The sequence below is a fragment of the Mycobacterium sp. Aquia_213 genome, from assembly GCF_026625985.1.
In the GTDB taxonomy this organism is placed as follows: domain Bacteria; phylum Actinomycetota; class Actinomycetes; order Mycobacteriales; family Mycobacteriaceae; genus Mycobacterium.
Map to the genome: position 1 here is coordinate 4,638,872 of NZ_CP113116.1, position 230,686 is coordinate 4,869,557.

The 230,686-nt window shown below is 67.1% G+C and carries 203 protein-coding genes, 8 pseudogenes and 1 riboswitch (2 of these 212 cut by a window edge); of the genes and pseudogenes, 98 read left to right on the forward strand and 113 right to left on the reverse strand.

The window, feature by feature from the left end; translation table 11 throughout:
• Positions 1-160: the 3' portion of a PucR family transcriptional regulator gene (locus LMQ14_RS21470; RefSeq protein WP_267731568.1), read on the forward strand. 1,061 nt of this gene lie to the left of the window's left edge; only the last 160 of its 1,221 coding nucleotides appear in the window; the start codon falls outside the window, past its left edge; its stop codon occupies positions 158-160.
• Here LMQ14_RS21470 and LMQ14_RS21475 read toward each other — a convergent pair.
• On the reverse strand, positions 157-792 hold the full coding sequence (locus LMQ14_RS21475) for an HdeD family acid-resistance protein (protein ID WP_267731569.1): 636 nt from the start codon (positions 790-792) through the stop codon (positions 157-159). The genes LMQ14_RS21470 and LMQ14_RS21475 overlap by 4 nt on opposite strands.
• Before the next feature lie 265 nt (positions 793-1,057).
• Between LMQ14_RS21475 and LMQ14_RS21480 the strand changes: the two genes are divergently transcribed.
• Positions 1,058-1,234: a hypothetical protein gene (locus LMQ14_RS21480; RefSeq protein ID WP_267731570.1), complete on the forward strand. Its 177-nt coding sequence runs from the start codon at positions 1,058-1,060 to the stop codon at positions 1,232-1,234.
• A 22-nt stretch (positions 1,235-1,256) separates the two neighbouring features.
• Here the strand turns inward: LMQ14_RS21480 and LMQ14_RS21485 are convergent, their stop codons facing one another.
• A complete protein-coding gene (locus LMQ14_RS21485) occupies positions 1,257-2,534 on the reverse strand; it encodes a PucR family transcriptional regulator (RefSeq protein WP_267731571.1) in 1,278 nt (425 codons plus the stop codon).
• Between the two features lie 139 nt (positions 2,535-2,673).
• On the opposite strand from LMQ14_RS21485, the gene LMQ14_RS21490 reads away from it, so the two are divergent.
• Positions 2,674-4,479, forward strand: coding sequence for a DUF3556 domain-containing protein (locus LMQ14_RS21490; protein ID WP_267731572.1), 1,806 nt, complete (start codon positions 2,674-2,676; stop codon positions 4,477-4,479).
• A complete protein-coding gene (locus tag LMQ14_RS21495) occupies positions 4,476-5,897 on the forward strand; it encodes a phytoene desaturase family protein (protein WP_267731573.1) in 1,422 nt (473 codons plus the stop codon). Before LMQ14_RS21490 ends, LMQ14_RS21495 begins: the two co-directional genes overlap by 4 nt.
• Here the strand turns inward: LMQ14_RS21495 and LMQ14_RS21500 are convergent.
• From LMQ14_RS21500 to LMQ14_RS21515, 4 genes are read right to left on the reverse strand one after another with little or no spacing between them, the layout of a single operon-like run.
• The gene (locus LMQ14_RS21500) at positions 5,894-6,901 is read right to left on the reverse strand and encodes a zinc-dependent alcohol dehydrogenase (RefSeq protein ID WP_267731574.1); all 1,008 of its coding nucleotides are present in this window, start codon (positions 6,899-6,901) and stop codon (positions 5,894-5,896) included. The genes LMQ14_RS21495 and LMQ14_RS21500 overlap by 4 nt on opposite strands.
• Complete coding sequence (locus LMQ14_RS21505) at positions 6,898-8,082, reverse strand: sulfotransferase family protein (protein ID WP_267731575.1); 1,185 nt, start codon at positions 8,080-8,082, stop codon at positions 6,898-6,900. Before LMQ14_RS21505 ends, LMQ14_RS21500 begins: the two co-directional genes overlap by 4 nt.
• A 3-nt stretch (positions 8,083-8,085) precedes the next feature.
• Positions 8,086-8,835: an SDR family NAD(P)-dependent oxidoreductase gene (locus tag LMQ14_RS21510; RefSeq protein WP_267731576.1), complete on the reverse strand. Its 750-nt coding sequence runs from the start codon at positions 8,833-8,835 to the stop codon at positions 8,086-8,088.
• Positions 8,832-10,076: an alkyl sulfatase dimerization domain-containing protein gene (locus tag LMQ14_RS21515; protein WP_267731577.1), complete on the reverse strand. Its 1,245-nt coding sequence runs from the start codon at positions 10,074-10,076 to the stop codon at positions 8,832-8,834. The genes LMQ14_RS21510 and LMQ14_RS21515 overlap by 4 nt, the downstream gene beginning before the upstream one ends.
• 42 nt (positions 10,077-10,118) lie before the next feature.
• Here LMQ14_RS21515 and LMQ14_RS21520 point away from each other — a divergent pair, with 42 nt between their 5' ends.
• From LMQ14_RS21520 to LMQ14_RS21530, 3 genes are all read left to right on the forward strand, one after another.
• Complete coding sequence (locus LMQ14_RS21520) at positions 10,119-10,889, forward strand: SDR family NAD(P)-dependent oxidoreductase (protein ID WP_267731578.1); 771 nt, start codon at positions 10,119-10,121, stop codon at positions 10,887-10,889.
• Positions 10,890-10,892: 3 nt separating this feature from the next.
• On the forward strand, positions 10,893-11,510 hold the full coding sequence (locus tag LMQ14_RS21525) for a TetR/AcrR family transcriptional regulator (protein ID WP_267731579.1): 618 nt from the start codon (positions 10,893-10,895) through the stop codon (positions 11,508-11,510).
• 74 nt (positions 11,511-11,584) lie between these two features.
• Entirely contained in the window at positions 11,585-11,821 is a 237-nt protein-coding gene (locus tag LMQ14_RS21530) for a hypothetical protein (protein WP_324291073.1), read from the forward strand.
• Here the strand turns inward: LMQ14_RS21530 and LMQ14_RS21535 are convergent.
• Positions 11,818-12,684 (reverse strand): 3-hydroxyacyl-CoA dehydrogenase family protein, encoded by an 867-nt coding sequence (locus tag LMQ14_RS21535; protein WP_267731581.1) that lies wholly within the window; start codon positions 12,682-12,684, stop codon positions 11,818-11,820. The genes LMQ14_RS21530 and LMQ14_RS21535 overlap by 4 nt on opposite strands.
• A gap of 271 nt (positions 12,685-12,955) precedes the next feature.
• Between LMQ14_RS21535 and LMQ14_RS21540 the strand changes: the two genes are divergently transcribed.
• Positions 12,956-14,332, forward strand: coding sequence for an HNH endonuclease signature motif containing protein (locus LMQ14_RS21540; protein ID WP_267731583.1), 1,377 nt, complete (start codon positions 12,956-12,958; stop codon positions 14,330-14,332).
• 461 nt (positions 14,333-14,793) lie between these two features.
• Entirely contained in the window at positions 14,794-15,483 is a 690-nt protein-coding gene (locus LMQ14_RS21545; RefSeq protein ID WP_420714706.1) for an MspA family porin, read from the forward strand.
• Between the two features lie 26 nt (positions 15,484-15,509).
• Here LMQ14_RS21545 and LMQ14_RS21550 read toward each other — a convergent pair whose 3' ends face one another.
• A complete protein-coding gene (locus LMQ14_RS21550) occupies positions 15,510-16,274 on the reverse strand; it encodes an SOS response-associated peptidase (RefSeq protein WP_267731584.1) in 765 nt (254 codons plus the stop codon).
• 60 nt (positions 16,275-16,334) lie between these two features.
• Between LMQ14_RS21550 and aroA the strand changes: the two genes are divergently transcribed.
• Together aroA and rsgA are read left to right on the forward strand one after the other, a co-directional pair.
• Positions 16,335-17,627, forward strand: coding sequence for a 3-phosphoshikimate 1-carboxyvinyltransferase (gene aroA, locus LMQ14_RS21555; protein WP_267735627.1), 1,293 nt, complete (start codon positions 16,335-16,337; stop codon positions 17,625-17,627).
• Positions 17,624-18,616, forward strand: a complete 993-nt coding sequence (gene rsgA, locus LMQ14_RS21560; RefSeq protein WP_267731585.1) for a ribosome small subunit-dependent GTPase A — start codon at positions 17,624-17,626, stop codon at positions 18,614-18,616. The genes aroA and rsgA overlap by 4 nt, the downstream gene beginning before the upstream one ends.
• On the opposite strand, the gene LMQ14_RS21565 is transcribed toward rsgA, so the two are convergent.
• Positions 18,603-19,076: a winged helix-turn-helix transcriptional regulator gene (locus LMQ14_RS21565; protein ID WP_267731587.1), complete on the reverse strand. Its 474-nt coding sequence runs from the start codon at positions 19,074-19,076 to the stop codon at positions 18,603-18,605. The genes rsgA and LMQ14_RS21565 overlap by 14 nt on opposite strands.
• A gap of 88 nt (positions 19,077-19,164) precedes the next feature.
• On the opposite strand from LMQ14_RS21565, the gene LMQ14_RS21570 reads away from it, so the two are divergent.
• Both LMQ14_RS21570 and LMQ14_RS21575 read left to right on the forward strand, forming a co-directional pair.
• A complete protein-coding gene (locus LMQ14_RS21570) occupies positions 19,165-20,352 on the forward strand; it encodes a thiolase family protein (RefSeq protein ID WP_267731588.1) in 1,188 nt (395 codons plus the stop codon).
• 222 nt (positions 20,353-20,574) lie between these two features.
• Positions 20,575-21,687 (forward strand): annotated as a pseudogene (locus LMQ14_RS21575) (N-acetylmuramoyl-L-alanine amidase); the annotation flags it as partial.
• Positions 21,688-21,773: 86 nt separating this feature from the next.
• On the opposite strand, the gene LMQ14_RS21580 reads toward LMQ14_RS21575, so the two are convergent.
• The 8 genes from LMQ14_RS21580 to LMQ14_RS21615 all read right to left on the reverse strand — a co-directional run bounded on the left by LMQ14_RS21580 (position 21,774) and on the right by LMQ14_RS21615 (position 31,640).
• The gene (locus LMQ14_RS21580; RefSeq protein WP_267731589.1) at positions 21,774-22,310 is read right to left on the reverse strand and encodes a hypothetical protein; all 537 of its coding nucleotides are present in this window, start codon (positions 22,308-22,310) and stop codon (positions 21,774-21,776) included.
• A 38-nt stretch (positions 22,311-22,348) separates the two neighbouring features.
• Entirely contained in the window at positions 22,349-24,376 is a 2,028-nt protein-coding gene (locus LMQ14_RS21585) for a secretion protein EspK (protein WP_267731590.1), read from the reverse strand.
• Between the two features lie 54 nt (positions 24,377-24,430).
• Complete coding sequence (locus LMQ14_RS21590; RefSeq protein WP_267731591.1) at positions 24,431-25,939, reverse strand: PPE domain-containing protein; 1,509 nt, start codon at positions 25,937-25,939, stop codon at positions 24,431-24,433.
• Between the two features lie 250 nt (positions 25,940-26,189).
• Entirely contained in the window at positions 26,190-27,485 is a 1,296-nt protein-coding gene (locus LMQ14_RS21595) for a fatty acid desaturase family protein (RefSeq protein WP_267731592.1), read from the reverse strand.
• A gap of 91 nt (positions 27,486-27,576) precedes the next feature.
• Positions 27,577-28,728 (reverse strand): ferredoxin reductase, encoded by a 1,152-nt coding sequence (locus tag LMQ14_RS21600; RefSeq protein WP_267731593.1) that lies wholly within the window; start codon positions 28,726-28,728, stop codon positions 27,577-27,579.
• An 85-nt stretch (positions 28,729-28,813) separates the two neighbouring features.
• A complete protein-coding gene (locus tag LMQ14_RS21605; RefSeq protein WP_267731595.1) occupies positions 28,814-29,320 on the reverse strand; it encodes a DUF6912 family protein in 507 nt (168 codons plus the stop codon).
• A gap of 2 nt (positions 29,321-29,322) precedes the next feature.
• Positions 29,323-30,186 carry a polyphosphate kinase 2 gene (gene ppk2, locus LMQ14_RS21610; RefSeq protein ID WP_267731596.1) on the reverse strand — a complete coding sequence of 288 codons (864 nt, stop codon included), beginning with the start codon at positions 30,184-30,186 and terminating at the stop codon, positions 29,323-29,325.
• Positions 30,187-30,230: 44 nt separating this feature from the next.
• Positions 30,231-31,640: a WS/DGAT/MGAT family O-acyltransferase gene (locus LMQ14_RS21615; RefSeq protein WP_267731598.1), complete on the reverse strand. Its 1,410-nt coding sequence runs from the start codon at positions 31,638-31,640 to the stop codon at positions 30,231-30,233.
• A 191-nt stretch (positions 31,641-31,831) separates the two neighbouring features.
• Here LMQ14_RS21615 and LMQ14_RS21620 point away from each other — a divergent pair, with 191 nt between their 5' ends.
• Positions 31,832-32,380 carry an Rv3235 family protein gene (locus tag LMQ14_RS21620; protein ID WP_267731599.1) on the forward strand — a complete coding sequence of 183 codons (549 nt, stop codon included), beginning with the start codon at positions 31,832-31,834 and terminating at the stop codon, positions 32,378-32,380.
• Here the strand turns inward: LMQ14_RS21620 and LMQ14_RS21625 are convergent.
• Complete coding sequence (locus tag LMQ14_RS21625) at positions 32,377-33,534, reverse strand: cation:proton antiporter (RefSeq protein ID WP_267731600.1); 1,158 nt, start codon at positions 33,532-33,534, stop codon at positions 32,377-32,379. The two genes, LMQ14_RS21620 and LMQ14_RS21625, sit on opposite strands and share 4 nt — an antisense overlap.
• A gap of 4 nt (positions 33,535-33,538) precedes the next feature.
• Positions 33,539-34,021: a cation:proton antiporter regulatory subunit gene (locus tag LMQ14_RS21630; protein WP_267731601.1), complete on the reverse strand. Its 483-nt coding sequence runs from the start codon at positions 34,019-34,021 to the stop codon at positions 33,539-33,541.
• 95 nt (positions 34,022-34,116) lie between these two features.
• Between LMQ14_RS21630 and LMQ14_RS21635 the strand changes: the two genes are divergently transcribed.
• Complete coding sequence (locus LMQ14_RS21635; RefSeq protein ID WP_267731602.1) at positions 34,117-34,590, forward strand: SRPBCC family protein; 474 nt, start codon at positions 34,117-34,119, stop codon at positions 34,588-34,590.
• Here the strand turns inward: LMQ14_RS21635 and mddA are convergent.
• The 7 genes from mddA to LMQ14_RS21670 all read right to left on the reverse strand — a co-directional run bounded on the left by mddA (position 34,587) and on the right by LMQ14_RS21670 (position 42,899).
• Positions 34,587-35,342: a methanethiol S-methyltransferase gene (mddA, locus tag LMQ14_RS21640; RefSeq protein ID WP_267731603.1), complete on the reverse strand. Its 756-nt coding sequence runs from the start codon at positions 35,340-35,342 to the stop codon at positions 34,587-34,589. The two genes, LMQ14_RS21635 and mddA, sit on opposite strands and share 4 nt — an antisense overlap.
• Before the next feature lie 47 nt (positions 35,343-35,389).
• Positions 35,390-36,973 carry an HD domain-containing phosphohydrolase gene (locus LMQ14_RS21645; RefSeq protein ID WP_267731604.1) on the reverse strand — a complete coding sequence of 528 codons (1,584 nt, stop codon included), beginning with the start codon at positions 36,971-36,973 and terminating at the stop codon, positions 35,390-35,392.
• 31 nt (positions 36,974-37,004) lie between these two features.
• Positions 37,005-37,751, reverse strand: a complete 747-nt coding sequence (locus LMQ14_RS21650) for a hypothetical protein (RefSeq protein ID WP_267731605.1) — start codon at positions 37,749-37,751, stop codon at positions 37,005-37,007.
• A gap of 61 nt (positions 37,752-37,812) precedes the next feature.
• Entirely contained in the window at positions 37,813-40,662 is a 2,850-nt protein-coding gene (gene secA, locus LMQ14_RS21655) for a preprotein translocase subunit SecA (RefSeq protein WP_267731606.1), read from the reverse strand.
• A gap of 82 nt (positions 40,663-40,744) precedes the next feature.
• A complete protein-coding gene (hpf, locus tag LMQ14_RS21660; protein ID WP_267731607.1) occupies positions 40,745-41,434 on the reverse strand; it encodes a ribosome hibernation-promoting factor, HPF/YfiA family in 690 nt (229 codons plus the stop codon).
• 333 nt (positions 41,435-41,767) lie between these two features.
• On the reverse strand, positions 41,768-42,400 hold the full coding sequence (locus tag LMQ14_RS21665) for a ComF family protein (protein WP_267731608.1): 633 nt from the start codon (positions 42,398-42,400) through the stop codon (positions 41,768-41,770).
• Positions 42,401-42,449: 49 nt separating this feature from the next.
• Entirely contained in the window at positions 42,450-42,899 is a 450-nt protein-coding gene (locus LMQ14_RS21670; protein ID WP_267731610.1) for a MarR family winged helix-turn-helix transcriptional regulator, read from the reverse strand.
• 153 nt (positions 42,900-43,052) lie between these two features.
• Between LMQ14_RS21670 and LMQ14_RS21675 the strand changes: the two genes are divergently transcribed.
• Complete coding sequence (locus LMQ14_RS21675) at positions 43,053-43,883, forward strand: SDR family oxidoreductase (protein ID WP_267731611.1); 831 nt, start codon at positions 43,053-43,055, stop codon at positions 43,881-43,883.
• A 138-nt stretch (positions 43,884-44,021) separates the two neighbouring features.
• Here LMQ14_RS21675 and LMQ14_RS21680 read toward each other — a convergent pair whose 3' ends face one another.
• Genes LMQ14_RS21680 through LMQ14_RS21705 form a run of 6 tightly spaced genes read right to left on the reverse strand, consistent with a single transcriptional unit; the run spans position 44,022 to position 50,558 of the window.
• Complete coding sequence (locus LMQ14_RS21680) at positions 44,022-45,596, reverse strand: GMC family oxidoreductase (protein ID WP_267735628.1); 1,575 nt, start codon at positions 45,594-45,596, stop codon at positions 44,022-44,024.
• 58 nt (positions 45,597-45,654) lie between these two features.
• Positions 45,655-47,289 carry an FAD-binding protein gene (locus LMQ14_RS21685; RefSeq protein ID WP_267731612.1) on the reverse strand — a complete coding sequence of 545 codons (1,635 nt, stop codon included), beginning with the start codon at positions 47,287-47,289 and terminating at the stop codon, positions 45,655-45,657.
• A gap of 28 nt (positions 47,290-47,317) precedes the next feature.
• Positions 47,318-48,340, reverse strand: coding sequence for a nitronate monooxygenase (locus tag LMQ14_RS21690; protein ID WP_267731613.1), 1,023 nt, complete (start codon positions 48,338-48,340; stop codon positions 47,318-47,320).
• Positions 48,333-49,220, reverse strand: a complete 888-nt coding sequence (locus tag LMQ14_RS21695) for a Crp/Fnr family transcriptional regulator (RefSeq protein ID WP_267731615.1) — start codon at positions 49,218-49,220, stop codon at positions 48,333-48,335. Before LMQ14_RS21695 ends, LMQ14_RS21690 begins: the two co-directional genes overlap by 8 nt.
• Before the next feature lie 10 nt (positions 49,221-49,230).
• Positions 49,231-49,539 (reverse strand): hypothetical protein, encoded by a 309-nt coding sequence (locus tag LMQ14_RS21700; RefSeq protein WP_267731616.1) that lies wholly within the window; start codon positions 49,537-49,539, stop codon positions 49,231-49,233.
• Positions 49,536-50,558 (reverse strand): AraC family transcriptional regulator, encoded by a 1,023-nt coding sequence (locus LMQ14_RS21705; RefSeq protein ID WP_267731617.1) that lies wholly within the window; start codon positions 50,556-50,558, stop codon positions 49,536-49,538. Before LMQ14_RS21705 ends, LMQ14_RS21700 begins: the two co-directional genes overlap by 4 nt.
• A 179-nt stretch (positions 50,559-50,737) precedes the next feature.
• On the opposite strand from LMQ14_RS21705, the gene LMQ14_RS21710 reads away from it, so the two are divergent.
• Entirely contained in the window at positions 50,738-50,932 is a 195-nt protein-coding gene (locus LMQ14_RS21710; RefSeq protein ID WP_267731618.1) for a hypothetical protein, read from the forward strand.
• A 128-nt stretch (positions 50,933-51,060) separates the two neighbouring features.
• A complete protein-coding gene (locus LMQ14_RS21715; RefSeq protein WP_267731620.1) occupies positions 51,061-51,987 on the forward strand; it encodes a class I SAM-dependent methyltransferase in 927 nt (308 codons plus the stop codon).
• A 3-nt stretch (positions 51,988-51,990) separates the two neighbouring features.
• Here the strand turns inward: LMQ14_RS21715 and lpqB are convergent, their stop codons facing one another.
• The 10 genes from lpqB to LMQ14_RS21765 form a co-directional block, all read right to left on the reverse strand.
• A complete protein-coding gene (lpqB, locus tag LMQ14_RS21720; protein ID WP_267731621.1) occupies positions 51,991-53,745 on the reverse strand; it encodes an MtrAB system accessory lipoprotein LpqB in 1,755 nt (584 codons plus the stop codon).
• A complete protein-coding gene (gene mtrB / locus LMQ14_RS21725; protein WP_267731622.1) occupies positions 53,745-55,433 on the reverse strand; it encodes an MtrAB system histidine kinase MtrB in 1,689 nt (562 codons plus the stop codon). The genes lpqB and mtrB overlap by 1 nt, the downstream gene beginning before the upstream one ends.
• 49 nt (positions 55,434-55,482) lie before the next feature.
• Positions 55,483-56,169, reverse strand: a complete 687-nt coding sequence (mtrA, locus tag LMQ14_RS21730; protein ID WP_007168097.1) for a two-component system response regulator MtrA — start codon at positions 56,167-56,169, stop codon at positions 55,483-55,485.
• 102 nt (positions 56,170-56,271) lie between these two features.
• Positions 56,272-56,904, reverse strand: a complete 633-nt coding sequence (locus LMQ14_RS21735) for a dTMP kinase (RefSeq protein WP_267731640.1) — start codon at positions 56,902-56,904, stop codon at positions 56,272-56,274.
• Between the two features lie 31 nt (positions 56,905-56,935).
• Positions 56,936-58,396: an adenosylhomocysteinase gene (gene ahcY / locus LMQ14_RS21740; protein ID WP_267731641.1), complete on the reverse strand. Its 1,461-nt coding sequence runs from the start codon at positions 58,394-58,396 to the stop codon at positions 56,936-56,938.
• 126 nt (positions 58,397-58,522) lie between these two features.
• The gene (locus tag LMQ14_RS21745; RefSeq protein ID WP_267731642.1) at positions 58,523-59,170 is read right to left on the reverse strand and encodes a TetR/AcrR family transcriptional regulator; all 648 of its coding nucleotides are present in this window, start codon (positions 59,168-59,170) and stop codon (positions 58,523-58,525) included.
• Positions 59,171-59,197: 27 nt separating this feature from the next.
• The gene (locus LMQ14_RS21750) at positions 59,198-59,380 is read right to left on the reverse strand and encodes a rubredoxin (protein ID WP_085220026.1); all 183 of its coding nucleotides are present in this window, start codon (positions 59,378-59,380) and stop codon (positions 59,198-59,200) included.
• Positions 59,377-59,550 (reverse strand): rubredoxin, encoded by a 174-nt coding sequence (locus LMQ14_RS21755; protein WP_267731643.1) that lies wholly within the window; start codon positions 59,548-59,550, stop codon positions 59,377-59,379. Before LMQ14_RS21755 ends, LMQ14_RS21750 begins: the two co-directional genes overlap by 4 nt.
• The gene (locus tag LMQ14_RS21760) at positions 59,547-60,818 is read right to left on the reverse strand and encodes an alkane 1-monooxygenase (protein WP_267731644.1); all 1,272 of its coding nucleotides are present in this window, start codon (positions 60,816-60,818) and stop codon (positions 59,547-59,549) included. The genes LMQ14_RS21755 and LMQ14_RS21760 overlap by 4 nt, the downstream gene beginning before the upstream one ends.
• Positions 60,819-60,916: 98 nt before the next feature.
• A complete protein-coding gene (locus LMQ14_RS21765) occupies positions 60,917-62,392 on the reverse strand; it encodes an amino acid permease (protein ID WP_267731645.1) in 1,476 nt (491 codons plus the stop codon).
• Positions 62,393-62,456: 64 nt separating this feature from the next.
• On the opposite strand from LMQ14_RS21765, the gene LMQ14_RS21770 reads away from it, so the two are divergent.
• Complete coding sequence (locus LMQ14_RS21770) at positions 62,457-63,872, forward strand: FAD-dependent oxidoreductase (protein ID WP_267731646.1); 1,416 nt, start codon at positions 62,457-62,459, stop codon at positions 63,870-63,872.
• On the opposite strand, the gene manA is transcribed toward LMQ14_RS21770, so the two are convergent.
• From manA to LMQ14_RS21790, 4 genes are all read right to left on the reverse strand, one after another.
• Positions 63,850-65,076 (reverse strand): mannose-6-phosphate isomerase, class I, encoded by a 1,227-nt coding sequence (manA, locus tag LMQ14_RS21775; protein ID WP_267731647.1) that lies wholly within the window; start codon positions 65,074-65,076, stop codon positions 63,850-63,852. The genes LMQ14_RS21770 and manA overlap by 23 nt on opposite strands.
• 8 nt (positions 65,077-65,084) lie before the next feature.
• Complete coding sequence (locus LMQ14_RS21780) at positions 65,085-66,197, reverse strand: TobH protein (protein ID WP_267731648.1); 1,113 nt, start codon at positions 66,195-66,197, stop codon at positions 65,085-65,087.
• Positions 66,194-67,591: a phosphomannomutase/phosphoglucomutase gene (locus LMQ14_RS21785; protein ID WP_267731649.1), complete on the reverse strand. Its 1,398-nt coding sequence runs from the start codon at positions 67,589-67,591 to the stop codon at positions 66,194-66,196. Before LMQ14_RS21785 ends, LMQ14_RS21780 begins: the two co-directional genes overlap by 4 nt.
• 101 nt (positions 67,592-67,692) lie before the next feature.
• The gene (locus LMQ14_RS21790; RefSeq protein ID WP_267731650.1) at positions 67,693-68,175 is read right to left on the reverse strand and encodes a DUF3499 domain-containing protein; all 483 of its coding nucleotides are present in this window, start codon (positions 68,173-68,175) and stop codon (positions 67,693-67,695) included.
• Positions 68,176-68,348: 173 nt separating this feature from the next.
• Here LMQ14_RS21790 and LMQ14_RS21795 point away from each other — a divergent pair, with 173 nt between their 5' ends.
• On the forward strand, positions 68,349-68,771 hold the full coding sequence (locus LMQ14_RS21795) for a metallopeptidase family protein (protein WP_025737691.1): 423 nt from the start codon (positions 68,349-68,351) through the stop codon (positions 68,769-68,771).
• Between the two features lie 10 nt (positions 68,772-68,781).
• On the opposite strand, the gene LMQ14_RS21800 is transcribed toward LMQ14_RS21795, so the two are convergent.
• Complete coding sequence (locus tag LMQ14_RS21800; protein ID WP_324291074.1) at positions 68,782-69,153, reverse strand: WhiB family transcriptional regulator; 372 nt, start codon at positions 69,151-69,153, stop codon at positions 68,782-68,784.
• A gap of 320 nt (positions 69,154-69,473) precedes the next feature.
• Here LMQ14_RS21800 and cofD point away from each other — a divergent pair, with 320 nt between their 5' ends.
• From cofD to LMQ14_RS21820, 4 genes are read left to right on the forward strand one after another with little or no spacing between them, the layout of a single operon-like run.
• Positions 69,474-70,463: a 2-phospho-L-lactate transferase gene (gene cofD, locus LMQ14_RS21805; RefSeq protein WP_267731651.1), complete on the forward strand. Its 990-nt coding sequence runs from the start codon at positions 69,474-69,476 to the stop codon at positions 70,461-70,463.
• Positions 70,460-71,812, forward strand: a complete 1,353-nt coding sequence (locus LMQ14_RS21810; protein WP_267731652.1) for a coenzyme F420-0:L-glutamate ligase — start codon at positions 70,460-70,462, stop codon at positions 71,810-71,812. Before cofD ends, LMQ14_RS21810 begins: the two co-directional genes overlap by 4 nt.
• A gap of 10 nt (positions 71,813-71,822) precedes the next feature.
• Positions 71,823-73,412: a class I SAM-dependent methyltransferase gene (locus LMQ14_RS21815; RefSeq protein ID WP_267731653.1), complete on the forward strand. Its 1,590-nt coding sequence runs from the start codon at positions 71,823-71,825 to the stop codon at positions 73,410-73,412.
• Entirely contained in the window at positions 73,409-73,963 is a 555-nt protein-coding gene (locus LMQ14_RS21820) for an NUDIX hydrolase (protein ID WP_267731654.1), read from the forward strand. The genes LMQ14_RS21815 and LMQ14_RS21820 overlap by 4 nt, the downstream gene beginning before the upstream one ends.
• Here the strand turns inward: LMQ14_RS21820 and LMQ14_RS21825 are convergent.
• Genes LMQ14_RS21825 through rfbD form a run of 3 tightly spaced genes read right to left on the reverse strand, consistent with a single transcriptional unit; the run spans position 73,945 to position 76,832 of the window.
• The gene (locus tag LMQ14_RS21825) at positions 73,945-75,024 is read right to left on the reverse strand and encodes an NDP-sugar synthase (RefSeq protein WP_267731655.1); all 1,080 of its coding nucleotides are present in this window, start codon (positions 75,022-75,024) and stop codon (positions 73,945-73,947) included. The two genes, LMQ14_RS21820 and LMQ14_RS21825, sit on opposite strands and share 19 nt — an antisense overlap.
• A 1-nt stretch (position 75,025) precedes the next feature.
• A complete protein-coding gene (locus LMQ14_RS21830) occupies positions 75,026-75,922 on the reverse strand; it encodes a glycosyltransferase family 2 protein (protein ID WP_267731656.1) in 897 nt (298 codons plus the stop codon).
• Positions 75,915-76,832 carry a dTDP-4-dehydrorhamnose reductase gene (gene rfbD, locus LMQ14_RS21835; RefSeq protein ID WP_267731657.1) on the reverse strand — a complete coding sequence of 306 codons (918 nt, stop codon included), beginning with the start codon at positions 76,830-76,832 and terminating at the stop codon, positions 75,915-75,917. Before rfbD ends, LMQ14_RS21830 begins: the two co-directional genes overlap by 8 nt.
• Positions 76,833-76,906: 74 nt before the next feature.
• On the opposite strand from rfbD, the gene LMQ14_RS21840 reads away from it, so the two are divergent.
• The 4 genes from LMQ14_RS21840 to ctpC all read left to right on the forward strand — a co-directional run bounded on the left by LMQ14_RS21840 (position 76,907) and on the right by ctpC (position 81,714).
• Positions 76,907-78,373 (forward strand): LCP family protein, encoded by a 1,467-nt coding sequence (locus LMQ14_RS21840; RefSeq protein WP_420714553.1) that lies wholly within the window; start codon positions 76,907-76,909, stop codon positions 78,371-78,373.
• The gene (locus LMQ14_RS21845) at positions 78,361-79,077 is read left to right on the forward strand and encodes a TIGR03089 family protein (protein WP_267731659.1); all 717 of its coding nucleotides are present in this window, start codon (positions 78,361-78,363) and stop codon (positions 79,075-79,077) included. The genes LMQ14_RS21840 and LMQ14_RS21845 overlap by 13 nt, the downstream gene beginning before the upstream one ends.
• Before the next feature lie 150 nt (positions 79,078-79,227).
• Positions 79,228-79,509 (forward strand): DUF1490 family protein, encoded by a 282-nt coding sequence (locus LMQ14_RS21850; RefSeq protein WP_267731660.1) that lies wholly within the window; start codon positions 79,228-79,230, stop codon positions 79,507-79,509.
• A gap of 9 nt (positions 79,510-79,518) precedes the next feature.
• On the forward strand, positions 79,519-81,714 hold the full coding sequence (ctpC, locus tag LMQ14_RS21855) for a manganese-exporting P-type ATPase CtpC (RefSeq protein ID WP_267731661.1): 2,196 nt from the start codon (positions 79,519-79,521) through the stop codon (positions 81,712-81,714).
• Between the two features lie 10 nt (positions 81,715-81,724).
• Here ctpC and LMQ14_RS21860 read toward each other — a convergent pair whose 3' ends face one another.
• On the reverse strand, positions 81,725-83,272 hold the full coding sequence (locus tag LMQ14_RS21860) for a PPE family protein (RefSeq protein WP_420714554.1): 1,548 nt from the start codon (positions 83,270-83,272) through the stop codon (positions 81,725-81,727).
• Positions 83,273-83,423: 151 nt separating this feature from the next.
• On the opposite strand from LMQ14_RS21860, the gene LMQ14_RS21865 reads away from it, so the two are divergent.
• From LMQ14_RS21865 to LMQ14_RS21875, 3 genes are all read left to right on the forward strand, one after another.
• Complete coding sequence (locus LMQ14_RS21865; protein ID WP_267731663.1) at positions 83,424-84,338, forward strand: class I SAM-dependent methyltransferase; 915 nt, start codon at positions 83,424-83,426, stop codon at positions 84,336-84,338.
• Between the two features lie 15 nt (positions 84,339-84,353).
• Positions 84,354-85,541 (forward strand): CoA transferase, encoded by a 1,188-nt coding sequence (locus LMQ14_RS21870; protein WP_267731664.1) that lies wholly within the window; start codon positions 84,354-84,356, stop codon positions 85,539-85,541.
• Between the two features lie 314 nt (positions 85,542-85,855).
• Positions 85,856-88,105: a SulP family inorganic anion transporter gene (locus LMQ14_RS21875; RefSeq protein ID WP_267731665.1), complete on the forward strand. Its 2,250-nt coding sequence runs from the start codon at positions 85,856-85,858 to the stop codon at positions 88,103-88,105.
• Between the two features lie 13 nt (positions 88,106-88,118).
• On the opposite strand, the gene LMQ14_RS21880 is transcribed toward LMQ14_RS21875, so the two are convergent.
• The 6 genes from LMQ14_RS21880 to LMQ14_RS21905 all read right to left on the reverse strand — a co-directional run bounded on the left by LMQ14_RS21880 (position 88,119) and on the right by LMQ14_RS21905 (position 94,383).
• Positions 88,119-88,559, reverse strand: coding sequence for a response regulator (locus LMQ14_RS21880; RefSeq protein WP_267731666.1), 441 nt, complete (start codon positions 88,557-88,559; stop codon positions 88,119-88,121).
• A complete protein-coding gene (locus LMQ14_RS21885) occupies positions 88,556-90,139 on the reverse strand; it encodes a sensor histidine kinase (protein WP_420714707.1) in 1,584 nt (527 codons plus the stop codon). The genes LMQ14_RS21880 and LMQ14_RS21885 overlap by 4 nt, the downstream gene beginning before the upstream one ends.
• Positions 90,139-91,323 carry a PP2C family protein-serine/threonine phosphatase gene (locus tag LMQ14_RS21890; protein ID WP_267731667.1) on the reverse strand — a complete coding sequence of 395 codons (1,185 nt, stop codon included), beginning with the start codon at positions 91,321-91,323 and terminating at the stop codon, positions 90,139-90,141. The genes LMQ14_RS21885 and LMQ14_RS21890 overlap by 1 nt, the downstream gene beginning before the upstream one ends.
• Before the next feature lie 144 nt (positions 91,324-91,467).
• A complete protein-coding gene (locus LMQ14_RS21895; protein ID WP_267731668.1) occupies positions 91,468-92,637 on the reverse strand; it encodes an acyl-CoA dehydrogenase in 1,170 nt (389 codons plus the stop codon).
• 23 nt (positions 92,638-92,660) lie between these two features.
• A complete protein-coding gene (gene purE / locus LMQ14_RS21900; protein ID WP_267731669.1) occupies positions 92,661-93,176 on the reverse strand; it encodes a 5-(carboxyamino)imidazole ribonucleotide mutase in 516 nt (171 codons plus the stop codon).
• Complete coding sequence (locus LMQ14_RS21905; RefSeq protein ID WP_267731670.1) at positions 93,169-94,383, reverse strand: 5-(carboxyamino)imidazole ribonucleotide synthase; 1,215 nt, start codon at positions 94,381-94,383, stop codon at positions 93,169-93,171. Before LMQ14_RS21905 ends, purE begins: the two co-directional genes overlap by 8 nt.
• Before the next feature lie 110 nt (positions 94,384-94,493).
• Between LMQ14_RS21905 and LMQ14_RS21910 the strand changes: the two genes are divergently transcribed.
• On the forward strand, positions 94,494-95,153 hold the full coding sequence (locus LMQ14_RS21910) for a GtrA family protein (RefSeq protein WP_267731671.1): 660 nt from the start codon (positions 94,494-94,496) through the stop codon (positions 95,151-95,153).
• Here LMQ14_RS21910 and LMQ14_RS21915 read toward each other — a convergent pair.
• Genes LMQ14_RS21915 through LMQ14_RS21925 form a run of 3 tightly spaced genes read right to left on the reverse strand, consistent with a single transcriptional unit; the run spans position 95,108 to position 98,033 of the window.
• Positions 95,108-95,626 carry a PH domain-containing protein gene (locus LMQ14_RS21915; protein ID WP_267731672.1) on the reverse strand — a complete coding sequence of 173 codons (519 nt, stop codon included), beginning with the start codon at positions 95,624-95,626 and terminating at the stop codon, positions 95,108-95,110. The genes LMQ14_RS21910 and LMQ14_RS21915 overlap by 46 nt on opposite strands.
• A gap of 9 nt (positions 95,627-95,635) precedes the next feature.
• On the reverse strand, positions 95,636-96,451 hold the full coding sequence (locus tag LMQ14_RS21920; protein WP_267731673.1) for a biotin--[acetyl-CoA-carboxylase] ligase: 816 nt from the start codon (positions 96,449-96,451) through the stop codon (positions 95,636-95,638).
• A gap of 25 nt (positions 96,452-96,476) precedes the next feature.
• On the reverse strand, positions 96,477-98,033 hold the full coding sequence (locus tag LMQ14_RS21925; RefSeq protein WP_267731674.1) for an FAD-binding protein: 1,557 nt from the start codon (positions 98,031-98,033) through the stop codon (positions 96,477-96,479).
• Between the two features lie 39 nt (positions 98,034-98,072).
• On the opposite strand from LMQ14_RS21925, the gene LMQ14_RS21930 reads away from it, so the two are divergent.
• The 7 genes from LMQ14_RS21930 to LMQ14_RS21960 all read left to right on the forward strand — a co-directional run bounded on the left by LMQ14_RS21930 (position 98,073) and on the right by LMQ14_RS21960 (position 104,467).
• Complete coding sequence (locus LMQ14_RS21930) at positions 98,073-99,713, forward strand: acyl-CoA carboxylase subunit beta (protein WP_267731675.1); 1,641 nt, start codon at positions 98,073-98,075, stop codon at positions 99,711-99,713.
• Positions 99,710-99,952: an acyl-CoA carboxylase subunit epsilon gene (locus LMQ14_RS21935; protein ID WP_267731676.1), complete on the forward strand. Its 243-nt coding sequence runs from the start codon at positions 99,710-99,712 to the stop codon at positions 99,950-99,952. The genes LMQ14_RS21930 and LMQ14_RS21935 overlap by 4 nt, the downstream gene beginning before the upstream one ends.
• On the forward strand, positions 99,949-100,605 hold the full coding sequence (locus LMQ14_RS21940; RefSeq protein WP_267731677.1) for a Maf family protein: 657 nt from the start codon (positions 99,949-99,951) through the stop codon (positions 100,603-100,605). The genes LMQ14_RS21935 and LMQ14_RS21940 overlap by 4 nt, the downstream gene beginning before the upstream one ends.
• Before the next feature lie 10 nt (positions 100,606-100,615).
• Entirely contained in the window at positions 100,616-101,521 is a 906-nt protein-coding gene (locus LMQ14_RS21945; RefSeq protein ID WP_267731678.1) for a sulfurtransferase, read from the forward strand.
• On the forward strand, positions 101,518-101,940 hold the full coding sequence (locus LMQ14_RS21950) for a SufE family protein (protein ID WP_267731679.1): 423 nt from the start codon (positions 101,518-101,520) through the stop codon (positions 101,938-101,940). The genes LMQ14_RS21945 and LMQ14_RS21950 overlap by 4 nt, the downstream gene beginning before the upstream one ends.
• Before the next feature lie 131 nt (positions 101,941-102,071).
• A complete protein-coding gene (locus LMQ14_RS21955; RefSeq protein WP_267731680.1) occupies positions 102,072-103,868 on the forward strand; it encodes an acetyl-CoA carboxylase biotin carboxylase subunit in 1,797 nt (598 codons plus the stop codon).
• Between the two features lie 185 nt (positions 103,869-104,053).
• A complete protein-coding gene (locus LMQ14_RS21960) occupies positions 104,054-104,467 on the forward strand; it encodes an STAS domain-containing protein (RefSeq protein WP_267731681.1) in 414 nt (137 codons plus the stop codon).
• Here the strand turns inward: LMQ14_RS21960 and LMQ14_RS21965 are convergent.
• The 6 genes from LMQ14_RS21965 to LMQ14_RS21990 all read right to left on the reverse strand — a co-directional run bounded on the left by LMQ14_RS21965 (position 104,438) and on the right by LMQ14_RS21990 (position 108,622).
• The gene (locus tag LMQ14_RS21965) at positions 104,438-105,232 is read right to left on the reverse strand and encodes an RNA polymerase sigma factor SigF (RefSeq protein WP_267731682.1); all 795 of its coding nucleotides are present in this window, start codon (positions 105,230-105,232) and stop codon (positions 104,438-104,440) included. The two genes, LMQ14_RS21960 and LMQ14_RS21965, sit on opposite strands and share 30 nt — an antisense overlap.
• Positions 105,229-105,666, reverse strand: coding sequence for an ATP-binding protein (locus tag LMQ14_RS21970; RefSeq protein WP_267731683.1), 438 nt, complete (start codon positions 105,664-105,666; stop codon positions 105,229-105,231). The genes LMQ14_RS21965 and LMQ14_RS21970 overlap by 4 nt, the downstream gene beginning before the upstream one ends.
• Before the next feature lie 324 nt (positions 105,667-105,990).
• Positions 105,991-106,302 carry a protein UsfY gene (usfY, locus tag LMQ14_RS21975; protein WP_267731684.1) on the reverse strand — a complete coding sequence of 104 codons (312 nt, stop codon included), beginning with the start codon at positions 106,300-106,302 and terminating at the stop codon, positions 105,991-105,993.
• Between the two features lie 30 nt (positions 106,303-106,332).
• Positions 106,333-106,716, reverse strand: coding sequence for a hypothetical protein (locus LMQ14_RS21980; RefSeq protein WP_267731685.1), 384 nt, complete (start codon positions 106,714-106,716; stop codon positions 106,333-106,335).
• 62 nt (positions 106,717-106,778) lie between these two features.
• The gene (lat, locus tag LMQ14_RS21985) at positions 106,779-108,116 is read right to left on the reverse strand and encodes an L-lysine 6-transaminase (protein ID WP_267731686.1); all 1,338 of its coding nucleotides are present in this window, start codon (positions 108,114-108,116) and stop codon (positions 106,779-106,781) included.
• Between the two features lie 53 nt (positions 108,117-108,169).
• Positions 108,170-108,622, reverse strand: a complete 453-nt coding sequence (locus LMQ14_RS21990; protein WP_267731687.1) for an Lrp/AsnC family transcriptional regulator — start codon at positions 108,620-108,622, stop codon at positions 108,170-108,172.
• Between the two features lie 15 nt (positions 108,623-108,637).
• Here LMQ14_RS21990 and LMQ14_RS21995 point away from each other — a divergent pair, with 15 nt between their 5' ends.
• The 5 genes from LMQ14_RS21995 to nei2 are packed head-to-tail and all read left to right on the forward strand — an operon-like array spanning position 108,638 to position 117,470.
• Positions 108,638-109,873, forward strand: a complete 1,236-nt coding sequence (locus tag LMQ14_RS21995; protein WP_267731688.1) for a 2-oxoadipate dioxygenase/decarboxylase family protein — start codon at positions 108,638-108,640, stop codon at positions 109,871-109,873.
• Positions 109,870-111,393, forward strand: a complete 1,524-nt coding sequence (locus LMQ14_RS22000; RefSeq protein WP_420714555.1) for an aldehyde dehydrogenase family protein — start codon at positions 109,870-109,872, stop codon at positions 111,391-111,393. The genes LMQ14_RS21995 and LMQ14_RS22000 overlap by 4 nt, the downstream gene beginning before the upstream one ends.
• A 46-nt stretch (positions 111,394-111,439) precedes the next feature.
• Positions 111,440-112,111 carry a TetR/AcrR family transcriptional regulator gene (locus tag LMQ14_RS22005; RefSeq protein WP_267731689.1) on the forward strand — a complete coding sequence of 224 codons (672 nt, stop codon included), beginning with the start codon at positions 111,440-111,442 and terminating at the stop codon, positions 112,109-112,111.
• Between the two features lie 34 nt (positions 112,112-112,145).
• A complete protein-coding gene (locus LMQ14_RS22010) occupies positions 112,146-116,699 on the forward strand; it encodes an ATP-dependent helicase (protein WP_267731690.1) in 4,554 nt (1,517 codons plus the stop codon).
• A gap of 15 nt (positions 116,700-116,714) precedes the next feature.
• A complete protein-coding gene (gene nei2, locus LMQ14_RS22015) occupies positions 116,715-117,470 on the forward strand; it encodes an endonuclease VIII Nei2 (protein ID WP_267731691.1) in 756 nt (251 codons plus the stop codon).
• Here nei2 and LMQ14_RS22020 read toward each other — a convergent pair.
• On the reverse strand, positions 117,467-118,384 hold the full coding sequence (locus LMQ14_RS22020; RefSeq protein WP_267731692.1) for an alpha/beta hydrolase family esterase: 918 nt from the start codon (positions 118,382-118,384) through the stop codon (positions 117,467-117,469). The genes nei2 and LMQ14_RS22020 overlap by 4 nt on opposite strands.
• Positions 118,385-118,493: 109 nt before the next feature.
• On the opposite strand from LMQ14_RS22020, the gene LMQ14_RS22025 reads away from it, so the two are divergent.
• Positions 118,494-118,877, forward strand: coding sequence for a DUF732 domain-containing protein (locus LMQ14_RS22025; RefSeq protein ID WP_267731693.1), 384 nt, complete (start codon positions 118,494-118,496; stop codon positions 118,875-118,877).
• Between the two features lie 99 nt (positions 118,878-118,976).
• Positions 118,977-119,183 carry a hypothetical protein gene (locus LMQ14_RS22030; RefSeq protein ID WP_267731694.1) on the forward strand — a complete coding sequence of 69 codons (207 nt, stop codon included), beginning with the start codon at positions 118,977-118,979 and terminating at the stop codon, positions 119,181-119,183.
• Here the strand turns inward: LMQ14_RS22030 and LMQ14_RS22035 are convergent.
• The 4 genes from LMQ14_RS22035 to LMQ14_RS22050 are packed head-to-tail and all read right to left on the reverse strand — an operon-like array spanning position 119,180 to position 126,136.
• Positions 119,180-122,083 (reverse strand): arylsulfatase, encoded by a 2,904-nt coding sequence (locus LMQ14_RS22035; protein WP_267731695.1) that lies wholly within the window; start codon positions 122,081-122,083, stop codon positions 119,180-119,182. The genes LMQ14_RS22030 and LMQ14_RS22035 overlap by 4 nt on opposite strands.
• Positions 122,080-122,946 carry an RluA family pseudouridine synthase gene (locus tag LMQ14_RS22040; RefSeq protein WP_267731696.1) on the reverse strand — a complete coding sequence of 289 codons (867 nt, stop codon included), beginning with the start codon at positions 122,944-122,946 and terminating at the stop codon, positions 122,080-122,082. Before LMQ14_RS22040 ends, LMQ14_RS22035 begins: the two co-directional genes overlap by 4 nt.
• 7 nt (positions 122,947-122,953) lie before the next feature.
• On the reverse strand, positions 122,954-124,678 hold the full coding sequence (locus LMQ14_RS22045; RefSeq protein ID WP_267731697.1) for a glycerol-3-phosphate dehydrogenase/oxidase: 1,725 nt from the start codon (positions 124,676-124,678) through the stop codon (positions 122,954-122,956).
• A 27-nt stretch (positions 124,679-124,705) separates the two neighbouring features.
• On the reverse strand, positions 124,706-126,136 hold the full coding sequence (locus LMQ14_RS22050; protein WP_267731698.1) for an NAD(P)H-quinone dehydrogenase: 1,431 nt from the start codon (positions 126,134-126,136) through the stop codon (positions 124,706-124,708).
• Between the two features lie 76 nt (positions 126,137-126,212).
• Here LMQ14_RS22050 and LMQ14_RS22055 point away from each other — a divergent pair, with 76 nt between their 5' ends.
• Positions 126,213-126,698, forward strand: a complete 486-nt coding sequence (locus LMQ14_RS22055; protein ID WP_267731699.1) for a gamma-glutamylcyclotransferase — start codon at positions 126,213-126,215, stop codon at positions 126,696-126,698.
• Here the strand turns inward: LMQ14_RS22055 and LMQ14_RS22060 are convergent.
• Genes LMQ14_RS22060 through LMQ14_RS22070 form a run of 3 tightly spaced genes read right to left on the reverse strand, consistent with a single transcriptional unit; the run spans position 126,689 to position 129,695 of the window.
• Complete coding sequence (locus tag LMQ14_RS22060) at positions 126,689-127,861, reverse strand: amidohydrolase (protein WP_267731700.1); 1,173 nt, start codon at positions 127,859-127,861, stop codon at positions 126,689-126,691. The genes LMQ14_RS22055 and LMQ14_RS22060 overlap by 10 nt on opposite strands.
• Complete coding sequence (locus tag LMQ14_RS22065) at positions 127,858-129,042, reverse strand: M20 family metallopeptidase (protein WP_267731701.1); 1,185 nt, start codon at positions 129,040-129,042, stop codon at positions 127,858-127,860. The genes LMQ14_RS22060 and LMQ14_RS22065 overlap by 4 nt, the downstream gene beginning before the upstream one ends.
• A 50-nt stretch (positions 129,043-129,092) precedes the next feature.
• Positions 129,093-129,695 carry a cutinase family protein gene (locus LMQ14_RS22070; RefSeq protein ID WP_267735632.1) on the reverse strand — a complete coding sequence of 201 codons (603 nt, stop codon included), beginning with the start codon at positions 129,693-129,695 and terminating at the stop codon, positions 129,093-129,095.
• A 103-nt stretch (positions 129,696-129,798) separates the two neighbouring features.
• Here LMQ14_RS22070 and LMQ14_RS22075 point away from each other — a divergent pair, with 103 nt between their 5' ends.
• Both LMQ14_RS22075 and LMQ14_RS22080 read left to right on the forward strand, forming a co-directional pair.
• Positions 129,799-130,605 carry a purine-nucleoside phosphorylase gene (locus LMQ14_RS22075; protein ID WP_267731702.1) on the forward strand — a complete coding sequence of 269 codons (807 nt, stop codon included), beginning with the start codon at positions 129,799-129,801 and terminating at the stop codon, positions 130,603-130,605.
• Positions 130,560-132,095, forward strand: coding sequence for a phospho-sugar mutase (locus LMQ14_RS22080; RefSeq protein ID WP_420714708.1), 1,536 nt, complete (start codon positions 130,560-130,562; stop codon positions 132,093-132,095). Before LMQ14_RS22075 ends, LMQ14_RS22080 begins: the two co-directional genes overlap by 46 nt.
• A gap of 4 nt (positions 132,096-132,099) precedes the next feature.
• On the opposite strand, the pseudogene upp reads toward LMQ14_RS22080, so the two are convergent.
• Positions 132,100-132,720: pseudogene (upp, locus tag LMQ14_RS22085) on the reverse strand (uracil phosphoribosyltransferase); the annotation flags it as partial.
• Between the two features lie 145 nt (positions 132,721-132,865).
• On the opposite strand from upp, the gene LMQ14_RS22090 reads away from it, so the two are divergent.
• The 3 genes from LMQ14_RS22090 to LMQ14_RS22100 all read left to right on the forward strand — a co-directional run bounded on the left by LMQ14_RS22090 (position 132,866) and on the right by LMQ14_RS22100 (position 136,152).
• On the forward strand, positions 132,866-133,696 hold the full coding sequence (locus tag LMQ14_RS22090; RefSeq protein WP_420714709.1) for an alkaline phosphatase family protein: 831 nt from the start codon (positions 132,866-132,868) through the stop codon (positions 133,694-133,696).
• 58 nt (positions 133,697-133,754) lie between these two features.
• Positions 133,755-135,080 (forward strand): primosomal protein, encoded by a 1,326-nt coding sequence (locus tag LMQ14_RS22095; protein WP_267731705.1) that lies wholly within the window; start codon positions 133,755-133,757, stop codon positions 135,078-135,080.
• An 88-nt stretch (positions 135,081-135,168) separates the two neighbouring features.
• Positions 135,169-136,152, forward strand: coding sequence for a VWA domain-containing protein (locus LMQ14_RS22100; protein WP_267731706.1), 984 nt, complete (start codon positions 135,169-135,171; stop codon positions 136,150-136,152).
• A gap of 16 nt (positions 136,153-136,168) precedes the next feature.
• On the opposite strand, the gene LMQ14_RS22105 is transcribed toward LMQ14_RS22100, so the two are convergent.
• Positions 136,169-137,176 (reverse strand): VWA domain-containing protein, encoded by a 1,008-nt coding sequence (locus LMQ14_RS22105; RefSeq protein ID WP_267731707.1) that lies wholly within the window; start codon positions 137,174-137,176, stop codon positions 136,169-136,171.
• A 47-nt stretch (positions 137,177-137,223) separates the two neighbouring features.
• Complete coding sequence (locus LMQ14_RS22110; protein ID WP_267731708.1) at positions 137,224-138,228, reverse strand: cupin; 1,005 nt, start codon at positions 138,226-138,228, stop codon at positions 137,224-137,226.
• Positions 138,229-138,357: 129 nt separating this feature from the next.
• Here LMQ14_RS22110 and LMQ14_RS22115 point away from each other — a divergent pair, with 129 nt between their 5' ends.
• The 4 genes from LMQ14_RS22115 to LMQ14_RS22130 all read left to right on the forward strand — a co-directional run bounded on the left by LMQ14_RS22115 (position 138,358) and on the right by LMQ14_RS22130 (position 142,179).
• The gene (locus LMQ14_RS22115) at positions 138,358-139,035 is read left to right on the forward strand and encodes a GntR family transcriptional regulator (RefSeq protein ID WP_267731709.1); all 678 of its coding nucleotides are present in this window, start codon (positions 138,358-138,360) and stop codon (positions 139,033-139,035) included.
• Positions 139,036-139,189: 154 nt separating this feature from the next.
• Positions 139,190-140,443, forward strand: coding sequence for a PPE family protein (locus LMQ14_RS28185; RefSeq protein ID WP_324291075.1), 1,254 nt, complete (start codon positions 139,190-139,192; stop codon positions 140,441-140,443).
• A gap of 17 nt (positions 140,444-140,460) precedes the next feature.
• Complete coding sequence (locus LMQ14_RS22125; RefSeq protein WP_267731710.1) at positions 140,461-140,724, forward strand: CDGP domain-containing protein; 264 nt, start codon at positions 140,461-140,463, stop codon at positions 140,722-140,724.
• A 33-nt stretch (positions 140,725-140,757) separates the two neighbouring features.
• The gene (locus tag LMQ14_RS22130) at positions 140,758-142,179 is read left to right on the forward strand and encodes an HNH endonuclease signature motif containing protein (RefSeq protein ID WP_267735633.1); all 1,422 of its coding nucleotides are present in this window, start codon (positions 140,758-140,760) and stop codon (positions 142,177-142,179) included.
• On the opposite strand, the gene LMQ14_RS22135 is transcribed toward LMQ14_RS22130, so the two are convergent.
• The 3 genes from LMQ14_RS22135 to LMQ14_RS22145 are packed head-to-tail and all read right to left on the reverse strand — an operon-like array spanning position 142,176 to position 144,957.
• A complete protein-coding gene (locus LMQ14_RS22135) occupies positions 142,176-143,264 on the reverse strand; it encodes an adenosine deaminase (protein WP_267731711.1) in 1,089 nt (362 codons plus the stop codon). The genes LMQ14_RS22130 and LMQ14_RS22135 overlap by 4 nt on opposite strands.
• A complete protein-coding gene (locus LMQ14_RS22140) occupies positions 143,261-144,559 on the reverse strand; it encodes a thymidine phosphorylase (protein WP_267731712.1) in 1,299 nt (432 codons plus the stop codon). Before LMQ14_RS22140 ends, LMQ14_RS22135 begins: the two co-directional genes overlap by 4 nt.
• Complete coding sequence (locus LMQ14_RS22145; RefSeq protein WP_267731713.1) at positions 144,556-144,957, reverse strand: cytidine deaminase; 402 nt, start codon at positions 144,955-144,957, stop codon at positions 144,556-144,558. Before LMQ14_RS22145 ends, LMQ14_RS22140 begins: the two co-directional genes overlap by 4 nt.
• A 265-nt stretch (positions 144,958-145,222) precedes the next feature.
• On the opposite strand from LMQ14_RS22145, the gene sdhC reads away from it, so the two are divergent.
• The 4 genes from sdhC to LMQ14_RS22165 are packed head-to-tail and all read left to right on the forward strand — an operon-like array spanning position 145,223 to position 148,589.
• Positions 145,223-145,561, forward strand: a complete 339-nt coding sequence (gene sdhC / locus LMQ14_RS22150; protein ID WP_267735634.1) for a succinate dehydrogenase, cytochrome b556 subunit — start codon at positions 145,223-145,225, stop codon at positions 145,559-145,561.
• The gene (locus tag LMQ14_RS22155; protein WP_267731714.1) at positions 145,558-146,028 is read left to right on the forward strand and encodes a succinate dehydrogenase hydrophobic membrane anchor subunit; all 471 of its coding nucleotides are present in this window, start codon (positions 145,558-145,560) and stop codon (positions 146,026-146,028) included. The genes sdhC and LMQ14_RS22155 overlap by 4 nt, the downstream gene beginning before the upstream one ends.
• Positions 146,029-146,031: 3 nt before the next feature.
• On the forward strand, positions 146,032-147,786 hold the full coding sequence (gene sdhA / locus LMQ14_RS22160) for a succinate dehydrogenase flavoprotein subunit (RefSeq protein WP_267731715.1): 1,755 nt from the start codon (positions 146,032-146,034) through the stop codon (positions 147,784-147,786).
• On the forward strand, positions 147,786-148,589 hold the full coding sequence (locus tag LMQ14_RS22165; protein ID WP_267731716.1) for a succinate dehydrogenase iron-sulfur subunit: 804 nt from the start codon (positions 147,786-147,788) through the stop codon (positions 148,587-148,589). The genes sdhA and LMQ14_RS22165 overlap by 1 nt, the downstream gene beginning before the upstream one ends.
• Here LMQ14_RS22165 and LMQ14_RS22170 read toward each other — a convergent pair.
• Complete coding sequence (locus LMQ14_RS22170; protein WP_267731717.1) at positions 148,561-149,007, reverse strand: hypothetical protein; 447 nt, start codon at positions 149,005-149,007, stop codon at positions 148,561-148,563. The genes LMQ14_RS22165 and LMQ14_RS22170 overlap by 29 nt on opposite strands.
• A gap of 70 nt (positions 149,008-149,077) precedes the next feature.
• Here LMQ14_RS22170 and LMQ14_RS22175 point away from each other — a divergent pair.
• Positions 149,078-149,692 (forward strand): annotated as a pseudogene (locus LMQ14_RS22175) (carboxymuconolactone decarboxylase family protein); the annotation flags it as partial.
• On the opposite strand, the pseudogene LMQ14_RS22180 reads toward LMQ14_RS22175, so the two are convergent.
• Positions 149,649-150,585, reverse strand: a pseudogene (locus LMQ14_RS22180) (sigma-70 family RNA polymerase sigma factor). The pseudogenes LMQ14_RS22175 and LMQ14_RS22180 overlap by 44 nt on opposite strands.
• 114 nt (positions 150,586-150,699) lie before the next feature.
• Between LMQ14_RS22180 and LMQ14_RS22185 the strand changes: the two are divergent.
• Positions 150,700-151,533: a mycofactocin-coupled SDR family oxidoreductase gene (locus LMQ14_RS22185; protein WP_267731719.1), complete on the forward strand. Its 834-nt coding sequence runs from the start codon at positions 150,700-150,702 to the stop codon at positions 151,531-151,533.
• 32 nt (positions 151,534-151,565) lie between these two features.
• Positions 151,566-152,897 carry an aspartate aminotransferase family protein gene (locus LMQ14_RS22190; protein WP_267731720.1) on the forward strand — a complete coding sequence of 444 codons (1,332 nt, stop codon included), beginning with the start codon at positions 151,566-151,568 and terminating at the stop codon, positions 152,895-152,897.
• Here LMQ14_RS22190 and LMQ14_RS22195 read toward each other — a convergent pair.
• Entirely contained in the window at positions 152,872-153,168 is a 297-nt protein-coding gene (locus LMQ14_RS22195) for a hypothetical protein (protein WP_267731721.1), read from the reverse strand. The genes LMQ14_RS22190 and LMQ14_RS22195 overlap by 26 nt on opposite strands.
• A 170-nt stretch (positions 153,169-153,338) precedes the next feature.
• Here LMQ14_RS22195 and LMQ14_RS22200 point away from each other — a divergent pair, with 170 nt between their 5' ends.
• From LMQ14_RS22200 to LMQ14_RS22210, 3 genes are all read left to right on the forward strand, one after another.
• On the forward strand, positions 153,339-154,583 hold the full coding sequence (locus LMQ14_RS22200; RefSeq protein WP_267731722.1) for a D-alanyl-D-alanine carboxypeptidase family protein: 1,245 nt from the start codon (positions 153,339-153,341) through the stop codon (positions 154,581-154,583).
• A gap of 248 nt (positions 154,584-154,831) precedes the next feature.
• Positions 154,832-155,269: an MmpS family transport accessory protein gene (locus LMQ14_RS22205; protein WP_267731723.1), complete on the forward strand. Its 438-nt coding sequence runs from the start codon at positions 154,832-154,834 to the stop codon at positions 155,267-155,269.
• Positions 155,266-158,139 (forward strand): RND family transporter, encoded by a 2,874-nt coding sequence (locus LMQ14_RS22210; protein WP_267731724.1) that lies wholly within the window; start codon positions 155,266-155,268, stop codon positions 158,137-158,139. The genes LMQ14_RS22205 and LMQ14_RS22210 overlap by 4 nt, the downstream gene beginning before the upstream one ends.
• On the opposite strand, the gene LMQ14_RS22215 is transcribed toward LMQ14_RS22210, so the two are convergent.
• The gene (locus LMQ14_RS22215) at positions 158,136-159,440 is read right to left on the reverse strand and encodes an MFS transporter (RefSeq protein ID WP_267731725.1); all 1,305 of its coding nucleotides are present in this window, start codon (positions 159,438-159,440) and stop codon (positions 158,136-158,138) included. The two genes, LMQ14_RS22210 and LMQ14_RS22215, sit on opposite strands and share 4 nt — an antisense overlap.
• 139 nt (positions 159,441-159,579) lie before the next feature.
• On the opposite strand from LMQ14_RS22215, the gene LMQ14_RS22220 reads away from it, so the two are divergent.
• The 3 genes from LMQ14_RS22220 to nagA are packed head-to-tail and all read left to right on the forward strand — an operon-like array spanning position 159,580 to position 162,361.
• Positions 159,580-159,909 (forward strand): hypothetical protein, encoded by a 330-nt coding sequence (locus LMQ14_RS22220; RefSeq protein WP_267731726.1) that lies wholly within the window; start codon positions 159,580-159,582, stop codon positions 159,907-159,909.
• On the forward strand, positions 159,879-161,243 hold the full coding sequence (locus LMQ14_RS22225) for a sugar porter family MFS transporter (protein WP_420714710.1): 1,365 nt from the start codon (positions 159,879-159,881) through the stop codon (positions 161,241-161,243). Before LMQ14_RS22220 ends, LMQ14_RS22225 begins: the two co-directional genes overlap by 31 nt.
• Complete coding sequence (nagA, locus tag LMQ14_RS22230) at positions 161,234-162,361, forward strand: N-acetylglucosamine-6-phosphate deacetylase (RefSeq protein WP_267731728.1); 1,128 nt, start codon at positions 161,234-161,236, stop codon at positions 162,359-162,361. The genes LMQ14_RS22225 and nagA overlap by 10 nt, the downstream gene beginning before the upstream one ends.
• Here the strand turns inward: nagA and yhjD are convergent.
• Positions 162,358-163,386 carry an inner membrane protein YhjD gene (gene yhjD / locus LMQ14_RS22235; protein ID WP_267731729.1) on the reverse strand — a complete coding sequence of 343 codons (1,029 nt, stop codon included), beginning with the start codon at positions 163,384-163,386 and terminating at the stop codon, positions 162,358-162,360. The two genes, nagA and yhjD, sit on opposite strands and share 4 nt — an antisense overlap.
• Before the next feature lie 10 nt (positions 163,387-163,396).
• Entirely contained in the window at positions 163,397-164,416 is a 1,020-nt protein-coding gene (trpS, locus tag LMQ14_RS22240; protein WP_267731730.1) for a tryptophan--tRNA ligase, read from the reverse strand.
• A gap of 136 nt (positions 164,417-164,552) precedes the next feature.
• On the opposite strand from trpS, the gene LMQ14_RS22245 reads away from it, so the two are divergent.
• Complete coding sequence (locus LMQ14_RS22245) at positions 164,553-165,350, forward strand: alpha/beta fold hydrolase (RefSeq protein ID WP_267735635.1); 798 nt, start codon at positions 164,553-164,555, stop codon at positions 165,348-165,350.
• Between the two features lie 87 nt (positions 165,351-165,437).
• On the opposite strand, the gene LMQ14_RS22250 is transcribed toward LMQ14_RS22245, so the two are convergent.
• Together LMQ14_RS22250 and LMQ14_RS22255 are read right to left on the reverse strand one after the other, a co-directional pair.
• On the reverse strand, positions 165,438-166,667 hold the full coding sequence (locus tag LMQ14_RS22250) for an NADP-dependent isocitrate dehydrogenase (RefSeq protein ID WP_267731731.1): 1,230 nt from the start codon (positions 166,665-166,667) through the stop codon (positions 165,438-165,440).
• A 24-nt stretch (positions 166,668-166,691) separates the two neighbouring features.
• Positions 166,692-168,929 carry an NADP-dependent isocitrate dehydrogenase gene (locus tag LMQ14_RS22255; protein WP_267731732.1) on the reverse strand — a complete coding sequence of 746 codons (2,238 nt, stop codon included), beginning with the start codon at positions 168,927-168,929 and terminating at the stop codon, positions 166,692-166,694.
• Between the two features lie 127 nt (positions 168,930-169,056).
• A riboswitch (SAM riboswitch) is annotated at positions 169,057-169,176 on the forward strand.
• A gap of 40 nt (positions 169,177-169,216) precedes the next feature.
• Between LMQ14_RS22255 and LMQ14_RS22260 the strand changes: the two genes are divergently transcribed.
• From LMQ14_RS22260 to LMQ14_RS22275, 4 genes are all read left to right on the forward strand, one after another.
• Positions 169,217-170,551 (forward strand): bifunctional o-acetylhomoserine/o-acetylserine sulfhydrylase, encoded by a 1,335-nt coding sequence (locus LMQ14_RS22260; protein ID WP_267731733.1) that lies wholly within the window; start codon positions 169,217-169,219, stop codon positions 170,549-170,551.
• 10 nt (positions 170,552-170,561) lie between these two features.
• A complete protein-coding gene (gene metX, locus LMQ14_RS22265) occupies positions 170,562-171,701 on the forward strand; it encodes a homoserine O-acetyltransferase MetX (protein WP_267731734.1) in 1,140 nt (379 codons plus the stop codon).
• On the forward strand, positions 171,698-172,432 hold the full coding sequence (locus LMQ14_RS22270; protein ID WP_267731735.1) for a class I SAM-dependent methyltransferase: 735 nt from the start codon (positions 171,698-171,700) through the stop codon (positions 172,430-172,432). Before metX ends, LMQ14_RS22270 begins: the two co-directional genes overlap by 4 nt.
• An 87-nt stretch (positions 172,433-172,519) precedes the next feature.
• A complete protein-coding gene (locus tag LMQ14_RS22275; protein ID WP_267731736.1) occupies positions 172,520-173,173 on the forward strand; it encodes a hypothetical protein in 654 nt (217 codons plus the stop codon).
• 48 nt (positions 173,174-173,221) lie between these two features.
• Here the strand turns inward: LMQ14_RS22275 and LMQ14_RS22280 are convergent.
• Positions 173,222-174,154: pseudogene (locus LMQ14_RS22280) on the reverse strand (DNA-binding protein); the annotation flags it as partial.
• Here LMQ14_RS22280 and LMQ14_RS22285 point away from each other — a divergent pair.
• The 3 genes and pseudogenes from LMQ14_RS22285 to LMQ14_RS22295 form a co-directional block, all read left to right on the forward strand.
• Positions 174,152-174,367 (forward strand): annotated as a pseudogene (locus LMQ14_RS22285) (TrkA C-terminal domain-containing protein); the annotation flags it as partial. The pseudogenes LMQ14_RS22280 and LMQ14_RS22285 sit on opposite strands and share 3 nt — an antisense overlap.
• Before the next feature lie 119 nt (positions 174,368-174,486).
• Positions 174,487-175,791: a PPE family protein, SVP subgroup gene (locus LMQ14_RS22290; protein WP_267731737.1), complete on the forward strand. Its 1,305-nt coding sequence runs from the start codon at positions 174,487-174,489 to the stop codon at positions 175,789-175,791.
• Between the two features lie 121 nt (positions 175,792-175,912).
• A complete protein-coding gene (locus LMQ14_RS22295; protein WP_267731738.1) occupies positions 175,913-177,286 on the forward strand; it encodes an MFS transporter in 1,374 nt (457 codons plus the stop codon).
• On the opposite strand, the pseudogene LMQ14_RS22300 reads toward LMQ14_RS22295, so the two are convergent.
• Together LMQ14_RS22300 and LMQ14_RS22305 are read right to left on the reverse strand one after the other, a co-directional pair.
• A pseudogene (locus tag LMQ14_RS22300) lies at positions 177,228-178,625 on the reverse strand (HNH endonuclease signature motif containing protein). The gene LMQ14_RS22295 and the pseudogene LMQ14_RS22300 overlap by 59 nt on opposite strands.
• Positions 178,626-178,774: 149 nt before the next feature.
• Complete coding sequence (locus LMQ14_RS22305) at positions 178,775-180,217, reverse strand: FAD-dependent oxidoreductase (RefSeq protein ID WP_267731739.1); 1,443 nt, start codon at positions 180,215-180,217, stop codon at positions 178,775-178,777.
• A gap of 270 nt (positions 180,218-180,487) precedes the next feature.
• Between LMQ14_RS22305 and LMQ14_RS22310 the strand changes: the two genes are divergently transcribed.
• A complete protein-coding gene (locus LMQ14_RS22310) occupies positions 180,488-181,054 on the forward strand; it encodes a DUF732 domain-containing protein (RefSeq protein ID WP_267731740.1) in 567 nt (188 codons plus the stop codon).
• Here the strand turns inward: LMQ14_RS22310 and LMQ14_RS22315 are convergent.
• Both LMQ14_RS22315 and LMQ14_RS22320 read right to left on the reverse strand, forming a co-directional pair.
• A complete protein-coding gene (locus tag LMQ14_RS22315; RefSeq protein WP_267731741.1) occupies positions 181,051-181,335 on the reverse strand; it encodes a DUF3017 domain-containing protein in 285 nt (94 codons plus the stop codon). The genes LMQ14_RS22310 and LMQ14_RS22315 overlap by 4 nt on opposite strands.
• Positions 181,332-182,177, reverse strand: coding sequence for a bifunctional methylenetetrahydrofolate dehydrogenase/methenyltetrahydrofolate cyclohydrolase (locus LMQ14_RS22320; protein ID WP_267731742.1), 846 nt, complete (start codon positions 182,175-182,177; stop codon positions 181,332-181,334). Before LMQ14_RS22320 ends, LMQ14_RS22315 begins: the two co-directional genes overlap by 4 nt.
• Positions 182,178-182,216: 39 nt before the next feature.
• Between LMQ14_RS22320 and LMQ14_RS22325 the strand changes: the two genes are divergently transcribed.
• The 3 genes from LMQ14_RS22325 to LMQ14_RS22335 all read left to right on the forward strand — a co-directional run bounded on the left by LMQ14_RS22325 (position 182,217) and on the right by LMQ14_RS22335 (position 188,653).
• Positions 182,217-183,431 carry an NADH:flavin oxidoreductase gene (locus LMQ14_RS22325; protein WP_267731743.1) on the forward strand — a complete coding sequence of 405 codons (1,215 nt, stop codon included), beginning with the start codon at positions 182,217-182,219 and terminating at the stop codon, positions 183,429-183,431.
• Between the two features lie 76 nt (positions 183,432-183,507).
• The gene (locus tag LMQ14_RS22330) at positions 183,508-186,189 is read left to right on the forward strand and encodes an ATP-binding cassette domain-containing protein (protein ID WP_267731744.1); all 2,682 of its coding nucleotides are present in this window, start codon (positions 183,508-183,510) and stop codon (positions 186,187-186,189) included.
• Between the two features lie 4 nt (positions 186,190-186,193).
• Positions 186,194-188,653 (forward strand): ATP-binding cassette domain-containing protein, encoded by a 2,460-nt coding sequence (locus LMQ14_RS22335; RefSeq protein ID WP_267731745.1) that lies wholly within the window; start codon positions 186,194-186,196, stop codon positions 188,651-188,653.
• Here LMQ14_RS22335 and LMQ14_RS22340 read toward each other — a convergent pair.
• The 7 genes from LMQ14_RS22340 to LMQ14_RS22370 all read right to left on the reverse strand — a co-directional run bounded on the left by LMQ14_RS22340 (position 188,650) and on the right by LMQ14_RS22370 (position 194,600).
• On the reverse strand, positions 188,650-189,204 hold the full coding sequence (locus tag LMQ14_RS22340) for a pentapeptide repeat-containing protein (protein WP_267735636.1): 555 nt from the start codon (positions 189,202-189,204) through the stop codon (positions 188,650-188,652). The two genes, LMQ14_RS22335 and LMQ14_RS22340, sit on opposite strands and share 4 nt — an antisense overlap.
• Positions 189,205-189,212: 8 nt before the next feature.
• Positions 189,213-189,785, reverse strand: coding sequence for a GTP-binding protein (locus LMQ14_RS22345; RefSeq protein ID WP_267731746.1), 573 nt, complete (start codon positions 189,783-189,785; stop codon positions 189,213-189,215).
• Positions 189,766-190,140: a DUF742 domain-containing protein gene (locus LMQ14_RS22350; protein WP_267731747.1), complete on the reverse strand. Its 375-nt coding sequence runs from the start codon at positions 190,138-190,140 to the stop codon at positions 189,766-189,768. Before LMQ14_RS22350 ends, LMQ14_RS22345 begins: the two co-directional genes overlap by 20 nt.
• Before the next feature lie 6 nt (positions 190,141-190,146).
• Positions 190,147-190,548, reverse strand: coding sequence for a serine protease inhibitor (locus LMQ14_RS22355; protein ID WP_267731748.1), 402 nt, complete (start codon positions 190,546-190,548; stop codon positions 190,147-190,149).
• Entirely contained in the window at positions 190,545-193,313 is a 2,769-nt protein-coding gene (locus tag LMQ14_RS22360) for a sensor histidine kinase (protein WP_267731749.1), read from the reverse strand. Before LMQ14_RS22360 ends, LMQ14_RS22355 begins: the two co-directional genes overlap by 4 nt.
• A gap of 250 nt (positions 193,314-193,563) precedes the next feature.
• Positions 193,564-194,169, reverse strand: a complete 606-nt coding sequence (locus LMQ14_RS22365) for a class I SAM-dependent methyltransferase (protein WP_267731750.1) — start codon at positions 194,167-194,169, stop codon at positions 193,564-193,566.
• An 8-nt stretch (positions 194,170-194,177) separates the two neighbouring features.
• Positions 194,178-194,600 (reverse strand): nitroreductase family deazaflavin-dependent oxidoreductase, encoded by a 423-nt coding sequence (locus tag LMQ14_RS22370; RefSeq protein WP_267731751.1) that lies wholly within the window; start codon positions 194,598-194,600, stop codon positions 194,178-194,180.
• Between the two features lie 28 nt (positions 194,601-194,628).
• Between LMQ14_RS22370 and LMQ14_RS22375 the strand changes: the two genes are divergently transcribed.
• Together LMQ14_RS22375 and LMQ14_RS22380 are read left to right on the forward strand one after the other, a co-directional pair.
• The gene (locus LMQ14_RS22375) at positions 194,629-195,093 is read left to right on the forward strand and encodes a tRNA (cytidine(34)-2'-O)-methyltransferase (protein ID WP_267731752.1); all 465 of its coding nucleotides are present in this window, start codon (positions 194,629-194,631) and stop codon (positions 195,091-195,093) included.
• Between the two features lie 36 nt (positions 195,094-195,129).
• Positions 195,130-195,456, forward strand: coding sequence for a YciI family protein (locus tag LMQ14_RS22380; RefSeq protein WP_267731753.1), 327 nt, complete (start codon positions 195,130-195,132; stop codon positions 195,454-195,456).
• Here the strand turns inward: LMQ14_RS22380 and LMQ14_RS22385 are convergent, their stop codons facing one another.
• The 4 genes from LMQ14_RS22385 to LMQ14_RS22400 all read right to left on the reverse strand — a co-directional run bounded on the left by LMQ14_RS22385 (position 195,457) and on the right by LMQ14_RS22400 (position 200,770).
• The gene (locus LMQ14_RS22385) at positions 195,457-196,101 is read right to left on the reverse strand and encodes a nitroreductase family protein (protein WP_267731754.1); all 645 of its coding nucleotides are present in this window, start codon (positions 196,099-196,101) and stop codon (positions 195,457-195,459) included.
• Positions 196,098-196,943, reverse strand: coding sequence for an oxidoreductase (locus LMQ14_RS22390; protein ID WP_267731755.1), 846 nt, complete (start codon positions 196,941-196,943; stop codon positions 196,098-196,100). The genes LMQ14_RS22385 and LMQ14_RS22390 overlap by 4 nt, the downstream gene beginning before the upstream one ends.
• A gap of 25 nt (positions 196,944-196,968) precedes the next feature.
• Positions 196,969-197,316 carry a hypothetical protein gene (locus LMQ14_RS22395; protein WP_267731756.1) on the reverse strand — a complete coding sequence of 116 codons (348 nt, stop codon included), beginning with the start codon at positions 197,314-197,316 and terminating at the stop codon, positions 196,969-196,971.
• 130 nt (positions 197,317-197,446) lie between these two features.
• Entirely contained in the window at positions 197,447-200,770 is a 3,324-nt protein-coding gene (locus LMQ14_RS22400) for an error-prone DNA polymerase (protein WP_267731757.1), read from the reverse strand.
• Positions 200,771-200,933: 163 nt separating this feature from the next.
• Between LMQ14_RS22400 and LMQ14_RS22405 the strand changes: the two genes are divergently transcribed.
• Positions 200,934-202,307 (forward strand): wax ester/triacylglycerol synthase domain-containing protein, encoded by a 1,374-nt coding sequence (locus LMQ14_RS22405; protein WP_267735637.1) that lies wholly within the window; start codon positions 200,934-200,936, stop codon positions 202,305-202,307.
• Between the two features lie 40 nt (positions 202,308-202,347).
• Complete coding sequence (gene otsB, locus LMQ14_RS22410; RefSeq protein WP_267731758.1) at positions 202,348-203,412, forward strand: trehalose-phosphatase; 1,065 nt, start codon at positions 202,348-202,350, stop codon at positions 203,410-203,412.
• Between the two features lie 9 nt (positions 203,413-203,421).
• Here the strand turns inward: otsB and LMQ14_RS22415 are convergent, their stop codons facing one another.
• Both LMQ14_RS22415 and LMQ14_RS22420 read right to left on the reverse strand, forming a co-directional pair.
• Entirely contained in the window at positions 203,422-204,243 is an 822-nt protein-coding gene (locus LMQ14_RS22415) for a CDP-diacylglycerol diphosphatase (RefSeq protein WP_267731759.1), read from the reverse strand.
• 92 nt (positions 204,244-204,335) lie between these two features.
• Positions 204,336-205,208 (reverse strand): MaoC family dehydratase, encoded by an 873-nt coding sequence (locus LMQ14_RS22420; RefSeq protein ID WP_267731760.1) that lies wholly within the window; start codon positions 205,206-205,208, stop codon positions 204,336-204,338.
• Positions 205,209-205,303: 95 nt separating this feature from the next.
• Here LMQ14_RS22420 and LMQ14_RS22425 point away from each other — a divergent pair, with 95 nt between their 5' ends.
• From LMQ14_RS22425 to kasB, 4 genes are all read left to right on the forward strand, one after another.
• Positions 205,304-206,017: a histidine phosphatase family protein gene (locus LMQ14_RS22425; protein ID WP_267731761.1), complete on the forward strand. Its 714-nt coding sequence runs from the start codon at positions 205,304-205,306 to the stop codon at positions 206,015-206,017.
• Positions 206,018-206,036: 19 nt separating this feature from the next.
• On the forward strand, positions 206,037-208,061 hold the full coding sequence (locus LMQ14_RS22430; protein WP_267731762.1) for an SDR family oxidoreductase: 2,025 nt from the start codon (positions 206,037-206,039) through the stop codon (positions 208,059-208,061).
• Positions 208,058-209,086, forward strand: coding sequence for a nucleoside hydrolase (locus tag LMQ14_RS22435; RefSeq protein WP_267731763.1), 1,029 nt, complete (start codon positions 208,058-208,060; stop codon positions 209,084-209,086). The genes LMQ14_RS22430 and LMQ14_RS22435 overlap by 4 nt, the downstream gene beginning before the upstream one ends.
• 106 nt (positions 209,087-209,192) lie before the next feature.
• Positions 209,193-210,446: a 3-oxoacyl-ACP synthase KasB gene (gene kasB, locus LMQ14_RS22440; protein WP_267731764.1), complete on the forward strand. Its 1,254-nt coding sequence runs from the start codon at positions 209,193-209,195 to the stop codon at positions 210,444-210,446.
• Between the two features lie 7 nt (positions 210,447-210,453).
• Here kasB and LMQ14_RS22445 read toward each other — a convergent pair whose 3' ends face one another.
• A complete protein-coding gene (locus tag LMQ14_RS22445; RefSeq protein WP_267731765.1) occupies positions 210,454-212,016 on the reverse strand; it encodes a DNA polymerase Y family protein in 1,563 nt (520 codons plus the stop codon).
• 6 nt (positions 212,017-212,022) lie between these two features.
• Complete coding sequence (locus tag LMQ14_RS22450) at positions 212,023-212,706, reverse strand: hypothetical protein (RefSeq protein WP_267731766.1); 684 nt, start codon at positions 212,704-212,706, stop codon at positions 212,023-212,025.
• Between the two features lie 97 nt (positions 212,707-212,803).
• Here LMQ14_RS22450 and LMQ14_RS22455 point away from each other — a divergent pair, with 97 nt between their 5' ends.
• Entirely contained in the window at positions 212,804-213,412 is a 609-nt protein-coding gene (locus LMQ14_RS22455; protein WP_267731767.1) for a hypothetical protein, read from the forward strand.
• 6 nt (positions 213,413-213,418) lie between these two features.
• On the opposite strand, the gene guaA is transcribed toward LMQ14_RS22455, so the two are convergent.
• A complete protein-coding gene (gene guaA, locus LMQ14_RS22460; protein WP_267731768.1) occupies positions 213,419-215,014 on the reverse strand; it encodes a glutamine-hydrolyzing GMP synthase in 1,596 nt (531 codons plus the stop codon).
• Between the two features lie 45 nt (positions 215,015-215,059).
• A complete protein-coding gene (locus LMQ14_RS22465) occupies positions 215,060-215,635 on the reverse strand; it encodes a TetR/AcrR family transcriptional regulator (RefSeq protein WP_267731769.1) in 576 nt (191 codons plus the stop codon).
• Positions 215,636-215,708: 73 nt separating this feature from the next.
• On the opposite strand from LMQ14_RS22465, the gene LMQ14_RS22470 reads away from it, so the two are divergent.
• Positions 215,709-216,803, forward strand: a complete 1,095-nt coding sequence (locus LMQ14_RS22470) for a cytochrome P450 (RefSeq protein WP_267731770.1) — start codon at positions 215,709-215,711, stop codon at positions 216,801-216,803.
• Between the two features lie 19 nt (positions 216,804-216,822).
• Here LMQ14_RS22470 and LMQ14_RS22475 read toward each other — a convergent pair whose 3' ends face one another.
• On the reverse strand, positions 216,823-218,019 hold the full coding sequence (locus LMQ14_RS22475; RefSeq protein WP_267731771.1) for an acyl-CoA dehydrogenase family protein: 1,197 nt from the start codon (positions 218,017-218,019) through the stop codon (positions 216,823-216,825).
• A gap of 59 nt (positions 218,020-218,078) precedes the next feature.
• Here LMQ14_RS22475 and LMQ14_RS22480 point away from each other — a divergent pair, with 59 nt between their 5' ends.
• Entirely contained in the window at positions 218,079-218,732 is a 654-nt protein-coding gene (locus LMQ14_RS22480; RefSeq protein WP_267731772.1) for a TetR/AcrR family transcriptional regulator, read from the forward strand.
• Between the two features lie 3 nt (positions 218,733-218,735).
• Here LMQ14_RS22480 and LMQ14_RS22485 read toward each other — a convergent pair whose 3' ends face one another.
• The gene (locus LMQ14_RS22485) at positions 218,736-219,374 is read right to left on the reverse strand and encodes a winged helix-turn-helix transcriptional regulator (RefSeq protein ID WP_267731773.1); all 639 of its coding nucleotides are present in this window, start codon (positions 219,372-219,374) and stop codon (positions 218,736-218,738) included.
• Positions 219,375-219,453: 79 nt separating this feature from the next.
• On the opposite strand from LMQ14_RS22485, the gene LMQ14_RS22490 reads away from it, so the two are divergent.
• The 6 genes and pseudogenes from LMQ14_RS22490 to LMQ14_RS22515 all read left to right on the forward strand — a co-directional run bounded on the left by LMQ14_RS22490 (position 219,454) and on the right by LMQ14_RS22515 (position 226,928).
• On the forward strand, positions 219,454-220,977 hold the full coding sequence (locus LMQ14_RS22490; RefSeq protein WP_267731774.1) for an MFS transporter: 1,524 nt from the start codon (positions 219,454-219,456) through the stop codon (positions 220,975-220,977).
• Positions 220,974-222,044, forward strand: a complete 1,071-nt coding sequence (locus LMQ14_RS22495; protein ID WP_267731775.1) for an NmrA family NAD(P)-binding protein — start codon at positions 220,974-220,976, stop codon at positions 222,042-222,044. Before LMQ14_RS22490 ends, LMQ14_RS22495 begins: the two co-directional genes overlap by 4 nt.
• A complete protein-coding gene (locus tag LMQ14_RS22500; protein ID WP_267731776.1) occupies positions 222,041-222,856 on the forward strand; it encodes a class I SAM-dependent methyltransferase in 816 nt (271 codons plus the stop codon). The genes LMQ14_RS22495 and LMQ14_RS22500 overlap by 4 nt, the downstream gene beginning before the upstream one ends.
• A gap of 5 nt (positions 222,857-222,861) precedes the next feature.
• Entirely contained in the window at positions 222,862-223,749 is an 888-nt protein-coding gene (locus LMQ14_RS22505; RefSeq protein WP_267731777.1) for an alpha/beta fold hydrolase, read from the forward strand.
• Between the two features lie 20 nt (positions 223,750-223,769).
• A pseudogene (locus LMQ14_RS22510) lies at positions 223,770-224,556 on the forward strand (beta-phosphoglucomutase family hydrolase).
• Positions 224,553-226,928 (forward strand): glycoside hydrolase family 65 protein, encoded by a 2,376-nt coding sequence (locus LMQ14_RS22515; protein WP_267731778.1) that lies wholly within the window; start codon positions 224,553-224,555, stop codon positions 226,926-226,928. The pseudogene LMQ14_RS22510 and the gene LMQ14_RS22515 overlap by 4 nt, the downstream one beginning before the upstream one ends.
• Positions 226,929-226,944: 16 nt before the next feature.
• On the opposite strand, the gene LMQ14_RS22520 is transcribed toward LMQ14_RS22515, so the two are convergent.
• Positions 226,945-230,686: the 3' portion of a beta-ketoacyl synthase N-terminal-like domain-containing protein gene (locus LMQ14_RS22520; protein ID WP_420714711.1), read on the reverse strand. It continues 1,436 nt past the right edge of the window; only the last 3,742 of its 5,178 coding nucleotides appear in the window; its start codon lies off the right edge, out of view — the gene reads right to left on this strand; it ends in the stop codon at positions 226,945-226,947.

The window sequence follows — 230,686 nt, forward strand, 5'->3', positions numbered from 1 at the left end:
CGGTTCCGCGAACGACACCGCCGCCAAAATCTATTGCCACCCCAATACGGTGCGGCATCGGCTGCACCGTATTGAGGAGTTGACCGGCCGATCCCTTGCTCGGCCCAAGGATGTCGCCGAACTTTGCCTGGCTCTCGAGGTCGATGCGCGACTGCCCTAGGCGGCCTTCGCCCGGCTGCGCACCTGGAACGCACTGATCACGTCGACGATGCCGATGGCGATCAGCCAGCAGCCGGCGACCAGGGTCAGCACGGCGATCGAATGCAGCGGCGAGACGATCAGGACTGCGCCGCCGATCACGATGATCAATCCGGACAGCACCTGCCAGCCACGGCCGGGCATGTGGTCGAAGGACAGCGCCGCGGCGAGCAATGTCATCCCGCGGAACAGCCAGCTGATGCCGATCCAGATGGCCAAAAGCGTCACTGCCTCGAATTCTTCGCGGAAGCAGAAGAATCCCAGAATCAGCGACACGATGCCGGTGATGAACGTCAACACTCTCATCGCGGCGCCGGCGTGCGAGCCGAAAGCGGCGAACACGTAGCCGACTCCGGAAACAACGAGGTAGATGCCGAACAGGACACCTGCCACAAATAGCGTCTGCCCTGGCCAAGCCAGGACGATGACACCCAGCGCAACCGCCAGGATGCCGGTGAGGAGAAGCACCTGCCACGCACTGCGGGCAAGTGCTTGCAAAGGACCTTCGAAAACGGTGTCGTCGCGAATAGCCATCTCAATATCATTAGCCACAATTGATGAAAATAGAATGTCCGCGGCGACACAATTGCGCATCGCGCACAGGTATAACGAACAATGTGCGGCTCATGCCGCTGAGGTATGGTGCTCGGTCGCGCGGCCACGTCGCCCCGGCGCGAACCGATTTGTCGCCCGAAGACAAGGACACGTCGCAGGTTGGTCGGTTCAGCACATGAGCGCACTGCGGTGTCGTCGGTATGTTTTGCGATGAACCCGATGATTCGACCTAATCTGATCGAATCATCAAGTACCACAACATATTCCGACTGCACCGCGTTGCGGAGAAATCTTAGGTGAAACCATGTTGCTGCCCATCATCATCCTGCTGATCGTCCTGTCCCCCGTGCTCCTGCCGGCCGTCATTACCGCCGTCCATATGCTCACCGGCCCAGCGCAGACTTCCACCCAGGACCGCGTCGCGGCCAACTTCCCCCGGCGCACGGCAGCCAAGCGTCTGGTCACACCTGCCGCGGCGTGAGTTGTTGCTGGGCACAACCCCGCTATCCGGGCTGCAAAACGACGGAGCCGTACCAATGGCAGATCAGCAACGCGAGCTCGACATCGAGTCGATCGTTGTCGATCTCGCGACCACGCCGGGCAACGGCACGGCCCACGCGATACTTCACCGTGTTGAAGTGCAGGTTAAGCTCCTCGGCGGCGGTCTTGTAGCTGCAGCCGGAGCCCAGAAACACGCGCAACGTCTCCCGCAGTCGGGCATCGTTCTCCCCGTCAGCCGAGAGGTCACCGAGCACGTTGGTCACCCAGACCCGGGTATCGGCGATATCCCCGCCCAGCAATGCCGCAATGGACACCCCGGGATCGGTTGCCGCGATCACCGTGGGCTCCCGCTTCCCGACCATCGCAACACGGTAGGCACTTTCGGCCTCCCGGTGTGACTGCCGAAAACCCTCGACACCGGCGGCCATCGCCCCGATTGCCACGCTCGGAGAATCCGACCGCGTCTCGATGAACTGGCGGACCTTCGCAGGGGCATCGACCACCGCAGCACGGTACGGCAGCCAACCCCATCCGCAGGTCCGATCGGCGGCGACGAAGAGCGAGCCGGCGGCCGCACCGGCCGCCTCGCCCAGTTCGCGAAGAAGTCGTTGCAGCCCAGCAAGTTCGAGGCTTTCGGCGCTTGTCTCCGGATACCACATGACGAGCGCTAGGTGGTGCCACCGCAACGGATACCGGATCGACGTCGAGGCCTCGTCCACGTCGATGGCTTTGGTTGCCGCGAGAATTTCGCGTACCCGCAGCGCACGAAGACTGTTCTGGTTTTCCAGCCAGCGCTCGCGTTCGTCTTCGTAGGAGGCGACGACTTGTTGGGAAATCCAGTCGATGTACTCGAACAGGGTGGCGGTGATCGCCTCGATGACCGCATACCTCATCTGTTCTGAGATATCGAGTGCGCGCACTTCGTTGAAAACCAGCTCGTTCATCAACCGCTGGCCGAGCCGATAGGCGCGGACCAGCGCGTTGACGGGCACCCCGTGTTGCGCCAATCGCCGGGCGTATTCCAGTGCCGCGGTGGGCGCCTCGACCCGCTCGACAGCGATGTCATAGCGCAACGCGCGAAGAATGGTATCCACGTTTCCTTCGACGCTGGGTCCTAGCAGTTCCACGATCCGTTCATCACCGCGCAGCTCCGGGATCTGATCCTCGAGGGAGCGACGCATCACCGCCGACAGCTCTGCCAGCCGATTGTGCAATCTTTCGGCGGCCTCGGCGACGTGGCGGCTGACCTCGACGTCACTGTCGAACTGCGCTTTCACCACGCATCTGACGGTAGACCTCGTGTTGTCTTCCGGCGACAATTCCCGTTCGCAGATTCGTCGGCCGGCAACTGTTTCCCGACCCGCCCGATTTCTTACGGTGTGGCCATAGCAGAAACCCATCAGCAAAGGAGCTACTCCAATGGGGTTCACCAAGCCATATCTGCCCGACGTTGATCCGGATACCTTCCTGACGAAACCACTGATGGAACGAATGCGGATCCTCGCCGCCGATTGGGCCGAGAACGGCTTCGGCTCGCCGAAGATGATCCACACCATTTACATCGTGAAGCTGATCGTGTTCTTCGCGCTCGGCGGCATCACCGTCGCGACGGCGACGTCAGGCCTGCCCGCCTTCTGGCACGTCGCCGAATGGTGGAATCAGCCGATCGTCTATCAGAAGGTCATTCTGTGGACGGTGCTTCTCGAAACCATTGGCGTGGCCGGCTCGTGGGGTCCGTTGGCCGGCAAGGTCAAGCCGATGACCGGGGGCATCCTGTTCTGGGCGCGGCCGGGAACCATCCGGCTGCGTCCCTGGAAGTGGGTGCCGTTCACCGGCGGCGATCGGCGCACCTGGTTTGACGTCGTGGTCTATCTGGCGCTGCTGGCGAGCCTGGCCGTGCCGCTGCTGTCACCGGGCGTGCACAGCGATTCGCTCTCAAAGGCATTGCCGGACAACACATCCGGTCTGGTTAGCCCGGTCCTGCTGATCGCGCCGATCGCGCTGCTGGTGTTGATCGGCCTGCGGGACAAGACCATTTTCCTGGCCGCCCGAGGCGAGCAGTACTTGCCGGTCCTCGTCATCTTCACCGTGCTGCCGTTCGTCAACATGATCATCGCGCTGAAAATGGTCATCGTGGTGGTCTGGGTCGGCGCCGGCTTCTCGAAATTCGGCAAGCACTTCTCCAACGTCATTCCGCCGATGGTGAGCAACACGATATTCGCGCCTAAATGGGTCAAGCGGGCCCACTACCGCGAATTCCCGCGCGACGTGCGGCCCTCGCGACTGGCCGGCTTCATGGCACACGTCAACGGCACGACCGTCGAAATCCTGGCTCCGCTAGTGCTGTTCTTCTCCACCAACAAGTGGGTGACGCTGCTTGCGGTGGTCGTGATGGTCGGATTCCACCTGTTCATCATTTCGACCTTCCCACTCGCGGTGCCGCTGGAATGGAACGTCGTTTTCGCCTACACGACGATCTTCCTGTTCCTCGGGTTTCCCAACTGGAACCGATACGCCCCGTGGAACATGACGCCGGGTTGGCTAGCCCTCGTCGTCGCCGCCGCGCTGCTGTTCTACCCGGTGCTGGGCAATCTGCGGCCGGACAAGGTGTCGTTCCTGCCGTCGATGCGGCAGTACGCGGGCAACTGGGCTTCGGCGCTGTGGACGTTCGCGCCCGGTGCGGAGCAGAAGCTGAACAACGTCACCCGCTCGGCGTCCAATCAGCTCGACCAGTTCGTCGCGGCCGGCTATGAGCCGCAGTGGGCGGAGATCACCCTGCAGAAGACCACGGCGTGGCGCAGCATGCACAGCCAGGCTCGCGGCCTGTACTCGCTGCTACTGACCCACCTGCCCGACATCGACGGCCGCACGGTGCGCGAGGGCGAGTTCGTCTGCAACTCGCTGATCGGCTTCAACTTCGGCGACGGCCATCTGCACAACGCGGACATGATCGGGGCCGTGCAGCGCGAAGCCGCGTTCGAGCCGGGCGAGTGCGTCATCGCCTGGGTCGAGTCGGAGGCCTTCGGCAGCGGTGTGCAGCACTACCAGCTGATCGACGCCGCCCTCGGTGTGGTCGAGCGGGGCACCTGGAAAGTGGCCGACGCGGTCGCCGAACAGCCCTGGCTACCCAACGGGCCGATCCCGACTAACGTGGAATGGTCCCTAAGCGGCACCAAACCGGTCGTCCGGGACGACCAACAACACGGTCACGGAGCGCTGGCATGAGTACCGCAGTGGTGGTAGGTAGCGGGCCCAACGGGCTAGCCGCCGCCATCTCCCTGGCCGCCAAGGGCGTGCAAGTCACCGTGCTCGAAGCAGCCGACGAGGTCGGCGGCGGTACCCGCAGCAGCGAGGCCATCATTCCGGGCCTGCTGCACGACCATTGTTCGGCGATTCACCCGATGGCCGTCGGCTCGCAGTTCCTGAGTGAATTCAACCTGCAGCGGTACGGATTGTCGTGGCGCTGGCCGGAGATCGACTGCGTGCATCCGCTCGACGGCGGCAGCGCCGGCGTGCTGCACCGCTCGGTCGAGCAGACGGCGGCCGGCCTGGGTCGCGACGGGGGGCGCTGGCGGCTCGCGTTCGGTTATCCCGCCGACCATTTCGATGCGCTCAGCGACGACATCATGGGCCCCCTGCTACGGATCCCGCACCATCCGCTGATGCTGGCCCGCTTCGGTGCGCCCACGGTGCTTCCCGCATCGACGTTCGCGCGGGTGTTCCGCACCGACGAGGGCCGCGCGTTGTTCGGTGGTGTTGCGGCCCACGCCTTCCGGCCGCTGCACTACCCGATGACGTCCGCCATCGGGATGGGCATCATCGCGGCGGGGCATCGGCACGGCTGGGCGGTGGCCGAGGGTGGATCGCAGTCGATCGCCAACGCGATGGCCGCGCTGCTGAGCGACTTGGGCGGCAAGATCGAAACCGGCGTCCGGGTGCAGAACACGTCGCAACTGCCGACGGCCGACGTCACGATGTTCGATCTGGCGCCGAGCGCGGTCGCGGGTATCCTCGGAGACCGTCTCCCCCGCCGAATTTCAGCCGCCTTCACCAGGTTCCGGCGTGGCCCCGGCGCGTTCAAGGTCGACTTCGCCGTCGAGGGCGGCGTGCCCTGGACGAACCCGGACGCGCATCGAGCCGGCACGGTGCATCTGGCCGGCAGCTACGCGGAGCTCGCGGCGACCGAGCGGGACATCCACGCCGGGCGGATGCCCGAGCGGCCGTTCGTGCTGATCGGTCAGCAGTACCTCGCCGATCCGCAACGGTCGGTGGGCAATACCCATCCGGTGTGGAGCTACGCGCACGTCCCCAACGGCTACACCGGCGATGCCACCGAGGCGATCATCACGCAGATCGAGCGGTTCGCACCCGGCTTCACCGAGCGCATCGTCGGCCACACCGTTCGCTCGACGACGGAGATGGCCACCTACAACGCCAACTACGCCGGCGGCGACATCATGACCGGCTCAAAGGACATTCGCCAGCTCACCTTTGGACCACGAATCACGCTGTCGCCCTACACTATTGGCGTGCCCGGCATGTACATCTGCTCGGCGGCCACCCCGCCCGGGCCCGGCGCGCACGGCATGTGTGGCGCCAACGCCGCCAAACTCGCGCTGGACTACCTGACCGGACGGGTCTAGAAGGTCACCACCACCTTGTCGGCCGCGCCGGGCGTGCTGGCGAGTTCGAGCGCCGCACCGACGCTGCCGAACGGGATGGTGTGACTGACGATCACCGCATACTTCTCCCAGTTCGCGACGATGTCCTTGGTCACCTCGAAGATCTCGTCGGGATAACCCATCGAACCTACGATGGTGATCTCGTTGCTCATGATGTTGACGAACTCGACGGGTACCGGCTCTTTATGGACGCCAACGACTCCCAGGGTTGCGCCCTTCTTGGCGGCGACCAGCGCGGTGTCGATCACCGCGGACGCCCCGGCGGCATCGAGGTAGATATCGGTGCCGGCCTTGCCCGGGAACATCGACTCACCCTCGCCGTGCAGTTCGACGAGGCGATGCACGACTCGCTCGTCGGCGGAGTTGATCACCGCGTCGGCCCCGATCTGCAGCGCCTTCTCCAGCCGGGCAGGAATCAGGTCCACGACCACCACATGGCTCACCCCAAGGGATTTGAACGCCAGCGTGGCGCCCAGCCCGATCGGGCCGGCACCGAAGATGGCAACCTTGTCCGTCGGCTTGGGTTTGCATTGGTTGGCGCCGTGGCGGGCGACGGCCATCGGCTCGTTGAGCGCGGCCACCTCCCACGGGATGTGGCTGGGAATTACTTCGAGACTGGTTCCGCGAACCGCGTTTTCGATCAGCAGGTAATCCGCGAGCGCACCGGCCGGTCCCCCGTTGCCGATGATGCCGCTCGGTGCGACCATCGGATTGATCACGACGTGATCGCCGACGGCGATGCCGGACACCTGGTCGCCGACTTCGACGACTTCGCCGGCCGGTTCGTGTCCGAGCGGCGTGTGTCCCTGGCGCGGCGGGATGCCGCCGATCGTGATGTAGAACGCGTCGGAACCGCAGATGCCGCAGGCCCGCATCCTGACCAGGACGTCGTTCGGGCCGGCCTGCGGGCGATCGACGTCGACGACCTCCGCCTTACCCGGCCCGGTGACCACTGACATTTTCATGGCGCTGCCTCGAGTTCAATGTCGAAGGTGTCAAGGTATTCGGCGAAGACCGGCTCGAGTTGCTCGACGCTCAAGCCGTATTGTTCGAGGCTATAGGAGTTGAGCGCGAACCGGTCCTGCGGATGCTCGACGAGCCAATTGCGCATGCGCGCTTCGGCTTCGGCGGTCAGCGGATCGCCGGCCCACTCGTAAATGCGTCGCATCACGTCCATCGGGTCGCGCATCATCTCGTGGTAGTACATATGGAAGAAGCGGTCGTCTCCGATGTGTTCGCGGGCCCGCAGCGGCCGGTCCACGTGATAGCGCATCTGCCACATTGCGTTGCGCCCCATGGCTTCGGGGTCGATGGCCTCGGGCTGATGCGTCATCCCCTTCGGCAGCTTCCACAGGTTGGCCAGCGACCCGGTCGCCTTGTACGGATCGCGATGCGCCCACACCAGCCGGGCGTCCGGGAAAACCTTCAGCAGCGCCTCGATGTGCACCGAATGCGACGGCATCTTCAGGCTCCAGTTGCCGGGCGCTTTCGATTGCAGCACTTGCAGATAGCGCTTCTGGTACTCGTAGGTGCTCGACATATCGGTCTCGTCGAACAGCCATTCGGAGTAGCGCGCGCTCGACAGAAACGAGTCCCAGGACAGACCCTTGAAGTCCTGGTTGTGAATGAACATGTCCTCGGTGGGGCCGTCGGCGTCTTCCCAGTGCGGCAGCGGCACTTTCGCCTTCGTCACCATCTCCAGGATCTTGCGCTGCTCCTCCAGCAAGGCCAGGCAGCGCGGGTCGGTGCGCAACGTCTCGGTGGGCGCCGGCGGTATCGGATCCACGCACTGCCAGTGCAGCAGCGAGCGGCGGCCCGGGTCCTGGTCGAGCAGATAGCTGATCACGGTGGTTCCGGTGCGGGGCATGCCGAGCACCATCAGTGGCCGCTCGACGGGCACGTCGAGCACCTCGGGATGCTCCCGGATATAACCGTGAACCTGCAGCCGCCGGCCCAGGGCGTCGGTCGCGTCGTTCAGGATGCGTTCCCGGCCGAATTGGGTGAACGCCGGCGAGTTGTTGACGTCGTCGAGGATCAGCTGTAATCCGTCACGCCAAGAGTCGGAATCGATTTCGGTGAGGCCGGTGCGTTGCGACGCCAGCTTGAGGACGTCGTCGGTGGTCGCCAGGTTGTCGAATTCGCTCATGGTTCAGACCGTCAGGTATCCGCCGTCGACGGCGATGGTGCTGCCGGTGATGTACGACGCGGCATCGGTACACAAGAACAGCGCCGCGCCGGCACAGTCCTGCGGCGTTCCGGGCCGGCCCAACGGCGTGTGAAAGCCGATCTCGACATCCATGATCTCCGGAATACCCATGGCCGGATGCGTCATTCGGGTGTCGATCAGGCCGGGCGCGATGGTGTTGACCCGGATTCCGTCGCTGGCCCACCGACGCGAGAGGTTCATCGTCAGCGCGAGCAGGCCCATTTTCGACGAGGCATACCCCGGGACGAAGACCGCCGAACGGAACGCGGACATCGAGACGACGCTGACGACGCTGGCGCCGCCGGGCGCATTGCTCGCCTTTAGGCGGTCGTAGCAACGCATGGTTAACCGCATGGGGCCCAACATGTTCTGCGTCACCGAAGCGACATAGCCGTCGGGGTCGTACTCGTCGCCGGCCGGGTACGGGCCGCCCGCGTTGTTGATCAGGACGTCGAGATCACCGAGTGAGTCGGCCAGCGCGTCGACGGCGTCGGGATCTTGGATCTGGCACTGGCGGTAGGTGAATGCGCTCAGGTCGGTCTCGGGGTAGTCGGCGGTCGACTCGCGGGTGCCGGTCACCGTGACGGCGGCACCCGCGTTGGCGAACTCGGCGGCGATCGCATTGCCGATGCCACTGGTGCCGCCGGTCACCAGCACATGGGCGCCGGTGAAGTCGAACCTGATGGAATTCATGCGTCGGTCCTCAATTCGTCGATGGATTTGGTGAGCCAGGCCTTTTCCCAGAAGTTTTCGGTGTCGGCGAGCAGCGCCTCGTGCGCCTCGGCGGCCACCGCGCGCGCCGCCGGGTGTGCGGGTTGGGCGGTGAGAATGAGGTCGGTCAGGTGTATCGCCTGCAGTGGCCGCCCGCTGTCGACATGAGCGCGGGCCGCCTCGACCAACCCGTCGGCGCCGGCCGCGTTAACCACATCCACCGCAACGGAATCCGGCGCCACCCCGTAAAGCTCGGTGGTAGAGCGATGCCGGAACCAGCCGGTGTACATCTCCCAGATGGCGCGCACGTTCCAGGCGGTCTTGCCGTAGCCTTCGCCGATGTCGAGCTGCTCGGGCACCGTGACCTCACGCATCGCGGTGTGGATGTCGGTGCCGGAATTCATCAGCTCGGCGGTGCGATCGTGCACGGCCTGCATCGCGTCGCGCATCGCGGTGACTTCCTCGGCGATGCGATCGGCACCCTCGATCGGCGCGAAGTGGCCGGTGATCAGTCGCTGCGGGCAGAAGTCCAACACGGTGTTCAGCGACTCGATGTAGAGAATCGGGTCGCGGTATCGGTCGCCACGGATGGTCATCAGATTAGGCACGTGACCGAAAAGCGGACCGAATAGGTTGCCGCTGAACAGGATTCGGTCCTCGGGTAGCCACACCACCAGCGCGTCGGTGGTTTCGCCGCCCGGCGTCCAGGCCAGCTCGATCCTCCGTCCGCCGACCGTCAATTGATGGTGGCGGTCGAACGTCGTGGTCGGCTCCGGAAACGAGAAGTCGATCGTCGCCGGATCGATGGTCTTGAAGTGCTCCAGCACGGCGTCGGAGAACTTCTGGAACGCGAACGACGTCTTCGGCACGCGATAGCCCATCAGCAGACTGTTGTCGTCACGCCAGTACCGGTAATTGCGGTGCATGATCACGTCGGTGCCGTCGTCACGCAGTGTGTGCACACCGCCCCAATGGTCGGCGTGGCCCTGGGTGACGACGATGGCTCGCGCCGGGCCCGCCACGTCGGCAAAGGCCTTGCGGTGCAACGGGCCCTCGAACACCAGTCCCGCGTTGACGATGACCCGCCCGTCGTCGGTGGCGACGGCGTAGGAATTGGAGACGCCGGGCGACATCCAGATGTCATTGCCGAGCGGCGTCGCGGGAGTGTCGGTCGCCGCCGCCAGATCGGCTGCCCCGGGACGCTCACGGTGAATTCCGGCCATGACTTGCGATCCTCTACAGTTCTAGAGGTAAAGTCAATATCCATGGGAATGCGCGGTCTGGCCGAACGGGTAGCGATCGTGGTCGGGGGCGCCACCGGCATCGGTGCCGCGACGGCCACCCGGCTCGGGGCGGAAGGTTGCCGGGTCGTCGTCGGCGACGTCGCGGCCGACGCCGCGAAACAGACCGCCGCACGCATCGTCGCGGCCGGCGGCACGGCTACCCACATCGCGTTCGACCTCACCGATCCCGCGTCGGTGTCCGACCTGATCGATTCGGCCGCAACAACTTACGGCGGGATCGACCTGCTGTTCAACGTCGGCGCCGACATGAGCGCGATCCGCGACGACACCGATGTCGTCGATATCGACTTCGACGTGTGGGATCGCGTGATGACGGTCAACCTGCGCGGCTACGTCGCCGCGATGAAGTACGCCATCCCGCGCATGCTCGCCAGTGGAGGCGGCGCGATCGTCAACATGTCCTCGGCGGCGGCGTTCCAGGGCGAGCCCGCGCGACCGGCGTACGCCACCGCAAAGGCCGGGATCGGGGCGCTGACCCGCCATGTGGCCTCCAGGTGGGGCAAGGAAGGCATCCGCTGCAACGCGGTGGCGCCGGGGTTCACCGCGACCGAGGCCATCCGGTCGGTTCCGCAATGGCCGGACCTGCAGGCCGGTGCGCTGAAGCGCATTCGCGGAACCCGCGTCGGCGATCCGGAGGACATCGCCGCATTGGTCGCCTTCCTGCTGTCCGAGGAAGGCGAATGGATCAACGGTCAGGTCGTCAACATCGACGGCGGCACCGTTCTTCGGTGACCCGTGGCAGCAAGCACCCGATCCCGCAAACGCAACGGCGACGAACGCCGGCGCGAATTGTGTGACGCCGCAATCCAGGTGCTGGCCGAGCAGGGATCCCGCGGGCTGACCCATGGTCAGGTCGATCGGTGCGCGGGAGTGCCGGAGGGCACCACGTCGTACTACTACCGCACCCGAGCGGCGCTGTTGCGCGGCGTGGGCTGGCGGATCGCCGAAATCGATGTCGCCAACCTGCAATCGGTGATCGACGAGCCCCTCGACTCCCTCGCACCGTTCGCACACCTGGCGGAGCTGACCATGATGCAGGCCGACGGGCCCGGACTGATGCTGAACCGGGCGCGGCATGAATTGCTGCTGGGGGCGGTGCGCGATCCCGGGCTCGCCGAGACGTCGCAGACCTTCGTCGCCCGGATCAACGCGATGGCCCACGAGGCGATCGCCCACCTACAGCCGGGCACCGACGATCCCGAACTGCTCGACGCGCAGACGACGGCCGTCACCACGTTCATCGCGGGCGTTTTCACCCGGCTTGCCGGCGGAGACCGCACGATCAGCAACGCCGAGCAACTCACTCGGCTGCTGGAGGCCGTCGCCACCGCGGTCTCGCTGCAGCGGGCATGAGCATCGCGGCGAAAACCCCCATGCAGTCGCCTGACAAGCCCTAACGTTATCGCTGACGTTCCACGGAGGATTGGATGAACATGAAGCGACTACTCGCCGCCGGTGTGCTGGCTTTCGCGGGAATGCTGACCGCCGGACTGGGCATCAGCAACGCCGACACGATTCAGACCGAGGGCAACTACCCGACTCGGCAGGCCTGTCAGGATGCCGGCCCTGGGGTGAAGGCCACGACACCTGGGGGCTGGAACAACTTCTGGTGCGTGCCGGACCGTAACGTCAACGGGAACTGGAAGCTGGTTTTGAGCAACTAGTACGTGTAGAAACCCTCACCGGTCTTGATGCCGAGCTTGCCGGCGTCGACGTAGGACTGCAGCAGGTCGCGCACGTTCTGCGGCAGGTGCGGAAACTCTGTCGCGTAGTGGTTCTCGATGTCGAGCACGACGTCCAGGCCGACCATGTCCATCATCTGGAACGGCCCCGCCGGCACACGCCAGTTGATCTTGAACATCCCGTCGATATCTTCGGGGCGCGCGACACCCTCGGCAACCACGGCCAGCGATTCGCGTTTGATGGCCGCCCAGATGCGATTGAAGATGAAGCCCGTGCATTCCTTGCGCGCTTCAAAGGGATGTACACCGAATTCGGGCAGCACGGTCAGCAGCGTGTCGAGCAGGCCGCGATCGGTCTGACCGTCCGACATCAGGTCGATCGCGCTGATCTCCGGTGGCATGTAGAAGTGCGTGTTGCACAAACGTGTTTTGTCGTGCACGTTTTCGGCCATCAGCCGCGATGGGATGGACGACGAGTTGGTGCCGAAGATGGTGTCCGGTGGCGCGGCTTGGTCGATCTCGCCCCACAACGGAATCTTGATCTCGAGCTTCTCCGGGACGGACTCGACAGCCAGCCAGGCGTTGTCCAACGCCTCGTCGAGCGACCCGGTGGCGGTGACGACGCCTACTTCGCCAAAACCTCGGTCGGCCACCAGCTTCGGTAGCGTCTGGGCCACATACTGCGTCGCTTCGTCGCGTTGCTCTGCGCGCCGCGCGTGGATTCGCACGGTTCCGCCTCGGGTGGCGAACATCAGGGCGATACGACGGCCCAAGGTGCCCGCCCCGATCACCGCGACGGGGCGGTTTTGGATGTCTTCGAATGCGTACGTGTAGGTACCAGTCACATACGCATGCTAAGTCCGCGGCCGCGTGCCAGGATCCGTCGCTGATCGACAAAGATTCGCGGAACGTTGTCTCTGACCGACAAGAGCACCGCCTGGCGTGGCGCGGCCTGCGTTGTGGCCCGCTGTGGCCACGGAAACTTTCGGGTGTCTTTTTGCCCGCCTCTGAGCGACAATCGGTGCGTTTCAGGATTGCCGAAATAACTTGCACCACAGCAGTTTCAGGAGTCACAAGGCGGGGTTTTTTGTCGGTGGGTGGGTTTAGTTTCGGGGTATGAGTTCCGGTGTCATCGCAGACGGGGAGGTTGCTACGGCGGTCTTCGATGCCCTGGATGAGGCGCTGGAGGCCGCGCTGGGGTTGGATGCGGCGATGCTGTGCAGCCGGGAGCGGCTGGCATTGTTGCGGCGCTACGAGCGGGCGCGGCGGCGCCTGGACGCTGGTGAACATCAGCTGATCAATCAGCTGGCGCAGGAGGCCACCCCGCAGGAACTGGGGGGCAGGCTGTCGCATGCGATCGCCGATGCGACATTGATCAGCCGCGCCGAGGCCGGCCGGCGGGTGCGCGACGCTGCTGATCTGGGTGCGCGGCGCGCGTTGACGGGGGAACCGTTGGCGCCGGTGCTTTCGGCGACCGCCGCGGCGCAGCGGGCGGGGAAGCTGGGCCGAGAGCATGTGGCGGTGATTCGGCGCGTCTACCACCAATTACCGGGCTGGATCGACGTCGATACCCGCGCGCACGCCGAGGCCGACCTGGCGCGGCTGGCCACCCAGTACCGGCCCGATCAACTCGCTGGCTTCGCCGAGCACCTGGCCGATTGCCTCAACCCCGACGGTTCGTTTAGCGACGACGACCGCGCACATCGCCGCGGGTTGGTGTTAGGCAATCAGCAGGCCGACGGCATGTCCGCCTTGACCGGCTGGCTCACCCCCGAGGCCCGCGCCACCCTGGAGGCCGTGTTGGCCAAACTCGCCGCGCCGGGCATGTGCAACCCCGACGACGAAACTCCCTGCACCGACGGCACACCCAGCCAAGACGCCATCGACCACGACCCCCGCAACGCGGCCCAACGCAACCACGACGGCCTCAACGCCGCCCTACGCGCGGTGCTGGCCTCCGGAAACCTCGGTCAACACAATGGCTTACCGGCCTCGATCATCGTGTCCACCACCCTGGCCGAACTCGAGACCGCCGCCGGGAACGGCCTTACCGGCGGGGGCACCCGGTTGCCGATCAGCGACGTGATCCGGCTGGCCCGCCACGCCCATCACTACCTGGCCGTGTTCGACAACGGCAAGGCCGTGGCGCTGCAGCACGCCAAACGCCTGGCCTCACCCGGACAACGAATCGTCTTGTACGCCAAAGACCGTGGCTGCTCAGCACCCGGCTGCACCGTGCCCGGCTACCTCTGCGAAGTCCACCACATCACCGACTACGCCACCTGCCACACCACCGACATCGACAACCTCACCCTGGCCTGCGGCACCCACCACCGACTGCTGCAACCCCGCGGCTGGACCACCCGCAAGCGCGCCAACGGCGACACCCAATGGATCCCCCCACCCCACTTAGACCACGACCAACCCCGGGTCAACATCTTCCACCACCCAGAGAAGCTGTTACTCGATGGAGACGACGACGAGGCGGCATAAAGTGCGCGCCCCAATCACCCACTTACCGGCAATGCACCATTAGATTTTCGCAATACATTCCGACGCCGCCCCAGTCCTGTTTTCGACCGCCTTCATCGCCGGGATCGGCAAACAATGCCGGAGTATTCGTCAGGAGGAAATCGACTATCCCGGGCGTCGGGATACCAAAGCCGTCTGGGTCCGCGTGAGCTATACCGGTGCTGATTCCGAAAGCCGTGACGCTCATCGCCCCGACAAGCAGCGCCCGAGCGCACATACGACGCTTCATATCGTCGCCCTCCCAACGGCCTGGCAAACACACTGAGTGTAGAAACATCAATTCTACGGGTCAGCATGTCCGGTCTGCCCAGCATTTCGCAGTCATAGCTCATCGCAATTACGACTGCATAACAACTGCAGTTCATCGGCGAGGGATCCCGTACCTCGAATAACACTTCCGTACCGTGGCGCGCGTGGGGCCGATAGCCGTGGTCTTTCGCCGCGCCGCGGTCATCGCGGTTTGCCTGGTCACGTTGGTGACCACGGCACCTCCAACAGCCGCTGATCCCGACCCCGATCCCGATTCGGCACCTGCCGCTGCCGTGGTGGCGCCGGTCGAAGGCCAGGTACCCTCGGCCGATCCGGTCACCTACGAAACTCCTGACGGCTGGACCCTGGCCCTTGGGGCGAAGGACGAGTCGCAAGTTCCCGTGCCGCCGCTGACCACCGCGGTCTCGTCTCGCGAATACCTTTCCCGCGGAACATTCGTCGCTTCGCTGGACGGACCGGAACCGCCTCGCGGCGTCCTCGAAGTGGGTTTCGAGATCGGCTGCGGAATCGACATGAGCACGTCCAACGGCGTCACGATGGCGGGCAGCGCCGGTATCAACCCGGGCGTCGGCTTCCCGTTGGCCGGTGGTTTCATCCCGCTGGTTACCGTGCCGCTGAACGGCGTCATCACTGTCGGGCTCAAACCCGGCATCGTGGTCGTGGTGCCGGTGGTGAGAAAAGAGTTCAGGGGTCCACACCCGCGGGTAATCATCACGGGCTTCCACGTCAAGATCGACGGATGCGTGGGTCAGTCGTTTATCCGGTCGTTCGCGACCCTGACTCAGGTCACCGACGAATCTGATGTCGTGCTCTCGTATGTCGGTGTCACCAAAGCTGTTTGAGCAACTTCGCGACGAACGACGGCGCGCTACAGCAGCGTGATCTGTTCGGGCTCCGGCTCGGCCGGCTCGAGCAGCTGGGGCCCGTTATTGCGAATGCTGTTCACCAACCTCGACACCTCGCGCAGCTCGATGCCACGCACATCCGGCACATGCGCCAGCAGCTCGGCGTCCAGCGGGGCGTCGGGATTCAACCAGGTGTCCCAGTCGCGTTCGGCCAGGATCAACGGCATCCGGTCGTGGACCCCGGCCAGCTCACCAACGGCGTCCGTCGTGATGATTGTGCAGCTCAACAGTGGGTCTGCCGCTTTGCCGGGTTTCCAGACCGACCACAGGCCGGCCATGAACAGCGGCTCGCCGTCGTCGCGGTGCATGAAGAACGGCGTCTTGGCGGTCTTCTTGCCCGCGGCATTGTCGGGATTGGGCCGCCATTCGTACCAGCCGTCCATCGGCACCAGGCAGCGCTTGCTCTTGGCCGAACCGCGGAAAGCCGGCGACGTGGCCACCTTGTCGGCCCGGGCGTTGATCAGTAGCGGCCCCTTGGAATCCGGGCCGCCGTCGGGTCCGGCCTTGACCCACGGCGGAACGAGTCCCCAGCGCATCAGCCGCACCCGGCGAGTCGGCTCGTCGTCGGGCTCGCTGTGGCGGGACACCACCGTCGCGACCGTGGTCGTGGGAGCCACGTTGTAGTTGGGCTCCGCCGCGCGCTCCGAAGTACCGGTAGCTTCGTCGATCGCCTTGATCTTCTCGGCCAGCAGGGCCGGATCCGTCGTGACCGCAAACCGTCCACACATGACTTCCATGGTGCCCGGTACCCACGGCACCCGCCGACACGGCAGGATGAAGCCGTGAGCATCGACCCCTGGACGGCCCCGATCGCGCCGGCACCGGTGCACGCGACGGTGACCGTACCGGGCTCGAAATCACAGACCAACCGGGCACTGGTGCTCGCGGGACTATCGAGCGCGCAGGGCCAGAGCGCCTCGACCATCGGCGGCGCGCTGCGCAGCCGCGACACCGACCTGATGATCGGCGCATTGACCACGCTGGGACTGCGGGTGGCGGGGGACGGTACCGAACTGACGGTCAGCGGCCGACTCGACCCCGGCCCCGGCGCGCGCGTGGACTGCGGCCTGGCCGGCACGGTGTTGCGATTCGTTCCGCCGCTGGCGGCGCTGGCCAACGCGGCGGTGGAATTCGATGGCGACGAACAGGCCCGGGTCCGGCCGATCGCGCCGTTGCTGCACGCGCTGGACGACCTGGGCGTCCCGATCGAGGGAACCGGTCTGCCGTTCCGGGTACTGGGCAGCGGATCGGTCGCCGGCGGCACCGTGGCAATCGACGCTTCGGCGTCATCGCAATTCGTGTCCGGCCTGTTGCTCTGCGGTGCGTCGTTCAGCAACGGCCTGACCGTGCAGCACACCGGCGCGTCGCTACCCTCGGCGCCGCACATCGCGATGACCACCGTGATGTTGCGGCAAGGCGGGATCGACATTGACGATTCGGTGCCCAACCGCTGGCACGTGCGCCCGGGCATCGTCGCGGCGCGGCACTGGGATGTCGAACCTGACCTCACGAACGCCGTTGCGTTCCTGTCGGCGGCCGTGGTCACCGGCGGCAGCGTACGCATCACCGGATGGCCGTCGACCAGCGTGCAACCCGCCGACGATATCTTCGATGTCCTGGGCAAGCTGAATACTGTTGTCACCCAGACTGATTCATATCTCGAAGTGCGAGGCTCGGCCGGTTACGACGGCTTCGACGTCGACCTGCGCGCGGTCGGCGAACTGACACCGTCGGTCGCCGCGGTGGCGGCGCTGGCAACCCCGGGGTCGGTGTCACGACTTTCCGGGGTCGCTCATTTGCGGGGCCACGAGACCGACCGGCTCGCCGCGCTGAGCACCGAGATCAACCGGCTGGGGGGCAACTGCCAGGAGACCGCCGATGGCCTGGTGATCACCTCGACGCCACTGCATTCCGGCATCTGGCGCGCGTACGCCGATCACCGGATGGCGATGGCCGGGGCGATCGTCGGGCTCCGCGTACCCGGCGTCCAGATCGACGACATCGGCGCCACCACCAAGACATTGCCGGAATTCGCCCAGCTGTGGGCGCAAATGCTCGCCGACGGGGAGTCCAGCGTTTGAGGCCGGGCGACTACGACGAATCCGACGTCAAGGTCCGATCCGGCCGGGGTTCACGACCCCGGACCAAAACCCGTCCCGAGCACGCCGACGCCGAGGCGGCGATGGTGTTCAGCGTCGACCGCGGCCGATGGGGATGCGTGCTGGGTGGCCGGCCCGATAACCGGGTCACCGCGATGCGGGCCCGCGAGCTGGGCCGCACCCCGATCGTGGTCGGCGACGACGTCGATGTGGTGGGCGATTTATCCGGGCGTCCGGACACTTTGGCCCGCATTGTGCGTCGCGGGCCGCGTCGAACTGTGTTGCGGCGCACCGCCGATGACACCGATTCCACCGAGCGGGTAGTAGTCGCCAACGCCGACCAACTGCTCATCGTGGTGGCACTTGCCGACCCGCCGCCGCGCACCGGCCTGGTCGACCGCGCGCTGATCGCCGCCTACACCGGCGGACTGAGACCAATTCTGTGCCTCACCAAGACCGACCTCGCCCCACCCGAACCGTTCGCCGAACAGTTCGTCGACCTGGATCTGACGATCGTCGCCGCCGGTGTCGACGACCCGCTGCTGGCAGTGGCAGAGTTGCTACCCGGCAAGATCACCGTACTGCTCGGACATTCCGGTGTCGGCAAGTCGACACTGGTGAATCGCCTTGTGCCCGAGGCGGATCGAGCGGTCGGCGTGGTCACCGACATCGGCAGGGGGCGGCACACCTCGACGCAGTCGGTGGCACTCCCCCTGGATCCGACGCGGGTGGGTTCGGGCTGGGTGATCGACACACCGGGCATCCGCTCGTTCGGACTCGCCCACATCCGACCCGACGACGTGATAACGGCGTTCTCGGATCTGGCTGAGACGGTGCAGGATTGCCCGCGCGGCTGCGGCCATATGGGACCACCGGCGGATCCGGAGTGCGCACTCGATACGCTCTCCGGTCCCGCCTTTCGCCGCGTCGAAGCGGCCCGCCGGTTGCTCGCAGCGCTCAGGGAGACTTAGCCAGCCGCATGCCGAGCTCGTCGGGCGGCACCAGATGGCCCTCGGTGCAGCGAATTTCGACGCTCGCCTCCGCGCCGCAATCCAGGTGCGTCAGCCGCAGCTTGTGACGGCCCGGCAGGTGGTGTCGCCCCCACTCGAAGAGGGCCCAGACCACTGGCATGAAGTCGATGCCGGCCTCGGTCAGCACGTACTCCTCGCGGCTGCGCTGGCCGGGCTCCCGATAGGGCTGGCGTGCCAGTAGCCCGAGGTCAACCAGCTCGGCCAGCCGCGCGGACGTGGCCGCCTTGGTGATGCCGACCCGCCGCGCGAAGTCGTCGAACCGGGTGGTGCCGTAGTACGCCTCGCGCATGATCAGCATCGCGGACTTGGTGCCGACCACCGCCATCGTCTTCTCGATCGCGCACTGACCGACCGGGGACCATTTCTCCCGATCCGCCAGGGCGCCCTGCAGAAATGTCATGTAGATCACCTCCCGTCTGGGTTGATTTTAGTATACCTAGGCGTTTTGCTGGGTATATAAAGCCATACTCAGGACTCAAGGAGGAGCCATGACCGCACTTCAGGGCCGCGACGCCGTCATCGTCGGCGCCGTCCGCACCCCGATAGGCAAGGGCAAGGCCAGTGGCGCACTGCACGACGTGCTGCCCGTCGACCTGTTGGCGCACAGCCTGCGCGAACTGGTGGCCCGCACCGGTGTGGATCCGGTGCAGGTTGACGACGTCATCGCCGGTGCGGTCACCCAGGTCGGCGACCAGGCGGTCAACATCGCGCGCAACGCGTTGCTGGGCGCAGGCTTCCCCGAGTCGGTTCCCGGCGTCACGATCGACCGCCAGTGCGGCAGCAGCCAGCAGGCGATCAGCTTCGCCGCGCAGGGCGTTATCGCCGGTGCCTACGACCTGGTGATCGCCGGGGGTGTGGAGTCGATGAGCCGCGTCCCGATGGGCACCCAGGTATTGCCGGGCAGCGACCCGTTTGGCGAGGGCATGGGCGCGCGCTACCCCGAAGGCCTGGTACCGCAAGGCATTAGCGCCGAACTGATCGCCGCGAAGTGGGGCTTTTCCCGCACCCAGCTTGACGAGTTCTCCGCCGGCAGCCACGACAAGGCTGCCCGCGCCACGAAGGACGGGCTGTTCGAAAACGAGCTGATCCCGATCGCCGGGCTGCACACCGACGAGATCGTCCGACCGGCCACCACGGTGGAGACCCTGGCCGCGCTGAAGCCTGCGTTCTACAGCGAGAAGATGGAAAAGCGCTTCCCGCAGATCAATTGGGAGATCACGCCGGGGAACTCGTCGCCGCTCTCGGACGGCAGCGCCGCGGTGCTGATCACCACCAGCGAGGTCGCGAAGAAGCTGGGCCTGCGCCCGCTAGCACGAATCCACACCACGACGGTGGTGGGCGACGACCCGCTCTACATGCTGACCGGCGTCATCCCGGCGACCGAGAAGGTGCTGCAGCGGTCCGGCCTGACGCTGGCCGACATCGACCTGTTCGAGGTCAACGAGGCCTTCGCGCCCGTCGTGCTGGCCTGGGCTCATGACACCGGCGCCGATCTGGCCAAGACCAACGTCAACGGCGGGGCCATCGCCATCGGTCACCCGTTGGGCGCCAGCGGCGCTCGCATCATGACCACCATGGTCAACGCGCTCGAACAGCGCGGCGGACGCTACGGCTTGCAGACGATGTGTGAGGGCGGCGGCATGGCCAACGCCACCATCATCGAACGCCTGGGGTAAGCCGACCGCAGCCTGCCGCGGTGCCGGCGGGTCCGCAATTCGAAATCGGCACGAGATTAAGTCATTTCGGCAACGGCGCGGCGGATCTTTGTTCGACCGCAAGCCGGTTACCGTATCGCGGTGCGACATCGCTGCAGCTGCAAGCCGCTGGCTTCCCGGCGTGCCGTGCTGAAATACGCTGCGGCCGCGCCGGTTGTCCTCGGTTTGGGGATGGCCGCGGGGGTTCTCGGCGCCCCGGCGCGCGCCTCCGCGGACCCCAACGTATCGGCATTGGCAATGGCGCCGGGCCACCCGGTCAACATCATCAGCCGCGCCGAGTGGGGCGCCGATGAGTCAATTCGGCGTGGAATACCGCGCTGTGGCAACGGGATTAGGGCTGGGATCGTGCACCACTCTGCGACCGGCAACGGCTACGCGCCGACAGACTCGGCGGCCATCGTGCGCTCGATCTACGAATGCCACACGTTGACACACGGCTGGGGCGACATTGGCTACAACGCGCTGGTCGATAGGTACGGCCAGATGTTCGAGGGCAGGTTCGGCGGCATCACCAAACCGGTCGAGGGCATTCACACCGGCGGCTTCAACACCGATACCTGGGCGGTGTGCATGATCGGCGATTTGAGCCAGGCGCCCCCTACCCCCGAACAGTTGCGGGCGGTCGGCCAGCTGCTGGGATGGCGGCTCGCGATGGACACGGTGAACCCCAACGGCACCGTCGTGCTGACTTCCGCCGGCGGCCCCGACACGCGATTCCCGCAAGGCGCCACGCCAACCTTGCCGAGCATCTTCGCCCACCGCGACGTCGGCGACACCGCCTGTCCGGGCAACGCCGGGTACGCGTTTATGGAGCGGATCCGCGACATCGCCGCCCGGTTCAAGCAAGTGCCCAACGCGCAGGACTTGGCGGAGTCGATGCAGGGCGGAGCGATCTACGCCCGCTGGCAGGCGATGGGCGGCATGACAGGCCCGCTCGGCGCACCCACGTCACCCGAAGCGCCCAGTGGTGATTCGATCCGCTATGTCGTCTTCGCCAATGGCGCGATCTATTGGTCACCGGCCACCGGCGCTCAGCCGCTCAGCGGCAGGATCTACGAGGCCTGGGCCACGCTGCGCTACGAGCGCGGCCAGCTGGGCCTGCCGACCAGCGCCGAGATTCAGGAGCCCGAGTGGATCGTGCAGAACTTCCAGCACGGCACCCTGAACTTCAACCGGCAAACCTCAACCATCATAACCGTGATGGACGGGGTAGCCAGTGTGGTACCACCACCGCCCGTGGGCGGACCGCCCGTGCAGCTTGAACGGTTCTCACTGGCACGCAATCCCGTCGTCTAGTGGCCCCCTAGTCCGCCTTCGGCCGCTTGCCCGCCAAAACCGCCCCTGTGCAACGCGAGTTCTCGATGGTTCAAGGGATCCCGAGATCAGAGCCAGCCGGTACGCGCGGCGGCAACCGGCTCGGCGGGTGCCGGGGCCAATTCCCCGTCCCGCACGCCGTCCAGCATCCGCTTCACCGCGGCGACGATTTCCGGCGCGGCCGCGGCGAGGCCGGCCTTGTCGGCCTCCGGGACCTCATCCGCATCGACGCCCGCCCGGGTCAGCACGGCGACCGGATCGGCAAGCTGACCAGCCAACCAGGACACCGGATCGGCGGACAGCTCGGGAACGAAGTTCCGGCGGCCGGGCTCCCAGCCCTTGAATCGGGGATGGTGATGGGCCCGGTCCAGCGTCCCCGGCGGGCTCTCGGTCGATCCGAAGAGGTCCACCCGCCACACCGGGCGGTTGAACGCGATCGGAATGCCGGCGTAAATCGATCCGTGCGGCTCGGCACGGTCGACAACACGGAGTTCCAGTCTGACTCCCCGTTCCGGGGTTTCCTGACCTTCGTTCGGGGTCGGGTCGACGAAGAACATGTCCCCGACGACCACGCCCAGGGTTTCGAATCCAAACGCTGCGAGCATATTTCCGAGAATAGACCTAGCCGACAACCGCGCCAGGACTAAGAAGTAACGGACAGGGCGGCGTCCAATAGCCCGGTGAGGTGTTTCCAGTACAGCCAGTCGTCAACAGCGCAGCGCAGGGCAACCGGGTCGGCCGCGGTGTGGGCTCCGTTGACGGCGACGTCCTGGGCATGAGAAACGTAGGCGTGGAAGGCCTTTAGATGTGGCGCCTGACGGCGGGGGTCGTCGTGGATCATCAATTTCACGACCGCCAACCACTTCATGAAGCGGTCGTCCTCGGGCGCCGTCGCCGGTGCCGGCGGCAGCAAGGCCAGCAATCCCGCATCGGGGGTCAGCGCCAGCCGCGCGGCCGCCTCGGGGGCCACCACCTCGAGGCGGGACCGGCCGATCATCTCCCCGCTATCAGGGATGTCGTCGGCGTTGAGAATCATCTGCGCCGCGCCAGAATCGGAATCGGCCAGCTGCTCCTCGGTGCCGATCACCGCCCGCAACTTGGCGTCGCGGTGGGCAGCCCAACCTTGCACGGCCAATATCGGGTACGTGGTCCAGCGCGCCCGCTCGGCGGCCGGAATCGCGTCGTCTGCCGTGGCCATATGCACCTGTTCGGGCAACTGCACCCACTCCGGTACGTAGGCCAGCCCATAGCTGTTGGCCACCACGATCTCGCCCTCGGTGGTCACCCCGGTAACCCAGAAGAACCCAAAATCAGGCTCCTTGTCGCCCACGGGTGCGTTCAACGCCGCACCGATGCGCCGCGCCAACTGCAGCCGATCGGGACCTCGCCGGCGCGCGGCATCGGCAGTGGCAGCCTCGGCCATCGCATCGCGCTCGAGACGCGCCGGCGACACCGGAATCGCGGCCATCGCAACGCCTTCCACCAAATGACCCGCATCGATCGACTCGTGGTGCGCAACGCGATCGCCACGCGGCGCCGGACGATGGGTCGCCGCGGCCGGTCGCACACCGGAGGACTGGCCCGAGGACACCCGCCCGGCCGGACCACCCAAACCCGGCACCGCGCCGCCACCCGGCCCGGCACCCGAAGCATTGGAGCCACCCGCGCCACCACCGCCTGCCGCACCCGGCGCCATCGGCATCGCCGGCATGCCCGTCGCGCTGGCGGGCGCTACCCGCGGTGAATCGTCTTGCGGCCCAACGCCGGACGGCTGCGCGTCCGGAATCGCCACACCAGCCGGACCGTCGTCACCGCCATCTCGCGACTGCTCCGACGCGGCTGGATTTCGCGGAGTGCCCGGAGCTGTCGGTCCGTTACTGGGTGCCGCGTGACGAGGCCCACCAGCAGCCGGCACCGGCGAGACCGGCGACGCAGGCATTCCCGGAAGTGGCGGAACACCCGCAGGAATCCTGGGCACGGACGGCGGCGGAAGTGCCGGCCCGCCACGCGGCCCGGCCAGCGGCGGGACACCCGGCCGCGGTACCACCGGACCGGGTTCCGAAGGCTCGTCGACTCCCGGTGTTCCTGAGTCAGGCAAGGATTTATCTGGACGGGTGATTGAGGGTGGCGCCTTCTGGTCCAGCAAGTTCTGCAGCGCGTTGTGTGGCGGTTCCCAGGACTTGCTTGCCAGGATCTGCTCGGCAGTCATGGCGACCACGCCGGCATTCGCCCCCTTCGCCGCATCGACCACCGCAGTGATCGCGGCGGTCCGATCGGCGGCGGTCAGCCTGATCTCATTCTCCAATGCGTTGATCTTGCGCTGCGCGAGTTCGACGTTGTCGTAGATATCCGACTTGGCTTGAATGACGGACCTGGCGATATACCGGTGCCAAGTGATCACAGTGGCTAGGCCGCTCTGCAGCGTCGCCAACGCCTCGATGAGTGTTCCCACTTCGCGATTGGCGGCACCGGAGGCGCTTCCCGACCAGACATCGCCATCGAAGGTGTCGAACTGCTGCCGACGACAGTCGTCTGCTACCCCGCTTACCTGTCGGAAAACCTGCATGTACTGCTCGGCGCGGTCAAAGTTGAGGTCCTCATCGATCTCGGGCCACCCGTTCGCGGCAAGCATCTCCGCGGCATACTCACCCGTCGGCGGCGCCAAGCCCATCGATCACTCCTCTCACCACGCCGCACGCGCCGAGCGGGTGGGCGTGGCTGCCGTCTACTGCTTGGGCACTTCCTTGGCGCCGCGCAAACCGATGACACCCTCGGTCCATGCCCGATCCTCGGTATACAGCGCGTCTTCATCCCCTTGCACGCGTTTGCCTTTGCCGCCCTTATCTCCAGCCTGGGCGGGAGCGCCGCCGCCCATGCCGCCGCCCATGGCGCCCCCGCCCGGGACTCCACGGCCCAGAGCTCCGGGCCCGGCCCCGGGCCCCGCGGCGGCGGGCCGTGATGCTGGATCGCCCTCTCCCCAGGACTGCAACGGGGCGGTCGGCACACCGGCCCCGCCGAACGATGCCGGTTTGACTCCCCCGCCGCCATGCGGCATGCCCGGCGCCCCTTGCGGTTTCAGGTCCTTCAAGGCCTCGGCCAGCTTCGCATCGTTGGTCTGCGGTGTCATCGGCATCATGGGCATCATCGGCATCGCGGGCACACCCCCCTGGTCACCGGGGGTGGGGACGGGCGTCGGCCCATCGTCGTCGGGCAGCCAATCCGGTCGCGCCGGCGGTTTGAGAATATGAGACTTTGCGATGTCTAAATCGCTGGGCCTCGCTGCTGGTTTCCACGGTGCCGGCGGTTTAATTTTCGAGGGGGGTGGGGGCCGATCGGGATTTACCTGTGCTATTGGCAGACCTGCCTTACCCTTGAATTCGGCCAATAGTCGGGCCGACTCATCCGTCGCTTGCTTGTAGAACCTTATAATCCAGGTTTGCGAGCCCGAGGTACTTTGGGTCTTGATATATTGCTCGACCTCTTTGAAGTCTTTCCATTCATATTTCATTCTATGATATCGGGTTTGGCTGCGGATGTCGTCTACATAGACATGCCACTTGCGGAGATCGCGAAATTCGGCCGCAATTGTTTGGGCCTGGTCAGCGATCTGACCGGAGAATGCCACCATTGTCTCCAACCACTTCCGCTGCGCTTCGAAATTGGCGGAGACGGTAGAGGCTGCGTCGCCCTCCCATTCTCGGAAGGGTTCAAACCGCTCGCGGGCTGCGAACCGCAATTGCTCGCGGTACTTCGCCCATTGATCTGCAAAGCGCTCAAACGACGCACCTTGGTCCTTTTGCTCGAGTTGCCACGCTATGTCTTCGATAGAATGCAACCCATCGATTATCTGGTCCCTAGTAGGATCTACGTCTGGCCCAGGTCCGCCAACGCCAAGCATTCCCGGCCCATCCACCGGATCGGGCGTGACCACCCCCGACAGCGGCGTTAGGTTGCTCACGGCGTGAGCGGCGTCCTCGTCGACTTGTCGATACGCTTTAGCCGCGTTCCGCAGCGACTGCGCGAGCGCTAGCCGGACCGTGTCGAACTCCGTCAAGTATTTACGCATGTCCTCGGAACCGTCCTGAAGGGCTTTGGCCGCTTTTAAGACAATTGCGAGGGTGCATGGCGGTTGGGGGATTTCGCTTGGTACGCCGCTTCCTATCGGCCGTTCCAGCAGGGCGGCGCGAGCCATGAGTTCCTCGTACTCGACCTTCATCATCTTCGGTGCGGTCACGGCGAATCATCTCCTAGCTGCGATCGGGCATGACGAAAAGAGTGGCCAACCATCGCCGCTGAAATTCCATCACACATGACCTCGAGCAACCGGCGAATCACCAACGTCGGTTCTGGGCCATTTCAGCGCCTTTTGGATGACACCTGAATGTCACCCGTAGTTAGCCTAACCCGAGGTTGCAGCACCGACTCGCACCAAAATAAAACAGTCGAGTTGCCCAGCGTCGCTGGGCAACTCGACTGTTTAGCGCCTAGGCCGCCAGGCCGTCGGCGTCCTTGAGCAGCTGCTCCATTTTCTTCAGGGCGCGCTTGTCGCGGCGCCAACCCCGAACGGTGGCAATGGCGGTCTTGAGTCCGCGCCGCCGACCGGTCTCCGGGTCGGTTCCGGCGAAATCGGCCTCGAGTTCGGCAAACATCCGCTCGCTACGGGTTTCCGGCGCGTCGTCGGCGTTGTCCAGCAAGTACTTGTTGGGCAACGACAGCTTGGCCATCGTGCGCCAGGTTTTGCCGTACTGCATCAGGAAAGAGCCTGTGGTGTAAGGCAAGTCGTACTTGTCGCAGACCTCGCGCACCCGCACCGAGATCTCGTGCAGCCGGTTGCTCGGCAGGTCGGGGTACAGGTGGTGCTCGATCTGGTGGCACAGGTTGCCGCTCATGAACCGCAGCAGCCATCCGCCTTCGAAGTTGGCACTGCCCAGCATCTGGCGCAGATACCACTGGCCCTTCGTCTCGCCGACCATGTCGGTCTTGGTGAATTTCTCTGCGCCATCAGGGAAATGACCGCAGAAGATCACCGCGTTGGCCCACACATTGCGGATCACGTTGGCAACGGCATTGGCCTTCAACGTGGACGTGTACGTCGCGCCGGGCGACAGCGAGGTCAGCGCCGGGAATGCGACGTAGTCCTTCACGATCTGGCGGCCGGCCTTGGCGAAGAACTCCTCGGTCCGCTCCCGGGCCTCGTCCTGGTCCATCCGCTTCTTGACGATCTTGCCGATCTCCACGTGCTGCAGGCCGACACCCCATTCGAAGCCGAGGCCCAGCAAGGTGTTGAACACCAGATTGAAGAGGTTGTGCTTCCTCCAGCGCTGGTCGCGGGTGACGCGCAGCATGCCGTAGCCGACGTCGTCGTCCATCCCGAGGATGTTGGTGTACTTGTGGTGCACGAAGTTGTGGGTGTAGCGCCAGTGCTTGGACGACCCGGCCATGTCCCACTCCCATGAGGAGGAGTGAATCTCCGGATCGTTCATCCAGTCCCACTGGCCGTGCATGACGTTGTGGCCGATCTCCATGTTCTCGATGATCTTGGCCACGCCCAGGGTCACGGTGCCGGCCCACCATGCCGAACGCCGCGAACTCGCGGCCAGCATCAGTCGGGCAGAAACCTCCAGCGCACGCTGCGCGGCAATGGTGCGACGGATGTAACGGGCATCCCGGTCGCCGCGTGAGTCTTCTATGTCCTGGCGGATAGCATCCAGCTCAACGCCCAGGGCGTCGATATCAGCGTCGGTCAAATGCGTGAATACGTCGACGTCTGTGATCGCCATCGTTCTCACCTCCCGGCGTTCGATTTCGATTCTGTGGTCAGTACCTACGCTATCGTAACCTACGACGCCGTAGGTTACCTACGAGTAGCGTTTAAATGTCAAGGACACAATCGCCGGACGCGGCCGAAATGCAGGTCTGTACCCGGGTCCCGGGCTCGTGTTCCTGCCCGGTCCGCAGGTCACGGACGTGACCCTCCACCAGGGGTACCACGCACGACTGGCAGATACCCATCCGGCAGCCGAAGGGCATCTGGATTCCGGCGCCCTCTCCCGCGTCCATCAGCGATGTCGCGGCATCGGCGGCCACCGTACGCCCGGTGCGCCCGAAGGTCACGGTTCCGCCGGCTCCGGCCGGTGCGGCCTTGGCCACCGCGAATCGCTCGAGGTGCAGCCGGTCGCTGATGCCCGCGGCCGCCCAGACCCGCTCAGCCTGGGCGAGCATGCCCTCCGGCCCGCAGGCCCACGTTTGCCGGTCGCGCCAGTCCGGCACCTCGTCGTCGAGCCGGGCGAGGTCAAGCCGGCCCTGCGCCCGGGTCTCTCGCACCCGCAGTCGATACCCGGGGTGCACCGTTGCGAGCGCGGTCAATTCGGTGCCGAACATCACGTCCGATTCGGTGGGCGCCGAATGCACGTGCTGGATGTCACCAATTTGCTTGCGGCGCACCAATGTTCGCAGCATCGACATCACCGGCGTGATCCCCGATCCCGCGGTGAGGAACAGAATTGACGGCGGGGCCGGGTCGGGCAGCACGAAGTTGCCCTGGGGTGCGGCCAGCCGCACGATCGTCCCCGGCTCGACACCTTCAACCAGATGGGTGGACAGGAAGCCTTCCGGCATCGCTTTCACACTGATCGTCACGGTGCGCTCGGGGCCGGACCCCGACCGCGCGACCGGGCTCGACGTCAGCGAATACGACCGCCAGCGCCAGCGGCCGTCCACCAGCAATCCGATTCCGATGTATTGGCCCGGCTCGTAGTCGAAGCTGAAGCCCCAGCCCGGTTTGATCACCAGGGTCGCGGAGTCCTCGGTCTCCCGGCGGACCTGGACGATGCGGCCCCGCAGTTCCCGCGCGGACCACAGCGGGTTGGCCAGATGCAGGTAGTCGTCGGGCAGCAGCGGCGTGGTGATGCGCGCAGCGATCTTGCGCAGCGCATGCCAACCGGGATGCCGCTCCGCCCCCACGACCGTGGGGCGCCTGGTCTCAACGACGTGTGCGGTGAGTGACTGGTATTTCTTACCCATAACAAACCCTACGGTACCGTAAGTTACGGTAAATTATCCAGGCCCACGCGCCCGGATTGCGTCACATTCGGCGGGGCGTCGCGGGTTACAACAGGTCGAGCAGAAACGGCAGCTCCTGGTTCGCGTACCAGGCCAAATCGTGGTCCTGGGCATCGCCGACGACCAGGTCGGCATCCTCATCCCCCAGGTCGGCGGCGTCGATCGCCTCGATCGCCTTCGCGACGGCCTCTTCCGCGCCGGAGTTATCGACGTAGGCCGCTACCACCCGGTCCAACGCGACGGGCCCGGCGAGCCGGACCACCGCATCGTCGAGATCGGGGCGGAAGGTGACGTCTTCGACCTCGGCGGCCAGCACCGCGCGCCGCGGCCGCGCGTCGTCGTCAGCGGCCAGCAGGCGCAGCGAGGCCAGCGCCGCCTCCCGCAGCGCCACGTCGGCGAGCTCGTCGTCATCGCCCTCCGCATAGGCCTCGCGCAGGGTCGGTGTCACCGCGAACGCGGTGCCATTGACGGGGCTCAGCGAGCCATCGGCGACGAGCTGCTCCAGCATCGCGAGAGTGGCAGGAATGTAGACCTGGATCGCGCCAGCGCCCATCGCTAGCTCTCGATCAAGGTGGCCGCGTAGTCGTCGACATACGTCGACAACTCCCGCGGCGGACGCTGGTAGTTGCCGGTCTCGATCGGGCGTTCCGGCAGGTCGACCTTCGGCTCTTCGACGTCGTGGTACCCGATGCTGGTGAGCAGGTGGTGCATCATGTTCAATCGCGCGTTTTTCTTGATATCGGATTCCACGACGTACCAAGGACTTACCGGCGTATCGGTGTGCACCATCATCTCGTCTTTGGCGCGCGAATAGTCCTCCCAGCGATACACCGATTCCAGGTCCATCGTGGACAGTTTCCAGCGCCGGACGGGGTCGTTGCGGCGCGCCCGGAAACGGCGCAGTTGTTCGGCCTCGGAAACCGAAAACCAGTACTTGCGCAGCAGAATCCCGTCATCGATGAGCATCTGTTCGAATATCGGCGTCTGTCGCAAAAACAGCGCATGTTCTTGCGGCGTGCAGAATCCCATGACTTTCTCGATGCCCGCGCGGTTGTACCAGGACCGGTCGAACAGCACGATTTCGCCTTTACTGGGCAGATGGGCGATATACCGCTGGTAGTACCACTGGCCCCGCTCCCGGTCGGTGGGCACCGGCAACGCGGCGATGTGGGCGGTACGGGGGCTGAGGTATTCGGTGATCCGCTTGATGGCACCGCCCTTGCCCGCGGCGTCGCGGCCTTCGAAAAGCACCACGATTCGCGCACCTGAATGACGCACCCACTCCTGCAGATTCACGAATTCCGTTTGTAACCGGAACAATTCGGCTTCATAGACGGCATCGGAGAGCTTGGGCGCCGCCTGCGCAGACGATTTCTTTTTCTTCGCCTTTGCCGGTGCGCCGTCGCTCGAGGTGCTCACAGCAACGAATTGTATATCCACACAGCAATTTTCACCGCCAAGAACTAGCGAGAACCGTTGAGAAGTTCCTCGAGTGACTGATTCAACAACGCCGGGAGCAGATCAACGTCGCTCATCGCGTCGCGGTCGGCGTTGATTCCGAAATACAGCGTGCCGTTGTAGGACGTCACACCGATGGCCAGCGCCTGGTTGTGCAGCAACGGTGGCACCGCGTAGGTCTCCAGCAATTTGGTACCGGCGACGTACATCTGCGACTGGGCTCCGGGGGCATTGGTGATCAACAAGTTGAACAATCGCGCCGAGAAGTTGGTCGCGACCCGGATGCCCATGGCGTGCAGCGTCGGCGGCGCGAAGCCCGACAACGTGACGATGGTCCGGGCGTCGACCAGCCGCGCGGCGGACGGATTCGACTCGGTGGCATGCGCGATCTGCGACAGCCGCACCACGGCATTGCCCTCGCCCACCGGCAGGTCGACCAGGAACGGCGTGACCTGACTGATCATCTGGCCGGGCCCCGTCGAATCGTGTTGATCCTCGGCATACACCGAAAGTGGTGCCATCGCCCGGACCGTCGCGCCCGACGACACCCCTACCCCGCGCGACATCAGCCAGTTGCTCAATGCGCCGGTCACCACTGCCAGCACCACGTCGTTGATGTCGCACTCGTAGCGGGCGCGCACCGTGCGATAGTCCTCGAGACTGCCGCGGGCGACGGTGAACCGCCGATGGCGTGAGACGGTGGCATTGAGCGGGCTATTGGGCGCGGTACCGCGCGCGACGGTGCGCGCGATGTCGAAGACCCGGCGGCCCGCGTTGAGGAGTTCGCCGTAGTTCGTCGCCAGCCCGGCCATCGCGGAGCCGACGGCCTGCAGCTGCGTGCCCGGCCCCACCATCCAGTCGGTGAGCGCGCCCACCAGCAGCCGGGTCGAGCCGGGATCCCGTTCCGGGATCCAGATGTCTTCGGGGAACGGCGCCGGCTGTCGCGTCCGGTCGGCGATCACGTGGCCGATCTCCAGCGCGGTCATCCCGTTGATCAACGCCTGGTGCGACTTGGTGTAGAGGGCGACCCGGTTTTTGGCCAGCCCCTCGACCAGGTACATCTCCCACAACGGTCGGGTCTTGTCCAACGGCCGCGCGGCCAGCCGGGCGACGAGCTCGTGCAGCTGCTCATCGCTGCCCGGTGACGGCAATGCCGAGCGCCGGATGTGGTAGGTGATGTCGAAGTCGGCGTCGTCGATCCACACCGGCCTGGCCATGCCGACCCCGATTTCGCGGACCTTCTGGCGATAGCGCGGTATCTGCGCGAGCCGCTGTTCGACCGCGGCAAGCACCGTCTCGTAGCTCAACCCGGTGCGCGGACGCTGCAGGATCGACAGCGATCCGACGTACATCGGGGTGGCGCTGTTCTCCAGCCGAAAGAAGGACGCGTCCGATGTGGACAACCGGGTCACCATCGCGGGCCTGGCCTCCTTGGTCAATCCTTCGGTTCCCCGATGCTCCCGCCCACCGTAATCGTCCGCTAGGGCCCAACACGGCGCGGGTACGCGCGATGTCGAATTGTGCGATGATGACCGGCAATTGAAAGACCAATTGTCTGCCACTCTCCTGCAGGCCGCTCGTTCAGCGATGACTTGGAGAGTGCGCATTGACCATCAGCCCCGTAACCCCCGCTCACCGTGACGATTTCGCCGTCGTGCCCGTCGTCGAGTACGAACCGCCGCCGCGTGAGGTGTCGCGCAACCCCACCCCATGCCGGCAGCCGACCGTGGCGCACCGCACCGGCGGCGGGCCGCGCCGGCCTTACCGCGGGCGGGCCGTCCGGCGACCCGAGCCGACGGCGGCGGCGTGGTCGGCGTCGATGCACCAGGCCGCGGCCTTCGCCGACGCCGCGCTGCGCCGGGTGCTGGAAGTGATCGACCACCGGCGTCCGGTCACCCAGCTCCGGCCGTTACTGGTGCCCGGCCTCGTCGACTCCGTGCTGTCGGTCGGCCAGTCCCGCGCCGGACGCCAGGGCGCCGCGGTGCTGCGCCGGATGCGGCTGCAACCGGCCGGGCACCGCGCTGCGGAGACCGCCGCCGAGGTGTTCGGCTCCTACAGCCGCGGGGACCGCATCCACGCCATCGCCGCCCGGGTGGAGAAGCTGCCCACCAGCAGCGGAGTCCGGTGGCAGGTGGTCGCCCTGCACATCGGCTAGGCCGGTGCTCCGGTGCCCTCGGGCGGCGGGGCGCCGGAGAAGCGGGCCAGCACCGGACCCAGGATCGCCATCACGAAGACATACGCCGTTGCCAGCGCGGCCACGGAGGCGATCGCCGTACCGGCCAACCCGATGATGATCAGCGAGAACTCGCCCCTTGCGACAAGCGCGGTGCCGGCCCGCAGCTGCCCGCGCCGGGCCACACCGTCGCGCCGGGCGGCGAAGATCCCGGTGGCCACCTTCGTGGTCGCGGTGACCACGGCGAGCATCAGCGCGACCGGAAGCATCGGAACCAGCTCGTGCGGGTCCACCTGCAGGCCGATCGCCACAAAGAAGATCGCGGCGAAAAGGTCACGCAGCGGACCCAGTACCTTGCGCGCCCGATTCGCGGTGTCGCCGGTCAGCGTGAGCCCGACCAGGAATGCGCCGACGGCCGCGGAAGCGTGCAGCGATTCGGCCAATGCCGCCACCAGCAAGGTGATCCCCAGAACCCGCAGCAACAGCTGCTCAGAGTCGGCGCTCGCCACCAGCCTGCCCACGTGATGGCCCCAGTAATACGACGCGAAGAACGCGGCGACGAGAGCACCGATCGCGACGGCCATGCCCGCGACCGCCTCCAACCCGGTGCCCCCGGACGCGAGCACCGCGAACAGCGGCAGGTAGGCGGCCATCGCGAAGTCTTCGAGCACCAGCACCGACAGCACGGCCGGCGTTTCGCGGTTACCCAGCCGGCGCAAATCCTCCAGCAGGCGCGCGACCACACCCGAGGACGAAATGTAGGTGACGCCGGCCAGGCCGAGGATCGCGATGCCGTCGAACCCAAGCAGCCACCCCGCCACCGCGCCGGGTGTGGCATTGAGAACCACGTCGACCCCGGCAGACGGCAGGTGGTGTCGCAAGCTGGTGGCGAATTCGGTCGCGGAGAATTCCAGGCCCAAGGTCAGCAGCAACAGCACGACGCCGATCGGCGCGCCCGTCATGATGAACTCGCCGGCGGCGGCCACCGGCCAGATGCCGCCTTTGCCCAGCGAAAGACCCGCCATCAGATAGACCGGAATCGGCGACAGCGCGAACCGTCGCGAGATGGCCCCCAGCACCGCGAGTGCGGCGAGGAGAGCGCCTAGCTGAAACAGCAGCGCCCCCGAAACCTGCACTGGCTCAGCCCTTGTCGACGATCTGCTCGACTGCGGCAATGCCCTCTTCGGTGCCGATGACTATCAAAACGTCTCGCTCCCTCAGCATCTCGGCCGGCCCGGGCGAGGCGAGCACATCCTCGTCGCGCACGATCGCGACGATCGAGGCCCCGGTGCGGGTGCGAGCGTGGGTGTCCCCCAACGGCTTGTCGACGAACGGGCTGCCCGGCTCGATATGGACCTGGCCCGCCTCGAGGCCGGGCACTTCACGGGTGAGCTCGGTGAACCGCTCGGCAATGCGGGGAGCGCCCAGAATCTGGGCCATGGTGTCGGCCTCTTCGTCGGTGAGATGGAACACCGGCCGGGCCTGGTCCGGATCGTCGGAGCCGTACAGCACGACGTCGAAGTCGCCGCCGCGCCGCGCGATGATGCCGATCCGGTCGCCCTTGTGGCTGATGAACTCGTATCGCAAACCGACGCCCGGCAGCAACACCTCCTTGACATCCATATCCGCAACATACCGGGAACCCGCACCCAAATACCGCAGAGATTGCCCCCATACAGACCGACTTCATATTCGCTCGACGGCGTTACTGTTACCGAATGGACGGAGACACGGTCAGCGTCGAGCGGGTCATCAAAGCGTCGCCGAACAGGGTTTTTGCCCTGCTGGCCGACGCCGGCAAACATGCCAGCTTCGACGGTTCGGAATCAGTGAATCGGTGTTCGCAGGAGTCGCTTCCGCTGACGATGGGTTCGACGTTCGGGATGGCGATGCGGGGCCGCAAGGAGACGCTGTTCATCCCCTACCGCACCACCAACACCGTCATCGAGTACGAACCGGACCGGCGCATCGCATGGAAAACCACCGCGATAGGCGGTCGGGTGGGTGGCCGCATCTGGCGCTACGAGCTGAGTCCGGCCCCGGAAGGCACCGAAGGCACGCTGGTCCGCGAAACCTGGGATGTGTCGCAAGACAAGCAGAAGGCGATGATCACCAGCGGCTCGATGCCCAGCCGGACCGAGGCCGGCATCCGCGCGACCCTGGACCGGATCGCGACGCTCCTCGAAGGCTAGTGCTGGCCTGCCGTCGCGTGCGGGTGCCGGCGTGTCCCGGGCACCAGCGCGGGCACCTCGCGGCGGTAGGCAAGGTATTGCTCGCCCAGCGAGTCGACCAGGTCGTGTTCCTCCAGCCGCACGGCGACCAGGATGTAACCCGTTGTGGCGACACTGAACAGCAGATGCCCGACCGTCATCGTGGGCGTCGACCAGAATGCGATCAGGAATCCCAGCATCAGCGGGTGACGCACCAACCGGTACAGGTACCGAACGCGAAAGTCCAAGTCGCGGTACGGTTTTCCACGCCAGGCCAGGTATACCTGCCGCAAGCCGAACAGGTCGAAGTGGCTGACCATGAAGGACGAGAAGAACACGGTCGCCCATCCCAGCCAGAACAACGCCCACAGCGCCACGCGTGCCGCCGGCAGACGCACGTCCCACACGACGTCCGGAAGTGTGCGCCACTGCCAGTAGAGCAGCAACAGCGCGGCACTTGCCAGGACCACGTAGGTGCTGCGCTCGATCGATGCGGGCACGAATCGCGTCCACCATCTCTTGAATGCCGGCCGAGCCATCACGCTGTGCTGAATCGCGAAAACACCAAGCAGGAGTACGTCGATCAGCACCGCCAGGCCGACCGGCGCGCCGAGCGCGTGGTCGACACTGCGCGGCACCCAGATGTTGCCGACGAATCCGATCGCGTAGGTAAACGACACCAGGAAAAGCAGATAAGCCACTGCGCCGTAACAGATTGTCAAATATCGACTCATGTATTGATTGTCCGCCGAATTGCGTGCCAGGGAATGGGGCGATTGCCTCAATTTTCAGTTGTTGGTGCTGACAACCCCTGTTGTAAGGCATACATGCTGGCGCCGATGCGATTTGAGACGCCGATCTTGGCGTACGTCCTCTCCACATGGTTGCGGGCGGTCTTCTCGCTGATCACCAACGCGGCCGCGATTTCCTTGTTGGACGCGCCGCGCGCGACCAGGCGCAGCACTTCGATCTCGCGCGGGGTGAGCCCGCCCGGACGGGGCTTGGGCCGTTGGGCGGGCTGGCCCGCCGCGCGCAGCACCGCCTCGACGGCGACGGGGTCGAGTTCACCGGCGCTCACCCGCTCGTGCAGCCGCCGGGTCGCCGAGCCGGGTGACAGCTCGTCGCGGTACGGCCTTGGTTCACAAGCGGATTGGTAACTGACCGCGGCCGCGAGGATACGATCGGGCAGGCTCAGCGCGGCCCCGGCCAGCCCGCGCGGGTATCCCGATCCGTTCAGGCATTCATGGTGGTTTCCGGCGACTTCGGCCAGCCGCCCCAAGCCGGGGACCTGATTGAGGATCCTGGCGGTCAGATAGGGATGCAGCCGCACCCGCTCGAACTCACCCGCGGTCAACGACCCTGGCTTGGACCAGATTTGGTTCGACACACCGATGCGGCCCAGGTCGTGAACGTGGCCCGCACGTCGGGTCAGGGCCGCCGAGCCGGCGTCGACGCCGGCCGCGAGCGCGGCGTCGCCGGCCAGGCCGGCCACCGCACGCGAATGACCAAGGGTGAAAGGACATTTGAGATCGACGAAGTCGCCGAACGCGACAAGAAGTGCGTCCAGCGCCTTGTCGTCCAGCCGTTGGTGGCGGTCGGGCGCCTCGCGCACTGCCGCGGCCCAGGCATCGCCGGGGCCCGGGCCGGCCAGGATCGCGTCGGCGTAGTGGATGAACGTGTCGACGACCTTCGGGTCGAACTGGCCACCGCGGCGGCTACGCGCCATCGCCACGGCGCCCTCCACCCCGTAGGTGCGGTGATGCACCTCGACCATTTCGGCGAGCTGGGCGACGCGCATCTGTATCGGAATCTCGTCGCCGCGGGCCCCGGCGGGCAGGCCGCCGCCGTCGTAGCGCTCGAAGGCGAATGCGAGCGACGCCTGGACGTCGGGGCCCAGGCCGATGCGATCCGCCAGCAGCGCCGCGGAGGTGCAATGCGAATGGATCAGCCGGGACAATTGCCCGCGCGCATTGGCGAACAGCGTTGCCATGATGGTCAGCCGCTGCGTCAACGGCTGACCACGACCAATGTTGCCCACCAGGAACCGCCAGTACGGCAGTCCCGACCAGTCGACCAGGTATGAGTCATGCCGTACCGCAATGTCGTCGCCGAACCACCGCGCGTATTCGTGGGAGTCGGCATGACAGCCGATCCACATGACCAACGTCGTGTAGTAGACGCAATCCCGTTGCGCGTCGGTGAGCCCCATGCGATCCGCGAGCCGAGTCGCGATCATCGCCGCGCGCAGCATGTGCTCGGCGGGCTGCCCCAGGCCGAGGTCGATCGCCACCGAGAGCGCCGCCAGCAGCTCGGCCCGGCTGGGCGCCTCGCCCGCCGGCGCCGGATCGGCTAGGTGCGACGCCATCGGCCCATTGTCCCCTTCGGTTGCGTCCAAGTCAGCAAATCGAGATGGTGCGCTGCACGGCGCGGTGACGGCTCGGGTCGAACGCCTCCAGACGGCCGCCCCCGGTCACGAAAAGCCCACGCTGCGGGCCCCAGAAATCAGCCAAGCGGGCCTGCTGCGGCAGCGGGGCAACCGGGCCGAGGTCGTCGGTACGCCACACCGCGCGCGAATCGGTGACCGCCCAGAATCGCTTGGGGGCGATCATGAATCGCTGACCGTTCGGCGCCCTGCCGGATAGCCGGACCCGGCCGGCGCCCATCATCGGTCCGGCGACCCGCCCGAGAGTGGCGAGCGCCAATTGGTTGGTCCATGCCCATTCGGGCAAGCGTGGGGCGATCCCGCTCATCAGTCGGGTCGACGCGCTGGTCCCAAGATCGAGATGCCAGTCGAGCAAGCCGGCAATCCGGACGAACAGCGACCACGGCGTAACCCAGGCGACGTCGATATCGCATTGCACGGCGTCTTGGGGCGTGGCCGAGCTGAAGAAGCGCGAGCAACTGAGTTCGCCGGGGCTGGTGGCGTAAAACGTCCATACCCCGGCCGCATCGCGATGCCACACCGACCGGTAACCCGGCGCGAACGACGCGGTGGGTATGCAGCGCAGCGCGAGGTAGTGCCCGCCGGCGAAGGGCAGTCCCAAAACCCCGAAACCGGCGAATCTTTCGTCGTCACCGGGGGGCAACGCGGCGCTGTGCAGAACGGCCGAAGCGGCATCGGCGGGAGTGTGCAACGTGGTCATGCACCGATGCTGCGTGGCGCTACCAGGCCGGCGCATGAGGCTTATGCCTCAATTCCCCCGGCTAGCGCTTCTTGACCGACTTCGGCGGCTTGGCACCCCGGCCTTGTTGGCGGGCGGCGGCGCGGCGCTCGCGCCTGCTGGCGCCGGCGGGCACGCCGGCCGAAGTCTTCTGCGCGCCACCGCCGTTGCGCTGGACTTCCGCCGAACCGTCCTCGGCCGGACCGGAATACGTCAGAGCGGGGGCCTCGTTGTCAATACCCTTGGCGCGCAACGTGCTTGGCGCAGGCTCACGCACCGGGGCGGGCGCGGCACTGGTGTCGCCTTGCTGCTGTTCGGCGGCCGCGGCGGCAGCCGCGAATTCCGCCAGCCCCTCCGGCGTTTGCACCGGCGCGACCTGCGGAGCGGGTACCGCCTCCACCGTGACGTTGAACAAGAAGCCGACCGACTCCTCTTTCATGCCGTCGAGCATGGCCATGAACATGTCGTAACCCTCGCGCTGGTATTCGACCAGCGGGTCGCGCTGCGCCATCGCGCGCAGCCCGATGCCCTCCTTGAGATAGTCCATCTCGTAGAGGTGCTCGCGCCACTTGCGGTCGATCACGTTGAGCAACACGTTGCGTTCCAGCTGCCGCATCGCGCCCTCGCCGGCGATTTCTTCCAGCTCGGATTCCCTTGTGGCATAAGCCCGTTCGGCATCTTTGACGAGAGCATCGAGCAGCTCTTCACGGGTGAGATCGTCGTGCTCGGAGTCGGCGTCTCGGTGCGTGAGCGACTCGTGGTCGATCCCGACCGGGTAGAGCGTCTTGAGCGCCGACCACAACGCTTCGAGGTCCCAATCCTCGGCATAGCCTTCGGCCGTCGCGCCGTCCACATAAGCGGTGATGACATCGCGGACCATGTCGAACGCCTGCTCCTGCAGGTTTTCGCCCTCGAGAATGCGCTTGCGCTCGGCGTAGATCACCTTGCGCTGCTGGTTCATCACCTCGTCGTACTTGAGGACGTTCTTGCGGACCTCGAAGTTCTGCTGCTCGACCTGAGTTTGGGCGCTCTTGATGGCGCGGGTGACCATCTTGGCTTCGATCGGCACGTCGTCGGGCAGGTTCAGCCTCGTCAACAACGATTCCAGGGCGGCGCCGTTGAAGCGGCGCATCAACTCGTCACCCAGCGACAGGTAGAAGCGTGACTCGCCCGGGTCGCCCTGCCGGCCGGAACGGCCGCGCAGCTGGTTGTCGATGCGGCGCGACTCGTGGCGTTCGGTGCCCAGCACGTACAGCCCGCCGGCCTCGATCACCTCGGTGGCCTCGGCGTTGGCTTCTTCTTTGACCTTGGGCAGTTCCTCGTGCCAGGCTGCTTCGTACTCCTCGGGCGTCTCCACCGGGTCCAGACCGCGCTCCCGCAGCCGCTGGTCGGCGAGGAAGTCGACGTTGCCGCCCAGCACGATGTCCGTACCGCGGCCGGCCATGTTGGTGGCGACGGTGATGCCGCCCCGGCGCCCGGCCACCGCGATGATGCCGGCTTCCTGCTCGTGATACTTCGCGTTGAGGACGTTGTGCGGGATGCGGCGCTTCTGGAACTGCCGAGACAGGTACTCCGAGCGCTCGACGCTGGTGGTACCGATCAGGACCGGCTGGCCCTTCTCGTAGCGCTCGGAGACGTCGTCGACGACCGCGATGTACTTGGCTTCCTCGGTCTTGTAGATCAGGTCGGACTGGTCTTCGCGGATCATGTCCTTGTTGGTCGGGATGGGGACCACACCGAGCTTGTAGATCTCGTGCAGCTCGGCCGCCTCGGTCTGGGCGGTACCGGTCATGCCGGCCAGCTTGTCGTAGAGCCGGAAGTAGTTCTGCAGCGTGATCGTGGCCAGCGTCTGGTTTTCGGCCTTGATCTCGACGTGCTCCTTGGCCTCGATGGCCTGGTGCATGCCTTCGTTGTAGCGACGGCCGATCAGCACGCGACCGGTGAATTCGTCGACGATCAGGACCTCGCCGTCCCGGACGATGTAGTCCTTGTCGCGGTTGAACAGCTCCTTGGCCTTCAGCGCGTTGTTCAGATAGCTGACCAGCGGCGAGTTCGCGGCCTCGTAGAGGTTGTCGATGCCCAGCTGGTCCTCGACGAACTCCACCCCGAGCTCGTGCACACCGACGGTGCGTTTGCGCAGGTCCACCTCGTAGTGGGTGTCCTTTTCCATCAGCGGAGCCAACCGGGCGAACTCGAGATACCAGTTGGAGGCGCCGTCGGCGGGCCCGGAGATGATCAGCGGCGTGCGGGCCTCGTCGATCAGGATCGAGTCCACCTCGTCGACGATCGCGTAGGTGTGTCCGCGCTGGACCATGTCGTCGACCGAGTGCGCCATGTTGTCGCGCAGGTAGTCGAAGCCGAACTCGTTGTTGGTGCCGTAGGTGATGTCGGCGTTGTAGGCGACCCGGCGCTCGTCGGGGGTCATGTTGGCCAGGATCACCCCGACCTCCAGGCCGAGGAAGCGGTGCACCCGGCCCATCCACTCGCTGTCACGTTTGGCCAGGTAGTCGTTGACGGTGACGACGTGCACGCCCTTGCCCGCCAGCGCGTTGAGGTACGCCGGCAGCACACAGGTCAGCGTCTTGCCCTCACCGGTCTTCATCTCGGCCACGTTGCCGAGATGCAGGGCCGCGGCGCCCATCACCTGGACGTCGAAGGGACGTTGATCGAGCACCCGCCAGGCCGCTTCGCGGGCCACCGCGAACGCCTCGGGCAGCAGGTCGTCGAGGTCTTCGCCGTCATCCAGGCGCTTGCGGAACTCGTCGGTCTTGGCTCGCAGCTCGGCGTCGGTCAGTTTCTCGACGTCGTCGGACAAGGTGTTGACATAGTCAGCCACCTTCCTGAGGCGCTTGACCATGCGACCTTCACCGAGGCGCAACAACTTCGACAGCACAGCTAGGTCCCCTATGGGTAGGAGTCTTCTTCTTTTAAGCGACTCCCATGGTAGGGGACGACCCGGTGGGGACCGCCGATCGTCAGGAAAGCCTGATCAGTCCGTAGTCGTAGGCGTGACGGCGATAGACGACGGACGGCCGCTCGGTCTGCTTGTCGTAGAACAAGAAGAAGTCGTGCCCGACCAGCTCCATCTCGTAGAGCGCGTCGTCGACCGACATCGGGGTCCCCTGGTGTTCCTTGGTGCGCACCACCCGCCCCGGCTGGTGGTCTCCATCGTCGTCGCCGCCCTCGTGCTGGTGCGGCTCCACGTGGTTGCGCAGGGCCTTCTCCGGCGGCGGGGCCACCGCGGTGGCCTCCGCCAGGGAAACGGGGGTCTTTTCGCCGTAGTGCACCTTGCGGCGATCCTTGCCGCGGCGCAGGCGGCTCTCCAGCCGGACCACCGCGGACTCGAGCGCGGAATAGAAGCTGTCGGCGCACGCCTCGCCGCGGACTACCGGCCCACGGCCCCGCGCGGTGATCTCCACGCGCTGACAGGACTTACGTTGGCGACGGTTGCGTTCATGCTTGAGTTCGACGTCGAAGAGGTAGATGGTTTTGTCGAATCGCTCCAAGCGGGCGAGTTTCTGCGAGACGTAGACGCGGAAGTGATCGGGGATCTCGACGTTGCGGCCCTTGAACACCACCTCGGCGGTTGCCGTCGGTTCCTGCGCGTCGATCCTCGCCGGTGGTTCGTCCAGAAGCTGAGTGGAATCCACGGTTAGCCTTGACATACGTGACAACTCGTTTCTCTTTTCACGTCGCACGCGCCCTGCGTGCCGGCTTTCGGTAAAAAGCTCCGACGGGGTGGGAGCGGTTTCAGAAAAGTCACCGCCGCAGGCAGCCCGCCGGTGCAAGGTGTCGAATACTCACCCCCTCCGCATGTGGCGTCTCAACCTGGGAAATCGCGACCCGTGAATCGGAACCAGTAGGCCCCGAAGAGTTGTTGAAGGTTGTCCTCGACGTTAGCTCGTGTTCGCCTCGCCGTGCCACCGATTTGACGAACCCGTAGCGAGTTCTTCACGTCTTCTTGGCAATTTCACTGGTTTACGCCGAGTTTCGCCGATTCAGGCGACCGCGATCGCCAGCACGGCCGTCACGCACACTCCCGCGGCCGACAAGACCCGGACCGACTCAGCTGCCGTCGCGCCGGTGGTGACGATGTCGTCGACGAGCAGGACCTCGGTGCGCGGTCGCCGGCCGCGCAGCAGCACCCGGCCCGCGACGTTGCGCTCGCGCTCGGCGGTGCCGAGGCCCACCGAGTCGCGGGTCAGCGCTTTCATCCGCAATGCCGCGGCGACGGTGACGTCCGGATGCCGGGCCACCGCGGCGTGCGCCAGACGGGCGACGGGGTCGCCGCCGCGCCGTCGTGCCGCCGAGCGCCGGGACGGCGCGGGCACGATCGTCAACGGGGTCTCGACGATGCCCCAGGCCAGCAACCGGTGTACGCCGAGGGCCAGCGCCTGGGCCAGCGGGCCGACGAGGTCGTCGCGCCCGTGCTCCTTCATCGCGAGAATCGCCTGGCGACGGGCACCGGCGTAGCGCCCGAGTGCAAACACCGGCGCTCGCGGGTCGACGCGCGGACTGATCAGGTGCGGTTCGTCGGGCTTGACGGCGAGCTCCATGGCGCACGCATCGCACCAGCGGGTCGACGCCGTCCGGCAGCCGCCGCATTCCAGCGGCAGGATCAAATCGAGCACGGCGCCAGTCTCGCCGCCAGGGGTGACATCTCGCTGTCGATGCGAGCGGCTAGTCGTTCGCCTTCTCGATGATGGACTGCAGCATCCTGCGTGCGGTCCGGGCCCGATTCGGGGACAAGTCGAACGTGTCGCTGATCGACTGATAGATGCCCTTGGCACGAGTGCGCAGGCCCATGCCCTCATCGGTCAGGCCGACGATCACACTGCGCTCGTCGTCTGGGCTGCGGGTTCGTTTGACCAGCCCCCGCTTTTCAAGTCGCTTCAGCAGCGGCGTCATCGTCCCGTAGTCGAGTTGCAAGAGTTCGACCAGCTCGCCCACGGTCCGGTCGTCGCGCTCCCACAATGCCGACAGCACAAGATATTGCGGGTAGGTCAGGCCGAGCGGCTCGAGCAGCGGACGGTAAGTCGCGGTGACGGCGCGCGACGCCGCGTGCAACGCGAAGCACACCATGTCGTTGAGTCGGACCTCGTCGGCCTCGGTCGATGGTAGGGCGCTCACAGACAACCATTCTAGTCAAAATCACCAGCGATTCGAGCACCTCGTGCAGGAGGGTTCTTGAGTAGTGCTCCGCACCACATTGATTGGTGTCTGAATACCTGGTACGCAGGTAACTAGTGCACTAGTTATTTTGCGATTGATGGAGGACGGGGCATGTCATCGAAAGTGTGGTTCATCACCGGGGTTTCGCGTGGCTTCGGCCGGCTGTGGGCGCTGGCCGCGCTGGAAAGGGGAGACAAGGTCGCGGCTACCGCGCGCGATACGTCGACCCTCGCCGACCTCCAGGAACGCTTCGGCGACGCGCTGCTGCCGCTCGAACTTGATGTGACCGACCGCGACGCGGGCTTCGCCCGTGTGGCGCAGGCGCACTCGCACTTCGGCCGGCTCGATGTGGTGGTGAACAACGCCGGCTACGGGCAGTTCGGGTTCGCCGAGGAGCTCTCCGAAGACGACGTCCGGGCCCAGATGGACACGAACTTCTTTGGCGCCATATGGATAACGCAGGCAGCGTTGCCGTTCCTGCGCGAGCAAGGCAGTGGGCACATCGTTCAGGTGTCTTCGACAGGAGGCCTCTTCGGCGGGCCCAATTTAGGCCTGTACTGCGCCTCTAAATTCGCGTTGGAAGCTTTCAGCGAGGCCCTGGCGTTCGAGGTCGAGCCCTTTGGCATCAAGGTCACACTGGTCGAGCCCGGGCTTTTCGCGACGGACTGGGCCGGGTCGTCGTCCAGGCACGCCAGCCCGTTGCCGGTGTACGCCAAGCGCCATGAAGACGCCCAAGCGTTCGCGGAAAGCATTCTCGGGGAGCCGAGCGATCCCACGGCGACCGCCGCGGCGCTGCTCTCCGTCGTCGACGCGGAAAAGCCGCCGCTGCGCGTCATTTTCGGAGCTTCGATGCTGCCGATCGTGAAGAACATCTACCAGGACCGGATCAGCGGCTGGGAGGAATGGGAGCACGTCGGCCGGGAGGCCTCAGCCCCGGTCTAGCCACCCGAGATCATGTCGAATGCCTTCTGGTGAATACCAGAGCTGCGCAGGTGACTCTTCCCTCGGTTGTGCGATAGGACAGCCGCGTAACCGACAACCACACTACGCATTTGGGCAGGGTTATCTCAAATAGCATTGCTAGGCACTACTTTTGGCTGCCGGCTCGGACAGCCGGTGCTCGGCGATGATCTCCGCGGCGGCGCGCTCCCCGATGACCACGCAAGGTGCCATCGTGTTGGCCGCGGTGATTCTCGGCATGATGGATCCATCGGCCACGCGCAGATTCTCCACGCCGTAGACCTTCAGGGTGCCGTCGACGACCGCGAACGCGTCGCGCCCCATCTTGGCCGAGCCGACGTAATGCCAGTAGGTCAGTCCGCCGTTGCGCAGATAGCTCAGCAGGTCGTCGCCCTTCAGATCGCCCGGCATCACCTCGCGCCTCGTGAAGGGCCGCAGCAGCTCCGAGTTGCCGATTTCCCGAAGCTGCTCAACGCATTTCGCGATCAGTCGCAGGTCGTCGGGATCGGACAGCGCGTTGTGCACCACCTTGACGGGCCGATCTGGATCCGAGCCGGTCAATTGCACCCGGCCGCGACTTTTGGGATGGGAGAGCCCGCCGAAAAAACCCCAGCCCGCGTCGGGCAGACCGAATCGCGCGATGTTCTCCATGCTTCCGATCAGGAGCGCACCCTGGCACGCGAAGAGGTCGGGCTCGTCGGCGCCGGCCTCACTCGGCCAGAACAACGCCGTGTCGCCGGTGTAGTGGATCGGCTCGTCGTTCGACCTTTCCCACAGGCAGCTGATCGCGGGATGGTCCTGAAAGTTGCGGCCCACCCCGGGGAGGTGCTGCTTGAGGGGTAGCCCGAAGGGCCGCAGTTGGTGTTCGTCTCCGATCCCGGAGAGCATCAGGGTCTTCGGCGTGTGGATCGCGCCCATGGACAGGACGACCTCGGTGCCGGCCAGGAATTGGCGCAGTTGATTGCGATAGCGGACCTCGACGCCGATGGCCCGGTGCCGCTCGATGATCACGCGCCGGACGAACGCGTTCGGCAAGACGGTCAGATTCGGCCGGTCCATATACGGATAGGTGAAAGCCCGGAAGATCGATGCGCGCTTGTCCCCGCGAGTGCAGAGATCCACAATCGCCACACCGCCCTTGCCCTCCATCATCTTTCCGTTCGGGTTGTCAAATGGAACCACGCCCAGAGATCTGGCGGCTTCCAGCAATGCCGGGGTGAGGGGATGGGGATCGCGCTTCGGTTCCACCCGGACGGGCCCGCCGCTGCCCCGGCGATCATCGGGGGCGCCCTGCCAATCTTCGATGCGCCGGTAGAGATCCAGTACCGATTCGTAGTTCCAGGCGTTGCTACCCGACGCAGCCGCGAAGGAATCCCAATCCGCCTTGTGCCCCCGGGCCCACGTCATTGCGTTGATGCTCGACCCGCCACCCAGAACTTTGCCCATGGACAGCACCAGCGAGCGGCCATTGAGATGGTGATTCGGTTCGGCCGGAAACGCCCAATCCGTCTCGCCGCCAAGGTTTGTCTGCCATTGACTCGCCTGGGTGACACTGCGAACCTCGTCACTGCCGCCCGCCTCCAGCAACAACACAGTGACCCCGGGGGCTTCCGCCAGCCGCCGGGCAACGACCGAGCCGGATGATCCCGCACCGCAAACCACGAAGTCGTAGTGCTGCTTGAGGTCGGCGGTCAGGCGGCCCTGGTTCTCGCGGACTCGCCGGTCCAGGTCGTTGTCCAAAACCGCGGTCGATTCATTCGACACCCGTTGCCCCCCTGTCTAATTCGCGCATTCCGAGATGGTTGCTGATGGCGGCGTGTTCGCCCGCACGGATGCCCGAGAACACGCAGTCCGCCAGCGCCAGTCCGTTGACATAGGAGTTCGAGCAGACGCCTACCGCGGTGCGGCCGGCGGCATAGAGCCCACGAATCGGGGATCTCGCCTCGTCCAACACCCGGCCGCTGGCCCCATCCACCCGCAACCCGCCCAACGTCATACCCGGCACGAAGTAGGCCAGCGAGGGCCGAACCGAGATGTCGATGCCGTAGTACGGCCCACATCTGAGTGGGCGACACATCGCCGGTGACTTGTGCGCCGGATCTTCGCGACCCGCTTCGGCGGCGTCGTTGTAGGCCGCCACGGTAGCCGCCAGGCCCGACTGCGAAATTCCAAGCTGTGCAGCAAGTTCGGGCAGTGTCTCGGCCTTGCGGTGGTCGGCGGTGAAAACGACGGACATCTGCAGTCGTTGCAGCCGCGTAGTCTGGTTCGGCAACTGAGCGCGTGCCCGCTTCCACATTCCGGAATCAAGGAGGAGGAAGCCGCGCCCGCCGAACTTGCGCACCATCACGTTGGCGTGGGTGGCGCCGTACAGATCTTCGTTGGCGATGCGTTCGCCACTGAGTCCCACGGTGATGCCCTCCAGCAACGCCGCCGGCGGACTCAGGAACCGCCAGGCGGCCACGCTGTCCAGCTGCCCGGATACTCCGCCGACTCGTGTCCCGAGCATGATGCCGCCACCGTCGTCGGCTGGTGTTCCCAGCGGCGTTATCCCGGCGAACGATGGTGCATAGCGCAGCAACATGTCGCGGTTGAACGCAAACCCGCCGGCGGCCAGGATCACGTTCGGCGCGCCAAGCATCAGCTCGGTCGTACGCCGCCACAATCGTCCCGCGCCGGTGGGAACCGCACCAGCGAGGCTGGGAGCCCAATTCGTTAGCTTGTCGCGCAACCGCGTTGTACGCCAATAGTGTTGCAGCAAAAGCGGATTGAAGTCGGTGACAGTGCGGCAGCGCAACCCGGCCACCTGCCCGCCTGCCATCACGACCTCCTCGGCACGGGTCAGGGGCAGGAACTGCACGCCCAGCCCCTCTGCGGACCGGCGCAGCGCCCGGTACAGCGCGCCGCCCGAGCCCATGCCCTTGGCGACCTGCCGATGTCCGCGCGGAGCCGGTGTGGCGCGCAGGCGGTAGGGGTAGGCGCGTTCGTTGCCGGAGAAGTACAGGTAGTGCCGGTCGGTCGGATAAGACGTCTTGTAGTCACACAGTGAGCCGGCGAACCGGGCGCCGTGGCGCTCCAGCCACGAAAGCCGTTGCACACTGCCCTCGCAGAACGTGCGCAGTGTCTCGTCGTCGACCGCGCCGTCAACCTCCTGTCGCAGGTAGTCGAACATGTTCTCCGGGGTGTCCTCGAAACCGGCGGCTCGCTGGTAGCGCGTCCCGCCGCCCGAATACACCACTCCCCCCGACAAAGCCGTGGCACCCCCGCCCACCGACCGATCCACGACAAGTACCCGGGCACCACGTTCGGCCGCGGCGATGGCCGCACACGCACCAGCCCCGCCGAAGCCAACGATCACGACATCGAAGGTGTTGTCGTCAGGGACAATCACGCTCGTTCCGATCCCCCGGATCCCATGCTCAACCCGCCAGTTCTTGCACGATGTCGGTGGCCGAACCCGTTCGAACGTTGCGGAACGCCGCACCCGTCCACATACCGACGCCGTGCGGGTCGCCCAGCTTCACCGCGGCCGCCTGGACGGGGCCGGTGATCATGGCGGCCTGGGGGAACCCGAACACCGAGTGGGTGTCGTGCTGGTCGATGAATCGGTTGCGCAACGCGCGCGCATACCGTCCGGTGAACGCTCGCGTCACCACGGTTTCGCTGAACTGTGGATCGCGCAATGCCGCACGGTGCACCGGGTTTGTTCCGGCTTCGTCGGCCAGCAAGAACGCGGTGCCGACTTGCGCCGCAGCCGCACCTGCATCCCGCGCCCGGCGCACGGCCTCGGGAGTCCCCAGTCCTCCGGCCGCGACGACAGGACAGTCGAAACAGGCAACCAGGGCCGAGACCAGGTCGTCGAGAGGGTCGGCCGGGGGTGGAGCGATCGGGTCGAAGGTGGCCCGATGCCCACCCGCGTCGGGGCCCTGCGCCACCACTGCGCTCACGCCAAAGCTGACTGCGATCAGCGCTTCTCGCACGGTGGTCACCGTCGCGAGGGTCAGGATGCCGGCATCGCTGAGTCGGATGCACGCGGCTTCGCTCGGCGGGCCGAAGGTGAAGGAAACCACTTCCGGTCGCAGATCGCACACCACGTCGAGCTTCGCCGCGTACTCGTCGTCATCGTCATGCGGCTCGCCCAGCGCAACGCCGTAGTGTTGCGCCTCGTCCTCGAGGGCGGCCGCGAACGTGCGCAGTTCGTCGACGGTGGCCACCCGAGCCTGGGGCACAAAGAGATTCACTCCCAGTGGGCCTGACGTGAGCCTGCGTGCGGCGAGGATCGAGTCGGCCAATTCTTCGGCGGATACCATGGCCCCCGCGAGAAATCCCAGGCCGCCGCCGTTGGATATGGCGGCCGCCAACGCCGGCGTCGACGGCCCACCCGCCATGGGTGCGCCGAGAACCCGAACACTCAAATCCCCCAACGCAAATCGATCAAACATCACAAACCTCCCCCATACTTACCTGCCGTAACTGACTGAGGGCGTGCCCGTCGACGATGACGATGCTGTCGTCCTCAAGGCGGATCCAGCCATTGGCCTCGAATCCACGTAACGTCGCGCCGATTGTCTCCGGATCAACGCCCGCGAGCTGCGAGAATTCGTCCGCGGTGAGATCGTGCACCACTCGCACTGCATCACCTTCCTGTTGGCCAAATCGCTTCCTCAGCAACAACAGCCGGCTCGCAATGCGACCCTGCGCGTCGGCGAACCCGAAGTCGACCAGTGAGTTCGTCATCGCCTTCACCCACCGCGCGAACAGACGCAGCACCTGGTCGCACACCTCCGGGCGTTCGACCACCCACGTCAGCAGCTGATCACGGGCAATCGGCACCGCGAGAACTTCGGTGAGCGTGGTCATCCGCATGTCTTGCGGTCCTGGGTCGAAAAGTGTGATGGCACCGAATATTTCCGATGGCCCCAGAATCTTCAGCACGATCTCTCCACCGCCGTAACGCTGGCAGGAGACCTTGACCTTCCCGGCGATGATCACATAAACGTAGCCCCCGAAGTCACTTTGAGCGCCCATCACGCGCCCGGATGAGAAGCGCTCGGGATGCAGCTCCTTGGACAGGGCGGTGACCACTTCGGGACTAGTCCTGCTGAATATTCCGGACGCGATCAGCGCCCGTTGTGCGTCGCTTTGTGCCTGATGTGACGTCGCGGCTGCATGCTCGGCAGTGGTTAACGTCGCCGCGCTCAACGCCTTTCCGTCGTGGCGCTGCTTGCCGAAGGTCAGCCCGATGGGACTCGTCGTCTCCCACCACAACAACGCCACCACCATCAGGATGGGCGTGAGGGCGATCGCGGGGGGACTATGCACGGCGTTAACGCTATGCGGGCCAAGGCAAACGGAGTAGCCACTGCACGCGGCCTGTTGGCCAGATTGCGTAGCGGACTCGCGATACCCGGCACACGTGCGGCAAACCGCCGTTGACCCACACGTCGTCGTGAAAATCAATGTCCAGCACGGTAATCGGGCCGAGTCGACCCACCCGGTGCCTGAATGAAAACGGGTCGGCGTCGACGGTCGGCCCGATGTCGGGCCACCAGCGACAGGGCGACTCCGGCCGGCCTGTGCGCAGCGCGGCGAAGTCGTCCAACGACCGCACCGCGACCCAGGCGCTGTCCTTTGCCGTCACCTGACGTGCACCCGTTCGTCTACGGTGAGGCGGTGGAACGTCCTGCGGCGCAACGTCTCCGTCGGCGTCTCGCGGTAGCGGGCGGAGTGCGCCGCGGCGAACCTGCCGAGATTGGTGAAGCCCCATCGGTACGCGACCGAAGCCACGGTCACCTGCGACGGGTCCGACCGCAACAGCGCCTGGTGCGCTCGCCGCAGCCGTACCTCGCGCAGATAAGCCATCGGCGAGGTATCCAGGTGACGCTGAAATCCCTGCTGCAGCGTGCGGACACTGATGTGAGTGCGGGTCGCGATCGAGGTCAACGTCAGTGGCAGATGCGCTTCTTCTTCGATGATTTCGATCGCGGACCGGATCGCGCGAGGTGCGAACAGCCGCACGTCTTTGGCAAGGGCGTCGCGATGGGGATGATCGGCGGCGAGCAGGAACCCGCGGACCAGGCTGTCGACGAACGGCAATCCGACCAGCGGTTGATTCAGCACGCTGTCGGGCCGGAAGACCTGGTCCCTGAACAGCGCCACCATGTTGATCCAGCTTCGGGTCGCGGCCGAATCGGAGGGCATGACGGGCGAGAAGTCTGGCTGGGACATCACCTGCCAGCCGAGTGCGTCGCTGAGCGCATCGTCGACGGCGGACCGGTCGAGTTTGAAAGAGAGGAATCTGCTTCCGGCGCTCCACTTTCCCCCGGCACGACCCTGCGGGGGGTACACGGTGGCCGCCCCGGGTCCAACCGTGAGAGAAAGACCCCGGCATACCCCGTGGGCGTGGCCCGCCCGCAGCACCACGGTTCGATAGGCTCCGCACACCTCGCCGGCATCCAGCGCCATATCGGCCCCGAGGGCGACTTCGGACACGGTTGCCGGACCGATACGTCCGACCCGATGGCACAGTGAAAACGAGTCGGGATCGCTCAACAGGCGCATGTGGAGCCGACCGCAGCACACCAGGGCAAAGTCTTCGAACGTCTTGGCAGGCTTCCAGATATGCGCATCCGAAGCGTCCGCTGTCGGTAATTCGGTCACTCGGTCGCCTCCCTCCAGCAATCCACCGATGCCCCTTCCGCACCCGTGTGCCAACAAGTTAACGTTGCTGACCAAGGTCGCGCCATGCCGCGCTGGTGGCCGTGCGCAATCCGGATAATCCACTACGCAATTAGGCTAGCCCCGCTGCGGGCACATCCCTACGGTCTAGCGTGGGTATCGTGGCCAGCGATGCCGTCGACGAAACCGGAAGTGTGCCTATGATCCGCGCTGAATCAGTTCCTGTTCAGCGCTTTTCGGATCACCAGCTCGCCGCGTTGGATGCCCGGCTGGACGGTGACATCGTGCACTGTCGGCACCTGAAATATCGGAACCCGGCGTCACAACCCAATAATTGTTCCCGACAAGATGATTGAACGGCATAGCTGACGTGCACCTGGGCATGATCCCGGACGACCCGGCCGAATGGAAGGCTCTGGCGTCACGACAACTACCGTTGCCATTCTTCGAAACCCACTTCGCATTAGGCCGTGCACGCGCAATCATGGCGGCAACCAAACTCGGCGTGTTCGAGTCATTGAGCCGGCAGTCCGCGACGCCCGTCGAAATCGCCGAGCGCTGCGGAACCGATGCGGTGGCAACGCAGAAGCTGCTGGTTGCCCTCGCCGGGTCCGACTACCTGCTGTACCGCGATGGCCGGTATGCGCTGACGCCGACCGCGCGCACCTGGCTGCTTTCGGAAAGCCCCTGCTCGGTGGTCGATGCGGTGCTCTTCGCGTTCGACGAGTGGGAGCTCATGATGCACGTCGAAGACTATGTGCGTACCGGTATCCCCCTCGAGTTGCACCAGACCATGACCGGCGTGCAGTGGAATCACTACCTGCGGTCCATGCGGGCACTGGCCGCCCTGACGGCGCACGAAGTCGCGCAGTTCATCCCGGTACCGGGCGGTGCGACCGACATGATCGACGTCGGCGGCGCGCACGGGCATTACTCGGTTGCCTTGTGCCGGCGCCATTCCCAGCTCCGTTCGGTGGTTCTGGACTTGCCCGATGCCGTCAGAGCCGCGGCGCCGCTGCTGGCCACCGAGAACATGGGCGCTCGCGTCGTCCATCTCGAAGCTGACGCGCTGACGCATGATTTCGGTGTCAAGACCTACGACGTGGTGCTGTTGTGCAATCTCGCACACCACTTCAGTGCCACCGAGAATGCGCTGCTGTTCCGGCGCCTGGGGCAGGCCTTGCGGCCACGCGGCGTCTTCGCGGTGATCGAACCCCTGCACCTCGAAACAGGTGATGGTGCAAGCCAATTCGCTGCACTGAACGAGCTGTACTTTGGAGTGACCCGCTCCGGGGCATGGACACCGCGTGACACCGCGAGCTGGCAGCGTGCTGCTGGATTGCAGCCCGCGGCCGAACCGATCACGCTGAGCGACGGCGATGTCGGCTTACAGATCGCGACGAAAATCTAGCGGCTAGCCCGGCAGCACCGGAACGGCGCCACCGGTCATCAAGCCCGGCACGTCCGACCACGTCTGCTGACTTTCCGGCGCGGACGCCGAATACTGCAGCACGCCTTGCGGAGCCGCAACGTAGACGGTCGACGGGTTGGCCGCGATCGCGGTCAGCGGAATCTGCAAACCGTGCGCGGGGGCGTCGGAGTTCACCCCGTCGAGGTTCACGTACGAGACCGGATGCGCGAGGTCATTGCGGGTCACCACCATGTCGTCGCCGGTGCGCCAGTACAGGGACACCACCGTATTGCCCAGCCCGAAACCCAACCGCCGGGGATAGGTCAGCGCATACTGCCCGGCCTGCGTCTGCTCCACACCGGCGAGAATGACCTCGCCGCCGATCACCATCGCGGCCCGCGTGCCGTCACGGGACAGCTGCAGGTCGGTGATCGGCCCCGGGAACTTGCTCGCCAGCGCCCCGGAATCGACCGGGAGGCGCGCGGGCTGCCCCGATGCCGGTTCCTGGATGGCCCGCAGCACGTTATTGCCGTCCACCACCAGCCAGACCGCGTCGTCGAGCGCCCAGCTGGGACGCGACAGGCTGTGCCCGTCGGCAGATTGGACCGCCTCGCCGCCGAGATCACCGATCCACAGCGACTCCGCCATGTCCGGGGCGCCGCGGTGCAGGGTCACGACGGAGGCCACCTGGCGCCCACTGCGGGACAACGCGGCCAGCGTCTGGTCGCCCATCCGGCCGAACGCGCCGGGCACCGTGCTGGTCCGCTGCCCGTCCAGGCCGACCAGCGATCCGTTGATCAGGGCGTGCAGCCCCGCGCCGGCGCCGTCGGCCACGCCCGGGTCGGTGGCGGCGACATCGGAGGTGGTCCACCCTTCGGCGAACCTGTCATCCAGCGGCGCCCCGTCGGCGTTGATCACATACGGGCCTCTGATGTCGGCTCTGGCCAGCGTCCAAATGATCTGTGCGGCAAGCAATTGCCTACTGTGCGGATCGGTGGTGGAGAGCTTCTGCAAATCGATGCGCGCACCGCCGTAGCCTCGCCCGATCCCGTTCTTGCCACCGTCGGCCCGGGTCACCGGCCCGCGCAGGCGCAGCGGCGGGGCGAGCAGGTTGCGAACCGTGTGTCCCATCTCGGGCCGGGGTCCGGCCAATAGCTTGGACATGAGTTCGGTGGGCAGCTGATCGTGGTCGGAGACCGCGACATAGCGCGGGTCGGGCACCACCGTCTTACCGGTCGGGTCGGCGAAGTACAGCGTGTTGCGCTTGTAGGTGGCCTGAAACTGTTGCCAGTCCAGGAAAACACCGTTGGGCAGCTTGTCGATTCGCCAGCCGCCGGATGTCTTGACCAGCTCGATCGCGCCCGGGTCGGGCAGCACACCCTCGGCCGTTTCAAACACCCCGATGTCGGACAGCGAGCCCAGGATGTCGGCCCGCATCGTCGCCGAAACCCGTTCGGCACCACGGGTTTCGACGAACACCACGTGGTCGATCAGCAGGGCGCTACCGGCGTCGTCCCAGCCATTGGATGCCGACTGGGTGAGGAACTGCCGCGCCGCCAGGTGCCGGTTGGCCGGATCGGCGGTGGCCTTGAGGAATTCGCGGAGCAACACGTCGGGATCCATGCCGGGGGTCGGCTTGGGCAGGTTCGACGGTGCGGGTCGCTCGACGGTGCCGATGGCCTGCGGCGCCGACGTGCTGGGAACCCCCGCACAGCCGGCCAGCAGCACCGCCAGCAGCGCGACCAGCAGCCTCCGCATCACAGGCTCCGCTCGGCGTGCTCATGTTGGCGGGGCCGCTCGTTGCCCGCCGGCCCCGGCGCCCCGGCCGGCGGCGCCGGCTGCGGGATCGGTTTCATCGGCAACGGGCTGGTGGTGACCTTGTGGCCACGGATCAACGGAAGCGTCAGTCGGAAGCAGGCGCCCTGACCGGGCTCACCCCACGCCTCCAGCCGGCCCTGGTGCAGGCGCGCATCCTCGACGCTGATCGCCAAGCCCAGCCCGGTCCCGCCGGAGCGTCGCACCCGCGACGGGTCCGAGCGCCAGAACCTGCTGAACACCAGCTTCTCCTCGCCGGGCCGCAAACCCACCCCGTAGTCGCGGACCGTGACGGCGACGGTGTCCTCGTCGACGCCCATCCGGATCCGCACCGGTTTGTGCTCGGCATGGTCGATGGCGTTGGCGATCAGGTTGCGCAGGATCCGCTCCACCCGCCGCGGATCGACCTCGGCGATCACCTCTTCGTCGGGCATGTCCACGACCAGCTCGATGCCGGCGTCCTCGGCGAGGTGGCCGACGTTACCCAGCGCTTTCTGCACGGTCGTGCGCAAGTCGACCGCCTCCACGGACAACTCGGCCACACCGGCGTCGTGCCGGGAGATTTCCAGCAGATCGGACAGCAGCGACTCGAACCGATCGAGTTCGTTGACCATCAGTTCGGTGGATCGGCGCAGGGTGGGGTCGAGATCTTCACTGTGGTCATAGATCAGGTCGGCGGCCATCCGCACCGTGGTCAGCGGCGTGCGAAGTTCGTGGCTGACGTCGGAGGTGAACCGGCGCTGCAGGTTGCCGAACTCCTCGAGCTGGGTGATCTGCCGCGACAAACTCTCGGCCATGTCGTTGAACGACACCGCCAGCCGGGCCATGTCGTCTTCACCGCGCACCGGCATGCGTTCGGACAGATGCCCCTCGGCGAATCGCTCCGCGATCCGCGACGCCGAACGCACCGGCACCACCACCTGCCGCGATACCAGCAGCGCGATCCCGGCCAGCAACACCAACAGCACCGCGCCACCGGTGATCATCGTGCCGCGCACCAGCGTGATCGTGGCCTGCTCGCTGGCCAGCGGGAAGATCAGGTACAGCTCCAGGTTGGCCACCTGCGACGACGCCGGCGTGCCGACGATCAGCGCCGGACCCGAAAAACCTTCGGTGTGCACGGTGGCGTACTGGTAGGCCGCCTGCCCCGCCTTGACGAAGCCGCGCAACGAGGCGGGCACCTGGTCGACCGGTCCGGCGGCCGTCGCGGCGCGCGGGCCGTCGCCCGGCACCATCAGCACCGCGTCGAACGCACCGGCGAGGCCGGGTCCCGACGACGGATCGGTTTTCGACGTGAGCGTGTTGCGGGCCAACTGCAAGCTGCTGTCCAGCGAGCGTGTCTCCTCGCCGTTGACGATCCCGCCGACAGTCGTGCGCGCCCGTTCGATCTGTTCGGTGCCCGCCTTGACCTTGATGTCAAGAACCCGGTTGGTGACCTGACTGGTCAGCACGAAGCCGAGCGCCAAGATCACCGTCAACGACAATCCGAGAGTCAATGCGACGACTCGCAGTTGCAGCGAACGGCGCCAGGCAATGCCGACGGCTCGACTCAACGCACTCATGCCCCGAGTCATGGGGCCGGTGCGCCCCCAGCGGTGACCGTGAATACGTCGCCGCGAACCCCAGATCAATCGCGCCGCTCCTCCGCATCGCCACGCTCTGCATCGTCGCCGGCGCGGATCACGGAGGTCCGGCCTTGTAACCCACTCCTCGAACGGTCAACACCACGGTCGGGTTCTCCGGGTCTTTCTCGACCTTGGCCCGCAGACGCTGGACGTGCACGTTCACCAAGCGGGTGTCCGCTGGGTGGCGGTAGCCCCACACCTGTTCGAGCAGCACATCACGAGTAAACACCTGGCGCGGTTTGCGTGCCAGCGCTACCAGCAGGTCGAACTCCAGCGGGGTCAGCGAGATCTGCTCGCCGTTCCGAGTGACCTTGTGCGCGGGCACGTCGATCTCGACGTCGGCGATCGAAAGCATCTCGGCGGGCTCGTCGTCATTGCGACGCAACCGCGCCCGCACCCGGGCGACCAGCTCCTTGGGCTTGAACGGCTTCATGATGTAGTCGTCGGCACCCGACTCCAGGCCGAGCACCACATCCACGGTGTCGGTCTTGGCGGTCAGCATCACAATCGGAACGCCGGAATCGGCGCGCAGCACCCGGCACACGTCGATGCCGTTCATGCCCGGCAACATCAGGTCCAGCAGCACCAAGTCGGGCCGCAGCTCGCGCACCGCGGTCAGAGCCTGCGTGCCATCACCGATGACCGCAGTGTCGAAACCCTCCCCACGAAGAACGATGGTCAGCATCTCCGCAAGCGAAGCGTCGTCATCGACGACCAAAATCCTTTGCCTCATGGAGTCCATGGTGTCACCAGATCGGGACAAAACTCGGGCGCCACACGGGCGTTTCTTCTTGGATAAGGGCAAATCGTGACAAATTTGTGCTATTCGCGGCCATTTCGGGGCTTATTCCAAGGCCAAACTGGCCGCCAAGCGCCCCGGATCGACGTCCGCGTCGACCACCAGCCATCGCCCTCCCCAGCCCGCGTCGGCCAGGCCGGCGTACACCGCACGGGTGCGCTGCTGCAGCCCGTCGTCGCGTTCATAGCTGTCGCGTGGCCGGCCCGGATCGGACTCGGCCCGGCGCCTGGCCCGCTCGCCGGCGAGCTCGGCGGATACCCCGAGCAGCACCTGACAATCCGGGGCGGGCAGCCCGAGCCGCCGGAATTCCAGCTCGTGTACCCATGCGGCCGCGTCTCCGGCCGCGTCCTGGTGCAGGCGCGCGGCGCTGTAGGCGGCGTTGGAGGCGACGTAGCGATCGAGAATCAGCACGTCGTGGTCGCGGCTCAAGGCACGGATGTCGTCGACCGCACCGGCGCGGTCGAGCGCGAAGAGCGTTGCCATCGCGTACACCGACGAGGCGAGGTCGCCGTGCTCGCCGTGCAGCGCCTCGGCGGCGATATCCGCGGTCACCGACTGCCCATAGCGCGGGAAGGCCATCGTCGCCACCGACTTGCCGGCGGCCTCAAAGGCCGAGCGCAGCCCGTCGGTCAGCGTCCGCTTGCCGGAGCCGTCGACGCCCTCGATCGCGATCAGCACGGCGCGAGCCTACCGAGCCCGCGGTCGCGGATCAGTAGCGGTAGTGGTCCGGCTTGTACGGGCCTTCGACGTCGATGCCGAGGTATTCGGCCTGCTCCTTGGTCAGCTTGGTGAGCGTGCCGCCGAGCGCCTGGACGTGGATGCGGGCCACCTTCTCGTCGAGGTGCTTGGGCAGCCGGTACACCTCGTTGTCGTACTCGTCGTTCTTGGTCCACAACTCGATCTGGGCGATCGTCTGGTTGGCGAAGCTGTTGCTCATCACGAACGACGGGTGCCCGGTGGCGTTACCCAGGTTCAGCAGCCGGCCCTCGGACAGCACGATGATCGACTTGCCGCTGTCGCCGAAGGTCCACAGGTCGACCTGCGGCTTGATGTTCAGCTTCGTGGCCCCCGAACGCTCCAGCGCCGCCATGTCGATCTCGTTGTCGAAGTGGCCGATGTTGCCCAGGATGGCGTGGTCCTTCATCGCCTTCATGTGCTCGAGCGAGATGATGTCCTTGTTGCCGGTCGAGGTCACGACGATGTCGGCGTCGGCGATGGCCTGCTCGACCGTCACCACGTCGAAGCCCTCCATCAGCGCCTGCAGCGCGTTGATCGGGTCGATCTCGGTGACGACGACCCGGGCCCCCTGGCCCTTCACTGCCTCCGCGCAGCCCTTGCCGACGTCCCCGTAGCCGCAGATCAGCACCTTCTTGCCGCCGATCAGCGCGTCGGTGCCGCGGTTGATGCCGTCGATCAGCGAGTGCCGGGTGCCGTACTTGTTGTCGAACTTGCTCTTGGTGACCGAGTCGTTGACGTTGATCGCCGGGAAGGCCAGGTCGCCGGCCGCGGCGAACTGGTACAGGCGCAGCACGCCGGTGGTGGTCTCCTCGGTCACGCCCTTGACCGACTCGGAGATCTTCGTCCACTTGTCCTTGTCGGTCTCGAACCGGGTGCGCAGCAGGTTCAGGAAGACCTTCCACTCCGCGGAGTCGTCCTCCTCGGCGGGCGGCACCACACCGGCCTTTTCGTACTGCGCGCCGCGCAGCACCAGCATGGTGGCGTCACCACCGTCGTCGAGGATCATGTTGGCCGGCTCGCCGGGCCAGGTCAGCATCTGCTCGGCGGCCCACCAGTACTCCTCGAGCGTCTCGCCCTTCCAGGCGAACACCGGGACGCCCTTGGGCTCCTCCGCCGTGCCGTGCGGGCCGACGACGACCGCGGCCGCCGCGTGGTCCTGCGTCGAGAAGATGTTGCACGAGGCCCAGCGCACTTCGGCGCCCAGCGAGGTCAGCGTCTCGATCAGTACCGCGGTCTGCACGGTCATGTGCAGCGAGCCCGAGATCCGGGCGCCCTTCAGCGGTTGCACCTCGGCGTACTCGCGACGCAACTCCATCAGGCCGGGCATCTCGTACTCGGCCAGGTCCAGCTCTTTGCGGCCGAACTCAGCAAGCGACAGATCTGCGATCTTGAAGTCGATGCCGTTACGAACGTCGGGCGTCAGCGAGGTCATGGCGTGTCTGTTCCTTCTGCGGCTCAGGGGCTCAAGGGTATGAGCGGACTACGTGGCTTTCGTTAGCTTGGGTACGCTCTTCCGCCACTGTAGTCGGCGGTCGAAAGCCCGCCAGGTCAGGGGACGTCAGGGGACGTTGATGACGCCGTGACGCTCGGCAAAAGGCGTCATCAACCGCGCGAGATCGCGCGCCACGTCGTGGTCGGCCTCCGGCGGCATCGACACGTAACTCAAGGCCAACCGCACGATGGCGCGCGCCAGCACGCCGGCGTCCTCGTCGCTGGTCGCCACCCACGTGCTGGTCAATGCCGAGCTCAGCCGGGCCGAAGCGCGGGTGATGATCGGCGCACTGTCCGTGGTGATGAGCTGCAGCAGATCCGGCTTGGCGACACCGCTGAGCAGCGAGATCACCAGTGGGTCCGCCGCCGACTCGGCGAAGAAGGACCGGAAGCCCGCCAGGAAGGCTTCGAAGAAGTTGCCGACATTGGCGTCCAATGCGGCGTGGATGGCGTCCACCAGCCGATCGGCCAGGCGCAGGGCGTATCCCTGCGCCAGACCTTGCCGGGAGCCGAACTCGTTGTAGATCGTCTGCCGGCTGATGCCGGCGGCCCGGGCCACGTCCGAAAGCGTGATGGCGGACCAGTCCCGCGTCAGCAGCAAGTCGCGCATCGCGTCCAGCACCGAGTTGCGCAGCAGATCTCGCGACGCCTCGGCGTAGGGAATCCGCTTCACAGGCGCGACAATAGCTGCTATCACTGCGCCGCTCCTCCTCATCACGTCGTTCTGCATCGTCGCTGGCGGCTACGGCCGCGCTACCTCCACCATCTCGAAGTCGGACTTCGCCGCGCCGCAATCCGGGCAGCTCCAGTCGTCGGGAATCTCGTCCCACCGGGTGCCGGGGGCGATGCCGTCCTCGGGCCAACCCTTGGCCTCGTCGTACTCGAATCCGCACTGCACGCAGATAAAAAGCTTGTAGTCAGTCATCGGGTCACTCCCATCGTTTCGAAATCGGCCTTCTCGAGCACCGCACAATCGGGGCAGCACCAGTCGTCGGGGATGTCACTGAACGGCGTGCCCGCGGGAAAGCCCTCCCGCGGAGCACCTTTCGTTTCGTCGTAGATGTAGTCGCAGCCGGGGCAGCGGTAGGCGGTCATGCCGAGGCCTTTTCGGAAGCCTTTTCGGAGGCCCCGTACTTCGCGAGCAGCTTCTCTCGCAGCCGCGGCTGCAGGTTGACCCGGGTGATGTCGCCGTCGTAGTGCGCCAGCACCCGGTGGTCCATCACCTTGCGCCAGACCGGCGGGAGGTAGGTCAGCGCGATCATCGACGCGTACCCACTGGGCAGGTTGGGCGAGCCCTCCATGCTGCGCAGCGTCTGGTAGCGCCGGGTGGGGTTGGCGTGGTGATCGCTGTGCCGCTGCAGGTGGTAGAGGAACAGGTTGGTGACGATGTGGTCGGAGTTCCAGCTGTGCACCGGGGCACAACGCTCGTAGCGGCCGTTGGCATTCTTCTGCCGCAGTAGGCCGTAGTGCTCGAGGTAGTTGACGGTTTCCAGCAGTGAGAAGCCGAAGACCGCCTGGATGACGATGAACGGAATCACGCCGACGCCGAAGACCGCGATCAGCGCGCCGAACAGCACGGCCGACATGGCCCAGGCGTTGAGCACGTCGTTGGACGCATACGTCCTGGGGTCCCACGGACTCTTGCCGAGCCGGCGGATCCGCTGCGCCTCGAGACGAACGGACGAGCGCAGGCTGCCGAACACGCTGCGGGGCAAGAACTCCCAGAAGGTCTCGCCGAAACGGGCCGACGCCGGGTCCTCGGGGGTGGAGACGCGCACGTGGTGACCGCGGTTGTGCTCGATGTAGAAGTGGCCGTAGGCGGTCTGCGCCAGGGTGATCTTGGACAGCCAGCGCTCCAGCGAGTCCTTCTTGTGCCCCATCTCGTGCGCGGTGTTGATGCCGACGCCGCCGAGCACCCCGACGGAGAGCGCGACGCCGATCTTGCCGACCCAGCTCAGGCCGCCGTCAAAGCCCAGCCATCCCAGGTCCGAAGCGGTGAACAGGTAGGCACCCATGACCACGCTCAGGTACTGGAACGGGATGTAGATGTAGGTGCAGTAGCGGTAGTACTTGTCGTTCTCCAGCCGCTCCATCACCTCGTCGGGCGGATTCTGACCGTCGGGCCCGAATCGCAGGTCCAGGATCGGCAGCAGGATGTACAGCAGGATCGGCCCGATCCACAGCGGGGCCTGGGCGGCGCCATGCCAGCCGAACTGATTCAACCCCCAGACGATCGGCAGCATCACGAACAATGCCGTCGGCGGGATCAGGCCCATCAGCCATAGGTAGCGCTTCCTGTCGCGCCATTCGGTTGCACCGAGCTGTTGCGGCTCTTGTTGGGCCACCTGGATCTGAGTGGTCATATGCCAAACCTCCTTGTGAGTCACACCACGTTGAGATTGGACAATACCGCCATCTGCGTCCTCTGTCTAGACAAAGGACGCTATTTTGTAAAGTAGCGCTACGTCTTCTGCTCGACCTGCCGGCGGCCCTGCAGAGAGTGGCGGTATCCGTAGCCGAGATAAATCGCGGTCCCCACCACCAGCCACACGCCGAACCGGACCCAGGTCAGCGCGGTGAGGTTCACCATCAGCCAGACACACGCGCAGATCGACGCGATCGGAAGCACCGGCACCCACGGCGCCCGGAAGCCACGCTCCAGGTCCGGCCGGGTGCGGCGCAAGACGATGACCCCGGCCGATACCAGGACGAACGCGAACAGCGTTCCGACGTTGACCATCTCCTCGAGCTTGCTGATCGGGAACACCGACGCCGTCGCCGCGATCACCAGCGCGACCAGCACCGTGATCCGGACCGGCGTCCCGCGTGAGCTGGTCTTGGCCAACGACCGCGGCAACAACCCATCGCGCGCCATCGCGAACAGCACCCGGCACCCCCCGAGCACCAACACCATCACCACGGTGGTCAGCCCGGCCAGCGCCCCGATGGCGATGATCTCGCTCGCCCATTGGATCCCGTTCGCGGTGAACGCGGTGGCCAGGTTGGCCGGCTTGCCGCCGGGCATGGTCTTGAGCTGGGTGTAGGACACCATGCCCGACAACACGACGGAGACCGCGATGTAAAGGACGGTCACGACCGCCAGCGACGTCAGAATCCCGCGGGGCACGTCACGCTGGGGCCGTTTGGTCTCCTCGGCCATCGTGGCGACGATGTCGAAGCCGATGAACGCGAAGAACACGATCGATGCGCCGGCCAGCACGCCGTACCAGCCGTAGTGGCTGCTGTGCGCCCCGGTCAGCAGCGACAGCACCGACTGGTTGATGCCGCTGGCCTCTTGGCCGGCTTCCGGCTTGGGGATGAACGGCGAGTAGTTGGATCCCTTGATGTAGAAGATGCCGACCACCACGACGAAGATCACCACCGACACCTTGATCGCGGTGATCACCGCGGAAATCCGCGACGACACCTTGGTGCCCACGGCGACCAGCGTCGCCACCAGAAAGACGATCAGCAGCGCACCCCAGTCGAGGTCGACCGAGCCCAATTGGACTGTGCCGCCGGCGAATCCGAACACCGTACCCAGATAGCTGGACCAGCCTTTGGACACCACGGCGGCACCGATTGCCAATTCCAGCAACAGATTCCAGCCGATGATCCAGGCCAGGAACTCACCGAACGTGGCATAGGAGAAGGTGTACGCGCTGCCCGCGACGGGCAGAGTCGAGGCGAATTCGGCGTAGCACAGCGCGGCCAGCGCGCAGGTGACCGCGGCGATCACGAACGAAATCCAGATCGCCGGGCCGGTGATATCGCCGGCAGTCGATGCGGTGACCGTGAAGATGCCGGCGCCGATCACCACGGCCACCCCGAACACCGTCAGGTCCCACCAGGTGAGGACCTTGCGCAACCGGGTGTCTGGCTCGTCGGTGTCTTCGATGGACTGTTCGACTGACTTGGTGCGCCATCGGCTGGCCATATGCCGCCCTCCCGTAAACCGTCAGAAAGCCATTGGACCGCACAGTACTGGGTACTCCCCCGGGATGCCGGAAAGCGCAGACACCCGAAAACACGCCGTCGTGATCGGCGCGAGCATCGCGGGTTTGTGTGCCGCGCGGGTGCTCGCGGACTGTTATTCCCAGGTCAGCGTCTATGAGCGGGACGAACTGCCGAACACCCCGGCAAACCGCGCGACGATTCCACAGGACCGGCATCTGCATTTGCTGATGGCGCGCGGGGCCAACGAATTCGACTCCCTGTTCCCCGGCCTGCTCAAGGACATGGCCGCCGCCGGTGTGCCCATGCTGGAAAACCGGCCGGACTGTATCCACTTGGGCGCCGCGGGCCATGTCCTCGGGACGGGCCAAACGCTGCGTGACGAGTTCACCGCGTACGTGCCCAGCCGCCCGCATCTGGAGTGGCAGTTGCGCACCCGCGTCCGCGACATCGACAACGTCGCGATCCTGCGGCGATCCGTCGCCGAACCCCGGTTCGACCCGGCCCGGCAGCGGGTGACCGGAGTGCTACTGGACCCCGTCGACGGCGGCGAGCCGGAATTCGTTCCCGCCGACCTCGTCGTCGACGCGGCCGGTCGGGGCACTCGGCTGCCGGCGTGGTTGACGCAGTGGGGATATCGGCGTCCCACCGAGCAAACCCTGGACATCGGAATCAACTACGCCAGCCACCAGTTCCGCATCCCGGAGGGATTGATCGTGGAAAAGGTGGTGGTGGCCGGCGCCTCCCACGACCAGTCGCTGGGGATGGGCATGCTGTGCTACGAGGACGGCACCTGGGTGCTGACCACCTTCGGCGTGGCCGGCACGAAGCCGCCGACGACGTTCCCGGAAATGCTCGCGCTGGCCATCGAGCTGCTCCCGGCGCACTTCACCGAGGCGCTGACGCAGGCCAAACCCATTGGCGCGCCGGCATTTCACGCCTTTCCGGCCAGCAGATGGCGCCGCTACGACAAGCTGGACCGCTTCCCGGCCGGAATCATCCCCATCGGTGACGCCGTGGCCAGCTTCAATCCCACCTTCGGACAGGGCATGACGATGACGTCGCTGCAGGCCGGTCATCTGCGCCGCGCATTGCGATGCGCGGACGGCGACCTGGCCGGCGAACTCAGTCGGGCGACCGCCAAGACCACCTGGCCTGTCTGGACGATGAACGCGATCGGCGACGTGGCTTTTCACCACGCCGGCACCGACGAGCCGATCCCCTGGTGGTGGCGGCCGTCGGGAGCGCTGTTCGACCAATTCCTCGGGGCTGCCGAAACCGAACCCGTTCTCGCCGAATGGTTTTTGCGCCGCTTCTCACTGCTCGACAGCCTCTATATGGTTCCGCCGCCGCGGATCATCGGCCGGGCCATCGCGCAAAACCTGCGGCTGTGGCGCCGTGAGCGCCGCGAGGCACGACAGCCCGCCAACCGGCGGGCCGTCACAAACCTACAGTCGCCCTGAACAATTTGGCGGGCTGGTGCGCGACCAGTCCCACCGGGCCGTCGTCGGCCGCGACCCAGGCGGCCATCCCGCGCTCCAGCGTGAGTGACCCGGATTTCCCGTGCACGACCGCGGAACCCTCTGCGCACAACAAGATCTGGGGGCCGTCGTGGCTTGGTGACGCGTCGACCTCGTGGCCCAGATGCTCGCCCTCGAGGGTCAGCAGTGCGACCGCGAACTCGTCGGCCGGGGTGTCGTAGCTCAGCCCAAGCCCCTCGCGGTGGACGTGTGGCCGCAGCTGCGCCTCGGCCGTGGGCGTGAAGTCCAGCACCCGCAACAACTCAGGCACGTCGACGTGCTTGGGGGTCAGACCGCCGCGTAACACGTTGTCGGAGTTGGCCATAACCTCGATCGCGAAACCGCGCAGATAGGTGTGCAGGTTTCCGGCCGGAATGTAAAGCGCCTCGCCCGCGGCCAGGCTGATCCGGTTGAGCAACAACGACGCCAGCACCCCCGCGTCGCCGGGGTAGCGTTCGCCGAGTTCCAGCACGGTCTTGGCTTCGGCCTCGAATTCCGTTGCGCCGGAACTGACGTACTGAATCGCGCCGTCGATCACCGCGGACACCAGCACATCGATGTCGGGCTGCGGTGCGGTGATCCAGGTAGTGAACAGCGCACGCAGACCGTCGGCGTCGGACTGGTCGTTCAGCAGTTCGATGTAGGGGTCGAGGTCGGTGACGGCCAACGCCCGCAGCAGCTCGATGGTGCGGGAAGCCTGACGAAATCCGGCGAGCGCCTCGAACGAGTGCAGCGCCACCAACAATTCTGGCTTGTGCGACGTGTCGCGGTAATTGCGGACCGGCGAGGACACCGGAATGCCCAACTTTTCCTCGCGCAGGTAACCCTCGATCGCCTGTTCGGCACTGGGATGCGCCTGCAGCGACAGCGGTTCGTCGGCGGCGAGCACCTTAACCAAGAACGGCAGCACGTCACCGAACCGGTCGCGCGACGCCGAGCCGAGCTGTCCCTCCGGATCGGCGGTCACCGCCTGCAGCAAGGAGACTTCACCCTTGTCGGTTTCCAGGAAGGCCGGGTCGCCCGGATGCGCGCCGAACCACAGCTCGGCCTCGGGGTGAGCCGCGGGCGACGGACGCCCGGTGAATTCGGCGATGGCCGTACGCGACCCCCATGCGTACGTGCGTACAGCACCGCGAAGTACTTCCACTTGTCTATCTATCCCCGCACCAGTCGCAAGTAAACGGCGGCCATCTGCAGCCGAACGGCCAATACTGCCAGTTGCTGCTCGGCACGCCCGGCACCGGCTGGCTCGCGCGGACCCGCAGGTCCGGCTACGCCGTCCACGGTGTCGGACACATCGGGCACGTCCTGGGCCGCGATCAGGTAGACGTCGTCGAGCCCGGCAACCCGCGCGGCCGCCACCGTCCGGTCGCCGGACAGGGTCAGCGCCAGCACCCGCAATCGCTGCGGCAACGGTCCGTCGATCTCCTCGTCGTGGAACAACGCATCCACCGACGACGGGCCCGCGCCGAACTCGGCGGGCTCCCGCAACGCCACCACCGCATCCGACAGCCCGGTCGCCGCGACGACCTGGTGCGCGATCCGCAACAGGGCCGAACTGCCGTGCCGGGCCAGCGCCAGCGTGGCCGCACCGTCACCGGCCAGCGCGACCCGGTGATCGGACAGGCGCGAGGCAATGGTCTTGGCCGGGTTGGTGAACAGCTCGCGCCCGGCGCTGTTGCGCAGCGCCTCGGCATCCAGCTCGTCGGCGAGCGCCGGCACATCGATGTCCAGTCGCGGGTCCACCGTTTGCAGCGTGGCCAAGCCGGCGGCCAGATACCGGCACAATCCGAACTCGTCGGGAACCCACAACCGCGGTGCCAACACCGCGGCGCGGCCGGCCGTGGAATCGCGCAGCGGACCTTCGTACGGCGCGATGACGACCACCCGCGCGCCGCGACGCACCCCGGTCGCGGCGGCACCGACGAGGGCCGGATCGCCGGGGTCGTCGCCCGCGACGACCAGGACATCGAGCGGACCCACCCACGGCGGGGCCTCGCTGAGGATCGCGATCGGCGCCGACGCCGCGCCGCCCTGCGTCGCGGCCAGCATCGTCCCGGCCGTCTCGGCGGTCCCCGGGCCGGCCACCCAGATCACGCTGCGCGGACGGTCGCCGGTGCGCAGCGAGTCCAACTCACCTTCGTCGGCCGCGGCGGCGATCGCGCGCACCTGAGCACCGGCCGACGAGGCGGACCGCAACAGGCCCTGCCGGTCGGCGGCGATCAGGCCGTCGGTGTCTTCGAGATCGATCGCCCGGGTGTCGTTCACGGCACGCCCTCGTTGCGCTGCACCTGGCCGGCGATCCCGGCGCTGATCTCGGCAATCATCGCGTCGACGTCCTCGGTGCTACGGCCCTCCGCATTGAGCCGCAGCAACGGCTCGGTGTTGGAGGTGCGCAAGTTGAACCAGCTGCCGTCGCCCAAATCCACCGTCACCCCGTCCAGGTGATCGATGGAGTGGATCCGGCTGCCGAACGACTTCAACACGGCGTCCACGCACTGTGCGGCGTCGGCCACCGTGAAATTTATCTCGCCGGAGGACTCGTAGCGCTGATAGTCCGCGGTCAGCTCCGACAGCGGCCGGTCCTGCTCGCCGAGGGCGGCCAGGACGTGCAGCGCGGCCAGCATTCCCGAGTCGGCGCCCCAGAAGTCGCGGAAGTAATAGTGTGCCGAATGCTCGCCGCCGAAGATCGCGCCGGTTTCGGCCATCAGCGCCTTGATATAGGAGTGTCCGACGCGCGAACGCAGCGGTGTGCCACCGCGCTCGGTGACCAGTTCGGGCACCGCGCGAGACGTGATCAGGTTGTGGATGACGGTGGCGCCGATTTCCCGGCCGAGCTCACGCGCGGCCACCAGGCTCGTCACCGTCGACGGAGAGACCGGCATCCCGCGCTCGTCGACCACGAAGCACCGGTCGGCGTCGCCGTCGAAGGCCAGTCCGATGTCAGCACCGGTTTCGCGGACGTAGAACTGCAAATCCAGCAGGTTGGCCGCGTCGAGCGGGTTGGCCTCGTGATTGGGAAACGACCCGTCAAGCTCGAAGTACAACGGCAACAACGTGATCGACTCGATCGTGCCGAGCACGGCCGGTGCCGTGTGGCCGGCCATGCCGTTGCCGGCGTCCACCGCCACCCGCAGCGGTCGCAATCCCGAGGTCTGGACCAGCGACCGCAGGAACTCGCCGTACTCGGAAAGCACATCGCGATCGGTGGTGGTCCCCGGCCGGCCGTCGAACTTCTTGACCCCGGCGATCAGATCTTCGGTGATCAGCTTCAGCCCGGTGTCCGCACCGACCGGTTTCGCACCGGCCCGGCAGAGCTTGATGCCGTTGTAGGCGGCGGGGTTGTGACTCGCGGTGAACATCGCGCCGGGACAATCGAGGATCCCCGAGGCGAAATACAGCTGGTCGGTCGACGCCAAGCCGATCCGCACCACGTCCAGGCCCTGGTTGGTCACCCCGGCCGCAAAGGCAGCGGCCAGTGACGGCGAACTGTCGCGCATGTCGTGTCCGATCGCCACGCGTTGCGCGCCCTCGGCACGCATCAACGCGGCGAACGCGGCCCCGATGTCGGCGACCAGCGACTCGTCGATTTCTGCGCCGACCAGCCCACGGATGTCATAAGCCTTGATGACACGGTGGACAGTCGCGGCGGGCCGAGACATGCGGGGCCTCCTTGACGCCATGGATTGATTCGCCTCTTGGCGTCAGCCTATCGGCCCGCAGAAGTTACGGTTCCAAACGGTTTGGAAGAAACCCCGCTGCGCTAGTCGGACGGATCGGGCAACACCCGCAGATGCCCGCGGCGGCGACCCGAACGTTTTTCCGACGGCGCGAGCAGATGACTGCTGGGCGCGGTGGCCTGGGCTCCGGTGTGGTGCAGATGCGGAGAGGTGGGGGCACCTCCCGCTTGCGGGGGAAATCCGTTCAACGGCATGCCGGTGCCGCCCGCGTACGGTACGGCCGCCTCCGCGGAACCGCGTTCACGCACGGCGTCGGCAAGCGCGACCAGGTCGTCTTCATCGGGATTGGCAGGCTCAGAATTGAGCGGTCCGGCGTGGCGCACCAGTTCCCATCCGCGGGGCGCGGTGATCCGGCCGGCGTGGCCGACGCACAAGTCCCACGAATGCGGTTCGCGCGCGGTCGCGAGCGGGCCTACAACTGCCGTCGAGTCCGAGTAGACGAACGTCAAGGTCGCCACGGCGTAATGCGGGCACCCAGGCCGGCAGCAGCGACGGGGAACGTTCACGTCGGAAAGGCTATCGTGCGGAAACGCCGCCGAAGCGCCGGACACGCGCAACCGTTCGGCCCACGATGTCCAACCGTTACCATCGGCGCGTGGGTGATTCGCGCAGTTTCCCGCGCAACGGGCGGCCGTCGGGCCGAACGCCTGGGCACCGGGCAACTCGGCGCGGCCGCGATATGCGCGGTCCTTTGCTGCCGCCGACGGTGCCGGGATGGCGCAGCCGGGCCGAACGATTCGACATGGCGGTGCTGGAGGCCTACGAACCGATCGAGCGACGCTGGCAATCACGAGTGTCGGAACTCGACGTCGCTGTCGATGAAATTCCCCGCATCGCCGCCAAGGATCCGGACAGCGTGCAGTGGCCGCCCGAGGTCGTCGCCGACGGACCGATCGCGCTGGCCCGCCTGATCCCCGCCGGGGTGGACGTCCGGGGAAACTCGACGCGGGCGCGAATTGTCTTGTTCCGCAAGCCCATCGAACGGCGCGCCAAAGACACCGTCGAACTTGGCGAGTTATTGCACGAGATCCTGGTGGCTCAGGTGGCCATCTACCTCGACGTCGAACCCACGGTCATCGACCCGACGATCGACGACGAATAGATTCGTCGGCTCAGATGATGCCGCGCTTGAGGCGGCGGCGCTCGCGCTCGGAGAGGCCGCCCCAGATGCCGAAGCGCTCGTCATGCGCCAGGGCGTACTCCAGGCACTCATGACGGACCTCGCAACCCAGGCAGATCTTCTTGGCCTCGCGGGTGGACCCGCCCTTCTCCGGGAAGAAGGCCTCGGGGTCGGTCTGCGCGCACAGCGCGCGGTCCTGCCATTGGTCCGGAGTGAGTTCGGGCTCCGGCAACGGCTCGGGCTCGAATGGGATTGGCGCGTCAGGGACCACGGTCAAGTGGGGCCTGATAAGTGGCGCCGGCGCGGAGCTGATCATGGCGCGCTCAGTGCTTGGCATGACGCCCCGTAGGTGCTCGTAAGACATGCGTCGTACGCCTCCTCAGCTTGGTCTTTGAGAGAGTGGTTGTTTCCCGCTGTTCTGATGTAACAGACAAATTCGAACAAGTGATCGAATCTCGGTCTGCGACACCGGAACCGGCCGGCCAACCGGGAAATGACACTGATGTGATTAGACACGGGTTGACCTGCCTGGTCAAGCGTTTCGGCGTATTTCCATACCATCTCGTGACCTATTTCCGGCGTTTCTGTTATTTCGCCCTTTCGGCGTGTCCATCACAAAGGCTCCCAACTCGTCGTTGTGGCCATGGAATTCAGACCTCCGCCGGGCCGGTACTGTCGTCCGATGTGAAGGTCACCGTTCTGGTCGGCGGGGTCGGCGGCGCCCGGTTCCTGCTGGGCGTCCAACGGCTACTCGGTCTGGGTCAGTTCGGCGCCGAGGGACAACCAACCGAGCACGAGCTGACCGCCGTCGTCAACATTGGCGACGATGCCTGGATCCATGGGGTTCGGGTTTGTCCGGATTTGGACACCTGCATGTATACCTTAGGTGGAGGCGTAGACCCGGAGCGCGGGTGGGGACATCGCGACGAAACCTGGCACGCCAAAGAGGAATTGGCGCGCTACGGCATGCAGCCGGATTGGTTCCAACTCGGCGACCGGGATCTGGGGACCCACCTGGTGCGCACCCAGATGCTCAACGCCGGGTATCCGCTGTCGGCGATCACCACGGCGTTGTGCGACCGCTGGCGGCCGGGCGCACAGCTGCTGCCCGCGAGTGACGACCGGTGCGAAACCCATGTGGTGATCACCGATCCGGCCGACGACAGCCGGCGCGCGATCCACTTCCAGGAATGGTGGGTGCGCTACCGCGCCAAGGTGACAACGCATAGCTTCGCGTTCGTCGGCGCTGAAACGGCCAGCGCCACAACTGAAGCCGTCGATGCCATCGGCAATGCCGACGTCATCTTGCTGGCGCCGTCCAATCCGGTGGTGAGCGTCGGGGCGATCCTGGCGGTCCCGGGTATTCGCGGCGCGCTGCGGGCGGCCGCCGCGCCGATCGTCGGCTACTCCCCGATCATCGGTGGAAAGCCGTTGCGCGGCATGGCCGATGCCTGCCTGGAGGTGATCGGGGTGGAGTCCAGCGCGGAAGCGGTCGGCAAGCACTACGGCGCGCGCGCGACCACCGGGATACTGGATTGCTGGCTGGTGCACGAGGGCGACCACGCGGAGATCGAAGGCGTCGCGGTGCGCTCGGTGCCGCTGTTGATGAGCGACCCGAAGGCGACGGCCGACATGGTGCAAGCCGGACTGGACATTGCGGGCGTGGCGCCGTGACCCGTTCGCCGAAAGAACACGGCACCGCCGCGACGGTCGAGATCCTGCCCGTGACCGGGCTTCCCGAGTTCCGCCCCGGCGACGATCTCGGTGCGGCCGTCGCTGCCGCCGCGCCCTGGCTGCGCGACGGCGACGTCGTGGTGGTCACCAGCAAGGTGGTATCCAAGTGCGAGGGCCGACTGGTGGCGGCGCCCGAGGACCCCGAGGAGCGCGACGAACTCCGGCGCAAACTGGTCGACGACGAGGCGGTGCGGGTGCTGGCCCGCAAGGGCCGCACGCTGATCACCGAGAACCGGCTTGGGCTCGTGCAGGCCGCCGCCGGGGTCGACGGATCCAACGTCGGGCGAAGCGAACTCGCGCTGCTGCCGGTCGACCCCGACGGCAGTGCCGCGGCGCTGCGCGCCGCACTGCGCGAGAAGCTCGGCGTCGACGTCGCGGTGGTGATCACCGACACCATGGGCCGGGCCTGGCGCAACGGCCAGATCGACGCCGCGATCGGGGCGGCGGGTCTGGCTGTGCTGCACGGTTATTCGGGCGCGGTCGATGAGCACGGCAACGAGCTGGTGGTCACCGAGATCGCCGTGGCCGACGAAGTGGCCGCCGCGGCCGATCTGGTCAAGGGCAAGCTGACCGCGATGCCGGTGGCCGTCGTGCGCGGGCTCACCGTCGTCGACGACGGCACGACGGCCCGGCAGCTGCTACGGCCCGGCCCCGAAGATCTGTTCTGGCTCGGCACCGCCGAAGCCATCGAGATGGGACGCGGACAGGCCCAGCTGCTGCGCCGGTCGGTGCGCCGGTTCAGCGCCGAGCCGGTGGCACCGGAGCTGATCGAGGCGGCCGTCGCCGAGGCGCTGACCGCACCGGCCCCGCACCACACCCGCCCGGTGCGGTTCGTGTGGCTGCGCACCGCGGCCACCCGGACGCGACTGCTCGATCGGATGAAGGACAAGTGGCGTACCGACCTGGCCGGTGACGGCAAGCCGGCCGACGCGATCGATCGCCGAGTGGCACGCGGCCAGATCCTCTACGACGCACCCGAGGTCGTCATCCCGATGCTGGTGCCCGACGGCGCACACACCTATTCCGACGCCGAGCGCACCGACGCCGAGCACACCATGTTCACCGTCGCGGTCGGCGCGGCCGTGCAGGCTTTGTTGGTGGCGCTGGCCGTTCGCGGGGTGGGCAGCTGCTGGATCGGCTCGACGATCTTTGCCGCCGATTTGGTCCGCGCCGAACTGGAGCTGCCGGACGATTGGGAGCCGTTGGGCGGCATCGCGATCGGTTACGCCGTGCAGCCGGATGGGTTGCGCGACCCCGTGAATCCCGGAGATCTGCTGATCCGCAAGTGATACTGACCCGGTGAAGACGTTCGCGGGCAAGGCGGCCGCTTCGGCCGACAAGGTTCGCGGCGGCTACTACACGCCGATTTCGGTGGCGCGATTTCTGGCCCGCTGGGTCCACGAGGCCGGTCCCCGGATCGTCGAACCCTCGTGCGGCGACGGCCGAATCCTGCGCGAGCTCGCCGCGCTCAGTACCCAGGCGCGGGGTGTGGAACTCGTCGCCGCCGAGGCCGCGAAGTCGCGAGCGTTCGCTCCCGTAGACGCCGCGAATCTGTTCACCTGGCTGGCCGAAAACAAGGCCACCGGTTGGGACGGGGTCGCGGGCAACCCGCCCTACATCCGCTTCGGCAACTGGGCGCCGGAGCAACGGGAGCCGGCGCTGGAGCTGATGCGGCGCGCGGGGCTACGCCCCAGCCGGCTGACCAATGCCTGGGTCCCATTCGTCGTCGCGAGCACGCTAATGGTGCGCGACGGCGGACGGGTGGGTTTGGTATTGCCCGCCGAATTGCTGCAAGTCGGTTATGCCGCACAATTGCGCGAATTTCTGCTCACTCGCTACCGCGAAATCACTCTGGTCACATTTGCACGCCTGGTGTTCGACGGCATCCTGCAGGAAGTCGTGTTGTTCTGCGGCGTGGCTGGTCCGGGTCCCGCGCGGATTCGCACGCTCGAGCTCGTCGATGCCGCCGCTTTGGATTGCGCCGACCTCGACGTCGAATCGGCGCCCGCGCTGTTGCACGAAGAGGAGAAGTGGACCAAGTACTTCTTGGATCCCGCCGCGATCGGGCTGCTGCGCACGCTCAAGGGATCCGACACGATGACGCGGGTCGGGGCCATCGCCGACGTCGACGTCGGCATCGTGACGGGCCGCAACAGCTTCTTCACCTTCACCGATGCCCAAGTCGATGAGCAGGGCCTGCGGCCGCACTGCGTCCCCCTCGTCTCGCGCAGCAGCCAGCTGTGCGGCCTGGTGTACGACACCGATTGCCGGGCGAGCGATGTCGCGGCCGGCCACCGGACCTGGTTACTCGACGCCCCGGACGAGCCGGCCGATCCCGCCCTGGCCGCTCACATCGACGCCGGTGAGGCCGCCGGTGTCCACCTCGGCTATAAGTGCTCGATCCGGACGCCCTGGTGGCGGACCCCGTCGCTGTGGGTGCCCGACCTGTTCTTGCTGCGCCAGATTCACCTGGCGCCGCGGCTGACCGTCAACGCCGCCGCGGCAACGAGCACCGACACCGTGCATCGGGTGCGGCTGCTGGGTCCGCCCGAGAGCCGGGCCGACCCGACGGCATTCGCGGCGGTGTTCCACAACAGCGCGACGTTCGCCTTCGCCGAGATCATGGGCCGTAGTTATGGTGGAGGCATCTTGGAATTGGAGCCGCGCGAAGCCGAGCAGCTACCCGTTCCCGCACCGGCGCTGGCCGGCGCCGAACTCGCCGGGGATGTCGATCTGCTGCTGAAGGCCAACGAAGTCGAGAAGGCACTCGACACCGTCGACCGTCATGTCCTGATCGACGGGCTCGGCTGGTCACCCGATGTCGTCGCAGAGTGCCGAGCGGCCTGGCACACCCTGCGCGATCGCCGGACCAGGCGCGGCGCCCGATGAGCATCCGCGATTCGGCCATCTCGATCCTCACCGACTGGCAGGCGCCCGACCCCGGGCAGGAGTCGTTGCGGCACGCCGTGCTGGCCTTCGTGCACGGCCGCCCGGACGCCTGCCGCCGCGAGTGCGAAGCCGGCCACGTGACGGCGTCGGCGATCGTGCTCGACGCCACCGGCACCCAGGTGCTGCTGACCCTGCATCGCCGGTTTCGCCGCTGGGTGCAGCTCGGTGGTCACTGCGACGACGACGATCCCGACATCGTGACCGCGGCGCTGCGCGAAGCCGTCGAGGAGTCCGGCGTGCCCGATCTGCGAATCGCGCCGGACCTGGCCGCGATTCACGTCCACCCGGTCACCTGCTCGCTGGGCGTCCCGACCCGGCACCTGGACCTGCAATTCGTCGCACACGCGCCCGCGGGTGCGCAGATCGCGATCAGCGAGGAATCCGAGGACCTGCGGTGGTGGCCGGCCGACGCATTGCCGCCCGGTGCCGATCACGCACTCGCGCACCTGGTTTCGCGGGCTCGCGATCACCGTCAGACGTCGCTGGAGTAGCGGATCCCGCCGTCGGGAATGGAGACACCGGGCCACACCCGGGCGCCGCGCAACAGCTCGCAGCGCGCACCGATATCGGCGCCGTCGCCGATCACCCCGTCGCGGATCAGCGCCCGCGGACCGATGCGAGCGCCGAATCCGACGATCGAGCGCTCGACCACGCTGCCGGCCTCGATCTTGACGCCGTCGAAAATCACCGCGCCGTCCAGCCGCACGCCGGGACCGATCTCGGCGCCGCGCCCGATGACCGTGCCGCCGATCAGCACCGCGCCGGGCGCCACCGCCGCACCCTCGTGCACCAGCTTCTCGCCCCGATGCCCCTGCAGCGCTGGCGACGTGACGATGCCGCGCACCAGGTCCGACGATCCGCGGACGAAGTCGTCCGGGGTGCCCATGTCTCGCCAATAGGTGGCATCGACGTAGCCGCAGAACTTGACGTCGGGGTCCGACAGCAGCGACGGGAAAACCTCGCGCTCGACCGATACCGGCCGGCCGCGCGGAATCCGGTCGATGATCTTGCGCTCGAACACATAGGTGCCGGCATTGATCTGATCGGTCGGCGGATCCTCGGTCTTCTCCAGAAAAGCCAGCACGCGATCGTTCTCGTCGGTGGGCACGCAGCCGAAGGCCCGCGGATCGCCCACGCGAACCAGGTGCAGCGTCACGTCGGCTTCGTTGGCCCGGTGCGACTCCACCAGCTGGCCGAGGTCGGCGCCGGAGAGCACGTCGCCGTTGAACACCAGCACGGTGTCATGGCGCAGCTTGTCGGCGATGTTGGCGATGCCGCCGCCGGTCCCCAGCGGATCCTCTTCGGTGACGTAGTCGATCTCCAGACCGAGCCCAGACCCGTCACCGAACTCCGCCTCGAACACCCCGGCCTTGTAGGAGGTGCTCAGGATGACGTGCTCGACGCCCGCCGCGGCGATGCGCGACAACATGTGGGTGAGAAACGGCACCCCGGCCGTCGGCAGCATCGGCTTGGGCGCCGACAGCGTCAGCGGCCGCAACCGAGTGCCCTTGCCGCCGACCAGAATCACAGCATCCACCGGGTGAATCGCCAACTCAGTGCCGCCCTTCTGCCGGCTTCCGCGAACGTTGCCGGCGCGAGCTGCGCACCATCAGAGCCGAACGCAGCGCCAACGAGGCCCGCAACGTCCAGCGCAGCGGGGCCAGCCACCAACCGGTATGCCGGTCGGCCAGAAAAATATAGGTACTCCGATGGTGCGCCGCGAGGTGGCTGGCCGGATCGTCGCCGGTGGAGTGGCCCTTGTGGTGCAGCACTTCGGCCGACGGAACATAGACGTTGAGCCAGCCGGCCTTGCCGAGCCGATCGCCGAGGTCGACGTCCTCCATATACATGAAGTAGCGCTCGTCGAACCCGCCGATCTGACCGAAGGCCGAACGACGCAGCAGCAGACATGATCCCGAGAGCCAGCCCACCGGCCGTTCGGTGGGCTCGAGCCGCTCCTGGCGGTACGCCGCCGTCCAGGGATTGTTCTTCCAGAACGGGCCGAGCACCGCGTGCATGCCGCCGCGGATCAGGCTGGGCAGATGGCGTGCCGACGGATACACCGAGCCGTCGGGGTCGTGGATCAGTGGGCCCAGCGCACCGGCCTGGGGCCAGCGGGTGGTCGCCTCCAGCAGCGCGTCGATGCTGTTCGGGCCCCATTGCACGTCCGGATTGGCCACCAGCACCCAGTCGTCGATCTCCCCGCGCTCACCGAGATGTTCGATCGCGCGATTGACCGCGGTTCCGTACCCGAGATTGCCTCCGGTGCTGAAGAACCGCACGTTCGGGTAGCGCTGGACCGCCGCCTGCGGGGTGCCGTCGGTGGAACCGTTGTCGGCCATCAGGACGCTGACCGGGCGATCGGTGGCCAGCGACAGCGAAGCCAGAAAACGTTCGAGGTGGTGGCCCGGCGAGTAGGTCACCGTCACGACCGGCAGGACGTCAGTCACGCGTCGAGATTATCGGTCGTTCGGCCGGGACTGGCCCCTGCGACGCGGCCAGCGCCGCGACAAGTGCCGGCCGCCAGGGCCGTAGCGGCGCCATGCCCGCCGCCTCCGACTGCCGGCCCGACAGCGCGGAGTAGGTCGGCCGCGGTGCGGGACGGGGGAATTCCGCGGTGCTCACCGGGTTCACCCGCTCGGGGTCGGCGCCACACTCCTCGAACACCGCGCGGGCCAGGCCGAATCGCGAGACGACGCCTTCGTTGGCGGCGTGCAGGATCGGCCCGCGGACGCCGTCGTCGGCCACCTGGAGCAGTGCGGCGGCCAAGTCGGCGACGTAGGTCGGCGAGCCGACCTGGTCGTCGACGACCCTGATCGGGCCTTTGACATCACCGCCGGCCGCGAGCTTGCGCATGATCGCGACGAAGTCGTTGCCGGTGCCGCCGGTGTAGACCCAGGCGGACCGGACCACGACGCACTGGGAGGCCTCCGGCAGGGCCGCCAGCGCGGCCACCTCACCGGCGCGCTTGCTGCACGCGTAAACGCCACGCGGCGAGGTCGCGTCGCTGGGTTCGAACGGGCGGGGATCGGCGTAATCACCGGCGAACACGAAGTCGGTCGAAACGTGAATCAGCCGGGCGCCGGCCCGCGCGCAGGCCCGCGCGATGTGTGCCGGCGCGGCCTCATTGACCGCGTACGCCCGCGCTTCGTCGCTCTCGGCGCCGTCGACATCGGTGTAGGCGGCGCAATTGATGACGACATCACCGCTTGTCACGATCGCCTCGGCCGCGGCCGGGTCGGTGATGTCCCACTGTGCGGACGTCAGCGCAAGGACGTTACGGCCCTGGTCAGCGCAGTGTGCGGCCAAACAACCGCCCAGCTGCCCACCGGCTCCGGTGACGACGATCCTGCCCGACATGGTTCGAGTCTGGCATGTCCCGGGCGCGCCGCCGCTGGCTACCCGAGAAGCGAGTGTGTCGCAAGTAACCTAGGGTGATGCCTGTGCAGCGTGTGGTTCGTGTTGTTGCCACTGTGCTAGCCGTCGCCGTCGTTTTTGGCACCGGCGTGGCCTGGAACAACGTCCGAGCGTTCGAAGACGGCATCTTCCACATGTCCGCCCCGTCGCTCGGTAAGGGCGGCGACGACGGCGCGATCGACATCCTGCTGGTCGGCCTGGACAGCCGCACCGACGCCCACGGCAACGCGTTGACGCCGGACGAGCTGGCGACGCTGAAGGCCGGTGACGAGGAAGCCACCAACACCGACACCATCATCCTGGTCCGGATACCGAACAGCGGGAAGTCGGCCACCGCGATCTCGATTCCGCGCGACTCCTATGTCACCGCACCCGGCCTGGGCAAGACGAAGATCAACGGCGTCTACGGCCAGACGCGGGAAGCCAAGCGGACCAACCTGGTCAAAGCCGGCGATTCGGCCGAGGATGCCGCCACGCAAGGCACCGAGGCCGGGCGCGAAGCCTTGATCAAGACCGTCGCCGACCTCACCGGGGTCACCGTCGACCACTACGCCGAGATCGGGCTGCTCGGCTTCGCGTTGATCGCCGATGCGCTCGGCGGTGTCGACGTGTGCCTCAAAGAGGCCGTCTACGAACCACTTTCGGGCGCCGACTTCCCGGCCGGCCCGCAAAAGCTCGACGGTGCGGAAGCGCTCAGCTTCGTGCGCCAACGCCACGACCTGCCGCGCGGCGACCTCGACCGGGTGGTGCGCCAGCAGGTGGTGATGGCCTCGCTGGCCCACCGGGTGATCTCCGGCAAGACGCTGTCCAGCCCCACCACGCTCAAGCGCCTGGAGGCGGCCGTGCAGCGCTCGGTGGTGATCTCCCAGGGTTGGGATGTCATGGATTTCGTGCAGCAGCTGCAGAAGCTGGCCGGCGGCAACGTCGCCTTTGCCACCATCCCGGTGCTCGACGGAGCCGGGTGGAGCGACGACGGCATGCAGAGCGTCGTCCGGGTGGACGCGCACCAGGTTCAGGACTGGGTCGCGAGCCTGTTGCACGAGCAGGATCAGGGCAAGACCGAGGAAATTGCCTACACACCCGCCAAGACGACCGCCACGGTGGTCAACGACACCGACATCAACGGGCTGGCGGCCGCGGTGTCAGACGTGTTGAGCTCCAAGGGATTCACCACCGGCTCGGCCGGCAACAACGACGGCACTCACGTCAAATCCAGCCAGGTGCGCGCCAACAAGCCCGACGACCTCGGAGCGCAGGAAGTCTCTAAGGAGCTGGGCGGACTGCCCGTCGTGCCAGATGCGTCGTTGGCGCCGGGATCGGTCCGGGTGGTGCTGGCCAACGACTACACCGGACCGGGCTCCGGTCTGTCCGGCAGCACGACGGCACCGGCGCGGGTCACGAACCAGTCGGCCACCGACCCGAATGTTCCGGCACCCTCGCCGATCCTGACCGCCGGTAGCGACAAGCCGGAGTGCATCAACTGACCACGCTGTCCGGGGCGATCCTCGATCCGATGCTGCGGGCCGACCCGGTCGGTCCGCGCATCACCTACTACGACGACGCCACCGGCGAGCGCATCGAGTTGTCCGCGGTGACCCTGGCGAACTGGGCCGCCAAGACCGCCAACCTGTTACGCGACGAGCTGGGCGCGGGCCCGGCCAGCCGGGTGGCGATCTTGCTGCCGGCGCACTGGCAGACCGCGGCGGTCTTGTTCGGGTTGTGGTGGATCGGCGCTGAGGCCGTACTCGACGGACCGGCCGACCTCGCCCTGTGCACCGCCGAACGGCTGGACGAGGCCGACTCGGCCGTCGCGGGCGGGGAGGTCGCGGTGTTGTCGCTGGATCCGTTCGGCCGTCCGGTGCCGGACCTGCCGATCGGCGTCACCGACTACGCCACCGCGGTGCGGGTGCATGGCGACCAGATCGTCGCCGAACGCCATCCCGGTGCCGCGCTGGCCGGCCGCTCCGTCGAAGAAATCCTGGCCGACTGTGAAAACTCCGCGGCCGCACGGGGTTTGACAGCCAAAGATCGAGTACTTTCCACCGCCTCGTGGCCCGGCCCCGCCGAGCTGGTCGACGGCCTGCTGGCGATCATGGCCGCCGGTGCATCGCTGGTGCAGGTGGCGAACCCCGATCCGGCGGTGCTGCAGCGCCGAGCCGACACCGAGAAAGTCACCCGCGTCCTCTAAAACGCATATTGATATCGCAATATATCAATGTTAATTTCGTGCAAGCATGAGGTGGACGGCGCGACAACTTGGCTGTTTCCGTCGCTCCCGGGGCAACTATCTGATAATGGTTGTCATTAACAACAGGGCGGTGGAGAAGGGATCAGGGCGATGGCGGTATTCGGGTTACTGGCAAAGGCAGCGGGAACGGTATTCACCGGTCTCGTCGGTGTGACGGCCTATGAGGTCGTGCGCAAAGCCGCGGCCAAGGCACCCCTGCATGAGACTGCCGTCAAAGGCGCGGAGCTCGGATTACGCGGCACCCGCAAAGCCGAAACTGCCGCGGAGTCGGCGCGGCTGAAGCTCGCCGACGTGATGGCCGAAGCCCGCGAGCGCATCGGCGAGGAGGCGCCCACCCCGTCGCTGGGCGACACCCACGATCACGACCACTGATCGCTCGCCATGAGCCTCGCGATCGTTGAAGACATCGCAACCGCCGAAGACCCTGCCCTAGAAGTGCTTTCGGATGCGGCCGGCCGCATGCGGGTTTCGGTTCCGTGGGTGCGCGCCAGCACCCGGCGGGCCGTCGCGGTCGAAGAGGCCGTCGCCAAGCGGACCGGCGTGCGCGCCGTGCACGCCTACCCGCGCACCGGATCGGTCGTGGTCTGGTATTCGCCGCGCCGCTGCGATCGCGCCGAGATACTGGCGGTGATCAGCGGTGCCGAACACGTTGCCGCCGAACTGATTCCGGCGCGCGCGCCCCATTCTTCGGAGATCCGCAACTCCGATGTACTGCGCATGGTCATCGGCGGTCTCGCCCTGAGCCTGCTCGGGGTGCGCCGCTACGTGTTTGCCCGGCCACCGCTGCTCGGCCCGAGCGGCCGGGTGGTCGCCACCGGCGTCACGATCTTCACCGGCTACCCGTTCCTGCGCGGCGCGCTACGTTCGCTGCGGTCCGGCAAGGCCGGTACCGACGCCCTGGTGTCGGCCGCGACCGTGGCGAGCCTGATCCTGCGTGAGAACGTGGTCGCGCTGACCGTGCTCTGGCTGCTCAATATCGGTGAGTACCTGCAAGACCTGACGCTGCGGCGGACCAGGCGCGCCATTTCGGAGCTGCTGCGCGGCAGCCAGGACACGGCGTGGATCCGGCTCGCGGCGCCTTCTGGGACCCCTGGCCCCTGGACCGAGATACAGGTGCCGATCGACAGCGTGGAGATCGGCGACGAGGTGGTGGTGCACGACCACGTCGCGATCCCGGTGGACGGCGACGTGGTCGACGGCGAGGCCGTCGTGAACCAATCCGCGATCACCGGGGAAAACCTGCCGGTGAGCGTCGGCGTCGGAACACATGTGCACGCCGGCTCGGTCGTGGTGCGCGGACGCGTCGTGGTGCGCGCCCAAGCCGTCGGCAACCAAACCACGATCGGGCGCATCATCACCCGCGTCGAGGAGGCGCAGCACGACCGGGCGCCGATCCAGACGGTCGGCGAAAACTTCTCTCGCCGTTTCGTTCCCACCTCGTTCATCGTGTCGGCGATCACGCTGGCGGTCACCGGAGACGTCCGGCGAGCGATGACCATGCTGTTGATCGCCTGCCCCTGCGCGGTGGGTCTGGCCACCCCGACCGCGATCAGCGCGGCGATCGGCAACGGCGCGCGCCGCGGCATCCTGATCAAGGGTGGATCCCACCTCGAGCAGGCGGGCCGGGTCGACGCGATCGTGTTCGACAAGACCGGCACGCTGACCGTCGGTCGCCCGGTAGTCACCAATATCGTTGCAATGCATAAGGATTGGCAACCCGAGCAGGTGCTGGCGTATGCGGCCAGCTCGGAGATCCACTCCCGCCACCCGCTGGCCGAGGCAGTGATCCGCTCGACCGAGGAACGCCACATCAGCATCCCGCCGCACGAGGAGTGCGAGGTGCTGGTCGGCCTGGGCATGCGGACCTGGGCCGACGGCCGCACCCTGCTGCTGGGTAGCCCGTCGCTGCTGCAGGCCGAAAAAGTCAGGGTGTCGAAGAAGGCCAAGGAGTGGGTCGACAAGCTGCGGCGCGAGGCCGAGACCCCGCTGCTGCTGGCGGTGGACGGCAAGCTGGTCGGCCTGATCAGCCTGCGTGACGAAGTCCGGCCCGAGGCCGCAGAGGTGCTGACGAAGTTGCGCGCCAATGGGATTCGCCGCATCGTCATGCTCACCGGCGATCACCCGGACATCGCCGCGGTCGTCGCCGACGAGCTGGGCATCGACGAGTGGCGCGCGGAGGTCATGCCGGAGGACAAGCTCGAGGTGGTGCGCGAGCTGCAGGGCGAGGGCTACATCGTGGGCATGGTCGGCGACGGCATCAACGACGCCCCGGCGCTGGCGGCCGCCGACATCGGAATTGCGATGGGGCTGGCCGGAACCGACGTCGCCGTCGAAACCGCCGACGTGGCGCTGGCCAACGACGACCTGCATCGCCTGCTCGACGTCCGCGACCTGGGCGCCCGGGCGGTCGACGTGATCCGGGAGAACTACGGCATGTCGATCGCCGTCAACGCAGTCGGACTGATCATCGGCGCGGGCGGCGCGCTATCCCCCGTGCTCGCCGCGATTCTGCACAACGCGTCGTCGGTTGCGGTGGTGGCCAACAGTTCCCGGCTGATCCGCTACCGCCTCGATTAATAGCGTCCCATCATTCGCGATCCGGGTCCCAGGTGCCCGGCAGCATCGGAATCGTTGGGCCGCCACCGAATTCGTCACCGGCCAGTGCGGTCACGCCGGCGGCGGCGGCCTCCCTGCGTGCCGTGCCGGCGAACCCCAGACTGCCCGCGCCCGAATCCGAGGCCGCCGCCGACCCTCCCCAGTCCGGCTCGACGTCGACGTTCATATCCATGTACTCGTCACCGTAGTCGCGCTGACGCACCCGCTGGCGCCGCCGACGCCGCGCGGCCTCCCCCGCGCTCGCAGCTGCCGCCGCCGCGGCGCTATCCGGTTCTGGTGCTTTCTTTTTCGCGCCCGCGCTGGCGCTGGTGCTCATTGCCGAACGCGACCCGATCCCGGGAGGAGCGATGACGTAAGGGGGCACAAATCCGGGCCCGCCCGCAGCCGGCGGCGCGGGTGCCGTGGCCGTGGGCACCGCGGTCGCCGTGGCAGCGGGCGCGGGAGCCGGTGCCGACGCGGGGGCCGGGGCGGGCGCGGCGATCGGGGCGTGGCCGAGCGCCGGCACGATGCCGGGAGCGGCCGGAGCCGGTGGTAGCGCCGGCGCGACCACGGGGTGCGGCAACGCGGCCAACCCGGCCAGCCCCGCGAGGCCGCCGACGGCCCCGAGCGGGGCAACCGCCGCGATGATCGGAACCAGCAGCAGCTGTGGGGTACTCGAGAGCCAACTCGCGATCTCGGCGATGTGGGTCGGCCAGTCCACCGACTCGAGGAACGCGATGTACTGAAAGGCCAACGCCGGATTGGTCTGCAGGTACTGACCGAACTGCTCGAAATCCTCAAGAAGCTCCAGCGCACGAACCACCCAGAAGATCAGCTGGCCCGGGTTCGTATAGGAGTCATACGGCATGCCATTGACCGTGCCCTGCGCGGGATTCCAATCGATCCCGAACCACCGCAGAATCTGGGCCAGAAACTGGTTGAACGGGTTGTCGACCGTCGGATCGGGAAACTCGTCGTCGTCACCGCCGTCGTCCTGGGCCGCGTCGGATCTCAGGATCTGCCGCGCCGGGTCGGCCGGCGGCGTCGCCGCCACCGCGGCGCTGGAGACCGCTTCATAGCCCGTCATCGTGGCGGCGGCCTGGACCCACATTCGCGCATAGTCGGCCTCGTTGACCGTGATCGGAATCGTATTGACACCAAAGAAATTCGTCGCCACCAGGCCTGCGTGTACGACGTGGTTGGTGGCCAGTTCGCCCACGGTCGGCATCGCCGCGAGCGCGGCGGTGTAGGCCGCGGCCGCCGTCTCATGTTGAGCCGCGGCCGCCGCGCTGTCCGCGCTCGCCTTCGTCAACCAGGCCAGATACGGCGCGTGCGCGGCCACATACGACTCGGCGCTGGGTCCCTGCCATGCCCCGGCCCGGGTCGACGCCAACACAGCGCTGAGTTCTTGTGCCGCCGAAGCATATTCGGCACTCAGCGAATTCCATGCCGCCGCGGCCGCGAGCAACGGCCCGGGTCCCGGACCGCTGCTCAGCAGGGCCGAGTGCACCTCCGGCGGTGAGGCCATCCACCAGGTCATTTGTCGATACCCCTTGGGCTGGAAGGTCGCTGACCTCAGCTAACTTAATGCAAATGATTTTCATTATCAACTCATAGGGGCCGGGAAGCCGAACGAAGGCAAGACCGTATCGTTAATCCGGCTAACCAGCTCGCAATGAAGGGACGCATCCGTGGCGCGCAGCGACAACGACACCTGGGACCTGGCGACCAGCGTGGGAGCCACCGCAACCATGGTGGCCGCGGGACGGGCCCGAGCCACCAAGGACGCACTGATCGACGACCCGTTCGCCGAGCCGCTGGTGCGCGCGGTGGGCGTCGACTTCTTCACCCGGTGGGCCAACGCCGAGATCGACGCCGCCGACGTCGACGAGCCCGGTGCGGCGTGGGGCATGCAGCGCATGACCGACCTGCTGGCCGCGCGCACCCGCTACATCGATGCGTTCTTCGCCGACGCGGCGGCCGCGGGCGTCCGCCAGGTCGTCATCCTGGCCTCCGGCCTGGACGCGCGCGGATACCGACTGGCCTGGGCTCCGGGAACGACGGTGTTCGAGATCGACCAGCCAGAAGTCATCGAGTTCAAAACGACGACAATCGAGGCGCTCGGCGCCAAGCCCACCGCCGAGATCCGGGGCGTCGCGATCGACCTGCGCCACGATTGGCCGTCGGCGCTGAAGCAGGCCGGGTTCGATACCGGCCAGCCCGCCGCGTGGGCCGCCGAGGGCCTACTCGGCTTCCTGCCGCCCGACGCGCAGGATCGCTTGCTGGACAACATCACCGCGCTGTCCGCCGACGGCAGCCGGCTGGTGGCCGAAATCTTCATCAACACCGGCTGCAACCAGAATGCGTTGGACGGCGCCAGCCGGCGGTGGCGGGACAACGGGCTCGACGTCGCACTAGACGATCTCGGCTTTCCCGGCGACCGCAACGATGCGGCCACGTATCTGCGGGACCGCGGCTGGCAGCCCGTCAGCACGCCGCTGAATCAGTTGTTGGCCGACAACGGATTACCGCAGCAGCCCGGCGGCGAAGACGCCCCGTTCGCCAAGAACTATTACTGCACCGCAGTTTTACACCAGGTAGGGTAAGAGGAAGGCCTCAATATGCCAAACAGCCAGCCGCCCAAGCCACTTGACGGATACCGGGTTCTCGATTTCACGCAGAACATCGCCGGGCCGCTGGCTGGGCAGATCATGGCAGACCTCGGTGCCGAGGTCATCAAGGTCGAAGCACCCAACGGCGAAGCGGCACGCCAGATCGTCGCGGTGCTGCCCGGTCGGCCACCGCTGCCCACGCTGTTCTGGCCCCACAACCGGGGCAAGAAGTCGGTGGCGGTGGACCTGACCACCGACGTAGCCAAACAGCAGATCCTGCGGCTGGTTGACACCGCGGACGTCGTACTGGAGGGATTCCGCCCCGGAGTGATGGAGCGGATGGGGTTGGGCCCCAACGAGTTACGGTCCCGCAACCCGAAGCTCATCTACGCGCGCCTGTCCGCCTACGGCGGCAACGGCCCGGAAGGCAGTAGGCCGGGCGTCGACCTGATGGTCGCCGCCGAGTCGGGCATGACCACCGGAATGCCCACGCCGAGCGGCAAACCACAGATCATTCCGTTCCAGCTCGTCGACGCCGCCAGCGGCCACGTGCTCGCCCAGGCGGTGCTGGCCGCGCTGCTGAATCGCGAGCGCCACGGCGTGGCAGACGTGGTCCGGGTCGCGATGTACGACGTCGCGGTGGGGCTGCAGGCCAGCCAACTGACGATTCACCTGAACAAGCCCAGCGAGGCGCCCAAGCCGAAACCGGATGCGGCGCCAACTGCCAAGAAGCGCAAGGGCGTTGGTTTCGCAACCCAGCCGTCGGATGCCTTCAAGGCCGCCGACGGCTACCTGGTGATCAGCGCGTATGTGCCCAAGCACTGGGAGAAGCTGTGCCAGATCATCGGCCGGCCCGACCTCCGGGACGACGAACGGTTCATCGACCAGCGTTCGCGCGCCGTGAATTACTCCGAGTTGACCGAGGAACTCGAGTCGGCGCTGGCCGCCAAGACCGCCGCCGAATGGGTTGAGCTGCTGCAAGAAGGCGGTTTGATGGCCTGCCTGGCCTACACCTGGAAGCAGGTGGTCGGCACCCCCTTGTTCGCCGAAAACGAACTCGCGCTGACGGTCGGCAGTGGTGACGATGAAATCACGGTGATCCGCACTCCGGCCCGCTACTCCAGCTTCGAGGCGGCGGCCGCCGGTCCCCCACCGGCTGCGGGCCAGCACAACGACCTGTTTCTGGCCGAGTCCTGATTTCTCGCACCGACTTTCTTTGAATCACCCATGAAACGACTTGTTGTCAAACGACGGACACCTGGGTTTCTTTGAGTTGTCGATGAATCCGTAGGGGTTTATCACGGCAATCGAGCAGTCGCGGAAAGCTTCCTCACACGAACTAGCCGCAGGCGACGCAATGTCTTGCCGTCCGCTTATCTGACTTGTCTTGGTTACCAGGGCAGGTGGGCGCATGATTGACACACGACGTTCTACCGGTCATAAAGAAGTCGTCAGCCCGGTGGTAGCGGACCGCCGCTTGCCGACTTCCTAACCGCTGGAGGAGTCGACTTATGAATGCGCCTGTAGGCAATCTTGTGGAAGCGACCAAATCCGAGTCGCTTCTGACGAATCTGCGCCACGACGTTCCCGCATCGCTCGTCGTCTTCCTTGTGGCGCTGCCGCTTTCGCTGGGCATCGCGATCGCCTCCGGGGCTCCACTGGCCGCCGGTTTGATCGCCGCGGTGGTGGGCGGCATCGTCGCCGGCACATTCGGCGGGTCGTCGGTCCAGGTCAGTGGCCCGGCCGCGGGTCTCACGGTGGTGGTCGCCGGGCTGATCGACGACGTCGGCTTTCCGATGTTGTGCCTGATGACCATCGGCGCGGGCGCGCTGCAGATCGGGTTCGGCCTGAGCCGACTGGCGCGCGCCGCGCTGGCGATTGCGCCGGTGGTGGTGCACGCGATGCTGGCCGGCATCGGTATCACGATCATTTTGCAGCAGGTTCACGTCCTGATGGGCGGATCGTCACACAGCTCGGCATGGCAGAACCTGGTCGCGCTGCCGAACGGCATCCTGCATCACGAGCTGGACGAAGTGATCACCGGTGGGACGGTCATCGCCATCTTGTTGCTGTGGTCACGACTGCCCGCCAAGGTACGGATGATCCCCGCGCCGTTGGTGGCCATCGTGGCGGCGACCGCGCTCGCGATCGCGGCGGGCCTGGATGCCGATCGAATCTCCCTGTCGGGCAACTTCTTCGACGCCATCAACCTGCCCACCATCTCGGGAGCCTCGCCGGAAGGCAAGCCGTGGATCGACGAGGCCGGCGAGATCGCCGTCGGTGTCCTGACGATCGCCCTGATCGCCAGCGTCGAATCGCTGTTGTGCGCGGTCGGCATCGACAAGATGCACAACGGCCCGCGCACGAACTTCGACAAGGAAATCATCGGGCAGGGCAGCGCGAACGTGGTATCCGGATTGCTGGGCGGCCTGCCGATCACCGGTGTGATCGTGCGCAGTTCGGCCAACGTGGCCGCGGGCGCCCGCACCCGACTGTCGGCGGTGCTGCACGGCGTATGGATCCTGCTGTTCGCCTCGCTGTTCACCGACCTGGTGGAGCTCATCCCCAAGGCGGCGCTGGCCGGGCTGCTGATCGTGGTCGGTGCCCAGCTGATCAAGCTGGCTCACGTCAAACTGGCTTGGCGGACCGGCAATTTCGCGGTCTACGCCGTCACCATTGTGTCGGTGGTCTTCCTCAACTTGCTGGAAGGTGTGGTCATCGGGCTCGCCGTCGCGGTCGGCATCCTGCTGGTCAGGGTGACGCGCGCGCCCGTCGCGGTGCGGCCGATCGGCGGCGAGCAGTCCATGCAGTGGCGGATCGATATCGACGGCACGTTGAGCTTCTTGCTGCTGCCCCGGCTGACCAAAGCGCTCGCCTCGGTGCCGCAGGGGTCCGAGGTCACGCTGAACCTGAACGCGGACTACATCGACGACTCGGTCTCGGAGGCCATTTCCGATTGGCAGCGCTCCCACGAAGAGCGGGGCGGAGTGGTGGTCATCGTCGAGACGTCGCCCGGGAGGCTGCGCGACGCGCACGCGAGTCCACCGAGGCGTCACTTCGCGCGGGATCCGATCGGGCTGGTGCCGTGGCGGTCGCCTCGCGCCAATCACGAAAACAACGGCGACGCCACCATTCTCGATCGCGTCGACGAATACCACCGCAATGGTTCCGCCGTGTTGCACCAGCACATCGCCGGGCTCGGCGGCGCACAGGACCCGTACGCGCTGTTCCTCACCTGTGCCGACTCACGGATCCTGCCGAACGTCATCACCGCCAGCGGCCCCGGGGACCTGTACACCGTCCGCAACTTCGGCAACCTGGTGCCGACCGAGGCGGACGACCGCTCGGTAGACGCCGCGCTCGAATTCGCGGTCAACCAACTCGGCGTGAGTTCGGTTGTGATCTGCGGTCATTCGTCATGCGCCGCGATGAAGGTGCTCCTCGAGAACACCGACCAACCCGCGACAGCGATGGGCGCGTGGCTGAGATACGCGGGCGAGAGTCTGGACGCGTACCGGAATCACCATCCGGCGCGCGCGAGCGCCGCAGCCATCGGGTACTCGGAGATCGACCAGCTGAGCATCGTGAACGTCGCGATTCAGCTGGAAAGACTTATCCAGCACCCGATCTTGGCATCCGCGGTCGCGTCCGGCGATATACAGGTGGTCGCCATCTTCTTCGACATCCCGACCACTCGCGTGTACGAAGTGACACCGCGCGGCATCGTGTGCCCCGAAGAACCGGTCAGGCCACAAGCGTGACGGTCATTGCGGGCTACGCGCGCGGCAGGCGCACCACCTGAAGGAAGAACTCGTCGATCTGCCGCACCGCGCTGATGAATTGGTCGAGGTCGACCGGCTTGGCGACATAGGCGTTGGCGTGCAGCTTGTAGCTGCGCAGGATGTCCTCCTCCGCCGAGGAAGTGGTGAGCACGACGACCGGGATGCGCGCGAGATCCGCGTCGGACTTCACCTTTTCCAGCAACTGCCGCCCGTCATACTTCGGCAGGTTCAGATCCAGCAGGATGAGATCCGGTCGCGGCGCGCCCTCGAACTGACCGCGCTTATAGAGGAAGTCCAGCCCCTCTTCGCCGTCGTGCGCGACATGTAGTCGATTCTGAAACTTGTTGTGCTCCAACGCTTCCCGGGTAATGAGTTCGTCTCCAGGGTCGTCTTCGATGAGCAGAATCTCGACTGCTCTGCCGGCTGGCGTCATTGGTGGGCTCCTTCCAGGGCGGTTGGGCGTTCCGCGTCCACCGGTGCGGGGAGCGTGAATTCGAATCGGGTTCCGTCGGTGTAGGTCGTGTCGATCCGAATGGCGCCGTCGTGATATTCGACGATCTTTTTCACCAGCGCCAGGCCGACACCCGTTCCGGGGTACACGTCGCGGCCGTGCAGCCGCTGGAAGATGACGAAGACCTTCTCGGTGAACTCCTCGGCAATGCCGATACCGTTGTCCGACAGGGTCAGCAGCCACTGGCGCGTATCGGTGCGCAGTTCGCAGTCGATGACGATCCGGGGCGGCCGGTCAACGTGGCGGAACTTGATCGCGTTGCCAATCAGGTTCTGCCACAACATCGTCAACAGTGTCGGGTCCCCGACAACCTGAGGCAACGGCTGACGTGGACGCACGATCTCGGTGTGGGATTCCTCGATCGCGGTGGCAAGGTTGGCCACGGCCGCATCCAGCGTCGCGTCCAGCTCGACCGCGGTCTGCTTGACGCGCACCCGGCCGACCCTGGAGAAGCTCAGCAGGTCGTTGATCAGCACCTGCATGCGTTTGGCACCGTCGACCGCGTAGTTGATGTATTCGGCACCGCGTTCGTCGAGCTGGTCGCCGTAGCGTTTCTCGAGTAACTGACAGAACGAGGCGACCTTGCGCAGCGGTTCCTGCAGATCGTGCGAAGCGACGTAGGCGAACTGCTCGAGTTCGGCGTTGGAACGCTTCAATTCGATTGCCTGCTCGTCCAATCGCGCCTCGGCCGCCCGCGAGATGTCGAGTGCCGAGACGACGCGCTGCCGCATGTTCTCGACGTCGATGGCCATGTCCCGGAGGTCCCTGGGCCGCCTTGGGGGCGTGATGGTTTCGGTGAAGGTGCCCTCGGTGATCCGCCGGCACGACGCGGCCAGCGCCGCGAGCGGAAGGGTGATCGCGGCCCGGGTCACCAGACCCAGCGTGATGGCCAGACCGAAGAACACCAGGACTACCGCGAAAAGCACCCAGTTTCGCCAGGCAGTCATGTCTTTAAATTCGTCAGTGGCATGCGCGGACGCCGCGGCGAAATCCACATTTTGAATATCGAAAAGCTCACGCAGATGGTCGAATTCGGCTTTACCGCGGTCGGCGACCCTACTGTTCACCACGTCCGGGACATTGGGCTTCACGGTCGCGATCAGCGGCTCCGCGGAGCTGGCCCGCCAGTTGGCCGCGGCCCTCTCGATCGCATCCAGGTCGTTGATCAGGTCCACCCGTCCGCCGAGTAACCGCCGGATCTCCTCGGCCGCTGCGTGTTCGGCGTGCTGGCCGTCGTAGTAAGGCGTGAGGAACTGCCGATCGGCAGAGATCGCGTAGCCGCGCACGCCGGTTTCCTGGTCGCGCAATGCCGCCTGCAGCTGGTAGGAGGCCACCCGGGCCGGGGCAATCTGTTCGCTCAGGCTGCGCGAGAGTTCGTCGGTGCGGTTCAGCAGCGCCGCACCCGCTATCGCACCGGCGAGCACCAGCACGCCCATGCTGAGCAAGATGAGGAACAGCCACCCGCGGACGGTGAGCTGAGCTCGCGGGTGCGGCTCGGTGATCACGTCGCCGTCCGCTCTACGCGAACGACGGCGATGTCATCGGTGAGCCCGCCGCGCGGCTGAGCGAGTTGCTCGGCACCGTCGATCAACGCGTCGACGAACGCCGGACCCGGCAGACCGCCGTGGGTACGCGCCAGTGCAAGCAAGCCGTCCTCCCCCAGTCGCTCGTTGCCGGTCCCGCAGTATCCCTCGAAAAGCCCATCGGTGAGCAGCAGCAGCCCCTGCCCCACCGGCAATTCCAGCTCATGCTGCGGCCAGTCGTCGCCGCTGAGGCCCAGCGCCGGGCCGCCCGGCGGCTCCACCCATTCCACCCTTCCGGCGCCTTGGCGCAACATGCCCGGATGGCCGGCCCGGATCGAGGTGATGAGCGGGGTGTCGGGTGCGATCTCGAGGGACAAGACCGTCGCGAAGATCCCACTGCCGGTTCGTTCGGCGTGCAGAATCCGCTCGAGCTGGCGCATCAGTTCGGCGGCGCGCACGCCGGCGAACGTGAGCGCGCGCCACGCGATGCGCAGCGCCGCGCCCAGCGCCGCCTCGTGGGGCCCGTGCCCGGCGACGTCGCCGATCAGGACGTGCACCACCCGGTCCGCCGTCTGCACGACGTCATAGAAGTCACCGCACAGCAACGCGTCCGCGCGGCTCGGCCGGTACCGGGCCACGATCTGGACACCCGGATTGTCCAGCAGTAACGGGGACGGCAGCAGGCCGCGTTCCAGCAGGGCGTTCTCCCGGGCCCGAAGCTGACTGGCCTGCAGATCCGCGGCGATGAGCTCGACCCGCTTGCGCTCGATCGCGTACAGCAGCGCGCGGCGCAGCATGTCGGGTTCGACCCGGCCCTTGACCAGATAGTCCTGCGCCCCGGCCGCGACGGCGGAGGCGCCGAAGTACTCGTCATTCAGCCCGGTCAGCACCACGATCGGCACCGTCGCGTCGCGCGCGGCGATGCGGTTCAGCGCCTCGATGCCGCTGGCGTCGGGCAGGTGCAGGTCCAGCAGCACACAGTCGGGCCGGGCTGCGGCCAGCTCGCGCTCGGCGTGGGCCATCGACTGTGCCCACGTCACCTTGATGTCGTCGACCGCGCCGGTGATCAGGTCTTCGACGAGCACCGCGTCGGCCCGGTCGTCTTCGACCAAGAGCAACGACAAGGTCTGCCAGTTCGCGGCCGGGGTGACTGGGCTAAGCATTTCGCCCCCCTTGCCGCAGTCGTCGCATGCTCATTTGGCGCTACGCGTGGCCGCTACCCTCCGAACGGCCGACGCTGAGCTTGGTCGTAGCGCCAAATCTTATTGGGTGAGCTGCATTTCTGACCATCGGGTCCCGGAAAACGATCAACGCAGCAGCGCCCGCGACATCACCACGCGCTGAATCTGATTGGTGCCTTCGTAGATCTGGGTGATCTTGGCATCGCGCATCATCCGCTCGACGGGGAAGTCGATGGTGTAACCGGCGCCGCCGAACAGCTGCACGGCGTCGGTGGTGACCTCCATCGCGACATCGGAGGCGAAGCATTTCGAGGCCGCCGAGATGAAACCCAGATTCGACTCGCCACGTTCGGCCCGCGCGGCGGCGCTGTAGACCATCAACCGAGCGGCCTCGACCTTCATCGCCATATCGGCCAACATGAACTGCACGGCCTGGAAGCTGCTGATCGACTCGCCGAACTGCTTGCGGTCCTTGGTATATGCGATGGCGGCGTCCACCGCGCCCTGCGCGATGCCGACGGCCTGGGCGCCGATCGTCGGACGGGTGTGATCCAGGGTGGCCAGCGCCGTCTTGAAGCCGGTGCCGGGCTCGCCGATGATCCGGTCGCCCGGGATGCGGCAGTTCTCGAAGTAGAGCTCGGTGGTCGGTGAGCCCTTGATGCCGAGTTTCTTCTCTTTGGGACCGACGGTGAATCCCTCGTCGTCCTTGTGCACGATGAACGACGAGATGCCGTTGGCGCCCTTGTCGGGATCGGTCACCGCCATCACGGTGTACCAGGTTGACTTGCCGCCGTTGGTGATCCAGCACTTGGCGCCGTTGAGAATCCAGTCGTCCCCGTCGGCCTTGGCGCGGGTGCGCATCGCGGCCGCGTCACTGCCGGCTTCACGCTCACTCAGGGCGTAGGACGCCATCGCGCTGCCATCGGCGATCGACGGCAATACCTGTTTCTTCAGTTCGTCGGAGCCGCGCAGGATCAGGCCCATGGTGCCGAGCTTGTTCACCGCCGGGATCAGCGAAGCCGACGTGTCGACCCGGGCAACCTCTTCGATGACGATGCAGGCCGCGACGGAGTCCGCGCCCTGGCCGCCGTACTCCTCGGGCACGTGCACGGCGTTGAAACCCGACGCGTTCAGCGCGTCCAGCGCCTCCTGCGGGAACCGCGCATTCTCATCCACATCGGCGGCGTGCGGAGCGATTTCCTTTTCCGCCAGCGCCCGAATCGCGGCCCTTAACTCCTGGTGTTCCTCGGGCAATTGGAACAAATCGAAGTCGGGGTGTCCGGCCCATCCAGCCATCTTGAAATCTCCTAGCCCTCTTGCTACTCGCCGGTAACTTTACCCTGGAGCTGCTGCAGGGCCGCATCCTTGGCCCGCACGCTTTCTGCCAGCTGCTCCTGGAACGCGACGATCCGGGCCCGCAGCGCCGGGTCGGAGGAACCGAGTATCCGCACGGCCAGCAGGCCGGCATTGCGGGCGCCGCCGATCGAGACCGTGGCCACCGGCACACCGGCGGGCATCTGCACGATCGACAGCAGCGAGTCCATCCCGTCCAGCCTGGCCAGCGGCACCGGCACCCCGATCACCGGCAGCGGCGTCGCGGACGCGACCATGCCCGGCAGATGAGCGGCGCCCCCGGCGCCGGCGATGATCACCTCGATGCCCCGGTCGGCCGCGCCGCGGGCGTAGTCGAACATCACGCCCGGGGTGCGATGCGCCGAGACCACCCGGACCTCGGCCGGGATATCGAACTCGGCCAGCGCCGCGGCGGCATCGGCCATCACCGACCAGTCGCTGTCGCTGCCCATGATCACCCCCACGCGGGGAGTTTCATCCATGTGGATCCCATCCGTCCGCCCACTGCCCATGTGACAACCAGTGTGCCGCCAGCTCGGCGCGTTCACGCAGCTTCGGCAAGTCCGCGACGTCCCCGCCCAGGAAATTGACGTGCCCGACCTTGCGGCCCGGGCGCTCGTCCTTCCCGTACAGGTGCACCCGGGCGTCGGGCATCCGCGCGTACAGGTGGTGCAACCGCTCGTCGACGGCCATCTGCGGCGGCCCTGAACCCGCTGGGGCGCCCAGCACGTTGGCCATCACGGTCACCGGCGCGATGGCATCGGTGTCGCCGAGCGGGTAGTCGAGCACCGCCCGCAGATGCTGTTCGAACTGGCTGGTGCGCGACCCGTCCATCGTCCAGTGCCCGGAGTTATGCGGCCGCATCGCGAGCTCGTTGACCAGCAGAGCGCCCTCGCGGGTCTCGAACAGCTCGACCGCGAGCACTCCGACCACGCCGAGTTCGTCGGCCAGCCGCAGCGCCAGCTGCTGGGCGGCCGCGGCCACACCCTGGGGCAGGTCCGGCGCGGGGGCGACCACCTGCACGCAGATGCCGTCGGATTGCACCGTCTCCACCACCGGCCACGCCGCGCCCTGGCCGAACGGCGAGCGGGCCACCAGCGCCGACAGTTCGCGGCGGAGGTTCACCTGCTCCTCGGCCATCACCGGCACCCCATCGGCCAGGAAGGTGGCCGCGATTTCGCGGGCGTGCAAAGGGTCGCGGGCCATCCGCACCCCGCGCCCGTCGTAACCTCCACGGACCGCTTTCACGACCACGGGGCCGCCCATGCGTGCGGCAAAGGCGTCCAGCTCATCCAGGTTCTCGATACCGGCATACCGCGGCACCGCGGCACCGAGGGCTTCCAGCCGGCGGCGCATCACGAGCTTGTCCTGAGCGTGCACCAAAGCGTGCGGCGGCGGTGCCACATTGACGCCCTCGGCGACCAGCTTCTCCAGCAGCTCGGTCGGGACGTGTTCGTGGTCGAAGGTCAGCACGTCGGCGCCGGCCGCAACCCGGCGCAGGTCTTCGAGATCGGTGTGCGAGCCGATCACCACATCGGGGGTGACCTGCGCGGCAGGCTCGTCGGCGGCGAGGGCCAGCACCCGCAGGCTCTGCCCCAGCGCGATCGCGGCCTGGTGCGTCATCCGGGCAAGTTGACCGCCGCCGACCATGGCGACCAACGGAGTGCGTGTACTCGGCACGGCCATCATGGTGTCACGGCACACATACCCGTGACGAAAGGCGTGTTGACCGGCTGTGACGCGAAATCGTTAGGTACCATTTTGCGCCATTTTCGAGTCCATCCGTACACTCACCTGTTGTGTCCTTCGCCGATGCCACAATCGCGCGCCTGCCAGCGGCCTTTCAGCCCTATGCACAGCGCCATCATGAATTCATCAAATTTGCCATCGTCGGGGGCACCACCTTCATCATCGACTCGGCAATTTTTTACACCCTCAAGCTGACGATTCTGGACACCAAGCCGGTGACGGCCAAGGTGATCGCGGGCATTGTCGCGGTCATCGCGTCCTACGTGCTGAACCGGGAGTGGAGCTTCCGCAACCGGGGCGGCCGCGAGCGCCATCACGAGGCGCTGCTGTTCTTCGCGTTCAGCGGCGTGGGCGTGCTGCTGAGCATGGCGCCGCTGTGGGTTTCCAGCTACGTGCTGCAGCTGCGGGAGCCGACGGTGTCGCTGACGGTGGAAAACATCGCCGACTTCATCTCGGCCTACATCATCGGCAACCTGCTGCAGATGGCATTTCGCTTCTGGGCGTTTCGGCGCTGGGTATTCCCCGACCAGTTCGCCCGCGACCCCGACAAGGCACTGGAATCCGCGCTCACCGCGGGCGGGATCGCCGAGGTATTCGAGGACGAGGTCGAATCCGGCAACGTCACCCTGCTGCGCGCCTGGCGCAACCGGGCGAGCCGGAACACTCAGCTCGGCGACTCCTCGGAACCCAGGGTGTCGAAAACTTCGTGATACAGCAGCGCGTGTACCTCGCGCAGCCGCGGAATGTTGTAGAACTCCAACGGATCTTGTGACGCCGACTCGATAATCAGTGTCCCGGTGCGAAACGGACGCTCCCAAATCTTGTCCCGGAATTCCACGCTATTAATCCGCGCCAACGGGATATCGATACCACTGCGGGTCAGCAATCCGTGCCGATACATCACGCGTCGATTGGTGACGACGAAATGTGTGGTGAGCCAACTCAAGAACGGCCACAGCGTCAGCCAGCCGACGATCACCAACCAGATCCCCCAGATGACGCCGTGGACGATGTTCTTGGCCATCTGCTCCCAGTGCGTGGAGTTGACGTAGCCGGAACCGAACGCCGCCAATCCGGTCACCAGGATGAAAATGACGACGGGCCAGATCAATCGCTTCCAGTGCGGATGGCGATGGATGACGACCTGTTCGCCGGCGGCCAGGGCGTTATCGGGATAGCTCATGTGGTGACATTAGCCCCGCAAATGTACGACGTCACCGGCAGAAACGACGACGGTCTCGTTACCGGTCTCCAAACACAGCCGGCCGTGATCGTCGATACCGCTGGCGGTGCCGACGATTTCCTTGCCGCCGGGCAGCTGCGCGCGCACCCGGGTTCCGATGGTCAGGCTGCGCGCCCGGTAGTCGGCGGCTAACTGCCAGTCGGCCCCGCGCGCGGCCTGCCACGCGACGATTCGCCCCCCGAGCTCGCGCAACACGGTGCGAACCAGCTGGTCGCGGTCCAGCGCGGCCACGCCCAGGTCGAACAGCGAGGTCGCCCCCGGCCCGTCGACCTCCTCTGGCGCCTGAGTCACGTTGAGCCCCAAGCCAATTACCACGACCGGCCGCGCGACCTCGGCCAGGATTCCGGCCAGCTTGCCACCACCGGCCAGCACATCGTTGGGCCACTTGAGGCCCAGTTCCACCCCGGTCGGTTGCAGTAGCGGGGCCACGGCGTCGACCACCGCCACACCGGTGGCCAGCGGCAGCCAGCCCCACCCGGTGACCGGGACGTCGACGACGCTCACCGCGACCGACATCGTGATCTGTGCCCGCGGCGAAGCCGTCCAGCCGCGGCCGTGCCGCCCGCGACCGGCGGTCTGATGTTCGGCGATCAGCACCGCCCCGGCGATGTCGGTGCCGGCCGCCGCGCGGGCCAGCAGATCGGCATTCGTGGAACCGGTCTGCTCGACGACTTCGAGTCGCCGCCAACCCAATCCGGTCCCGACGAGCTCGGCGCGCAGGGCGGCCGCATCCAATGGCGTTCGGAGCTGATCTCGGTCTGTCACTGGACCCAGCCTAGAGGGCCGGCGCTCAGCGGCGCCGGTCTCGCATGTCCAGCGCGGCCAAGTGGCTGAACAGCATGCTGGTCCCGATCGGGTTGCCCCCGCCCGGATACGCCAGCCCGCTGGGCGCGGCCATCGTGTTACCCGCCGCGTACAGACCGGGGATGGGGTTGCCGGAGGTGTCGAGCACCCGCGCCGCGGCGTCGGTGCGCAGGCCGCCCTTGGTGCCCAGATCGGAAATGCCGAACGCCGCGGCGTGGTACGGCGGTGAGTCGACGGGCACCAGCGGCGACGCGCCCGCCGAGAAGGCGCGATCGAAAGCTTCGTCACCCCGGCCGAAGTCCTCGTCGACACCGGAGGCGGCAAAACCGTTGAACCGGGCCACCGTTGCGACCAGCGCGTCACCGGGCACCCCGATCTTGGCGGCCAGCTCCTCGAGCGTGTCGGCGGTGTGCCACAGCCCGGCATCGACGTACTTCTGCGTCTCGACGATGGACACGTTGGCGGCCTTGACCGGCGGCACCTCGCCTTCCTTGTCGTCGTAGATCATCCAGTACGGCAACGACATTGAGCCGTCCTGCAGCTGCGCGATGATCTCGCGCCCGGCCCGGTCGTAGGCCCGGGACTCGTTGACGAACCGGCTGCCGTGCTGGTTGACGAAGATGCCGCCGGTGAACCACAACGCGAACGCCGAGCGACCGTCGGGATGGGTCATGCCCGGTGACCACCAGGCCTGATCCAGCAGGTCGGTGTCCGCGCCCGCGGCGATGCCGGCCCGCAGCGCCAGACCGCGACTTCCCGGGCCTCCCATGGTGTCTCGCGCCACGCCCGGCACGCCGTATTCGCGGCGCAACTCCTCGTTGGCCTCGAACCCGCCGGCGGCCAGCAGCACACCCAATCGGGTGCGGATCGCCCGGCGCTCGCCGGCCGTCTCGACGATCGCTCCGGTTACCTCGCCGTCGGACACCACCAGCTCGACCAACGCGGTGTCGCGTCGCAACGATGCGGTCGGGTACTGCTCGATCGCCTTGAGGAAACGCGCGATCAGCGCGCGGCCGCCGAGGTAGTAGTCGGACGGGGTCTCGGCACCGAGCCGGTCGGTGTCCAGTGGCCCGCGGATCGCGTCGCGCAATTCCGGCGCGGCGGCCACCTTCCAGGGCTTCGCGGCGATGTGGCGCTGACCGTCCAGGCGCGCCTTCGGCGCCTTGCCGTAGTAGTCGGGCCACGGCAACGGCACGAACTTCAGGATCGGGTCGAGCTCCAGGTACTCGATCAGCGGCGCGCCGCCGCGAACGAACGTCTCCTGGAGTTCGCGGGGCGTGCGCTCGCCGACCACGGCCCGGTAGTAGGTGAGCGCGTCCTCGATGGAGTCGTCGTCCATGCCGGCGCGGATGAGCACGGGATTGCACGGGAACCACACGCCGCCCCCGCCGGAGTACGCCGTCGTCCCGCCGAATTTGTCAGTCGCCTCGACCAGCAGCACGTCGAGGCCCTCACGCGCCGACGTGTACGCACCCGTGACACCGCCGCCGCCGGAGCCCGCGACCAGCACGTCGTGCTCTTCACTCCATTCCACCGTGCCCATAGTCAGCGCAGCCTATCTGCGCCCGTAACATCGACTCCCATGACAAGCGTTACCGACCACACCGCGGAACCCGCTGCCGAGCACACCGTCGACATCCACACCACCGCGGGCAAGCTGGCCGAGCTGCACAAGCGCCGCGAAGAGGCGCTGCATCCGGTGGGCGAAGAGGCCGTCGAGAAGGTGCACGCCAAGGGCAAGCTGACCGCCCGCGAGCGCATCCTCGCGCTGCTCGACGACGACTCGTTCGTCGAGCTCGATGCGCTGGCCAAGCACCGCAGCACCAACTTCGGGCTGGAAAGCAACCGGCCGCTGGGCGACGGCGTGATCACCGGCTACGGCACCATCGAGGGTCGCGACGTGTGCATCTTCAGCCAGGACGCCACGGTGTTCGGCGGCAGCCTCGGCGAGGTGTACGGCGAGAAGATCGTCAAAGTGCAGGAACTGGCCATCAAGACCGGCCGCCCGCTGATCGGCATCAACGACGGCGCCGGCGCGCGGATCCAGGAAGGCGTCGTCTCGCTGGGTCTGTACAGCCGCATCTTCCGCAACAACATCCTGGCGTCGGGCGTCATCCCGCAGATCTCGTTGATCATGGGCGCCGCGGCCGGTGGGCACGTGTACTCCCCCGCCCTGACCGACTTCGTCGTGATGGTCGACCAGACCAGCCAGATGTTCATCACCGGGCCCGACGTCATCAAGACCGTCACCGGCGAGGACGTCACGATGGAGGAACTCGGCGGCGCCCACACCCACATGGCCAAGTCGGGCACGTTGCACTACGTCGCCTCCGGCGAACAGGACGCCTTCGACTGGGTCCGCGACCTGCTGAGCTACTTGCCGCCCAACAACTTCACCGACCCGCCCCGGTTCGCCGTGCCGGCTCCGGACGGCCCGATCGAGGAGAACCTCACCGACGAGGACCTCGAGCTGGACACCCTGATCCCGGACTCGCCCAACCAGCCGTACGACATGCACGAGGTGATCACCCGCATCCTCGATGACGACGAGTTTCTGGAAGTTCAGGGCGGTTACGCGCAGAACATCGTCGTCGGCTTCGGCCGGGTCGACGGCCGGCCGGTCGGGATCGTGGCCAACCAGCCCACTCAGTTCGCGGGCTGCCTGGACATCAACGCCTCGGAGAAGGCAGCCCGGTTCGTGCGAACCTGCGACTGCTTCAACATCCCGATCATCATGCTGGTGGACGTGCCGGGCTTCCTGCCGGGCACCGGCCAGGAATACAACGGCATCATCCGGCGCGGGGCCAAGCTGCTGTTCGCCTACGGCGAGGCGACCGTCCCGAAGATCACCGTCATCACCCGCAAGGCCTACGGCGGCGCCTACTGCGTGATGGGTTCCAAGGACATGGGTTGCGACGTCAACCTGGCCTGGCCGACCGCGCAGATCGCGGTGATGGGTGCCTCCGGTGCGGTCGGCTTCGTCTACCGCCAGCAGCTCAAGGAAGCCGCCAAGGAAGGCCGCGACGTCGACGAGCTGCGGCTGCAGCTGCAGCAGGAGTACGAGGACACGCTGGTCAACCCGTACGTCGCGGCCGAGCGCGGATACGTCGACTCGGTCATCCCGCCGTCGCACACCCGCGGTTACATCGCCACGGCGCTGCGCCTGCTGGAACGCAAGATCTCCCACCTGCCGCCTAAGAAGCACGGGAACATTCCCCTATGAGCGACGAGACCACCGAGGCGGCCGACACCCCGCATGCGCCGCACATCCGGATTCTGCGGGGCCGTCCCACCGCCCCGGAGCTGGCCGCGCTGATCACCGTGCTGGGCAGCGCCGGGGGCGGCGCGCAGCCGGAGCAGCCCGAGAGCACGCGCTGGGGGCTGCCGGTCGACCGGCTGCGCTACGCAATCAGCAACTACCAGCGAATCACCCTGCAGGAACGCGTCCACATGCGGCGATGACCCGGGTGGTACTCGGGTCGGCCTCGAGCGGCCGCCTCAAGGTGCTGCGCCAGGCGGGGATCGAACCACTGGTCGTCGTCTCCGGCGTCGACGAGGATCGCCTGATCGCCGATCTGGGACCCAACGCCTCGCCCGGTGACGCGGTCTGCGCGCTGGCTCAAGCCAAGGCCGAGCAGGTGGCCAGCGAACTGGAAGCCACCGTCGCGGCGGATTGTGTTGTCATCGGCTGTGATTCGATGCTGTATCTCGACGGCCGGCTGTGCGGTAAACCGGAGTCCATCGCCGCCGCACGCCAACTCTGGGGTTCGATGGCCGGGCGCGCCGGTCAGCTCTATACCGGCCACTGCGTTATCCGGTTGCAGGACAACAACATTGTGCACTGTGAAGCGCAAACATCAGTCACCACAGTGCATTTCGGAAGACCCGAGCCCGACGACCTGGAGGCGTACCTGGCCGACGGGGAATCGTTGCGCGTCGCCGGCGGGTTCACCCTGGACGGCCTGGGCGGATGGTTCATCGACGGTGTCGACGGCGACCCGTCGGCGGTGGTGGGAATCGGATTGCCGCTGACCCGCACGCTGCTGCGCCGCGCGGGCCTGTCCATCGCGGCACTGTGGGCAGGAAACGTCGGCACCCCGATGGGCGCTGGGTAGGCTTTGCCGTGTGCCGCTACCCCCCGATGCAAGCCCGACGCTGTCGGGCTACGCCCATCCCGAACGCTTAGTCACCGCCGACTGGTTGTCCGGCCACATGGGCTCGCCCGGTCTGGCGATCGTCGAATCCGACGAGGACGTGTTGCTCTACGACGTCGGCCATATCCCCGGCGCGGTCAAGATCGACTGGCACACCGACCTCAACGACCCGCGGGTCCGCGACTACATCGACGGCGCGCAGTTCGCGGAACTGATGGACCGCAAGGGCATCTCGCGCGACGACACCGTCGTGATCTACGGCGACAAGAGCAACTGGTGGGCGGCCTACGCGCTGTGGGTCTTCACGTTGTTCGGCCACCCGGATGTGCGGCTGCTCAACGGCGGGCGTGACCTGTGGCTGTCCGAGCGACGGGACACCAGCCTCGAGGTGCCGACCAAGACCTCGACGGGCTATCCCGTCGTCGCGCGCAACGACGCACCGATCCGCGCCTACAAGGACGACGTCCTGGACATCCTGGGCAGCCAGCCGCTGATCGATGTGCGCTCGCCCGACGAGTACACCGGCGAACGCACCCACATGCCCGACTATCCCGAAGAGGGCGCGCTGCGCGCCGGCCACATCCCCACCGCCCGGTCGATCCCGTGGGGCAAAGCGGTCGACGACAGCGGCCGGTTCCGCAGCCGCGAGGAGCTCGAGGAGCTGTACAGCTTCCTGCAGCCGGACGACAAGACCGTCGTCTACTGCCGCATCGGCGAGCGGTCCAGCCACACCTGGTTCGTGCTCACCCACTTGCTGGGCAAGCCCGGCGTCCGCAATTACGACGGGTCCTGGACCGAGTGGGGCAACACCGTGCGGGTGCCGATCGTCGCGGGCTCGGAACCAGGACAGGCACCGGGAGCAGTACCCGCCCGATGACTCTGCCCGCTGCCCTAGCCGAGGTGGTGTCCGACTTCGCCGAAGTGCAGGGTCAGGACAAACTGAAGCTTTTGCTGGAGTTCGCCGACGACCTGCCGGACCTGCCTGACGATCTGGCCGAAGCGGCGATGGAGCCGGTTCCCGAGTGCCAGTCGCCGCTGTTCTTGCATGTCGACGCGCACGACCGGAATCGGGTGCGGCTGTATTTCAGCGCTCCCGCCGAAGCGCCGACCACCCGCGGATTTGCCTCGATCCTGGCCGCCGGCCTCGACGAGCAACCCGCCGCCGACATCCTGGCGGTGCCCGAAGATTTCTACAGCGAGCTGGGCTTGGCCGCTCTGATCAGCCCGCTGCGATTGCGGGGCATGTCGGCGATGCTGGCCCGCATCAAACGGCGGCTGCGAGATACCGCCGAGTAACCCCCGAATACCGACACCGCCTCATCGGCCCGGCGGCGCGGCGCTTAGACTTCCCCCGAAATCGTTGTAAGAAATTCTCTTAGAGACGCACGCAGAAAAATCTCTGCCGATAGGCCAACACAGGAGGCGCAGTGGCCAGTCACGCCAGCTCAAGGATCTCCAAGGTGCTCGTCGCCAACCGCGGCGAAATCGCTGTCCGGGTGATCCGGGCGGCCCGCGACGCGGGCCTGTCCAGCGTGGCGGTGTACGCCGAGCCCGACGCCGAGGCGCCCCACGTGCGCCTGGCCGACGAGGCGTTCGCCCTGGGTGGTCAGACTTCCGCCGAGTCGTACCTGGACTTCGCCAAAATTCTCGACGCGGCAGCGAAGTCCGGTGCCAACGCGATCCACCCGGGCTACGGCTTCCTGTCGGAGAACGCCGACTTCGCCCAGGCGGTGCTGGACGCGAACCTGATCTGGATCGGGCCCAGCCCGCAGTCGATCCGCGACCTCGGTGACAAGGTCACCGCCCGCCACATCGCCGCCCGCGCGCAGGCCCCGCTGGTGCCCGGCACCCCCGACCCGGTCAAGGACGCCGACGAGGTGGTCGCCTTCGCCAAGGAGTACGGCGTACCGGTCGCGATCAAGGCGGCCTTCGGTGGCGGTGGCCGCGGCATGAAGGTGGCCCGCACCATCGAGGAGATCCCCGAGCTGTTCGAGTCGGCCACCCGGGAGGCCGTCGCGGCATTCGGTCGCGGCGAGTGCTTCGTCGAGCGCTACCTGGACAAGCCGCGCCACGTCGAGGCCCAGGTGATCGCCGACACGCACGGCAACGTCGTCGTCGCCGGCACCCGCGACTGCTCGCTGCAGCGCCGCTTCCAGAAGCTGGTCGAGGAGGCGCCCGCGCCGTTCCTCACCGACGCGCAGCGCAAGGAGATCCACGAATCGGCCAAGCGCATCTGCAAGGAAGCCCACTACTACGGCGCCGGCACCGTCGAGTACCTGGTCGGCCAGGACGGCCTGATCTCCTTCCTGGAGGTCAACACCCGTCTGCAGGTCGAACACCCGGTGACCGAGGAGACCGCGGGCATCGACCTGGTGCTGCAGCAGTTCAAGATCGCCAACGGCGACAAGCTCGACATCACCGAAGACCCGACGCCGCGCGGGCATGCGATCGAGTTCCGGATCAACGGCGAGGACGCCGGACGCGGCTTCCTGCCCGCGCCCGGTCCGGTGACCCGGTACGACACCCCCAGCGGCCCCGGTGTCCGGCTGGATTCCGGCGTCGAGGCCGGCTCGGTGATCGGCGGCCAGTTCGACTCGATGCTGTCCAAGCTGATCGTGTACGGCGCCACCCGCGAGGAGGCGCTGGCCCGCTCGCGGCGCGCGCTGGACGAATTCCACGTCGAGGGCCTGGCCACCGTCATCCCGTTCCACCGTGCCGTGGTGTCCGACCCGGCGTTCATCGGTGACGGCAACAGCTTCACGGTGCACACCCGCTGGATCGAGACCGAGTGGGACAACACCATCGAGCCGTTCACCGGCGGCGAGCCCCTCGACGAGGACGAGACACGGCCGCGGCAGAAGGTGGTCGTCGAGGTCGACGGCCGTCGGCTCGAGGTGTCGCTGCCCGGCGATCTGGCGCTGTCCAACGGCGCGGCCGCCGACCCGGCCGGCGTCGTCCGCAAGAAGCCGAAGCCCCGCAAGCGCGGTGCGCACGGCGGTGCGGCGGCCTCGGGTGACGCGGTCACCGCGCCGATGCAGGGCACCGTGGTCAAGGTCGCTGTCGAGGAAGGACAGCAGGTCGCCGTCGGTGATCTGGTGGTGGTCCTCGAGGCGATGAAGATGGAGAACCCGGTCACCGCGCACAAGGAGGGCACCATCACCGGCCTCGCGGTCGAGGCGGGCGCTGCCATCACTCAGGGCACGGTGCTCGCCGAGATCAAATAGCTGCTGACCAGGCTTCCTGGGAATCAGCTCGAAACGTTGTCGGTCTCCGGCACCGGGGGTAGGGTTGCGGTCAGGTTGAGTTCACAGCCGCCCGGACCACGTCAGCGCCGCGCGGAAGGCGAATTCCCTCCGTTGCAGCCGTTGGCGTAGTACTCACACCGATCCTCGGTTGAGGGAGTGAAGCGATGTCTGTGGCCCAATCGTGGCAACAATGCCGAACGGCCCAATTCAGCGCTCTTTCGAGCGTGGCGGGCACGGTCATCACGGTCGACGGCGAGCTCGACGCCGCGAACTCGGATCAGCTCGCCAGCTACGTTGAGCGCAATGCGCGGCGTGCCAGGCGAGTGATCCTCGACCTGCGTGAGCTGGATTTCATTGGTACAGCTGGCTTTTCAGCGCTGCACCGGATCAACGTGGTGTGCTCGGGCGCCCAGGTGAACTGGGCGATGGTGCCGAGCCCCGCGGTCCGGCGGCTGTTGCGGGTCTGCGACCCCGACGGCACGCTGCCGGTGACGACGCCGGGTGCGGAGCCGCTGCTGGAGCCGGTCGCGTGGACTGGCGCGCGGCCGCTACTCCAACTGGTCGCGCAGGCGCGTTAGCGATTTAGCCAGCAGCCGCGAGACGTGCATCTGCGAGATGCCGACTCGCTCGGCGATCTGCGTCTGCGTCATCGACTCAAAGAACCTGAGCACCAACACCGTTCGCTCCCGCTCGGGCAGGCTCTCCAGCAATGGCCGTAGCGACTCGCGGTCCTCGATGCGATCGATGCTGGCGTCGACATCGCCCAACGTGTCGGCGATGGCGCGGGCGTCCTCTTCGTCGCCGCCGCCGCCACCGCTGTCGATGGACAGGGTGTTGTAGGAGCTGCCCGCCACCAGGCCCTCGACGACCTCGGCGCGGTCCATTTCCAGCTCGGCGGCGAGTTCGGTTGCGGTAGGCGCCCGCCCGAGGCGTTGCGACAGTTCGGCGGTGGCGCTGCCGAGCCGCAGATGCAGCTCCTTGAGGCGCCGTGGCACCTTGACCGACCAGCTGTTGTCCCGAAAGTGCCGGCGAACCTCACCCATGATCGTGGGCACCGCGAACGACACGAAGTCCGATCCGGTCTCGACGTCGAAGCGCACCACGGCGTTGACCAAACCGACCCGCGCGACCTGAACCAGGTCGTCGCGCGGCTCGCCGCGGCCCTCGAACCGGCGGGCGATGTGATCGGCCAGCGGCAGACACCGCTCCACGATCTTGTCCCGCTGACGCTGGAACTCCGCCGAGTCAGCCGAGATCGTGGCCAGCTCACGGAACATATCCGGAACATCGGCGTATTCGTTTGGGCGTGATGAGCCCGAACCGCCGCCAGCTTGCGCTGTCACCGGCTAGCGGCCGCCCGTCGCGCCGTCAGTGTGATCCCGAATACGCTGCCGGTTTCGCCGGGTTCACGCCCGTCGTGGAAAGTCTGGACATCGTCGGCCAGTGACGTCAGGACATGCCAGCTGAAGCTGCCGGGCGACACCACGTCGTGGGTGTCGCAGGCGGCGGAAGCCTCGACCACCAACTCGTCTTCGCGCGGGTCGACCACCACGATGAGCGTCGCGTCCGGAGTGGCCGACCGGATCAACCGGGTGCACACCTCGTCGACCGCGAGCCGCAGATCCGCGACGGCGTCGAAATCGAGATCTTCGTAGGTGCCGATCGCGCCCACTAGCGTGCGCAGCATCGCCAGGTTCTCCAGGCGCGCAGCAACATGCAGTTCAACGGCTCTCAGGCCGCGTTCACGCTTGTCAGCGCGCAATCCACTATCGGTCATATGGTCTCCCGGCAACGTTTGGCTCACACTACCCCTCGCTTTGGAGCGCGCCATTGGACGCGACAGCCCATCCGTTAGCGCCAGACACCACCGGCAGACCCCAGACACGCACGCTCGCGCGCATCGCCTTCATTGCCGGATTCACCCTGGTCCTTCTGATCGTCATCGCAGTAAGTATCTACGTCGGTGCTTTCATGATTCTGTCCCCCATGATGGGGTAGGCGCCGCGCGCAAGATCATCGGCAGGCGCTCATCATGGTTTAGACGTGATACCCACTCGAGGGAGCGCATAACCCACGAGTTTCGGGGTGAGCGGCGCGAGTGCTAACTGTCGGGCGATTGCCTGGCCACGTCGGGATGGTCGAGGTACCAGCGATTGAAAATCCGGCGCACCCGCCGGTGCTCGACAGCCAGCCACACCAGGCCCGCCAGCGTGACGACTATCGCCGTCACACCTGCGGTCATGCCCTCGTCCTGATGTCCGGTGCCGAAGGCCGCAAGGCTTCCGCAGACCGCGACCAAACCGGCGACCACCATCAGGTATCCGGGCCAGTGCAGTACGTCGATCAGTGATTCGCCGGCGAGTGGCCGCGTCGTCCGCAAATGGTCGACGGGATCGCGATAGGTGTCTCCCATGGCTGCTCCTACGGTCGCACCCATTGATTGTTACAGAGCCAGCACCGGGCCGGCAATTGCCGAAACACCCATCGAGACCGTGATGATCGTCAGCGTCAGCAAAAACCAGCCCGCGCCGTGCCATCCCCACCAGGTGCCCTCGATGCGCCAGACGCGGTAGGTGCGCACAAACGCCCACAGCCCGCCGGCCAACAGGATCAGCGGTCCCCCGATGGCCAGCAGCGTTCGCTGCGGGGCACCGCAGGCCACCGTGTCCACGGCTGTTCCCGGGCAGGTACTGACCCACAAGGCGGCCATGACGACGAACCCGACCCCCGCGGCCGTCGCCAAGACGGCAAAGCGGATGGCGGCGCGCACCTCGCCGTCTTCCTGACCCAGGCGATCGCCCCGTGATCGCTCATCTGCTTTCGGCATTTGAGAACCTCGTATCCCGTGTGCTGACTGTGCTTAGTCTTTCGTCGGCAACAAAGGATTAGTTACCCGTTTTTCAGCACGTCACGAACCGCCGCGATGGCCACTTCGATTTCTGCCCGCGACACCGTCAGCGCGGGGCGGAATCGAACGCCGTCTTGCCCGGCGGGCAACACGATCACCCCGCGGTGCCATAGCCGGCGGATCAACTCGTCACGATCGGCGGTGGTCGGCAGGCTGAAGGCGCACATCAGGCCGCGGCCGCGGGGGTCGGACACCAACGCCGGGAACTCGTCGGCGAGTTCGGCCAGCAAGCCGCGCAGGTAGCGGCCCTGCTGGGCGGCGCGGTCGCACAACCCGTCGGCCTCGATGACCTCCAGGATGCGGCGCGCCCGCACCATGTCGGTCAGATTGCCGCCCCACGTCGAGTTGATCCGGGAGGAGACCGCGAAGACGTTGTCGGCGATCTCGTCGACCCGCCCGCCGGCCATCACCCCGCACACCTGTGTCTTCTTGCCGAACGCCACCACATCGGGCTGCACGCCCAATTGCTGGTAGGCCCAAGGGGTTCCGGTCAAGCCGCAGCCGGTCTGCACCTCGTCGAAGATCAGCAGCGCATCGTTTTCGTCGCACAACTCGCGCATCGCGGCGAAGAACTCCGGGCGGAAGTGACGGTCGCCGCCCTCGCCCTGGATCGGCTCGGCGATGAAGCAGGCGATGTCGTGTGGGTGGGCCTCGAATGCCGCGCGGGCCTGGCGCAGCGACTCGGCTTCGGCGGCGTCCATATCGGTGCCCGGCCGCAGATAGGGCGCGTCGATGCGCGGCCAGTCGAACTTCGGGAAGCGGTCCACGGTGACCGGCTTGGTGTTGGTCAGCGACAGCGTGTAGCCGCTGCGGCCGTGGAAGGCACCGCGCAGATGCAGCACCCGGGTACCGAGCTCGGGATCGAGGCCGCGGCGCTCGTTATGCCGGCTCTTCCAGTCGAAGGCGACCTTGAGCGCGTTCTCCACCGCCAGTGCGCCGCCGTCGACGAAGAACAAATGCGGCAGCGCCGGGTCGCCCAGCACCCGCGCGAAGGTCTCGACGAAGCCGGCCATTGCCACCGTGTACACGTCGGCGTTGCTCGGCTTGTTCAGCGCGGCCTCGGTGAGTTCGGCGCGGAACTCGCCGTCGTCGGCCAGGGCCGGGTGGTTCATCCCCAGCGCCGACGAGGCGAAGAAGGTGAACATGTCGAGGTAGCGCCGGCCGTCGCGGGCGTCGACCAGATACGACCCCGACGACCGGGTCAGGTCGAGCACGAAATCGAAACCATCGACCAGCATGCTGCGCGACAGCACCTGATGGACGCGGTCGGGTTCGGGCTGCACGCCGGTCAGCGCAAGGGAGTTCAGGACGGCAGTCATACCGGATATGCTAGCTCAGTTTTTACGGAATTATGACGCCATTGCCGTAACTTTTACGGTATGTGTTGGCGATCACTGTAAAATGTATTGAGGATGATGGTGCTGCGGGTCTGGACGTTCGCCGTGGTCCGGATTCGCTGCAGCAGATCCTCGAGCACCCGCGCGGACGCGACGCGCACCAGCAGGACGTAGCTTTCCTCGCCGGCCACCGAGTGGCACGCCTCGATCTCCTCGATGTGCGCCAGCCGGGCGGGCGCATCATCGGGTTGGGAAGGATCTAGAGGAGTGATGGCCACGAACGCCGACAGCAGGTTCCCGACCGGCTCGGGGTTGATCCGCGCGGAGTACCCCGAGACCACGCCGCGCGCCTCCAGCCGGCGCACCCGGGACTGGACCGCCGAGACCGACAGCCCGGCGCTCGCGGCCAGGTCCGCCAGCGTCGCGCGTCCGTCCGCGACCAGCCGGCGCAGCAGGATCCGGTCGATGTCGTCGAGCGACTCACTCATGGCCGGGAATTATCCATGAGCCCCGCCAAGCGGCTGGTGACCTGGCAGCTTCGCGAGCGCTTCGCGGCGGGGCTGTCGGCCATGTATGCGGGCGAGGTGCCCGCCTACGGCACCCTGGTCGAGGTCAGCGGGCAGGTCAACGCCGACTACGCGGCACGCCATCCGGGCGCCGAACGGCTCGGCTCCTTGGCGCGAGTCACCGCCGAACGGCACGGCGCCATCCGGGTGGGCAGCCCGGCCGAGCTGGCCGCCGTCGCCGACTTGTTCGCCGCGTTCGGCATGCTGCCGGTCGGTTACTACGACCTGCGATCGGCGGCCTCGCCAATTCCGGTGGTATCGACGGCTTTTCGGCCCATCGACGCAAACGAGCTGGCGCGCAATCCTTTTCGGGTATTCACGTCGATGCTGGCAACCCGCGATGCGCGGTACTTCGATCCAGACCTGCGCACCCGCGTCGAGACGTTCATCGCGCGCCGGCGGCTATTCGACCCCGCGCTGCTCGATCGGGCCCGGTTCATCGCCGCCGAGGGCGCCTGCGAGGCCGAGGAGGCCGACGCGTTCGTCGCCGCCGCGGTGGGCGCGTTCGCGCTGTCGCGCGAACCGATCAACAAGTCCTGGTACGACGAGCTGTCGCGGGTCTCCGCGGTGGCCGCCGACATCGCGGGGGTGTGTTCCACCCACATCAACCACCTGACGCCGCGCGTGCTCGACATCGACGAGCTGTATCGGCGGATGACCGGGCTCGGCATCACGATGATCGATGCCATCCAGGGCCCGCCCCGCACCGACGGGCCCGCGGTGTTGTTGCGCCAGACGTCATTTCGCGCCCTCGCCGAACCATGCCTGTTTCGCGGCCGGGACGGCTCCGTCAGCTCGGGGAGTCTGCGGGTGCGCTTCGGTGAGGTCGAGGCACGCGGGGTGGCGCTGACCCCGCGCGGGCGCGAGCGCTACGACGCGGCGATGGCCGCCGATGATCCCGCCCGGGTCTGGGGCGACTACTTCCCGTCGACCGACACGGCGATGGCCGCGCAGCGGCTGGCGTACTACCGCGGCGGTGACCCGGCGGCACCGATCGTCTACGAAGACTTCCTGCCCGCCTCGGCGGCCGGCATCTTCCGGTCCAACCTGGACCGCGACGCCCGGGCAGCCAACGGCATCGACGATTCTGGATACGACGCCGAGTGGCTGGCCGGGGCGATCGGCCACCATATCCATGACCCCTACGCTCTCTATGAGGAGGCATCGGCGTGACGACCCATGATGAGTTGCGGGACCGGGCACGTCAGGCCCTGCAGGCATGCGGCGCGGATGTCGCCCTCGGCGAGCCCGGCGAGCCCGGCCTGGCGGCCGGCACGCCGATCACCGGTGAGGTGCTTTTCACCGTCACACCCACCTCCGATGAAGAGGCCGAGCACGCCATCGCCGCGGCGGCCGCGGCGTTTGCGACGTGGCGCAACACCCCGGCACCGGTGCGCGGTGCGCTGGTGGCCCGGCTCGGCGAACTGCTCGCCGAACACAAGAACGACCTCGCGACGCTGGTGACCCTCGAGGTCGGCAAGATCACCTCCGAAGCCCTGGGCGAAGTGCAGGAAATGATCGACATCTGCCAGTTCGCCGTCGGCCTGTCGCGCCAGCTCTACGGCCGGACCATCGCCTCGGAGCGTCCCGGCCACCGGTTGGCCGAGACCTGGCATCCGCTCGGCGTGGTCGGCGTGATCACCGCGTTCAACTTCCCGGTCGCGGTCTGGGCGTGGAACACCGCGGTGGCCCTGGTCTGCGGGGACACGGTGGTGTGGAAGCCCTCGGAGCTGACGCCGTTGACGGCGCTGGCGTGTCAGGCGCTGATCAGCCGGGCCGCCGCCGACGTCGGCGCGCCACCCGCGGTGAGCGGGCTGGTGCTGGGCGATCGCGACCTGGGCGTGCGGCTGGTCGACGACCCGCGGGTCGCGCTGTTATCCGCGACCGGTTCGGTGCGGATGGGTCAGCAGGTCGGTCCGCGGGTGGCCGCGCGTTTCGGGCGGACGCTGCTGGAGCTGGGCGGCAACAACGCGGCGATCGTGACGCCGTCGGCCGACCTGGACCTGGCGGTGCGCGCCATCGTCTTCGCCGCCGCCGGTACCGCCGGTCAGCGTTGCACCAGCCTGCGCCGGCTGATCGTGCATCGCTCGGTGGCCGACGACGTCGTTGCGCGGGTGGTGTCGGCCTGTGCGCAACTGCCGATCGGCGACCCGTCGGCACCCGACACGCTCATCGGCCCGCTGATTCACGAGACCGCCTACCGCGACATGGTGGGCGCGCTGGAACAGGCGCGCGCCGACGGCGGCAAGGTCTTCGGCGGCGAGCACCAGGACGCCATGGCCGCCGAGCACCCCGGCGCCTACTACGTCGCGCCGGCCGTGGTGCGCATGCCCGCACAGACCGACATCGTGGCGGCCGAGACGTTCGCGCCGATCCTCTACGTGCTGACCTACGACGACCTGGACGAGGCGATCGCGCTCAACAACGGCGTGCCGCAAGGGCTCTCGTCGGCCATCTTCACCACCGACCTGCGTGAGGCCGAGCGATTCCTGAACGACTCCGATTGTGGTATCGCCAACGTCAATATCGGCACGTCGGGGGCCGAAATCGGTGGTGCGTTCGGCGGCGAGAAGCAAACCGGCGGCGGACGGGAATCCGGGTCGGACGCATGGAAGGCCTACATGCGACGTGCCACCAACACCGTCAACTACTCCAGCGAGCTGCCGTTGGCGCAAGGCGTGGAGTTCGGATAAACGCAGTCTGAATTATCGCTGCCCCTTCGTGAGTACTATCTGACACATGCCAACGGCTAGGAGGCGGCTGTCCCCCGAGGATCGGCGCGCCGAACTGCTTGCGTTAGGGGCGGAAGTCTTCGGGAAGCGGCCCTACGACGAGGTCCGCATTGACGAGATCGCCGAGCGTGCGGGCGTCTCCCGCGCTCTGATGTATCACTACTTCCCGGACAAGCGAGCGTTTTTCGCCGCGGTCGTCAAGGACGAAGCCGACCGGCTCTACGAAGCCACCAACAAAGAGCCGATGGCCGGGCTGACGATGTTCGAAGAGGCGCGGATGGGCGTGCTGGCCTACATGGCCTACCACGAACAGAACCCGGAAGCCGCCTGGGCGGCCTACGTCGGCCTGGGCCGGTCCGACCCGGTTCTGCTCGGCGTCGAAGACGACGCCAAGAACCGTCAGCTCGAGCACATCATGACCCGCATCCAGGAGGTCGTGGTCGCGGTTCCGGGCGCGAAGCTGGAGCCGGATATCGAGCGGGACCTGCGGGTGATCCTCAACGGCTGGATCGCGTTCACCTTCGAACTGTGCCGCCAGCGCATCATGGACCCGACCACCAGCGCCGAGCGCCTCGCCGACTCGTGCGCGCATACGCTGCTCGACGCGATCACCCGGGTGCCCGAGATTCCCGAGGAACTCGCGCACGCGATGGCGACCGCTCGTCATCAACCGCAGTAGACATTTTGTCGGTGCCTGTTGGCACGATGGCTAGGTGAGCACCGAAGCACTCGAGCGGTTCAGCGCGATCACGCGCGAGTGGTTCAGTAGCACCTTTCCCGCCCCGACCACCGCGCAGGCGGCAGCCTGGGACGCCATTGCCGACGGCAACAACACGCTGGTCATCGCCCCGACCGGATCCGGTAAGACGCTGGCGGCGTTCCTGTGGGCCCTGGACTCCTTGGCCGGGCCGGCCGAGCGTCCGTCCCCCGCAAGCGGGAGGTGCCCCCACGGCACCCGCGTGCTGTACGTGTCACCGCTCAAGGCGCTGGCCGTCGACGTCGAGCGCAACCTGCGCACCCCGCTGGCCGGGCTGACCAGGATCGCCGAGCGCCACGGTCTGCCCGCACCCGAGATCAGCGTCGGGGTCCGCTCGGGTGACACCCCGCCGGCGCAGCGTCGACAACTCATCAACTCCCCGCCCGACGTGCTGATCACCACGCCCGAGTCGCTGTTTCTGATGCTGACCTCGGCCGCGCGCGAAACCCTGGCCGGCGTCCAGACGGTGATCGTCGACGAGGTGCACGCGATCGCCGCCGGCAAGCGCGGCGCACACCTGGCGGTGTCGCTGGAGCGGCTCGACGACCTGCGCGACGGGCCGCCCGCGCAGCGCATCGGATTGTCGGCGACGGTGCGCCCGCCCGAGGAGCTGGCGCGGTTCCTGTCCGGCCTGCGCCCGACCACGATCGTGGCTCCCCCGTCGGCCAAGTCCTTCCAGCTCACCGTGCAGGTGCCGGTGCCCGACATGGCCAACCTGACCGACAACACGATCTGGCCCGATGTCGAGGCCCGCCTGGTCGACCTGATCGAGGCGCACCGCTCGACGATCGTGTTCGCCAACTCGCGGCGGCTGGCGGAGCGACTTACCGCGCGGCTCAACGAGATTCACGCCGAACGCAGCGGCGTCGAACTGTCGACCGAGGCCAATCGCAAGGTGCCCGGTGGGGCGCCGGCACACATCATGGGCAGCGGCCAGACCTACGGCGCCGATGCGGTGCTGGCCCGCGCCCACCACGGGTCGGTCAGCAAGGAGCAGCGCGCGCTGGTCGAAGAGGACCTCAAGCGCGGACTGCTCAAGGCGGTGGTGGCCACGTCCAGCCTGGAACTGGGCATCGACATGGGGGCCGTCGACCTGGTGATCCAGGTGGAGGCGCCGCCGTCGGTGGCCAGCGGCCTGCAACGCATCGGGCGGGCCGGCCATCAGGTCGGTGAGGTCTCGCGCGGCGTGCTGTTCCCCAAGCACCGCACCGACCTGATCAGCTGCGCCGTGGCCGTGCAACGGATGCTGGCCGGGCAGATCGAGACGATGCGGGTGCCCGCCAACCCGCTCGACATCCTGGCGCAACAGACCGTCGCGGCGGCCGCGCTGGAGCCGCTGGACGCCGACCGGTGGTTCGACACGGTGCGGCGGGCCGCGCCGTTCTCGACCCTGCCGCGCAGCGTGTACGAGGCCACCCTGGATCTTTTGAGCGGCAAGTACCCGTCCACCGAATTCGCCGAGCTGCGACCGCGGCTGGTCTACGACCGCGACACCGGAACGCTGACCGCCCGGCCCGGCGCGCAGCGGCTGGCCGTCACCTCCGGTGGCGCGATCCCCGATCGCGGGATGTTCACCGTCTACCTGGCCAGCGAGGCCGAAAAGCCTTCGCGGGTCGGTGAACTCGACGAGGAGATGGTCTACGAGTCACGTCCCGGCGACGTCATCTCGCTCGGGGCGACCAGCTGGCGGATCACCGAGATCACCCACGACCGGGTATTAGTGATTCCGGCGCCGGGCCTGCCCGCCCGGCTGCCGTTCTGGCGCGGCGACGACGTGGGCCGCCCCGCCGAACTCGGCGCCGCGCTCGGCGCATTCACCGGCGAACTGGCCAACCTGGATCGGGAAGCGTTCGGAACACGTTGTGCCGCTTTGGGTTTCAACGACTATGCGACCGATAACCTATGGGTGTTGCTCGACGACCAGCGGACCGCCACCGGGACGGTGCCCACCGACACCACCCTGCTGGTCGAGCGGTTCCGCGACGAGCTGGGTGACTGGCGGGTGATCCTGCACTCGCCGTACGGGCTGCGGGTACACGGGCCGCTCGCACTGGCGGTGGGCCGGCGGCTGGCCGAACGCTACGGCATCGACGAAAAGCCGACCGCCTCCGACGACGGCATCGTCGTGCATCTGCCGGACACGCTCGAGGAAATCCCGCCCGGCGCAGAGATTTTCGTCTTCGACGCCGACGAGATCGACCCTATCGTCACCGCCGAGGTGGGCGGTTCGGCGTTGTTCGCGTCGCGGTTCCGGGAATGCGCGGCGCGCGCGCTGCTGCTGCCGCGCCGGCACCCGGGCAAGCGCTCGCCGCTGTGGCATCAGCGCCAGCGCGCGGCGCAATTGCTGGAAGTGGCCCGCAAATACCCCGACTTCCCGATCGTGCTGGAGACCGTGAGGGAATGCCTGCAGGACGTGTACGACGTACCGGCACTGGTCGATTTGATGACCGGCATCGCCGCGCGGCGGGTACGAGTGCTCGAGGCCGAAACGGCCAGGCCATCGCCGTTCGCGGCGTCGCTGTTGTTCGGCTACGTCGGCGCGTTCATGTACGAGGGCGATTCCCCGCTCGCCGAGCGGCGGGCCGCGGCCCTGTCGCTGGACAGCACGCTGCTGGCCGAGCTGCTCGGGCGGGTGGAACTGCGCGAATTGCTCGATCCCGAGGTCGTCGCCGCGACCGGCCGCCAGTTGCAGCATCTGACCGCCGACCGGGCCGCCCGCGATGCCGAGGCCGTCGTGGACCTGCTGCGGCTGCTGGGCCCGCTGACCGAAGACGAGGTCGCCGCGCGCTGCGAGGCCGCCGACGGCATCAATATTGGCGGCTGGCTGGAAGGCCTGCGCGCCGCCCGGCGCGCGCTGACCGTGTCGTTCGCCGACCGCAGCTGGTGGGTGGCCATCGAGGACGTCGGCCGGCTGCGCGACGCGGTCGGCGTGGCCGTCCCGCTGGGCGTCCCGGCCGCGTTCACCGAGCAGGTGGCCGACCCACTCGGCGAGCTGCTGGGCCGCTACGCGCGCACCCGCACCCCGTTCACCACGGCCGAGGCGGCCGCCCGGTTCGGGTTGGGCCTACGGGTGACGGCCGACGTGCTGGGCCGGCTGGCCAACGAGGGCCGACTGGTACGCGGCGACTTCGTCACTCCCGAGGTCGCCTCCGGCGTGGGCGGCGTCGGCGGCGAACAATGGTGTGACGCCGACGTGTTGCGGATTCTGCGGCGCCGTTCGCTGGCGGCGCTGCGCGCCCAGGTCGAGCCGGTCAGCACCGCCGCCTACGGGCGGTTCCTGCCCGCGTGGCATCAGCTGGGCACCGCCAGCGGCAGCGACGGGCTGCTGTCGGTCGTCGATCAGCTGGCCGGTGTTCGGATACCGGCGTCGGCGCTCGAACCGCTGGTGCTGGCACCGCGGGTGCGTGACTATTCGCCCGCGATGCTCGACGAGCTGCTGGCGGCCGGGGAGGTCACCTGGTCGGGCGCCGGGTCGATCTCGGGCAGCGACGGGTGGATCGCGCTGCACGCCAGCGATTCGGCCCCGTTGAGCCTGACGGCACCCGACGAGATCGACTTCACCGACACCCATCGCGCGATCCTCGAGACGCTGGCCGGCGGCGGCGCGTACTTCTTCCGCCAGCTGGCCCCTGACCTCTCCGACACCGCGCTCAAAGCCGCGCTGTGGGAACTGATCTGGGCCGGCTGGATCACCGGCGACACGTTCGCCCCGGTGCGTGCGCTGCTGACGGGTACCGGCGCCCGCAAGCGCTCCGCCCCCGCGCACCGCACGCGCCGGGCGCCGCGGCTGAGCCGGTACAGCGTCGCACATCCCCAAGCTCGCACCACCGACCCCAGCGTGGCCGGGCGCTGGTCGGCACTGCCCGCCCCCGAGCCCGACTCCACCCTGCGTGCCCACTACCAAGCCGACCTGCTGCTGAACCGGCACGGCGTCCTGACCAGAGGCGCGGTGACGGCGGAGAATGTGCCGGGCGGATTCGCCACCCTCTACAAGGTGCTGAGCACATTCGAAGAGGCGGGCAGGTGTCAGCGCGGGTACTTCGTCGAGTCGCTGGGCGGCGCCCAATTCGCCGTCGCCTCGACCGTCGACCGGCTGCGCAGCTACCTCGACGGGATCGACCCGGAGCGGCCCGAATACCGGGCGGTCGTGCTGGCCGCGGCCGACCCGGCGAACCCGTACGGCGCCGCGTTGCCCTGGCCCGCGACGGACGCGGCACGCCCGGGCCGCAAGGCCGGCGCGCTCGTGGTGCTGGTCGACGGCGAACTGGCCTGGTTCCTCGAGCGCGGCGGGCGGTCACTGCTGACGTTCACCGACGATCCCGGCGCCAATCACGCGGCGGCCCAGGGGCTGGCCGATCTGGTCACCGCGCGACGCGTCGACTCGATCCTCGTCGAACGCATCGACGGGGTGCCGGCGCTGCAGCCGCTGGCCGGCGGGCCGAGTCCGGTCGCCGGGGCGCTGTCCGACGCCGGCTTCGCCCGCACCCCACGCGGAATGCGGCTGCGGTGACCAGGCCCGGAGACCATGCCCGAGGGTGACACCGTCTGGCACACCGCGGCCGTACTCGCCGAGCAGTTGGCCGGGCAGACGCTGACCCGCTGCGACATCCGGGTGCCGCAATTCGCCACCGTCGACCTCACCGGCAACGTGGTGGACGAAGTGCTCAGCCGCGGCAAGCACCTGTTCATCCGAGTCGGGCCGGCCAGCATTCACTCACATCTGAAAATGGACGGCAGCTGGCGAGTCGGAAGCCGACCGGTGCGGATAGACCATCGGGCTCGTATCATCTTGGAAGCCAACGATATTCGCGCCGTCGGCATGGACCTGGGCGTGCTCGAGATTCTCGACCGCGACCAGGACGGCGAGGCGGTCGCGCACTTGGGGCCCGATCTGCTGGGCCCGGATTGGGATCCCCAGGTGGCCGCGGCGAACCTCGTCGCACACCAGGACCGGCCGATCGCCGAGGCGTTGCTCGATCAGCGGGTGCTGGCCGGGGTGGGCAATGTCTACTGCAACGAGTTGTGTTTCGTCAGCGGACACCTGCCGACCGCGCCGGTCGGCGCGATCGCCGACCCGCGCCGTTTGGTCTCGCGAGCCCGGGACATGCTGTGGGCCAACCGCTTCCGGTGGAACCGCTGCACCACCGGCGACACCCGGGCGGGCCGGCAGCTGTGGGTCTACGGCCGCGCCGGGCAAAGTTGCCGTCGCTGCAACACGCATATCAACGTCGACGACACCGCCGCGCGAGTGGCCTACTGGTGCCCGTCCTGTCAGCGCTAGTCGCGGGCGTGCGCCAGGAAGAACTGCGCGATCGACTCCGATCCGTCCAGCGCGCGCGTGGTCGGGCCGATGACCGCCTTGGGCAGATACTGCTTGCCGCCCGGCCAGGTGTGCCCGCCGTTGTCGATTTGATAGAAGACCACCTCGGTCGCGGCCGCACACGCCGTGGAATCGAAGCGGTGCACGACGGTGCCGTCGCCGACGTTGGGCAATACCTGCGCCACGGGGTCGCCCTGGCAGCTATCGGCCGAACGCCACTTGTCCACCATGCTTTTGACCGAGATGGAGTGGCTCAACCCACCGCGACCGCGTACGTCCCCACCGTTGAAACGCACCAGCGGATCGGCCGTCCCGTGCGCCTCCCACACCGAAACCGGCTGCGACGGATTGCACGCGACCCCCACGCCCAGCGTGCCCGCCACGGGCGCGATCGCCGAAAAAACATCAGCACGATCGCAAGCCAGCCTGTTGGACATGAAGCCGCCGTTGGACATTCCGGTGACGAAAACGTGCCCGGGCGCGATGTTGTAGGCGTTGCGCAGCTTGTCGGCCAGCCCGACCAGGAAGCCAACGTCATCGACGTGACGGCGATCGGCGGGTGACGCACCCCGGCCGTCGGCCCAGCTCTTGTCGTAACCGTCGGGGTAAACCACCAGCAGGTTGTTGGCGTCGGCGACGGCGTCGAAGTCGGTCAGACCCTTCTGCCCCTTTCCGCTACCGCCGCCTCCGTGCAGGCTGAGCACCAAACCGACGGGATCGCCGGGCGGCAGATGCATTACGTAGGTCCGGTCCAGGCCGCCGGAACGAAACGTCCCGGTCAGATCGCGCGGCGTGGCCGCGGAGACATGTTGCACGCCGCAGCCGACCAGACAGACCGCCAGCAGCGCCAGCGGTAACCATCGTTCGTACGGCATGGGCTCAAATTACCGACCCCATCCCCCGACGCTGAAAACGGCCATGTTCACCTTCTTCTCAGACTTGCTCACATTGGCAACGATCGCGATTTGAGCGATGATGAGGGACGTGAAAATTGGCAAGCCCGGCCCCCTGCGCGTGCCGTCGGGCACCCGACTTGTAGTTGCGATCGCCGTGTCGCTCGGCGTGCTCGGCGCAGGCGTAGCCCCTGCCGCCCACGCCGACGCGGCCGACGACAAATTCATCCAACTGCTGATCTCCGACGGCATCACCCACGACTCAGTCCCAGCCGCGATCGCGGCGGCCCGGAAGGTCTGCGAGTACCTGGGACAAGGCATGTCGCCGAACGAGGTCGTCATCGACGTGATGAACAGCAGTAGCCTGCCCGACTACGACGCCGGCTACTTCGTCGGCGCGGCCATCCGCGCCTACTGCCCGCAGTACAAGCCGCCGCCGGAGCCTGCTCCGCCGCCGCCGGCGCCCGCGGCCTAACGAAACGGCCACAAACTCTCACAAAACGGCGTGCTGACGCCGTCGTGTCTCCATCTTTGCGTACACTTTAACAAAAGGTGAACAGATGGAGGCTTACAAATGATCACGAAGATAATAATCGGTGGCGCGATCGTTCTCGGCGCCACGGTTGGACTCGCAGCACCGGCCGGTGCGGACACGATGTTCAACCAATTTTCCTGTACCTGCGGGGCACCGCCCCCATTCGCCAGCCCACTGGCCGCGGATCGCATCAACCAGGGCATCAACGACGCCTTGACCCGCGTGCTGCCGGGCGACAACCGCTAGCCGGCCGCGCCCTGTCCGACCGCTTGGACGGACGCGTGCTCGTGTAGCGCCTTCGCGGCGTTCACCGGGACCGGCATCAGGTCGAAGACGACCTCTTTGACGGTTCCGGTGAACGCGTACGTCGCCTGGTCCTCGTAATCTCGGTCGACGACCAACCCGTTGTCGCGGCCGATGTCCATCACGGCGTACGACGTGAACGCCAGGCTCACCGTCTGGGGCAGCTCCCCCTCGCCGATCAACCGATCGTCGGCCCACAGCGTCACCCGTCCACCGGATCCGACGACGGGCTGCGCGGATTCGAACAGCATCCGCACGGTGAGATCGCCGACCGGAAGCGCCTCGGTCGATACCTGCCGATACGTCTCGACCCCGAGGAACGAATACGTGTGGTGCAGTTTGCGCTCCTCGTCGACCCACAACGCGAACCCGCCCATGAAGTCGGCGTTGGCGACCAGCACACCGTGGGCGCCCTCGTCGGGGATGTGCAGTCGCGCCTCGATCGCGTAGGAGCGGCCGAAGATGCGCGGCACCAGGCCGCGCTGAATGTTCTGCACGCCGCCGGAGAAAGTGAATCGCGCAGTGGTGGGCAGCGGCGGCAGGTCACCGAACATCACCGCAAGCCCGCCGAGTAGCGGCAGCACCCGGTTGTTCTCGGCTTCCTGCCACCAAAGTTGTTGCAGCTCGGCGAGCTTGTCGGGCCGCTCGGCGGCCAGGTCGTTGGCCTGGGAGAAGTCGTCGGGCAGGTAGTAGAGCTCCCAGACGTCGTCGTCGGGGTTGTAGTTGCCGGGCGCGAACCGCTGCATCGTCTGTGGCGACAGGTCCCACGGCGCCTTGTCCAACCGGGCGCAGGCCCACCAGCCGTCCTGGTAGAGGGCGCGGCTGCCGAAGTTCTCGAAGTACTGCACGGTGTGCCGCTCTTCGGCCGCCGAATCGTCGAAGGTGTGGATGAAACTGGTGCCGTCCATGGGCTCCTGCTCGAAGCCGTCGACACTGCTCGGTTCCGGTAAACCGATGGCCTCCAACACCGTTGGAGCAATGTCGATGCAGTGCGTGAACTGGTCGCGAACTTGCGCATCGGGCCGGATTCGGGCGGGCCAGGCCACCACCATCGGATCCCGGGTGCCGCCGAGGTGGCTGCCCATCTGCTTGCCCCACTGGTACGGGGTGTTGTTGGCGTGCGCCCAGGCGCTCGCGAAGTGGGGCGCGGTGTCCTCGTCGCCGAGCGCCTCGATCCCGCCGTATTGCTCGATCAGCTGCAATTGCTGTTCGGCGGTGAGGTCCAGGCCGTTGATGAACGTCATCTCGTTGAACGAACCGGTGTTGGTGCCCTCCATGCTGGCGCCGTTGTCGCCCCAGATGTAGAAGACCAGCGTGTTGTCGGACTCGCCGAGATCGTCGATCGCGTCAAGCAATCGACCGACATTCCAGTCGGCGTTCTCCGAGAACCCCGCGAACACCTCCATCTGCCGGGCATAGAGTTTCCGCTGGGTCTGCGACAGGCTCTCCCACGCCGGGAACAGATCGGGCCGCTCGGTGAGTTCGGCGTCTGCGGGAACGATGCCGAGCTGCTTCTGCCGTTCAAAGGTTTTCTGCCGGTACACATCCCAGCCCTCGTCGAACTGGCCCCGGTACTTGTCGGCCCACTCGGCGAACACGTGGTGTGGCGCGTGGGTAGCGCCGGTCGAGTAGTACATCATCCACGGCTTGGTGGCGTTGGCGGCGCGCACGGTGTGCAGCCACTGCACGGCTTTGTCGGTGAGATCGTCGGGGAAGTAGTACGGCTTGTCGTCTTGTCCCTGGGGTATCCCGAGGACGGAGTTGTCCTGGCTGATGATCGGGTCGTACTGGCCCGCCGCTCCCGACGGGAATCCCCAGAAGTGGTCGAATCCCCAGCCGAGCGGCCAGTTGTCGAATGGCCCCGCCGCTCCCTGCACGTTGTCCGGGGTCAGATGCCACTTACCGAAAGCGCCTGTGACATAACCATTGTCGCGCAGGATTCGCGGGAGCGCGGCGCAGCTGCGCGGCTTGGCCGTCGAGTAGCCCGGGTAGGGGCCCGGGAACTCGCAGACCGACCCGAAGCCGACCCGATGGTGGTTGCGGCCGGTCAGCAGCGCCGCCCGGGTCGGCGAGCACACCGCGGTGACGTGAAAGCGGTTGTAGGCCAAGCCGTTCTGCGCGAGCCGGGACAGCGTCGGGGTGCGGATGGCACCGCCGAAGGTGTCCGGGCCGCCGAACCCGGCGTCGTCGATCAGCACGATCAGCACGTTCGGCGCGCCGTCGGGCGCGGCGGCCCCGGGCACGATCGTCCAGTCGCCGACCGACTCCGCCACGGTGCGTCCCACCGTGCCGCCGAAGCCGCGCTGCGGGATCGGCAGCCGGGTGCGGTCCGGATTGAACTTGCCCATCGCAACTTCGAGCGCCGCGCCGAAGCCGCGCAATGTCGAGTGTTCCAGCTCCGCAACCGATTTCATCGGCGAGCCGGCCAGCACCTGCTCGACCGCCAGCCGGGATTCGCCCGGGGCCAGCACAATGATCACGGCGCTGTCCGCCGCCATCTGCTCGCCGATCTTGTCGGACAGCCCGCCCTTGATCTTCTGGTTCAGGAACGTACCCGCCAGGGCGCCGGCCGCGGCGCCGACTGCCGCCGTGGCCACCGACACCGGCGAGAGCAGGCCCGCCGCCAGCCCCGCTCCGGCGCCCCACTTGGCGCCGCGGCGGCCGAGGCGATTGCCGCTGTCGACGAACACCCGATTGCCCTCGGCGTCCTTGCCGACCAGCACCGCGTCGCGCACCGCGACGCTGCGGTCCTTGGCGCGGTCGCTCAGCGTCTGAAAGTCCCGACGGGCAGCATCGAGGCCCTGATAGCCGGCGACGATGACCAGTGCGTTCTCTTCGCTCATGACCAGACTCCTTCTCGGCGGCTGACGAACGTGCGGCGCGACCCGGTGAACGGATCGTCGAACTCGATGCGCTGGGCAAGTAATCGCAGCGGAGTGCTGAAATCGTCGGCCGGCACATCAATCACATTGGGGTACAACGGATCACCGATGATCGGCAGCCCCAGCGACGCCATGTGCACCCGCAATTGATGGGTGCGCCCGGTGCGCGGCGTCAGCCGGTACCGGCCGTCCGGCGATAAAAGTTCCACCAGCGTTTCCGCGTTGGGCTCGCCCGGTTCGCAGACGGCCTGTAAGTGGCCACGGCGCTTGATGATTCGGCTTCGAATCACGCGGGGCAGCTCACACGCCGGATCGACGGCCGCGCCGGCCAGGTAGGTCTTGCGCACCTCGCCGCGAGCGAACAGCATCTGGTAGGCACCGCGCACCTCGCGCCGGGTGGTGAACAGCAGCACCCCGGCGGTCAGCCGGTCGAGCCGGTGGGCGGGGCTGAGTTCGGGCAATCCCAATTCCCTTCGCAGCCGCACCAGGGCGGTCTGCGCGACGTGGCTGCCCCGGGGCATGGTGGCCAGAAAGTGCGGCTTGTCGACGACCACGATGTCGTCGTCGCGATGCAGCACCGGGATTTCAAAAGGGACCGGCACCTCGTCGGGCAGGTCGCGATAGAGGTAGACGCTGGCGCCGGCGGGCAGCGCGGTCGCCTCGTCGATCACCGCCCCGTCGGCGTCGACGACCTCACCGGCCAGGACCTTGGCGCGGGCCTGCTCGCCGAACCGCGTGGTCAGCTCGGCCAGCACCGCACCGCCATGCAGCCGTACCCGCGCGGGCCCCAATCCGTCGCGCACCGGCAGCGGTGCAGGCCTCACCACACACTCAATTGAGCGGAACCGGCTCGAGGATCTCGGCGCGCGCTTCGGGCGCGCTGGCCCGCAGCTCGTCGGCCGACACGTCGTCGGGCTGAGCCTGCGACAGGATCTCGGCCTCCACTCGCGCGGTGTAGTTGGCGACCTCGCGGTTGACGTCCCCGGCGCTCCACCCCAGCACGGGCGCCACCAGCTCGGCGACCTCGCGGGCGCAGTCGACCCCGCGGTGCGGGTATTCGATCGACACCCGCATCCGTCGGGCCAGGATGTCCTCGAGATGCAGTGCCCCCTCGGCGGCGACGGCATACAGCGCCTCCACCAACAGGTAGCCCGGCGCGTCCTTGATCGGGGTCAGCAGTTCGGGACGATCGGCGGCCAGCGCCAGCACGTCGTCCATCAGCGAGCCGTAGCGATCCAGCAGATGACGCACCCGGTACGGGTGCAGGCCCACGAGTTCGCCGACGTGTTCGGCCTGGTTGATCAGGGCGAAGTAGCCGTCGGCACCCAGCAGGCTGACCTTTTCGGTGATCGACGGCGCGACCCGGGCCGGGACGAACTGCACCGCCGTGTCGATCGCGTCGGCCGCCATCACCCGGTAGGTGGTGTATTTACCGCCGGCGATGGCGACCAGGCCGGGCGCGGGCACCGCGACGGCGTGCTCCCGGGACAGCTTGGAGGTTTCCTCGCTCTCCCCGGCCAGCAGCGGCCGCAGCCCCGCGTACACGCCGTCGATGTCGGCGTGCGTGAGCGGAGTGGCCAGCACGGCGTTGACGGTGGTGAGGATGTAGTCGATGTCGGCCTTGGTGGCCGCCGGGTGGGCCAGGTCGAGATTCCAATCGGTGTCGGTGGTTCCGATGATCCAGTGGCTGCCCCACGGGATGATGAACATCACCGACTTCTCGGTGCGCAGGATGATGGCGGCGTCGCTGACGATCCGGTCCCGCGGCACCACCACATGCACGCCCTTGGACGCGCGCACCTGAAATCGCCCGCGCTGCTTGGACAGGGCCTGGATCTCGTCGGTCCACACCCCGGTCGCGTTCACCACGACGTGCCCGCGCACCTCGGTGACCGAGCCGTCTTCGGAGTCGCGCACCCGCACCCCGATCACCCGGTCGCCCTCGCGCAGCAACGCGACCGCCTGGGTGGAGCACCGCACGACGGCGCCGTAATGCGCGGCGGTGCGCGCGACCGTCATCGTGTGCCTGGCGTCGTCGACGACGGTGTCGTAGTAGCGGATCCCACCGATCAGCGAGCTGCGCTTGAGCCCCGGGCTCAGCCGCAGGGCGCCGGCACGCGTCAAATGCTTCTGGGCGGGAACCGATTTCGCGCCGCCGAGGCTGTCGTAGAGGAAGATGCCCGCCGCGGTGTAGGGACGCTCCCACCACCGGTGGGTCAGCGGGAACAAGAACGGCAGCGGCTTGACCAGATGCGGCGCCAGCCTGGTCAGCGACAGCTCACGCTCGTGCAGTGCCTCGCGCACCAGCCCGAACTCCAACTGCTCGAGGTAGCGCAGCCCGCCGTGGAACATCTTCGAGGAGCGACTCGAGGTGCCGGAGGCGAAGTCGCGCGCCTCGACGAGGGCGACCTTGAGGCCGCGGGTGGCGGCATCCAGCGCACACCCGGAGCCCACCACCCCGCCGCCGATCACGACGACGTCGAACTGCTCACTGCCGAGTCGCTCCCAAGCGGCCGCGCGTTGCTGCGGTCCCAAGTTGGAAACCGGATCATTCACGACAAAGGACTCCTCACTTCGGCAACGCTAGTCCAGATCGTCGTGTGCCATCAGCCGGCGAGCGGCCTCGGTGATCGATCCGGACAACGACGGGTAGACGGACAGCGTCTGTGCCAGCTCGTTGACGGTGATGCGGTTTTGCACGGCCACGGCGATCGGCAGGATCAGCTCGGAGGCGATCGGCGCCACCACCACACCGCCGATGACCACGCCGGTGGCCTGCCGGCAGAACAGCTTGACGAAACCCTGCTGCAACCCCGACATCTTGGCGCGCGCGTTGGTCCGCAGCGGCAGCATGATGGTCCGGGCCGGCACCGAGCCGTCGTCGATCATCGTCTGCGGCACGCCGACGGCGGCGATCTCGGGCCGGGTGAACACCGTCGCCGCGACCGTGCGCAACCGGATCGGGCTGACGCCCTCGCCCAGCGCGTGATACATCGCGATGCGGCCCTGCATGGCGGCCACCGACGCCAGCAGCAGCAGCCCGGTGCAGTCGCCGGCGGCGTAGATGCCCGGAACCGATGTCCGCGACACCCGGTCCACCTTCAGGTAGTCACCGCGGCCCAGCTCGATGCCGACACGTTCCAGGCCCAGGCCGCTGGTGTTGGGCACCGACCCGATCGTCATCAGGGCGTGGCTGCCCTCGACGGTTCGGCCGTCGGTCATGGTCACCAGGACCCCGGTCTCGGTGCGGGTGACGGATTCGGCGCGGGCGTTCTTGATCAGCTCGACACCGCGCTCGGCGAACGCCTCTTCCAGCACCAGCGCGGCGTCGGCGTCCTCGTAGGGCAGCACCCGGTCCCGGCTGGCCGCCACCGTGACCGGCACGCCGAGCTCGGTGTAGGCGTGCACGAACTCCGCCCCGGTGACGCCCGAGCCCACCACGATCAGGTGCTCGGGGAGCGCCTTGAGGTCGTAGAGCTGCCGCCAGGTCAGGATGCGCTCGCCGTCGGGCTGAGCCGACGGCAGCACCCGTGGGCTGGCGCCGGTGGCGATCAGCACGACATCGGCGTCGTGCTCGGTGACGACGGGGCCGTCGGGCCCCTCATCGGAATGGGTCACTTTGACGCGGTGGCGGGCCAGGCCCGGCGCCGAGTCGCACAGTTCGCCACGACCGGCGACCACATGCACGCCCTTGCTGAGCAGATCGGCGGTGATATCGGCGGACTGCTCGGCGGCCAGCGCCTTGACCCGTTTATGGATGCGCGGCAGCGAAATCTTGGCGTCGTCGATGTCGATGTCGAAGCCCAACCGGGGAGCCCGGCGCAATTCGGTGCGCAACCAGGTCGAGGCGATGAACGTCTTGGACGGCACACAGTCGTCCAGCACGGCCGCCCCGCCGATGCCTTCGGAGTCGATGACGGTGACGTCGGTGGTATCGGGGTGCGAGGTGGCCGCCACCAGCGCGGCTTCGTAACCGGCCGGGCCTCCACCGAGGATCACGATGCGGGTCACCACAGCCCTAACCTATCCAAGGACCTCCGGAACCGCCGGATGAACACCGCGTGAGCGTCTGCCGTTTAAGCTTTCACCCGTGCCGCTCTACGCCGCCTACGGATCGAACATGCATCCCGAGCAGATGCAGAAGCGTGCACCCCACTCCCCGATGGCGGGAACGGGCTGGTTGCACGGCTGGCGGCTGACCTTCGGCGGCGAAGACATCGGCTGGGAAGGCGCGCTGGCCAGCGTCGTCGAGGACCCCGATGCCAAGGTGTTCGTCGTGCTCTATGACATGACCTCGGCCGACGAAATGAACCTGGATCAGTGGGAGGGCTCCGAGTTCGGCGTCCACAAAAAGATCAGATGCCGGGTGGAGCGCCTGTCCTCGGACACCGACATCGAACCGGTGCTGGCGTGGCTGTATGTGCTCGACGCCTGGGAGGGCGGGCTGCCGTCGGCGCGGTATCTGGGCGTGATGGCCGATGCCGCCGAAATCGCCGGCGCGCCAAGCGATTACGTGCACGACATCCGGACGCGGCCGGCCCGCAACATCGGCCCGGGGACTTCCGCTCAGGACTGACGTGCCGACTGCTCGATGATGTTGACCATCACCCGCAGCCCGACCCCCAGCGCCCGTTCGTCGAGATCGAAATTCGGCTGGTGCAGGTCCAGCTGCGGGCCCTCGCCCGACCACACCCCCAGTCGCGCCATCGCGCCGGGGATCTCCTCCAGATACCAGGAGAAATCCTCGCCGCCGCCGGACTGCCGGGTGTCGGCCAGCGCCTCGGGCCCGACGGCCTCGATCGCGTGGGTCAGGATGCGGGTCGAGATCTCCTCGTTGACCACCGGGGGCACGCCGCGCCGGTATTGCATCGTGTGTTCGATGCCCAGCGGCAACAGCAGCGCGTCGACGGCCTGCCGGATGAACTCCTCGAGTTCGAGCCAGGTGTGCCGGCTGGCGGTGCGCACGGTGCCCGACAGCTGCCCGTTCTGCGGGATCGCGTTGGCGGCCACCCCGGCGTTGACCGCACCCCACACCAGGACCGTGCCGTTGCGTGGGTCGAGGCGCCGCGACAGCACCCCGGGCACCCCGGTGATCAGCGTGCCGAGGCCGTAGACCAGGTCGGCGGTGAGGTGTGGCCGCGAGGTGTGGCCGCCCGGCGAAGACAGCGTGATGTGGATGTGGTCGGCCGCCGAGGTGATCGGGCCTTGCCGGACCGCGACCTTGCCGACCTCCAGCCGGGGATCGCAGTGCAGCGCGAAGATCCGGGACACCCCGGTCAGCGCTCCGGCCGCGATCGCGTCGATCGCGCCGCCGGGCATCAGCTCTTCGGCGGCCTGAAAGATCAACCGCACCCCGACCGGCAGTTCGGGCACCGACGCCAGCGCCTGCGCGGTGCCCAGCAGGATCGCGGTGTGCGCGTCGTGCCCGCAGGCGTGCGCGACGTTCGGCATCGTCGAGGCATAGGGTGCGCCGGTCCGCTCGGCCATCGGCAACGCGTCCATGTCGGCGCGCAGCGCGATCCTGGGCTCGTGTTCCGGGCCGAAATCACACGTCAGCCCGGTGCCGGCGGGCAACACCTTGGGATTGAGCCCGGCGTCGGCCAACCGCTCGGCGACAAACTGCGTGGTGGCGTACTCCTGCCGGCCCAGCTCCGGATAGCGGTGCAGATGCCGGCGCCACTCGACCATGTCGTCGTAGTGGGCGGCCAGCCACGATTCGGCGGCGTCAACCAGGCTCATCCGGCCGCCCGGCGTTCCAACCCGGCCAATACCCGGTCACGTTCGGCGCCGTCCTGAGCGAGATGGACAACCGTGCACGCCAGCATCACCGCACCCTCGATAACCGCGCGGTCGGCGCTCGGGCCGACGGCGGCCGCGGCGAATGCGCGCTGATGCACGGTGGCGCCCCCGGCGTCGACACCGATCACCGGGTGGATGCCCGGCAGCACGTGCGTGACGTTGCCCATATCGGTGCTGCCCATCGGCAACGTCTTCTCGAACTCGGGTGCCACCGGTTCGCGTCCGAGCCGGCGCATCTCTTCCCGGCAGACTTCGCCCAGCCACTCGTCCGGCCTGAGCTCCGCGTATGCCGGTGATGGCGTGTTGATTTCGTATTCGCAGCCGGTGCCCAGTGCGCCCGCGGCAAAGCAGGCGAACATCCTGCCCTCCAGCTCGCGCAGCGAATCCACCTCGACCGCGCGCATCGCGTACTGCAGCGTCGCGTGTCCGGGGATGACGTTGACCGCCTGCCCGCCGTTGGTGACGATCCCGTGCACCAGCTGCCCCGGCGCCAGTTGCTGTCGCAGCAGGCCGATCGCGACCTGCGCGACGGTGACGGCGTCGGCGGCGTTGACGCCCAGATACGGGGCGACGGCGGCGTGCGATTCCTTGCCCCGGTAGTCGACGGTGACTTCGGAAAGGGCCAGCGAACGGGCGGCGGCGATGTCGGTCGGCCCGGGATGCAGCATCACCGCGGCGGCGACGTCGTCGAAGGTGCCGGCCTCCAGCAGCAGCGCCTTGCCGCCGCCGGCCTCCTCGGCGGGGGTGCCGATCAGGGCCACGGTGAGGCCGAGCTCGTCGGCCACCTCGGCCAGCGCCAGCGCGGTTCCGACCGCCGACGCCGCGATGATGTTGTGGCCGCAGGCATGCCCGATCTCGGGCAGGGCGTCGTACTCGGCGCAGATCCCGACCACCAGCGGTCCGCTGCCGAAGTCGGCGCGGAAGGCGGTGTCCAGGCCGCCGACGGCTCCGGTGACGTCGAAGCCCCGCTCGGCGACCAGTGCCCGCGTTTTGGCGCAGCTATGATGCTCGGCGAAGGCCAGCTCGGGCTCGGCGTGGATCGCGTGCGAGAGCTCGACAAGATCGACACCACGACGCCGCACCGCGTCCTCGACGCTGTCCAATGCGGTGTTGGTGGGCATCCCTGCAGTATCTCATCGAATGCGGCCGCGACTGACCGTCCCCGCGGCGGCTACACCCGTCCGGCGATGAAGCCCGCCGCCTGCCCGGGGTAGGGCGGTATCGAATAGTCGTGGTGGGCTTCCCGGTCGCGACCGCCGACGACGCAGACCGGATCGCCGGGGCTGCACTCGTCGATGGCACGGCCGGCGAACTGCCCCGCCGTCGAGAGCGGGGTGTTGAACCGGTTGCCGGGATTGCCGAACACGGCGACCGCCCTGATCTTGCTGGCCAGGCCGGGGTCCAGCGCCGGAGCCGACCCGAACTCGCCGATGGTGTTGCCCAGCGGCGGCACCCCGGCCAGCATCGAGACCGCGGCGGCGCCCTGCGAGAAGCCGCCGAGGATCAGGTGGGTGCCCGGGCACTGGTCGGCCATCGCCGCGATGTGGTCACGGGCGTCGTTGGCGCCGTCGCCGGTCTGCAGGAAGTTGTAGCTGGCCGGGTAGTTCACCGCGTAGTTGTCGAAGTTGCGGCCACCCAGGGTGGGCTGCAGCGCGGCGAACAGCGCGTCACCCACGACGCCCAGCCCGGGCGGCTCGTTGGTACCGCGGGCGAAGATCAGCTGGACGTCGGGACAGTCGGCCCGTGCCGTCGGCGCCGGGCCGCCAAAGACCATGGCCAGCGAGGCCGTGATTGCAATGACCAGGCCAGCGAATGGCCACTTACCAAAACTCATGCGGGAAATCCTGACATATATAGCGAAGCTAAGCTCGCACAGTGTGACCGACGTTGCATCCGAGAACTCTCAACTCGCACAGCGCGCGGCAAATTCCATCCGCGAGCAAACCGGGGTCGACGAGCACGACATCGCCATTGTGCTCGGCTCGGGATGGTCGCCGGCGATCGCGGAGCTGGGCTCACCCGACGCCGTGTTGCCCCAGGCCGAGCTTCCCGGCTTCGCACCGCCACGCGCGGCCGGCCATCCCGGTGAGCTGCTGTCGGTGCGCATCGGTGCGCACCAGGTACTGGTGCTGGCCGGGCGCGTGCACGCCTACGAGGGCCATGACCTGAGTCACGTCGTCCACCCGGTGCGCGCGGCCTGCGCGGCCGGGGCCGGCATCGTGGTGCTGACCAACGCGGCCGGCGGACTGCGCACCGACATGCGGGTCGGCCAGCCCGTGCTGATCAGCGATCACCTGAACCTGACCGCGCGCTCACCTCTGGTCGGCGCCCAGTTCGTGGATCTCACCGATGCGTACGCGCCGCGGCTGCGCGCACTCGCCCGCGACGCCGACCCCGAGCTGACCGAAGGCGTCTACGCCGGCCTGCCCGGGCCGCACTACGAGACGCCCGCCGAAATCCGGATGCTGCAGACACTGGGCGCGGATCTGGTCGGCATGTCGACCGTGCACGAAACGATCGCGGCCCGCGCGGCCGGCGCCGAGGTGCTGGGCATTTCACTGGTGACCAACCTGGCGGCCGGTATCACCGGTAGTCCACTGAGCCATGCCGACGTGATGGCGGCCGGGGCCGCGTCGGCATCCCGGATCGGCGCGCTACTCGCCGCCGTGATCGCCCGGATTTAGCTGTGGCACCGCCACTTCGGTTCGGCACGGCGGGATTGCGCGGCCCGGTCCGCGATGGCCCGGACGCGATGAACGTCGCGGTGGTGTCGCGTGCCACTTGGGCCGTGGCGCAGGTGCTTACGGGTCGCGGCCTGGCGGGTGCGCAGGTGATCGTCGGGCGCGACGCTCGGCACGGTTCGGCAATCTTCGCCACGGTGACCGCCGAAGTGCTTGCCGCCGAGGGGTTTTCGGTGCTGCTGCTGCCGGGCGTGGTGCCCACGCCGGTGGTCGCCTACGCGGTGCGGCACACCGGCGCCGCCGCCGGAATCCAGATCACCGCCTCGCACAATCCGCCGACCGACAACGGCTACAAGGTGTACTTCGACGGCGGCATCCAGATCATCTCCCCCACCGACACCGAGATCGAAACCGCCATGGCCACAGCGCCTCCCGCCGGCCAGATCGCCCGCAAACCGGTCGTGCCCGCCGATACCGACCTGGTCGCGCGCTACATCGAACGCGCGGCCGGGGTGCGGCGCGCCGGCGGTTCGGTGCGGGTGGCACTGACCCCGCTGCACGGGGTCGGCGGCGCGGTGGCCGTCGAGACGTTGCACCGCGCCGGCTTCGGCCAGGTGCATACCGTCGGAGCCCAGTACGCGCCGGACCCCGACTTCCCCACCGTCGCGTTCCCGAACCCCGAGGAGCCCGGGGCCGCCGACGCGCTGCTCGCCCTGGCCGCCGACATCGAAGCCGACGTCGCGATCGCCCTGGACCCCGACGCCGACCGTTGCGCGGTGGGCATCCGCACCGCGACGGGATGGCGGATGCTGTCCGGCGACGAAACCGGTTGGCTGCTAGGCGATTACATCCTGTCCCACCGGCGACCCGACCACGCGGTGGTTGCCAGCACCATCGTGTCCTCCCGGATGCTCGCGGCGATAGCCGCCCACCACGGCGCGGTCCACGTCGAGACCCGCACCGGGTTCAAATGGCTGGCCCGCGCTGATGCGAACGTGCCCGGCACTTTGGTGTACGCCTACGAGGAAGCGATTGGCCACTGCGTGGATCCCGCGGCGGTGCGCGACAAGGACGGCATCAGCGCGGCCGTACTGGTGTGCGACATGGCGGCTTCCCTGAAACAGCAGGGCCGTTCGATACCCGAGGTGCTCGACGACCTCGCCCGGCGATACGGCGTGCACGAAGTCGCGGCGATCTCACGCCGGGTCGCGGACGCCGGCGAGGCGGCCGAACTGATGCAGCGACTGCGTACCGCACCGCCAAGCCGGCTGGCCGGGTTCGCGGCGACGATGACCGATATCACCGACGCGCTGATCTTCACTGCCGCCGACGACGACACCACGATCAGGGTGGTGGTGCGTCCTAGCGGAACCGAGCCGAAGCTGAAGTGCTACTTGGAGATTCGCTGTGCGACTTCCGACGACCTGACTTCTTCCCGGACTTGTGCCGACGCGTTGCGAGCGGAGTTGACCGCTGAGCTGGCACGCTGGTGAACACGCGGGGCCCGAACTGACGGTCTCCCGCGTCGCCGAGGCCCGGCACGATGAACGCCGACTTGTTGAGTCCCTTGTCGACCGCGGCGGTGAACACTCGCGCGTCCGGCGCTATTTTCTCCACTGCCGCAAGGCCTTCCGGCGCAGCGACCACGCAGAGCACGCTGATGTCCGTCGCGCCCCGGCGCTGCAGCAGCTCGATCGCATACGTCATCGACCCACCGGTAGCCAGCATCGGGTCAAGCACCATGACCGGCCGGTGTTTGAGCTTGGCGGGCAGCGACTCCATGTACGGGAAGGGCAGATGGGTTTCCTCGTCGCGGGCGACACCGACGAAGCCGACCTCGGCCTCCGGGATCGCGGCGTGCGCCTCGTTGATCATCCCGAGCCCGGCCCGCAACACCGGAACCAGCAGCGGCGGATTGACCAAGCGCCGCCCGAATGTCTCGGCCAGGGGCGTCCGGATCCTGATCGGCGCGGTGGCCATGTCCCGGGTGGCCTCGTAGACCAGCACCAGCGTCAGCTCGCGCAGCGCGGCCCGAAAGCCCGCGGCATCGGTGCGTTGGTCGCGCAGCGCCGTCAGCCGCGCCGCGGCCAACGGGTGATCGATTACTCGCACTTCCATGCGCTTGAGGGTATATAACGATCCGACCTCGGTTGGCTAAAGTGCAGCTGACACGCATGCGCGCCTGCCCCGCGCCCCGCGTGTCGGCTCATATGCTCCCCGGGTGTTTCGCGAGATTCGACGTCCCCTCGTCTTGGCCGCAGCGGTGGCGCTGACGTGGTTGGCCGCCACCCCGTTGGCGCCGCGGGTGACCGCCGCGGCCGCGCTTCCCCGGCCGGCGCACATCGTAATTGTGGTGGAAGAGAACCGTTCTGAAGGCCACATCATCGGCAGCCCGCAGAACCCGTTCATCAACGCCCTTGCCACCCATGGCGCCAACATGGTGCAGTCGTTCGCCGAAACACATCCCAGCGAACCGAATTATCTGGCGCTGTTTGCCGGCAATACCTTTGGGGTGACCAAGGACTCGTGCCCGATCAACGCCGGCAACGCGCCCAACCTGGGGTCTGAATTGCTCGGTGCCGGATACACATTCATCGGCTATTCCGAGGACCTGCCCGCGGTCGGCTCGCCCGTGTGCAGCGCGGGCAAGTACGCGCGCAAGCATGTGCCGTGGGCCAACTTCGCCAACGTGCCGCCGACGAGTTCGGTGCCGTTCTCCGCGTTTCCGCAGGGCAATTACGACAGCCTGCCGACGGTGTCGTTCGTCATTCCCAACAACGACAACAACATGCACGACGGCTCGATCGCGCAGGGCGACGCCTGGCTGAATCGACAGCTGTCCGGCTACGCCAACTGGGCGGTCGCCAACAACAGCCTGCTGATCGTGACCTGGGATGAGGACGACGGATCCGGTTCGCCAGGCGGCCACAACCAGATCCCGACGATCTTCTACGGCGCGCACGTCCAACCCGGCACCTACAGCGAGCAGATGAGCCACTACAACCTGCTCTCCACCATCGAGCAGATGTACGGCTTGCCCAAGACGGGCAACGCGGCCAACGCTCCCGCGATCGCCAGCATCTGGGCGGGATAGGCCTGCTGGCCCGGCACCGGACCCGGCCCGTTGGCGGGCCGTCGCTATTCTGTGCCGCATGGCTGCTGACCTCGTACCCATCCGCCTGAGCCTGTCCGACGGTGACCGCTACACCGTGTGGGCACCGCGCTGGCGCGACGCCGGCGACGAGTGGGAGGCGTTCCTGGGCAACGAAGACGACCTGTACGTGTTCGAGGCCGTTGCCGACCTCGTCGCGTTCGTGCGTTCCGGCGCCGAGAACGACTTGACCGATCACCCGGCATGGAAAGACCTGACCGCGGCGCACGCGCACAGCTTCGAGCCCGCCGAGGCCAAGCAGTTCGACCTGGTCGCGGTCGAGGAACTGGTGGCCGAGAAGCCGTCCGAGGAGTCGGTGACCACGCTGGCCGGCGCGCTGGCCATCGTGTCGTCGATCGGATCGGTGTGCGAGCTGGCGGCGGTGTCGAAGTTCTTCAACGGCAACCCCAGCCTGGGCACGGTGTCCGGCGGAATCGACCACTTCACCGGCAAGGCGGGCGCCAAACGCTGGAATTCGATCGCCGAGGTCATCGGGCGCAGCTGGGACGACGTGCTCAGCGCGATCGAGGAGATCATCAGCACTCCCGAGGTCGACGAGGCGGCGGTGCAGAAAGCCGCCGACGAGCTGGCCGAAGAACGCGAAGACGAGTCCGAAGAGGAATCCGAGGACGAAGTCGAGGAGACCGCAGCCCCTGACTCGGAGGACGAGTCCGACGGCGAAGACGTCGACGAAGACACGGACGAAGACGACGAAGACGACGAAGAACAGGACGAGGCGGAGGTTCGCGCGCCCGGCGACAGCGTCGTACTCGGTAGCGACGAGGACTTCTGGATGGAGGTGGGCATCGACCCGGTCCGGATCTTGACGAGTTCGGGCACGTTCTACACGCTGCGCTGCTACCTGGACGACCGCCCGATCTTCCTGGGCCGCAACGGACGGATCAGCGTGTTCACCTCCGAGCGCAGCCTGGCTCGCTACCTGGCCGACGAGCACGACCACGACCTGTCCGATCTGAGCACCTACGACGACATCCGCACCGCCGCGACCGACGGATCGCTGTCGGTGGAAGTCACCGACGAGAACATCTACGTGCTCAGCGGGCTGGCCGACGACTTCGCCGACGGGCCGGACGCCGTGGATCGCGAGCAACTCGACCTGGCCGTCGAACTGCTCCGCGATATCGGTGACTACTCCGAGGAGAGCACCGTCGACAAGGCTCTCGAAACGAGCAAGCCGTTGGGCAAGCTGGTGGCCTATGTGTTGGAGCCCGGCTCGGTCAGCAAGCCCGCGACGCCGTATTCGGCGGCGGTGCGGGAATGGGAAGACCTGGAGAAGTTCGTCGAGTCTCGGCTGCGGCGCGAGTAACGCCCGTTTGACGGGTTCCCAAGTCTCCTCTTTACTGGCGGCAGCGTCCGCCGGAGGTCCGCGGCGGCCCGACGGGGAGGTCAACTGAATGTCGCTTCCCGTGATTGGACCGCTGCCGTTCTACGGGTTTCAGCGTCCGGCCCTGTTGCTGTTCGGGCTGATCCCGCTGGCCCTGCTCGCCGTGTACGTCGTCGTGCAGGCCCGGCGCCGACGCCGTCTGCGCCGCTACACCGACGTCGAAGTGCCGCAGTCGTTGTGGCGGCACCTTCCGATAGCCGTGTCGCTGCTCAGCCTGGCGCTGCTGACCATCGCGCTGGGCACGCCCACCCATGACATGCGCATCCCGCGCAACCGCGCGGTCGTGATGCTCGTGATCGACATGTCGCAGTCCATGCGGGCGACCGACGTCGAGCCCGACCGGCTGCGGGCCGCCGAACAGGCCGCCGGCAAGTTCGCCGCTCAGCTGACGCCGGGCATCAACCTCGGACTCGTCGGGTTTGCGGGGACGCCGTATCTGCTGGTGCCGCCGACCCCGCAGCACCAGGCCACCATCGATGCCCTGCCGAAGCTGCAGTTCGGCGACGGCACCGCGACGGGTGAGGCCATCTACACCGCCCTGCACGCGATCGAGGCGACGAACACGACCGGCGGGGACACGCCGCCGCCGGCCCGGATCGTGCTGCTGTCCGACGGCGGCGAGAACAGGCCGACGGATCCCAGCGACCCGCACGACGGCGTCTACACCGCGTCGCGGCTCGCCAGGGACCAGGGCGTGCCCATCTCGACGATCTCGTTCGGCACCAAGGGCGGCAACATCAGCCTGGACGGGGTGCAGGTGAAAGTCCCCGTCTCGACGGACCAGATGAAGAAAATCGCTCAGCTGGCCGGCGGGCAGGCCTACACGGCGTCCAACCTCGACGAGCTCAACAAGGACTACCAAGCCATCCAGAAGGAGATCGGGTATCGCACCGTGGCCGGTCCCGGCGGTTCCGGGTGGCTGCGCCTCGGCGTGCTCACCGCGTTGATCGCCACGGTGTTGGCGCTGCTGATCAACCGCAGGCTGCCTACTTAGCTGCCCACCTGATCGCTCAGGCGGGCAGCCTGCGGTTCAGGAGCAGGCCGGCCAACACGGCGCCGGCCATTACGACCGAACCGAGCAGCAACCACGCCAGGCTCGCGTCGCCCTTCACCGTCTCGTAGCCGATCTGGCGCTGCAGCGTCCCGTAGACCTGCTTCAGCGAATCCAGGCTGTCGGCGTGGAACGCCTGGCCGTCGGTGATCTTGCAGATTTCCTGCAGGGTCTGGTCGTCGACCGGGACCGGAATCGTTGCGCCCTGATAGACGACGGTGCCGTCGGGTGTGCCGAACGAGATCGTCGAGATCTGAACGCCCTCCGCCTTGGCCGCGCGTGCCGCGGTGAACGCTCCCTGGGGGGCGTTGGGGTCCAGCGGCACGTTCTCGGCGCCGTCGGACTCCAGCACGATGCGGGCCGGCGGCGGACCGTCGCCGCCGCCCATCACCGCACCGACCGTCGCGATGGCCTGCAGCGCGGTGAATAGGCCTTCCCCGGTCGCGGTTTTCGGCGCCGGCTGCAGGCCGTCGATCGCGGCCTTGACCGCGCCGCGGTTCGTCGTCGGAGAAACCAGCAGGGTGGCGTTGGCGGCGAACGCCACCAACCCCAGGTTGATCGCCGGCGTCAACTCGTCGGCGAATTGCTTACCGGCTTCCTGCGCGGCGGCCAGCCGGTTGGGAGCCACATCGGTGGCGGCCATCGACTCCGAGACGTCGATGACCAACATCACCACCGCGCGGTTGAGCGGAATCCGGACATCGGTCGTGGGCCCGGCCATCGCCGTCGTCAGCAGCACCAGCGACACGGCGAGCAGGATCGTCGGGATGTGGCGCCACCGGGACAGCTTGGCCGGCGCGACGCGCTCCAGCACTTCCATGTTGGCGAACCGCAGCACGCGCCGCCGCCGGGCGAATTGTTGGACGACGTAGAGCCCTATCACCAGCAGCACGGCCACCAGTAGCAGGAAGAACCAGCCGTGCTCAAAGCCCGTGAGCGACACCGGACCCAGCAGTGGCAACTTCATGCCACGTCACACTATTCACCGAACGTCGACGCTGCACGGCACCCCTGTCACCCAGCGACAAGGTCCCGGCGCTGAGTGAATTTGATGTCGAGACTGCGCAGGTGGGTCTGCAGCCCCGCGTCCTGGACGGGAATCAGGTGGGCGGGCTGATCGGTCTCGTTGAAGTGGGCGTGCCACATGCCCGGCGGGGTGGTGAAGGCACCGCCGGCCTGCCAGTCGACCCGGATCGGGTCGGCGATGTCGCCGCGCTCGTCGAGGCGAGTACCCAGCAGCGAGTAGCAGCCGGCCGGCGGAGCGTCGAGAATGAGATCCAATGCGACCGACTGGTGCCGATGCGGGCGCTGCTCCTGGTTGGGGGGCAGCACGCCGAACATTGCCCACAGGACGTGGGTGATGGTCAGCGTCTGCTCCTGGTTCTGGTTGGCCAGCAGGACGCTGACCCGGCTCTTGTCGTTGGCGCCGGGACGCGAGACGATCTCGTCCAGCTTGGCCACCGCGTCGGTGCGGCAGAACTTGGTCGCGACGAACCTCGGCTCGCGCGCTTCGGCGCCCAGGTAGCGCAGCAGCGGCTCGTCGTGCACCCAGTACATGGCCGCCTCGGAGTCGGCGTAGAACACCGAGCGGGCGCCGGCGGGCAGGGTCAGGAAGTCACCCTTCTCCCACTTGACCAGCTGGCCGTTGACCGCGGCGAAGCCGTGCCCGAACAGCACGTAGTACAGCTGCGAGGTGGCGTTGGGGCTGGTGTCGATCTGCTCCCCGGCGCGGATGCGCACGAAGTTGGCCAGCAGCGCGGGACTGGTCGCAGCACCGGCGATGCCCAGCTCCGACGACAGATCCAGGGGCACGACGCCGGTCGGCTGGTCCAGGTAGACCTCGGGCCCGAACTGCCTGATCGGGACCTGCGGCGCATATCCAGCGCCGATCGGATTGGCGGCCTTGGAGTACTCGAAGTAGCGGGCGTCATCGGCCCAGTCGGCGAACCGGCCCTCGAATCCGTACTCGGCCACATTGGTCATCGGCGCGGGAATCGTCGGGTCCAAATTGACGGACATTGCGCATCTCCTTAAAGCCTATCTGCATCTTGTGTTTGAATCGTATCTATCTTGTATCTCAGTGTCAATCCCGCGCTGGTGTACGGTCATGGACACACTTGAGATACGACTGAGCTACCAGGGGGCGCCGTGGCAGCAAAGGGCGCACAGCCCGGCACGGCCAAGGACCGCGCCCTGGAGTACGTCAAGACCCAGGTGCTCACCGGTGCGTTTCCCGGCGGCGAACTGATCAGCGAGGGCGACATCGCCACCGCGCTGGGCATGTCGCGGACTCCGGTGCGCGAGGCCTTCTTGCGCATGGAGGCCGAGGGCCTGCTGCGGCTGTATCCGCAACGTGGGGCGCTCGTCGTCCCGGTCTCATCCGACGAGGTCCGTTCGGTCATCGAGGCCCGGTTGGTGCTGGAGCAGTACGCCGCCCGCAAGGTGGTCGGACGTGGCCCGGCCGTGTGCGCGGCGGTGTTCGAGCGGCTGTCGGCCGAGTTGGACCGGCAGCGCGATGCCGCGGCGGCGGCCGATTGGCGGGAGTTCCTGGACTCCGACCGGTCCTTCCATGCCATCACCCTGGACGAGTCGCAGAACGCGATTTTGTCCGGGTTCTACTCCTCGCTGCGCGATCGGCAGATGCGGATGATCGGTGAATCGGCACTGCGCGAACCGGATCGAGTCGCGACGATCATGCACGAGCACCTCGCCATCGCCGAGGCGTTGCGCGACGGCGATCTGCCGCGGGCGCTGCAGGCCGTGCAGACCCACCTCGCCAGCACCGTGCGTGCCATCGGCCTCGCCATCGACGCGTCGTTGATCTGACTTTTCGCGGACCTGGCCGACACGATCACCCGCTCGTGCCAAAACCGTCCAAACGCCGTCCTGCCGTGCTAGAAATCCCTTCTAGGGTCAACCTCTTCGGGCGGGGGTTTAACCAAGAGCGCGTGTTTATTGGTCCTCGAAAGGCAACGACGCCATGGACTTCGGGTTGCTCATGCCGGAGATCAACTCCGGCCGTATGTATGCCGGACCCGGGTCGGGCCCGATGCTGGCCGCCGCGGCGGCCTGGGACGAACTAGCCGCTCAGCTCGAATCATCTGCCAGCGGCTACTTTTCGGAAGTCTCGGGTTTGACGGGCCAGACCTGGTTCGGCCCGTCGTCGATGCGAATGGCCGCCGCCGCCACGCCCTATGTGGCCTGGCTGCAGGCGGCCGCCGCTCAGGCCGCCCAAACCTCGGCGCAGGCGTACGCGGCGGCAGCGGCCTACGAGGCGGCCTTCGCCATGACGGTGCCCCCACCGATGATCGCGGCCAACCGGGCGCAGCTGATGGCGCTGGTCGCGACCAACTTCTTCGGGCAGAACACCCCGGCGATCGCGGTGACCGAGGCCCAGTACGGCGAGATGTGGGTGCAAGACGCCACCGCCATGTACACCTACGCCGGCGACGCCGAGGTCGCGAGCACCCTGGCCCCGTATGACGAGGCCCCGCAGACCACCAACCCGAACGGGCAGGCCGATCAGGCCCGCACGATGGCCCAGAACGCGGGCAATCTCACCAGCGCGCGCACCCAATCCCTGGTGCAGCAGGTAACCACCAACACCACCGGGCCCGGTGGCATCGACTACACGCCGGTCGGCGACCCCGATCCCTCCATCCCGCCCGGAACATCTGCGAACGTGCCGCCCCTCAGCATCGTCTCCGTCGGGACCAACAGCCACATGATCGTCAACGCCGGCTCGGTCACCATGGCACCCACCGGCGCCGCCGGATTCTTCGAAGTCACTGCCAATTTCGGCTCGTCCATCACCCTCAACCCTGGCAGCCTCTTCACCGCCGGTCCAGGATGGACGGCGGGGGGCGGCGTGCCATTCCCCGTCGGCCCGGTCACCGTTGGCCCCGGAGGCCTCACGCTGACCCCCCGGTTTGCCATCGGGGCCCTCGGCTTCCTCAACGCGGGCTCCGTCACGCTCGGTCCTGGAACCGGCATCATCACCGTGAACGACACCGCCATCGGATTTGCCGGCCTCTCCGGCGCGACTCTCACCAACGCCGCGGGCACCGTCAGCTACATCCCGTCACCCGCGTTGGCTACCGCGGCCAGCTCGCCCGGGCTGGCCGGAACCGCCGGAATTCAACCCCAACTCAACGCCGACGGGCTCGCGGACTGGGGCCGCCGCGTGGCCTCCGCGCTTCTCCCAGAAGAAGCCGCGGCCGCTGCATTGGGATAAGCCGGTAGCGTCGAACCATGAAGCGCAGCATCGTCGCAGGACTGGCCGCCGTGCTGATGGCCGCAGGATTGGTCACCGCGGCGCCGCCGGCCAGCGCCGGCTGCCAGTACGGCGGACCGATCATCAGCAAATGCGACGGACCCATCCAGCCCGACGGCACCTGGCAACGTTGCGTGGTGACGAAGAATCTGGTGGCCAACGGCGCCAGTTCCTTCTTCGTGCCGGAACGGCACTGCGATGTGATCGGCCCGGGGGGTCTCGACCCCCACATCGACGGCTGAGGTTTGTCGGAGCCGCTCGATATACTCGAACACATGTTCGATGATGCTTCAAGCTTGCTCTTCCGCATCGCCGACGCGGCGCGGGCCGAAGCCCAGGCCGCAGCTGAGCGCCTGCTCGCGATCGGCGACCTGTTCAGGTTGCGGTTGGCCCAGCACGGCGACCGCGCGCAGTGGGCGGCCGACACCAGCGATGCGGTGGCTGCCGAAATCGCCGCCGCGCTCGGCACCAGCGTGGCGATGGGGCACAGCAATCTGCGCTACGCCCGCGCCATGCAGGAACGGCTGCCGGGGGTGGCCGCCGTTTTTCGGGCCGGAGACATCGACTTCCGGCTGTTTCGCACGATCGTGTTTCGCACCGACCTGATCGTCGACGCCGAGGCGTTGGCCGCCGTGGATGCGCAGCTGGCAATCAAAGCGCCGCGCTGGCCGTCGATGACCAGCTGGAGGCTCGCGACCGAGATCGATCGCGTGGTCACCAGGGTCGACCGCGACGCGGTGCGTCGATCGCGCGAGTATGCGGCGGACCGATATTTCGAGGTCACCGCGATGGACCCGGGCATGGCGCTGATCAACGGCACGGTTTTCGCGACGACGGGGCAAGCCCTCGATCGCCGGCTCGACGAACTCGCCAAGACGGTGTGCGTCGACGATCCACGCACGATCGGGCAGCTGCGCGCCGATGCGTTGGGCGCACTCGCGGCCGGCCGGGACCGGCTGATGTGCGGGTGCGGCGGCGCCGACTGCCCGGCCGGTTCGGCGCCCCGGCAGCCCAACTCCGTGGTGATTCACGTGGTCGCCGACAGCACCACCGTGGCCGGGTCCGGTGCGGCTCCGGGATTCCTCTACGGCGACGGCATCATCCCGGCCGAGATTGTGCGTGAGCTGACGAAATCGGCCAAGCAGCAGCCGATTACAACACCGACTACACCGGAATCCGGTTATACGCCGTCCCGGGCGCTGACGGACTTCGTGCGGGCCCGCGACCTCACCTGCCGGGCCCCGGGTTGCGACCGGCCGGCTACCGAGTGCGATATCGACCACACCGTGCCCCATGGCGACGGCGGTGCCACCCACCCGTCGAACCTCAAATGCCTGTGCCGAAAACATCACCTGCTCAAGACTTTCTGGGGCTGGCGCGACCAGCAATTGCCCGATGGCACCATCATCTGGACCCTGCCGGGCGAGCACACCCACGTCACCACACCCGGCAGCGCGCTGCTCTTTCCGAGCCTGTGCGCCAACGGGGCGCCGCTGCCTACCTTTGCGATGCCGGACACGCAGTGCGACAACCGCGAAGCGATGATGCCGCTGCGGACCCACACTCGCGCGCAGAACCGCGCCGCTCGCATCGCCACCGAACGCCAGCACAACCGAGCCTCCCGCGAAGCCCGCAAAAAGCGTTGGGAATATGCCCGCGTTGGATCGTCCGACGACGACGAACCGCCACCGTTCTAGCCGATCAGTACCGCGTACCGCGGCTTGATCACCTCGTCGATCAGCGCGAGCCGCTCGTCGAACGGAATGAACGCCGACTTCATCGCGTTGATGGTGAACCGCTCGAGATCGCTCCACCCGTAGCCGAAAGCCTCTACCAGCCGGTGCATTTCGAGGCTCATCGTGGTGTCGCTCATCAGCCGGTTGTCGGTGTTGACGGTGACCCGGAACCGCGCCCTGGCCAGCAGATCGAAGGGGTGGTCGGCGATGCTCTTGACCGCGCCGGTCTGAACGTTCGAGCTCGGGCAAAGTTCCAGCGGAATTCGCTTGTCGCGCAGGATAGATGCCAGCCTGCCCAACTCGACGCGGCCGCCCTCGACGATCTCGATATCGTCGACGATGCGCACCCCATGGCCGAGCCGGTCGGCGGCACAGAACGCGATCGCCTCGTGAATGGACGGCAGACCGAACGCCTCACCGGCATGAATAGTAAAGCGCGCGTTGTGATCTCGCATGTATTCGAACGCGTCCAGGTGACGCGTCGGCGGGTAGCCGGCCTCGGCGCCGGCGATGTCGAACCCGACAACTCCCCTGTCCCGGAAGCGAATTGCCAGCTCGGCGATCTCCCGCGACATCGCGGCGTGGCGCATCGCGGTGACCAGAAGACGCACGACGATCGGACGTCCCGCCGCCGCAGCGGCCTTCTCCCCGGCGGCGAAGCCCTCCAGCACGGCGTCGACGATCTCGTCGAAGGACAACCCGCGGTTGATGTGTAGCTCTGGCGCGAAACGGATCTCGGCATAGACCACGGAGTCGGCGGCCAGGTCTTCGACGCACTCGTAGCCGACGCGGAACAACGCCTCGGGCGTTTGCATCACGGCCACGGTGTGCGAGAACGGCTCCAGGTAGCGCTCCAGTGAGCCGCTGTGCGACCGGGTGCGAAACCAGGTCGCCAGCTCGTCGGCATCGGTGGCGGGCAGCTCGTCGTATCCGATCTGACCGGCGATCTCCAGCACCGTCGACGGGCGCAGGCCCCCGTCGAGGTGATCGTGCAGCAGCGCCTTCGGCGCTTGCTGGATCTGCCGCAGCTCCAGCGGGGCGCTCACGAGGCGATCCCGATGATCAGGGGTCGCGACGCCGGTGCCGTATCGCCCACGCTCCACCCGCCGTCCAGCTCGGCCAGCGCGGCGCCGAAGCGTTCGGGGCCGTCGGTGTACAGAGTGAACAACGGCTCGCCGGCCACCACGGGCTGGCCGGGACGACGATGAATCCTGATGCCGGCGCCGGGTTGCACCTGCCCACCCGGACGGGATCGACCCGCGCCGAGTCGCCAAGCTGCCAGCCCCACTGCCATAGCGTCGATGTTCCCCATTGTGCCGCTCCGCGCGGCGATCACGGTCTCCGAATGTGAACCGATTGGCAACGGTACCGACAAGTCGCCGCCCTGAGCCGCGACCAGCCCGCGGAATCGGTCCATCGCGGTGCCATCGCGCAGCGTCTGGGCGGGATCGCGGCCATCGATCCCGGCCAGCTCGAGCATCTCGGCGGCCAGCCGCACCGTCAGCTCCACCACGTCGGGTGGCCCGCCGCCGGCCAGCACCTCGAGCGCCTCGGCGACCTCGAGCGCATTGCCGACCGTCGCGCCCAGGGGCGAGTCCATGTCCGTCAGCACCGCGCGCGTCGGCACGCCGTGGGCCGCGCCCAACCCGACCATGGTTTCGGCCAATTCGCGGCACTGCGCCTCCGACGCCATCAGCGCCCCCTCACCGACCTTCACGTCGAGCACCAGCGCGCCGATGCCCTCGGCCAGTTTCTTGCTCATGATCGAGCTGGCGATCAACGGCAAGGAGTCGACCGTGGCGGTGATGTCGCGCAGCGCATAGAGCTTTTTGTCGGCAGGCGCCAGTTCACCGGCCGCGAAGATTGCCGCCCCGATATCGCAGAGTTGTTGTCGCACTTGTTGTTTGGAGATTCCCGCGGTGAATCCCGGGATGGATTCCAGCTTGTCCAGGGTGCCGCCGGTATGGCCAAGACCGCGGCCGGAGACCTTGGGCACCGCGCCACCGCAGGCGGCGACGATGGGCACCAACACCAGCGTGGTCTTGTCTCCGACCCCGCCGGTCGAATGTTTGTCCACGGTGGCCAACGGTTTACCGTCGACCCGCAGATCGCTGAAATCCAGCCGGTCGCCCGACGCCAGCATCGCCGCCGTCCACCGGACGATCTCGCCGCGGTCCATGCCGCGCCAAAAGATCGCCATCAACAGCGCGGCCATCTGCTCCTCGGCAACGCGGCCATCGGTATAGGCGGCGATGACCCAGTCGATCGCGGCATCGGTCAACCGGCCCCCGTCGCGCTTGGTCTTGATGACGGTCGGGGCGTCGAATGCGAAGTCGGTCAAGGACGTTCCCGGGCGAGGTCGTCGGCGTCGAACGGATCGGGCAGCAACTCTTCGAGGCGGCGGGGACCGGCCGGATGCGCGATCAGCAGGTCGCGCCCACCGTGCTCGAGCAGGACTTGGCGGCATCGCCCGCACGGCATCAACAGCGCTCCCTGTGAGTCAACGCACACCAGGGCAATCAACCGGCCGCCACCGGTCGCATGCAGGGCAGACACCACACCGCATTCGGCACAGAGACCAAGGCCATATGAGACATTCTCCACATTGCAGCCGGTGACCACGCGGCCGTCGTCAACCAGCGAGGCCGCACCCACGGGAAATTGCGAATACGGGGCATAAGCTCCCGCTGCTACCTGTATTGCTTTGTCCCGCAACAAATTCCAATCAATATCCGGCATACCGCAACCCCAATCACCGATGGGCCCAGTCGAGAAAGCCACCCTAACCCTGGCACGAAAACACCGTTCACGAAATGGTGTTGGCTGGTTCCGGACGCATCGTTGCCGGGCTAAGCTCGATTGCCCGGCTTTAGTTTCGCGGACAACATGAGGACCCGGTTTGAGCACAGAGGCGACGACCGCAGATTCGGCATTACCGACACCGCAATCGGAGTCGTCACGCAAGCGGCGGCCACCACGGACCCTGTATCGGGGAGATCCGGGGATGTGGTCGTGGGTGCTGCATCGCATCACCGGCGCGACGATCTTCTTCTTCCTGTTCGTGCATGTCCTGGACACCGCCCTGGTCCGGGTCAGCCCGCAGACCTACAACGAAGTGATCGCCACCTACAAGACGCCGATCGTCGGCCTGATGGAGTTCGGCTTGGTCGCCGCGGTGGGATTCCACGCACTCAACGGGATCCGCATCATCTTGATCGACTTCTGGGCGGAAGGACCCCGCCACCAGAAGACGATGTTGTGGGTCATCGCCGTCGTCTATCTGTTGGTCATGGTGCCCGCGGCGGTGGCCATCGGCATTCACATGATGGAGCACTTCCGATGAGCAGCCCGGACCTTCAGCTCGGCCGCGGCGAGGTGGCGCCGGTTCTGCAGCGCAGCCGCGACCGCCCGCCCAGCCTGGACAATCCGCGCTCACCGCGGCGGCGCTCCGGCATCCCCAACTTCGAGAAATTCGCGTGGCTGTTCATGCGGTTTTCCGGCGTCGCGCTGGTGTTCCTGGCGATCGGGCACCTGTTCATCATGCTGATGTGGGAAAACGGCGTGTACCGCATCGACTTCAACTACGTCGCGCAACGCTGGGCATCGCCGTTCTGGCAATTCTGGGACCTGTCGCTGCTGTGGCTGGCGCAATTGCACGGCGGCAACGGCCTGCGCACCATCATCGACGACTACAGCCGCAAGAACAGCACCCGGTTCTGGCTGAACAGCCTGCTGCTGTTGTCGATGGGGTTCACCTTGGTGCTGGGTACCTACGTGCTGATGACGTTCAACCCCGATGTCGGAGGCTGACGCATGATCCAGCATCACAAATACGACGTGGTGATCGTCGGCGCGGGCGGTGCCGGAATGCGGGCGGCCGTCGAGGCCGGACCCCGGGTTCGCACCGCGGTGCTGACCAAGCTCTACCCCACGCGTAGCCACACCGGCGCCGCGCAGGGCGGCATGTGCGCCGCGCTGGCCAACGTCGAGGACGACAACTGGGAGTGGCACACCTTCGACACCGTCAAGGGCGGTGACTATCTCGCGGATCAGGACGCCGTCGAGATTATGTGCAAGGAAGCCATCGACGCGGTGCTCGACCTGGAGAAAATGGGGATGCCGTTCAACCGCACCCCCGAGGGCCGGATCGACCAGCGCCGCTTCGGCGGTCACACCCGCGACCACGGCAAGGCCCCGGTACGCCGGGCCTGCTACGCCGCGGACCGCACCGGCCACATGATCCTGCAGACGCTCTACCAAAACTGCGTCAAGCACGACGTGCAGTTCTTCAACGAGTTCTACGCGCTCGACCTGGTACTCACTCAGACGCCGAGCGGCCCGGTGGCCACCGGCGTGGTCGCCTACGAGCTGGCCACCGGCCGTATCCACGTCTTCCACGCCAAGGCCATCGTGCTCGCGACCGGCGGCTCGGGCCGCATGTACAAGACGACCTCCAACGCGCACACGCTGACCGGCGACGGCATCGGCATCGTGTTCCGCAAGGGACTTCCGTTGGAGGACATGGAGTTTCACCAGTTCCACCCGACGGGTCTGGCCGGGCTGGGCATCTTGATCTCCGAGGCGGTGCGCGGCGAGGGCGGTCGGTTGCTCAACGGCGAGGGCGAGCGCTTCATGGAGCGCTATGCCCCGACGATCGTCGACCTGGCGCCCCGCGACATCGTGGCCCGCTCGATGGTGCTGGAGGTCCTGGAGGGCCGCGGCGCCGGTCCGCACAAGGACTACGTCTACATCGACGTCCGCCACCTGGGCGAGGACGTGCTGGAATCCAAGCTGCCCGACATCACCGAGTTCGCCCGCACCTATCTGGGCGTGGACCCGGTCAAGGAGCTGGTGCCGGTCTACCCCACCTGCCACTACGTGATGGGCGGCATCCCCACCACCGTTACCGGACAGGTGTTGCGGGACAACACATCTACCGTCCCGGGCCTGTACGCGGCCGGTGAGTGCGCGTGCGTGTCGGTGCACGGCGCCAACCGGCTGGGCACCAACTCACTGCTGGACATCAACGTCTTCGGCCGCCGCGCCGGCATCGCCGCGGCCGGCTACGCGCAGGGCCACGACTTCGTCGACATGCCACCGGAACCCGAGGCGATGGTGATCGGCTGGGTGGCCGACATTCTGTCCGAGCACGGCAACGAGCGCGTCGCCGACATCCGTGGCGCCCTGCAGCAGACGATGGACAACAACGCCGCGGTGTTCCGCACCGAGGAGACACTTAAGCAGGCGCTCACCGACATTCACGCGCTCAAGGAGCGCTACTCCCGAATCACCGTGCACGACAAAGGGAAACGATTCAACAGTGACTTGCTGGAAGCCATCGAGCTGGGCTTCTTGCTGGAGCTGGCCGAAGTCACGGTCGTCGGCGCCTTGAATCGCAAGGAGTCCCGCGGTGGCCACGCCCGGGAGGATTACCCGAACCGCGACGACGTCAACTACATGCGCCACACGATGGCCTACAAGCAGAGCAGCGAGCTGTTGAGTGACATCGCGCTCGACTTCAAACCCGTCGTGCAGACGCGCTACGAACCCAAGGAGCGGAAGTACTGATGTCTGTCGAAGCACCTGACGCACCAGAGGCCCTGCCCGGGGAGCCGCCCCTGCCGCAGGTTCCGGACGGCGCGGTGATGGTGACGTGCAAGATCGCCAGGTTCAACCCGGACGACCCCGATGCGTTCGCGGAAACCGGTGGCTGGCAAAGCTTTCGGGTTCCTTGCTTGCCCAGCGACCGGTTGCTCAACCTGCTGATCTACATCAAGGGCTACCTGGACGGCACGCTCACCTTCCGGCGATCCTGCGCCCACGGCGTGTGCGGATCCGACGCGATGCGGATCAACGGCGTCAACCGGCTGGCTTGCAAGGTGCTGATGCGCGACCTGCTGCCCAAAAAGTCGGGCAAGGCGCTGACCATCACGGTCGAACCGATCCGCGGGCTGCCGGTGGAGAAGGACCTGGTGGTCGACATGGAGCCGTTCTTCGACGCCTACCGCGCGGTGAAGCCTTACTTGATCACCACCGGCAACCCGCCGACCCGGGAGCGGATCCAAAGCCCGACCGACCGGGCCCGCTACGACGACACCACCAAATGCATCCTGTGCGCGTGCTGCACCACCAGTTGCCCGGTTTTCTGGAGCGAGGGCACCTACTTCGGCCCCGCCGCGATCGTCAACGCGCATCGGTTCATCTTCGACAGCCGCGACGAGGCCGCCGGTGAGCGCCTCGACATTCTCAACGAGGTCGACGGCGTGTGGCGCTGCCGCACCACGTTCAACTGCACGGAGTCCTGCCCGCGTGGCATTCAGGTCACGAAGGCGATCCAGGAGGTCAAGCGCGCGCTGATGTTCTCGCGCTGAGAGCACCGGCGTTGTACTCGGCGACCAGGTCCTCGACCACGCTCAGCCAGGACTGTTCGTCGACGCAGAGCTGGCTGGCGGTGAGCACCAGACGGTCGGGTTCGCCGGGCAGCAGGGAGGCCGCGAACAACCTGCCGGTGTGCATATCGAAGCTGGCCAGCTGACGCGCGACGACGTCGTCGACACTGCCGCCTGGGGGTTCCACGCCCCACGCCCAGCCGCCGCCCGGACGCGTCATCCAGATGTTCAGCCTCGACTCGAACACGGTGCCAAGGTCGGGGTGAGCTGCGAAAACCGCGTCGATCGCGGCGCGCAGTCGCGGCTGGTCCAGCCGCGACTCGGCGACCAGCACCTCGGTGTGGGTGGCAGGCTCGATGTCTTCCAGGCGGGGCGGCTCGTCGAAGAAGCAGTAAGTCATCGGCACAGACTTACTGGCGATCCTTAATGGATTCTTGGAAAATTCTTGGGATCAAGATCGCCTCAGTCGGTCACACTTGGCAGAGCTGCGTCGTCTGAGGGGTATGACACAGAAAACACGGATCGCGCCCCTACCACCCAAGAGCGCCGGACTGATGACCCGCGCCATGTACCGGATCGCCAAGCGCCGCTACGGCCAGGTTCCCGAACCGTTCGCGGTGGCCGCGCATCATCGCCGGCTGATGGTCGCCGGCGCCGTGCACGAAACCCTGATCGACCGGGCGTCACGCACGCTGCCGGTCAGCGTGCGCGAGCTCGCGGTGTTCTGGACCGCGCGCGCCATCGGCTGCGCGTGGTGCGTCGACTTTGGGGCCATGCTGCAACGCCTGGACGGCCTGGACATTCAGCGGCTCAAGGAGATCGACGACTACGCCACCTCGGCGGCATTCACCGACGACGAGCGCGCCGCGATCGCGTACGCCGACGCGATGACCACCGATCCGCACACCGTCACCGACGAACAGGTGGCCGACCTGCGGGCCCGTTTCGGCGACGCCGGGGTGATCGAGCTGACCTATCAGATCGGGGTGGAGAACATGCGGGCCCGGATGAACTCGGCGCTGGGCATCGCCGAGCAGGGCTTCAATTCCGGTGACAGTTGCCGCATTCCGTGGGCGAGCGCCTAGCCGCGCAGCGGGGAGCCGCTGAATTTGTCGGGGTTGGCGATATCCCATAGCGCGCAGACCTTTCCGTCGCGCACCGTCATGGCCGTGATCCGCGGCAACATCTCCCGATAGCCGTCGCTGGCGGGGCAGCCGGGTGTGTACATCCCCAGTTCGCCGTTGATCAGCCCGAATTGATGCACGGTATACATCGCCGGGCCGTAGCGTTGCGCCAGGCCCTGGATGAACCGGATGACCTTGTCGGCCCCGTGGATGACGTTGATTGCGGTGGGCGCCTTGCCATTCGAATCGCCGGTGAACGTCACGTCCGGATGCAACAGCGACACCACGGTTTCCAGGTCGCCCTCGGCCATCGCCGCGAGCAACTTGCCGACCACCTCGGCGTGTGACGGATCGGGTTTTGGCGGTGGCTGGTCCGCGACGGCCTTGCGGGCCCGTGACGCCAGCTGCCGGGCGGCGGGCTCGTTGGTGCCCAGCACCTCGGCAATTTCCGAGAATGGCATCGAGAACCCGTCGTGCAATACGAACGCGACCCGCTGATCCGGGGACAGCCGCTCCAGCACCACCATCGCCGCGAACCGGGCATCCTCGCGGGCCACCACGGCGGACAGCGGATCGGCGCCGTCGAAGCCGGTCACCACCGGCTCGGGCAGCCAGGTGCCGGTGTAGGCCTCCCGGCGGTGCGCGGCCGAGCGCAACCGGTCCAGCCCCAGCCGGCTCACCACGGTGGTCAGCCAGGCCCGCAAATCGGTGATCGCCTTGTCTTGTTTGTCCCAGCGCAGCCAGGCTTCCTGGACGATGTCTTCCGCGTCGGCCACGGTGCCCGTCACCCGGTAGGCCACCGCCATCAAATGCGGCCGCAGCGCTTCGAAGTCGGTGACCTGCGTCGCGGTCATGTCCCGAGCCTATTCGCATCTTGACCAATACCGTGCGCGCATTGGCCAATGACTAGGCGGTCTCTAACGCGACAGTGAAGGTGGAGGAAACGCGTCGAGTACCGAGGGGTAATCATGACGGAGCGATTGGCAGGCAAAGTCGCGTTCATCACCGGCGCCGCGCGCGGACAGGGCCGTGCGCACGCCGTGCGATTCGCCGAAGAGGGCGCGGACATCATCGCCGTGGACATCTGCCAGCAGATCGACACCGTCGCCTACCCGCTGGGCTGTCCCGAGGATCTGGACGAGACCGTCAACCTGGTGGAGAAGACCGGGCGCCGCATCGTCGCCGAGCAGGCCGATGTCCGGGACTTCGCCCGTCTCGAGTCGGTGCTGGCCAACGGGGTGGCCGAGCTCGGCCGCCTCGACTTCGTGCTGGCGAACGCAGGTGTGGGGCCGGGCATCGGCCTCGATGAGCCGACGGTGGATTCCTATGTCGATGCGATCGACATCATGCTCAACGGCGTCTACGGCACGATCGAAGCGGCCCTGCCCCATCTGCTCACCCACGGAGACGGCGGAGCGATCGTCATCACCAGCTCGGCCGCGGGTTTCAAATCAATCGCGCGCGATTTCGGGAACCGGAACCCGGGTCTGGCCGGCTATACCGCGGCCAAACACGGGGTCATCGGGTTGATGCGCTACTACGCGACGACGTTGGCGGAGAAGGAGATTCGGGTGAACTCGGTGCATCCGACCGGGGTGGCGACGCCGATGACTCAGAACGAGATGATGGATGGCTTCCTCCAGCAGAACCCGACCCTCGCGGCGGCCTTCACCAATCTGTTGCCCGTCTCGGTGATCGACGCCGAGGATGTCTCCGAGGCAATGCTCTACCTGTGCGCGAAGTCCGGCCGCTACATCACCGGCACGACGCTGACCGTGGATGCCGGAATATTGCTCAAGTGATTGCCGCCCGTGGCGTTACGCTCACGGACACCATGACTGACAATCTTTGGCTGCACTTCGCCCGGCACGGCGCGGGCATCACGCCGCCGATCATCACCCGCGGCGAGGGCGTCACCATCTACGACGACCGCGGCAAGAGCTACCTGGACGGGCTGTCCGGGCTGTTCACCGTGCAGGTCGGCCACGGCCGCACCGAACTCGCCGAGGTCGCGGCCCGGCAAGCGAGCACGCTGGCGTTCTTCCCGCTGTGGGGATACGCCACCCCGACCGCAATCGAGCTGGCCGAGCGCCTGGCGCAGTATGCGCCCGGCGACCTGAACCGGGTCTTCTTCACCACCGGTGGCACCGAGGCCGTCGAGACCGCGTGGAAATTGGCCAAGCAGTATTTCAAGCTCACCGGCAAACCCGGTAAACACAAGGTGATTTCGCGTGCGATCGCCTACCACGGAACCACCCAGGGCGCGCTCGCAATCACCGGCCTGCCGCGCTTCAAGGCGCCGTTCGAACCGGTCACGCCGGGCGGCTTCCGGGTGCCCAACACGAACTTCTACCGCGCGCCCGAACCCTTCGGTACCGACGCAAAAGCCTTCGGGCAGTGGGCCGCCAACCGGGTCGCGGAGGCAATCGAGTTCGAGGGACCCGAGACCGTGGCCGCGGTGTTCCTGGAACCGGTGCAGAACGCCGGCGGCAGCATCCCCGCTCCCCCAGGCTATTTCGAGCGGGTCCGGGAGATCTGCGACACCTACGACGTGCTGCTGGTCTCCGACGAGGTGATCTGCGCGTTCGGCCGGATCGGCTCGATGTTCGCCTGCGACGACATCGGCTACGTGCCCGACATGATCACCTGCGCCAAGGGCATGACGTCGGGCTACTCGCCGATCGGCGCGATGATCGCCAGCGAGCGGTTGTTCGAGCCGTTCAACGACGGCGAGACGATGTTCCCGCACGGGTATACCTTTGGCGGCCACCCGGTTTCGGCTGCCGTCGGGCTGGCCAACCTCGACATCTTCGAGCGCGAGGGCATCAACGACCACGTCAAAACCAACGCGCCCGTGTTCCGCGCCACCCTGGAGAAACTGTACGACCTGCCGATCGTCGGCGACGTCCGCGGCGAGGGCTTCTTCTACGGCGTCGAGCTGGTCAAGGACCAGGCGACCAAGCAAACCTTCTCCGAGACCGAACGACGCTCGCTGCTGGGCCAGGTGTCGTCGGCCCTGTTCGAAGCCGGGTTGTATTGCCGCACCGATGATCGCGGCGATTCCGTCGTCCAGCTGGCGCCGCCGCTGATCAGCGGTCAGGCCGAGTTCGACACCATCGAATCGATCCTGCGCGGCGTGCTCAGCGAGGCGTACACGCGGCTCTAGCGGTACCGGTGGCCATCACCAGCTGGCGGGCGTGCGCCGCGCTCGGGTTGCTCACGAACCGCGACAGCGAGTTGCACAACCAGGCGAGCGCGGACCGCGCGTCGGGATCGTCCATGGTGTCGCGATGCACCTCCAACTCGGCCAACACCTGGTCGAGTCCGGTGCGCCGTACCTGGGTCGACTTCTCCACCTGCTTGAGCAGCTGTTCGAGCGATCGCGGCGAGGTGCCAGACCCATTGGCACCATCCCGGCGCCGCCATTTCGACCACAATCGCTCGTTTGAAATGGCACACCCTTTTCGACGTTGACGGCCTTTGACCCCTGCCAGCGTAGTGCGTCGAGCCCGGTCGCCGCCCCGGCAGCTCAAGTTGTCACATACGCCCCAGCAGTCACAGCGCGGCTCCCGCGAATCCGGCGCCCAATCGCCTAGTCTGCTCAGCAATGCCCCGCTCAAGAGCTCTCGTACGTTCAGCATCATGCCTGGCAGCGGCCGTTTTCATCACGGCCGCCCCGGCAGCTCTGGGCATGCCGGCCGCGCTCGCGGAGCCGAGCCCCGGGCCCAATGCCGGGGCACCCAACTGCCCGTACAAGGTGAACACCCCGCCGGCGGTGGACTCGTCGGAGGTGCCGCAGGCCGGTGACCCGCCCATCCCGCTGGCGGTGCCCCCCAAGCCGGTGGGCGGCGAGGCTCTGGCCGGCTGCGGCATCGTCGCCGCGCCGGATACTCCGGCACTGCCGACCGACGTCTCCGCGGAGGCCTGGCTGGTCGCGGATCTGGACAGCGGCGCGGTGATCGCGGCCAAGGATCCGCATGGCCGCCACCGCCCGGCCAGCATCATCAAGGTGCTGGTCGCGATGGCGTCGCTGAACGCGTTGCCGCTCAACAAGTCGGTGACCGGAACCGCCGACGACGCGTCCGCCGAGGGCACCAAGGTCGGCGTGGACGACGGCGGCGTCTACACCGTCAACCAGCTGCTGCACGGGCTGCTGATGCACTCCGGTAACGACGCGGCGCACGCGCTGGCGATGCAGCTGGGCGGGATGCAGCAGGCAGTGGAGAAGATCAACGTGCTGGCCGCCAAGCTGGGCGGCCGCGACACCCGGGTGGCGACACCGTCGGGTCTGGACGGGCCCGGCATGAGCACCTCGGCCTACGACATCGGCTTGTTCTACCGATACGCCTGGCAGAACCCGACTTTCGCCAATATCGTCGCGACCCGGAGCTTCGACTTCCCCGGCCACGGCGACCACCCGGGCTACGAGCTGGAGAACGACAACCAGCTGCTCTACAAGTACCCGGGCGCGCTGGGCGGCAAGACCGGCTACACCGACGACGCCGGCCAGACCTTCGTGGGCGCGGCGAACCGTGACGGCCGACGGCTGGTGGCGGTATTGATGCACGGCACCCGGCAGCCGATCGCACCCTGGGAGCAGGCGGCGCATCTGCTGGACTACGGCTTCGCCACCGCGCAGGGCACCCAGGTCGGCGCGCTGATCGAACCCGACCCGTCGCTGGCGCCCAAGCAGGACAGCGCCGCGGACCGGCAGAGCAATGGCGCCCAGGCCGCGGGATTGCTGCCGTCGGCCGACGCGTTGCCGGTGCGGGTCGGCGTGGGCATCATCGGCGCCATCGTCGTGTTCTCGTTGATCATGGTCGCGCGTTCGATGAACCGCCGCACCATATAACGATTAGCAGGAAAGTCTCGATGCCTTAGCGCATCGGCGGTGGCATCTAACGGGGTGCTGAGCAGGCAAAACTATCCCCCGATCGGATACGACCGGACGAGTTATATGTCCACCGGTTGGGGGAACGGATTCATATAACGATTGGCCGAAAAGGCTCGATGCTTTAGCGCATTGACGGTAGCGTAAGTCGCTAACGCTACGAAACATCAAATGGTTTTTCGACCCGGTGACAAAGCACGGGGGTAAAGATGGTTTCGGTTACCCGAGTCGTGAAACGAATGTGGTTGCTGCTGGCCGTTATTGCGATCGCCAGCGTCGCGGGGCTCGGAATCTATCGCCTGCACAGCATGTTCGGCGTTCATGGACATCCCGTTGTCAGGGTCAAGGCTGATCTCGATGATCCAGTGTTCGATCCGAAACAAGTGACCTATGAAGTCTTCGGCCCCGCCACGACCGCAAAGATCGCCTATTTGGATCCCGACGCGCGCGTGCAACGTCTGGAAAATATTCCACTGCCGTGGTCGCAAACGCTGTCGACGACGCTGACTTCGGTCACCGTCAACCTTTTGGCGCAAAGCAGCGGCAGCGTGATCGGCTGCCGAATCAAGGTGAACGGCACGACCAAGGACGAGCGATCCGAGACCGGACCGAAAGCCTTGACCTTCTGCCAGGTGAATGCCGGATGAGCCGGGCACCCAAGATAATCCGCCGATTTGCAGTGCCGATCGTCTTGTTGTGGCTGGGGCTCACAGCCGTGCTCAATATCGGCATCCCGCAGCTGGAAGCGGTCGGCAAAGCGCACTCGGTTTCGATGAGCCCCAAGGGTGGCGCGTCGATTCAGGCGCTCAAGCGGGTGGGACAGGTATTCGGCGAATCCGGTACCGATAACGCGGCCACGATAGTGCTGGAAAGCGATAAACCACTCGGCGACGACGCGCACCGTTTCTATAGCGAGCTGTTGCGGCGGCTTTCGGCCGATACCCAGCATGTCGCCCACATCCAGGACTTCTGGAATGACCCGCTGACCGCGGGGGGATCACAAAGTGCGGACGACAAAGCCGCGTATGTCGTGGTCTACCTCGCCGGCAAGAGTGAAACCGCGGCCTACAACGCGGTCTACGCCGTGCGGCATATCGTCGACACCACGCCGGCGCCGCGCGGGCTCAAGGCGTACGTCACCGGCTCGATGGGGCTGATCGCCGATCAATCCGAGGCCGGCGACAAAAGTATCGCCAGGGTCACCCTGATTACCGGGGTGGTGATCGCGGCGATGCTGCTCTTCATCTACCGGTCTTTCGTCACGATGATCCTCGTCATCGCCATGGTCGGGATTGAGCTGGGGGCAATTCGCGGAGTCGTCAGTTTTCTGGTCTATCACGGCGTTTTCGGCCTTTCGACCTTCGCGGTCAATTTGCTCACCCTGCTGGCCATTGCCGCCAGCACGGACTACGCGATATTCCTGCTCGGCCGCTACCACGAGGCCCGCTACGCGGGAAAGGACCGAGAAGCCGCGTACTTTGCCATGTTTCACGGAACCGCCCACGTGATTCTGGGCTCCGGATTGACCATTGCCGGCGCCATGTATTGCCTCAGCTTTGCCCGATTGCCGTACTTCAAGTCACTCGGGCCGCCCTGCGCGGTGGGCATGTTCGTCGCGGTCCTCGCCGCGCTCACGCTGGGACCTGCGGTGCTGACCGTCGCCAGCTCGTTCAAGCTGTTCGACCCCAAGCGGAGAATGGCCACTCGGCGCTGGCGCCGGGTGGGAACCGCCATCGTCCGCTGGCCCGGCCCGGTGCTCGCGGCGACCTGCGCGGTGGCATTCGTCGGCCTGTTGGCCTTGCCGAATTACCGGACAACTTACGATCTGCGCAGATTCGTGCCGGCCAGCATGCCGGCCGTTGTCGGGGATGCGGCCGCGGGTCGGCACTTTTCGCAGGCCTGGCTCAACCCCGATGTGCTACTGCTCGAATCCGACCACGATATGCGGACTCCCGTCGACATGCTGATCTTGGACAAGGTCGCAAAAGCCGTCTTTCACAGCCCCGGAATCTCACAGGTGAAATCGATAACCCGGCCCCTGGGAACGTCTCTCAAACATACGTCGATTCCGTTCATCATGAGCATGCAAGGTGTGTCGCAGGCCGAAAACATGCAATTCATGAAGGACCGCCTGGACGACATGCTGATTCAGGTACAGGCGATGGATGTCTCGATCGAAACGATGAAGCACATGTATCAGCTCATGGGCGAAATCGTCGACAACACAGTCGATATGGATCACCTCACGCATGACATGTCGAACACCACCGATACGATCAGGGATCACCTCGCGGACCTATCGGATTTCCTTCGCCCGGTCGGCAGTTACTTCTACTGGGAGAAGCACTGCTTCGATATCCCCGCCTGCTGGGCGGTCAGATCGATATTCGAAACGTTCGACAACATCGATCAGCTGAGCGAGAAATTGGAGGATCTCGTCAAGGACATGGATGTCCTCATCCGGCTCTTACCGGAGATGCGCGCGCAGATGCTGCCGATGATTTCGACGATGACGATCATGCGCGACATGATGGTCGTCTGGCACGGCACCCTGTTGTCCTTCTACAAAGAGCAGGAGATGAACACCAAAGACCCCGGCGCCATGGGCCGGGTCTTCGACGCCGCTCAGGTCGACGATTCGTTCTATCTGCCGCAGTCGGCCTTTGAAAACCCGGATTTCAAGCGGGGCCTGAAGATGTTCCTGTCGCCGGACGGCAAGGCGGCGCGCTTCATCATCGCCCTGGACGGAGATCCGTCGACGCCCGAGGGCATCTCTCGCGTCGAGCCGATCCAGCTGGCGGCCAAAGAGGCCATCAAGGGCACCCCGTTGCAGGGCGCCGCGATCTCGATGGGCGGCACCGCTTCGACGTACCGGGACATCCAGGAGGGCGCCTTCTACGATCTGCTGATTGCGGGGGTGGCCGCGATCAGTCTCATTCTGATCATCATGATGATCGTCACCCGAAGCCTCATTGCCGCGGCCGTCATCGTCGGGACGGTGCTGCTGTCCCTGGGCTCCTCCTTCGGGCTGTCCGTGCTGCTCTGGCAGGACATTCTCGGCATCGATTTGTACTGGCTGGTATTGGCGATGTCGTTGATCCTGCTCTTGGCCGTGGGATCGGATTACAACCTGTTGCTGATCTCGCGACTCAAAGAGGAAATCGGCGCCGGATTGAATACCGGAATCATCCGCGCGATGGCCGGCACCGGCGGGGTCGTCACGGCCGCCGGGCTGGTGTTCGCCGTCACCATGTCGCTCTTCGTATTCAGCGACCTGCAGATCATCGGTCAAATCGGCACCACCATCGGCCTGGGATTGTTGTTCGACACCCTGATCGTGCGCGCGTTCATGACGCCGTCGATTGCCGCGTTGCTCGGTCGTTGGTTCTGGTGGCCACAACAAGTGCGCCCGCGCCCGGCCAGTCGGATGCTCAGGGCGTCCGGACCCCGTCGTTTGGTGCGTGCCCTGTTGCTACCGCCGCCCGCCGAGAAAACGCCGGAGATAGCGCAGCCCTAGGCGGCCTGCAGGCTCACCGCCGGTGACGCGGTCGCGAAGGACCGGCGCAGCGGAGTGACCGCTGCCCGACGTGTTTCCGACGGCGGAGCGGTCAGCGACGCCAGCGCGGCGCCGATGGCCAGGATCAGCACCACGACGTCGGGCCAAATGGTGGAGTGGTTCTGCGCGATGTTCCCGAGCACCGCCGCCAGTGCCATGGTTTCGACGGCAACCAGCGTCGAGCTCAACGCGATCAGTGTGCCGCGGTGCGACTCCTCGGCGACCACGCTGAGCCACGAGATCGCCGCGGCGAAGACGGCCTGGGCGGCCACCGTCGCCAGCAGGAACACCGTGCCGTACGCCCAGACGTGGGTCCATTGGCCGTAGACTTCGGCCCCCAAGGTCAGCGTGGCGGCGGCGACACTGAGCAGGGCGCTGCCCAGCATCATGCCGCGCACTCCGAACAGGCGATAGACCTTGCGCCACAGCGGCGACCCGAAAACCAGTCCGATGCTGGACAGGATCACCAGCACATGCAGGCTGCGGCTGTGGTGGGCGGTGCGCAGGGCATAGAAGGTGGTGCCCAGGGTGACCGGACCGAACAACAGGCACGCGACCATGTACCGGCGAAACCACGGCTGAGAGCGGGCGATCGCGATGCCCTCCCGGTAGGTGTCCCGCATCGACATCCGGGTGGTGTTCGAGATGGACCGCACCGGCCCGACGAACAGCGCCGCGATGGCCGAGCCCGCCAGCCCGACGGCACCCAGCCACAACAGATCGCGGCGGTACGCCATCTCGTTGCCGTGGGCCAGCATCGGCACCACGAACAGCGTGACAACGGTGGCCAGCACCGATCCGATGGCACTCTGGAACAGGAACAGCTCGCCGCGGCGCGCCCCGGACAGCTTGCTGGAAACCATATCGGGGTAGGCGACGCCGGCGATCCCCAGCAGAACTCCCGCTGCCGCGCAGGTCAGCAAGAAAACCACTGCGGTGAGGGTGCCGTGCCAGGGAATCATCGCGTCGCACAAGGTCAGGGCGGCCACGCTGGCCGCGATCACGGCCAGCAGCCGGTGCCGCATCTGGCCCACTCGCTGCAGCACCAGTGGAGACACCGAGTTTCCGACGATATCGCCGAGGCAGAAGGCCGGAAAGAGCAGCGCGGCCACCCAGGTCAGACCCTGGTGCGCGCAGATCAACGGCAGTATCACGGTGCCATTGCTGAGTTGCATGCCCGCCGTGTAGAAGGTGCCCTGCGAAAGCAGTCGCCCGAACACGCGCGGTTGTGCCGGGGCGGTGGGCACCAGCGTGACGGACATAACAAAAGAATCTATGGATGGTGACGGGTCAATAACATCCGCCGATCGGACACCTCGGGTGGAATTGCGTTGTCCACCGATCGGGGGACAAGGCGCGGCACCGTTGACCGCCAATGTTTGCTGTGGCACCGTCTTGCGGATGACTGATGCCCTGTACGAGGACTCCGGCCTTCGGCTCGACGAGGACGGAATCACCATCCGGCGCTACTACTTCCCGTTGGCGGGGCCCAAGCGGATCGCCTACGGCGAGATCCGCGGCATCAAGACCGAGCAGATGACCTTCGCGTCCGGCGGAGGCAGGATCTGGGGAGCCACGGATCCGCGCTACTGGTTCCCGCTGGACATCCGCCGGAGCCGCAAAAAGACCCTGCTGGTGCTCGACGTGGGGGCGCGGGTCAAGCCGTGCATCACCCCCGACGACCCCGACCGCGTCATCGAATTGCTCCGCGATCGGGTATCGACCACTTGAGGGGTCCGCGTATTGGGCTCACCGGCGCCAGTGTCGGTCTCATTTACGGTTACGACCTGTCCATCATCGCCGGCGCGCAGCTGTTCGTCACCGAAGATTTCGCACTCACCACATCTCAACAAGAACTGCTGACGACGATGGCGGTGATCGGCCAGATCGGCGGAGCCCTGGGTGCCGGGGTGCTCGCCAATGCGATCGGCCGGAAAAAATCGATCGTGCTGATCCTGGTCGCGTACGCGACGTTCGCGCTGCTGGGTGCGTTCTCGGCGTCATTGCCAATGCTGCTGGCGGCGCGACTACTGCTGGGTGTGACCATCGGTGTGATGGTGGTGGTCGTCCCGGTGTACATCGCGGAATCGGCTCCGGCGGCGGTGCGCGGCGCGTTGCTGACGACCTATCAGCTGGCGATCGTCAGCGGCCTGATCGTCGGGTACCTCGCCGGGTACCTGTTGGCCGGCAGCCACAGCTGGCGCTGGATGCTCGGGCTGGCCGCCGCGCCGGTGCTGCTGTTGCTGCCGTTGGTGATTCGGCTGCCCGACACGGCTCGGTGGTACCTGCTCAAAGGGCGCGTCGACGATGCGCGGCGCGCGCTGCTGCGCGTGGAGCCCGCCGCGAACGCCGACGAAGAACTTGCCGAGATTCACCGCGCGCTGGGCGAAGGTGGTGGCGGCATCTCCGAGATGCTGCGACCGCCGTATCTGCGGGCCACCCTGTTCGTGATTGCGCTCGGCTTCCTGCTCCAGATCACCGGCATCAACGCGATCATCTACTACAGCCCCCGAATATTCGAAGCCATCGGATTCACCGGCAATTTCGCGCTGTTGGGCCTGCCGGCCCTGGTCCAGGTCGCCGGTTTGGCAGCGGTGGGCGCGGCGTTGACGCTCGTTGATCGAGTCGGCAGGCGCCCAATCCTGTTGTGCGGCATCGCCATGATGATCGTCGCCGACATCGTGCTGACCGCGGTGTTCGCCCGCGGGCCGGGCGGCGCAATACTCGGGTTCGCCGGCATCCTGTTGTTCATCGTCGGCTACACGCTGGGTTTTGGCTCCCTGGGCTGGGTGTACGCCAGCGAGAGCTTCCCCACCCGGCTGCGGTCCATCGGGTCCAGCGTCATGCTGACCTCCAACCTGATTGCCAACGCGATCGTCGCGGCGGTCTTCCTGACCATGCTGCATTCCCTTGGCGGCGCAGGGACTTTCGCGGTGTTCGGGGTCTTGGCCGTCGTGGCGTTCGGCTTCGTGTACCGGTATGCACCGGAGACCAAGGGACGCCCGCTCGAGGACATCCGGCACTTCTGGGAAAACGGCGGCCGCTGGGAAGACCCGTGCCCCTGATCCGCGCGGGCACCGTCATCCTCGACGACCAGGTCTGCCGGCCGGGATGGCTACAGATCGCCGGTGCACAGATTCTCGCCTGCGGGGCGGGTGACCCGCCCGCGCAACCCGACCGGGACTTCCCGGATTCCCTGGTGGTGCCCGGGTTTATCGACATGCATGTGCACGGTGGCGGCGGCGCCTCTTACCTGGCCGCCGAACAGATCGCCGAGGCGGCGCAGTTCCACCGGCGGCACGGCACCACCACGACACTGGCCAGTCTGGTCACCGCCGCACCCGGCACGCTGATCGCGGGCGTGCGCGCGCTGGCCGACGCCACCCGATCCGGCACCGTCGCGGGCATCCACCTGGAGGGGCCGTGGCTGTCCACGGCACGTTGCGGAGCACACGATCCGACCCAGATGCGCGATCCCGAACCCGCCGAGATCGACGACGTCCTGGCCGCCGGCGAGGGCACGATCCGGATGGTCACGCTGGCACCGGAGCGACCCGGCAGCAGCGAGGCGATCCGGCGCTTTCTGGACGCGGGTGTCGTTGTCGCCGTTGGGCATACCGATGCGACCTATGAGCGAACCCAGCAGGCGATCGCCCTGGGTGCCACGGTCGGCACGCATCTGTTCAACGCGATGCCGCCCCTGCACCATCGTGAGCCCGGACCGGCACTCGCGCTGCTGGAAAGCCCCGACGTGACCGTCGAGCTGATCCCCGACGGCGTGCACGTACACCCCGCCGCGGTGCACGCGGTCGTCCGGGCGGCCGGGCCCGACCGGGTCGCCGTGATCACCGACGCCATCGCCGCGGCCGGATGTGAGGACGGCGCCTACCAGCTCGGCGCGGTGCACATCGACGTGGAGTCGGGGGTAGCCCGGGTGCACGCGACGTCGACGATCGCCGGCAGCACCGCCACGATGGATCAGCTGTTCCGCACGGTTTCGCGGCTCGGCCCGAACGCCGATGCCGCACTGGTCGCCGCGGTCCAGATGACCTCGGGGACACCAGCGCGGGCGCTGGGCCTACAGCGGGTGGGCGTGCTGCAGGCCGGCTACGACGCCAATCTCGTTGTGCTGGACCGTGAATTGCGGGTCACGGCCGTGATGGCGCAGGGCGCCTGGCGCTAACGCAGCCAGCGGGTCAGCCGGGAAAAGGCAAGCGCGCCAACGGCTCCCATCGCCATAGCGGTCAGCGTCTGCCGGGTGCTGATTCCCTCGTCCAGCAGCACCCGCGGAGCGATGATCGCGGGCGCCGGAGGCGGGGCGTACTTGCTGCGCGGATCATTGAAAAGCGTGGCGGCCCAGGCGGTGGCGAAGAGCACGAGATACCCGGTGACGTAGGCGAACACCATCAGGCCCAGCACCGGCCCGAACGTCGCACCGGCCGGACTGCGCAGCACCACCCGCAGGTATATCGAGGCCACCTGCTTGAACAGCTCGAAGCCGATCGCCGCGAGCAAGCCGGCCCGTGCCGAGGCGACGAGGCTGACCTTGTGTCGCGGCAACCGGCCGATCATCCAGGTGAACAGCATCCACGAAACAACCAGCGACACCAGTATCGAAAGGCCCCGGAAGAGCTCGCCGAAGATCGAGAAATCCGGTACGCCAGCCCATTTCAGGACCGCGCGCATCGGTGCCGCGTGCCCGAGCGCGGTGAGCACGAGGGTGGCGAGGATGACCACGAACGTCCCCAGCATCGCAACCAGATCGGACAACTTTTCGCGCACGAAGCCCGCCGACTGCAGTGGTTCGTCCCACCACATCTCGGTCACCGCCGCGCGCATATGCGACATCCAGCCAAGCCCGGCCCACGCCGAGGCGGCCAGCCCGATGACACCGACCGACGTGCGCGCGTTGATCGCCGAATTCATCAAGTCCACCAGCTGCTGGCCGAGCGCGCCCGAGACCGCGTCGCGGATGTGGTCGTCGATGTTGGCGAGCAGCTTAGGATCCTGGGCCAGCATGAAACCGACGACCGCGAAACTGACCATCAGCAAAGGGAATAGCGCGAAGATCGTGTAATACGTCAGGCCGGCCGCCAGGAAGCCGCCGTTGCGCTCGTCGAAATGCTTGTAGGCGCGCAGCACGTGGTCGAGCCATCCGAACCGGGCCCGCAACCTGTCGAGGATCCCTGGCTTGGCCGGCTCGTCCATGATGAACGCACTACCTCCGTTGCGGAAGAAACCCCAGCCGATCGTAGACCCGCTGGACCGTTTTTCCGGCCACCTGGTCGGCGCGCTCGGCGCCGGCCGCCAGCACGGTCTCCAATTCGGCCAGATCCGCAGTCAATTCGTCGACCCGGGCCTTGATCGGGGCGACGAATTCGACGACGGCTTCGGCGGTCTCCTTCTTCAGATCGCCGTAGCCCCGCCCGGAGTAGCCGTCGACGAGCTTGGCGATGTCGACCCCGGTGACCGCCGATTGGATGGTCAGCAGGTTCGATACGCCGGGCTTGGCCTCGGTGTCAAAGCGGATCTCGCGCTCGCTGTCGGTCACGGCCGAGCGAATCTTCTTGGCGGACAACGCCGGATCGTCGAGCAGGTTGATCAAGCCGGTATCGGTGGCCGCCGATTTGCTCATCTTCGACGTCGGGTCGGCCAGATCGTAGATTTTGGCGGTGGCCTTCGGAATGAACATGTCCGGGACGACGAACGTGCCCGGGAAGCGGCTGTTGAACCGCTCCGCGATGTCGCGGGCCAGCTCGAGGTGCTGGCGCTGGTCCTCACCGACGGGCACCAGATCGGTGTCGTAGGCCAGCACGTCGGCGGCCTGCAGCACCGGATAGGTGAACAGCCCGACGGTGGTCGAGTCGGTGCCCTGGCGCTGCGACTTGTCCTTGAACTGCGTCATCCGCGACGCCTGCCCGAAGCCGGTGAAGCAGCCCAGCACCCACGCCAACTGAGTGTGGGCGGGCACATGGCTTTGCACGAAGACGGTGCTGCGGGCCGGATCGATCCCCAGCGCCAGGTACTGGGCGGCGGTGACCAGGGTCCGGCGTCGCAACGCCTCGGGGTCCTGCGCGACGGTGATCGCGTGCAGATCGACCACGCAGAAGAAGGCGTCGTGGTCGTCCTGCAGCGCAACCCACTGGGTGACCGCGCCCAGGGCGTTGCCGAGGTGAAGCGAATCAGATGTGGGCTGCACGCCGGAGAAAATCCGGCTGGGTCCGGTAGCGGTGCTCATGATGTCCCGATCTTTTCACGCGCGGCTTTACGCGCGCGGCCCGCGGCCCGTGCGCGTTTCGGTACCGGCGGTACTGGGTAAAGTCGAGGGCATGACCTCTCGTGCGCCGATTCAGCTCGGTTCCGGAGAGCCGGTGCTGCTGCTACACGGCTTCCTGATGTCGCAGACGGTGTGGGAGCCGGTGGCGCCACAGCTGGCCGATACCGGCCGCTTCGAGGTGTTCGCCCCGACGATGGCCGGGCACAATGGCGGACCGTACGCCGGCACCTGGCTGCTGAGCTCGTCGGTGCTGGCCGACCACATCGAGCGCCAGCTCGACGAGCTGGGCTGGGACTCCGCCCACATCGTCGGCAACTCGCTGGGCGGCTGGGTGGCCTTCGAGCTCGAGCGTCGGGGCCGGGCCCGCAGCGTCACCGGCATCGGTGCCGCCGGCGGCTGGACCCGCTGGAGCCCGGTCAAATTCGAGGTCATCGGCAAGTTCATCGCCGGCATGCCGATGTTGGCGCTGGCCCGCCTGTTCGGCGCGCGCACGCTGCAGCTGCCGCTGAGCCGCCGGCTGGCCACCCTGCCGCTGACGGCATCGCCGGACGGGATCAGCGAGCGCCAGCTGTCCGTCGTCGTCGATGACGCCGCGCACTGCCCGGCCTACTTCCAGCTGCTCGCCAAATCGCTGACCGATCCCGGTCTGCTGAAGTTGGCCAATACCGCGGTGCCGGTTCAGCTGGTGCTCTGCGAGAAGGATCGCGTGGTGCCCGCGAGCAGGTTCAACCGGCATTTCACCGAATTCCTACCCAGCGGAACGCGGATCACCGAGCTCGAGGGCGTCGGTCACGTGCCGATGTTCGAGGCGCCGGACCGTGTCGCCGAGGTCATCTCCGGATTCATCGACGACTGCACCCGCCCGGCTCGGGTCGTCGAGCCGCCGGCTAGCTAAGCCGCCGAGCTACGCGTCCACCCCGCGCTGTGTGTGAAACCTGGGCGGTCAGTGTGCAACCAGGTTGTCCTGAGTTCCCACTCGACGTTAGCTGACCAGCGCCTTCGCCAGATTTTCGGCGATCGAGCCGAGGAACTCCTCGCTCTGCTGCCACTTCTGATCGGGTCCGATCAAAATGGCGAGGTCCTTGGTCATCTTCCCGCTCTCGACCGTGGCGATGACGACCTCTTCCAGTAGCTGGGCGAAGTCGATGACCGCGGGCGTGTTGTCCAGCTTGCCGCGGTGCTGCAATCCCCGGGTCCAGGCGAAGATCGAGGCGATCGGGTTCGTCGACGTCGGCTTACCGGCCTGGTACTGCCGGTAGTGCCGGGTGACGGTGCCGTGCGCGGCCTCGGCCTCGACGGTCTTGCCGTCGGCCGTCATCAGCACCGAGGTCATCAGTCCCAGTGAGCCGTAACCCTGCGCGACGGTGTCCGACTGGACGTCACCGTCGTAGTTCTTACAGGCCCAGACGTAGCCGCCGTCCCACTTCAGGCAGGCGGCCACCATGTCGTCGATCAGCCGGTGCTCGTAGGTCAGACCCTCGGCAACGAAGCGCTCCTTGAACTCCTCGTCGTAGATGCGCTGGAATTCGTCCTTGAACATGCCGTCGTAGGCCTTGAGGATGGTGTTCTTGGTGGACAGGTACACCGGCCATTTGGCGTTGAGCCCGTAGGCGAACGAGGCCCGCGCGAAATCGCGGATGGAGTCCTTGAAGTTGTACATCCCCATCACCACGCCGCCGTCCTCGGGCATGGACACCATCTCGTGCACGATCGGCTCGCTGCCGTCGTCGGGCGTGAAAGTTATTGCGACAGTGCCGGGCTTCTCGACCTTGAAGTTGGTCGACCGGTACTGGTCGCCGAAGGCGTGCCGGCCGATGACGATCGGTTTGGTCCAGCCCGGAACCAGCCGGGGCACGTTCGAGATCACAATTGGCTCGCGGAAGATGGTGCCGCCCAGGATGTTTCGGATAGTCCCGTTCGGCGAGAGCCACATCTTTTTCAGGTTGAACTCTGCGACGCGTGCCTCGTCGGGGGTGATCGTCGCGCACTTGACGCCCACACCGTGCTTCTTGATGGCATACGCCGCGTCGATCGTCACCTGGTCGTCGGTGCGGTCGCGGTGCTCGATGCCCAGGTCGTAGTAGTCCAGGTTGATGTCGAGGTGCGGCAGGATCAGCAGGTCCTTGATCAGCTTCCAGATGACCCGGGTCATCTCGTCACCGTCGAGTTCGACAACGGGTCCTTTGACTTTGATCTTGGGTTCGTTCGACATCCCAGACCGACCCTCCTCGCGACGTTAGTCCTGCGAAGCCGCCAACGCTTTGTTGAACTTCTTGCTCGGCCGCATCACTGCAGTCGTCTTCTCGCTGTCGGGCTGATAGTAGCCGCCGATGTCGACCGTCTCGCCCTGAACCTGGACCATATCGGCCACGATGACGTCCTCGTTCTTGCTCAACGAATAGGCCAGCGCTGCGAAGTGCTTTTGCAGCTCTTTGTCGTCGGTTTGCGCGGCGAGTTCCTGGGCCCAGTACAGCGCCAGGTAGAACTGGCTGCCGCGGTTGTCGAGTTCACCGGTCTTGCGCGACGGACTCTTGTTGTTGTCCAACAGCTTTCCGATCGCGGCATCCAGCGTCTTGGCCAGGATCTTGGCGCGCTCGTTGTCGGTCTTGATGCCGAGGTCTTCGAAACATGCACCCAGAGCCAGGTATTCACCGAGGGAATCCCAGCGCAGGTGGTTCTCCTCCACCAGCTGGTGGACGTGCTTGGGCGCCGAGCCGCCCGCTCCGGTCTCGTACATTCCCCCGCCGGCCATCAGCGGCACGATGGACAGCATCTTGGCGCTGGTGCCCAGCTCCAGGATCGGGAACAGGTCGGTGAGGTAGTCGCGCAGGATGTTTCCGGTCGCGGCGATGGTGTCCTGACCGCGCATCGCGCGCTCGATCGTGTGCCGCATGGCGCGTTCCTGCGACATGATCGAGATGTCGAGGCCCTCGGTGTCGTGGTCGGCCAGGTAAGTGTTGACCTTCTTGCGCAATTCGTTCTCGTGCGGACGCTCCTGGTCCAGCCAGAACACCACCGGCATGCCCGAGTTTCGCGCCCGGGTGACGGCCAGTTTGACCCAGTCGCGAATCGGTTCGTCCCGAACGATGGGCATGCGCCAGATGTCGCCGGCCTCCACGTCTTGCGTCAGCAGCACGTCGCCGGTGTCGAGGTCGACGATCTTGGCGACGCCGTCCGCGGGGACCTCGAACGTCTTGTCATGCGAGCCGTACTCTTCGGCCTGCTGCGCCATCAGTCCGACGTTGGGGACGGTGCCCATCGTGGTCGGATCGAAGGCCCCGTGGGTCTTACAGAAGTTGATGATCTCTTGGTAGATGCGGGCGAAGGTCGACTCGGGGTTGACGGCCTTGGTGTCCTTCTGCCGCCCGTCGGCGCCGTACATCTTGCCGCCGGCGCGGATCATCGCCGGCATTGACGCATCCACGATCACGTCGCTGGGCGAGTGAAAGTTGCTGATGCCCTTGGCCGAATCGACCATGGCCAGCTCGGGGCGGTGTTCGTGGCAGGCGTGCAGGTCGCGGATGATCTCGTCGTGCTGCGTCGCGGGCAGCGACTCGATCTTGTTGTAGAGGTCCACCAATCCGTTGTTGACGTTCACGCCGAGTTCGTCGAACAGCTCCTGATGCTTGTCGAAGGCGTCCTTGTAGAAGACCTTCACGGCGTGGCCGAAGACGATGGGGTGGGAGACCTTCATCATCGTCGCCTTGACGTGCAGCGAGAACATCACGCCGGTCTTGTAAGCGTCCTCGATCTCCGCTTCGTAGAACTCGCAGAGCGCCTTCTTGCTCATGAACATGCTGTCGATGATGTCGCCGTCGCGCAGCGACACCGTGGGCTTGAGCACGATCTTCTTGCCGCCCTTGGTCTCCAGCTCCATCTTCACGCTGCGCCCGCGATCCAGCGTCATCGACTTCTCGCCGTGGTAGAAGTCGCCGTGCTTCATGGTCGCGACATGGGTGCGCGACGCCTGCGACCACTCCCCCATGCTGTGCGGGTGTTTGCGCGCGTACTCCTTGACCGCGTTGGGGGCGCGACGGTCCGAGTTGCCTTGGCGCAGCACCGGGTTGACCGCGCTACCAAGGCATTTCGAATAGCGGTCGCGAATTTCCTTGTCCTCGTCGGTCTTCGGGCTCTGCGGATAGTCCGGAATCTTGTATCCCTTGCCCTGCAGCTCCTTGATTGCAGCACACAGCTGAGGCACCGAGGCGCTGATGTTCGGCAACTTGATGATGTTGGTGTCGGGCAGCTTCGTCAGCCGACCCAGCTCCGCCAGGTTGTCCGGCACCCGCTGCTCTTCGGTCAGGTGCTCGGGGAATTCGGCGAGGATCCGAGCGGCCAACGAGATGTCGCTGGTCTTGATCTCGATGCCTGCCGGCTCGGCGAAGGCCCGCACGATCGGCAGGAACGCGTAGGTCGCCAGCAGCGGCGCCTCATCGGTCAGCGTGTAAATGACGGTCGGCTTTTCGGCGCTCACGGACGGTCCCTCTCCCGATCAGATTTTGGGGGGCTCAGCGTTGTCATTGCCACGTTATCAAGGGCGTTTGGGCATGTGTCGACCTGCCATTGGCATCCAGTCGGCACAGTAAGATAATCTTTCTATTGGTCATGAGTGCCAGCACTAAGCCCCGGCTTGCTGGCCGGCAACCCTCCAACCGCGGTGGGGTGCTCCGGGTGAGGACCAGGTTGAGTAGCCACAACCGGCTATCCGGCAAGCGCGGGTCCGCCATGACGGGCCCCTGAGCCAGACAGGGGAAGCTTTCTATGAGCGACGACGACACCGATCCAGCTGCGCATTGGTCGTTCGAGACCAAGCAGGTTCACGCGGGCCAGCAGCCCGACCCGGCCACCAACGCACGCGCGCTGCCGATCTACCAGACCACCTCGTACGTCTTCGACGACACCACCCACGCCGCCGCCCTGTTCGGGCTCGAGGTCCCGGGCAACATCTACACCCGGATCGGCAACCCGACCACCGACGTCGTCGAACAGCGGATCGCCGCGCTGGAAGGCGGCGTCGCCGCCCTGTTCCTCAGCTCCGGACAGGCCGCTGAGACATTCGCCATATTGAACCTCGCGGGTGTCGGGGATCACATTGTGTCCAGTCCGCGCCTCTACGGTGGCACGTACAACTTGTTCCACTATTCGCTGGCCAAGCTCGGTATCGAGGTCAGCTTCGTCGAGGATCCCGACGATCTGGACTCGTGGCAGGCCGCCGTGCGGCCCAACACCAAGGCCTTCTTCGGCGAGACGATCTCCAACCCGCAGATCGACATCCTGGACACCCCGGGCGTCGCCGGGGTGGCGCACGCCAACGGCGTACCGCTGATCGTCGACAACACCATTGCCACGCCCTACCTGATCCAGCCGTTCACGCAGGGCGCCGACATCGTGGTGCACTCCGCGACGAAGTACCTGGGCGGGCACGGCTCCGCGATCGCCGGGGTCATCGTCGACGGCGGCACCTTCGACTGGACGCAGGGCCGCTTCCCCGGGTTCACCACGCCCGATCCGAGCTACCACGGCGTGGTGTTCGCCGAGCTGGGACCGCCGGCGTTCGCGCTGAAGGCGCGCGTGCAGCTGCTGCGCGACTTCGGCTCTGCCGCCTCACCGTTCAACGCGTTCCTGGTGGCCCAGGGCCTGGAGACGCTGAGCCTGCGGATCGAGCGGCACGTCGCCAACGCACAACGGGTCGCGGAATTCCTCGAGGGGCACGCCGGCGTGGTGTCGGTCAACTACGCGGGGCTGCCCAGCTCGCCGTGGCACGAGCGGGCAAAGAAGTTGGCCCCCAAGGGAACCGGCGCGGTGCTGGCGTTCGAGCTGGCCGGCGGTATCGAGGCCGGCAAGGCGTTCGTGAACGCGCTGCAACTGCACAGCCACGTCGCCAACATCGGCGACGTGCGATCGCTGGTGATCCACCCGGCGTCGACCACCCACGCCCAGCTGAGCCCGGCCGAGCAGCTGAGCACCGGCGTCACGCCGGGCCTGGTGCGGCTGGCCGTCGGCATCGAGAACATCGACGACATCCTGGCCGACCTCGAGCTCGGGTTCGCCGCCGTCCCCAAAAGCTCAGACCCGCAGGCCGTGGCGGCTTTTTAGGGCTTCTGACATGACGATCTCCGACGTCCCCACGCAAACGTTGCCCGCCGAAGGCGAGGTTGGCCTGGTCGATATCGGCTCGCTGACCACCGAAAGCGGCGCCGTCATCGACAACGTCTGTATTGCCGTGCAGCGCTGGGGCGAGCTGTCCCCCACGCGCGACAACGTCGTGGTGGTGCTGCACGCTCTCACCGGCGATTCCCACATCACCGGCCCGGCCGGGCCGGGGCACCCCACGCCCGGCTGGTGGGACGGAATCGCCGGCCCGGGCGCACCGATAGACACCAACCGCTGGTGCGCGGTGGCCACCAACGTGCTGGGCGGTTGCCGTGGCTCCACCGGGCCGAGTTCGCTTGCCCGCGACGGAAAGCCATGGGGCTCCCGGTTTCCGCTGATCACCGTGCGCGACCAGGTGGAGGCGGACATCGCCGCGCTCGACGCGCTGGGAATAAACCAGGTCGCCGCTGTAGTTGGCGGATCCATGGGCGGCGCACGGGCTTTGGAATGGATGGTCGGCCACCCCGAGCGGGTTCGGGCCGGACTGCTGCTGGCGGTCGGGGCGCGTGCCACCGCCGACCAGATCGGCACTCAGACGACTCAGATCGCGGCGATCAAGGCCGACCCGAATTGGCAGGGCGGCGATTACCACGACACCGGGCGCATGCCGGATGCCGGACTGGCGATCGCCCGGCGCTTCGCCCATCTGACTTACCGCGGCGAGCTCGAGCTCGACAACAGGTTCGGCAACGACAGCCAGAGCGACGAGGATCCGTCGGACGGCGGGCGCTACGCGGTGCAGAGCTACCTGGAACACCAGGGCGACAAGATCCTGGCCCGCTTCGATGCCGGCAGTTACGTGATCCTGACCGAGACGCTGAACAGCCACGACGTCGGCCGCGGCCGCGGCGGGGTCAAGAAAGCGTTGCGCAGGTGCCCGGTACCGGCGGTGGTCGGCGGCATCACCTCCGACCGGCTCTACCCGCTGCGCTTGCAGCAGGAGATGGCCGAGTTGCTGCCCGGCTGCACCGGGCTCGCGGTTGTCGACTCCATCTGCGGACATGACGGCTTTCTGGTGGAAACCGAGGCGGTGGGCGAATTGATCCGCGAGACACTGGATTTGGCCGCGAGCGAAGGCGCGTGTCGCCGGTGACCCGCGCTCGGCACGAACAGTCCCTGTCGTTCGGTTCGGCGGCCGCAGCCTATGAGCGTGGCCGCCCGTCGTATCCACCCGAGGCGATCGACTGGCTGTTGCCCCGGGGCGCGCGCCAGGTGCTCGACCTGGGTGCGGGTACCGGCAAGCTGACCACCCGGCTGGTGGAACGCGGCCTCGACGTCGTGGCTGTGGACCCGATTCCGGACATGCTCGAAGTGCTCAGCGCCTCGCTGCCGGAAACCCGCGCGGTGCTGGGCACCGCCGAAGAGATTCCGTTGGAGGACAACAGCGTTGACGCCGTGCTGGTAGCCCAGGCGTGGCACTGGGTGGACCCGGAACGCGCGATTCCCGAGGTGGCCCGGGTGCTGCGGCCCGGCGGGCGCCTCGGCCTGGTGTGGAACACCCGCGACGAGCGGCTCGGCTGGGTGCGCGAGCTCGGTCAGATCATCGGCAGCGACGGCGACGGCCGCCGTTTCGACGTGACGCTGCCACCGCCCTTCGGCGAGCGTCAACGCCATCAAGTCGAATGGACGAATTACCTTACGCCGCAAGCGTTGATCGATCTGGTGGCCTCGCGCAGCTACTGCATCACCTCGCCGGCCGAGGTCCGCACGCAGACCCTCGACCAGGTGCGCGAACTGCTGGCCACCCATCCGGCGCTGGCGAATTCAACGGGCCTGGCCATGCCGTATGTCACGGTGTGCATCCGCGCGACGCTGGGCGGTTGAACAGCGGGTTCGTCGGGCATTACCGGCCAATTCGCGGCATCTACTGGCGAGCATCCGTCGAAGGAGCGAAAAATCAAGGCATCAGCGGTGGCAATCGGCTTGGGGGCGAGCATCCTTTTATCCGGCGTGGCGGGCACCGGTTGCGCAAGCAACAAGTCGTCAAGCCCATCGTCGACAACGTCGTCATCGACGTCGACCTCCTCCGCGTCGCCATCGTCGGCCCCATCGACATCGAACAGCGGCGCCCAGCCTTCGGATTACAGCAATTTGCTGATCAAGCCCGCCGATATCGTCGTGCCGGGCGAAAACTTTGCACTGGTGTCGACGAGGCCGCTTACCGACCCGACGGGAATTCTCGGCAAGTTTGGCAGCGGCCCGACCACGATTGATGGCTCGGCTCATGAAGTCGACGTCTCGCTGCACATCTACCCCGACGCGGCCGGGGCGACACAGGAGCACGATCAGGTCGCGCCGTACATCGCTAACCCAGACATGGGGTTCACACTTGCCGGCGGAACGGTGACTCCGGCGGACGTGGGAACCGGCGGAGCGATGGCTTTGGGAACCAACGGCTTGGACGCGGCACTCAAGCAAAGAGCGAGGGTGGTCTTCAGCGAGGGCAGGGTCTTCGCTCAAATCGAGTTCTTCAACCCGGGCAATGATCCGCTGAAACCGGACTTCGTTCTGGATGTCGCGCGGAAGCAGGACGCGGCCATCAAGGCCGCATTGCCGGCCGCATAGTCGGTGATGTCAGTCGCCGACGAAGCTAACTTCTTTGTCGGCAACCACTTTCGCGGTCGCGGACTCGAGACCGTCGGGCGCAATTCGGGCAATCCGCGATTCGATGTCGTAGGGCACGATGATGGCGGTCGCACCCCGGATCCGGCTGACCGCGCGGGCCATCTTGTCCGCGGTGCGATCGTGCAGCAGCCGGCCGAGTAGCGGAGCGTAGGTTCGGCGCGGTAACAGCACCGTCACCCTGCTGTCCGGATGGTCGGTGAGCACTCGCCAGACCAGCTCGTGCGCGGCCCGGCCCAAGTGACGATCCGGGCAGTTGATCAACCACAGCGCGGTGTCGTGTTCGAAGCGCTCCCAACGCTCGCGCAGCCGCGTCGCACGATCGACATCGATGACGAAGTGCACCGCGGTGAGTTCGTCGGCATGCAGCCCGTATCCCAGGCGCACGGCCTCGACCTCGGCGAGGTCGATCGTGTCGACGAACACCAGCACCTGCAGTCGCGGATGCCGTTCCAGGTCAGGGATTTCCGTGTGCGACATCTCCAAAACGGCTGCCTCGGCGCGGTATTTCTGGTTGAGCCGAATCAGGCCCCACACCAGCAGCGGGAAGATGACGACGATCAGCCACGCGCCTTCGGTGAACTTGGCCACCGCGAAGATTCCCACCACGATCGTCGACGAGACCCCCGCCGACAGGTTCACGAGCATGCTGCGCTGCCAGCCCGGCCCGCGATGGGTCCGATGGTGTTTGGCCATACCGAAGCCGGCCATCGCGAATCCGGTGAACACACCGATCGCGAAAAACGGAACCAACGCGGTCACTTTCGCTTCGGTGATAATGAGCAGGGTCACGGCCAGCGCGGTGAGGACGATGATGCCGTTGGAGAACACCAGGCGATGACCGCGTTTCGTCAGCGGGCGCGGCAAGAACCGGTCCTCGGCAACGAAACTGGCCAGCGCGGGGAACCCATTGAAGCTGGTGTTGACGGCCTGCAGATGTTCGAGGTGTCCACCCAAACCCGGGTCATCGCGATCACCCGGGAGGATGCCCCGGTTCAGCTGCACCCGCGCCGCGACGCCCGACTCAGCGCCGGTGACACGGTCTATCTCGTCGGCCCATACCGTGAGCTGCTGGCCACCCTGCGGAAGGGACAGCCGTCGCGACCCGACAGCGATACAGCCGATGACCAATGCCCGGACGAGGACTACGAGATGAATCGCCAATCCCCGTCCAGTTCGCTACCGGCCTGCACATGCATTCCGCCGACCATGAAGGATCGGCTTCCGACCGAAAACGTGCCCAGGCGTGACGAGTAATGGAATTCGCGACACTTCCGCCTGAAGTCAATTCCGGCCGCATCTACGCCGGGCCGGGTTCGGGACCGATGCTCGCCGCCGCGGAGGCCTGGGAAATGCTTGCGGCAGAACTGCATTCGACGGCGAACTCCTACGAATCGGTGGTTTCCGGGCTCACCGCGGGTCCGTGGCTGGGACCCTCATCGGCGTCGATGGCAGCCGCCGCATCCTCATATGTGACGTGGCTGAGCCGTACCGCCGCGCAAGCCGAGCAGACCGCCACCCAGGCCACGGCGGCGGCCGCCGCCTACGAGGAAGCCTTCGCCGCGACGGTCCCGCCTCCGGTGGTTGCGGCCAACCGTAGCCTGCTGGCGTCGTTGATTGCCACAAATGTGTTGGGGCAGAACACCCCAGCGATCGCGGCCACCGAAGCCGAGTACGGCGAGATGTGGGCCCAGGATGCCACCGCGATGTGCGGCTACTCGGGCTCCACGGCGGCGGCCACACAGCTCACGCCGTTCACCGCACCACAGCAGAACACCAATCAGGGTGGGGCGGCCGGGATTACGCAGAGCACGGTCTCGAGTGTCTCCGACCCGGCTTCCTCGGTGTCAGACGCGGTGAGCGGCGTGACGAATGCACTCGGTGTGTCGTCGCCGCGTGACGCCCTCGATCTCGGCGCCGACGCCATTGCCTACGGAGTCGACGCCCCGCTGGCTCCGCTGGGCGCGATATCGCTGCCGATCGACCTCGTCGGCGCCCAGACCGGTTTACACACCGATGACATCGTTTCCGGGTGGGACGCCACGGGGGTCCCGTCGGCGGCCGTGTCGGAAACCTCTCCACCGTCGGCGCCGGGGGCCGGCACGAACTTTGTGTCGACGAGGGTGGCCGCGGGGTTAGGCCAGGCGAACACGGTCGGCTCGCTGTCAGTGCCGCCCACCTGGGCCGCGTCGACACCGGCGGTGCGCCCGATCGCCCTGGCCTTACCGGCCGCGCCGGCCGGCAACGCAGCGCAGGCGATGGCGCCCAGTTTGGAAGGTTCGTTCGGGGAGATGGCCCTGGCCGGCACGGCCGGACGTGCAATCCGCGAGGGTTTCGGCGCGAAAGGCCGTGAGCAACGCGGCAAAGACCCGGTCGGGCTGCAGCCGGCCAGCGCCGCGGCGCGCAGGGTCGGGGATGAAGACGCGGTCGCCGACGGCGAGCCGCGCACCGTGGTGACGGGAATTGCGGCCGAAATTCGTGATTTCGCCCGATTGCGCGACGAAGGCCTGTTGACCAATGAGCAATTCAACGAGCAGCGAAACCGCCTGCTCGGCCTGTGATGTGAATGCACCGTCGACCCGCGATATCCAGCAAGGGAATTGAATCTTAACGTTGCGCTAGCGGGGCGAATCGCTCCGTTCTCGCAGCTAAAGATGCTGTCGCGCAGGGTATCTTGGGCTCGTGCCGACGGCCGCAGAGTACGCCTCCGCGGTACAGGAGTATCCGGCCGCGAAAGCTGCGGATCGCCAGCGGTGGAAGCCAATCGTGCTGCTCGCTTTGGTGGTTGGGCTGCAAAGCGCCGACGCCGGCACCGTGGGAGCACTGGTTGTTCCGCTCACGCAGTCATTGCACATCAACAACATTCAGGTTGGGCTACTGGTTACCGTGTCAACCGGCGTGGGTGCTCTCGCCACGCTACTGGCCGGACCACTCGCCGATCGCACCGTACGGGTTCGCCTGCTGTGGATAGCGCTGCTGGTGTGTTCGGCGGCAATGGCGTTGAGCGCGGCCAGCCCGAACTACGGCTGGCTGCTGGCCTGCCGGGTGGCCCTTGGTGCCGGGATCGCGGTCTCCGGTCCCGTGGTGGCGTCGCTGGTCGGTGATTACTTCAGGCCTGCCGAGCGCGGCCGTGTGTACGGGTTCGTCCTCGCCGGCGAAGGTACCTGTACGGCGATCGGGTTGCTGGTCGCGGGCGAACTCGGCGCCGTCAGCTGGCGGCTGGGCTTCGGCTGGCTGGCCGCGGTGGGGTTCATCCTCAGCGTCGCGGTGGTGACGCTGCTTCGTGAACCGCTGCGCGGCGGCCGCCCCTGCGACACGACCGCCGATTCACGGCGCAGCTCGGTCTGGCGGGAACTACGTTGGGTGCTCTCGATCCGTACCAATGTCGTTCTGATTGCGGCATCCTCGTTCGGCTACTTCTTCTCCACCGGGTTGAGCACCTTCGGCGTCGCGCTGCTGTGCGGCCGGTTTCAGATCGGCCAGTCGGTGGCTACCATGCTGATCGCCGTCCTCGGCGTCGGTGCGCTGACCGGTGTGCTCACCACCGGACGCATCGCCGACTGGCTGACGAACCGGGGTCACATCAACGCGCGAATCATGGTGGGCGGAGCGGCTTTTCTCGCCGCGGCGGTGTTCATTCTTCCCACGCTGCTCGCCGACAACCTTTTGCTCGCACTGACATTCGCGTTCCTCGCCGGGACCGCAATGGGCGGGGTAAACGCGCCGCTGAACGCGGCAAGGCTGGACATCGTGCATTCGCGGCTGTGGGGCACGGCCGAGGCAGTCCGCAGCACCCTGGTGTCGATATCAACGGGATTGGCGCCGCTCGCATTCGGCGCGGTGTCCACCGCGATGGGCGGCACGCCAAGCGCGTTGGGCGATACCTTCCTGATCATGCTGGTCATGCTGATCGTCGCCGCGGGCCTGCTGTTGTGCCTGGCCCGCCGCACCTATCCGCGCGATGTCGCGACGGCGATGGCTTCCGAAGTGTTGACGGCTACTCCTCCGCTTCGTCCGAGTCGCACAGCAGTCTCTCTGGGTGGTGGAAGGTGTTGATCCGGGGTTGGCCGCGGTCGAGGTGGGGTGGGGGGATCCATTGGGTGTCGCCGTTGGCGCGTTTTCGGGTGGTCCAGCCGCGGGGTTGGAGCAGTCGGTGGTGGGTGCCGCAGGCCAGGGTGAGGTTGTCGATGTCGGTGCTGTGGCAGTGGGCGTAGTCGGTGATGTGGTGCACTTCGCAGAGGTAGCCGGGCACGGTGCAGCCGGGTGCTGAGCAGCCACGGTCTTTGGCGTACAAGACGATTCGTTGTCCGGGTGAGGCCAGGCGTTTGGTGTGCTGCAGCGCCACGGCCTTGCCGTTGTCGAACACGGCCAGGTAGTGGTGCGCGTGTCCCCCGCAAGCGGGAGGTGCCCCCAGGGCCAGCCGGATCACGTCGCTGATCGGCAACCGGGTGCCCCCGCCGGTAAGGCCGTTCCCGGCGGCGGTCTCGAGTTCGGCCAGGGTGGTGGACACGATGATCGAGGCCGGTAAGCCATTGTGTTGACCCAGTTCACCGGAGGCCAGCAGCGCGCGCAGCGCGGCGTTGAGGCCGTCGTGGTTGCGTTGGGCCGCGCTGCGGGGGTCGTGGTCGATGGCGTCCTGGCTGGGTGTGCCGTCGGTGCAGGGGGTTTGGTCGGACGGGTTGCACATGCCGGGGGCGGCGAGTTTGGCCAGTACGGCCTCGAGGGTGGCGCGGGCTTCGGGGGTGAGCCAGCCGGTCAAGGCGGACATGCCGTCGGCCTGCTGCTTACCCAACGTGACACCGCGGCGATGTGCGCGGTCGTCGTCGCTAAACGAACCGTCGGGGTTGAGGCAATCGGCCAGGTGCTCGGCGAAGCCAGCGAGTTGATCGGGCCGGTACTGGGTGGCCAGCCGCGCCAGGTCGGCCTCGGCGTGCGCGCGGGTATCGACGTCGATCCAGCCCGGTAATTGGTGGTAGACGCGCCGAATCACCGCCACATGCTCTCGGCCCAGCTTCCCCGCCCGCTGCGCCGCGGCGGTCGCCGAAAGCACCGGCGCCAACGGTTCCCCCGTGAGCGCGCGCCGCGCACCCAGATCAGCAGCGTCGCGCACCCGCCGGCCGGCTTCGGCGCGGCTGATCAATGTCGCATCGGCGATCGCATGCGACAGCCTGCCCCCCAGTTCCTGCGGGGTGGCCTCCTGCGCCAGCTGATTGATCAGCGGATGTTCACCAGCGTCCAGGCGCCGCCGCGCCCGCTCGTAGCGCCGCTACAATGCCAGCCGCTCCCGGCTGCACAGCATCGCCGTGTCCAACCCCAGCGCGGCCTCCAGCGCCTCATCCAGGGCATCGAAGACCGCCGTAGCAACCTCACCGTCTGCGATGACACCGGAACTCATACCCCGAAACTAAACCCACCCACCGACAAAAAACCCCGCCTTGTGACTCCTGAAACTGCTGTGGCGCAAGTTATTTCGGCAATCCTAAAACGCACCGATTGTCGCTCAGAGGCGGGCAAAAAGACACCCAAGAGGATCCGAAGCAACTCTCAGAATTTCAGGCCGGAGAACATGATCTGGTTGGGGTCAAACTTTTGCCGCACGGACGTCAGCCGCGACAGATTCGAGCCGAAGTAGCGCGACGCCGAGCTGTTGGGCTCCAGGTAGTTGACATACCCGCCGACCGAAAACTGTTGTACCGCTTGGTGAGCAGCGCTCAGCCATTGAGTTGCGGCGGCAACCTGGTTGGCGGCGGGCTCGACGTACCACTGCAGCACCGCGGACTGCTTGCGCCACGGAAATGCCGAGTCCCCCGGGCCCACGTCGGCGATCGCTCCACCGAGCGGATCCACCAGCAACGAAGCTTGCCCGCCGGAGGCGGGCCATTGCCCGATCGCGGTGGCAATGGCATGGGCCGCAGCGGAATTCAGCGTGGGGATAACATCGGATCCGGCCACGAAGCCCCGCGGTGCCGATGTCGAACTGCCACCGGCCAGATACGTCACCAGGTCCATGCGGTTCATCGTCTTGTTGGTCACCGCGCTGGGCTGCAAACCGACCGCGGCCTTGATCGCGTCGGCCATCCCCGCCGCACCGCCGGCCGGGCAGGTCGCCAGAATATGGCAGTCGGGCTGCGCCGAGCCGACCGCGAGATCGACCATGGCCCAAGCATTCCGGTCAGCCCCGTTCAGCCAGTTCTGCCAGCCGACGAGGACCTGGACGGCCGACGACGGGGCGAATTCGAGCCGGACGATGTCGGTGTCGCCGGTCGGAAAGGTCGCGAAGGTCATCGACGTCGTCACCCCGAAATTGCCGCCACCCCCGCCGCGAAGTGCCCAGAACAGGTCCGGATGATCGCTGGCGGATGCGGTGACCACGTCGCCGCTGGGAAGCACCACCGTGGCTGACTGCAGTGCGTCGCAAGCCAATCCGGCATGCCGGGAATCGGCTCCGATCCCCCCGCCGAGTGTCAGCCCCGCCACACCGACGGTGGGGCAACTTCCCGTCGGGACGCCGCGACCGGCGCCGGCGCAGGCCTGGTGTACCGCCCACAGATTCGTTGCCGGGGTGACCGTGACGTTGCCGCCGTCGAGCGTCGCCCCGCCGGGAAGCCCGCGCAGGTCAAGCACCATCGTGCCGTTGGCGCTCGATGCGCCGATGTAGGAATGCCCACCGCCGCGCGGTGCGATCTTGAGCTTGTTCGCCGTCGCGAATGCGACCGCCTTCTGGACGTCGGCCTGCGAGGAAACCGTGACGACCGCCGCAGGGCTGGAGTTGTTGTAGAACGAGTTGAATACCTGTTTGCTCGAAGCGAATTGGGCGCCGCTGGCCGGCAGCAGGACACTGCCACCGATGGTGGATGCCAAGCCGTTCCAGCCGGCGCCGGCGGCGCCGGGGTCGGCGGCAGCCCGCGTGGTTCCGAGCACCGCGCCCGTCGCGAACATCGAAACGGCACCGCGAAGAAATGTCTGGCGCGAGATGCCATGATCCATAGGCCGGATTCTCAACCATTTCGCATTGGACCGCCCCGCGTCGCGGCACGTGTCGGATCACAGTGTGGCCTCGATTGGCCGGCACTCGATCCCCGCTCGCGCGTAACACTTTCCGCGCGATAACCGATGTCTCGGAAGCATCGCGCTCATGAAACGCATAGTGTGCAAACCTTGATCTTCCCGTGTCGTAAATGTGACTGCCATAGATCAGTCTTCGTAGTGTGATTTGAGCGCCTTCAGAGCGCTCCGCGACAGATGGGGAAGCTGTCAATGAAAGCAGTTGCTGCTGCGCATGGTTGGGTCTGGACGTTTCGCCATCAGCCCCTGCCCATTCGCTTGCTGACCGCGGTGGCCGGGCTGCTCGCCGTCGCCGCGGCCTTTGGGTCACCGCCGGCCGAGGCGGACGCCAACGCCGACGACAACTTCATCGACGCGTTGAACCACGCCGGCATCGACTTCGGCCAGCCGGGAAACGCGATGGCCGTCGGCGAATCGGTCTGCCCGATGCTGGCCCAGCCCGGCGGCAGCTTCGCCGGGGCCGTGACGAGCATCAGACGCCAGGGTATGTCACCGCGGATGGCTCAGATGTTCACCACGATCGCAATTCAGTCGTACTGCCCGCAGGTAATGACGAACCTGGCCAACGGCAACATGCCCAACATGCCCGGCGGCATGCCTGGCATGCCCGGCGGTATGCCGAACATGCCGGGCGCTATGCCTGGCATGCCCGGCGGTTTCCCGAATATGCCGGGCGCGATGCCGAACATGCCCGGCGGCATGCCGAATGTGCAAGGCGCGATGCCCAACCTGCCGCAGATTACCGGCCCGGGGATCTAGCCCGTGCCAAGCGGATCGATGGTCCAGGCGATATAGACCATCGCGGCCCCAACGGTCGCGGTCGTCAAGAAGTCAATACCCTTGCTGCGCACCACCAAAAGGCCGGCGCGATCGTCCGATAGCACCAACCGCAACACCGCGGCGACGCCGACGGCGATACCGATCAGCAGGGCACCACGACGCCAGAAGTTGGCTCCCACCAACGCGAAAGCCGTCACGAAGATCAGCCCGACCAGCAGGATCGGCCACTGGGCTTTGGCTGCGGTCTTCGCCAAACTCATTGCCGCTCGGCCAGCTCGACCACGTTCGTCAGCAGAAATGCCCGGGTCAGTGGGCCGATGCCGCCGGGGTTCGGCGACACATGCCCGGCGACCTCCCACACGTCGGGATGCACGTCGCCGGTGAGCTTGTCGTCCACCCGACTGACGCCGACGTCGAGCACCGCGGCGCCCGGGCGCACCATGTCGGCGGTCAGCAGATGTGGCACGCCGACGGCGGCAACGATGATGTCGGCCTGTTTCGTCAACGCCGGCAGGTCGCGAGTTCCGGTGTGGCACAACGTCACCGTCGCGTTCTCCGACCGGCGCGTCAGCAGCAGACCCAATGGCCGGCCGACCGTGACACCGCGGCCGATGACCACCACGTGCGCACCGGCGATCTCGACGTCGTAGCGGCGCAGCAGGTGCACGATGCCGCGCGGGGTGCACGGCAGCGGGGCCGGGTTGTTGAGCACCAACCGGCCCAGGTTCGTCGGGTGCAGGCCGTCGGCGTCCTTGGCGGGATCGATGCGCTCCAGCGCGGCGTTCTCGTCGAGATGCTTGGGCAGCGGCAACTGCACGATGTAGCCGGTGCACTCGGGGTTGGCGTTCAGCTCGTCGATCGTCTCGTTCAGCTTCGCGGTGGAGATGTCGGCGGGCAGGTCGCGACGGATCGAGGTGATGCCCACCTTCGCGCAGTCGGAGTGCTTGCCGCGCACGTAGGCCTGCGAGCCCGGATCGTCACCGACGAGGATCGTGGCCAGCCCGGGCGTACGCCCCGCCGCGGTCAGTGCCGCAACGCGTTCCTTGAGGTCGACGAAGATCTCGTCACGGGTGGCCTTGCCGTCCAGAGTGATTGCGCCCACGTCTCACAGTCTTCCATGCCGGAGGTTTAGGCTCCTCGCATGGCATCTGACCAGCCCCAGATTCCGGACGTATTCAGCCCAGCAAAGCTCGGACCGATCACGCTGCGCAACCGGACCATCAAGTCCGCGACGTTCGAAGCACGCACGCCCGGCGCTCTGGTGAGCGACGACCTGATCGAGTACCACCGGGCGCCGGCCGCCGGCGGGGTCGGCATGACGACCGTCGCCTATTGCGCCGTCTCGCAAGGCGGACGCACCGAGGGCAACGGACTCTGGATGCGCCCCGAGGCGGTGCCCGGGCTGCGCCGGCTCACCGACGCGATCCACGCCGAAGGCGCGGCGATCAGCGCGCAGATCGGCCACGCCGGTCCGGTCGCGAATGCCAAGTCCAACAAGGCCAAGGCACTGGCACCGGTGCGGTTCTTCAACCCGATCGGAATGCGGTTCGCCCGCAAGGCAACCCGCGACGACATCGACGACGTGATCGCCGCGCACGCCAACGCGGCCCGGTTCGCCATGGAGGCCGGCTTCGACGCCGTCGAAATTCATTTGGGCCACAACTATTTCGCCAGTTCGTTCCTGTCGCCGCTGATCAACCGTCGCGACGACGAGTTCGGTGGATCGCTGGAGAACCGGGCCAAGGTCGCCCGCGGCATGGTGCTGGCCGTGCGACGGGCGGTGGACAAAGAAGGAACGCCGATCGCGGTCACCGCCAAGCTCAATATGGCCGACGGCGTGCGCGGTGCCATCAACACCGAAGAGTCGCTGATCACCGCCAAATGGCTGGAAGAAGACGGCGGCCTGGACGCGATCGAACTCACCGCCGGCAGCTCGCTGGTCAACCCGATGTATCTGTTTCGCGGCGACGCCCCGCTCAAGGAGTTCGCCGGGGCCTTCAAGCCGCCGCTGAGCTGGGGCATGCGCATGACGGGCACGAAGTTCCTGCGCGAATACCCTTACCGCGAGGCCTATCTGCTGCGTGACGCCAAGCTGTTTCGGGCTGAACTGAAGATGCCGCTGATCCTGCTCGGCGGCATCACCAACCGGGAGACGATGGACCTCGCGATGGCCGAGGGATTCGAGTTCGTCGCGATGGCCCGGGCGCTGCTGGCCGAGCCGGATCTGATCAATCGACTTGCGGCCGACGGCGACCAACACAGCGTCCATTCGGCGTGTACGCACTGCAATCGATGCATGCCCACGATCTACACCCGCACCCGCTGCGTGGTCACCGGAGCGCCGGACAACCTGTGATTGCGCGGGCATAACACGCCCGACGTGCCGCGTTGGTGCGGATGGTGAAATAGGCCCACGAGCTAGAGTTGTGGCGATGAATTCACCAGCCCCGCCGACGTTGACCGTTCGGTATGAAGGGTCGGAACGCACCTTTGCGGCAGGTCACGACGTGGTGGTGGGGCGCGATCTCCGGGCCGATATGCGCATCACGCATCCGCTGATTTCGCGCGCCCATCTGTTGCTGCGCTTCGACCAAGGCCGATGGCTGGCGATCGACAACGGTTCGCTCAACGGCACTTTCGCCAACGGCCGCAAAGTGCCGGTCGTCGATATCCATGACGGTCAGAGCGTCAACATCGGAAACCCGGACGGCCCGCTGCTGACCTTCGAGGTCGGCCGCCACCAAGGAATGGCCGGGCGTCCGCCGCGGACCGAGTCGATGGGCATCCCGGCGGGGGCTCAGGCCGCCGGGATGGCGTGGCCTTCGTCACAGGCGTCGGGGCAGCCGGGCCCTCCGCTGGCCGCTCCTCCCGGACCGCCGCCCGGGCGCGCGACCGCTTGGAGCGCGGCGCCCCCACCGCCGCGACCGCAGCCCGGTGCGCCGACCCAGCGTCCGGGGCCGCCGGGGCAACCCGTGTATCCGACGTCGGTGGCTCGACCGCCCGCGTATCCCAACAACGCCCCGCCCAACTATCCGCCGCAGCCGCCGCTGTCCGCGCCGGTCGGACCCATGCAGTCGCCGCGGACACAGATGGCGCCCGTCGCCGAGGTCAAACCGCCCGAGGTGTCGAACCTGGCGACCAAGATGTTCCAGGCGTTGTTGCCGTCCCGGTCGGGCGCGTTGCAAAAGCCGTCCGGCTCGCTCACGATCGGGCGCGCCACCGACAACGACATCGTGATCCAGGACGTCCTGGCCTCGCGCCATCACGCGTTCTTGACCCAGACGCCGCTCGGCACCGAGATCCGCGACGCGCACAGCGTCAACGGGACCTTCGTCAACGGCGTCCGCGTCGGCTCGGCGGTGCTGACCGAGGGCGACGTCGTCACGATCGGAAACGTCGACCTCGTCTTCACCCGCGACACCCTGGTCCGGCGCACCGAGGCGGCGACGCGCACCGGCGGCCTCGAGGTGAACTCGGTCTGCTTCACCGTCGAACAGGGCAAAAAGCAGCTGCTCGACCACATCTCGCTGACCGCGCGCCCCGGCACGCTGACCGCGATCATCGGCGGGTCGGGCGCCGGCAAAACCACGCTGTCGCGGCTGATCGCCGGATACACCAGCCCCACATCAGGCACGGTGACCTTCGAGGGCCACAACATCCACACCGAGTACGCGTCGCTGCGCAGCAGGATCGGGATGGTCCCGCAGGACGACGTCGTGCACCGCCAGCTGACGGTCAACCAGGCGCTGGGATATGCGGCCGAGCTGCGGCTGCCGCCCGACACCAGCAAGGCCGACCGCGAGCAGGTCGTGGCCCAGGTGCTCGAGGAACTCGAGCTGACCAAGCACGCCGACACCCGCGTCGACAAGCTCTCCGGCGGGCAGCGCAAGCGTGCCTCGGTGGCCCTGGAACTGCTGACCGGCCCGTCGCTGCTGCTGCTCGACGAGCCGACCACCGGTCTGGACCCGGCGCTGGACCGTCAGGTGATGATGATGCTGCGCCAGCTGGCCGACGCCGGTCGCGTGGTGCTGGTCGTCACCCACTCGGTGTCCTACCTCGACGTCTGCGATCAGCTGCTGCTGGTTGCCCCCGGCGGCAAGACGGCGTTTCTCGGCCCGCCCAGCCAGATCGGCGCGGCGATGGGCACCACCAACTGGGCCGACATCTTCGCCAAGGTGGGTGCCGACCCCGACGAGGCCAACCGCCGCTTCCGGGAGGAAAACCAGCAGCAGCTGCCGCAGGTACCGGCCGAACACAGCCCGGCCGCCGACTTGGGCGAACCGGTACATGCCGACGTGCTGCGCCAGTTCTCCACGATCGCGCGCCGCCAGATCCGGCTGGTCATCTCCGACCGCGGCTACACGGTGTTCCTGGCGCTGTTGCCATTCCTGATCGGCATCCTGACGCTGACCGTGCGCGGCAACAGCGGGTACGGCATGTCCGATCCGCTCGGCAACAATCCCGCTCAGCCCGACCAGATTCTGGTGATGCTCAACGTCGGCGCGGTGTTCATGGGTACCGCGCTGACGATCCGCGACCTGATCGGCGAACGTCCGATCTTCAAGCGAGAACAGGCGGTCGGCCTGTCGACGGCCGCGTATATGGGCGCGAAAATCGTTGTCTTCTCGACGTTCGCGATCGTTCAGGCCGCGATCGCCACGGCCATCTCCGTGATCGGGTGGGGCCAACCGATCTCCAATGCCGTGATCCTGGGCAACGTCGACTTCGAGCTGTTCGTCACCGTGGCCGCGACGTGCGTGGGTGCGGCGCTGCTCGGCATGGCGCTGTCGGCGCTGGCCCAATCCCAGGACCAGATCATGCCGATGCTGGTGGTGTCGATCATGAGCCAGCTGGTGTTCTCCGGCGGCATGATCTGGGTGACCAACCGGGCCGTGCTGGACCAGCTGTCGTGGGTCACGCCCGCCCGATGGGGCTTCGCGGCGTCGGCGTCCACGATCGACACTCACCGACTGATCCCCGGCCCGACCGACCCGAAAGACCAGCACTGGAATCACACCAAGAGCGCATGGCTGTTCGATATGGCAATGCTCGGAGTGCTGTGCATAAGCTATAGCGCGATCATCTGGTGGAAGATCCGGCTGAAACGACGCTGAACTGATGAATGTCCCTGCGCAATCGGTACTGACTGTTCGGTCCAACCGATCGGAGGTCAGTTTCGCCCCCGGCGGCGACGTCATCGTCGGCAGCGACGTGCGCGCAGACCTGCGCGTGGCGCATCCGCTCGTTACCCGCGCACACCTGTTGCTGCGCTTCGATCACGGCAGATGGGTTGCGGTCGACAACAATTCGCGCAACGGCATCTTCGTCGACGGACGCCGGGTGCCGATGATCGACATCCGCGACGGCCAGGCCGTCAATCTCGGCGCCCCCGATGGCCCGCCGATCGTCTTCGCGGTCGGACATCACCGCGGGAACGTCGGCGTGCTGCCGCCGACGTCGCAGGCGGTCCCGACCGTCCCGCCGCCGCGCGGCTACCAGGACCGGCCCACCGACGCGCTGCACACCACCGCCGTGCCGATCGTCGCGCCGACCGTCACCACCCGGGCCGTCCCGAACGATGCGACTCGGGTGGCGCAACCCGCGGGCACCGACATGTCGCAGTTTCCGACCAGGGTGATGAAGGTCGTCGGACCCGAATCGGCTGCGCAAGGACGGCCCGGGGGCACCGCCTGGATCGGTCGCGAACTCGACAACGACATCGTCATCCACGACGTGTTGGCCTCGCGCCATCATGCGTTCTTGGAGCCGACATCGGCCGGCATCGAGATCCGCGACGCGAACAGCATCAACGGAACGTTCGTCAACGGGGTACGGGTCGGGCAGGCCCTGCTCGCCGAGGGCGACGTGGTCACGATCGGCAACGTCGACCTGGTGTTCACCGCCGGCATGCTGGCCCGCCGCCTGGAAGCGGCGACCAGCACCGGCGGCCTGGAGGTGCGCGAGGTCGGCTTCGCGATCAACGGCAAGGATCTGCTGCAACAGATCTCGATGACGGCCAGGCCCGGCACCCTGACCGCGATCATCGGCGGGTCCGGTGCCGGCAAGTCGACGCTGTCGCGGCTGATCGCCGGATACACCACCCCCACCGCCGGGGCGGTCACCTTCGAGGGCCACAACATCCACACCGCGTACGCCACGCTGCGCAGCAGGATCGGGATGGTCCCCCAGGACGACGTCGTGCACCGCCAGCTGACCGTCAACCAGGCGCTGGGTTATGCGGCCGAACTGCGGCTGCCCCCCGACACCAGCAAGGCCGACCGCGACCAGGTCGTGGCGCAGGTCCTCGACGAGCTGGGACTGACCGCGCATGCCGAGACCCGGGTCGACAAGCTCTCCGGCGGGCAGCGCAAACGCGCGTCGGTGGCCCTGGAGCTGCTCACCGGGCCGTCGCTGCTGATCCTCGACGAGCCGACCTCGGGGCTGGACCCGGCGCTGGACCTGCAGGTCATGACGATGCTGCGCCAGCTCGCCGATGCCGGTCGCGTCGTGCTGGTCGTCACGCACTCGCTGACCTATCTCGACGTCTGCGATCAGGTGCTGCTGATGGCGCCCGGCGGCAAGATCGCGTTCCTGGGCCCGCCCGGCCAGATCGGCGACTCCATGGGCACCACCAACTGGGCCCAGATCTTCGCGAAGGTCGGCGCCGACCCCGACGAGGCCAACCGCCGGTTCCTGGAACGGCAGGAACGTGCGCTACCCACCCGGGCGGAGACACCGGCCGAGCTGGGCGCCCCGGCGCGCACCAGCGTGCTGCGCCAGTTCTCCACGATCGCGCGGCGCCAGATTCGGCTGATCATCTCCGATCGCGCCTACTTCGCCTTCCTGGCGTTGTTGCCGTTCATTCTGGGTGCGCTATCGCTGACGGTTCCGGGCAACACCGGCTTCGGCGTCGCCGACCCGAACAGCGAGACGCCCGACGAAGCCGCCCAGATCCTGACGCTGATGTCGATCGCCGCGGTCTTCATGGGTACCGCGTTGACGATCCGCGATCTGATCGGCGAACGCCCGATCTTCCAGCGCGAGCAGGCGGTGGGCCTGTCCACCGGTGCCTACCTGGGTGCCAAGATCACGGTGTTCTGCGCGTTCGCGATCGTCCAGGCGGCGATCGCGACCGGCATCGTGCTGATCGGTAAGGGAGCGCCCAAACAGCCGGCGCTGCTGCTCGGTAATGCCAGTCTGGAGCTGTTCGTCACCGTCGCCGCGACGTGCGTGGCCTCGGCGATTCTCGGCTTGCTGTTGTCGTCGATCGCCCGTTCCAACGAGCAGATCATGCCGCTGCTGGTGGTGTCGCTGATGCTGCAGCTGGTGCTCGCCGGTGGGCTGATTCCGGTGACCGGCCGGATCTTCCTCGACCAGCTGTCCTGGCTGATGCCGTCGCGCTGGGGCTATGCGGCGTCGGCGGCCACGGTGAATCTGCGGGCGCTGGTGCCGATCGGCCCGAAGGACAGTCACTGGGCGCACACGGACAGCGCGTGGCTGCTCGACATGGGGATGCTCGGCGCGCTGTCGGTGATCTACTCCGCCATCGTCTGGTGGCGCATCCGGCTGCGGCGCTAGTCGGACGCGGCGTCCAGGCGCAGCCCGTGCGCCAGTGCGAACGCCATCGCCTGCGGAACGTCGACCCGCACACCCGTGAGGGTGGCGGTGCGCCACAGCGCCGGATCCACCGTCGCGCCGCGCAGGTCGGCGTCGTCGAGCCGGGTGCCGACGGTCCGCGCCCCGGACAGGTCGGCGCCGCGCAGCACGGCCTTACGCAGATCGGCCTCCACCAGGCTGGTCTCCCGCAGCCGGCAACCGCTCAGGTCGACGCCGCGCAGGTCGTTGCCGCCGAGCACCGCGAGCGTGAAATCCACCTCGTCGAACGTGATCGGCCGCAGCCGGCACTGCACGAAGACCGATCCCAGCATGCTGCACTGCGCAAATGTGCTGTGCCACAACGTTGTTCGCTCGAACTTACAGTTGCGGAAGGCGGATCCGCGGTGCTGCGACTCGGCCAGGTTGACGCCGCTGAAATCACATTCGCTGAACACGACCCGCTCGGTACACAACCGGCCGAGGTCCTCGTCGCGGAAATCGCGGCCGGTGAACTCGCAATCGGCCCACTGCAGCGAGGCGGTCAAGCCGTCAGGCTCTGCAACGCGTACTCGCTGACCGCGATCAGCGCGTCGGTCGCCGACCGGCGATCCCTGGCGTCGACGTTGATCACCGGAATGTGCGGGGACAGGGCCAGCGCTTCGCGTATCGCACCAACGGGATACCTTGGCGCACCGTCGAATTGGTTGACCGCGATCAGGAACGGCAGGTTGCGGTGCTCGAAGAAATCGACCGCGGCGAAGCTGTCCTGCAGCCGGCGGGAGTCGACCAGGACGATCGCCCCGATGGCGCCGCGCACCAGGTCGTCCCACATGAACCAGAACCGCCGCTGGCCCGGTGTGCCGAACAGGTAGAGCACCAGGTCGCGGTCCAGCGTGATCCGGCCGAAGTCCATCGCCACCGTGGTCGTCCGCTTGTTGGGCGTGGCCTCGAGCATGTCGACGCCGGCCGAGGCGTCGGTGACGATCTCCTCGGTGCGCAGCGGCATGATCTCCGAGACCGCCCCGACGAACGTGGTCTTGCCGGCGCCGAACCCACCGGCGACGACGATCTTCGTCGAGGCGGTGGCGCCGGAGTCAGAGTGCTTTAAGGCCACGCAGGGTCCTTCCTATGAGTTCGTGGCGCTCATCACGGGTCGACTGCTCGGTCAACGTTCTATGCACCCGAAGGTAACCGGACAGGACCAGATCGCCGACCAGGACGCGCGTGACACCGATCGGCAGGTTGAGCCGGGCCGAAATCTCGGCGACGGACGGGCTTTTGACGCACAGCCGGACGATCTTGCCTCTCGCATCGTCGGCCGGCCAGCGGTGAGCTCGTCCGGCCTGCAACGTCTGAACCGGCGCTTCCAGCGGGATGTCGACGCCTGCGTTCGTCCGCCCGGCGGTCAGGGTGTACGGGCGGACCAGGCTCGCCTCACGTGCGGGCGGCCCGGGTTCGCGTTTGTCCATCGCGGCTCACGAGCGACTAGCAGAACGGCGGGTGGACTGCACGACGCCGCCCACCCGTTCGACAAGGATCGCCATCTCGTATCCGATCTGGCCGATATCGCAGGACGTCTCGGCCAGCGTCGCCAGGTGCGACCCGTCGCCGACCCGCATCAACAACAGGTAGCCGTTCTGCATCTCGACCACCGACTGCAGCACCTGTCCGCCGTCGAACAGCTGCGCGGCACCGTTCGCGAGGCTGGCCAGCCCCGAGGACACCGCGGCCAGTTGGTCGGCTCGTTCGCGGGGCAACCGCTCGCTGGCGGCGATGGGCAGACCGTCGACGGACACCAGCAGCGCATGCGCCACCCCGGGGACCTCGCGGGCGAACTTCGTCACCAGCCAATCCAGTGAGTTGCCTGCAGACGTCATTGCTCGTCGGGTCCTTGGCTCGAGTGGCGGGCGTGCGACCGTCCGCTGCGCACACCGCCGAAGTGGTTGCTGAACGAGGCGCGAACCGCCTCGGGGTCGCGGGCCGCATGGAGTCCGCCGTTCGATCCTACGAGGGATTCTTCGTCGTCCTGGCTCCGGTGCTGCTGGTCGGCGACACCCACGCCGTTGGCCGCTCCCGGCACCAGCCGGGCTCCTGGCGTGCGGACCGGCAGGCCGTGGGCGGCGGTGCGCTCCTCGATCGGCTTGTCCTCGGCCTCGGCGGCCAGCGACCAGCCGCGGTCCCACACCGACTGCCAATCCAGGTCCGGGCTGTTGACCAGGTCATGCGGGTCGCCCATCATCTCGGTGAGCATCCGCCGATAGATCACGTCTTCCTTCGACGGGCCAACCGCGGGGACCTGGGGCGGGGCAGCCGGGGCGGGGGGCACGGCGCCGGTCCCCCGCGGCCGCGCGGCGAAGAATGCCGAGGTGTCCGACACCGTCGGGGTTGGCCTCGGGGCCGGCTTCGCGGCTGGCGGCGGTGGTGCCGGCGTGGGCCGGGGTTGGTTCTGGTTCTCCCACGACGGAGTGGCCAGCTCACGCCGACGCTTGGGTAGCTGCTGCGCGGCGGGCGCCGCGGGAACGTCGGTGATGCCGCTGGAGCCGGGGCTGCGGCGCGGCAACAACGAGATCGGCGGAGCCTCGGCCGAGCCGTTGACGGCCGCGACGGGGCGTTGCCGCGTCACGCCGTTCACGCCGTCCGGCATCGCACTGGCCAGCTTGGCGCTCGGCGACGAGACCGCGCGGATCCGTTCGCGCGGCTCCACCGGGACTTCGGCGGGGCCGCCGTGGAAGCCCTCCAGCGTCGCCGGCGGCAGGTAGATCTCGGCGGTCGTGCCGGTGCCCGCCTCGTCGGGCGCCGGACCGCGCAGCCCGACCCGGATGCCGTGCCGGGCGGCGATCCGGCCGACCACGAAAAGCCCCATGTGGCGGGCATTGTCGGGGGTGACCTCGCCGCCGGCCTGCAGGCGCATGTTGGCCATCCGCCGATCGGAGTCGTTCATGCCCAACCCGGAGTCGGCGATCCGCAGCACCACACCCCCGTCGCCGCCGCGTGCCCCGGAGATCCGGGCATACGTCGACGGCGGCGAGTAGCGCAGGGCGTTATCGATCAGCTCGGCGAACAGATGAATGGCACCACCGGCGGCCGCGCCGATCAGCATGCAGTCGGGCAGCTGGCCCAACTCGACCCGGCGGTAATCCTCGACCTCGGAGACGGCCGCGCTGATCACGGTCGACAGTCCGACCGGCTCGCGCTGGTCGCGGGCCAGCTGGGCGCCGGCGAGCACCAGCAGGTTGGCGCTGTTGCGGCGCAGCCGGGCGGCCAGGTGATCCAGCCGGAACAGGCTGTCGAGGCGGTCGGGGTCCTCTTCGTTGCGCTCCAGCCGGTCGATCAACGACAACTGCTGGTCGACCAGCGAGCGGCTGCGCCGCGACATGGTCTCGAACATGTCGTTGACCAGCAATCGCAGTCGCGCCTCGTCGCCGGCCAGCAGCAGCGCCTGGGTGTGCAGCTCGTCCACCGCATGCGCGACCTGGCCGATCTCCTCGGTGGTGTACACCGGCAGCGGGGCCGGAATCGGTTCGGCCTCACCGGCTTTGACGCGGGCGATCTCCTCCTCGAGATCGGTGTGGGCGACCTTGAGCGCGCCGTCGCGCAGCACTCGCAGCGGCATTACCAGCGCACGCGCCATCAGCAAGACGATGATCAGTGCGATCACGATGGCGGCCAGCACCGCGACGCCGTCGACGATCGCGGCGTTGCGCCGATCGTTGGCCTGGGTTTGCACCGACTTGGTCACCGAGGTGGTTGCGTCGCTGATGACCTGTTCGGCGATCCCGTCGGTGGTCTGGATCGAGCGCAGCAGGTCCGGGTTGTCGACCAGCACGCTGGCCGGATCCGACATGATCGCCATCCGGGTCACCATTTGCTGCTGCAGCGTCTTGGCGTCGGGCGAGCCCACGCCGAGCACCTGGCTCATCCCGAACAGCGTCGACGGTTCGGTGCCGGCCAGGGTCATCATCGAGGTGCGCAACTGCGGCTCGGGCAGGTCGGCGCCGCGGGTCACCAAGATCTCCTGCATCGTCATCTGGCCGCGTGCCCCGACGGCCCGGCTCAAACCCTGTGCCTGCGCGCGGATCTGCTCGTCGTCCACCCGCACCGACGCGTTGATGACATCCTCGGCGGTCAACAGCAGCGGCGCATACGTGGTGACCCGGTCCCGCAAACCAATGCTGTTGTCGGCCACCTTGTCCAGCAGCGATTGGCCGCCGCCCAGCAGGGTGCTCACCCCCGACCGGACATCGGGTGTGACGTCGGTGTCCGACAACCGCGTCTGCAACTCGCCCTTGCGGGCCTCGTAGTTCTTCTTCGCGCCCTCGACGTCGCGCCCGGTGGAGTTCGCCAACAGTGCGACGTCCAATGCCGACATGTATTTGGTGAGCGCCGGCAGCAAGTCGGCGCGCGCGGCGGCCAACCGCAAGCCGCTGGAACTCGACATAGCGGTGTTGACGCGCAGCCCGCCGAAAATCGCCGCCAGCATCAGCGGGACCAGCACGATCGCCAGCACCTTCCACCCGACCGGCCAGTTACTCGGCGACCAGGCCGGCGGACGTTTCGCCGGGGCCGCCGCGGTCGCGCGGACTTCGGCGAACTCGGTGGGCGCCGCCTCGACCGGGGTAGCCGGGCGGTTGAACATGGTCATGTGGTTGCGGCCGAGTGACCAGCCGCTGCGCCGACACTGCGCATCGAAAGAAACGAGAGGCTCATGAACTTCCTGCTTTTATTCCGCTCCCCCCGCGCCACGACGCGCGAGCGGTAAACGCGTGGCAATTCGACGAGTATGCCAGCCTGCGGCCCGGGTCACCACAATCGTTACTGAGTAGACAGCCACCCCCAAGGTGCTCGCACACACCGGCAGGCACGTCTGGCAAACAGCCCGTGGCGCGAAATGCCTACGCGGGCCGAAGGATAGCGACGAGGAAGTCGGAGTCGTCGGTGAACGGTCGCAGATCCCAGCTGGACAGCAGCAGATCGGGCGCGAATCCGGCCGCCGCCGAGTCGCTCAGAAACTGAGCGAACGCATAGTCGCGGCCGGCGCCGAAGCCGATCACCGCTCGACCGTCGGCGGCGACGTGGGCACGCAGCCGACCCAGCACCTGGCCGCGGGTGCTCGGGGCAAGAAACGCCATCACGTTGCCGGCGGACACGATCACGTCGAACGGTTCGGCGATGCCGCGCGCGGGCAGGTCCAGCTCGGCGAGGTCGCCGACGAGCCACTGCGGCCCGGGGAAGTCCTGCTCGGCCGCCGCGATCAACGCCGGGTCGACGTCGACGCCGACCACCCGGTGACCGACCGTCGCCAGATACCCGCCCACCCGTCCGGGGCCGCAGCCGGCGTCGAGGACGTGGGCGCCGCGCGGCACCATGGCGTCCACCAGGCGCGCCTCGCCGACGAGATCGTCGCCGGCGCGGGCCATGGCCCGGAAACGCTCGATGTACCAGTCGGAATGCCCGGGATCGGCGGCAACCTTCTGCATCCAGATGCTCTGCTCGACCATGTCGACCATCATTCCAGGACGAAGATCGGGATCTGCCTTTCCGTCCGCGACTGCAACTCGGTGTAGACCGGGTAGGCGTCGATCGCCGTCTGCCACCACTCGTCTCGTTCGACACCGTGGACTTCGCGTGCTGTCATCTCGAAGACCTTGTCGCCGTCCTGCACCGTCACATTCGGGTTGGCCTTCACGTTGTGGTACCAGGTCGGGTGCTTTGGGGCTCCTCCGATGGAGCCGACCATCGCGTAGCGTCCGCCCTTTTCCACCCGCATCAGCGGCACGTACCGCTTGAGGCCACTCTTCGCGCCGGTCACCGTGAACAGGACGACGGGCCGGTCCAGGATCTCGACGCCGTCGGTGGTGCCCTGCTGCAGAATCTGCTCGGTCTGCTCGCGCACCCATTCGGTCGTGCTGAGCTGTACTTGATCCGTCATGCCCGGCTCAACAAGAAAGGAGTCTGCCGTGTTCCGGCTGATGTTCGTGTCGCCGCGGATCCCGCCGAATACCGGCAACGCCATCCGGACGGCCGCGGCCACCGGCGCCGAATTGCATCTGGTCGAGCCGATGGGCTTCGACCTGTCCGAACCCAAGGTGCGCCGCGCCGGATTGGACTACCACGACCTGGCCTCGGTCACGGTGCACGCGACGCTGCAAGACGCATGGGATGTGCTGATGCCGGCGCGGGTGTTCGCGTTCACCGCGCATGCGCCGACGCCGTTCGCCGACGTCGCCTATCAACCCGGCGATGTGTTGATGTTCGGGCCGGAACCCGACGGGCTGGACGCGGAAACCCTGGCCGACGGCCACATCACCCGGCAGGTCCGCATCCCGATGCTGGCGGGCCGGCGTTCGCTGAACCTGGCGAACGCCGCGGCGATCGCGATCTACGAGGCCTGGCGCCAGCACGGCTACCCCGGCGCGGTGTAGCGATGAGTCCCGGGCGCTGCGCGAGTCAGCATTGATATGCCCACCTTCATCACGATCGGTTACGGCGACGAGGCTGGTTATCACCGGTTGAGCGACGACCGCAAACGGGTCGCGCACGCCCGCGACGACGAACTCAGCGCGTCCGGCGCCCGTATCGGCCGCGCGGGCGGCCCCGTCCAGGTACGCAATCCGGACGGCGCCGGGGTGCGGGTCGAGCCGGGGCCCTTCCTGCGGGCGACGTTGCCGATCGCTGGGTTCGCGGTGATCGAGGCCGAGAATCTCGACGAGGCGATCGAGCGGGTGAGCCAGACCCCGTGCGCGATGGCACACGGGGTCGTCGAGGTCTGGCCGCTACAGCCCTGACTACCAGGTGTTCCAGTGCGTCAGGGTCTCGGCGGGCAGCCGCTTGGCCGGCTTGAAGTCGGTGCCCTTCGTGTAGGCGATCGGGAACAGCCCGCCCTGGCTGTACTTCTCGTAGGGAATGCCGAGGATGTCGGCCGCCCTGCGTTCGCCGTCACCGAGCAGGTGCAGCGTCGTCCAGCAGGAGCCCAGCCCGCGGGCGCGCAGCGCCAGGCAAAAGCTCCACACCGCGGGGAACAGCGACGCCCAGAACGAGACGCCACCGAGCTGCGACGAGTCTTCGCGGCCGGCGATGCACGGGATCATCAGCACCGGCACCTCGTGCATGTGCTCGGCGAGGTACATCGCCGAGCTGACGACCTTGGGCATCCGCTCGCCGCGGGTGTCGCCGTCGGCGTATGCGGGCTTGGGCGCATTGAGGTAGGGCCTGGCGTGCTCGAGGTAGATGTCGGCGATGGCCTTCTTCTTGTCGGCGTCTTCGACGAACACCCATTGCCAGCCCTGCGCATTGGAACCGGTGGGCGCCTGCAGCGCCAGATCGAGGCATTCCGTGAGCACTTCGCGGCCGACCGGCTTGTCGAAGTCGAGGCGTTTGCGCACCGAGCGGGTGGTGGACAGGACTTCGTCAACGGACAGATTGAGGGTCATGCACCCGAGCCTAGGTCGGTCGATATCGAGAGCGTCCGCCACGCATCGATGTCGGCCTTGAGGTCTTCGATCTTGGCCTCCACCGCGGCGACGCAGTCGGTGCCCAGCAGCAGGTGCACCGGCGGCTCGGCGGCCGCGGCGATGTCGACGATGGCCGCGGCGGCCTTGATCGGGTCGCCGGGCTGGGCGTGGTTGACGTCCGCGGCGTGGGCGCGCATGGCCCCGGCGGTGGCTTCGTAGTCGGCGATGACGGTCGCTTCGGTGTCCAGGCTGGAGGCGTCGAGGAAGTCGGTGCGGAAGTAGCCGGGTTCGACGATGGTGACCCAGATGCCCAGCGGCTTGACCTCTTTGGCCAGTGCTTCGCTGAACCCCTCCAGCGCGAATTTGGTCGAGCAGTAGACGCCCCACCCGGGCGAGCCGAGCAGTCCGCCGACCGAGCTGAGGTTGATGATGTGGCCGGAGCGCTGCCGGCGCATGATCGGCAGCACCGCCCGTTGCATGGTCAGGGTGCCGAACACGTTGACCTCGTAGACGGCCCGGACCGCGGCGTCGGACGCCTCTTCGACGGCGCCGAGCAGACCACGTCCGGCGTTGTTCACCAGCACGTCGATCCGGCCGAACGTATCGACCGCCGACTGGACGGCCCGGGCGGCTTGATCGGCGTTGGTGACATCGAGGTCGATGGGCAGCAACGCGTCGCCGGCGTCGGGGAGGTGGGTGAGAATCTGCTCCGCGCGCCGCGCGGTCGCTACCACCCGGTCGCCCTGAGCCAGGATCTTGCGGGCGATCTCGAGGCCAAACCCACGAGACGCTCCGGTGAGAAACCAAACCTTTTCCGACACGTTCCCTCTTTTCTTCTCGCGAGCGTCAGGTTGGGGGCGGCGGGCCCGGCTGGTCGGGCGGAATCGCCCCGCCGCAGCCACCGGGCGGGGGCGGGCCCGGGAGAGGTTCGTCGCCACCGACGCAGTCGTAGTAGAACTGGGGGCCGACCATCCAGGTTTTCATCCACTGGTGCCAAAACGACCCGTCGGGGTACTTCTCTCCGTCGCATACCGCCAAATTGCCGTAGCCCCATCGACCACCCGGGCAGAAGCCCTTCGTCATGTCCGGCTGGTGTGGGTCAGGCGGATCAGCGCTGGCAACGGCAGGAGAAAGAACAACCGCCGCAGCACAACCCAATATCGCAGCGCCGTGGCGCGGAAGCTTGAATTTCATTTCGACTCCCTAAACACGTTGAGCTGCGACGATGAGACAATAGCTTACGACGCGACATCGTCGGCCGAGCGTGAACTGGTTGCGAAAAATTGGCGGAAATCTCGCCGTGACAACATGTTCGGCGAAGCCGCTAGCGGAAATCGCGGGACTTCGAGCCCACCGAAAGGCTGATGCGGCCCAACCGCTCGGCGACGACCGTGACTGCGCCGCTGGCATTTTGGACCTGACCGCGGATCAGCAGCGCCGATGCGGTGTTCGCCAGTTTGCGGTGTCGCGCCCACACCCCTGGCGTGCAGAGCACGTTGACCATCCCGGTCTCGTCCTCGAGGTTGATGAACGTCACCCCCTGCGCCGTCGCGGGGCGCTGCCGATGGGTCACCGCGCCGGCGATCAGCACGCGATCGCCGTCGGGCACGCCGAGCAGCTCTTCGGCGGGCACCACCCCCATCGCGTTCAGGTCGGCCCGCAGAAACTGGGTCGGGTAGCTGTCCGGGGAGATGCCGGTGGCCCACACGTCGGCGGCGGCCAACTCCAGCTCGCTCATTCCGGGCAGGGCCGGGATGTGCGACGACGACCCCACGCCGGGTAGCCGGTCCGGCCGTTGGGTGGCCGCGGCCCCGGCCGCCCACAGCGCCTCGCGCCGCGACGTCCCGAAGCAGCCCAGCGCCCCGGCCGTCGCCAGCGCTTCGGTCTGCGGCACGGAGAGCTGCAGCCGGGTGGTCAGATCCAGCAGAGACACGAACGCGCCGTTGGCTTTTCGCTCTTCGACCAGTTGCTCGGCGAGGTCGTCGCCGATATGACGGACGGCGCCCAGCCCGAGGCGAACCTCGACTCCGGCGTTCTCGAGAGTGGCGTGCGCCAGGCTGGCGTTGACGTCCGGGCCGTGCACCAGCACGCCATGCCGGCGCGCATCGGCCACCAGCGACTGCGGTGAATAGAAACCCATCGGCTGCGCACGCAGCAGCGCGGCGCAGAACGCGGCCGGGTGATGCAGCTTGAACCACGACGAGTAGAACACCAGCGACGCGAAGGACAGCGCATGGCTTTCCGGAAAACCGAAATTGGCGAAGGCCTCCAGCTTTTCGTAGGTCCGGTCGATCACCTCGTCGGTGGCGCCGTGCAATTCGCGCATGCCGTCGTAGAACCGGCCGCGCAGCCGTTGCATTCGTTCGGTCGAACGCTTGGACCCCATGGCGCGGCGCAACTGGTCGGCCTCGGCGGCGGAAAAGCCGGCGCAGTCGACCGCGAGTTGCATCAGCTGCTCCTGGAAAAGCGGCACTCCCAGCGTCTTTCGCAATGCCGATTCCATGGACGGGTGGTCGTAGACGACCGGGTCGATGCCATTGCGCCGCCGGATGTAGGGGTGCACCGACCCGCCCTGGATGGGCCCGGGCCGGATCAGCGCGACCTCGACCACCAGGTCGTAGAACACCCGCGGCCGCAGCCGCGGCAGCGTGGCCATCTGTGCGCGCGACTCCACCTGGAACACCCCGACGGAATCGGCGCGCTGCAGCATCTCGTACACCGCCGGCTCGGAGAGGTCGAGGCGGGCCAGATCGACCTCGAGGTCTTTGTGTTCGGCCACCAGGTCTTTCGCGTAATGCAGCGCCGAGAGCATACCCAGCCCGAGTAGATCGAACTTCACCAAACCGATGGCCGCACAGTCGTCTTTGTCCCATTGCAGGACGCTGCGATTCTCCATCCGCGCCCACTCCACCGGGCACACGTCGGCGATCGGGCGGTCGCAGATCACCATGCCGCCGGAGTGAATGCCCATATGCCGCGGCAGGTTCCGGATCTGGGTGGCCAGGTCGATCACCTGCTCGGGAATGCCTTCGATGTCGGGCGAGTCGGCAAGCCCGTTCCAGTGGCCGATCTGCTTGCTCCACGCGTCCTGCTGGCCCTGCGAGAAACCTAGGGCGCGGGCCATGTCGCGCACCGCGATTCGGCCGCGGTAGGTGATGACGTTGGCGACCTGGGCGGCGTAGTCGCGGCCGTATTTGTCGTAGACGTACTGGATGACCTTTTCGCGCTGATCCGACTCGATGTCCATGTCGATGTCGGGCGGCCCGTCGCGGGCGGGTGACAAGAAGCGCTCGAACAACAGCTCGTTGACCACCGGATCGACCGCGGTGACGCCCAGGGCGTAACAGACCGCGGAGTTGGCCGCCGATCCCCTGCCCTGGCACAGGATGTTGTTCTCCCGGCAAAACCGGGCGATATCGTGCACAACCAGGAAGTAGCCCGGAAATGTCAGTTGGGCAATGACTTTCAGCTCGTGCTCGATCTGGGCGTACGCGCGCGGCGCGCCGTCGGGAAGTCCGTAGCGGTCGCGCGCGCCGGCCATCACCAACTGCCGCAACCAGCTGTCCTCGGTGTGCCCGTCGGGCACGTCGAACGGCGGCAGCTGCGGCGCGATGAGCGCCAGCCCGAACGCGCACTGCTCGCCGAGTTCGGCAGCGGCGGTCACCACGTCAGGGCCCCCAGAAGGCCCATGCGCGAACAGCCGGGCCATCTCCTCGCCGGACCGCAGGTGCGAGCCGCCCAGCGGGGCCAGCCATCCGGCGGCCGACTCCAGCGACTGCCGGGCCCGGATGGCGCCCATCGCCATGGCCAGCCTGCTGCGCGACGGATGCGCGAAATGCGCTCCGGTGGTGGCGACCACGCCGACCCCGAAGCGTGGCGCCAGGGCGGCCAGCGCAGCGTTGCGTTCGTCATCGAGGGGCTGGCCGTGATGGGTCAACTCGACGCTGACCCTTCCAGCACCGAAGCGGTCCACCAGGTCGGCCAGCGCCCGCGCCGCCGCATCCGGCCCGCCGTCGGAAAGCGCTTGGCGGACATGGCCTTTACGGCATCCGGTCAGGATGTGCCAATGCCCGTCTGCGGCTTCGGTCAGCGTGTCGATGTCGAAGCGCAGCTTGCCTTTCTCACCGCCGGCCAGATGCGCCGCGGCCAGCTGCCGCGACAGCCGCCGGTAGCCCTCCGGGCCGCGGGCCAGCACCAGCAGGTGCGGGCCGGCGGGATCCGGCTGCTCGGTACGGGCCTCCGAAAACAACGAGGCAAACGACGAAGCACCCAACGACAGCTCGGCGCCGAACACGGTGCGCACGTCGAGTTCGGCGGCGGCTTCGGCGAACCGCACCGCGCCGTACAGACCGTTGTGGTCGGTCAGCGCCAGCGCCCGCAGATCCAGCCGGGCGGCCTCCTCGACCAGCTCCTCGGGTGTGCTGGCCCCGTCCAGGAAGCTGTACGCCGAATGCGCGTGCAGCTCGGCATAGGCGACAGAGGAGCGGGCGCCCTTGGCTCCTCGCGGCGGCGTGTACGTCCCGCGCCGGTGCGACAGCGGACCGTCTTCTGCCGGACCGGAGGGGCTGGGCGCGCCGGCATGGCGCGGCTTGCCGTCGAGCACCCGCTCCATTTCCGCCCAACTCGGCGGCCCGTTGAACCAACCCATTCGCTCAGTCTATCGAACAAATGTTCGATTTCGTGCAGAGTTGTTAAAGCGGTTGTTAAACGGGTCTTCAACTTCTAAACACAGTCTTAACGGATTGGGATCTACCGCGACGGGGTCACCGCGACAGATACTGGTACGGGGCAACTAGGGGCGGGAATTGAATATGGTGCAGCTGACGACAGCATTGGATACGGGATTCCACGCCGCGGCGGACTCCGATCGGCAGGCGAGCATGGCGACCGGCGCGGTCGCCATCGTCGATGGTGCCGTGCCCAATCTCGATCAGCTCAAAGCGCTTCTGGCAGAACGGATTCAGTCGATACCGCGGTGCGCCCAGGTGTTGCGGACGCATCCGTTCAGCGGTGCCCAGCACTGGGTCGACGATCCGGGTTTCGACCTCGCCCATCACCTGCGCCGGGTCGCGATTCCCCGCCCGGGCGACGAGGCCGACCTGTCGCGGGCGATCGCCCACGCGTGCGAGCGTCCCCTGGAATTGGACCGGCCGCTGTGGGAGTGCTGGGTCATCGAGGGGCTGAGAGGCAAGTGGGCGATCTTGATGAAGGTCCACCATTACCTGGCCGAAGCCACCCCCGCGGCCCATTTGCTCACCCGGCTCTGCGACGGCGCCGGCAGCGAAATGTTCGCTAATCACGTTGCGCCCAAGATTGATTCGACACAGGACCGCACGCAGGGCTGGGCCAACGCGCTCTGGCAAGCCTCGGCCGTCGCCAGCGCCGTCACCAGCAACCTGGCCGAGACCCTCTGGTCGGCGGCCCGCATGTCGTCGACCGGTCCGGCGATCACCATGCGGCGGTACAGCACGGTGCGCATTCCTCTTGCCGCCGTCGACACGGTGTGCGGCAAGTTCCGGGTAACCACCAACGACGTCGCGCTCGCCGCCATCACCGAAGGCTTCCGGGCCGTGCTGCTGCACCGCGGCGAACAACCCCGCGCGGGTTCGTTGCGCACCCTGGAGAAGACCGACGACATCTCGGACAAGCTGCCGTATCTGCCCGTCGAGCACGACGATCCGGTGCAGCGGCTGCGGATTGTGCACAGCAGCTTGAACCAGCCGACGACGGCCCGGCAGAACGCCGGCCCGAGCATCGTGAACCTGGCTACCAGTTCCATGCCATTTGCATTGTGCGCCAAGGCAGTTCGACTGGTACTGAGCCGACTACCGCAACCGGGCATCGTGACGCTGTCCACCAACGCCCCCGGGCCGCGGCACCGGTTGGAGCTGATGGGCGCAACCGTGGAACGCTTGCTGCCGATCCCGCCGACGGGTTCGCAGCTGTCCAGCGGAGTCGCGGTGCTGAGCTACGGCGACGAGCTGATCTTCGGGATCACCGCCGACTACGACGCCGCACCCGAACTCCAGCAGCTCGCCAACGGCATCGAACGGGAGATGGCGCGACTGACGGCGCTCAGCCAAGACTCCGTCCTGTTGTTCACCAAGGATCGCCGCAAGCGCCGGACCCGCACGGTGCCGGGCGGCGTACCGCCGAGTCACCCGACCGCGCGAGCGCGCCACTGACCCAGCCCGGGCGGCATCGACCACCGTGAGAAGGTTGGTCGTGCCCACATTGGATCCGGCCACCATCGACCCGCGTCGCCACGACGCGGTGTTGTTCGACCCCGCGCTGGACGCTCCGCACGTGCTGATCGCGCAACTGCGGGACGCCGGTGTCAGCACCGGCACATTCGCCTCGGCCGATGACCTCGGCGACCTTCGGGCCGGACGCTGTGTCGTCGTCGCGGCGAGTCCGGCGGTCGCGACAGCTGCGCACGAGGCCGGGTTCGCGCTGGTGATCGGGGCCGAAGACCTGAGTAACGTGACCGTCCGCACCGGGGACCTACGCATGTCGCAGCTTCCCGATGCGTCGCAGCTCCTCGGCGGGGGCCTCGCCGCCCGACGGCCGGCGGTGTTCTTCGACTTCGACGGAACGCTGTCGGACATCGTCGACGATCCGGACTCGGCGCAGCTTGTCACCGGGGCGGCCAACGCGCTGCAGCAGCTGGCCGCGCGCTGCCCGGTCGCGATACTATCCGGCCGCGACCTCGCCGACGTGGCGGCGCGCGTCGGCCTGCCCGGTATCTGGTACGCCGGCAGTCACGGATTCGAGCTGACCGCACCCGATGGAACCCACCACCAGAACGACGCGGCGGCCGCGGCCATACCGGTGCTGGAATCCGCGGCCGCCCAGCTACGCGAGCGACTCGGGTCGATTCCGGGTGTCAGGGTGGAGCACAAGCGGTTTGGCGTTGCCGTGCACTACCGCAACGCGGCGCGAGACCGCGTCGGCGAGGTGTTGGCGGCGGTACGCGCGGCGGGTCAGCGCGAGGCGCTGCGGGTGACCACCGGCCGCGAGGTCATCGAGCTGCGTCCGGATGTCGACTGGGACAAGGGAAAAACCTTGCAGTGGGTGCTCGATCACCTGGACGGCTCGGCAGACCTGACACCGATCTTTCTCGGCGACGACATCACCGACGAGGACGCGTTCGACGCGGTGCGCGCGGACGGGATACCAATCCTGGTGCGGCACAACGACGACGGCGACCGGGCCACCGCCGCACTGTTCGCGCTGGATAGTCCGGCCGCCGCAGCCGACTTCGTCGGCCGGCTGGCCCGTCGCCTCTGACGGTCGCTGCTAGGTGGCGTCCCTGTCCAGCATGAAGTCACTGTTGTTGGTGCCGTTGTCCAAACCGCTGATGGTGTCGCTGTTGAGGACGATGAAGCCGCCACTGCCCGGGTGAAATTGCGTGATCAGCAGCGTCTCGTCGGCCATGCTGATGCCGATCTTGCCGATCCTGCGGACGATGAAATCGCTGGTGAGGGAGAAGAAATTGTGGTCGAGCGTGCTCGGATTCCACGCCCGGTACATGTGGCCGTCGATCCTGACCAGCGCTTTCTGGCTGTACCACTCGCTCGCGTCGGTGGGCAGGCCCCTTGATGCGAAGTCGTCGATCTGTTTGCGTGCCGACGCCGTCAGCTTGCTGATGTGGATGTGCAGCTGGTTCTGGTCACGCCTGAACTGCCCGTTGATGCCCGCCGCCCAATCCGAGTTGATCGGTAGCCACATCTTCTCGTCGTACGCGGCCTTGAAGAAGTGAGGGGTGTTGGGGGACAACAGGTTGTAGCACTCGATCCCGCTGACGCGCACCGTCGGGATGAACAGCAGATCGTAGGGGGCGTTCTTCGTGTAGGACTTGCCGTGGTGCACCACATATCCGCGGGAGCGGTCACCGCCGGGGATCTCGACGTCGAGATTGCCGTGTGCTTTCACGTCTTCGCCGGCTTGGGCGTTCTTCGCCGCGTCCCACAAGATCCCGCCATCGGCGTCCGTGCCGCACGCGGGCGGCACCGGTGGCCATGACGGCTGATCGGCGGACGCAGTCGGCGCGATGCCGGTCGCCCCGAGGACACAAGTCATCAGCGTGGCGATCCCCAACCGCATGAGCGCACCCGTCATCGACAGCCCTTCAAAGGTTTTTGACAGCGAAACTAGAGACCGCGAGATCTTCGCATGGGTATATTTGCTGTCGAACGAAAGGCCGCGGCCCGCTAGCTCGGCGCGTATTCGACCGCGCCGTCGTCGAGCACCACCCGCGCGTCGCTGCCTGCGGCGCCAGAAGCTTCGGTGCGAAAGACTGCCTTGCCCTCCGCGGTACGCCAGATCAGCGTTGTCAACGTCTCGCCGGGAAACACCGGCGAGCTGAAGCGCGAATCGATCGAGGTGATGTTCGCCGCAACCCCGTTGCCGAGCTCGGCGACCAGCGCGCGGCCCGCCACCCCATAGCTGCACAGCCCGTGCAGGATTGGCTTCGGGAAGCCGGCCAACTCCCGGGCGAACCACGGATCGCTGTGCAGCGGGTTGCGGTCACCGGAGAGCCGGTAGATCAGCGCCTGGTCCTCGCGGGTGGGCAGGGCGACCTTGATGTCGGGCTCGCGATCCGGGAACTCCGGGGCGATGGGCCGCTGGCCCGGTTGCCCGCCGAAACCGCCCGCGCCCCGGACGACAAAGGTGGTCGACGTTTCGGCGATCAGCTCCTTAGAATCCGGGTCGGTGCCGCGACCGCGCAGCATCACGACCGCGTTCTTGCCTTCGCCCTTGTCTTGGATGTCGGTGACCTCGGTGACCACCGACAGCTTGCCCGCCGCGGGCAACGGCGCGTGCAGCCGGATGCCTTGCGAGCCGTGTAACAGCATGGCCCAGTTGAACTTTCCGATCTTGCCGGCCGCACCGAACGCGGGACAGCAGATCACCGCGTAGGTGGGCAGCACCTGCTGGGCGATCTCGTGGCTGTTCTCGGTGGTGAACGACAGGTCGTCGAGCCCGGCGCCGACGCCGAGGGCGTACAGCAGCGTGTCCCGGTCGGTCCATTCGAACAACATCGGCTCGGTCACCGCACCGATCGCACTCGGGTCAATCGCCATGCGAGTCTCCTCTCGATCTACAAGATTCACGCTTTTCCGCACTCAACCATTGCAAACCCTTCCCCCTGGGGCTATCGGCAGGGCAGGCTATCGACATGGCCACGCGCAGCATGATCGGAAAGGCGTTCTGGAAAACAGGAGCCGTACTCGCCGCGGCACTCATCGTCGGTGCCTGCGGCGGATCGACGCAAGCACGCGCGATCACGTTGACGTTCATCCGAAACGCGCAGACGCAATCCGACGCCGACGGAATCATCAATACCGATCCGCCCGGCCCCGACCTCACCGCCGAGGGCAAGGGGCAGGCCCAGCAGCTGGCGCACCAGAGCGGTCGCAACGACTTCGACGCCGTCTACGCCTCCGCGATGGCCGGGGCGCAGCAGACCGCCGGGCCGCTGGCCAGCGAACTCGGCAAGCCGGTCGAGGTCCTGTCCGGCGTGCAGGCCCTCAATGCGGGCTGGTACAACGGCAAACCCGAATCGATGGCGGGTGCGACGTACCTGTTGGCGCCGACGGGCTGGATCAACGGCGACATCGCAGACAGCATCCCGGGATCGGTCAGCGGCAAGCAGTTCAACAACGAGTTCACCGCCGCGGTCAACAAGGTCTACAACAGCGGTCACAGCAAGCCGGTCGTGTTCTCCCAGGGCCCGGCGATCATGGCGTGGACGCTGATGAACGCCCGCAACGGCAAGAACAGCCTGCTGACCAGCCATCCCCTCCCGAACGCCGGCCGCGTGGTGATCAGCGGCAACCCGACGGACGGGTGGACGCTGGTCGATTGGGACGGCATCCGCAACTTCAGCTGATCACCGCTACCATGGCTCCATGCGGTATGTCGTTACCGGCGGTACCGGGTTTATTGGTCGCCGCGTCGTAGCTCGCCTGTTGGACACTCGGCCCGACGCCGAAGTGTGGATTCTGGTCCGGCGCCAGTCGCTGGAACGCTTCGAACGCCTCGCCGCGCAGTGGGGTGAACGCGCCAAACCGCTGGTCGGCGAACTGCCGGAGCTGTCGCTGACCGACGAGCGGCTGGCCGAGCTGGGCCGGGTCGACCATCTGGTGCATTGCGCGGCGATCTACGACATCACGGCCGGAGAAGCCGAACAGCGGGCCGCCAATGTCGAGGGCACCCGCGCCGTGATCGAGCTGGCGCGACGCCTGGGCGCGACGCTGCATCACGTGTCGTCGATCGCGGTGGCGGGAGACTTCCCCGGCGAGTACACCGAAGACGACTTCGACGTCGGCCAGCAACTGCCCACCCCGTATCACCAGACGAAGTTCGAAGCCGAATTGCTGGTGCGCTCCACCCCCGGGTTGCGCCATCGCATCTACCGTCCCGCCGTCGTGGTCGGCGACTCACGCACCGGCGAGATGGACAAGATCGACGGCCCGTACTACTTCTTCGGCGTGCTGGCCAAGCTGGCCATCTTGCCGTCGTTGACCCCGATCCTGCTGCCCGACACCGGGCGCACCAACATCGTCCCGGTCGACTACGTCGTCGACGCACTCGTCGCACTGATGCACGCCGACGGCTGCGATGGGCGGACGTTCCACCTGACCTCGCCGAAAACCATTGGGCTGCGCGGTATCTACCGCGGGGTCGCCAAGACGGCCGGACTGCCGCCGCTGCGCGGCTCATTGCCCCGCTCGGTGGCCGCACCGGTACTCAAGGCCACCGGACGCGTCAAACGGGTGCGCAACATGGCGGCCACCCAGCTCGGGATTCCGGCCGAGGTGCTGGACCTGGTCGACCTGATCCCGACTTTCGTCAGCGATACGACGCAAAACGCGTTGCACGGCAACGGAATTGAGGTTCCCGAGTTCGCCAGTTACGCGCCCAAGCTGTGGCGGTACTGGGCCGAGCATCTCGATCCCGATCGGGCCCGCCGCGACGCTCCGCACGGCCCGCTGCAGGGCCGGCACGTGATCATCACCGGCGCATCCAGCGGCATCGGACGGGCGTCGGCGATCGCGGTCGCGGAGCGGGGCGCCACGGTGTTCGCGCTGGCTCGCAACGGCTCCGCGCTCGACGAGCTGGTCGCCGAGATCCGCGCGAACGGCGGTCGGGCCCATGCCTTTACCTGCGATGTCACCGATTCGGTGTCGGTCGAGCACACCATCAAAGACATCCTGGGCCGCTTCGGTCATGTCGACTACCTGGTGAACAACGCCGGCCGTTCGATTCGCCGTTCGGTGGTCAATTCCACCGACCGGCTGCACGACTACGAGCGGGTGATGGCGGTCAACTACTTCGGCGCGGTCCGGATGGTGCTGGCGCTGCTGCCGCATTGGCGGGAGCGCCGCTTCGGTCACGTGGTCAACGTCTCCAGCGCGGGTGTGCTGGCCCGCAATCCCAAGTACAGCTCGTATCTGCCGACCAAGGCCGCGCTGGATGCGTTCTCCGACGTGGTCGCCTCGGAGACGTTGTCCGACCACATCACGTTCACCAATATCCATATGCCGCTGGTCAAGACGCCGATGATCGTGCCGTCGCAGCGGCTCAACCCGGTGTCGCCGATCAGCCCCGAACGGGCGGCGGCGATGGTGGTGCGCGGACTGGTCGAGAAGCCGGCCCGCATCGACACCCCGCTGGGCACCCTGGCCGAGGCCGGCAACTACCTGTTGCCCAGGACCTCGCGGCGAATTCTGCACCAGGTCTATCTGGGTTACCCCGATTCCGCTGCCGCGCTGGGAGTTTCGCCGGTCGACAGCGACACAAAGGGTGACCGCGTCCCGGTGCCTACCCTGGTTCAAAGACGGCCCAAACGCCCGGCGCGTGCCGTTGGCCGCATCGGGGTCCCCCGACCGGTCCGCAAGGCGATCCGCCTGGTGCCCGGGGTTCATTGGTGACCGAATCCTCGCCGGTGTTCGCCGATGTCGACACCGGCGTCGATGACGCGCTGGCCTTGATATACCTGCTGGCCAGCCCGGACGCCGATCTGGTCGGCATCGCCTCGACCGGAGGAAACGTTGGCGTACAACAGGTGTGCGCCAACAATTTGGGCCTGCTCGAGCTGTGCGGAGCCACTGGTGTCCCGGTGTCCAAGGGTGCCGACGAAACGTTGACCGGCCCACTGCGAACCCCCTCGAAAGTCCATGGCCCGCGGGGCCTGGGGTATGCCGACGTGCCGCCGAGCGACGCGGCGCTGACCGAGTACGACTCGGCGACGGCCTGGGTGCGCGCGGCCCGGGCGTTCCCCGGCGAGCTGATCGGCGTGGCCACCGGCCCGCTGACCAATCTGGCGCTGGCGCTGCGCGCCGAGCCCGCATTGCCAACCCTGTTGCGCCGGCTGGTCATCATGGGCGGCTCTTATGACCACATCGGCAACACCACCGCCGTGGCGGAATGGAACATCAGCGTGGACCCGGAGGCGGCCGCCGAGGTGTTCGCGGCTTGGTCCGACGAAAGCCTTGGGCCGCAGCGGCTTCCGATCCTGTGTGGCCTGGATCTGACCCGCAACGTCGCGATCACACCGGAAGTCCTGGCGAGATTGGCGGATGCCGCGGGATCGACGTCGACAATGATGAGCGTGAACGACCAACGAGGCACCCGATCGACCGCGTCCAACCCGGTGATCCGGCTGATCGAAGACGCGATGCGGTTCTACCTCGAGGGCTACTACGACAACGGGCACGGATATCTGGCGCATCTGCACGATCCGTTGGCCGCGGCGGTCGCGCTGGACCCCGAACTCATTGCGACCCGTTCCGGCCGGGTGGATGTCGAGCTCGCCGGCACCCTGACCCGCGGCATGACGGTGACCGACTGGCGCCGAGAACCCAACGCACGCATCGGCGTCGGCGTCGACCCGTCGGCATTCTTCGACCGGTTCATCGAACGCGTGGGGCCGTTCGCGCACCGGCTCGCTCCGTAACGGGGCGTGGGCCGCAACTTTACGTTGACAGAACCCGGCCAGCAAAGATGGAATAGTTGGGTATCTGCGCGGGGTTGCGTTAGTCAACACCGGGAGGACCTTCGCGATGACAGAGCTGGTTACAGGGAAGGCGCTACCAAATGTAGTGGTCACCGGCATCGCCATGACGACCGCATTAGCGACCGACGCCGAGAACACCTGGAAGTTGTTGCTGGACAGCCAGAGCGGCATCCGCACCCTGGAGGACTCGTTTATCGAGCACTACGACCTGCCGGTCCGCATCGGCGGGCACCTGCTGGAGGATTTCGACCACGGCCTGACCCGCGCCGAGCGGCACCGGATGGGCTGGCTACAGAAGATGACCGCGATCTTGAGCCGCCGGGTGTGGGAGAACGCCGGCTCGCCCGAGGTCGACCGCAACCGATTGCTGGTGTCCGTGGGCACCGGCCTGGGCTCGGCCGAGCAGATCGTGTTCAGCTACGACGACATGCGCGCCCGCGGCATCCAGGCAGTTTCTCCGCTGGCGGTGGCGAAGTACATGCCCAACGGCCCCGCCGCGGCGATTGGGCTGGAACGCCACGCCGGGGCCGGGGTGCTCACGCCGGTGTCGGCGTGCGCGTCCGGTTCCGAGGGCATCGCGCAGGCCTGGCGCAATATCGTCCTCGGCGAGGCGGACATCGCCATTTGCGGCGGCGTCGAGGTCAAGATCGAAGCGGTGGCGATCGCGGCGTTTGCCCAGATGCGCATCGTGATGTCGACCCGCAACGATGACCCGCCCGGGGCGTGCCGCCCGTTCGACCGGGACCGGACCGGCTTTGTGTTCGGCGAGGCCGGTGGGCTGATGGTCATCGAGACCGAGGAGCACGCCAAGGCCCGGGGCGCCAACATCCTGGCCCGGATCATGGGCGCCAGCATCACTTCGGACGGCTTCCACATGGTGGCACCGGACCCCAACGGCGCACGGGCCGGACATGCGATGACCCGCGCGATTCAGCTGGCGGGGCTCACGCCGGGCGACATCGACCACGTCAATGCGCACGCCACCGGCACCCAGGTCGGTGACCTCGCCGAGGGCAAGGCCATCAACAACGCACTGGGCAGCAATAACCCGGCCGTGTACGCGCCGAAGGCCGCGCTGGGCCACTCGGTGGGTGCGGTCGGTGCGGTGGAGTCGATCCTGACCGTGCTGGCGCTGCGGGATCAGGTGATCCCGCCGACCCTGAACCTGGAAAACCTCGATCCCGAGATCGACTTGGACGTGGTGTCGGGCGAGCCGCGGCCCGGCGACTACCGGTACGCGATCAACAACTCGTTCGGATTCGGCGGCCACAACGTCGCCGTGGCTTTCGGCCGCTACTGACACCCCCTTACTCGTAGCTCCCTTCGAGGTACCACCGCCGCTGGCGATAGCACAGCAGAAACGCACGCTCGCTTTCCAGCAACACCTGGGCGCGGGCGGTGCGGCCCGCCGATCGGTCCGGATCCCACCACCGCTCGTCAACCGGCCACGGTCCGGCCCACCAGCGCAACGGGTCGTCCTGGCCGCGGGCGACCAGGCGCGCCGGGTCGGCGGAGAACATTCCCCGACTGGTCACTCGTATCGAATTACCTTGGGCATCAAGCAATTCCACCGGGTCGTCAAGCAATACCGCCGGCGACGGATCCGGCAACCGGCCGGGCCACGGCAACCCCGGGTCGGCGTGCGGCACCGGCTCGTCGCCCAGCGGTGTCAGCGTGATGCGTTCGGCCGGTCCGCGACCTCCGGACAGCACCGGCACCCGCACCGCCTCCGGGCCGAGCAGGCCCTGCACCCGCACCAGCGCCCGCCTCGCCCGCAGCCTGTCCTCTTCACCGAGGCCGCCCCATAACGGCAGCTGCAGCGCCTCGGCGGACACCACCTCGACCGCCTGCAGCCGCAGCAATGTCACCGGCGCCGTCGGGCGGGGGTTGCGGGCGGTCCGGTTGCTCAACCACCCGTCCAGTTGCCAGCGCACCCGATCGGCGGTGGCGTCCTCGGTCAACGGCTCAGCGCACCGCCATACCCGGTTCAGTTCTTCGCCGTTGGCGGTGACGGCGTGAATGGAAAGCCGAGTGCATCCCACTCCGGCGGACATCAGCATCTGGTGCAGCGTGCCGGCCAGCGAGCGGCCGGCGAATGCCGCGGCGTCGACCCGGTCGATCGGCGGATCGCAGTCCAGCACGGCCTCGAGTTCGCCCGGCGGTTCCCGCCCGGACGGTCCCCGCTCGGGTTCGCCGCGGGCGAACCGGTGCGCGCTGCGCCCGTCGGCGCCGAACCTGGAAGCCACGTCGGTCGCCGATAGCGCGGCGAACTGGCCGATGGTGCGAATCCCCAACCGCCACAACAGATCCGTGAGTTCCTCTCGTCCCGGACCGGACAGGCTCGGCTCGGTGGCCAGCTGCCGGATCGACAGCACCGCCAGAAATTTCGCATCGCCCCCGGGCTCGACGACACGACCCGCACGGGCGGCGAAGACCGCGGTGGACAGCTGGTCGGCGATCCCGACCTGACACTCGGCGCCGGCCGCGGCCACCGCGTCGATCAGCCGTTCGGCGGCGTGGGCTTCAGACCCGAAATAGCGGGCCGCTCCGCGCACGGGCAACACCAGGAGGCCGGGCCGCAGCACCTCGGCGCGGGGAACGAGATCGTCGACCGCCGCAATCACCCCTTCGAAAAAGCGGGCGTCGCGGTCGGCGTCGGCGGTGGCGACGTGCAGTTGCGGGCAACGGGCCGCCGCCTCCCGGCGTCGCAACCCTCGCCGCACTCCGGCCGCACGCGCGGCCGACGAGCAGGCGATCACCCGGTTGGCCAGAGTGACCGCGATCGGGGTCGTCATGGATCGGTCGGCCGCTGCCGCCGCCGCGACCGCGGGCCAGTCCATGCACCAAATGGCCAGCACCCGGGAAGACATCCGAACTCACCCGGTGCGCGTTCGGCCGATCACCCGTCTCCCCGCACACACCCCGCTGACCTGCAGCCGCACTCCGCTGATTCGCCCGAATCCGCAGACCGGGGTGTCCCGATTACCCGCCGTGATCTCGTAGCCGCAGACCCGGGCCGCAAGCCGCGTCGGCGCCCCCTGCCAGTCGCCGTCGGTGACCAGCAGGGTGCAGCCTTTGAGGCGGGCGCGAGCCACCACCGCCCGCGCCCGGGTCAGCGGCACCCGGCGCCCGCCCAGACCGAGCACCACCAGATCCATCCCGTCGATGAGCACCGCGGCCACTTCCACCGGATCGGTCCCGGGATCCGGTATCACCGCGAGCCGGCTCAGATCCGCCCCCATCTCCACCGCGGCCAGCAGGCCGATATCCGGTTGACCGACGATGGCCACGTTTCCCCCGGCCGCCGTCACCGCGGCGACCATGCTCAGCAGCAGTGACCGCGCTCCGGACAGCACCGCCACCGATCCCCGGGGCAACTGTGCGGGCAGCGCCTCGGCCAGCCACTGCGGGACCGGCAGTTGGGATTCCGATTCCGGCAGTAGGTCGTCGGGGCGGGCGGCTGGCCTCCCGGGCGATTTCCCGGACAACACCGCCATCTGCCGGCGTAGCGATTCGAGCTGTTCCGCACGATCCTGGTCGGAGGCGACAGCCGCCGTCATATAGCCTCCTACCAGCAGTTCCGCATTGGTTTTCGAAAGTATGTTCGAAGTAAACACCCATCCTCCGACAACCGTCAAGAAACGGGAGAGGCTGCTTATGCAATCGGTGCTGCTGTGGCTCCTGGTGCTGTTTTGTGGCGCCATCGTGACGCCCGCACCGGCTCGAAGCGAGGTCGGCAACTGCCAACCGGCCGAGTTCTTCCTCGCCGACAACGCCGATCCCCTGTTCGAGCCGCAGGCCGACGTGACGATCGCGCTCAACGGCGCAATGGTCACGGGATCGACGCCACTCGACGGGGTGTACTGGTCCGACGCGCAGCAGCGGATCACCGTTGAGCGGTCGCGCGAATTCCATCTGTGCGGCGCCGACGAGCCCACCCTGCACGTTGCCGCCGAGGCACTGCGCCGTCAGTTCGACCAGGAATCGGTGCTGTTCTTCGACTACCTACCGCAGCACGCGGCGCAGCAGAACGCGATCATCATCACCGTGCCGGATGTCGACGTCGAGCGCCTCGGCACCGCGCTGGCGGCCGATGTTGCGGCCCGCACCCGGCTGCGCGGCGGGTCGGTCACCGCGACCGACCGCACCCTGATCCTGGTCGCCGGAAACGACGATCGCGATGTGGCCCGCCGGCTCGTCACCGAGGCCGGCGGCAACTGGCAAGCGGCCGGAATTGCTTACGGCAGAAGCGAATTCGTGGAGTAGCCGAAGCTATTCCCACTCGATGGTGCCGGGCGGCTTGCTGGTGATGTCCAGCACCACGCGGTTGACCTCGCGGACCTCGTTGGTGATCCGGGTCGAGATGCGTTCCAGCACCTCGTAGGGCACCCGGGTCCAGTCGGCGGTCATGGCGTCCTCGCTGGACACCGGTCGCAGCACGATCGGGTGCCCGTAGGTGCGGCCGTCACCCTGCACGCCGACCGAACGCACGTCGCCCAGCAACACCACCGGGCACTGCCAGATCAGGTTGTCGAGGCCCGCGGAGGTCAGCTCCTCGCGGGCGATCGAGTCGGCACGCCGCAGCGTGTCCAGCCGCTTGGCGGTGACCTCACCGACGATCCGGATGCCCAGCCCCGGGCCCGGAAATGGCTGGCGCGCAACGATATCCTCCGGCAGCCCCAGTTCCCGCCCGACAGCGCGCACCTCGTCCTTGAACAGCAATCGCAGCGGCTCGACGAGCTTGAACTTCAGGTCGTCGGGCAGACCGCCGACGTTGTGGTGACTCTTGATGTTGGCGGTCCCGCTGCCGCCGCCGGACTCCACCACGTCCGGATACAGCGTGCCCTGCACCAGAAAGTCGACGCCGGATCCGTCCTCGCCCACGATATCTCGCACCGCGCCCTCGAAGGCCCGGATGAACTGACGGCCGATGATCTTGCGCTTGCCCTCGGGGTTGGTCACGCCCGCCAGCGCCTCGAGGAAGGTATCGGCCGCGTCGACCGTGACCAGGTTGGCGCCGGTGGCGGCGACGAAATCGCGCTGCACCTGCGCGCGCTCACCGGCGCGCAACAGCCCATGGTCGACGAAGACACAGGTCAGCCGGTCTCCGATGGCACGCTGCACCAGCGCCGCGGCCACCGCGGAATCCACCCCGCCGGACAGCCCGCAGATCGCATGGCCGTCGCCGATCTGGGCCCGCACCTGTTCGGTCAGCGCCTCGGCGATGTTGGCGGGCGTCCATTCCGCGCCGAGGCCGGCGAAGTCGTGCAGAAACCGGCTGAGCACCTGCTGGCCGTGCGGGCTGTGCATCACCTCGGGGTGGTACTGCACGCCGGCCAGGCGCCGGGCCCGGTTCTCGAAGCCGGCCACCGCCGCACCCGCGCTGCTGGCCACCACGTCGAACCCCTCGGGCGCCGCCGTGACCGCGTCTCCATGACTCATCCAGACCGGCTGCGCCGCGGGCAGGCCCGAATGCAATTCGCCGCCAAGGACTTTCAGCTCGGTGCGACCGTACTCGCTGGTGCCGGTATGGGCGACGGTCCCGCCCAGTGCCTGCGCCATCGCCTGAAACCCGTAGCAGATACCGAACACCGGCACGCCGAGGTCGAACACCGCCGGGTCCAGTTGCGGGGCGCCTTCGGTGTACACGCTGGCCGGCCCGCCGGAGAGCACCAGCGCCACCGGATCCTTGGCTTTGATCTCGTCGATCGAGGCGGTGTGCGGGATGACCTCCGAAAAGACCCGCGCTTCCCGGACGCGACGGGCGATCAACTGCGCATACTGTGCGCCGAAATCGACCACCAGGACCGGTCGGGTCGCGGGTCCAACTTCGCCGGGATCGGGGTCGAGGTCAGCAGGTTCAGCCACGGCCATGAGTCTAGTGGGGGCCGGCGACCGTCCTCATTCGTTGGATCAGTGCTCGGTCGCGGCGTGGATCACCGCGTCGACCACGCGCCGGATCCGGACCGCGGCGTGATCGGGATCGGGTTGGCCGGCGTCGAGCCAAGCGATCACGGCGTCGATCGTCATGGTCGGCAGTAATCGCGCCGCCCAACTCCGCCATCGGTCGTCGGCCACCTCGGCAAGGTGGCGGCGGGTGATCTCGGTCGAGCTCTCGCTGATCGAATCGATCATGTCGCGAAACTCCGGCTCGCGAACGGCATAACGGAACAGCAGCCGAAAGGCGTCCGGATCGGCCGCAGCCGCGCGGATCAGCGCGGGGATGCTGGCGTCGTCGAAGTCGTCGGTGCCGGTGGCTTCGCGCAGGCGGGTGTGACCGCTCTCGATGACGGCCCGGTAGAGCTCGGCCTTCGAAGCGAAATGCCGGTACAGAATCACCGGCGTGACACCGGCTTCGGTGGCGATGGCATCGAGCCCCGTGTCGGCAAAGCCGCCGCGGGCGAACGCACGAGTGGCGGCATCGACGATCTGTTCGCGCCGCTGGGCGCGGGGCATTCGCGGAGTCGACTCGGATCGCACGGCCGTCATCTCTACCCCTCTTGTATAGGCATGAGTGTACAAGTACAGTTGTATAAGTTATTCTATACATGAGGCGGCGCCGATGCATCGAGTGCGCACACCCGTAGGCCACGAGGCCTGGCTGGTCACCGACTACGCGCAGGTGCGACACCTGCTCGACGACGATCGCCTCGGTCGTTCCCATCGCGAACCCGACAAGGCGGCGCGAACCGGGGAATCGGCACTGTTCGGAGGTCCGCTGGGCAACTTCGACACCGAAGACGCCGACCACGCCCGGACGCGAAAACTACTGCAGCCGCATTTCTCACCCAAGCACCTTCGGGCGCTCAAACCACGGGTGGAATCCCTCACCGCCGAGCTGGTGAACGAGCTCGCAGCACAGGGCCCCCCGGCCGATTTGCACGCACAATTGGCGTTGCCGTTGCCGATCCTGGTGATCTGCGAGCTTCTCGGCGTGCCCTATTCCGACCGAGCCCAATTCCGCGCCTGGGCAGACGATGCCGGCAACGTGCGCGACCACGCCCGCTCCGAGCGCGGGCTGGCCAACCTGTTCGAATACGGCCGCGAATTGGTCGCGCGCAAGCGCGCCCATCCCGGCGACGACGTGATATCACGGCTGTCCGCGACCGACGGCGTCTCCGACGAGGAGGCCGCCACGATGTCCATGTTCCTGTTGTTCGCCGGACACGAGACCACCGTGGTCCACATCGGCCTCGGGGCATTGCTGCTGTTGACGCATCACGGTCAATGGCAAGCACTTCTGGAAAACCCGGCGCTGATCCCCAACGCCGTCGAGGAGCTGTTGCGGGCGGCGACATCGGGGGGTGGCGCGGGTGGCATTCCTCGCTATGCGCGCACCGACTTCGTCATCGACGACGCCACCATTCACACCGGAGACTTGGTCCTGCTGGACATTGCGGCGGCCAACCACGACCCCGTGGCGTTCACTCGTCCAGAGGCTGTCGACATCGCCCGCAACGAAGCCACCCATGTTGCGTTCGGATATGGCGGACGCTATTGCATCGGAGCCCCACTGGCCCGCGTCGAACTGAATTCCGTTTTTGCTCAACTAATTCCACGATTCCCGTCCATGCGCCTGACGGTCGATCCCGCAACATTGCCCACCCGCCGCGACGTGCTGGCCGGCGGGCTCGTCACGCTGCCGGTGTCGTGGTGAGGCCTGGCCTTCGCCCGCGTCAGATCAGGTAGGCCGGTTGCGCAATGCCGAATCGGTTGCCGGCGTAACCCTTCAGGGCCGCCGGGCTGAAGTAGGCGTGCTGGCTGACGGTGTGCAGATCCCGGAAGCAGCGTTGCAGGGGGTGACTGGCGTGCACCGCGCCCGCACCGGTCAAGTCGAACGTCGTATCGACCACTTGCCGTGCCACGCGCATCGCCTGTTGAGCGGCAAGCCGGAAGCCGGCGCGCTGCTCCAGCGATGGTGGGTCACCGGCGCGGGCGGTTTCCCACAGCGCACCGGCCTGATCGAGCACGAAGGCCCGCGCAGACCTCAAACCGGCTTCGGCACTCGCGAACTCGACCTGGGCAACAGGATCCTTTGCGAGCGGCTCGGACGCCATGGCACGCACCGTCGTCGTCGCGAGGTCGGTGAATTCGTCGAGTGCGCGTCGCGCGATCCCGAGCGGGACACCGACCATGCCGATCCCGGCGAGCGTGAAGAACGGAATTCTCCACAACGGCCCGTCTTGCCGGGCCGAATGGAAGAACGGGCTGATGGTGTGTTCTTCGGGAACTTTGAGACCCCGGGCGGCCACGTCGTTGCTGCCGGTGCCGCGCAGCCCCAGGACGTCCCAATTGTCGACGATCTCGGTGTTGGCGCGCGGGAAGAACGCGAGACGCTGGTCGGGTCCCTGATTGGGGATCATGCGCGGCTGATCGCCATCGAAGACGAACATCCCGCCCAGTATCCACTCGGCATGGCGGCAACCGCTGGCGAACGGCCACCTCCCGTCGACGTCGAAGCGGCCGGCACCATCCGGGACCGCACGCCCGGTGGGCGCGAATATCGTGGCCGATAAAAAGTCGGCGTCCGCACCGAACAGTGCTGTGGCGACGGCGGGTTCGAGCCAGGCGGCAAACGCCGGTGCGCCGCCGCCGATGGCCGCGACCCAGCCGGTGGAACCGTCGGCACGCGCCAGCTCCTCGATCATCTGGATGTTCTCGGCCGGGGCCATTTCGAATCCGCCGAGCGAGCGCGGTTGTGACGCGCGGAAGATGCCGGCCGTGCGCAGGCGCTCGACCAGATCGAAGGGCAGCGTCCCGAGCGCCTCGGCCTCATCGGCGCGCCGCGTGAGCTCGGGCGCCAGGGCGCGCGCTACCGCGATGGAATCGTCACCGTTCGACAAGCTGACGGCGGGGCATGTTGCACTTGTCATGTCACTTTCCTACTTTTGATGCAGTAACCAGTATTCAATACAGGAGAATGTACCTAATTATGGGATCTGTCAATAGTCCGCCTCCGCGCCGCTACGACTCGACCCGTCGGCGCGAGCAGGCTCAGCGCAACCGGGACGCGGTGCTCGCAGCCGCCCGGCAGCGATTCCTGTCCCAGGGTTATGCGGCGACGACGATCGCCGACATCGCGGGGGACGCCGCCGTGTCGGTCGAAACGGTGTACAAGGCGTTCGCGACCAAGGCGGGCGTGCTCAAAGCGCTCTTCGATGTGTCCGTCGCCGGCGACGACGAGCCGATCCCGATGGTCCAAAGAGACGTGATCCAACGAGTGGCCGACGAAGCCGACGCGACTCGCAAGCTGGAAATGTATGCCGAGCACCTGGCCGCCATGATGCCGCGCAGCGCGCCGGTCCAGCTACTCGCGCGCGACGCCGCCGCGTCGTCACCGGACGCGGGTGCGGTCTGGAAGCAGACCCGGCAGGAAACGCTGGCCGGCATGACAATGTTCGCGTCCAGTCTGGCCCGGACGGGACAGCTACGCGTCAGCGCCAAAGAAGCGCGCGATGTCCTGTGGACATATCACGCACCCGAGCTCTACGAGCTTCTTGTCCTCGAACGCGGCTGGTCGGCCGCCCGCTACGGCAAGTTCCTCGCCCACGCGCTCGTCGACGCCCTACTCAAAGCCCCGGATTGACGCCTACAGCGAAAAGGCCGCACGCACCGCGTCGACGGCCGCCGGGTCGCCCGTCACGGCGACGCGCCGCAGCGCCGCCTTCCGCTTGGCATCGCTGCGGTTCAGGCGGGCGTTCACCAGATCCGCCGCGGCGGCGGTGATCGTCACGACGGGGTCGGCGTGAGCACCGGCCAGGCGCCCCTGCGTGACCACGAAATCGAAACGCCGGCCGTCGATCTCGGCCCGGCACGTCGCCTCTAATCCCGCCGCCTTGCCCGAGTCGAAACCCAGCAGGATGCCGGCCAGGAAGCCGTTGAGCGGCGTTACCGGGCCATCGTCGATCGGATCCAGCAGGTCCACGCCGAACCACGCGATGCCCTGGATGACCGGCAGCACCCGCTGCCAGCCCAGGTCGCTGAGCGTGTAGACCGTGCGCCCGATCGGAGCCGGCAGGTCGGTCCGGTCGACCAGCCCGGCGTCTTGCAGCTCCTTGAGCCGCTCGGCAAGCAGATTGGTTGCGATGCCGGGCAGTTCGGCGCGCAAGTCGCCGTAGCGGCGCGCCCCGCCGACCAACTCGCGCAGGATCAGCAACGTCCAGCGCTCACCCAAGATGTCGAGCCCGCGCGCAATCGGGCAGTTCTGGTTGTAGTTGCGTGTCCGCACCACCCCACCCTACCAGCGGTGGACATCTTTTTCCATCTATCGCTTGATTTATTTGTCTATTCAATTTACTGTCTTGTCCATGCGGAAGAAGCTGGCGCTCGGCGTCATCTGCCTCGGTGTCTTCGTCATCAGCGTCGACGCCACCATCGTCAACGTCGCCCTGCCCACGCTGTCGCGCGAACTCGATGCCGACACCGCGCAGCTGCAATGGATCGTCGACGCGTACACCCTGGTCATGTCCGGGCTGCTGCTGTCGGCCGGCAGCTTCAGCGACCGCTACGGCAGACGAGGCTGGCTCAACGCCGGTCTCGTACTGTTTGCGATCACGTCGGGCCTTGCAGCACAGGCGAATTCCGCGGACCAGCTGATCGCGGCGCGCGCCGCGATGGGCGTGGGCGCGGCGGTGATCTTCCCGACCACGCTGGGCCTGATCACGAACATCTTCACCGACCCGGTCCCGCGCGCCAAGGCGATCGGGCTGTGGGCGGCGATGGTCGGTGTCGGGGTGGCCGTGGGGCCGATCAGTGGTGGCTGGCTGCTGGAGCATTTCTGGTGGGGCGCCATCTTCATGGTGAACATTCCGATCGCGGTGGTGGCCATCGTCGGCGGCGTCTTGTTCGTACCGACCTCCCGCGACCCCGCGGCACCGCGCGTCGACGTCCCGGGTCTGCTCCTGTCGGCGGCCGGTATCACCGCGCTGGTCTATACCGTCATCGAGGCGCCGTCGTGGGGCTGGACGAGTAACCGGGCCGTGCTCGGCTTTGCCGCAGCCGCCGTTCTTCTCGTCGCGTTCGCACTCTGGGAGCGACGCAGCACCCACCCGATGCTCGACGTCACGGTGTTCGCCAACCGCCGGTTCTCGGGCGGCAGCCTGGCGGTGACGGCCGGCTTCCTGACCTTGTTCGGCTTCATCTTCGTGATCACCCAGTACTTCCAATTCATCAAGGAGTACAGCGCTTTCCAATCCGGCGTGCGGCTGCTGCCGGTGGCCATATCGATCGCGGTGGCCAGCATCCTGGGACCGCGACTGGTGGAGTGGATCGGCACCACCGCAGTCGTCGCCGGCGGGCTGACCGTGTTCGCGGCCGGCCTGGCGTGGGCATCGACCGCCGATGCCGCGACGAGCTACCTCGAGATCGCACTGCAAATGTTGTTGCTCGGCGGCGGCCTGGGACTGACGTTTTCGCCGGCCACCGAATCGATCATGGGATCGCTGTCCGCCGACAAGGCCGGGATCGGCTCCGCAGTCAACGACACCACGCGCGAACTCGGCGGCACCCTGGGTGTGGCGATCGTGGGCAGCGTCTTCGCCTCGGTCTACTCCGCCGACCTCGGCTCCGCGCCCGCGCTCGCCGGGCTGCCGGCCGAGGTCACTTCGGCGATGCGGAGCTCAATGGCAGTGGCGCACAAGGTGATCGAACAGCTTCCCGCGGAGCGCGCCGGTCAGGTGCGCGACGCCGTCAACCACGCGTTCCTGGACGGCCTGCAAGTGGGTTCGCTGGTATGCGCGGGAATCGCACTGGCAGCGGCGATCGTGGTGGCGGGGCTGCTGCCGGCACGTCAATTGGAAACGGCACGTCACTTGGAAAGGGAAAGGGCATGAGTACTCGCGTATTGGTCACCGGAGCGACGGGCAAGATCGGCGGTGCGGTCGCCGCCCAACTGCTGGAAAGGGGTGTCCCAACCCGCGCCATGGTGCATCGCGACGATGCACGCAGCGACCGGTTGCGGCAATTGGGCGCCGAGGTTGTCGTCGCCGACATGTTCGACATTCAGCAGGTTGCCTCCGCAATGCAAGGGGTCAACAGGCTCTACTTCAACCCTCCCTATCACCCACACGCGCTGGACAGTGCCGTCACTTTTGCGGTGGCCGCGCGGCGCAGTGGAGTGGAAGCCGTTGTGGCGCTGGGTCAGTGGCTGGCCAGTCCGGAGCATCCGTCGCTGATGACGCGACATGCCTGGTTGACCGACAAGCTCTTCGGGCTGCTGCCCGAAACCGCCCATGTGGCAGTCGATCCCGGCTACTTCGCCGACAACTACCTCAACCTGGTACCGATGGCCGCCCAGCTGGGAGTGATGCCGACGCCGACCGGGACAGGCCGAAATGCGCCTCCCTCCAACGAAGACATCGCCCGGGTGGCGGTCGGCGCCCTGCTCGACCCGCACCGTCATGACGGTCGCGCCTACCGTCCGACCGGACCGATGCTGCTCTCCGGACCCGAGATCGCCGACGCGATCGGTGCGGCCCTGGGCCGGCGGGTCCGCCACATCGACATACCTCAGTGGATGTTTATGCGCGCCGTACGCGTGAACGCCAAACGCCTCGGCGCCGATATGTTCTTCGAGTCCAGCCTGCGCCACTACCTGCCCGAGTATCCGCTGGGAACCTTTGCGGTAGGCGGCCCGACCACGCACGTCCGTGACGTCGCGGGTGTCGAACCGGAAGACTTCCTGACCATCGCGCGCCGCTATGTCACCGGGCCCGAATCCCGGCGCACCGCAGGCAATTTCATCCGGCAGATCGTCAACTTCACGTTGACGGGGCTGGTACCGATGCACCGGCTGGATCGGTTCGACCGGCTACAACAGCATCCCCAGCCCGCACATCCCCAACTGTCGGGCCAATCGGCACTCTGGCAGACCGAACACTCCGAAAGGATCTACGCATGAACAGCACCGTCGGCACCCAGTATTCGACCGGCCTGTCGCAGCACAACATCGAGCAGGCGTTGATCGCCGCCGGAAAAGACCTCGAGCATCTGGTCCCCGCCGACCTGGGCCTGCTAGAGGACTTCCACACCATGGGCCGCTTCGCGACCGCTGCGCTGACAGACCTCGCCGGGATCACCAGTGAGACTGCGGTGCTCGACGCGGGCAGCGGGGTCGGCGGCACCGCGCGCTACGTCGCCGACCGCTTCGGCTGCACCGTCACCGCCGTCGACCTCACCGACGAATACTGCGAAACACACCGCTGGCTCAATCGACTGGTCGGGCTGGACAGCCGGATATCGGTCCGCCAGGGCGACGTCACCCGGCTCCCCTTCGCCGATGCCAGTTTCGACGTCGCCATCAGCCAGCATGTTCAGATGAACGTGGCCGACAAGGCGCGCCTGTACTCCGAAGCTCGCCGGGTGCTGGTAGAAGGGGGACGCCTTGCCTTGTGGGACATCACCATTGGCGACGGCCGCGAACTCTCCTATCCCCTGCCGTGGGCCGATCAACCCGCACACAGCCATCTGGTCAGCCCCGACGACTTGCACACGGTGATCGAGTCTTCCGGATTCGTCGTCGACCGGTGGAACGATCTCACCGACCAGGCGGGCGCAATCATGCAAGCCCTGCTGGCCCAGCCCGCGAGCCCGCTGGGCCTGCACGCCTTCGTGGCCGACTTCGCCCGCAAAGCGGAGAACCTCACCGGCGCGTTGTCGGACGGACGGCTGCGGGTCATCCAAGCAGTCGCGCGAGCGGTCAGCACAAGCTAAATGCCATGGAAATCAACGAGGTTCCGGATCAGGTTTACACGACGACGTGGACCGGCGGACGCGGCGAAGTCAAGTTCCTGGCCCGCTCCGATGGGTCGCGGTTGCGGTACTTCACCGCCGGAACCGGGCCACCGCTGGTCTTGCTTCACACGGTCCGCACGCAACTGGACTACTTCCAGCGGGTCATTCCCGGGTTGTGGGACGACTTCACCGTCTATGCGCTGGATTTGCCCGGAATGGGTTGGTCCGACATCGTTGCGGGTGCGCACTACGGTGAGCCCGAATTACGCAGCGCCGTAGTCGAATTCGTGAGGCTGCTCGGCCTGCGCGACGTCACGCTGGCCGGCGAATCGATGGGCGCGGCCCTGTCGCTGTTGGCCTCCATCGACCTGGCGGACGACGTCAGCGCGGTGATCGCGTTCAACGCCTATGACTACCCGAGCGGGCTCGAACGCGGCAACTGGTTTGCCCGGCTGATCGGAACATCCGTCCGCGCCCCCGGTATTGGACCGATCTTCGCCCGACTGGAGAATCAGCTCATCCTGGGCGGCGTGCTGCGGGGCGGGTTCGCCGAGCCTGGCGCGCTGCCGAATGAATTTCTGAGCGAGCTACGGCGCAGCGGCCGCCGGCGCGGCTATCCGACGGTTAACCGCGCCATCATGCGCAGCCTCAGCGGCTTCATCGAGGCACGAAGCCACTATCCGCGCGTGAGTGTTCCCGTCACGCTGGTGTACTCCGAGCGCGACTGGTCGCGACCGGCGGAACGGGAGCACGTTGCTCGCCAACTCCAGGTCGAGACCGTCACGCTGCCCGGCGTCGGCCACTTCTCCGCGCTGGAACGCCCCGGCGAGATGGTTCGCATCGTCGGTGCGCGTAGCAAGAATGGGAGATAGCTAGCGACCTGCGGGCAAGCATGGTGGAGTGGTATCGCCCGACTACTCCTACAGTGAGGATCCTCTGTGCTGGGTCTGCCAGAGAAGGTGCGTGCCTGCCTGTTCGACCTCGACGGCGTGCTCACCGATACCGCGAGCGTGCATACCAAGGCCTGGAAGGCCATGTTCGACGCTTATCTGTCCCAGCGGGCCGAGCGCACCGGGGAGAAGTTCGTTCCCTTCGATGCCGCCGCGGACTACCGGACATATGTCGACGGCAAGAAGCGCGAAGACGGAGTCCGGTCGTTCCTGCAGAGCCGGGGCATCGAGCTGCCCGACGGCGACCACGACGACTCCGGCGACGCGGAGACCGTTTACGGCCTGGGCAACCGCAAGAACGAGATGTTCCAAAAGGTGCTCGACCGCGACGGCGTCGAGGTGTTCGAGGGCTCGCGGCGCTACCTGGAGGCGGCCTCGGCCGCGGGCCTGGGCATCGCCGTCGTGTCGTCGAGCGCGAACACCCGCGAGGTGCTCGAGATCACCGGGCTGGAGCGGTTCGTCCAGCAGCGCGTGGACGGAGTGACGCTGCGCGAGGAACACATCAAAGGCAAACCCGCGCCCGATTCCTATCTGCGGGGCGCGCAGTTGCTCGACGTCGCCCCGGACGCGGCGGCGGTGTTCGAGGACGCCCTGTCGGGTGTGGCGGCCGGCCGTGCCGGTAACTTCGGCTACGTGGTGGGTGTTGACCGAGTGGGCCAGGCCGAGGATCTCCGTCGCAGCGGTGCCGACATTGTGGTGACCGACCTCGCAGAATTGCTGCCGGCATGATCACCCAGGAAGCCTTCCCGGTCGAACCGTGGGTGATCCGCGAGACGCGGCTCGACCTGAACCTGATCGCCCAGTCGGAATCGCTATTCGCGTTGTCCAACGGGCACATCGGGTTGCGCGGCAACCTCGACGAGGGCGAACCGTACGGCCTGCCGGGCACGTATTTGAACTCCTTCTACGAGATCCGGCCGCTGCCCTACGCCGAGGCCGGCTATGGCTACCCGGAAGCCGGCCAGACGGTCGTCGACGTGACCAACGGCAAGATCATCCGGCTGTTCGTCGAGGACGAGCCCTTCGACGTCCGGTACGGCGAACTCCTCTCGCACGAGCGCGTCCTCGACATGAAAGCCGGGACGCTGACCCGCAACGCGCAGTGGCGTTCGCCGGTGGGCAAGGAAGTCAAGGTCACCTCGACCCGGCTGGTGTCGCTGGCCCATCGCAGCGTGGCCGCCATCGAGTACTGCGTCGAGGCGGTCAATGAATTCGTCCGCGTCACCGTGCAGTCGGAGCTGGTCACCAACGAGGACCAGCCGACGACATCGGCCGACCCCCGGGTGGCGGCCATCCTGGAAAATCCGCTGGAGGCCGTCGAACACGACGAGACCGACTGCGGCGCACTGCTGATGCACCGCACGCGGGCCAGTCAGCTGATGATGGCCGCGGGCATGGATCACATCGTCGAGGTGCCCGGGCGGGTCGAGGTCACCAACGACTCTGGTCCCGACCTGGCGCGGACCACCGTGATCTGCGGGCTGCGCCCCGGGCAGAAACTGCGGATCGTCAAATATCTCGCGTACGGCTGGTCCAGCCAGCGCTCCCGGCCCGCGCTGCGCGACCAGGTCGCCGCCGCGCTGCACAGCGCCCGCTACAGCGGGTGGGACGGGCTGGTCAAGGCTCAGCGGGAGTTCCTCGACGACTTCTGGGACAACGCGGACGTGGAGGTCGAAGGCGACTCCGAATCCCAGCAAGCCGTGCGGTTCGGGCTCTTTCACCTGGTCCAGGCCAGCGCCCGGGCCGAACGCCGCGCCATCCCCAGCAAGGGGCTGACCGGAACGGGCTACGACGGCCACGCCTTCTGGGACACCGAGGGTTTCGTGCTCCCGGTGCTGACCTACACGCTGCCGCACGCGGTCGCCGACTCGCTGCGGTGGCGGGCGTCGACGATGGACATGGCCCGGGATCGGGCGACGGAACTCGGCCTCGAGGGCGTGAGCTTTCCGTGGCGGACCATCCGCGGCCAGGAGTGTTCCGGCTACTGGCCGGCCGGCACCGCGGCCTTCCACATCAACGCCGATATCGCGATGGCGTTCGAGCGCTACCGCGTCGTCACCGGCGACCAGTCGCTGGAGGCCGATTGCGGCCTGAAGGTGCTCGTCGAGACGGCCCGGCTGTGGATATCGCTGGGGCATCACGACCGCCACGGTGTCTGGCATCTCGAGGGCGTCACCGGCCCCGACGAGTACACGGCGATCGTGCGCGACAACGTCTTCACGAATCTGATGGCCGCGCACAACCTGGTGGTCGCCGCCGATGCCTGCAATCGCCACCCGGAGGCCGCCGAGGCGATGGGCGTCACCCACGAGGAAACCGCCTCCTGGCGCGACGCGGCCGATGCCGTCAGCATTCCGTACGACGAGGAGCTGGGCGTCCACCAGCAGTGCGAAGGCTTCACCAAGTTCGCGGAATGGGATTTCGAGAACCGGCACAAATATCCGCTGCTGCTGCACGAGCCGTACGTGCGGCTCTACCCGGCGCAGGTGATCAAGCAGGCCGACCTGGTGCTGGCGATGCAATGGCAGAGCCACGCGTTCACGGCCGAACAGAAGGCCCGCAACGTCGACTACTACGAGCGGCGCACGGTGCGCGACTCGTCGCTGTCGGCATGCTGTCAGGCCGTGATGTGTGCCGAGGTCGGACATTTGGAGCTCGCGCATGACTACGCCTACGAGGCCGCGCTGATCGACCTGCGCGACCTGCACTCCAACACCCGCGACGGGTTGCACATGGCCTCGCTGGCCGGCGCCTGGATGGCGATCGTCGCGGGCTTCGGCGGCCTGCGTGACGACGACGGCATCCTGGAAATCGATCCCGCCCTGCCCGACGGCATCACCCGGCTGCGGTTCCGGGTCCGGTGGCGCGACTTCCGGCTGATGGTCGACGCCAACCACAGCGACGTCACCTACACGCTGAGCGACGGCGACACCGGTGAGTTGGCCATCCGGCACGCCGGCGAGGAGGTCGTGCTCAAGACGGACTCGCCGACGACCATCGCGGTGCGGCAGCGCAAGGCACTGCTGCCGCCGCCGCCGCAGCCGCCCGGGTGCGAACCCACGCACCGGCGGACGATGGCCCACCAGCTCGGCGGCAAGTAACCCGGGCGAGCAACGGCTACACCACTGGTGCGCCGTCTTCTGTTGCAGCAGAAGCTATCTCACTGTCCAGTAGCTCGACGATCCGCGCCGTGACGGCGGCCGCGGTGGGGTGTTCCCACAGCAGTGTGGGTGGCAGCGCCAGCCCGGTCTGCTTCTCGAGCTGACGCCGCAGCGCGACTGTCATGATCGAGTCCACGCCGATCTCGACCAGCGGCATCCGGGCGTCGACGCTGTCGGCGGACAGGCCGAGTTCGGCGGCCACCGCCGTGAGGACCTGCTGTGTCACCCATTCCTCGGTGTCCATGTCGCCCGGGCCGACTTGTTCGAAGTCGTTGGGCAGCAACGAATCCGCGACGACCGCGGCCGCGATGTCGGCAAGTATCGGCACCGACTTGGCATCCGGGAGCACCGGCAACACCACCGGGTTGGCCTCCTGCGACCGCATCGCGACGTCCAGGGCACGCAGTGCGTCGTCCGCGCCGATGGTGTCCATCCCCAGCGCATCCAGTTGCGCGGCAATGTATCCGGAGTCCGAGCCCATACCGAGACCGCGCCACGCCGTCCAGCCCACGCTCGTCGTGACGTCGCCCAGCCCGCGCCGGTGCCGGGCCAGCGCGTCCAGGAAGGCGTTGCCGCAGGCGTAGGCGCCCTGCCCGGGAAAGCCGGCCAGGTAGCCGCACGAGGAGTACAGCACCATCCAGTCCAGTTCCCCGGGCGCAAACATCTCGTGCAGGGCGAGCGCTCCGTCGACCTTGGGATGCATGGTCATCGCGATCTCGTCGATCGTCGTATTCGCCAGGAACACACCGGCTTCCACGCCCGCGGCATGAACCACGCCGCGCACCGGCGGCAATTCGGCCAGCACCGAGCGCAGTTGGCCGGCCGCGCCGGGCGCGGCGATGTCCAAGGCGACCGACTGTACCCACACGCCGCGCTCCTCGAGCGCGGACACCGCGCGGATCTGGCCTTGATTGTCCGCGGTGGCCCACTGGAAGCGTGCCGGCAGACCGGACCGGGACAGCAGCACCAACCGGCGCGCCCCCAGATCCGCCAACCGTTCGGCGATCCGCAGGCCCAGCACGCCGGTCCCACCGGTGACCAGGTAGGTGCCGGCCGGGGTGCATTCCATCGCCGGTCCGGTGGCGCCGACGATGTTGGCCAGCCGGGCGGTCTGTGCGACGCCGTCGCGAACCACCACGACGGCGTGGCCGCTGAGCGTGGCCAGCACACCCAGCGGCAGCCGGTCCTCGGCGACGTCGAGCACGCCACCCCACAGCGTGGGGTGTTCGGCGGCGGCCACCCTCGACAACCCCCACAGCGGTGACCGGCTGACGTCGGCGCCCTCGTGCACGCCCTGGGTCAGGGTCCACAGCCGCGGCGAGATGCCGTTGCGCAGAAGCGCTTTGAGGGTCTTCAGGACACTGTCCACCGCTTCGACCGGGCTGTCACCGGCGCGGGGCAACACCAGCACCACGGCCTCGGAGTCCAGCTGGGCCGGAAGGTCGGCGGGTGTGGCGCACACCCGGTGCGCCACACCGGCGGCCTTCAGGTCACGTTCGCACCAGGCGCGGACGGCGGCATCGCCGCCGACCAGCACCACTTCGCCGGGCACCGCATCGGCGTCAAAAGATGTTGAATGCCAGTCGATTCGGTGTACCACCCGCGACACGTCACCGCCGGTGTTCTCGAGTTCCTCGAACGTCATTCCGGCGATCGCCACCAGCGGTCTGCCGGTGAGGGAGGCGACGGTGACGTCGGCGCTGGTGCCCTGATCGCGCCTTCGGACGTGTAGTAGCACCGAATCAGAAGGCGTGCCAAGGACTCTCACCCGCTCGATGCGAGCGGGCATGCGCAGCCGGGGCGCGCCGTCGAACACCGTGGACGCCACCGAAGTGGCCGCATCGATCAGCCCGGCCCACGTCGAGGGGTGCGACCCGTCCGGTTCGGCGCGTACCTGCGCCAGGAATTCGCCGTCACCCGCCCAGAGATCGACCACCTCCCAGCCGAAGCCCATCTCGGCGACTCCGAGCTTGGCCAGCGTCTCCACCACGCTGTTCGGCGACAACTGCTCGGTGCAGCGGACCCGGATCGCGGTCTCGTCGAGCCGGGGCACCTCGCGATCGTCGGTGGCGGCGGCGATCGCGGTGCAGTGCGTCAGCCACCCGCCGACCTCGGGGCCCTCGTCGTCGACCAGTCGGGTGGCGATCGCCAGCGCCTGATCCTGCAGCACCACCTGCACGTCGCGGGTGCGGCCCGGCGCGACGGGGGTGCGCAGGTGCACCTCCGTCACATCGGTCCCCGCGGCCGTCAGGAACGTGTTGAGCAGCACCGCGGCCGGCACGATCTCGGTGCCCTGGACGGGATGGTTGCCGGGGTAGGGCCGGGTCGCCATGTCCACCCGGGTCTCCCAGACCCGCGCCGGCGCTGTGCCGGTGACCTCGAGCCGGCCACCGAGCAGGGTGTGACTGTCGGCGTCGTGGACACCGCGGCCCGCGGGCGGCGCGCTCGGTATGCGCCAGAAATCGCGGTGCTGCCACTGCGTGCCCGGCAGGTCGCCGGCCCACGGTGTGGCGGTGGTGACGCCGTCGCCGACGGGCGCGCCGTAGCAGTGCAGGGCGGCGACCGCCGCGGCGACCGAACGCCGTGTCGGTTGGTCGCGACGCAGCACGCCGACGGTGGCGTGCTCGTCAATATCCAAGTACAGCAACGTTTCCGCGATGGAGTGTGACACCACCGGGTGGGCCGAGACCTCGAGGAAGAGCCGGTGCCCGTCGTCGGCCGCCGCGGAAACCGCCTCGGCGAACCGGACCCGGTCGCGCAGATTGGCGACCCAGTAGTCCGGGCCACGCGAGGCCGATGACCGCGGGTCGGCCAGCGCGGTGGTGTAGAGCGGAATGCCGGCTTGCCGGGGCGGCGGCAGCGCACCGGTGAGCCGCGCCAGGTCGGCGGTGAGCGCGTCCATCGCCGGGCTGTGGAACGCGACGTCGGTTTTGACGCGGCGGACCATCAGCCCTTCGTCGCCCCACCGGCCGGCCACCTCGTCGACGGCCGCGGCGCTACCCGACACCACCGTCGAGGTCAACGACGCGCTGATCGCCGCCACCACGTCCGTGCGGGCGCCGAGCCGTTGCTGCGCGTCGGCGAAGGGCAGCGGCACCAACGCCATCGCACCTTCGCCCATCACCTTGCGGAACCCCCGGGCGCGGTAGCACGCCACGGCCGCCCCCTGCGCCAGGTCGAACACGCCCGCGGTCACGCACGCGGCGACCTCGCCCACGGAGTGACCGATCACCGCGGCGGGGCGCACGCCTCGCTCGCGCAGCACGGCGGCCAGGCCGACCTGCATGGCGAAGGTCAGCGCTTGCACCTGGTCGGTGCCGCCCAGTTCGCCCGAGCTCAATGCCTGGCGCGCCGAGAAGCCCAGTTCGGCGCCGAAGATCGGATCGATCGCGTCGATCACCGCGGCGAACGCCGGTTCACCGGCCAGCAACTCCTGGCCCATCTGCGGCCAGTGCGAGCCGTGACCGGAGAACACCCACACGGCGCCCTCGCCCGAACCGGGCAGCACGCTGCCGCGCACCAGCGCGGCGTCGCGCCCGTCGGCGGCCAGCGTGCTCAACGCGTCGAGCAGTTCCCCGGAACCTTCGGCGACCACCGCCGCGCGCACCGGTTCGTGGCTGCGGTGCGCCCACAGGGTCGCGGCGACTTCCTCGAGGGGAATCTCGCGGCCGCCGAGATGCTCGGCCAGCGCGGCGGCC

What these genes read in the sequence shown, in the direction of transcription:
- LMQ14_RS22205 (WP_267731723.1), top strand. Translation starts at nt 154,832, where the DNA reads ATGGTTTCGGTTACCCGAGTCGTGAAACGAATGTGGTTGCTGCTGGCC.
- LMQ14_RS21600 (WP_267731593.1), bottom strand. Translation starts at nt 28,728, where the DNA reads ATGGGTAAGAAATACCAGTCACTCACCGCACACGTCGTTGAGACCAGG.
- LMQ14_RS22360 (WP_267731749.1), bottom strand. Translation starts at nt 193,313, where the DNA reads ATGACCATGTTCAACCGCCCGGCTACCCCGGTCGAGGCGGCGCCCACC.
- LMQ14_RS21645 (WP_267731604.1), bottom strand. Translation starts at nt 36,973, where the DNA reads ATGGCGTCGCACCTAGCCGATCCGGCGCCGGCGGGCGAGGCGCCCAGC.
- LMQ14_RS22450 (WP_267731766.1), bottom strand. Translation starts at nt 212,706, where the DNA reads ATGACGGCGGCTGTCGCCTCCGACCAGGATCGTGCGGAACAGCTCGAA.
- LMQ14_RS21890 (WP_267731667.1), bottom strand. Translation starts at nt 91,323, where the DNA reads ATGCTTAGCCCAGTCACCCCGGCCGCGAACTGGCAGACCTTGTCGTTG.
- LMQ14_RS28185 (WP_324291075.1), top strand. Translation starts at nt 139,190, where the DNA reads ATGGACTTCGGGTTGCTCATGCCGGAGATCAACTCCGGCCGTATGTAT.
- mddA (WP_267731603.1), bottom strand. Translation starts at nt 35,342, where the DNA reads ATGAGTCGATATTTGACAATCTGTTACGGCGCAGTGGCTTATCTGCTT.
- LMQ14_RS21925 (WP_267731674.1), bottom strand. Translation starts at nt 98,033, where the DNA reads ATGGGCACGGTGGAATGGAGTGAAGAGCACGACGTGCTGGTCGCGGGC.
- LMQ14_RS22190 (WP_267731720.1), top strand. Translation starts at nt 151,566, where the DNA reads ATGACTGACAATCTTTGGCTGCACTTCGCCCGGCACGGCGCGGGCATC.
- LMQ14_RS22355 (WP_267731748.1), bottom strand. Translation starts at nt 190,548, where the DNA reads ATGACGTCTGCAGGCAACTCACTGGATTGGCTGGTGACGAAGTTCGCC.
- LMQ14_RS22060 (WP_267731700.1), bottom strand. Translation starts at nt 127,861, where the DNA reads ATGAGCCTGGTTGACGCCGCCGAATCGTGGCTGGCCGCCCACTACGAC.
- LMQ14_RS22515 (WP_267731778.1), top strand. Translation starts at nt 224,553, where the DNA reads ATGATCACCCAGGAAGCCTTCCCGGTCGAACCGTGGGTGATCCGCGAG.
- LMQ14_RS22070 (WP_267735632.1), bottom strand. Translation starts at nt 129,695, where the DNA reads ATGGTCTTTGGCGGCCCGGCGCCGACGGCACGGGCCGACTGTCCCGAC.
- LMQ14_RS21745 (WP_267731642.1), bottom strand. Translation starts at nt 59,170, where the DNA reads ATGAGGAGGAGCGGCGCAGTGATAGCAGCTATTGTCGCGCCTGTGAAG.
- LMQ14_RS22200 (WP_267731722.1), top strand. Translation starts at nt 153,339, where the DNA reads ATGCCCCGCTCAAGAGCTCTCGTACGTTCAGCATCATGCCTGGCAGCG.
- LMQ14_RS21510 (WP_267731576.1), bottom strand. Translation starts at nt 8,835, where the DNA reads ATGAATTCCATCAGGTTCGACTTCACCGGCGCCCATGTGCTGGTGACC.
- LMQ14_RS21765 (WP_267731645.1), bottom strand. Translation starts at nt 62,392, where the DNA reads ATGGCCAGCCGATGGCGCACCAAGTCAGTCGAACAGTCCATCGAAGAC.
- LMQ14_RS22250 (WP_267731731.1), bottom strand. Translation starts at nt 166,667, where the DNA reads ATGTCGAACGAACCCAAGATCAAAGTCAAAGGACCCGTTGTCGAACTC.
- LMQ14_RS21690 (WP_267731613.1), bottom strand. Translation starts at nt 48,340, where the DNA reads ATGTTTGATCGATTTGCGTTGGGGGATTTGAGTGTTCGGGTTCTCGGC.
- LMQ14_RS21990 (WP_267731687.1), bottom strand. Translation starts at nt 108,622, where the DNA reads ATGAGTGAGTCGCTCGACGACATCGACCGGATCCTGCTGCGCCGGCTG.
- LMQ14_RS22480 (WP_267731772.1), top strand. Translation starts at nt 218,079, where the DNA reads ATGGGATCTGTCAATAGTCCGCCTCCGCGCCGCTACGACTCGACCCGT.
- LMQ14_RS21490 (WP_267731572.1), top strand. Translation starts at nt 2,674, where the DNA reads ATGGGGTTCACCAAGCCATATCTGCCCGACGTTGATCCGGATACCTTC.
- LMQ14_RS22505 (WP_267731777.1), top strand. Translation starts at nt 222,862, where the DNA reads ATGGAAATCAACGAGGTTCCGGATCAGGTTTACACGACGACGTGGACC.
- LMQ14_RS22445 (WP_267731765.1), bottom strand. Translation starts at nt 212,016, where the DNA reads ATGTCTTCCCGGGTGCTGGCCATTTGGTGCATGGACTGGCCCGCGGTC.
- nei2 (WP_267731691.1), top strand. Translation starts at nt 116,715, where the DNA reads ATGCCCGAGGGTGACACCGTCTGGCACACCGCGGCCGTACTCGCCGAG.
- LMQ14_RS21565 (WP_267731587.1), bottom strand. Translation starts at nt 19,076, where the DNA reads ATGACATTTCTGCAGGGCGCCCTGGCGGATCGGGAGAAATGGTCCCCG.
- LMQ14_RS21760 (WP_267731644.1), bottom strand. Translation starts at nt 60,818, where the DNA reads ATGACCACTCAGATCCAGGTGGCCCAACAAGAGCCGCAACAGCTCGGT.
- LMQ14_RS21930 (WP_267731675.1), top strand. Translation starts at nt 98,073, where the DNA reads ATGACAAGCGTTACCGACCACACCGCGGAACCCGCTGCCGAGCACACC.
- LMQ14_RS22495 (WP_267731775.1), top strand. Translation starts at nt 220,974, where the DNA reads ATGAGTACTCGCGTATTGGTCACCGGAGCGACGGGCAAGATCGGCGGT.
- LMQ14_RS21785 (WP_267731649.1), bottom strand. Translation starts at nt 67,591, where the DNA reads ATGTCTCGGCCCGCCGCGACTGTCCACCGTGTCATCAAGGCTTATGAC.
- LMQ14_RS21915 (WP_267731672.1), bottom strand. Translation starts at nt 95,626, where the DNA reads ATGAGCTATCCCGATAACGCCCTGGCCGCCGGCGAACAGGTCGTCATC.
- LMQ14_RS22500 (WP_267731776.1), top strand. Translation starts at nt 222,041, where the DNA reads ATGAACAGCACCGTCGGCACCCAGTATTCGACCGGCCTGTCGCAGCAC.
- LMQ14_RS21770 (WP_267731646.1), top strand. Translation starts at nt 62,457, where the DNA reads ATGCCGGAAAGCGCAGACACCCGAAAACACGCCGTCGTGATCGGCGCG.
- trpS (WP_267731730.1), bottom strand. Translation starts at nt 164,416, where the DNA reads ATGAGCACCGCTACCGGACCCAGCCGGATTTTCTCCGGCGTGCAGCCC.
- LMQ14_RS21475 (WP_267731569.1), bottom strand. Translation starts at nt 792, where the DNA reads ATGCGCAATTGTGTCGCCGCGGACATTCTATTTTCATCAATTGTGGCT.
- LMQ14_RS22095 (WP_267731705.1), top strand. Translation starts at nt 133,755, where the DNA reads ATGGCTGCTGACCTCGTACCCATCCGCCTGAGCCTGTCCGACGGTGAC.
- LMQ14_RS22185 (WP_267731719.1), top strand. Translation starts at nt 150,700, where the DNA reads ATGACGGAGCGATTGGCAGGCAAAGTCGCGTTCATCACCGGCGCCGCG.
- LMQ14_RS22100 (WP_267731706.1), top strand. Translation starts at nt 135,169, where the DNA reads ATGTCGCTTCCCGTGATTGGACCGCTGCCGTTCTACGGGTTTCAGCGT.
- LMQ14_RS22155 (WP_267731714.1), top strand. Translation starts at nt 145,558, where the DNA reads ATGAGCAGCCCGGACCTTCAGCTCGGCCGCGGCGAGGTGGCGCCGGTT.
- LMQ14_RS22210 (WP_267731724.1), top strand. Translation starts at nt 155,266, where the DNA reads ATGAGCCGGGCACCCAAGATAATCCGCCGATTTGCAGTGCCGATCGTC.
- LMQ14_RS21860 (WP_420714554.1), bottom strand. Translation starts at nt 83,272, where the DNA reads ATGACCTGGTGGATGGCCTCACCGCCGGAGGTGCACTCGGCCCTGCTG.
- LMQ14_RS21580 (WP_267731589.1), bottom strand. Translation starts at nt 22,310, where the DNA reads ATGCTCGCAGCGTTTGGATTCGAAACCCTGGGCGTGGTCGTCGGGGAC.
- LMQ14_RS21635 (WP_267731602.1), top strand. Translation starts at nt 34,117, where the DNA reads ATGGACGGAGACACGGTCAGCGTCGAGCGGGTCATCAAAGCGTCGCCG.
- LMQ14_RS22395 (WP_267731756.1), bottom strand. Translation starts at nt 197,316, where the DNA reads ATGAAATTCAAGCTTCCGCGCCACGGCGCTGCGATATTGGGTTGTGCT.
- LMQ14_RS22290 (WP_267731737.1), top strand. Translation starts at nt 174,487, where the DNA reads ATGGAATTCGCGACACTTCCGCCTGAAGTCAATTCCGGCCGCATCTAC.
- LMQ14_RS22110 (WP_267731708.1), bottom strand. Translation starts at nt 138,228, where the DNA reads ATGTCCGTCAATTTGGACCCGACGATTCCCGCGCCGATGACCAATGTG.
- LMQ14_RS22365 (WP_267731750.1), bottom strand. Translation starts at nt 194,169, where the DNA reads ATGGTCGAGCAGAGCATCTGGATGCAGAAGGTTGCCGCCGATCCCGGG.
- LMQ14_RS22385 (WP_267731754.1), bottom strand. Translation starts at nt 196,101, where the DNA reads ATGACCCTCAATCTGTCCGTTGACGAAGTCCTGTCCACCACCCGCTCG.
- ctpC (WP_267731661.1), top strand. Translation starts at nt 79,519, where the DNA reads ATGAGCCTCGCGATCGTTGAAGACATCGCAACCGCCGAAGACCCTGCC.
- LMQ14_RS21850 (WP_267731660.1), top strand. Translation starts at nt 79,228, where the DNA reads ATGGCGGTATTCGGGTTACTGGCAAAGGCAGCGGGAACGGTATTCACC.
- LMQ14_RS21795 (WP_025737691.1), top strand. Translation starts at nt 68,349, where the DNA reads ATGCGCGGTCCTTTGCTGCCGCCGACGGTGCCGGGATGGCGCAGCCGG.
- LMQ14_RS22020 (WP_267731692.1), bottom strand. Translation starts at nt 118,384, where the DNA reads ATGCCGTACGAACGATGGTTACCGCTGGCGCTGCTGGCGGTCTGTCTG.
- LMQ14_RS22430 (WP_267731762.1), top strand. Translation starts at nt 206,037, where the DNA reads ATGCGGTATGTCGTTACCGGCGGTACCGGGTTTATTGGTCGCCGCGTC.
- sdhC (WP_267735634.1), top strand. Translation starts at nt 145,223, where the DNA reads ATGTGGTCGTGGGTGCTGCATCGCATCACCGGCGCGACGATCTTCTTC.
- LMQ14_RS21630 (WP_267731601.1), bottom strand. Translation starts at nt 34,021, where the DNA reads ATGGATGTCAAGGAGGTGTTGCTGCCGGGCGTCGGTTTGCGATACGAG.
- usfY (WP_267731684.1), bottom strand. Translation starts at nt 106,302, where the DNA reads ATGGGAGACACCTATCGCGATCCCGTCGACCATTTGCGGACGACGCGG.
- LMQ14_RS21870 (WP_267731664.1), top strand. Translation starts at nt 84,354, where the DNA reads ATGCCAAACAGCCAGCCGCCCAAGCCACTTGACGGATACCGGGTTCTC.
- LMQ14_RS22330 (WP_267731744.1), top strand. Translation starts at nt 183,508, where the DNA reads ATGAATTCACCAGCCCCGCCGACGTTGACCGTTCGGTATGAAGGGTCG.
- LMQ14_RS21550 (WP_267731584.1), bottom strand. Translation starts at nt 16,274, where the DNA reads ATGTGTGGACGGTTTGCGGTCACGACGGATCCGGCCCTGCTGGCCGAG.
- LMQ14_RS22170 (WP_267731717.1), bottom strand. Translation starts at nt 149,007, where the DNA reads ATGACTTACTGCTTCTTCGACGAGCCGCCCCGCCTGGAAGACATCGAG.
- LMQ14_RS22065 (WP_267731701.1), bottom strand. Translation starts at nt 129,042, where the DNA reads ATGCCCACCAACACCGCATTGGACAGCGTCGAGGACGCGGTGCGGCGT.
- LMQ14_RS21905 (WP_267731670.1), bottom strand. Translation starts at nt 94,383, where the DNA reads ATGATGGCCGTGCCGAGTACACGCACTCCGTTGGTCGCCATGGTCGGC.
- LMQ14_RS22455 (WP_267731767.1), top strand. Translation starts at nt 212,804, where the DNA reads ATGCAATCGGTGCTGCTGTGGCTCCTGGTGCTGTTTTGTGGCGCCATC.
- LMQ14_RS22465 (WP_267731769.1), bottom strand. Translation starts at nt 215,635, where the DNA reads ATGACGGCCGTGCGATCCGAGTCGACTCCGCGAATGCCCCGCGCCCAG.
- LMQ14_RS22260 (WP_267731733.1), top strand. Translation starts at nt 169,217, where the DNA reads ATGAGCGACGACGACACCGATCCAGCTGCGCATTGGTCGTTCGAGACC.
- yhjD (WP_267731729.1), bottom strand. Translation starts at nt 163,386, where the DNA reads ATGGACGAGCCGGCCAAGCCAGGGATCCTCGACAGGTTGCGGGCCCGG.
- LMQ14_RS21515 (WP_267731577.1), bottom strand. Translation starts at nt 10,076, where the DNA reads ATGGCCGGAATTCACCGTGAGCGTCCCGGGGCAGCCGATCTGGCGGCG.
- LMQ14_RS22415 (WP_267731759.1), bottom strand. Translation starts at nt 204,243, where the DNA reads ATGACGGGTGCGCTCATGCGGTTGGGGATCGCCACGCTGATGACTTGT.
- LMQ14_RS21585 (WP_267731590.1), bottom strand. Translation starts at nt 24,376, where the DNA reads ATGGGCTTGGCGCCGCCGACGGGTGAGTATGCCGCGGAGATGCTTGCC.
- hpf (WP_267731607.1), bottom strand. Translation starts at nt 41,434, where the DNA reads ATGTCAAGGCTAACCGTGGATTCCACTCAGCTTCTGGACGAACCACCG.
- LMQ14_RS22215 (WP_267731725.1), bottom strand. Translation starts at nt 159,440, where the DNA reads ATGTCCGTCACGCTGGTGCCCACCGCCCCGGCACAACCGCGCGTGTTC.
- lat (WP_267731686.1), bottom strand. Translation starts at nt 108,116, where the DNA reads ATGACTGCCGTCCTGAACTCCCTTGCGCTGACCGGCGTGCAGCCCGAA.
- LMQ14_RS22350 (WP_267731747.1), bottom strand. Translation starts at nt 190,140, where the DNA reads ATGGACAAACGCGAACCCGGGCCGCCCGCACGTGAGGCGAGCCTGGTC.
- LMQ14_RS21895 (WP_267731668.1), bottom strand. Translation starts at nt 92,637, where the DNA reads ATGGCTGGATGGGCCGGACACCCCGACTTCGATTTGTTCCAATTGCCC.
- LMQ14_RS21960 (WP_267731681.1), top strand. Translation starts at nt 104,054, where the DNA reads ATGTCTGTGGCCCAATCGTGGCAACAATGCCGAACGGCCCAATTCAGC.
- LMQ14_RS22475 (WP_267731771.1), bottom strand. Translation starts at nt 218,019, where the DNA reads ATGACAAGTGCAACATGCCCCGCCGTCAGCTTGTCGAACGGTGACGAT.
- LMQ14_RS22490 (WP_267731774.1), top strand. Translation starts at nt 219,454, where the DNA reads ATGCGGAAGAAGCTGGCGCTCGGCGTCATCTGCCTCGGTGTCTTCGTC.
- LMQ14_RS21520 (WP_267731578.1), top strand. Translation starts at nt 10,119, where the DNA reads ATGGGAATGCGCGGTCTGGCCGAACGGGTAGCGATCGTGGTCGGGGGC.
- LMQ14_RS21940 (WP_267731677.1), top strand. Translation starts at nt 99,949, where the DNA reads ATGACCCGGGTGGTACTCGGGTCGGCCTCGAGCGGCCGCCTCAAGGTG.
- LMQ14_RS21980 (WP_267731685.1), bottom strand. Translation starts at nt 106,716, where the DNA reads ATGCCGAAAGCAGATGAGCGATCACGGGGCGATCGCCTGGGTCAGGAA.
- LMQ14_RS21950 (WP_267731679.1), top strand. Translation starts at nt 101,518, where the DNA reads ATGACTCTGCCCGCTGCCCTAGCCGAGGTGGTGTCCGACTTCGCCGAA.
- LMQ14_RS21605 (WP_267731595.1), bottom strand. Translation starts at nt 29,320, where the DNA reads ATGGGCGCTGGCGCGATCCAGGTCTACATTCCTGCCACTCTCGCGATG.
- LMQ14_RS22165 (WP_267731716.1), top strand. Translation starts at nt 147,786, where the DNA reads ATGTCTGTCGAAGCACCTGACGCACCAGAGGCCCTGCCCGGGGAGCCG.
- LMQ14_RS22470 (WP_267731770.1), top strand. Translation starts at nt 215,709, where the DNA reads ATGCATCGAGTGCGCACACCCGTAGGCCACGAGGCCTGGCTGGTCACC.
- kasB (WP_267731764.1), top strand. Translation starts at nt 209,193, where the DNA reads ATGACAGAGCTGGTTACAGGGAAGGCGCTACCAAATGTAGTGGTCACC.
- mtrA (WP_007168097.1), bottom strand. Translation starts at nt 56,169, where the DNA reads ATGGACTCCATGAGGCAAAGGATTTTGGTCGTCGATGACGACGCTTCG.
- LMQ14_RS21505 (WP_267731575.1), bottom strand. Translation starts at nt 8,082, where the DNA reads ATGAGCGAATTCGACAACCTGGCGACCACCGACGACGTCCTCAAGCTG.
- LMQ14_RS22105 (WP_267731707.1), bottom strand. Translation starts at nt 137,176, where the DNA reads ATGAAGTTGCCACTGCTGGGTCCGGTGTCGCTCACGGGCTTTGAGCAC.
- LMQ14_RS22420 (WP_267731760.1), bottom strand. Translation starts at nt 205,208, where the DNA reads ATGGCGATTGACCCGAGTGCGATCGGTGCGGTGACCGAGCCGATGTTG.
- LMQ14_RS22315 (WP_267731741.1), bottom strand. Translation starts at nt 181,335, where the DNA reads ATGAGTTTGGCGAAGACCGCAGCCAAAGCCCAGTGGCCGATCCTGCTG.
- LMQ14_RS21935 (WP_267731676.1), top strand. Translation starts at nt 99,710, where the DNA reads ATGAGCGACGAGACCACCGAGGCGGCCGACACCCCGCATGCGCCGCAC.
- LMQ14_RS21970 (WP_267731683.1), bottom strand. Translation starts at nt 105,666, where the DNA reads ATGACCGATAGTGGATTGCGCGCTGACAAGCGTGAACGCGGCCTGAGA.
- LMQ14_RS22220 (WP_267731726.1), top strand. Translation starts at nt 159,580, where the DNA reads ATGACTGATGCCCTGTACGAGGACTCCGGCCTTCGGCTCGACGAGGAC.
- LMQ14_RS21875 (WP_267731665.1), top strand. Translation starts at nt 85,856, where the DNA reads ATGAATGCGCCTGTAGGCAATCTTGTGGAAGCGACCAAATCCGAGTCG.
- LMQ14_RS22310 (WP_267731740.1), top strand. Translation starts at nt 180,488, where the DNA reads ATGAAAGCAGTTGCTGCTGCGCATGGTTGGGTCTGGACGTTTCGCCAT.
- LMQ14_RS21750 (WP_085220026.1), bottom strand. Translation starts at nt 59,380, where the DNA reads ATGACTGACTACAAGCTTTTTATCTGCGTGCAGTGCGGATTCGAGTAC.
- LMQ14_RS21800 (WP_324291074.1), bottom strand. Translation starts at nt 69,153, where the DNA reads ATGTCTTACGAGCACCTACGGGGCGTCATGCCAAGCACTGAGCGCGCC.
- LMQ14_RS21540 (WP_267731583.1), top strand. Translation starts at nt 12,956, where the DNA reads ATGAGTTCCGGTGTCATCGCAGACGGGGAGGTTGCTACGGCGGTCTTC.
- LMQ14_RS22370 (WP_267731751.1), bottom strand. Translation starts at nt 194,600, where the DNA reads ATGACGGATCAAGTACAGCTCAGCACGACCGAATGGGTGCGCGAGCAG.
- rfbD (WP_267731657.1), bottom strand. Translation starts at nt 76,832, where the DNA reads ATGTCGGGCAGGATCGTCGTCACCGGAGCCGGTGGGCAGCTGGGCGGT.
- LMQ14_RS21495 (WP_267731573.1), top strand. Translation starts at nt 4,476, where the DNA reads ATGAGTACCGCAGTGGTGGTAGGTAGCGGGCCCAACGGGCTAGCCGCC.
- LMQ14_RS22125 (WP_267731710.1), top strand. Translation starts at nt 140,461, where the DNA reads ATGAAGCGCAGCATCGTCGCAGGACTGGCCGCCGTGCTGATGGCCGCA.
- LMQ14_RS22305 (WP_267731739.1), bottom strand. Translation starts at nt 180,217, where the DNA reads ATGGATCATGGCATCTCGCGCCAGACATTTCTTCGCGGTGCCGTTTCG.
- LMQ14_RS21500 (WP_267731574.1), bottom strand. Translation starts at nt 6,901, where the DNA reads ATGAAAATGTCAGTGGTCACCGGGCCGGGTAAGGCGGAGGTCGTCGAC.
- LMQ14_RS21880 (WP_267731666.1), bottom strand. Translation starts at nt 88,559, where the DNA reads ATGACGCCAGCCGGCAGAGCAGTCGAGATTCTGCTCATCGAAGACGAC.
- LMQ14_RS22145 (WP_267731713.1), bottom strand. Translation starts at nt 144,957, where the DNA reads ATGCCGGATATTGATTGGAATTTGTTGCGGGACAAAGCAATACAGGTA.
- LMQ14_RS21715 (WP_267731620.1), top strand. Translation starts at nt 51,061, where the DNA reads ATGGCGGCAACCAAACTCGGCGTGTTCGAGTCATTGAGCCGGCAGTCC.
- LMQ14_RS22335 (WP_267731745.1), top strand. Translation starts at nt 186,194, where the DNA reads ATGAATGTCCCTGCGCAATCGGTACTGACTGTTCGGTCCAACCGATCG.
- LMQ14_RS22400 (WP_267731757.1), bottom strand. Translation starts at nt 200,770, where the DNA reads ATGGGTTGGTTCAACGGGCCGCCGAGTTGGGCGGAAATGGAGCGGGTG.
- LMQ14_RS21650 (WP_267731605.1), bottom strand. Translation starts at nt 37,751, where the DNA reads ATGACCACGTTGCACACTCCCGCCGATGCCGCTTCGGCCGTTCTGCAC.
- LMQ14_RS21480 (WP_267731570.1), top strand. Translation starts at nt 1,058, where the DNA reads ATGTTGCTGCCCATCATCATCCTGCTGATCGTCCTGTCCCCCGTGCTC.
- LMQ14_RS22380 (WP_267731753.1), top strand. Translation starts at nt 195,130, where the DNA reads ATGCCCACCTTCATCACGATCGGTTACGGCGACGAGGCTGGTTATCAC.
- purE (WP_267731669.1), bottom strand. Translation starts at nt 93,176, where the DNA reads ATGGATGAAACTCCCCGCGTGGGGGTGATCATGGGCAGCGACAGCGAC.
- LMQ14_RS22325 (WP_267731743.1), top strand. Translation starts at nt 182,217, where the DNA reads ATGGCATCTGACCAGCCCCAGATTCCGGACGTATTCAGCCCAGCAAAG.
- metX (WP_267731734.1), top strand. Translation starts at nt 170,562, where the DNA reads ATGACGATCTCCGACGTCCCCACGCAAACGTTGCCCGCCGAAGGCGAG.
- sdhA (WP_267731715.1), top strand. Translation starts at nt 146,032, where the DNA reads ATGATCCAGCATCACAAATACGACGTGGTGATCGTCGGCGCGGGCGGT.
- LMQ14_RS22035 (WP_267731695.1), bottom strand. Translation starts at nt 122,083, where the DNA reads ATGAGCGAAGAGAACGCACTGGTCATCGTCGCCGGCTATCAGGGCCTC.
- LMQ14_RS22130 (WP_267735633.1), top strand. Translation starts at nt 140,758, where the DNA reads ATGTTCGATGATGCTTCAAGCTTGCTCTTCCGCATCGCCGACGCGGCG.
- lpqB (WP_267731621.1), bottom strand. Translation starts at nt 53,745, where the DNA reads ATGCGGAGGCTGCTGGTCGCGCTGCTGGCGGTGCTGCTGGCCGGCTGT.
- LMQ14_RS21570 (WP_267731588.1), top strand. Translation starts at nt 19,165, where the DNA reads ATGACCGCACTTCAGGGCCGCGACGCCGTCATCGTCGGCGCCGTCCGC.
- LMQ14_RS22005 (WP_267731689.1), top strand. Translation starts at nt 111,440, where the DNA reads ATGCCAACGGCTAGGAGGCGGCTGTCCCCCGAGGATCGGCGCGCCGAA.
- LMQ14_RS22425 (WP_267731761.1), top strand. Translation starts at nt 205,304, where the DNA reads ATGGCCACGCGCAGCATGATCGGAAAGGCGTTCTGGAAAACAGGAGCC.
- LMQ14_RS21615 (WP_267731598.1), bottom strand. Translation starts at nt 31,640, where the DNA reads ATGGTGACCCGGTTGTCCACATCGGACGCGTCCTTCTTTCGGCTGGAG.
- LMQ14_RS21995 (WP_267731688.1), top strand. Translation starts at nt 108,638, where the DNA reads ATGAGCCCCGCCAAGCGGCTGGTGACCTGGCAGCTTCGCGAGCGCTTC.
- LMQ14_RS21820 (WP_267731654.1), top strand. Translation starts at nt 73,409, where the DNA reads ATGAGCATCCGCGATTCGGCCATCTCGATCCTCACCGACTGGCAGGCG.
- LMQ14_RS22030 (WP_267731694.1), top strand. Translation starts at nt 118,977, where the DNA reads ATGATCACGAAGATAATAATCGGTGGCGCGATCGTTCTCGGCGCCACG.
- LMQ14_RS21595 (WP_267731592.1), bottom strand. Translation starts at nt 27,485, where the DNA reads ATGGCGATCACAGACGTCGACGTATTCACGCATTTGACCGACGCTGAT.
- ahcY (WP_267731641.1), bottom strand. Translation starts at nt 58,396, where the DNA reads ATGACCTCGCTGACGCCCGACGTTCGTAACGGCATCGACTTCAAGATC.
- LMQ14_RS21755 (WP_267731643.1), bottom strand. Translation starts at nt 59,550, where the DNA reads ATGACCGCCTACCGCTGCCCCGGCTGCGACTACATCTACGACGAAACG.
- LMQ14_RS21675 (WP_267731611.1), top strand. Translation starts at nt 43,053, where the DNA reads ATGTCATCGAAAGTGTGGTTCATCACCGGGGTTTCGCGTGGCTTCGGC.
- LMQ14_RS22405 (WP_267735637.1), top strand. Translation starts at nt 200,934, where the DNA reads ATGGTGCAGCTGACGACAGCATTGGATACGGGATTCCACGCCGCGGCG.
- LMQ14_RS21530 (WP_324291073.1), top strand. Translation starts at nt 11,585, where the DNA reads ATGAACATGAAGCGACTACTCGCCGCCGGTGTGCTGGCTTTCGCGGGA.